This window comes from Amycolatopsis sp. NPDC005003, from assembly GCF_053600695.1.
This window is the reverse complement of the sequence record NZ_JBSGAI010000022.1, coordinates 1-170446: the sequence shown is the minus strand read 5'-3', so window position 1 is coordinate 170446 and position 170446 is coordinate 1. Positions and strand designations below refer to the sequence as shown.

173 protein-coding genes and 1 pseudogene are annotated in these 170446 nt (G+C 71.2%); 89 read left to right on the top strand and 85 right to left on the bottom strand.

The genetic code is table 11. The annotated features are described in order from the left end of the window. Window positions 1–103: 103 nt before the first annotated feature. The gene (locus ACWED2_RS25315; RefSeq protein WP_449692961.1) at window positions 104–682 is read right to left on the bottom strand and encodes a peptide deformylase; all 579 of its coding nucleotides are present in this window, start codon (window positions 680–682) and stop codon (window positions 104–106) included. Between the two features lie 155 nt (window positions 683–837). Here ACWED2_RS25315 and ACWED2_RS25310 point away from each other — a divergent pair, with 155 nt between their 5' ends. After that, window positions 838–1146 (top strand): DUF3263 domain-containing protein, encoded by a 309-nt coding sequence (locus ACWED2_RS25310; protein WP_003101701.1) that lies wholly within the window; start codon window positions 838–840, stop codon window positions 1144–1146. After that, a complete protein-coding gene (locus tag ACWED2_RS25305) occupies window positions 1143–1766 on the top strand; it encodes a LytR C-terminal domain-containing protein (RefSeq protein ID WP_449692960.1) in 624 nt (207 codons plus the stop codon). The genes ACWED2_RS25310 and ACWED2_RS25305 overlap by 4 nt, the downstream gene beginning before the upstream one ends. A 127-nt stretch (window positions 1767–1893) precedes the next feature. Here ACWED2_RS25305 and ACWED2_RS25300 read toward each other — a convergent pair whose 3' ends face one another. The 3 genes from ACWED2_RS25300 to ACWED2_RS25290 form a co-directional block, all read right to left on the bottom strand. Beyond that, the gene (locus ACWED2_RS25300; protein ID WP_449692959.1) at window positions 1894–4164 is read right to left on the bottom strand and encodes an AAA family ATPase; all 2271 of its coding nucleotides are present in this window, start codon (window positions 4162–4164) and stop codon (window positions 1894–1896) included. A gap of 190 nt (window positions 4165–4354) precedes the next feature. Then, window positions 4355–5305 (bottom strand): CDP-diacylglycerol--serine O-phosphatidyltransferase, encoded by a 951-nt coding sequence (gene pssA, locus ACWED2_RS25295; RefSeq protein ID WP_449692958.1) that lies wholly within the window; start codon window positions 5303–5305, stop codon window positions 4355–4357. 3 nt (window positions 5306–5308) lie between these two features. Next, window positions 5309–6031: a phosphatidylserine decarboxylase gene (locus ACWED2_RS25290; protein WP_449692957.1), complete on the bottom strand. Its 723-nt coding sequence runs from the start codon at window positions 6029–6031 to the stop codon at window positions 5309–5311. 247 nt (window positions 6032–6278) lie between these two features. On the opposite strand from ACWED2_RS25290, the gene ACWED2_RS25285 reads away from it, so the two are divergent. Further along, window positions 6279–6500 (top strand): hypothetical protein, encoded by a 222-nt coding sequence (locus ACWED2_RS25285; protein ID WP_449692956.1) that lies wholly within the window; start codon window positions 6279–6281, stop codon window positions 6498–6500. Window positions 6501–6539: 39 nt separating this feature from the next. On the opposite strand, the gene ACWED2_RS25280 is transcribed toward ACWED2_RS25285, so the two are convergent. Then, on the bottom strand, window positions 6540–6824 hold the full coding sequence (locus ACWED2_RS25280) for a GlsB/YeaQ/YmgE family stress response membrane protein (protein ID WP_449692955.1): 285 nt from the start codon (window positions 6822–6824) through the stop codon (window positions 6540–6542). 72 nt (window positions 6825–6896) lie between these two features. Between ACWED2_RS25280 and ACWED2_RS25275 the strand changes: the two genes are divergently transcribed. Both ACWED2_RS25275 and ACWED2_RS25270 read left to right on the top strand, forming a co-directional pair. Beyond that, a complete protein-coding gene (locus ACWED2_RS25275; protein WP_449692954.1) occupies window positions 6897–7457 on the top strand; it encodes an ArsR/SmtB family transcription factor in 561 nt (186 codons plus the stop codon). Then, window positions 7454–8707, top strand: coding sequence for an MFS transporter (locus ACWED2_RS25270; protein WP_449692953.1), 1254 nt, complete (start codon window positions 7454–7456; stop codon window positions 8705–8707). The genes ACWED2_RS25275 and ACWED2_RS25270 overlap by 4 nt, the downstream gene beginning before the upstream one ends. Here the strand turns inward: ACWED2_RS25270 and moeA are convergent. Beyond that, window positions 8661–9854, bottom strand: a complete 1194-nt coding sequence (gene moeA, locus ACWED2_RS25265; RefSeq protein ID WP_449692952.1) for a molybdopterin molybdotransferase MoeA — start codon at window positions 9852–9854, stop codon at window positions 8661–8663. The two genes, ACWED2_RS25270 and moeA, sit on opposite strands and share 47 nt — an antisense overlap. A 74-nt stretch (window positions 9855–9928) precedes the next feature. Between moeA and ACWED2_RS25260 the strand changes: the two genes are divergently transcribed. The 5 genes from ACWED2_RS25260 (at window position 9929) to groL (ending at window position 14943) form a co-directional block, all read left to right on the top strand. After that, window positions 9929–10606, top strand: a complete 678-nt coding sequence (locus tag ACWED2_RS25260; protein ID WP_449692951.1) for a TIGR00266 family protein — start codon at window positions 9929–9931, stop codon at window positions 10604–10606. Continuing rightward, window positions 10606–11229 (top strand): AIM24 family protein, encoded by a 624-nt coding sequence (locus ACWED2_RS25255; protein ID WP_449692950.1) that lies wholly within the window; start codon window positions 10606–10608, stop codon window positions 11227–11229. Before ACWED2_RS25260 ends, ACWED2_RS25255 begins: the two co-directional genes overlap by 1 nt. 112 nt (window positions 11230–11341) lie before the next feature. Beyond that, on the top strand, window positions 11342–11548 hold the full coding sequence (locus tag ACWED2_RS25250; protein ID WP_003085446.1) for a cold-shock protein: 207 nt from the start codon (window positions 11342–11344) through the stop codon (window positions 11546–11548). Window positions 11549–11612: 64 nt separating this feature from the next. Continuing rightward, on the top strand, window positions 11613–13091 hold the full coding sequence (locus ACWED2_RS25245) for a serine/threonine-protein kinase (RefSeq protein ID WP_449692949.1): 1479 nt from the start codon (window positions 11613–11615) through the stop codon (window positions 13089–13091). A 223-nt stretch (window positions 13092–13314) separates the two neighbouring features. Beyond that, window positions 13315–14943 (top strand): chaperonin GroEL, encoded by a 1629-nt coding sequence (groL, locus tag ACWED2_RS25240; protein WP_086857657.1) that lies wholly within the window; start codon window positions 13315–13317, stop codon window positions 14941–14943. A 53-nt stretch (window positions 14944–14996) separates the two neighbouring features. Here the strand turns inward: groL and ACWED2_RS25235 are convergent, their stop codons facing one another. The 3 genes from ACWED2_RS25235 to ACWED2_RS25225 all read right to left on the bottom strand — a co-directional run bounded on the left by ACWED2_RS25235 (window position 14997) and on the right by ACWED2_RS25225 (window position 16875). Further along, window positions 14997–15317, bottom strand: a complete 321-nt coding sequence (locus tag ACWED2_RS25235; RefSeq protein WP_449692948.1) for a hypothetical protein — start codon at window positions 15315–15317, stop codon at window positions 14997–14999. 247 nt (window positions 15318–15564) lie between these two features. Further along, window positions 15565–15780 (bottom strand): PspC domain-containing protein, encoded by a 216-nt coding sequence (locus ACWED2_RS25230; protein ID WP_449692947.1) that lies wholly within the window; start codon window positions 15778–15780, stop codon window positions 15565–15567. Between the two features lie 165 nt (window positions 15781–15945). Continuing rightward, complete coding sequence (locus ACWED2_RS25225) at window positions 15946–16875, bottom strand: o-succinylbenzoate synthase (protein ID WP_449692946.1); 930 nt, start codon at window positions 16873–16875, stop codon at window positions 15946–15948. Window positions 16876–16949: 74 nt separating this feature from the next. Here ACWED2_RS25225 and ACWED2_RS25220 point away from each other — a divergent pair, with 74 nt between their 5' ends. Further along, window positions 16950–19736, top strand: coding sequence for an AfsR/SARP family transcriptional regulator (locus tag ACWED2_RS25220; protein ID WP_449692945.1), 2787 nt, complete (start codon window positions 16950–16952; stop codon window positions 19734–19736). A 108-nt stretch (window positions 19737–19844) separates the two neighbouring features. Here the strand turns inward: ACWED2_RS25220 and ACWED2_RS25215 are convergent, their stop codons facing one another. The 3 genes from ACWED2_RS25215 to ACWED2_RS25205 form a co-directional block, all read right to left on the bottom strand. Further along, window positions 19845–20690, bottom strand: coding sequence for a DUF72 domain-containing protein (locus tag ACWED2_RS25215; protein WP_449692944.1), 846 nt, complete (start codon window positions 20688–20690; stop codon window positions 19845–19847). A gap of 607 nt (window positions 20691–21297) precedes the next feature. Further along, a complete protein-coding gene (locus ACWED2_RS25210; protein WP_449692943.1) occupies window positions 21298–22059 on the bottom strand; it encodes a DUF4253 domain-containing protein in 762 nt (253 codons plus the stop codon). A 167-nt stretch (window positions 22060–22226) separates the two neighbouring features. Continuing rightward, window positions 22227–22880, bottom strand: coding sequence for a DedA family protein (locus ACWED2_RS25205; RefSeq protein WP_449692942.1), 654 nt, complete (start codon window positions 22878–22880; stop codon window positions 22227–22229). A 108-nt stretch (window positions 22881–22988) separates the two neighbouring features. Here ACWED2_RS25205 and ACWED2_RS25200 point away from each other — a divergent pair, with 108 nt between their 5' ends. Then, the gene (locus ACWED2_RS25200; protein ID WP_449692941.1) at window positions 22989–24116 is read left to right on the top strand and encodes a sensor histidine kinase; all 1128 of its coding nucleotides are present in this window, start codon (window positions 22989–22991) and stop codon (window positions 24114–24116) included. After that, the gene (locus ACWED2_RS25195) at window positions 24107–24751 is read left to right on the top strand and encodes a response regulator transcription factor (protein ID WP_449692940.1); all 645 of its coding nucleotides are present in this window, start codon (window positions 24107–24109) and stop codon (window positions 24749–24751) included. The genes ACWED2_RS25200 and ACWED2_RS25195 overlap by 10 nt, the downstream gene beginning before the upstream one ends. 20 nt (window positions 24752–24771) lie before the next feature. Here ACWED2_RS25195 and ACWED2_RS25190 read toward each other — a convergent pair whose 3' ends face one another. Beyond that, entirely contained in the window at window positions 24772–26418 is a 1647-nt protein-coding gene (locus tag ACWED2_RS25190; protein WP_449692939.1) for a DNA repair helicase XPB, read from the bottom strand. A gap of 89 nt (window positions 26419–26507) precedes the next feature. Here ACWED2_RS25190 and ACWED2_RS25185 point away from each other — a divergent pair, with 89 nt between their 5' ends. Continuing rightward, complete coding sequence (locus ACWED2_RS25185; RefSeq protein ID WP_449692938.1) at window positions 26508–27119, top strand: LppU/SCO3897 family protein; 612 nt, start codon at window positions 26508–26510, stop codon at window positions 27117–27119. A gap of 3 nt (window positions 27120–27122) precedes the next feature. Here the strand turns inward: ACWED2_RS25185 and ACWED2_RS25180 are convergent, their stop codons facing one another. Beyond that, a complete protein-coding gene (locus ACWED2_RS25180) occupies window positions 27123–28088 on the bottom strand; it encodes an ABC transporter substrate-binding protein (RefSeq protein WP_449692937.1) in 966 nt (321 codons plus the stop codon). A gap of 187 nt (window positions 28089–28275) precedes the next feature. Here ACWED2_RS25180 and ACWED2_RS25175 point away from each other — a divergent pair, with 187 nt between their 5' ends. The 8 genes and pseudogenes from ACWED2_RS25175 (at window position 28276) to mdlC (ending at window position 37103) form a co-directional block, all read left to right on the top strand. After that, window positions 28276–31041 carry a sensor histidine kinase gene (locus ACWED2_RS25175; protein WP_449692936.1) on the top strand — a complete coding sequence of 922 codons (2766 nt, stop codon included), beginning with the start codon at window positions 28276–28278 and terminating at the stop codon, window positions 31039–31041. Window positions 31042–31054: 13 nt separating this feature from the next. Then, window positions 31055–31732 carry a copper homeostasis protein CutC gene (locus ACWED2_RS25170; protein ID WP_449692935.1) on the top strand — a complete coding sequence of 226 codons (678 nt, stop codon included), beginning with the start codon at window positions 31055–31057 and terminating at the stop codon, window positions 31730–31732. A gap of 418 nt (window positions 31733–32150) precedes the next feature. After that, a complete protein-coding gene (locus ACWED2_RS25165) occupies window positions 32151–32363 on the top strand; it encodes a hypothetical protein (protein WP_086846567.1) in 213 nt (70 codons plus the stop codon). A 44-nt stretch (window positions 32364–32407) separates the two neighbouring features. Continuing rightward, window positions 32408–33370, top strand: coding sequence for a tetratricopeptide repeat protein (locus ACWED2_RS25160; protein WP_449692934.1), 963 nt, complete (start codon window positions 32408–32410; stop codon window positions 33368–33370). Window positions 33371–33537: 167 nt separating this feature from the next. Next, complete coding sequence (locus ACWED2_RS25155) at window positions 33538–35187, top strand: S53 family peptidase (protein WP_449692933.1); 1650 nt, start codon at window positions 33538–33540, stop codon at window positions 35185–35187. An 81-nt stretch (window positions 35188–35268) separates the two neighbouring features. Next, window positions 35269–35409, top strand: a pseudogene (locus tag ACWED2_RS25150) (helix-turn-helix domain-containing protein); the annotation flags it as partial. Continuing rightward, the gene (locus ACWED2_RS25145; RefSeq protein ID WP_449692932.1) at window positions 35372–35506 is read left to right on the top strand and encodes a DUF397 domain-containing protein; all 135 of its coding nucleotides are present in this window, start codon (window positions 35372–35374) and stop codon (window positions 35504–35506) included. The pseudogene ACWED2_RS25150 and the gene ACWED2_RS25145, both read left to right, overlap by 38 nt. Before the next feature lie 10 nt (window positions 35507–35516). Then, a complete protein-coding gene (gene mdlC / locus ACWED2_RS25140) occupies window positions 35517–37103 on the top strand; it encodes a benzoylformate decarboxylase (RefSeq protein WP_449692931.1) in 1587 nt (528 codons plus the stop codon). On the opposite strand, the gene ACWED2_RS25135 is transcribed toward mdlC, so the two are convergent. The 5 genes from ACWED2_RS25135 to ACWED2_RS25115 all read right to left on the bottom strand — a co-directional run bounded on the left by ACWED2_RS25135 (window position 37100) and on the right by ACWED2_RS25115 (window position 41652). Further along, the gene (locus ACWED2_RS25135; protein ID WP_449692930.1) at window positions 37100–38044 is read right to left on the bottom strand and encodes an ABC transporter substrate-binding protein; all 945 of its coding nucleotides are present in this window, start codon (window positions 38042–38044) and stop codon (window positions 37100–37102) included. The two genes, mdlC and ACWED2_RS25135, sit on opposite strands and share 4 nt — an antisense overlap. Window positions 38045–38061: 17 nt before the next feature. Further along, window positions 38062–38931, bottom strand: coding sequence for an ABC transporter ATP-binding protein (locus tag ACWED2_RS25130; RefSeq protein WP_449692929.1), 870 nt, complete (start codon window positions 38929–38931; stop codon window positions 38062–38064). Between the two features lie 20 nt (window positions 38932–38951). Next, window positions 38952–39785 carry an ABC transporter permease gene (locus tag ACWED2_RS25125; protein ID WP_449692928.1) on the bottom strand — a complete coding sequence of 278 codons (834 nt, stop codon included), beginning with the start codon at window positions 39783–39785 and terminating at the stop codon, window positions 38952–38954. Then, a complete protein-coding gene (locus tag ACWED2_RS25120) occupies window positions 39782–40552 on the bottom strand; it encodes an ABC transporter permease (RefSeq protein WP_449692927.1) in 771 nt (256 codons plus the stop codon). Before ACWED2_RS25120 ends, ACWED2_RS25125 begins: the two co-directional genes overlap by 4 nt. Before the next feature lie 92 nt (window positions 40553–40644). After that, window positions 40645–41652, bottom strand: coding sequence for an ABC transporter substrate-binding protein (locus ACWED2_RS25115; protein WP_449692926.1), 1008 nt, complete (start codon window positions 41650–41652; stop codon window positions 40645–40647). A gap of 724 nt (window positions 41653–42376) precedes the next feature. On the opposite strand from ACWED2_RS25115, the gene ACWED2_RS25110 reads away from it, so the two are divergent. From ACWED2_RS25110 to ACWED2_RS25085, 6 genes are all read left to right on the top strand, one after another. Beyond that, window positions 42377–45523 carry a sensor histidine kinase gene (locus ACWED2_RS25110; protein WP_449692925.1) on the top strand — a complete coding sequence of 1049 codons (3147 nt, stop codon included), beginning with the start codon at window positions 42377–42379 and terminating at the stop codon, window positions 45521–45523. Between the two features lie 20 nt (window positions 45524–45543). After that, window positions 45544–46005 carry a roadblock/LC7 domain-containing protein gene (locus ACWED2_RS25105; RefSeq protein ID WP_091318528.1) on the top strand — a complete coding sequence of 154 codons (462 nt, stop codon included), beginning with the start codon at window positions 45544–45546 and terminating at the stop codon, window positions 46003–46005. A gap of 25 nt (window positions 46006–46030) precedes the next feature. Next, a complete protein-coding gene (locus ACWED2_RS25100; RefSeq protein WP_449692924.1) occupies window positions 46031–46810 on the top strand; it encodes a DUF742 domain-containing protein in 780 nt (259 codons plus the stop codon). Continuing rightward, window positions 46791–47399: a GTP-binding protein gene (locus tag ACWED2_RS25095; RefSeq protein ID WP_043776338.1), complete on the top strand. Its 609-nt coding sequence runs from the start codon at window positions 46791–46793 to the stop codon at window positions 47397–47399. Before ACWED2_RS25100 ends, ACWED2_RS25095 begins: the two co-directional genes overlap by 20 nt. Before the next feature lie 402 nt (window positions 47400–47801). Beyond that, a complete protein-coding gene (locus ACWED2_RS25090) occupies window positions 47802–48218 on the top strand; it encodes a roadblock/LC7 domain-containing protein (RefSeq protein ID WP_003085368.1) in 417 nt (138 codons plus the stop codon). Between the two features lie 6 nt (window positions 48219–48224). Next, the gene (locus tag ACWED2_RS25085; RefSeq protein ID WP_449692923.1) at window positions 48225–49475 is read left to right on the top strand and encodes a DUF742 domain-containing protein; all 1251 of its coding nucleotides are present in this window, start codon (window positions 48225–48227) and stop codon (window positions 49473–49475) included. Between the two features lie 7 nt (window positions 49476–49482). Here the strand turns inward: ACWED2_RS25085 and ACWED2_RS25080 are convergent, their stop codons facing one another. Continuing rightward, window positions 49483–51720, bottom strand: coding sequence for a helicase-associated domain-containing protein (locus ACWED2_RS25080; RefSeq protein WP_449692922.1), 2238 nt, complete (start codon window positions 51718–51720; stop codon window positions 49483–49485). An 88-nt stretch (window positions 51721–51808) separates the two neighbouring features. Between ACWED2_RS25080 and ACWED2_RS25075 the strand changes: the two genes are divergently transcribed. Further along, window positions 51809–51988: a hypothetical protein gene (locus tag ACWED2_RS25075; RefSeq protein WP_247058525.1), complete on the top strand. Its 180-nt coding sequence runs from the start codon at window positions 51809–51811 to the stop codon at window positions 51986–51988. A gap of 104 nt (window positions 51989–52092) precedes the next feature. Then, window positions 52093–53481, top strand: a complete 1389-nt coding sequence (locus tag ACWED2_RS25070; RefSeq protein ID WP_449692921.1) for a malic enzyme-like NAD(P)-binding protein — start codon at window positions 52093–52095, stop codon at window positions 53479–53481. A 110-nt stretch (window positions 53482–53591) separates the two neighbouring features. On the opposite strand, the gene ACWED2_RS25065 is transcribed toward ACWED2_RS25070, so the two are convergent. Together ACWED2_RS25065 and ACWED2_RS25060 are read right to left on the bottom strand one after the other, a co-directional pair. Further along, window positions 53592–54002, bottom strand: a complete 411-nt coding sequence (locus ACWED2_RS25065; protein WP_449692920.1) for a PIN domain-containing protein — start codon at window positions 54000–54002, stop codon at window positions 53592–53594. Continuing rightward, window positions 53990–54256: a type II toxin-antitoxin system Phd/YefM family antitoxin gene (locus ACWED2_RS25060; RefSeq protein ID WP_449692919.1), complete on the bottom strand. Its 267-nt coding sequence runs from the start codon at window positions 54254–54256 to the stop codon at window positions 53990–53992. The genes ACWED2_RS25065 and ACWED2_RS25060 overlap by 13 nt, the downstream gene beginning before the upstream one ends. A 79-nt stretch (window positions 54257–54335) precedes the next feature. On the opposite strand from ACWED2_RS25060, the gene moaC reads away from it, so the two are divergent. Next, complete coding sequence (moaC, locus tag ACWED2_RS25055) at window positions 54336–54806, top strand: cyclic pyranopterin monophosphate synthase MoaC (protein WP_091318516.1); 471 nt, start codon at window positions 54336–54338, stop codon at window positions 54804–54806. Then, window positions 54803–55720, top strand: coding sequence for a molybdenum cofactor biosynthesis protein MoaE (locus tag ACWED2_RS25050; RefSeq protein WP_449692918.1), 918 nt, complete (start codon window positions 54803–54805; stop codon window positions 55718–55720). Before moaC ends, ACWED2_RS25050 begins: the two co-directional genes overlap by 4 nt. 359 nt (window positions 55721–56079) lie before the next feature. Here ACWED2_RS25050 and ACWED2_RS25045 read toward each other — a convergent pair whose 3' ends face one another. From ACWED2_RS25045 to moaA, 3 genes are all read right to left on the bottom strand, one after another. Then, window positions 56080–56724: a transglycosylase family protein gene (locus ACWED2_RS25045; protein ID WP_449692917.1), complete on the bottom strand. Its 645-nt coding sequence runs from the start codon at window positions 56722–56724 to the stop codon at window positions 56080–56082. A gap of 906 nt (window positions 56725–57630) precedes the next feature. Beyond that, window positions 57631–57882 carry a MoaD/ThiS family protein gene (locus ACWED2_RS25040; protein WP_449692916.1) on the bottom strand — a complete coding sequence of 84 codons (252 nt, stop codon included), beginning with the start codon at window positions 57880–57882 and terminating at the stop codon, window positions 57631–57633. Between the two features lie 10 nt (window positions 57883–57892). Further along, window positions 57893–58900, bottom strand: coding sequence for a GTP 3',8-cyclase MoaA (gene moaA, locus ACWED2_RS25035; protein ID WP_449692915.1), 1008 nt, complete (start codon window positions 58898–58900; stop codon window positions 57893–57895). Between the two features lie 137 nt (window positions 58901–59037). On the opposite strand from moaA, the gene ACWED2_RS25030 reads away from it, so the two are divergent. The 5 genes from ACWED2_RS25030 to ACWED2_RS25010 are packed head-to-tail and all read left to right on the top strand — an operon-like array spanning window position 59038 to window position 62648. After that, window positions 59038–59517 carry a MarR family winged helix-turn-helix transcriptional regulator gene (locus ACWED2_RS25030; protein WP_449692914.1) on the top strand — a complete coding sequence of 160 codons (480 nt, stop codon included), beginning with the start codon at window positions 59038–59040 and terminating at the stop codon, window positions 59515–59517. Between the two features lie 33 nt (window positions 59518–59550). Further along, the gene (locus ACWED2_RS25025) at window positions 59551–59955 is read left to right on the top strand and encodes a TOBE domain-containing protein (RefSeq protein WP_449692913.1); all 405 of its coding nucleotides are present in this window, start codon (window positions 59551–59553) and stop codon (window positions 59953–59955) included. Then, window positions 59952–60758, top strand: coding sequence for a molybdate ABC transporter substrate-binding protein (gene modA / locus ACWED2_RS25020; protein ID WP_449692912.1), 807 nt, complete (start codon window positions 59952–59954; stop codon window positions 60756–60758). Before ACWED2_RS25025 ends, modA begins: the two co-directional genes overlap by 4 nt. A 58-nt stretch (window positions 60759–60816) precedes the next feature. Next, window positions 60817–61584 (top strand): ABC transporter permease, encoded by a 768-nt coding sequence (locus ACWED2_RS25015; protein WP_449692911.1) that lies wholly within the window; start codon window positions 60817–60819, stop codon window positions 61582–61584. Continuing rightward, on the top strand, window positions 61581–62648 hold the full coding sequence (locus ACWED2_RS25010) for a sulfate/molybdate ABC transporter ATP-binding protein (RefSeq protein WP_449692910.1): 1068 nt from the start codon (window positions 61581–61583) through the stop codon (window positions 62646–62648). Before ACWED2_RS25015 ends, ACWED2_RS25010 begins: the two co-directional genes overlap by 4 nt. A 9-nt stretch (window positions 62649–62657) precedes the next feature. Here ACWED2_RS25010 and ACWED2_RS25005 read toward each other — a convergent pair whose 3' ends face one another. Next, the gene (locus ACWED2_RS25005; protein ID WP_449692909.1) at window positions 62658–64436 is read right to left on the bottom strand and encodes a multicopper oxidase family protein; all 1779 of its coding nucleotides are present in this window, start codon (window positions 64434–64436) and stop codon (window positions 62658–62660) included. Between the two features lie 190 nt (window positions 64437–64626). Here ACWED2_RS25005 and ACWED2_RS25000 point away from each other — a divergent pair, with 190 nt between their 5' ends. Beyond that, on the top strand, window positions 64627–65421 hold the full coding sequence (locus ACWED2_RS25000; protein WP_043776367.1) for an HAD-IIA family hydrolase: 795 nt from the start codon (window positions 64627–64629) through the stop codon (window positions 65419–65421). A gap of 37 nt (window positions 65422–65458) precedes the next feature. After that, a complete protein-coding gene (locus tag ACWED2_RS24995) occupies window positions 65459–66259 on the top strand; it encodes a metallophosphoesterase family protein (protein WP_449692908.1) in 801 nt (266 codons plus the stop codon). On the opposite strand, the gene ACWED2_RS24990 is transcribed toward ACWED2_RS24995, so the two are convergent. The 6 genes from ACWED2_RS24990 to ACWED2_RS24965 all read right to left on the bottom strand — a co-directional run bounded on the left by ACWED2_RS24990 (window position 66256) and on the right by ACWED2_RS24965 (window position 70700). Further along, window positions 66256–66630: a YccF domain-containing protein gene (locus ACWED2_RS24990; protein ID WP_449692907.1), complete on the bottom strand. Its 375-nt coding sequence runs from the start codon at window positions 66628–66630 to the stop codon at window positions 66256–66258. The genes ACWED2_RS24995 and ACWED2_RS24990 overlap by 4 nt on opposite strands. Then, window positions 66630–67394, bottom strand: coding sequence for a PhzF family phenazine biosynthesis protein (locus ACWED2_RS24985; RefSeq protein ID WP_449692906.1), 765 nt, complete (start codon window positions 67392–67394; stop codon window positions 66630–66632). Before ACWED2_RS24985 ends, ACWED2_RS24990 begins: the two co-directional genes overlap by 1 nt. A gap of 47 nt (window positions 67395–67441) precedes the next feature. Continuing rightward, window positions 67442–68860, bottom strand: a complete 1419-nt coding sequence (locus ACWED2_RS24980; RefSeq protein WP_449692905.1) for a hypothetical protein — start codon at window positions 68858–68860, stop codon at window positions 67442–67444. Between the two features lie 14 nt (window positions 68861–68874). After that, window positions 68875–69435, bottom strand: coding sequence for a DUF3558 family protein (locus tag ACWED2_RS24975; RefSeq protein WP_449692904.1), 561 nt, complete (start codon window positions 69433–69435; stop codon window positions 68875–68877). Further along, window positions 69432–69926 carry a hypothetical protein gene (locus tag ACWED2_RS24970; protein WP_449692903.1) on the bottom strand — a complete coding sequence of 165 codons (495 nt, stop codon included), beginning with the start codon at window positions 69924–69926 and terminating at the stop codon, window positions 69432–69434. Before ACWED2_RS24970 ends, ACWED2_RS24975 begins: the two co-directional genes overlap by 4 nt. Before the next feature lie 72 nt (window positions 69927–69998). Next, window positions 69999–70700, bottom strand: coding sequence for an ESX secretion-associated protein EspG (locus ACWED2_RS24965; protein WP_449692902.1), 702 nt, complete (start codon window positions 70698–70700; stop codon window positions 69999–70001). 145 nt (window positions 70701–70845) lie between these two features. On the opposite strand from ACWED2_RS24965, the gene ACWED2_RS24960 reads away from it, so the two are divergent. Continuing rightward, a complete protein-coding gene (locus ACWED2_RS24960) occupies window positions 70846–72504 on the top strand; it encodes an AMP-binding protein (protein ID WP_449692901.1) in 1659 nt (552 codons plus the stop codon). Between the two features lie 126 nt (window positions 72505–72630). On the opposite strand, the gene ACWED2_RS24955 is transcribed toward ACWED2_RS24960, so the two are convergent. Beyond that, window positions 72631–73599, bottom strand: coding sequence for a R2-like ligand-binding oxidase (locus ACWED2_RS24955; RefSeq protein WP_449692900.1), 969 nt, complete (start codon window positions 73597–73599; stop codon window positions 72631–72633). A 21-nt stretch (window positions 73600–73620) separates the two neighbouring features. Further along, window positions 73621–74205: a TetR family transcriptional regulator gene (locus tag ACWED2_RS24950; RefSeq protein ID WP_449692899.1), complete on the bottom strand. Its 585-nt coding sequence runs from the start codon at window positions 74203–74205 to the stop codon at window positions 73621–73623. Window positions 74206–74300: 95 nt separating this feature from the next. Between ACWED2_RS24950 and ACWED2_RS24945 the strand changes: the two genes are divergently transcribed. Next, window positions 74301–74924, top strand: coding sequence for an HAD family hydrolase (locus tag ACWED2_RS24945; protein WP_449692898.1), 624 nt, complete (start codon window positions 74301–74303; stop codon window positions 74922–74924). On the opposite strand, the gene ACWED2_RS24940 is transcribed toward ACWED2_RS24945, so the two are convergent. Further along, a complete protein-coding gene (locus ACWED2_RS24940) occupies window positions 74921–75163 on the bottom strand; it encodes a hypothetical protein (protein ID WP_449692897.1) in 243 nt (80 codons plus the stop codon). The two genes, ACWED2_RS24945 and ACWED2_RS24940, sit on opposite strands and share 4 nt — an antisense overlap. Before the next feature lie 131 nt (window positions 75164–75294). On the opposite strand from ACWED2_RS24940, the gene ACWED2_RS24935 reads away from it, so the two are divergent. Beyond that, on the top strand, window positions 75295–75681 hold the full coding sequence (locus tag ACWED2_RS24935) for a cold-shock protein (RefSeq protein ID WP_013230216.1): 387 nt from the start codon (window positions 75295–75297) through the stop codon (window positions 75679–75681). Here ACWED2_RS24935 and ACWED2_RS24930 read toward each other — a convergent pair. From ACWED2_RS24930 to ACWED2_RS24920, 3 genes are read right to left on the bottom strand one after another with little or no spacing between them, the layout of a single operon-like run. After that, window positions 75678–76154 (bottom strand): DUF2771 family protein, encoded by a 477-nt coding sequence (locus ACWED2_RS24930; RefSeq protein ID WP_449692896.1) that lies wholly within the window; start codon window positions 76152–76154, stop codon window positions 75678–75680. The two genes, ACWED2_RS24935 and ACWED2_RS24930, sit on opposite strands and share 4 nt — an antisense overlap. A 10-nt stretch (window positions 76155–76164) precedes the next feature. Then, a complete protein-coding gene (locus ACWED2_RS24925) occupies window positions 76165–78042 on the bottom strand; it encodes an MFS transporter (protein ID WP_449692895.1) in 1878 nt (625 codons plus the stop codon). A 50-nt stretch (window positions 78043–78092) separates the two neighbouring features. Beyond that, window positions 78093–78872 (bottom strand): glutaminyl-peptide cyclotransferase, encoded by a 780-nt coding sequence (locus ACWED2_RS24920; RefSeq protein WP_449692894.1) that lies wholly within the window; start codon window positions 78870–78872, stop codon window positions 78093–78095. 51 nt (window positions 78873–78923) lie between these two features. Between ACWED2_RS24920 and ACWED2_RS24915 the strand changes: the two genes are divergently transcribed. Next, window positions 78924–80423: a DUF3027 domain-containing protein gene (locus tag ACWED2_RS24915; RefSeq protein WP_449692893.1), complete on the top strand. Its 1500-nt coding sequence runs from the start codon at window positions 78924–78926 to the stop codon at window positions 80421–80423. Continuing rightward, window positions 80420–83227 (top strand): sacsin N-terminal ATP-binding-like domain-containing protein, encoded by a 2808-nt coding sequence (locus ACWED2_RS24910; RefSeq protein ID WP_449692892.1) that lies wholly within the window; start codon window positions 80420–80422, stop codon window positions 83225–83227. The genes ACWED2_RS24915 and ACWED2_RS24910 overlap by 4 nt, the downstream gene beginning before the upstream one ends. A 3-nt stretch (window positions 83228–83230) precedes the next feature. Here ACWED2_RS24910 and ACWED2_RS24905 read toward each other — a convergent pair whose 3' ends face one another. After that, window positions 83231–83458: a DUF2530 domain-containing protein gene (locus tag ACWED2_RS24905; protein WP_410564771.1), complete on the bottom strand. Its 228-nt coding sequence runs from the start codon at window positions 83456–83458 to the stop codon at window positions 83231–83233. 82 nt (window positions 83459–83540) lie between these two features. Between ACWED2_RS24905 and ACWED2_RS24900 the strand changes: the two genes are divergently transcribed. Then, entirely contained in the window at window positions 83541–85010 is a 1470-nt protein-coding gene (locus ACWED2_RS24900; RefSeq protein ID WP_449692967.1) for an NCS2 family permease, read from the top strand. On the opposite strand, the gene ACWED2_RS24895 is transcribed toward ACWED2_RS24900, so the two are convergent. Further along, window positions 85011–85589 (bottom strand): hypothetical protein, encoded by a 579-nt coding sequence (locus tag ACWED2_RS24895; protein WP_449692891.1) that lies wholly within the window; start codon window positions 85587–85589, stop codon window positions 85011–85013. Window positions 85590–85696: 107 nt separating this feature from the next. On the opposite strand from ACWED2_RS24895, the gene ACWED2_RS24890 reads away from it, so the two are divergent. Both ACWED2_RS24890 and ACWED2_RS24885 read left to right on the top strand, forming a co-directional pair. After that, window positions 85697–86128 carry a MarR family winged helix-turn-helix transcriptional regulator gene (locus ACWED2_RS24890; RefSeq protein WP_449692890.1) on the top strand — a complete coding sequence of 144 codons (432 nt, stop codon included), beginning with the start codon at window positions 85697–85699 and terminating at the stop codon, window positions 86126–86128. A gap of 107 nt (window positions 86129–86235) precedes the next feature. Then, window positions 86236–87492: an MFS transporter gene (locus ACWED2_RS24885; RefSeq protein ID WP_449692889.1), complete on the top strand. Its 1257-nt coding sequence runs from the start codon at window positions 86236–86238 to the stop codon at window positions 87490–87492. Window positions 87493–87730: 238 nt separating this feature from the next. Here ACWED2_RS24885 and ACWED2_RS24880 read toward each other — a convergent pair whose 3' ends face one another. The 5 genes from ACWED2_RS24880 to ACWED2_RS24860 form a co-directional block, all read right to left on the bottom strand. After that, entirely contained in the window at window positions 87731–88543 is an 813-nt protein-coding gene (locus ACWED2_RS24880; protein ID WP_449692888.1) for an arylamine N-acetyltransferase family protein, read from the bottom strand. Window positions 88544–88650: 107 nt separating this feature from the next. Beyond that, a complete protein-coding gene (locus tag ACWED2_RS24875; RefSeq protein WP_086844974.1) occupies window positions 88651–89274 on the bottom strand; it encodes a superoxide dismutase in 624 nt (207 codons plus the stop codon). A 189-nt stretch (window positions 89275–89463) separates the two neighbouring features. Next, window positions 89464–90123: a biliverdin-producing heme oxygenase gene (locus ACWED2_RS24870; protein ID WP_449692887.1), complete on the bottom strand. Its 660-nt coding sequence runs from the start codon at window positions 90121–90123 to the stop codon at window positions 89464–89466. A gap of 73 nt (window positions 90124–90196) precedes the next feature. After that, window positions 90197–90793 carry a TetR/AcrR family transcriptional regulator gene (locus ACWED2_RS24865; protein ID WP_449692886.1) on the bottom strand — a complete coding sequence of 199 codons (597 nt, stop codon included), beginning with the start codon at window positions 90791–90793 and terminating at the stop codon, window positions 90197–90199. 15 nt (window positions 90794–90808) lie between these two features. Further along, window positions 90809–92308, bottom strand: a complete 1500-nt coding sequence (locus ACWED2_RS24860) for a glutamate-cysteine ligase family protein (protein ID WP_449692885.1) — start codon at window positions 92306–92308, stop codon at window positions 90809–90811. A 210-nt stretch (window positions 92309–92518) separates the two neighbouring features. Here ACWED2_RS24860 and ACWED2_RS24855 point away from each other — a divergent pair, with 210 nt between their 5' ends. Genes ACWED2_RS24855 through ACWED2_RS24845 form a run of 3 tightly spaced genes read left to right on the top strand, consistent with a single transcriptional unit; the run spans window position 92519 to window position 94336 of the window. Beyond that, window positions 92519–93325 (top strand): TrmH family RNA methyltransferase, encoded by an 807-nt coding sequence (locus tag ACWED2_RS24855; protein WP_449692884.1) that lies wholly within the window; start codon window positions 92519–92521, stop codon window positions 93323–93325. 31 nt (window positions 93326–93356) lie between these two features. Next, entirely contained in the window at window positions 93357–93968 is a 612-nt protein-coding gene (locus tag ACWED2_RS24850) for a DUF2537 domain-containing protein (RefSeq protein WP_449663164.1), read from the top strand. 14 nt (window positions 93969–93982) lie between these two features. Next, the gene (locus ACWED2_RS24845) at window positions 93983–94336 is read left to right on the top strand and encodes an MmcQ/YjbR family DNA-binding protein (protein ID WP_449692883.1); all 354 of its coding nucleotides are present in this window, start codon (window positions 93983–93985) and stop codon (window positions 94334–94336) included. Here ACWED2_RS24845 and sepH read toward each other — a convergent pair. From sepH to ACWED2_RS24830, 3 genes are all read right to left on the bottom strand, one after another. Further along, window positions 94333–95178: a septation protein SepH gene (gene sepH / locus ACWED2_RS24840; protein WP_449692882.1), complete on the bottom strand. Its 846-nt coding sequence runs from the start codon at window positions 95176–95178 to the stop codon at window positions 94333–94335. The genes ACWED2_RS24845 and sepH overlap by 4 nt on opposite strands. A 191-nt stretch (window positions 95179–95369) precedes the next feature. Beyond that, on the bottom strand, window positions 95370–96521 hold the full coding sequence (locus tag ACWED2_RS24835) for a sensor histidine kinase (protein ID WP_449692881.1): 1152 nt from the start codon (window positions 96519–96521) through the stop codon (window positions 95370–95372). After that, entirely contained in the window at window positions 96518–97180 is a 663-nt protein-coding gene (locus tag ACWED2_RS24830) for a response regulator transcription factor (protein ID WP_449692880.1), read from the bottom strand. The genes ACWED2_RS24835 and ACWED2_RS24830 overlap by 4 nt, the downstream gene beginning before the upstream one ends. Before the next feature lie 112 nt (window positions 97181–97292). Here ACWED2_RS24830 and ACWED2_RS24825 point away from each other — a divergent pair, with 112 nt between their 5' ends. From ACWED2_RS24825 to ACWED2_RS24800, 6 genes are all read left to right on the top strand, one after another. Then, window positions 97293–97832, top strand: a complete 540-nt coding sequence (locus ACWED2_RS24825; RefSeq protein ID WP_449692879.1) for a hypothetical protein — start codon at window positions 97293–97295, stop codon at window positions 97830–97832. Further along, window positions 97829–98923, top strand: a complete 1095-nt coding sequence (locus tag ACWED2_RS24820) for a peptidoglycan-binding protein (RefSeq protein WP_449692878.1) — start codon at window positions 97829–97831, stop codon at window positions 98921–98923. The genes ACWED2_RS24825 and ACWED2_RS24820 overlap by 4 nt, the downstream gene beginning before the upstream one ends. Further along, window positions 98920–99606: an ABC transporter ATP-binding protein gene (locus tag ACWED2_RS24815; RefSeq protein ID WP_449692877.1), complete on the top strand. Its 687-nt coding sequence runs from the start codon at window positions 98920–98922 to the stop codon at window positions 99604–99606. Before ACWED2_RS24820 ends, ACWED2_RS24815 begins: the two co-directional genes overlap by 4 nt. Continuing rightward, a complete protein-coding gene (locus ACWED2_RS24810; RefSeq protein WP_449692876.1) occupies window positions 99603–100817 on the top strand; it encodes an ABC transporter permease in 1215 nt (404 codons plus the stop codon). The genes ACWED2_RS24815 and ACWED2_RS24810 overlap by 4 nt, the downstream gene beginning before the upstream one ends. Before the next feature lie 185 nt (window positions 100818–101002). Next, on the top strand, window positions 101003–102526 hold the full coding sequence (locus ACWED2_RS24805; RefSeq protein ID WP_449692875.1) for an amidohydrolase family protein: 1524 nt from the start codon (window positions 101003–101005) through the stop codon (window positions 102524–102526). Window positions 102527–102573: 47 nt separating this feature from the next. Then, window positions 102574–103809: a glycosyltransferase 87 family protein gene (locus ACWED2_RS24800; protein WP_449692874.1), complete on the top strand. Its 1236-nt coding sequence runs from the start codon at window positions 102574–102576 to the stop codon at window positions 103807–103809. Here the strand turns inward: ACWED2_RS24800 and serC are convergent. After that, a complete protein-coding gene (serC, locus tag ACWED2_RS24795) occupies window positions 103802–104926 on the bottom strand; it encodes a phosphoserine transaminase (protein ID WP_449692873.1) in 1125 nt (374 codons plus the stop codon). The genes ACWED2_RS24800 and serC overlap by 8 nt on opposite strands. 68 nt (window positions 104927–104994) lie before the next feature. Here serC and ACWED2_RS24790 point away from each other — a divergent pair, with 68 nt between their 5' ends. Next, window positions 104995–105699, top strand: coding sequence for a hypothetical protein (locus ACWED2_RS24790; protein ID WP_449692872.1), 705 nt, complete (start codon window positions 104995–104997; stop codon window positions 105697–105699). A 60-nt stretch (window positions 105700–105759) separates the two neighbouring features. On the opposite strand, the gene ACWED2_RS24785 is transcribed toward ACWED2_RS24790, so the two are convergent. The 5 genes from ACWED2_RS24785 to ACWED2_RS24765 all read right to left on the bottom strand — a co-directional run bounded on the left by ACWED2_RS24785 (window position 105760) and on the right by ACWED2_RS24765 (window position 110695). Continuing rightward, window positions 105760–107100 (bottom strand): serine hydrolase domain-containing protein, encoded by a 1341-nt coding sequence (locus ACWED2_RS24785; RefSeq protein ID WP_449692871.1) that lies wholly within the window; start codon window positions 107098–107100, stop codon window positions 105760–105762. A 175-nt stretch (window positions 107101–107275) separates the two neighbouring features. Next, entirely contained in the window at window positions 107276–107896 is a 621-nt protein-coding gene (locus tag ACWED2_RS24780) for a response regulator (protein WP_449692870.1), read from the bottom strand. Continuing rightward, the gene (locus tag ACWED2_RS24775; RefSeq protein WP_449692869.1) at window positions 107893–109053 is read right to left on the bottom strand and encodes a sensor histidine kinase; all 1161 of its coding nucleotides are present in this window, start codon (window positions 109051–109053) and stop codon (window positions 107893–107895) included. The genes ACWED2_RS24780 and ACWED2_RS24775 overlap by 4 nt, the downstream gene beginning before the upstream one ends. Then, window positions 109050–109859: an ABC transporter permease gene (locus ACWED2_RS24770; protein ID WP_449692868.1), complete on the bottom strand. Its 810-nt coding sequence runs from the start codon at window positions 109857–109859 to the stop codon at window positions 109050–109052. Before ACWED2_RS24770 ends, ACWED2_RS24775 begins: the two co-directional genes overlap by 4 nt. Further along, window positions 109856–110695, bottom strand: coding sequence for an ABC transporter ATP-binding protein (locus ACWED2_RS24765; RefSeq protein WP_449692867.1), 840 nt, complete (start codon window positions 110693–110695; stop codon window positions 109856–109858). Before ACWED2_RS24765 ends, ACWED2_RS24770 begins: the two co-directional genes overlap by 4 nt. Window positions 110696–110895: 200 nt before the next feature. Here ACWED2_RS24765 and ACWED2_RS24760 point away from each other — a divergent pair, with 200 nt between their 5' ends. Next, complete coding sequence (locus ACWED2_RS24760) at window positions 110896–112182, top strand: SDR family oxidoreductase (RefSeq protein ID WP_449692866.1); 1287 nt, start codon at window positions 110896–110898, stop codon at window positions 112180–112182. Between the two features lie 14 nt (window positions 112183–112196). Beyond that, window positions 112197–112799, top strand: coding sequence for a TetR/AcrR family transcriptional regulator (locus ACWED2_RS24755; RefSeq protein WP_449692966.1), 603 nt, complete (start codon window positions 112197–112199; stop codon window positions 112797–112799). A 7-nt stretch (window positions 112800–112806) separates the two neighbouring features. Here the strand turns inward: ACWED2_RS24755 and ACWED2_RS24750 are convergent, their stop codons facing one another. Further along, a complete protein-coding gene (locus ACWED2_RS24750) occupies window positions 112807–113955 on the bottom strand; it encodes a citrate synthase 2 (protein ID WP_449692865.1) in 1149 nt (382 codons plus the stop codon). A 288-nt stretch (window positions 113956–114243) separates the two neighbouring features. Here ACWED2_RS24750 and ACWED2_RS24745 point away from each other — a divergent pair, with 288 nt between their 5' ends. The 6 genes from ACWED2_RS24745 to ACWED2_RS24720 are packed head-to-tail and all read left to right on the top strand — an operon-like array spanning window position 114244 to window position 118638. Next, complete coding sequence (locus tag ACWED2_RS24745; protein ID WP_020641633.1) at window positions 114244–114546, top strand: urease subunit gamma; 303 nt, start codon at window positions 114244–114246, stop codon at window positions 114544–114546. A 10-nt stretch (window positions 114547–114556) separates the two neighbouring features. Next, window positions 114557–114862, top strand: coding sequence for an urease subunit beta (locus tag ACWED2_RS24740; RefSeq protein WP_020641632.1), 306 nt, complete (start codon window positions 114557–114559; stop codon window positions 114860–114862). After that, window positions 114863–116578 (top strand): urease subunit alpha, encoded by a 1716-nt coding sequence (locus ACWED2_RS24735; protein ID WP_449692864.1) that lies wholly within the window; start codon window positions 114863–114865, stop codon window positions 116576–116578. After that, window positions 116578–117249: an urease accessory protein UreF gene (locus tag ACWED2_RS24730; RefSeq protein ID WP_449692863.1), complete on the top strand. Its 672-nt coding sequence runs from the start codon at window positions 116578–116580 to the stop codon at window positions 117247–117249. Before ACWED2_RS24735 ends, ACWED2_RS24730 begins: the two co-directional genes overlap by 1 nt. After that, window positions 117239–117934 carry an urease accessory protein UreG gene (gene ureG, locus ACWED2_RS24725; RefSeq protein ID WP_449692862.1) on the top strand — a complete coding sequence of 232 codons (696 nt, stop codon included), beginning with the start codon at window positions 117239–117241 and terminating at the stop codon, window positions 117932–117934. The genes ACWED2_RS24730 and ureG overlap by 11 nt, the downstream gene beginning before the upstream one ends. Continuing rightward, window positions 117931–118638, top strand: coding sequence for an urease accessory protein UreD (locus ACWED2_RS24720; protein ID WP_449692861.1), 708 nt, complete (start codon window positions 117931–117933; stop codon window positions 118636–118638). Before ureG ends, ACWED2_RS24720 begins: the two co-directional genes overlap by 4 nt. Before the next feature lie 104 nt (window positions 118639–118742). Here ACWED2_RS24720 and ACWED2_RS24715 read toward each other — a convergent pair whose 3' ends face one another. Next, window positions 118743–119843, bottom strand: coding sequence for a lipase family protein (locus tag ACWED2_RS24715; RefSeq protein ID WP_449692860.1), 1101 nt, complete (start codon window positions 119841–119843; stop codon window positions 118743–118745). A 105-nt stretch (window positions 119844–119948) separates the two neighbouring features. Between ACWED2_RS24715 and ACWED2_RS24710 the strand changes: the two genes are divergently transcribed. Next, the gene (locus tag ACWED2_RS24710) at window positions 119949–120659 is read left to right on the top strand and encodes a TetR/AcrR family transcriptional regulator (RefSeq protein ID WP_449692859.1); all 711 of its coding nucleotides are present in this window, start codon (window positions 119949–119951) and stop codon (window positions 120657–120659) included. Window positions 120660–120705: 46 nt separating this feature from the next. Here the strand turns inward: ACWED2_RS24710 and ACWED2_RS24705 are convergent, their stop codons facing one another. Further along, window positions 120706–122379, bottom strand: a complete 1674-nt coding sequence (locus ACWED2_RS24705; RefSeq protein ID WP_449692858.1) for a purine-cytosine permease family protein — start codon at window positions 122377–122379, stop codon at window positions 120706–120708. 229 nt (window positions 122380–122608) lie between these two features. Between ACWED2_RS24705 and pdxH the strand changes: the two genes are divergently transcribed. From pdxH to ACWED2_RS24690, 3 genes are all read left to right on the top strand, one after another. Then, complete coding sequence (gene pdxH / locus ACWED2_RS24700; protein ID WP_449663189.1) at window positions 122609–123286, top strand: pyridoxamine 5'-phosphate oxidase; 678 nt, start codon at window positions 122609–122611, stop codon at window positions 123284–123286. Between the two features lie 700 nt (window positions 123287–123986). Continuing rightward, complete coding sequence (locus ACWED2_RS24695) at window positions 123987–125252, top strand: MFS transporter (RefSeq protein WP_449692965.1); 1266 nt, start codon at window positions 123987–123989, stop codon at window positions 125250–125252. A 13-nt stretch (window positions 125253–125265) separates the two neighbouring features. Further along, window positions 125266–125832, top strand: coding sequence for a DUF3558 family protein (locus ACWED2_RS24690; RefSeq protein ID WP_449692857.1), 567 nt, complete (start codon window positions 125266–125268; stop codon window positions 125830–125832). On the opposite strand, the gene ACWED2_RS24685 is transcribed toward ACWED2_RS24690, so the two are convergent. The 4 genes from ACWED2_RS24685 to ACWED2_RS24670 are packed head-to-tail and all read right to left on the bottom strand — an operon-like array spanning window position 125833 to window position 129133. Then, window positions 125833–126843, bottom strand: a complete 1011-nt coding sequence (locus ACWED2_RS24685; RefSeq protein WP_449692856.1) for a hypothetical protein — start codon at window positions 126841–126843, stop codon at window positions 125833–125835. 39 nt (window positions 126844–126882) lie between these two features. After that, window positions 126883–127725, bottom strand: coding sequence for an MBL fold metallo-hydrolase (locus tag ACWED2_RS24680; RefSeq protein WP_449692855.1), 843 nt, complete (start codon window positions 127723–127725; stop codon window positions 126883–126885). Next, complete coding sequence (locus tag ACWED2_RS24675; RefSeq protein ID WP_449692854.1) at window positions 127722–128555, bottom strand: MBL fold metallo-hydrolase; 834 nt, start codon at window positions 128553–128555, stop codon at window positions 127722–127724. The genes ACWED2_RS24680 and ACWED2_RS24675 overlap by 4 nt, the downstream gene beginning before the upstream one ends. Further along, window positions 128555–129133 (bottom strand): TetR/AcrR family transcriptional regulator, encoded by a 579-nt coding sequence (locus ACWED2_RS24670; RefSeq protein ID WP_449692853.1) that lies wholly within the window; start codon window positions 129131–129133, stop codon window positions 128555–128557. The genes ACWED2_RS24675 and ACWED2_RS24670 overlap by 1 nt, the downstream gene beginning before the upstream one ends. 65 nt (window positions 129134–129198) lie before the next feature. On the opposite strand from ACWED2_RS24670, the gene ACWED2_RS24665 reads away from it, so the two are divergent. The 3 genes from ACWED2_RS24665 to ACWED2_RS24655 are packed head-to-tail and all read left to right on the top strand — an operon-like array spanning window position 129199 to window position 131797. Next, a complete protein-coding gene (locus ACWED2_RS24665) occupies window positions 129199–130104 on the top strand; it encodes an aldose 1-epimerase family protein (protein ID WP_449692852.1) in 906 nt (301 codons plus the stop codon). Continuing rightward, entirely contained in the window at window positions 130071–130559 is a 489-nt protein-coding gene (locus ACWED2_RS24660) for a GNAT family N-acetyltransferase (protein WP_449692851.1), read from the top strand. Before ACWED2_RS24665 ends, ACWED2_RS24660 begins: the two co-directional genes overlap by 34 nt. Before the next feature lie 20 nt (window positions 130560–130579). Then, window positions 130580–131797 carry an amidohydrolase gene (locus ACWED2_RS24655; RefSeq protein ID WP_449692850.1) on the top strand — a complete coding sequence of 406 codons (1218 nt, stop codon included), beginning with the start codon at window positions 130580–130582 and terminating at the stop codon, window positions 131795–131797. 48 nt (window positions 131798–131845) lie between these two features. Here ACWED2_RS24655 and ACWED2_RS24650 read toward each other — a convergent pair whose 3' ends face one another. Further along, window positions 131846–132379 (bottom strand): Uma2 family endonuclease, encoded by a 534-nt coding sequence (locus ACWED2_RS24650; protein WP_449692849.1) that lies wholly within the window; start codon window positions 132377–132379, stop codon window positions 131846–131848. A 49-nt stretch (window positions 132380–132428) separates the two neighbouring features. Next, window positions 132429–133565 carry an acyl-CoA dehydrogenase family protein gene (locus tag ACWED2_RS24645; protein ID WP_449692848.1) on the bottom strand — a complete coding sequence of 379 codons (1137 nt, stop codon included), beginning with the start codon at window positions 133563–133565 and terminating at the stop codon, window positions 132429–132431. 145 nt (window positions 133566–133710) lie between these two features. Between ACWED2_RS24645 and ACWED2_RS24640 the strand changes: the two genes are divergently transcribed. The 4 genes from ACWED2_RS24640 to ACWED2_RS24625 all read left to right on the top strand — a co-directional run bounded on the left by ACWED2_RS24640 (window position 133711) and on the right by ACWED2_RS24625 (window position 138197). Next, window positions 133711–134292 (top strand): TetR/AcrR family transcriptional regulator, encoded by a 582-nt coding sequence (locus ACWED2_RS24640; RefSeq protein ID WP_449692847.1) that lies wholly within the window; start codon window positions 133711–133713, stop codon window positions 134290–134292. A gap of 42 nt (window positions 134293–134334) precedes the next feature. Continuing rightward, window positions 134335–135276 (top strand): carbohydrate kinase family protein, encoded by a 942-nt coding sequence (locus ACWED2_RS24635; protein ID WP_449692846.1) that lies wholly within the window; start codon window positions 134335–134337, stop codon window positions 135274–135276. A gap of 197 nt (window positions 135277–135473) precedes the next feature. Then, window positions 135474–136790, top strand: coding sequence for a citrate synthase (locus ACWED2_RS24630; RefSeq protein WP_449692845.1), 1317 nt, complete (start codon window positions 135474–135476; stop codon window positions 136788–136790). 60 nt (window positions 136791–136850) lie between these two features. After that, entirely contained in the window at window positions 136851–138197 is a 1347-nt protein-coding gene (locus ACWED2_RS24625) for a cryptochrome/photolyase family protein (protein ID WP_449692844.1), read from the top strand. On the opposite strand, the gene ACWED2_RS24620 is transcribed toward ACWED2_RS24625, so the two are convergent. The 6 genes from ACWED2_RS24620 to ACWED2_RS24595 form a co-directional block, all read right to left on the bottom strand. Further along, window positions 138198–139388 carry an ABC transporter permease gene (locus ACWED2_RS24620; RefSeq protein ID WP_449692843.1) on the bottom strand — a complete coding sequence of 397 codons (1191 nt, stop codon included), beginning with the start codon at window positions 139386–139388 and terminating at the stop codon, window positions 138198–138200. Then, complete coding sequence (locus ACWED2_RS24615; RefSeq protein ID WP_449692842.1) at window positions 139385–140314, bottom strand: ABC transporter ATP-binding protein; 930 nt, start codon at window positions 140312–140314, stop codon at window positions 139385–139387. Before ACWED2_RS24615 ends, ACWED2_RS24620 begins: the two co-directional genes overlap by 4 nt. Continuing rightward, window positions 140307–140855 (bottom strand): hypothetical protein, encoded by a 549-nt coding sequence (locus ACWED2_RS24610; protein WP_449692841.1) that lies wholly within the window; start codon window positions 140853–140855, stop codon window positions 140307–140309. The genes ACWED2_RS24615 and ACWED2_RS24610 overlap by 8 nt, the downstream gene beginning before the upstream one ends. Further along, window positions 140852–141121 carry a helix-turn-helix transcriptional regulator gene (locus ACWED2_RS24605; protein ID WP_176174640.1) on the bottom strand — a complete coding sequence of 90 codons (270 nt, stop codon included), beginning with the start codon at window positions 141119–141121 and terminating at the stop codon, window positions 140852–140854. The genes ACWED2_RS24610 and ACWED2_RS24605 overlap by 4 nt, the downstream gene beginning before the upstream one ends. Window positions 141122–141190: 69 nt before the next feature. Next, the gene (locus tag ACWED2_RS24600) at window positions 141191–142732 is read right to left on the bottom strand and encodes a glycerol-3-phosphate dehydrogenase/oxidase (protein ID WP_449692840.1); all 1542 of its coding nucleotides are present in this window, start codon (window positions 142730–142732) and stop codon (window positions 141191–141193) included. Further along, on the bottom strand, window positions 142729–143292 hold the full coding sequence (locus ACWED2_RS24595) for a TetR/AcrR family transcriptional regulator (protein ID WP_449692964.1): 564 nt from the start codon (window positions 143290–143292) through the stop codon (window positions 142729–142731). Before ACWED2_RS24595 ends, ACWED2_RS24600 begins: the two co-directional genes overlap by 4 nt. 97 nt (window positions 143293–143389) lie before the next feature. Between ACWED2_RS24595 and ACWED2_RS24590 the strand changes: the two genes are divergently transcribed. Further along, the gene (locus ACWED2_RS24590) at window positions 143390–145009 is read left to right on the top strand and encodes an FAD-binding oxidoreductase (protein WP_449692839.1); all 1620 of its coding nucleotides are present in this window, start codon (window positions 143390–143392) and stop codon (window positions 145007–145009) included. Here ACWED2_RS24590 and ACWED2_RS24585 read toward each other — a convergent pair. From ACWED2_RS24585 to ACWED2_RS24545, 9 genes are all read right to left on the bottom strand, one after another. Further along, window positions 144987–145541, bottom strand: a complete 555-nt coding sequence (locus ACWED2_RS24585; protein ID WP_449692838.1) for a gamma-glutamylcyclotransferase family protein — start codon at window positions 145539–145541, stop codon at window positions 144987–144989. The genes ACWED2_RS24590 and ACWED2_RS24585 overlap by 23 nt on opposite strands. A 65-nt stretch (window positions 145542–145606) precedes the next feature. Further along, window positions 145607–146704 (bottom strand): S-(hydroxymethyl)mycothiol dehydrogenase, encoded by a 1098-nt coding sequence (locus ACWED2_RS24580; protein ID WP_449692837.1) that lies wholly within the window; start codon window positions 146702–146704, stop codon window positions 145607–145609. Window positions 146705–146964: 260 nt separating this feature from the next. Then, entirely contained in the window at window positions 146965–148227 is a 1263-nt protein-coding gene (locus tag ACWED2_RS24575; protein WP_449692836.1) for a peptidase C39 family protein, read from the bottom strand. A 71-nt stretch (window positions 148228–148298) separates the two neighbouring features. Further along, window positions 148299–148700 (bottom strand): PaaI family thioesterase, encoded by a 402-nt coding sequence (locus ACWED2_RS24570; protein ID WP_013230138.1) that lies wholly within the window; start codon window positions 148698–148700, stop codon window positions 148299–148301. Window positions 148701–148716: 16 nt separating this feature from the next. Continuing rightward, the gene (locus ACWED2_RS24565; protein ID WP_449692835.1) at window positions 148717–150441 is read right to left on the bottom strand and encodes a TIGR03767 family metallophosphoesterase; all 1725 of its coding nucleotides are present in this window, start codon (window positions 150439–150441) and stop codon (window positions 148717–148719) included. Window positions 150442–150600: 159 nt separating this feature from the next. Next, window positions 150601–151383: a carbohydrate ABC transporter permease gene (locus ACWED2_RS24560; protein WP_449692963.1), complete on the bottom strand. Its 783-nt coding sequence runs from the start codon at window positions 151381–151383 to the stop codon at window positions 150601–150603. 29 nt (window positions 151384–151412) lie between these two features. Beyond that, window positions 151413–152309, bottom strand: a complete 897-nt coding sequence (locus ACWED2_RS24555) for a carbohydrate ABC transporter permease (protein ID WP_449692834.1) — start codon at window positions 152307–152309, stop codon at window positions 151413–151415. Then, a complete protein-coding gene (locus ACWED2_RS24550) occupies window positions 152306–153595 on the bottom strand; it encodes an ABC transporter substrate-binding protein (protein ID WP_449692833.1) in 1290 nt (429 codons plus the stop codon). The genes ACWED2_RS24555 and ACWED2_RS24550 overlap by 4 nt, the downstream gene beginning before the upstream one ends. 155 nt (window positions 153596–153750) lie before the next feature. Further along, entirely contained in the window at window positions 153751–155379 is a 1629-nt protein-coding gene (locus tag ACWED2_RS24545; protein ID WP_449692832.1) for a long-chain fatty acid--CoA ligase, read from the bottom strand. 444 nt (window positions 155380–155823) lie between these two features. On the opposite strand from ACWED2_RS24545, the gene mihF reads away from it, so the two are divergent. Both mihF and ACWED2_RS24535 read left to right on the top strand, forming a co-directional pair. Next, window positions 155824–156135, top strand: a complete 312-nt coding sequence (gene mihF, locus ACWED2_RS24540) for an integration host factor, actinobacterial type (protein ID WP_051767699.1) — start codon at window positions 155824–155826, stop codon at window positions 156133–156135. 85 nt (window positions 156136–156220) lie between these two features. After that, the gene (locus ACWED2_RS24535) at window positions 156221–157372 is read left to right on the top strand and encodes an isochorismate synthase (protein ID WP_449692831.1); all 1152 of its coding nucleotides are present in this window, start codon (window positions 156221–156223) and stop codon (window positions 157370–157372) included. On the opposite strand, the gene ACWED2_RS24530 is transcribed toward ACWED2_RS24535, so the two are convergent. After that, on the bottom strand, window positions 157369–158055 hold the full coding sequence (locus tag ACWED2_RS24530; RefSeq protein WP_449692830.1) for a 4'-phosphopantetheinyl transferase family protein: 687 nt from the start codon (window positions 158053–158055) through the stop codon (window positions 157369–157371). The two genes, ACWED2_RS24535 and ACWED2_RS24530, sit on opposite strands and share 4 nt — an antisense overlap. Before the next feature lie 131 nt (window positions 158056–158186). Here ACWED2_RS24530 and ACWED2_RS24525 point away from each other — a divergent pair, with 131 nt between their 5' ends. Then, window positions 158187–159356, top strand: a complete 1170-nt coding sequence (locus ACWED2_RS24525) for an acyl-CoA dehydrogenase family protein (protein WP_091318329.1) — start codon at window positions 158187–158189, stop codon at window positions 159354–159356. Between the two features lie 61 nt (window positions 159357–159417). Here ACWED2_RS24525 and ACWED2_RS24520 read toward each other — a convergent pair whose 3' ends face one another. Genes ACWED2_RS24520 through ACWED2_RS24505 form a run of 4 tightly spaced genes read right to left on the bottom strand, consistent with a single transcriptional unit; the run spans window position 159418 to window position 162686 of the window. Beyond that, window positions 159418–159738, bottom strand: coding sequence for a hypothetical protein (locus tag ACWED2_RS24520; protein ID WP_004561305.1), 321 nt, complete (start codon window positions 159736–159738; stop codon window positions 159418–159420). A gap of 58 nt (window positions 159739–159796) precedes the next feature. Beyond that, window positions 159797–160432 (bottom strand): TetR/AcrR family transcriptional regulator, encoded by a 636-nt coding sequence (locus ACWED2_RS24515; protein ID WP_449692962.1) that lies wholly within the window; start codon window positions 160430–160432, stop codon window positions 159797–159799. Further along, complete coding sequence (locus ACWED2_RS24510) at window positions 160429–161952, bottom strand: ATP-dependent acyl-CoA ligase (protein ID WP_449692829.1); 1524 nt, start codon at window positions 161950–161952, stop codon at window positions 160429–160431. Before ACWED2_RS24510 ends, ACWED2_RS24515 begins: the two co-directional genes overlap by 4 nt. Beyond that, window positions 161949–162686 (bottom strand): enoyl-CoA hydratase/isomerase family protein, encoded by a 738-nt coding sequence (locus tag ACWED2_RS24505; protein WP_449692828.1) that lies wholly within the window; start codon window positions 162684–162686, stop codon window positions 161949–161951. Before ACWED2_RS24505 ends, ACWED2_RS24510 begins: the two co-directional genes overlap by 4 nt. 48 nt (window positions 162687–162734) lie before the next feature. Here ACWED2_RS24505 and ACWED2_RS24500 point away from each other — a divergent pair, with 48 nt between their 5' ends. Further along, entirely contained in the window at window positions 162735–164336 is a 1602-nt protein-coding gene (locus ACWED2_RS24500; RefSeq protein ID WP_449692827.1) for an amidohydrolase, read from the top strand. Window positions 164337–164340: 4 nt separating this feature from the next. Here the strand turns inward: ACWED2_RS24500 and ACWED2_RS24495 are convergent, their stop codons facing one another. Next, window positions 164341–164661, bottom strand: a complete 321-nt coding sequence (locus ACWED2_RS24495) for a hypothetical protein (protein ID WP_449692826.1) — start codon at window positions 164659–164661, stop codon at window positions 164341–164343. 55 nt (window positions 164662–164716) lie between these two features. On the opposite strand from ACWED2_RS24495, the gene ACWED2_RS24490 reads away from it, so the two are divergent. From ACWED2_RS24490 to ACWED2_RS24465, 6 genes are all read left to right on the top strand, one after another. Beyond that, on the top strand, window positions 164717–165157 hold the full coding sequence (locus ACWED2_RS24490; RefSeq protein ID WP_449692825.1) for an N-acetyltransferase family protein: 441 nt from the start codon (window positions 164717–164719) through the stop codon (window positions 165155–165157). Window positions 165158–165197: 40 nt separating this feature from the next. Further along, window positions 165198–165881 (top strand): metal-dependent transcriptional regulator, encoded by a 684-nt coding sequence (locus ACWED2_RS24485; RefSeq protein ID WP_043789190.1) that lies wholly within the window; start codon window positions 165198–165200, stop codon window positions 165879–165881. A gap of 69 nt (window positions 165882–165950) precedes the next feature. Next, window positions 165951–166769 carry an LLM class flavin-dependent oxidoreductase gene (locus ACWED2_RS24480; protein ID WP_449692824.1) on the top strand — a complete coding sequence of 273 codons (819 nt, stop codon included), beginning with the start codon at window positions 165951–165953 and terminating at the stop codon, window positions 166767–166769. Window positions 166770–166842: 73 nt separating this feature from the next. Beyond that, the gene (locus ACWED2_RS24475; RefSeq protein WP_191306899.1) at window positions 166843–167175 is read left to right on the top strand and encodes a transcriptional regulator; all 333 of its coding nucleotides are present in this window, start codon (window positions 166843–166845) and stop codon (window positions 167173–167175) included. A gap of 30 nt (window positions 167176–167205) precedes the next feature. Then, window positions 167206–168264, top strand: coding sequence for an alcohol dehydrogenase catalytic domain-containing protein (locus ACWED2_RS24470; RefSeq protein ID WP_449692823.1), 1059 nt, complete (start codon window positions 167206–167208; stop codon window positions 168262–168264). 248 nt (window positions 168265–168512) lie between these two features. Continuing rightward, window positions 168513–169139, top strand: a complete 627-nt coding sequence (locus ACWED2_RS24465; protein ID WP_449692822.1) for an alpha-ketoglutarate-dependent dioxygenase AlkB family protein — start codon at window positions 168513–168515, stop codon at window positions 169137–169139. Here ACWED2_RS24465 and ACWED2_RS24460 read toward each other — a convergent pair. Beyond that, window positions 169136–169717: an ArsR/SmtB family transcription factor gene (locus ACWED2_RS24460; RefSeq protein WP_449692821.1), complete on the bottom strand. Its 582-nt coding sequence runs from the start codon at window positions 169715–169717 to the stop codon at window positions 169136–169138. The genes ACWED2_RS24465 and ACWED2_RS24460 overlap by 4 nt on opposite strands. A gap of 81 nt (window positions 169718–169798) precedes the next feature. On the opposite strand from ACWED2_RS24460, the gene ACWED2_RS24455 reads away from it, so the two are divergent. Both ACWED2_RS24455 and ACWED2_RS24450 read left to right on the top strand, forming a co-directional pair. After that, window positions 169799–170152: a hypothetical protein gene (locus tag ACWED2_RS24455; protein WP_449692820.1), complete on the top strand. Its 354-nt coding sequence runs from the start codon at window positions 169799–169801 to the stop codon at window positions 170150–170152. Further along, a complete protein-coding gene (locus ACWED2_RS24450) occupies window positions 170145–170381 on the top strand; it encodes a hypothetical protein (RefSeq protein WP_449692819.1) in 237 nt (78 codons plus the stop codon). Before ACWED2_RS24455 ends, ACWED2_RS24450 begins: the two co-directional genes overlap by 8 nt. The last annotated feature ends 65 nt before the right edge of the window (window positions 170382–170446 follow it).

Sequence of the window (170446 nt, the reverse complement as noted above, 5' to 3'; positions counted from 1 at the left end):
TTCGTGTTTATGGATTTGTCGTGCTGGGGGGGGGGGGGGGGGGTGGGTTTTTATTCATTGCCGCCCAAACACCAACACCCCCCCCCCCCCACCGGGCGGGCGGTCAGATGACGGCGCCGTCGTCCTCGGGGGTCTTCGGCGGGAGCCAGGAGTTGCCGGGGACGCCCCACTTGTTGTGCTTGAGCATCTTCTTCGCGGCGCGCGCGTGCCGGCCGACCAGGCGGTCGAGGTAGATGTACCCGTCCAGGTGATCGGTCTCGTGCTGCAGGCAGCGCGCGAAGTAGCCGGTGCCTTCCACCTCGATCGGGTTGCCCTCGAGGTCGGCGCCGGTCACCTTCGCCCACTTCGCGCGGCCCGTCGGGTACGACTCGCCGGGCGCCGAGAGGCAGCCCTCCCAGTCGTCGTCCGGGTCCGGCATGGTCTCCGGGATCTCCGACGTCTCGAGCTTCGGGTTGACGACGACGCCCTTGTGCCGCACGCCCTCGTCGTCCGGGCAGTCGTAGACGAACACCCGCAGATCGAGGCCGATCTGGTTGGCCGCGAGGCCGACGCCCTCGGCGGCGTACATCGTCTCGAACATGTCGTCCACGAGCGTGCGCAGCTTCTCGTCGAACTCGGTGATCTCCCGAGTCGGCTGGTGCAGCACGGGTTCGCCGGCGATAACGATGGGGTGGATGGTCACGGCGAGCCAGTTTAGTCGGACCCCTCTGGTAGACCTGCATCAGACCGTGACGCGCCGACGCCGATGCCCACGTCGGCGGCCGCTTCCGTGGTTGAATGGCGCCCGCGGAAGAGCTAGGTCTGATTCGCCATGACGCCCGATTGAGAGGGACTCGGATGGACGCCGCGGAGTCGATGGCTGAGCCGCAGCCGTCGCCGCCGAAGCCCGTGCCCGGCCTGACCGAACGCGAGGTCGAGATCCTCGCTTTCGAGCGCCAGTGGTGGCGACACGCCGGGGCGAAGGAGAACGCCATCCGCGAACGCTTCGACTTGTCTGCGACGCGCTACTACCAGCTGCTCAACAAGCTGCTGGAGAAGCCGGAGGCGATCGAAGCCGACCCGATGCTGGTGAAGCGGCTGCGCAAGACCCGCGCCGCCCGCCAGCGCAAGCGAGGCGCCCGGCGACTGGGGATCGAGCTGAAATGAGTGTGTTTTCCGGAATGTCCCGGCCGATGAAGGCCGCGGGCGTCGCGTTGATCGGCGTGGCGATCATCGCCGCCGTCATCGGCGGGATCTCCGCGCTGGGCGGTGGCGGATCCAACGAGGCCGGGCCGAGCGGCACGTCGTCGACGCCGCCGGGCACCTCCTCGGCGCCGCCGTCGACCTCGTCGTCGGCTTCCTCGCCGGCGTCTTCGTCCTCGGCGAGCCCGTCGTCGCCCACACCGCCGTCGACCTCGTCCCCGGCACCCGGTCAGCCGACGTCGGCCGCCCCCGGTCAGCCGGGTGGCGACCAGCAGGCGTCCAACAAGTGGGTGACCGTCCGGGTGTTCAACAACTCGACGATCAAGGGCCTGGCGGATAGGGCGGCGGACGACTTCCGCGGCAGCGGCTGGAACGTCAACGAGGTCAGCAACTACTCCCAGGGCATCATCCCGACGACGACGGCGTTCTACCGCCCGGGCACCGACGAGGAAGCCGCGGCCAAGCAGCTCGCGCAGGAGTTCGGCATCAAGGCCGAGCCGCGCTTCGAAGGCATCCAGAACGCGAGCCCCGGCGTGATCGTCATCGTGACGAAGGAATACCAGTCCGGCCACAAGGGCAGCTGACGGGCTTTTCGCGTGATTGCGCGGGCATCATGCGTGATTGGGCGGGCATCGCGCTGATGCCCGCCCAATCACGTGTCATGCCCCCTCAATCACGCATGATGCCCCTCTGATCACGCGTGATGCCCCGCTATGCACCGGCCTGGGTCTTCGCGTACGCCTCCAGGGCCGCCAGCTGGGCCGGGTCGAGGCTCGGCCGGACCGTCTTCCGGGCCGTCTCCAGGTGCGCCGCGGTGACTTCGCGGGCCTCCAGTGACTCGCGCATCGCCGTCAGCGCGGCTTCGCGGATCAGCGCCGCGCAGTCGGCCGCCGAGTAACCGTCCAGAGTGGACGCCACCGCGGCGAGGTCGACGTCTTCGGCCAGCGGCGTGTTCTTCGAGCTGGCCGCGAGGATCGCCGCGCGGGCCTCGGCGTCCGGCGGCGGCACGTAGACGCGGCGCTCGAGCCGCCCGGGCCGCAGCAGCGCCGGGTCGACCAGCTCCGGCCGGTTCGTCGCACCCAGCACGACGACTTCGCGCATCGGCTCGACCCCGTCGAGCTCGGTGAGCAGGGCGGCGACCACGCGGTCGGCGACGCCGGAGTCGGACGACTGGCCGCGGCGCGGGGCCAGCGCGTCGATCTCGTCCAGGAAGATCAGCGCGGGCGCGGCCTCCGCGGCCCGGCGGAACAGCTCGCGCACCGCGCGTTCGGACTCGCCGACCCACTTGTCCATCAGCTCCGCGCCCTTGACCGCGAAGACGTTCAACGCCCCGGTGCCGGCCAGCGCCCGCACGAGGAACGTCTTGCCGCCGCCGGGCGGCCCGTACAGCAGCACCCCGCGCGGCGGTTCGACGCCGAGCCGGGCGAACGAGTCCGGGTACCGCAGCGGCCAGAGCACGGTTTCGGTGAGGGACTGCTTGACGTCGACCATGTTCCCGACGTCGTCGAGGGTCAGCCCGCCGGTGGCCAGGTTGTCCGAAGTGGACAGCGAGACCGGCCGGACGGTGGCCAGCGCGTCCAGCAGGTCCTGCTGCGAGATGCGCGGCTCGTCGGTGTCGCGCTGGCGCAGCGCCGCCCGCAGCGCGGCGTCCCGGCGCAGCGCGATCAGGTCCGCGGCGACGAACCCCGGCGTCCGCTCGGCGAGCACGCCGCAGTCGATGCCGGTGTCGAGCGGAACGTCGCGGAGCAGGACATTCAGCAGCTCGCGGCGGGTTTTCGCGTCCGGGAGGGCCAGGCCGAGCTCGCGGTCCAGCAGGTCGGCGGCGCGCAGCCGCGGGTCGGCCGATTCGGCGCGCGCCGTCGTCGCCACGACGGCGAAGCGCTCGCGCCGCAGCGCCGTCCTCAGTTCCTCCAGCACGACCGTGGCCACCGGCGGCGGAGACGTCGCGGGCAGCAGCGCGTCGACGTCGGTGAGCAGGAGGACCGACGGGCCCTCGGTGGTGCGGATGGCCTCGCGCAGCCGGGCCACGGCGACGTTCGGGTCCAGCACCGCGAGGTTCGGTGCGGCCAGCGGGATGACCTTGATCCCGGCGTCGTGGGCCACCGACCGCACGAGCGTCGCCTTGCCGACGCCTTCCGGGCCGGACAGCAGGACACCCAGGTGGGCGGGCGCGCCGAGGCGGGCCAGCAGCTCGGGCCGGTGGAAGGCGAGGTCGAACCACTCGGCGAGCTTGCGCGCGGCGGTCTCGGCGCCGATCAGGTCGGCCAGCGGGACGGCCGGCTCTTCTTCGGTGGCGGCGGCGACCTCGTCTTCGACGATCTCGGCGTCGATCCACTCCTCGGCCGCGGTGACGGCGGAGGTGCGGACCAGCGCGGTCGCCGTCCGGGGCGCGGCCGGTTCGGTGGTTCCCGGCCGGGCGCCGTCGCGCCAGGTGACCACTGTGGACGGTCCGACGGCCACGGTGCCGGCCGGCTCGGTGGCGGTGACGGTGAGCAGCTCGTTCGTCCAGGTCGCGCCGATCGCCCGCGACAGCTGGCCGCGCAGCCCGGCCGGGTCCGACCCGGGCGAGGGCGCGAGGTCCTGCGGCAGCAGCGAAACGGCGTCACCGACGGTGAGCACCTTGCCGATCAGGGCGAGCCGCAGCATGTGCGGGCTGACCGAGACGCTGGCCAGCCGCGACCCGGCGACGGTGACGGTCTTGGCGGCCGCGACGTCGGCGGGCGCGACGACGACCTCGGAGCCCTCGGTGACGCCGAGGTTCGACATGGTGACGTCGTCGGTGAGCAGCACCCCGGGCACGCCGGTGTCGTCGGCGGGCGCGGCGAGCGCGGCACTGACCCGGGCCCCGGTGAGGTGTACGGCGTCCCAGGCCCGCAGGCCCAAGGCGTCGAGGACTTCGGGGTGCAGCCGGACGACGCCGCGGCGCGTGTCCAGCGCCGACGGAGTGTGCCGGACGGTCAGCGTGATCTGCGGGTGGCTCACGCCGTTCACCCTAGCGATCCGCCGCCCCCGGAGGAGCCGCGAACCGACCCTCCAGGGACGCGAACCGACCCTCGGGGTACGCGAACCGACCCTGCAGCCACGGGTGCTGACTCTCGGACCAAGGCGATAGACGTACCGGAATCGCGAACTCGCGTACCTGGAGGGTCGGCTTGCGTACCTGGAGGGTCGGTTACTTGCGGCGGAGGCCGATCCGGCGCCAGGAGCGGCGGCGCTGGCCGTTGCCGTTTTCCGAGGTGACGCGGGGGGTGCGGACCGTCTCGCGGGGGAGGCGGACCGCGCGCATCGCCGCGCCGGCGACGCGGCGGCGCAGCGGGGGACGCAGGCCGAGCCGGCGGGTGGAGCGGGCGCGGCGGATCGCCCGGCGCTCGCTCGGCGGGACCGTCCAGGCCTCCGGGTGCGCCGCCAGCCAGCGGTGCCGGTAAATCGAGTACGGGATGTGCGCCAGGTACAGCACCATCGCCGCCAGCAGGGCGACCAGTGGGAACTGGATGATCGCCGCGGCCAGGAGGGCGACGCCCAGCAGCAGCGGCGCGATCGCCTTCGGCGGCGCCTTGACCGTCTTCAGCGACAGCGTCGGGATGCGGCTGATCAGCAGCGCCGCGATGGCGACCGTCCACGCCCACACGACGTACTGCGAAGACCACCAGCCCTCGCCCCACTGCAGGTACGCCACCAGCGGCAGCATCCCCAGCAGGCCACCCGCGGGCGCCGGGACGCCGACGAAGAACTCGCTCGCGTACGGCGGCTGCTCGGTGTCGTCGAGCAGCGTGTTGAACCGCGCCAGCCGCAGGATCATGCAGACGGCGAAGATCAGCGACGCCACCCAGCCGATCCGGTCCGCGCCGGTCTGCCACACGTAGATCACCAGCGCCGGCGCGACGCCGAACGAGATGCCGTCGGACAGCGAGTCCAGCTCGGCGCCCATCTTCGACGTCGCGTCCAGGAGCCGCGCGATCCGGCCGTCCAGGCTGTCGAGCACCGCCGCGATGCCGATCGAAGCGATCGCCATCGCGTAGTTCTTCGTCAGCGCGAACTGCACGGCCGACAGGCCCGCGCACAGCGCCAGCACGGTGATGGCGTTCGGCAGCAGCCGGACACCCGGGGTGGTCACGCGGACCATCGGTCAGCCTTCCGAAAGCGCGGGGAGCTCGGCGATGACCGTCTCGCCGCCGACCGTGCGCTGGCCCTTGGCCACGAGCACGCGCGAACCCGGCGGGAGGTAGAGGTCGACCCGCGAGCCGAACCGGATGATGCCGTACGTCGAAGCGGCGTCGACCTTGTCGCCCTCGCGGATCTCGCAGAGGATGCGGCGCGCGACCAGGCCGGCGATCTGCACGACGACGAGCTCGTGGCCGTCTTCGGTGCGCATGAGCACGGAGTTGCGCTCGTTGTCGTCGCTCGCCTTGTCCAGGTCCGCGGACAGGAACTTGCCCGGCCGGTAGGCGACCCGCTCGATCACGCCGTTGGCCGGCACGCGCTGGACGTGCACGTCGAACACCGAGAGGAACACCGAGACGCGCATCCGCGGCTCGGCGGGCAGGCCGAGCTCGGCGGGCGGCACGGCTTCCTCGATCAGCGACACGAGACCGTCGGCCGAGGCGAGCGCGACGCCGGCCCGCGGCGGCGGGACCCGCTTCGGCTCGCGGAAGAACGCGGCCGTCGCCACGGTCGCCAGCGCACCGACGAGCCCGAGGCGCTTGGAGAACCGGCGCGCGAGCAGCGTGGCGGCGATGCCGCCCGCCACGAACGGGCGGCCGGCGGGGTGCATCGGCGGCACGGTTTCGCGGGCGAGCTGGAGGGCGTGGGCGACGGGGTTGCCGGCGGAATCCGGCCGGGTGCCGCTCATGGTCGGGTCCCCTGGTTTCGTGTCGGAAGAACGGGTGGGCGCCGGGGTCCGGCGGCCGCGTACGGGCGCCCCCACGCTACCGCTGCCCCAGGTGAGCGTGTCCGAGCGCCCCTGCCGGACTCCTCCGGGAGGGGGTCACCGCGGTGGGTGGGAAAGATCGCCGCGTCGTAACGCAAGGTCGATTTCGCCGATGACACTGAGTAGTTGCCGCCGTTCGGGGCGCTGCCCGCCTGACCTGTGAGGACCGATGATCGACCGCCGAGATCCCGCCGAAGCCCGGCTTCGCGAGCTCCTGGGTGCGTGGCGTCGGGAGATCGACGAGGTGCCCGTGCCGTCGCTGGTCGACCCGGTGCGCGCGGTGGACGTCGTCATCGAGGCGATGAAGGCGAAGAAGAGCGGCCGGGTGCATCCGCCCCCCGACGGCGCACGCACCCGGCCACCGGGAGATGCGCGTGAGGGAGCAGTTTAGCGGCGGATGGCCCGTTGATCACCGTTCGTTCGGCGAAAGTTACCAACGGTCATTCGAACGCCGGGTCACCCCGCTCGCGAGCCGCAGGATCGCCAGCAGCACGACCGCGCCGAGGATGGCCACGCCGAAGCTGGGGAAGTCGAAGTCGAACGTCTTCGCCTGGCCGGTCGCGAGCCGGTAGAGCAGGCCGCCCAGGGCTGCGCCGACGACCCCGACGAGCACGCTGACCAGGCAACCTTGCCGCTGCCGTGCCCGCCCGCCGACGACCAGGTTCGCGGCCCAGCCGACGATCGCGCCGAAGATCACCCATGCGACGAAACCCATGCCGGAAGCTTACTCGAGCAGACGTACAAGAGCTATTGCACAAGAGCTATTGTGCAACTACTCTTGTGCGTCATGGGTGATGACATCCGGGAGATCCGGGATTCGAAGGTGCTGGCCGCCATGTCCCACCAGCTGCGGCGCCGGCTCCTGGAACTGCTCCACCTCGACGGCCCGGCGACGGCGTCGATGCTGGCCGCGAGGACCGGGCAGGCGGTCGGCAACGTCAGCCACCACATGAAGGTGCTGGCCGCCGCGAAACTGGTCGAAGAGGCTCCGGAACTGGCCCGTGACCAGCGAGAACGCTGGTGGAAGCGCAGTGCGAAGGTGCTCCGGTGGGCCGCGGCGGACTTCCCGGGCGACCCGGTGGCCGAAGCCGCCGAGGTCCTCGTGCTCGATCACCAGACGGCGGTCGCCCGCGAGTGGATCGCCAACCGCGAGACCTACCCCGAGGAGTGGCGAGGGGCGCCGTTCAGCATCGACACCTGGGTGCGGCTGTCGAAGGACGAACTCGACGAGCTCAACGAGCGGATCTTCCTGCTGATCAGCGAGTTCGAGAACCGCACCGAACCCGGTGACGGCGTCGAGCGCCGTCCGGTCTTCTTCGCCGCGCGAGCGTCGCTGGGCAAGCCGTGAAGGGGCTCTGGGGGAACCGGGACTTCCGGCTGCTCTGGACCGGGGAGACCACGAGCATGCTCGGCAGCATGGTCGCGACCACGGCGTTGCCGCTGGTCGCGGTGATCACGCTGCAGGCGAGCACCTTCCACGTGGCGCTGCTGACGGCGGTGGCCTGGCTGCCCTGGCTGGTGATCGGCCTGCCGGCGGGCGCCTGGGTGGACCGGCTGCCGAAGCGCCCGGTCATGCTGCTCTGCAACACGGTGTCGATGGCGGTGTTCGGCAGCGTCCCGGTCGTCGCGGCCTTCGGCGCGCTGACCATGCCGTACCTGCTCGCCGCGGCCCTGCTCGGCGGGATCGCCAAAGTGTTCTTCACCCTCGCCTACCGCGCTTACCTCCCGGCGCTCGTCGGCGACGGCGAACTCCTGGACGCCAACGCGAAGCTGCAGGGCAGCGAGTCGGCGACCCAGGTCGCCGGGCCAGGCCTCGCCGGGCTGCTGGCCCAGGCGTTCGGCCCGGTGAGCGGCATCCTGGCGGACGCGGTCAGCTTCGGCGTCTCCGTGCTGTGCGTGCGGGCGATCCGCGCGCGCGAAACCGCCGTCCCCGCCGAGCGCTCGCCCCTGCGGAGCCAGATCGCCGAGGGCCTCCGGTTCGTCGTGGGCGACCGGTACCTGCGGTCGCTGATCACCTTCGGCGCCGTCTCGAACCTCGCGCTCACCGGCTACAGCGCGATCCAGATCGTGTTCCTGTCGCGGACGCTCGGCGCCGCGCCCGGGCTCGTGGGGCTGGTATTGGCGCTGGGCGCCTCCGGCGGGATGCTCGGTGCGGCCGCGGCCGGACGGCTCGCCGCGCGCCTCGGCGCCGTGCGCGCGTGGCTGTTGTGCGAGGTCTTCGCGGCACCGATGCTGCTGCTCGGGCCGCTGAGCGGGCCCGGTTGGGGCCTGGTGCCCTACGGACTCGCGCTGTTCGGCCTGTGCGCCGGTGTCGTCGCCGGCAACGTGCTGGTCACCACCTTCCGGCAGCAGTACTGCCCGCCCGAGCTGTTCAGCCGGGTCAACTCCAGCATGTCGATCGTCAACTACGGGACGATCCCGCTGGCCGGCGTCCTCGGCGGCCTGCTGGGCGAGGCGATCGGCATCCGCGAGACGCTCTGGGTGGCCGCGGGGATTTCGATCGTTTCGCTGCCGCTGCTCGCGCCCTACCGGAAACTGCGGGACTTCCCGGTCAGAGCAGCAGAACGTCCACCTCGTCACCAACCGCTGCCGACGTGACGTCCTCCGGGAGCACGATCAGGCAGTTGGCCTGCGTGAACGCGGCCAGCAGGTGGGAGCCGGGCCCGCCGCGCGGCCCGACGATCCCGGTGACCTCCCGGTCGGACGGCGTGAAGACGCCCCGGCGGTACTGGCGGCGCCCGGAGGGCGAGCTCATCGCCTCGGTCAGCCGGGCCCGCACGCGGCGGCGGGAGACGTCGGTGTGGCCGAGCGCCGTCAGGATCGCCGGGCGCAGGAACGCCTCGAACGACACCAGCACGCTCACCGGGTTGCCGGGCAGCGCCACCACGGGCACGCCCTGCCAGCGCCCGCTGCCCTGCGGCCCGCCCGGCTGCATGGCGATCTTCGCGAACTCGACGCCCTGGCCGGTCAGTGCGTCCTTCACCACTTCGTACGCGCCCGCGCTGACGCCGCCGGAGGTGACCAGCAGGTCGGCGCCGGCCAGCTTCGGCTCGATGACCTTGCGGAACTCCTCGACGTCGTCGACGACGCTGCGGACGACGTCGACCTCGCAGCCGAGGGCCCGGATCGCCGCGGCGAGCATCACGCTGTTGGACTCGTAGATCTGGCCGTGGCGCAGCGGGGCGGGCGCGTCGATCAGCTCGGTGCCGGTCGAGGCCACCAGCACCCGCAGCGGCCGGTGCACCCGCACCTCGGCGAGCCCGACCGCGGCCGCCAGGCCCAGCTGGGAGTGGCCCAGCACGGTGCCGGCGTGCAGGGCCACGTCGCCTTCGACGACGTCCTCGCCGGTGTGCCGGATGTGCGCGCCTTCGCGGGCGGGCGCCGAGAACGTCACCGTTTCCGTGCCGGCGTCGGTGTCCTCGACCATCACCACGGCGTCCGCGCCCGGCGGCAGCGGCGCGCCGGTCATGATCCGGTGCGCGGTGCCCGGCTCGAGGGGCCGGACGTCGACCCGGCCCGCCGGGATGTCGTCGGCCACCGGCAGCGTCACCGGGGCCGTGGTGACGTCCTCGGCGCGGACCGCGTAGCCGTCCATCGCGGAGTTGTCGAAGGGCGGCAGCGAGACGCCGGCGCGCACGTCTTCGGCCAGGACGAGGCCGGCCGCGGCGGCGAGGGGCAGCGTGGTCGCGGGGGCGGTGCCGAGGAGCGCGGCGACGCGGTCGCGGTAGTCGTCGACGGAGATCACCGGACCATCCTCCCCGTCATTCGCGGGCGTGCAAGACTCTGCCCCGTCACAGGCAAGCCGGATGGGGAGCACGCATGCAGGTCGGAATCCGTCAACAGCCTTCGTTCGCCGTCGCCCGGCTGATGCTGGCGCCCGGCGAGCCGTGCCAGGTCGAGTCCGGCGCGATGATGGCCACCAGCTACGGCGTGCAGGTGCAGTCGCAGGCGCAGGGCGGGATCATGAAGGGCCTCGGCCGCGCGTTCCTCTCCGGCGAGTCCTTCTTCATCTCCACCTTCACCGCGCCGCAGAACGGCGGCTGGGTCGACGTCGCCGCGAACCTGCCCGGCGACATCCAGGTGCTCACCCTCGACGGCCGCACCGGCTGGGCCGTCACCCGCGGCTGCTGGCTCGCGTCGTCGCACGGCGTGCAGACCGAGACCAAGTGGGGCGGGATGAAGAACCTGATGGGCGGCGAGGGCGGCTTCCTGACCCACGCCACCGGCCAGGGCCAGCTGCTCGTCAGCTGCTACGGCGCGGTCGAGACCATCACGCTGCAGCAGGGCGAGATGGTGACCATCGACACCGGGCACGTCGTCGCGTACGCCGACACCGTGCAGTACCAGATCCGGAAGGTCGCGCAGGGCATCATCCAGTCGATGAAGAGCGGCGAGGGCCTCGTCTTCGACTTCGTCGGTCCCGGCCAGATCATGACGCAGACGCGCAACCCGTCGGCGCTGATCAGCTGGATCGTCTCCCACGTCCCGTCACGCTGATGCGCGTCCAGACCCGGCACACGCCCGCCTTCGGCGTCGCCCGCGTCCTGCTGGACCCGAACGAGGCCGTGCGGGCCGCGCCGGAAACCCTGCTCGCCAGCCGGTTCGGGGTGACCGAGGCACCGGCCACCCGCGGTGGTGTCCGGACGGGGAAGAGCACGATCTCGGTCTACACCGCGCCGTCCGACGGCGGCTGGATCGACTTCGCGCCGCTGCGCCCCGGCGACGTCTACCCGCTCGACGTGGGCGGCGGCACGGGCTGGTCGGTGCACCGAGAAGCGGTGCTGGTGCGACCTTCGTCGGTCCGGCACGACACCGGCTGGGTGCCGCTGCAGCAGCTCTTCGGCGCCGATTCGGGGTTCCTCGAGCACTACAGCGGGACCGGGCCGCTCGTGCTGGCCGCGCCGGGTCCGGTGGACGCGTTCGAGCTCGGCCAGGGCGAGCTGGTCACGGTCCGGCCCGACTACCTGCTGGCCTACCCCGACACCGTCCAGTGCCGGTTGCGGGCCCTCGATCCGGGCGGGCCGCAGTCGCTGCGCACGGGCGAAGGGCTCGCCCTCGACTTCGCGGGTCCCGGGACGGTGCTCGTGCACGCGCGGAACCGACGCCTTTCGGGTTCGTGATCTTCGGACGAATTGCCCATTGCCGAGGGGAATAATTCCGGTAGCGTGATTGGCACTTCCGCCGCTGGCCTCCGCTCGGGCCAGCGGATCCTTTGTGCTGAGGGAGGGCGCCGTGGCTGTCGGCACCGTCAAATGGTTCAACTCGGAAAAGGGCTACGGGTTCATCGAATCCACGGAGGGGCCGGACGTGTTCGTCCACTATTCGGCCATCCAGTCCGAAGGATTCCGCACTCTGGACGAAGGTGACCGCGTCGAGTTCGAAGTCCAGTCGGGCCGCGACGGCCGGAGCCAGGCAGCCGACGTTCGAAAGGTTTCGTAACACCCTCTTCCGCTGATCGGTGAACCCCCGGCAGGCGCCGAACCAGGGGCGTTAGGCTGCGGGCGTGACAGGCGATGTGTCGGGGGACCTCACCGGTCGCCGGCTGGGCAACTACCGCATCGACGGGGTGCTCGGCAAGGGCGGCATGAGCGTGACCTACAAGGCCACGGACGTGCGGCTCGGCCGCAAGGTGGCCCTGAAGGTCATCGGTGACCACCTCGGGGCCGACGCCGAGTTCCGCGAGCGGTTCGTCGACGAGGCGCGCAACACCTCGGCGATCGACCACGCCAACGTCGTGCCGCTGTACGACTTCGGCGAGCTCGACGGCATGCTCTACATCGCCATGCGGATGGTCGACGGCGGCGATCTCGCCGGGTTGATCTCGGGGGGACCGATCGCGCCCGCGCGCGCCCTGACGATGCTCGACCAGGTCGCGGACGCGCTCGACACCCTGCACAACCGCGGTCTGGTCCACCTCGACGTCAAGCCGGCGAACGTGCTGGTGACGAAGAAGGAGACCTCGCGCGAGCACGTGTACGTCGCCGACTTCGGGCTGACGCGGCGCGGCGCGACCGGGCACCGGACGCGCGGCGGCGACTTCCTCGGCTCGCCCACCTACGCGGCCCCCGAGCACCTGCGCGGGGAGCCGCTGGACGGGCGCACCGACCAGTACGCGCTGACGTGCGTCCTCTACGCCTGCCTCACCGGCAGCCCGCCGTTCAAGGGCGACGTCCCGACGGTGATCAAGGGGCACCTCAACGGCGAGCCGCCGGCGATCTCCCGCGCGGTCGCGCTGCCGCCGGCGATCGACGAAGTGATCCGCCGCGGGATGGCCAAAAACCCGGCCGACCGCTACCCCAGCTGCGTCGAGATGGTCGCGGCCGCCCGCCGCGCGCTCGGCCCGCTGGCGACGTCGGACACCCCACCCGGCCCGCCCGGGTCCCATTCGGGCGGAATCCCCGCGCCGCAGCGTCCTGGTCAGGTACAACAGGGGCCGCACCAGAACAGCGCACCGCAGGGAGAGGGGGCCCCCGTGCACCCGTACGGAGGACAGCAGCAGCCCGGTTACGGCCAGGGGCCGCACGGGCCGGGTGGTCCGGGTGGTCCGCAGGGCCCGCCGCCCGGCTACGGCTACCCCCAGCAGGGCGCTCCGCAGGGCCCGCCCGGGATGCCGCAGGGCATGCCGCCGCAGGGCCCGCCCCCGGGGTACGGCTACCCACCGCAGCAGGGCATGCCGGGCATGCCCCCGCCGGGCTACGGCCAGGACCCGATGCGGCTGCGCCCGCCGATGCCCGCGGGCGGTGCCGGCGCGTTCGAGCAACCGAAGAGCGGCGGCAAGAAGTGGATCTTCGTCGTGCTGGGGCTGGTGGTCGTGGCCGGCCTGGTCGTCGGCGCGATCTTCCTGTTCAGCGACAGCGGCAGTGGTGGTGGCGGCCAGACCCCCGCGCCGAACATCCCGGTCGGGCCCGGTGACTCGCAGAGCAAGGCGCCTTCGTCGTTGAACGCACCGCCGACGTCGATCAGCATCAAGCCGGGTAACTGATCGAGCGACGCTGAGCTGGGCTTCTTGCACTCTCCCCTTGAGAGTGCTAAACACGAACTTGGCACTCGACGCCGTCGAGTGCCAAAGGTCGGGACGGTGAGGCTGACCCCCACCCGGGTCCAGTCGTCCGTCGCGGGCACCGAGCCTGGCCGAGGAAAGAGTCCTGCCGCCGCCGCTGTAGACAACGTGGCGGTGGCGCCCAATACCGGAGGACCACACCGCAATGGCCAAACTGATCGCGTTCGACGAGGACGCCCGCCGCGGTCTCGAGCGCGGCTTGAACACCCTCGCCGAAGCCGTCAAGGTGACCCTCGGCCCGCGGGGCCGGAACGTCGTGCTCGAAAAGAAGTGGGGCGCGCCGACCATCACCAACGACGGTGTCTCCATCGCCAAGGAGATCGAGCTCGAGGACCCGTGGGAGAAGATCGGGGCCGAGCTCGTCAAGGAAGTTGCCAAGAAGACCGACGACGTCGCGGGTGACGGCACCACCACCGCCACCGTGCTCGCCCAGGCGCTCGTGCGCGAGGGCCTGCGCAACGTCGCCGCCGGCGCCGACCCGATCAGCCTGAAGCGTGGCATCGAGGCGGCCGTCGAGGCCGTCACCGAGCAGCTGCACAAGGCCGCCGTGCAGATCGAGACCAAGGAGCAGATCGCTGCTACCGCCTCGATCTCGGCCGCGGACCGCACCATCGGCGAGCTGATCGCCGAGGCGCTGGACAAGGTCGGCAAGGAAGGCGTCGTCACCGTCGAGGAGAGCAACACCTTCGGCCTCGAGCTCGAGCTCACCGAGGGCATGCGCTTCGACAAGGGCTACATCTCCGGTTACTTCGTGACCGACCCGGAGCGTCAGGAAGCCGAGCTCGAGGACCCGTACATCCTCCTCTTCGGCTCCAAGATCTCCACCGTCAAGGACGTGCTGCCGCTGCTGGAGAAGGTCATCCAGTCCGGCAAGCCGCTGCTGATCATCGCCGAGGACGTCGAGGGCGAGGCCCTGGCCACCCTCATCGTCAACAAGATGCGCGGCACCTTCAAGTCCGTCGCCGTCAAGGCCCCGGGCTTCGGTGACCGCCGCAAGGCGATCCTGCAGGACATCGCGATCCTGACCGGTGGCCAGGTCATCTCCGAGGACGTCGGCCTCAAGCTGGAGAACGCGGACCTGTCCCTGCTGGGCAAGGCCCGCAAGGCCGTCATCACCAAGGACGAGACGACCATCGTCGAAGGTGCGGGCGACGCCGACCAGATCCAGGGTCGCGTCAACCAGATCCGCGCCGAGATCGAGAACTCGGACTCGGACTACGACCGCGAGAAGCTGCAGGAGCGGCTCGCGAAGCTGGCCGGCGGCGTGGCCGTCATCAAGGCCGGCGCCGCGACCGAGGTCGAGCTCAAGGAGCGCAAGCACCGCATCGAGGACGCGGTGCGCAACGCGAAGGCCGCCGTGGAAGAGGGCATCGTCGCCGGTGGTGGCGTGGCCCTGATCCAGGCCGCCGAGGCCGCGTTCGCGGGCCTGAAGCTCGAGGGCGACGAGGCCACTGGCGCCAACATCGTCAAGGTGGCCGTCGAGGCCCCGCTCAAGCAGATCGCGATCAACGCCGGCCTCGAGGGCGGCGTCGTGGTGGAGAAGGTCAAGGGCCTGCCGCAGGGCCACGGCCTCAACGCCGCCACGGGTGTCTACGAGGACCTGCTCGCCGCCGGCGTGCCGGACCCGACGAAGGTCACCCGCTCCGCGCTGCAGAACGCCGCTTCCATCGCGGCGCTGTTCCTGACCACCGAGGCCGTCGTGGCGGACAAGCCGGAGAAGGCTTCGGCCGCTCCCGCCGACCCGTCCGGTGGCATGGGTGGCATGGACTTCTGAGTCCGGCTGCTTGACTGGAAAAGCCCGGTCCGCTTCGGCGGGCCGGGCTTTTCTCATGGCTTCGTGAAGAACCAGACCGCGTAGGCGCCGACGATCACGACGCCGAGCGCGAGCACGCCGAGGCCCCCGAGCCAGGCGGTGCTCTTGTCCTCCGCTTCCATCCCGACGACGATGGCCCCGATCCCGGTGAGCATGACCCAGATCGCCAGCCCCGCGGCGGTGTAGAGCACGGTCTTGGCGGCCCGCACCCCACCGGTGTCGCCGGAGGACAGCACGGCATAGCCGGCGAAAGCGGTCAGCCCCAGTCCGGCGATCAGGTACAACCCGCCCAAGATCCCGACGACGACCTTGGGGGCGGTGTTTCCGTGATCCACGAGCGCGAACCCTAACCCCTCGAACGGGATCCGCGTCGCGGTTTTGGGCCACCCGGCCCAACGCCGGCGCCCGAACGGCCCGAACGGCCCGGACGTCCCCTGGCGTCCGGGCCGTTCGTTTCGTGACCAGCCGCGTCCCCCGACGGCGGCAGCCCCCTCGCCCGCACCCCCCGGCGCGGGTGTCTTCAGCGCACCCCCGGCATCCGGCGGGCCCCGGCTCCCCCTGCGAGCCGGAGCCCGCCCGGCGTCAGGAGTCCTCTTCGGGCGTCAGAATCGCGGCGGCGATGTAGATCGGGATGGCGATCCCGACGGACAGGAAAACGGCGGCGACCAGGCCGATCCGCAGGACGTTGGCATCGATGCCGAGGTAGGTGGCCCACCCACCGCAGACACCGGTGAGCATCTTGTCGCTCCGGCTGCGGCGGAGCTTCTTGGTTTCCGGGGTGTACACGCTGTTCGTCATGGCTCAATGGTGTCTCCCAGCGGCGGCGGCCCACATCGGGAACGGCCCGGACCCCGACCCTGAACTTGCCCTCGGGGAAAACCACGTGCTCCCCGGTACGACTGCCGACCATGAAGCACGGCACCCTGCGAGTTCGCAGGGCGCGGCCTGAGGCCGGGTCCGCGCTCAGCTCAGCGCGCGGACCCGGCTCAGCCGGGCTTCCCACGCCGCCGAGACCTCGGGTGGTGCCGCGTACGCCGAGCCAGGCTCCGGTGCGGTCCGCAAGACCGGTAGGTATCCATCCACAGGGGACAGTGGGGTGGCACAGACGTCGCCTTCCAGCAACGAAATCGTCCCGAGTCCACAAGCGAATTCCAGCGACGGCAGGGCGCCCGCCAAGGCGAGCCCGGCGGCCAGGCCCACGCTCGTCTCCACCGCCGAAGACACCACGCACGGCAGCCCGCACGCCTCGGCGACCTCCAGCGCCCGCCGGACGCCGCCGAGGGGAGCGACCTTCAGCACCGCGATGTCCGCCGCCCCGGCGACCGCGACCTTCAGCGGGTCCTCCGCGCGGCGGATCGATTCGTCCGCGGCGATCCGGACGTCCACCCGGCGCCGGACCGCGGCCAGGTCCTCGATCGACGGGCACGGCTGCTCCACGTACTCCAGCCCGCCCGCCGCCTTGTCGAGGTCCGCGATCGCGCGCACCGCCGTGTCGACGTCCCACGCCGTGTTCGCGTCGACGCGGATCGCGCCACCGGGCCCCAGCGCGTCGCGGACCGCCTCCACCCGCGCGCAGTCGTCGGCCAGGGAGACGCGCGGGTCGGCGACCTTCACCTTCGCCGTGCGGCAGCCGGACGCCCGGACCAGTTCGTGCGCTTTCGCGGGCTCGACCACCGGCACCGTCGTGTTGACCTCGACCCGGTCGCGGACCGGCGCGGGCCAGCCGGCTTCGGCCGCCTCGCGCGCCGCCCGCAGCCACGGCACGCTCTCGGCGTCGGAGTAGTCGGCGAACGGGCAGAACTCGCCCCAGCCCGCCGGGCCGTGCAGCAGCACGCCCTCACGGACGGTGATGCCGCGGAACCGGGTGCGCAGGGGGATCGCGTAGACCTTCATCGAGGCCGATCATGCCACCGTGCCGCCGCTCGCAAACAAGTGCCGAACTGCGCGTTTCCGGTGAGAATGGTTCCGTGGTCCTCGATTTCCGCGTGCTGGGTCCGGCCGAGGTCACGGCCGACGGCCGCCCGGTACCGCTCGGGGGCAGCCGGCCGCTGATCGTGCTGGCCGGTCTTCTGCTGCGCGCGAACCGGGTCGTGCCGGTCGACGAGCTCGGCCGCTGGCTCTGGGACGACGACCGGCGCCGCTCCAAGGGCGCGCTCCAGACGTACGTGCTGCGCCTGCGTCGCGCGCTCGGCGACCAGGTCGCGATCCGCACCGAGAGCGGCGGCTACCGGATCGAGCTCGAAGACGACCTGCTCGACCTGACCCGCTTCCGCGCACTGGCCGCCCGCGGCAAGGCGGCGATGGACCGCGGCGAGAGCCGCCGGGCGGCCGCGCACTTCGCCGACGCGCTCGCGCAGTGGCGCGGCCCGGCGCTGCTGAACGTCGAGTCCGACGCGCTGCACCGCGACGAGGCCGGCCAGCTGGCCGAGGAACGGCTGCGCGTGCGCGAGCAGTGGGCCGACGCGCTGCTCGAAGTCGGCGAGTACGGCACCGTCGTCCCCGAGCTCACCGGGTTGACCAGGGAAAACCCGCTGCGGGAGCGGCTGCACGAGCAGCTGATGACCGCGCTGTACCGGTCGGGCCGCCAAGCCGAGGCGCTGGAGGTGTACCGCCGGATCAGCGGCGTGCTGGCCGACGAGCTCGGGCTCGACCCCGGCCCGTCGCTGCAGCGCACCCGCCAGGCGATCCTCACCGGCGCCGGTGGCGACACCGCACCGGCGCCGGCGCGCTACCGGCTCGGCGTCGAGCCGCAGGTGCCGCACCAGCTGCCCGCCGACCTGCGGACCTTCGCCGGGCGCGAGTGCGACCTCAAGGCGTTGCACGCGCTGCTGCCGGAGGCGGTCGACGCCGGCACGTCGACGCCGATCGCGTCCGTCGAAGGCATGGGCGGCATCGGCAAGACGACCCTGGCGGTGCACTTCGCGCACGAGATCGCGGACCGGTTCCCCGGCGGGGAGGTCTACCTCAACCTGCGCGGCTACGGCCCTGGCGAGCCGGTCGAGCCGTCGGCGGCGCTGGAGGCCATGCTCACCGCGCTCGGCGTGCCGTGCGAGGCGATCCCCGGCGACCTCGACGGCCGCGCGGCGAGCTGGCGGACGCACACGGCCGGGCGGCGGCTGCTGGTCCTGCTCGACAACGCCAACCGCACGGAGCAGGTGAGCCCGCTGCTGCCCGGGCCCGGCTGCCTGGTCGTGATCACCAGCCGCTGGCAGCTGCGCGCGCTGGTCGCGACGCACGGCGCGCGCCGGATCGCGCTGGAGGAGCTCGGCGCCGAAGACGCCGTCGCGCTGCTCGCGGCCACGATCGGCTTCGACCGGGTCGCCCGCGATCCGGCGGCGGCCGAACGGTTCGTGCGTTACTGCGGCGGGCTGCCGCTGGCGATCCGGATCCTCGCCGTGCGCGCGGCGCAGTTCCCCGACCTGCCGCTCGACGAGTTCGTCGATTCGCTCGACAGCGACCTGCTCGATTCGTTCGACCTCGCCGACGGCGAAGGCACCAACATCCGGTCGGTGTTTTCGTACTCGTACCAGGCGCTGCAGCCTCCGACGGCCCGGTTGCTGCGGCTGCTCGGGCTGCACACCGGCGTCGACTTCACGGCACCGGCGGCGGCCGCGGTCGCCGGGCTGGACGTCGCCGCGACCCGGCCGATGCTCGAAACCCTGGCCGCCGCGCACCTGCTCGCCCAGCCACGGCCCGGCCGCTACCAGTTCCACGACCTGATCCGGGCGTACGCGGCTTCGCAGGTCGATTCGGCTTCGGAGCGCGACGCCGCTCTGGACCGGTTGCTGGGCTGGTACCTGGCGTCGGCGCTGAACGCGTCCCGGCGGATGCGGCCGGAGCGCTACTACCGGCTGCTGGAGCTCGACGACCTCGAGGGCGGCCTGTCGTTTTCCGAGTACCACGAAGCGCTGGAGTGGTTCGGCGAGGAAAACGCCAACCTCATCGCCGCGGTGCACCTGGCGCGGCGCCGGGGCCGCGACGACGCCTGCTGGAAGCTCGCTTGGCTGCTGCAGAGCTACTTCGTGACGCGCTCGCGGCTCGACGACTGGCGGTCGGTGTTCGCGGTGGCGCTCGAAGCGGCGCGCGCGAGCGGCCACCGGCCCGGCGAGGCGGGGATCCTGAGCGGGCTCGGCGTCGTCAACGGCGTCGCCCGGCAGTACGACGAGTCCCGGCGGTACCTGGAGCAGGTGCTGGCGATCCAGCGCGAGCTCGGGGCGCGCGAGGGCGAGGCGCGGGCGCAGTACAACCTGGCGATGGCGGCGCACAACCTCGAGGACTGCGCCTGGGCGTACGAACACGGCATCCAGGCGCTGGAGATCGTCCGCGAGCTGGGGCTGGGGCACTTCGAGGCGAGCGTGCTGCGGGCGCTGGGCGACATCTGCACGTCGATGGGCGATCACGAGCAGGCGCTGCGCCTGGCCGACGCGGCGCTGGCGATCCTCGGCGCGGACGGGCGCCCGGTGGACACGCGGTTCACGCAGCACACGCGCGGCCTGGCGCTGATCGGCCTCGGCCGGTTCGAGGAAGGCATCGCGTGCATCCACGACTCGGTGGAGATGTTCTTCGCGATGGACGAGCAGTACGAGGCGGCGGACGTCCTGGCCCAGCTGGGCACGATCCACCTCCGCCACGGCGACGCGGCGCAGGCCCGCGAGTGCTGGCTCCGGTCGGTGCGCCTGCTGACGGAGCTGGGCCACCCGGACGCGGACGACGTCCGCGCCAAGCTGGCGGCGCTGGTCGTGGTGGGCGGCTGAGCCCGGTTCGCCTTCGGAACCGGACGGCTTACGTGCCGACCCCCAGCGGCAGCACGCAAGCCGGTCCGGCCCGCAGGGGTAGTCAACGGGACGGCGCTCACTGTCCACTCACTGTCTCGTGATCGGCGCCACCCCGAGCAGGTCGGCGAGGCATTCGGCGTTCCGGGGAGCCTCGACCTTGACGTCGTTGTCGAAGTAGACGTGCACGTCCCGCCGCCCGCCGTCGTGCCAGGCCCAGATCTTTTCGGCCCAGCCGCGCAGGGCTCGGTCGGAGTAGCCGCTGACGTAGAGCTCTTCGTCGCCGTGCAGCCGGACGTAGGTGAAGCCGGCGGTCTGGTCTTCGAGGAACGGCCACTTGCCCGCGGTGTCGGCGACGACCAGGGCGATGCCGTGTTCTTCGAGGAGTTTCTTGGCGGCGGGCTCCGCGAAGCTGGGGTGCCGGACTTCGAGGGCGTGCTGCAGGGGTTTTCGCGCGCCGGCTTCGAGGTACGGCGTGCCTTTCAGTTTGTCGTCGTGCTTCGCCGCGAGCTGGGCGGCGTCGACGGTGGTGCGCGGGAGCAGAGCGAAGAAGTCGCCGAGCCGATCGGGATCGAAGGCCAGCCTCGGCGGCAGTTGCCAGAGGAAGGGGCCGAGTTTCGCGCCGAGGGCGAGGACGCCGGAGGCGTAGAAGTTGGCGAGGGCGGTCTCGACGTCCCGAAGCTGCTTCATGTGGGTGATGAAGCGCCCGCCCTTGACGGCGAAGAGAAAGTCGGCGGGGGTTTCGTCGAACCAGGCGCGGTAGCGTTCCGGGCGCTGCAGCGAGTAGAAGGAGCCGTTGATTTCGACGGCGTTCATCCGCCGCGAGAGGTATTCGAGTTCGCGCCGCTGAGCGAGCTTCGGTGGGTAGAACACCCCGCGCCACGGGGGATAGCGCCACCCAGAGGTACCGATCCGGATCTCGGCGATCGCTCTCACCGCCTTTCCGCTGCGGGAGATTCCCGTTCGCCTTGAGGCCCAAACGCGGCTTCGGTAGGACCGGCGGACCGGAGGTTGGGACAACCGACCCAGCTTGGTGGACGGTCGTCTGATGGGGCCTTTGCAGCGTTTGCTCATCTTGCCGCCTGGTGAGCTGTCTTGGTGATCTGTCCTGGTGACTGTCCTCGCCGGACGGGGCCGGACGGGCGGGCTCTGGGCGGGCCGCCGGGACGGCAGGCCCGCCGTCCGGCTCGGTCGCCCTCGGTCCGGCTGCCCCGGGCCCGCCCGCCGCCCGGCCCCCGACCCGGCAGCTCCCGCCCCTGCGCGGGAGCTTTCCGGGCCCTGCCCGGTGCGCTGGCCCGGCAGCTTCGGCCCCTGCGCGGGAGCCTTCCGGGCCCCGCCCGGTCCGGTAGCCCGTCGGCCCGGTCGCCCTCCGGTCCGGCGGCCCCCTGGTCCGCCAGACCACTGCCCGGCCCGCCAGCGCCGGCCCCTGCGCGAGAGCCCTCCGGCCCCGGCCCCGGCCCGGCCCGGCTCGGTGGCCGTCACCCCTCCGGCCCCGCCGCCCTCCGGTCCGGCGGCCCCCCGGTCCGCCGGTCCGGCCGACCCCTCAAGCCCAGGAAAACCGCCAATGCCGCGATTGGACCAACCCCGACGCGTACTCCCGCAGATTCCCCGGCTGCCCGGCGAAGGTGGGCAAACTGAACGCCCGGTGCTCCGCCGCCACCGTCAGGGCCCGTGCCTGGTTCCTCGGCGGCGCCGCCACCGACAGCTCCAACGTGTCGAACCCCAGCACCACCAGCGTTGCCCCGAACCTGTCCTCCCAGCTGCGCAGCACCGCCGACAGCTCTGCCACCTGGTCCGTGCACTTGATCATCCCCGTCCACCCCAGGAGGGCGGGGATGTCGGCCGGGCGCTCGGTCTGGACCAAGCCCAGCCGGTGCGGGGCGCGGGTGGCCAGGATCGAGCCCGTGTTGCCCGCCTCCGCCAGTGGGTCGGACCTGCGCGGGCTGCGCTTGGCCAGCCCTGGGAACCGCGCGCCGAACGGCCTCAGGCAGGCGCCGTCGCAGCACGATGTGTCCCACCAGCGGGACAGGGCTCCCGCCGGGTCGGCCGTCGCCACCCGGTGGCCGGCCGGGGAGAGCCTGCCCCGGTCGTCGATCCAGTCTTCGCCGTTGGCCGCGAAGCGCTGGTCGTGGGGGATCAGCACCGGCCACAGCCCGGACCGCTCGAACTCGGCCACGCAGCCGAGGTAGCGCTCGGGCCGGGTCAGCGGCAGGTCGGACACCCACAGCCGGCCGTGCCACGACCCCGGTGGCAGGGTCTGGACCGGCGGCGCGGGCGTGCCGGGGCGGAGCGGTGCGATCGTCATGGACGTCCCCTCGAACTTGTGTTCGGCTACTGCATGTCGAACAATAGTTCGAGGGTCCGACAATTTCCAGTGACTTGCCCGCTCATCCGTTCGAGTGAATCCGCATATTCGCAGGTCAGGTGGTTGGTCGAAACTCCTGTGGTGGAAGTTGTTCCTGTGACGATTTGCTAGGCCGAACGAGTCCGGCGTGCGCGCAACCGGACCACCACGAACAGCCCGGCCGCCACCGCCACCGCCGCCAGCACGACGTACTGGAACACCGACGCGTACCGGTCGACCAGCGACCAGCTCTCGCCGAGCAGGTACCCCGCGACGACGAACACCGTGTTCCACAGCAGGCTGCCCGCCGTGGTCAGCAGCAGGAACCGGCCGAACGGCATGCGTTCGACGCCGGCGGGCAGCGAGATCAGGCTGCGGAAGATCGGCACCATCCGCCCCAGGAACACCGCCTTGCCGCCGTGGCGGGCGAACCAGGCTTCCGTGCGGTCGAAGTCCGCCATGGTCATCAGCGGGACGCGGCTGATCAACGCGCGGGTGCGGTGGCGGCCGAGCAGCGCGCCCAGCCAGTAGACGATCACCGCGCCCGCCAGCGAGCCCAGTGTCGTCCAGAACAGCGCGCCGAGGAGTGTGAACGCGCCCCGGCTCGCGGAGAACCCGGCGAGCGGGAGCACCAGCTCGCTGGGGATCGGTGGGAAGAGGTTGTCCAGCCCGACGATGACGGCGGCGCCGGGGCCGCCGAGCGCGTCGATGAGCCCGACGGCCCAGCCGGCCAGTCCGGTCATCGGTTCGGCGGGGGCGGTGGTGGTCAGGAGGAGGTCCATGCCGTCGAATCTAGGAATCTCGGCTGGTCAGGGCATTGCAGAAGACCGCACCGAAAATTGCGGAAAACCGCAATACGCCCCCGAGCCCGCCTGGCTAGCCTGAAACACGTGATCATCCGGGCTGCGAGAACGACAGCGGGCGTCGGCCTCGGTGCGCTCACCGCGCTCGCCGAGATGCTGTACCTCGTGTTGTGTGCGCCCCTGCTCGTCGTTCCCGCGACGCGCCGGGTCGTCGCGCGCGGTGCCCGGAAGTTCGCCGACGTCGAACGCGATCGGATGTTCCGGTTCTTTGACAACTACATCAGTAGGGATTACGACGACGAAGGGGCGCTGCAGTACCTCTCGCTGCACGTCCTCGCCGGCCTGCTGGGGCTGGGCGTCTGGGCGTGCCTCGGCGCCGGGGCGGTCACGGCCGTGTTCTACAGCCGGCAGCTGGTCACCGGACGCGCACCCGGTGGCCAGGGCACCGGGACCGTCCTCGACTGGCTGCTGATCGCCGTCCCGGCGGCGATCGCGGTGTTCCTCTGCTGGCAGGGGATGGCCGGGGTCGCCGAGCTGGACCGCCGGCTGGCCGAGCGGTTCCTCCGCCCGAGCTTCCGGACCATCGTGGAGCGCCGGATCTCCTACCTCCTCAGCACCCGCGCGGAGGTCGTCGAGGCGGTGAACGGCGAACGCCGGCGCATCGAGCGCGATCTGCACGACGGCGTGCAGCAACGGCTGGTCGCGTTGGGTGTGCTGCTCGGCCGGGCCCTGCGCACGGGGAACACCGAGCTGGTCCGGCAGGCGCACGAGCAAGCGCAGGACGCCCTGCGCGAGCTGCGCGAGGTCGCTTGGCACGTGTACCCGATCGCGCTCGAAGAAAGCGGTCTCGACGCCGCTCTCGAGTCCCTCGCCGAACGAGCGACGATCCCGGTCGAGTTGCGTTACACGCTCGCCGAGCCACCGGTGCGTTCGCTGGCGACCGTCATCTACTTCGTGGTGTCGGAGGCCGTCACCAACGCGGCCAAGCACTCCGGCGCGAGGCGGATCACGATCGACGTCCACCGCGCCGACCGGAAGGCCGACCGGAAGATCGTGGTGGAGATCGGCGACGACGGCTCAGGGGGAGCCCGGGTCGTCACCGGCGGCGGGCTCATCGGCCTGGCGCGGCGCGTGGCGGCGGCGGACGGCGAGGTCGACGTGGACAGTCCGCCGGGCGGTCCGACGGTCGTGCGGGCTGTGCTGCCGTGCGGGTGATCCTGGCGGAGGACTCGACGCTGCTGCGCGAAGGCCTGGTGCGGCTGCTGGCCGAGGAGGGCCACGACGTCGTCGCCGCGGTTGGTGACGGCGAAGCGCTCCTCGAAGCGGCCGGCAACCACCAGCCCGACGTCGTCGTCACCGACGTGCGGATGCCGCCGACCCACACCGACGAGGGCCTGCGCGCCGCTCTCCAGATCCGGGAGAAGTGGCCGGAAACCGGGGTCCTCGTCCTCTCCCAGTACGTCGAGAAGCGGTACGCCGCCCAGCTGATCAGCGGCGACCGCGGCCGCGTCGGCTACCTGCTCAAGGACCGCGTGGCCCAGGTCGGCGAGTTCCTCGAGGCCTTGGATCGGGTGGCCGGTGGCGGTGCCGCCTTCGATCCGGAGGTCGTGCGGCGGCTGGTGGCCCGCACGTCCCACGAGATCGCGCTGGGCCGGCTGACCCGGCGCGAGCGTGACGTCCTGGAGAGGATGGCGCAGGGCCACACCAACGCGAGCATCGCGCAGCTGCTGTACCTCTCGCAGAGCTCGGTCGAGAAGCACGCGAACGCGATCTTCGACAAGCTCGACCTGCCCCAGTCGGCCGGCTACAGCCGCCGGGTGCTCGCCGTCCTGCGTTACCTCGGCTCGTGACCGGCTCGGCGTCGACCGGCTCAGAGCGGCCGGAGCAGGTCGTCCGCGTCCACGATGTGGTACGCGTACCCCTGTTCCGCCAGGAACCGCTGCCGGTGCGCCGCGTACTCCGTGTCGACCGTGTCGCGCGAAACGATCGAGTAGAAGTGCGCCTGCCGCCCGTCGCCCTTGGGACGCAGCAGCCGCCCGAGGCGCTGGGCCTCCTCCTGGCGGGAGCCGAACGTGCCCGAGATCTGGATCGCCACCGACGCCTCGGGCAGGTCGATCGAGAAGTTGGCCACCTTCGACACCACGAGCGTCCGGATCTCGCCGCGGCGGAACTTGTCGAACAGCTCCTCGCGCTCCTTGTTGCGGGTCGCGCCCTGGATCACCGGGGCGTCGAGTTCGTCACCGAGCATCTCCAGCTGGTCGAGGTACGCACCGATGACCAGCGTCGGCTCACCCGCGTGCTTGGCCACGATCGACTTGATCACCGGCGTCTTCGTCAACGCCGTGGCCGCCAGCTTGTACCGCTCGTCGGCCTCGGCCGTGGCGTACTCGAGGCGCTCGGCGTCGGTCAGCGTCACGCGGACCTCGGTGCACTCCGCCGGGGCGATCCAGCCCTGCGCCTCGATGTCGCGCCACGGCACGTCGTAGCGCTTGGGGCCGATCAGCGAGAACACGTCGCCCTCGCGGCCGTCCTCGCGCACCAGCGTTGCCGTCAGCCCCAGGCGGCGGCGGGACTGCAGGTCCGCCGTCATCCGGAACACCGGGGCCGGCAGCAGGTGGACCTCGTCGTAGACGACCAGGCCCCAGTCGCGGGAGTCGAACAGCTCCAGGTGCTTGTACTCGCCCTTGGTCTTGCGGGTGATCACCTGGTATGTGGCGATGGTGACCGGCCGGATCTCCTTCTTCTCGCCGGAGTACTCGCCGATCTCCTCCTCGGTCAGCGACGTCCGCGCGATCAGCTCGCGCTTCCACTGCCGCCCGGCGACCGTGTTCGTCACCAGGATCAGCGTGGTGGCCTCGGCACGCGCCATCGCCGCCGCGCCGACCATCGTCTTGCCCGCCCCGCAGGGCAGCACGACGACGCCCGAGCCGCCCGCCCAGAACGCCTCGGCCGCCTGGCGCTGGTAGTCGCGCAGGTGCCAGTCCGTCTCGTCCAGCGCGATCGGGTGCGCCTCGCCGTCGACGTACCCGGCCAGGTCCTCGGCCGGCCAGCCGACCTTCAGCAGCGCCTGCTTCAGCCGGCCGCGCTCGGACGGGTGCACGATGACGGTGTCCTCGTCGATCCGGGCACCCAGCATCGGGCTGATCTTCTTGTTCCGGACGACCTCGGCCAGCACCGCGCGGTCGGTGGTCGACATGACCAGCCCGTGCGCCGGGTGGTTGGCGATCTGCAGCCGCCCGAACCGGCCCATGACGTCGACGACGTCGATCAGCAGCGGCTGCGGCACCGGGAAGCGCGAGTACGTCGTCAGCGCGTCGACGACCTGCTCGGCGTCGTGGCCGGCGGCGCGCGCGTTCCACAACGCCAGCGGCGTGATCCGGTAGGTGTGCACGTGCTCCGGTGCCCGTTCGAGCTCGGCGAACGGCGCGATCGCGACACGTGCGTCATCGGCCTGGGGGTGGTCGACCTCCAGGAGCACGGTCTTGTCGGACTGGACGATCAGCGGGCCATCAGTCACAACTACTGTTATACGTGCCTCGCTCCGGTCCGCTCCGCTCGCGGGTCCGCCGGTGGGACGAGGTGCCGAGGGGATCACTGGAGGGCACGTTGACCACACCGCCGTTCGACGACAACCCGTTCCGGTCGCCGGGCTATTCGCAGCCCGCGCCGATGCCGCCGGTACCTGGGCATCAGCCGATCCCGCACTGGTTCACCACGAAGGTGCGGATCACGCTGGTCGCGTGCGTCGTCGCCGCGCTGGGCCTGGGCGCGCTGGGCGCGATGGGCATCTACTGGATCGGCCGCAGCGGCCCGCCGTCGGACGGCGACTGCCTGTACCTGACGCGCGAGGGGGCGGGCAAGCTCGCCTACCACCGCGTCACGTGCAGCGCGAACAACGCGACGTACAAGGTCGAGAACGCCTATCGCGGGACCATCGCGTGCGGCTCCGGCGACTACGTGCGGTTCCGGCTCGGTTCCGGCTCGGGCCGGACGCTCTGCCTGGCCCTGAACGTCAAGGCCGGCGACTGCCTGCGTGACGTCGACGACGAGAGCACGATCGGCAAGGTCCTCTGCACCGACCCGGCGGCGCAGGAGCGGGTCGAGATCCTTTCCGGCTACGGCCGCGACGACAAGTGCGAAGGCGCCGACATGGTGTTCACCTACTCCGGCCCACCGGCCCGCACGGTGTGCCTGATCAAGACCGGCGAGAACATCTGACGGTCAGTAACCGGGCTGGTCGGGGAGCAGGCCCTGGACGTCGAGGCGGTTCGCCAGCAGGCCCGAGTTGTGCATCAGGTCGGCGACGCGCTGGAGCCGGATGCCGTTGAGCGACGCCGGGTACGAGCCGAGCGAGATCAGCGCGGCCGTCGTCGCGTCGATGTCGGAGAACTTCGGCAGCGCGTCCCGCACGATCGCCGGGTCCGTCGCGCTCTGCTGGGCCGCGCCCAGCGCGGTGCGGAACGCACGGAGGGTCCGCGGGCTGGCCTGCGCGAACGGTTTCGCGGCCGCGTAGCCGGAGAGCGGGAAGTCGAGCGTCGAACCGCGGGCGCCGTCGGCCAGGATGTGCGCGCCGAGGTCCTTCTCGGCGCGGGTGATGTACGGCTCGATCATGAGGGCGGCGTCGGCGTCGCCCGCCTGCAGCGCCTGCGGCATCCGGTCGAACGGGACGGCCTTGAACTTGATCTTCACCTGGTCGACGCCCGCGGTGACCAGCACCGAACGCGCGACGAGCGCGCCGACGTCGTCGAGCATGTTCACCGCGATCTCCGGCGACTTCTTGCCCGTCGGCACGGTGTAGTCCGAGTCCGGCAGCGTGACCAGCGCCATCGTGTTGGGGCCGGACGTGTAGGCCTCGCCCTGCAGCTGCAACGCCGTCCCGCCGGCCGCGGCGCGGAACATCGCGATGTCGGAGGCGAAGGTGACGTCGAGGTCGCCCGCGGCCAGCTTCGCGAGCCCGTCTTCGGCGCCGAGTTCGACGAGCTGCACGTCCAGCCCGGCGGACCGGAACTTCCCGGCCGCGACGGCGATCCGCAGCGGGGCCGTGTCGATGGCATTGCCCACACCGACGCGCAGGGTGGTCCGCTCCAGCGGCGGTGGGGGCGCGGGGGTGCCGGACGAGAACACGCTGCAGCCCGCGGTCGCCAGGAGCGCCGCTACCAGCGGAATCATCCGTCCGCGTCTGTTCATGAACCTTCACCTACCGCGAGAATCTGGTTCTCGTGCTGGATCGTATGGTCCGCGCCCCATACGATCGCGGGCAGGGCCGTATCGTGGCGGCGCGGCTTTCGGATCTTCATCGGGCGGGCTACCGTCCAGGAGGTTCGAGGTGTCGTTCGATCCGCGGGTTCCCACCCGCGGCGGAAAAGGAAACCAGGTGACCCGTCGCGACAAGCGTCCTCGCAAGGGCGGCGACGCGGCGGATCCACGTCCGGTGGGCGGCCGCTGGCGGTTGCGGAACTGGCGCCTCGGAACGAAGCTCTTCGCGGTCCTCCTCATCCCGGCGCTCGCCGTGATCGCGCTGGTCGGCCTGCGGATCAGTTCCGACCTGCGCGACGCCCGGCAGCTGGCGGAGTTCGCCACGCGCGGCCGCGTCGACAACACGGTCGCCGAAGCCTTGCACGAGCTGCAACGCGAACGCGACCTCACGGTGCGGTTCGTGGCCCAGAACCGGCAAGGCGACACCGCCGAACTCACCGCCCAGCGCACCCGCGTCGACAAGGCCATCGGCGGCTTCGAGCGGACGCTCGCCGAGAGCAGGCCGCGGCTCGACGCGAACGCCGGGGACAGCCTGCAGCAGACCGACGACCGGCTGCGCGTGCTCGGTGGCCTGCGGTTTTCCGCGGAGCATTCGGCGTTCCCCGCCGACGCCGTGCTGCGCTCCTACAGCGAGCTGATCTCCGGCCTGCTCGACATCAGCGACTCCGCCGCCGCCGACGTCTCCGATCCCGAGCTGGCGCGGATGCGGCTGGCGGGCAACGCACTGGCCCGGATCAAGGACCAGATGTCGGTCAAGCGGGCGGTGATGGCGGAGGCGCTCGCGGCGGGCACGCTCAACCGCGACCGCACGCGCGCCCTGCTCGGCGCGGAAGCCGAGCTCGCCGCCGCACGCAGCGACTACCGCACCTTCGCCACCCCTGACCAGCAGCGGATGTTCGACGACACGGTGATCGGCCTGGTCGTCGACATCGGTAACGACATGGTCGAATCCGCGCTCACCCGCACCGAAAACGGCCAGAACCTCTCCGGCCTCGACCCGAACCAGTGGGACACCTCGGCGACGCACACGGTGAACCTCGCCCACCAGGTGCAGCAGGCGCTGCTGGTCCAGTTGCAGGAACGCACGGACAGCCTGGCGGCCCAAGCCCGCACGGCCGCGCTGTGGGACGGCGGCGTGGTCCTCGGCGTGCTGCTCGTCGCCGGCGTGCTGTCGGTGGTCATCGCGCGATCCCTGTTGCGCCCCTTGCGGATCCTGCGCCGGACGGCATTGGAAGTGGCCGAGCACCGGCTGCCGTCGGCCGTGCAGAACCTGCTCACCGATCCCGAGCCCGCGCCCGAGAACCTGCGGAAACGGCTCGCCGTCGCGCCCGTGCCGGTGTTCACCCGCGAAGAGCTCGGCCAGGTGGCGCGCGCGTTCGACGCGGTGCACGGCGAGGCCGTCCGGCTCGCGGGCGAGCAGGCCATGCTGCGCGAGAACGTCAACGCGATGTTCGTCAACCTCTCGCAGCGCAGCCAGGACCTCGTCGAACGGCAGCTGTCGGTGCTCGACCGGATGGAGGCCGACGAGCAGGACCCGGACACCCTCGCCGGGCTGTTCGAACTCGACCACCTCGCGACGCGGATGCGGCGCAACAGCGAAAACCTGCTGGTGCTCTCCGGGCACGACTCGGCGCGGGAAGACGCCGGGTCCGTGCCGGCCGACGAGATCATCGGCGCGGCGCTCTCGGAGGTCGAGCACTACCAGCGGATCGAGCTCGGCCCGGCCCCGCAGGTCGCGGTCCGCGGCGAGGCCGTCAACGACCTCGTGCACGTCGTTTCCGAGCTGCTGGAGAACGCGACGCGCTACTCCGGCGACGAGACGGTCACCGTGGCGAGCGCCGAAACCCACGACGGCGACTGGCAGATCGAGATCATCGACCACGGCGCCGGCATGCCGCAGGCGGAGATCGACCGCACCAACGCGCGGCTCGCGCACCCGCCGGACGTCGACGTCGAGGTCTCGCGCCGGATGGGCCTGTTCGTCGTCGCCACGCTGGCCACGCGCCACCACATCGACGTCAGCCTGAGCGCGGGCGAGGATTCCGGGCTGGTCGCGACCGTGCTGGTCCCCGCGGCCCTGATCGTCGAGCTGCCGCCGATGCCGGCGCCGCCCCCGCCCGCCGAACCGTCCGCCGCCGCGGAACCGGAGCTGCTGGCGCCGCTCGCCCCGCTGACGCCGCCGGAGCCCGAACCCGAGCCGGAGCCGGAAGAGCTGACGCCGCCGTCGATCGAGGCCGGTCCGCCGCGCCGGGCCCCGGTGATCGCCCGCGACCACGCGCCGGAATGGCCGACCGTCGACGAAGAAGCCCACCTGGACCTGGACGCCCCGACCGAGCGGATGCCCGCCTACCGCGACGTCCTGTCCCGCTGGTTCGACGCCGCCGCCGCGCCCGAACAGCCGCGGAAACCGGCGGAGCCGCTCCCGGTCGCGGAAGCGCCCGGGCCGGTCGCCGAGGAGCCGCGGCCGGCCGATCCCCAGCCGCGGCACGCACTCGCCGCGCGACCGCCGATCCGCGAACCCGAGCCGCCCCCGCCGCCACCTCCGCCGCCGCTGCCACCGCCACCGCCGCCGGTGGCTGTCGCGCCCGAGCCCGCGCCGGACGACGAGGACACCGAACCGCGGCTGACGCCCGTCGCGCCGCCCGCCGCGATCGAGCCTGCGTACGAATGGCCTACTCCGGCCGAACTCGAGCAGGAGGACGGCGCGGAGGACACCTGGCCGTTCCTGCAGACGCTGGATTCCGCGGCGAGCCCGGGAGCGGTGCCGGAGCAGCGGCCGATACTCTCTCTTTCCCCGGAAGCGGTGCGCGAGCGGATGACGAGCCTTCAAGGCGGCTTCCGGCGAGGGCGGCATGCGAGGGGGGACGACACCCGGAACCAGTGAAACGGATTGAGGCATGAGCTCGAAGACGCCCCTGCTGGAAGTGATCGCGCTGGACGCGGCGGACGCCGAAGGCGCGCAGGCGGGCGGGGCCGACCGCCTCGAACTGGTTGCGGACATGGCGCAGGACGGCCTGACGCCGTCGGTCGAAACGCTGCGTGACGTGCTCTCGGCGACCGACCTCCCGGTGCGGGTCATGCTGCGGGACAACGGTTCCTTCGCCGTCGGCGACCTGGAGGGGCTGCGCGCGGACACCGCCCGGCTGATCGACGCGGGTGCGCGGGAGTTCGTCTTCGGCTTCCTCAACGTCGACAGCGAAATCGACCTCGACGCCTGCGAGGCGCTGATCAAGGAGGTCGACGGCCTGCCGTGGACGTTCCACCGCGCCATCGACCGCACGCGCGATCCGTTGCGCGCGTACGACCAGCTGGCTTCCCTCGGCTGTGACACCGTGCTCGCCGCCGGTCACCCGAACGGCGTGGCCAGCGGCCTTTCGGTGCTGCAGCGGCTCGCGCAGCGCGACAGCGGGCCGGAGCTGCTCGTCGGCGGCGGCCTGCGTGCGCAGCAGGTGCACCTCCTGCGCGCGGGCGGCGTGCGCGGGTTCCACGTCGGCAGCGCGGTGCGGCCCGGCGGCTGGCAGGCGCCGGTGGACGTCGCGACCGTGCAAACCTGGGTCGATCTCGTCAAATCCTGATCGATTGCGCCGTTCTCGCGCAGAAACGACGGAGTATAACGATTTCCGCCGTTGTTTTCGCGTGCCCGCGGCAATCGTGAACCAGCACGTGAAATTGCATCCGCCGTGTGCAATGCGGCGCGCTGGTTTGCGCGTGCCGCTGCACGAGCATTTCCAGCTTTGACCTGGTTGGTGGCTGATTTTGCGGTGATCGGCTGGCTACGGTTGTCCGGCATTTCGCGATCCGGCCGATCTTCAAGGAATCGATCTGCAGTGCGGGAGGCGGCGCCGTGTGCGCGCGTATTCAGTTCGGGAACTCGTTGCGTGGACAGCAGGAAACCAGGACCTCGACCATCAGGTGGATTTCCACCACCTGGGGCCGGTGGATTCCTCGCGGGTGCCGCCAGGGCGCGGCCGCGGTGAGCCGAAAGGCCGAATCGTGACCGGCGCGATACCGCGCCAACGCGGAACCGAAACCTCCGAAGACGATTTCGCGAAACTGGGGCTCGGCGGTTCACTCGCCCTGACCGGGCTGCTGGCCGTCGTCAAGATCGCGGAAACCGCCACGGGCGTGGTGCTGACCGCCACCGGGGTGCTGCCCGGTGCCAGTCCCTCGAAGGAGCGGGCCCCGGCCTGGCCCGGCGGGGAATGAGCGGAGCTGCCCGATCGGCAGCTCTCTACGGACGGAGGGCTGCCATGACCGGCAGTGACGGGCGGGACGAACGGGGCAGTACGCGCGTGGGCCTCGCCGACGTGCGGCAGCTCGAGGACAGCGTCGCCGAGCTCAGGGCGCTGGACTACCGGTACGGCGGCGGCTCGTGCCGGGCCGCCGTCGAGTCGCGGTTGCCCGCGGCCGTGGCACTGCTGGACGGCGTGACGAAGACCGTGGTCCAGGCGCGGCTCTACACCGCCGTCGCCGACCTGTACAACCTGGCCGGCTGGACCAACTTCGACCAGGACCGCCCGGGCGCCGCGCTGGAGGCGTTCGCGCGGGCGCTGGAGCTGGCCGTCGAAGCCGGGAACGACGACCTGCAGGCCAACATCCGGTACCGCGTCGGGCGGCTGCACCTGCACTACGGCGCGGTCGACGCGGCGCTGGTGGAGTTCGCGCGCGGCCTGGAGGCGGCGGTTTCGGCCCACTCGAAGCTCGCGCAGGCGATCCTGTCGGCCAACCAGGCGTGGGCGCACGCCAAGAAGGCCGACGTCGACGGCGCGCTGACCTACCTGCGCCGCGCCCGCCGGGAGTTCGCGGAGGCCGAGGGGCGCGAACCGTCGCCGTGGGCCGCGTTCTTCGGGCCCACCGACATGGCGGCGATGGTCGGGACGGTGCACGGCGAGCTGGCGCAGATGGTCGACATCCGCCACGGCCGCGCCGGCATCCCCGCGCTCACCGAAGCGATCGAGGGCTACCAGCGGGGCATGACGCGCAGCCGCTCGCTGACGTTGATCTGGCTGGCCACCGTGCACGCGCTGGACGGCGATCTCGACATCGCCGTCACGGTCGGGGAGGAGGCCGTCGAGCTGGCCGGCTCCCTGCGGTCGCCGCGGGTGCGGCAGCGGCTGCACCCGCTGTCGACGGCCGTCCGCCGGTTCTCCGGCAACGCCGACGCGCGGGAGCTCGTCGACCGGATCGACGGTCTCGGACATTTCGGACGATAATCGAATGATCAGGCAAAGGTAAAGTTGTCGAAAAATGAAAATGGGATCCGTCGAAGGCCAGACAAAAGTAGGTTCCTCGGCGTGATCGCGGCTTCTTATGCTTCTCGGCAACCTGCGGCGAGCATTCCGCGCAGGCCCGGTCCCCACCGCCGAGAGGAAATTCCCCCATGCGCTTGCGCAAGCTCGTCGCGGCCGCTGTGCCGCTGCCGGCGTTGCTCGGCCTCGCCGTGGCCGTCCCGGCCGCCGCGGCGTCGGAGCCGCTGGTCACGCTGGCCGACAACGCCGCGCCGCTGATCAACAGTGCCCGCACCGGCGACGTCGCGGCCGACCGGCCGATCACCGCCGCGCTCTCGCTGAAACTGCACAACCAGCAGGCCCTCGAAAAGTTTCTCGCCGACGTGCAGAATCCGGCGTTGCCGCAATACCACCGGTTCTTGAGCCCAGCTCAGTTCAATGCCAGGTTCGGCCCGACCCAGGCCGACGTCGACAAGGCCGTCTCATTTCTCGGGAAAGCCGGGCTGAGCGGGATCGAGGTTTCCGGCAACCGGCAGGCCATCACGTTCACCGGCTCGGCGGCGCAGCTCGAGTCGGCGTTCCGGACCCGCATCGGGACCTACCACGACCAGGCGTCCGGGCGGGACTTCTTCGCCAACGACGCGGTCCCCGCCGTGCCGGCGAGCGTCTCGGACGTGGTGGGCGGCGTCGTCGGCCTCGACGACCACGCGGTGCGGACGCATTCGTCGAGGCCGCTCGCCCAGCCCAACGTCGTCAAGTCCGTCACCCCGCCGGTGCTCAAGACCGCTTACGGCACCAGCAGCCTGTCGGCGACGGGCAGTGGCGTGAACGTCGGCTTCGTCGAGTTCGACGGCTACCAGAAGTCGAACATCACCAAGTACGACAGCACGTACGGCCTGTCGGCGGGTTCGGTGACAACGGTCGGGGTCAGCGGCGCGAACTACGACTCGTCGCCCGGCGACGGCCAGATCGAGGTCGAGCTCGACATCGAGGTCGTGCACGCGGTGGCCGCGGCGGCCAACGACTACGTCTACGAGGCCCCGAACTCGAGCGCGGGCGAACTGGCGATGTACCAGAAGATCGCTTCGGACGCGAAGGTCGACGTCGTCTCGATTTCCTGGGGCGCTTGCGAAGCGGCCGAGGGTTCGAGTGCGGCGAAGAGCGTCAGCAGCGCGATCGCGACCGGCACCGCGGAGGGCATTTCGTACTTCGCGGCGGCGGGCGACGACGGCACGACCGACTGCTACCGCCAGACGGGTTCGACGGCGAAGGGCGTGGACTTCCCGGCGTCGAGCCCGAATGTGTCGGGTGTCGGCGGCACGAAGCTGAGCGTGACGTCGTCCAACGGCTACAGCAGCGAAGTGGTCTGGAACGACGGCAACAGCGGCGGTTCCACCGGCGGCGGAATTTCGACGGTGTTCACGGCGCCGTCGTGGCAGTCCTCGCAGAGCACGACGTACCGCAAGGTCCCGGACGTGGCGGCGGACGCCTCCCCGACGTCGGGCTACTACATCTACAGCGCGGGCACGTGGGAGACGGTCGGCGGCACCTCGGGCGCAACGCCGCTCTGGGCGGCCTTCGCGGCGCTGCAGAACCAGGTGCACGGCGGGTCGCTGGGCAACCTGAACCCGAAGTTCTATTCGATCGGCAACGGCTCGTCGTACGGGACGGGTTTCCACGACGTGACGTCGGGCAACAACACCCTGCACGGGACGACCGGGTTCACCGCCGGGACGGGGTATGACCAGGTCACGGGCTGGGGTTCGTTCAAGGCGAGCGGGCTGTCGGGCTTGATCGGCTGAGTGTGCGGAACCGGGGCTGTCGCGGGTTTGCGACAGCCCCGGTTTCCCGTTTCTGTCGGTGCCCGATGACACAATGTGTGCATGGCAACACTGGTAGCGACACCGAGGTCCCGCGCGCTGGGCTTCGGCCTCCGGGCGGGGACGGCGCGGAACCTGAGCCTGCGCCAGCTCGGCCGGGTGATCGGTGTGGCCGCGCAGGAGATCTCCCACTGGGAGGCCGGGACGCGAGTGCCGAAACGACACCAAGGACCGTTCCGGGGGCACCCTGGCCGTCGGTTCGGCCGCTTGGCGGGCTTTCCTTCGTAAGGCTAAGCGTTAACCTGGTCCGCATGATCAAGCGCACGGTGCTGGACGCCACCCGCGAACTCCTCCGCGAACTCGGCCTCACCACGGTGTTCGGCAACCCCGGCACCACCGAGGTGCCGTTCCTCACCGACTGGCCCGACGACTTCGACTACGTCCTCGGCCTGCAGGAATCCGCCGTCGTCGCGATGGCCGATGCCTATGCGCAGGCCACCCGGCAGGCCGTCCTCGTCAACCTGCACTCCGCCGGCGGGGTCGGGCACGGCCTCGGCAGCCTCTTCAACGCCTACCGGAACCGGACGCCGATGATCGTCGTCGCCGGGCAGCAGGTCCGGTCGCTCATCCCGCACGAACCCTTCCTCGGGGCCCTCGAAGCGCCCGAGTTCCCGAAGCCGTACGTGAAGTGGTCGATCGAACCCGCCTCGGCCGAGGACGTCCCGGCCGCGCTCGCGCGGGCCTACCACGTCGCCACGCAGGCGCCGTCCGGTCCCGTTTTCGTCTCCGTCCCCGCCGACGACTGGTCCGTCACCACCGAGCGACCCATCGTCTCGCGCTCCCGGATCCGTGGCTTCGCGCCCGATCCCGAGGCCGTCGACGAGCTCAACGCCGCGCTGGAAGCCGCCGAGAAGCCCGCGATCGTCGTCGGGGGCGCCGTCGACCAGGACTCCGCCGTCGTCGAAACCGTCGCGCTCGCCGAACGGCTCAACGCCGCCGTGTGGGTCGCGCCGATGTCCTTCCGGTGCTCGTTCCCCGAGGACCACCCGCTGTTCCAGGGGTTCCTCGACCCCGAACGCGGGGCCGTCTCCGATGCCCTCGCGCAGTACGACCTCGTCGTCGTGCTCGGGGCGCCCGCCTTCACCTACCACGTCGAGCGCGGGCGCGGGGAAGCTCCGCTGCCGCCGTTGTTCATCGTCAGCGACGACGAGCAGGTCCTCGCGCGCGCCTTCGAAGGCACCGGTATCCGGGCCACGCCGAAGCTGGGCGTCCGCGCGCTGCTCAACGTCGTCGAGCGCAGCACCCGGCCCGCGCCGGCCCCGCGAAAGCGGCCCGCGAAGCCGGGCACCGACACGCTCACCGGCGAGCTCGTCTACTCGACGCTCGCGGACCTGTTGCCGGACAACGCCCTCGTCGTCGAAGAGGCGCCCAGCCACCGCGGGATCCTGCACGACCACCTGCCGATCACGGCCACCGACACCGGCTTCCTGACGATGGCCAGCGGCACGCTCGGCTACGGCGTCCCCGGTGTGGTCGGCGCGGCGCTCGGCCGGCCGGACCGCAAGGTCGTCGGCGTCATCGGCGACGGCTCGAGCATGTACGGCATCCAGGCCCTCTGGACGGCGGCGCGCGAAGAACTGCCGGTGACGTTCGTGATCCTGGACAACTCCGAGTACGCGGCGGTCCGCATCCTCGGCGACGCGATCGGCGGCGCGAAGCTGCCGGGCACCGAGCTGGGCGGCATCGGCTTCGCGGCGCTGGCGGAAAGCATGGGCTGCCACGGCGTGACGATCACCGAGCCGTCGCAGCTGGTCCCCGGTCTCACGAAGGCGCTGGCCGACCCCCGGCCGACGCTGGTGCACGTCCGGGTGGCTTCGTCGTCCAAGTCGCTGTACTAACGCACCACCATCGCCGCGACGTCCACCGGATTCGCCAGCACGCCGGTCTTCCGCAGCAGGTCCGGCACCCGCTGCAGCTGCCGGACGTCCACAGTGGACTTCAAGGTCAGCAGCCCGGTGGCCGCGGCGGTATCGGGGTCGATCTTCGCGTACTTCACCATCAGCGGCTCGATCTTCTTGCGGTCCGCCACCGCGTCGCGGGTGGCCGCCGCCATCGCGCGCTGGAACGCCGCCACCGTGCCCGGTGCGGCGGCGGTGAACGAGCCCAGCGCGCCGTAGCCCGCGGTCGGGAAGTCCACAGTGGACCCGGTGCCGGTGTCGGCGACCAGCGTGGCCCCGGCCGTGCGCCGCGCCTGCGTGATGTACGGCTCGGTCAGGAAACCCGCGTCGATGTCGCCGTTCTTCAGCGCCGCCGCGGTGTTCGGCAGCGGCAGCGGGACCCACTTGACGCCCGAGGCGTCGACGTGGTTGTCCGCGAGCACCGACTTCGTCAGCGTGTCGGCGATCGTGTTGGGCGCCGAGATGCCGATCCGCTTGCCCGCGAGGTCGGCCACCGAACGGATCCCCGACGCGGGCAGCGCCACCACGCCGGTGGCGCGGGGCCCGGCCGAGGACGCGTCGGCGACCAGCCGGATGTCGGCGGTGCCCTTGCTCCGCGCCAGGAAGAACGGCGTGTAGCTGGAGTACGCGATGTCGGCTTCGCCGCTGATCAGCTTCGTCAGCGACGCCTGCCCGGTCGCGGCCTCCGTCGTCGAGACGTCGAGGCCTTCCCGCTGGAAGTAGCCGCCGTCCTTGGCCAGCCAGAACGGCGCGGTGTCGATGGTCGCCATCATCGACACCCGCAGTTTCGCCGCCGGTGGCGACGACGAGCCGCCCAGCGCACCGCACCCGGTCAGAAGCAGAGCCAGCAGCCCGGTCAGGACCGCTCTGGCCGTTCCCATGATCCCCCCGCGGTGTGTCAGCTCCCGGTCTTGGACTCCGTCACGTTCTTGGCCCGCTCGGCCAGCTCCCACTCCGCCGCGTCGGAAGCCGCGGCGGCAGCCTCCGCGGCCTGCGCCGGCGTGCCGCCGTGCAGCAGCCGCGCCACTTCGCCGCGCAGGGTCACGAACTCCGCCGACTCGCGCGTCGTGATCTGGTCGCGCGCGGCGGGCAGGCCCACCGGCAGGTCCGCGACGATCGACGCCGGCGACTTCGACAGCACCAGCACGCGGTCGGACAGGTACACGCTCTCGTCGATGTCGTGGGTGACGACCAGGACCGTGCTGCCCTGCTCGCGCTGCACCCGCCGGGTCAGGTCCTCGAGTTCGAAGCGCGTCTGGGCGTCGACCGAGGCGAACGGCTCGTCCATCAGCAGCAGCGCCGGGCGGCTGGCCAGCGCGCGGGCGATCGACACCCGCTGCTGCATGCCGCCGGACAGCTGCCACGGGTACTTCCCGCCGACGTCCGACAAGCCGACGTGGGACAGCGCTTCGGCCGCCCGCTCACGCCGCTCCCCGCGGGAGATCGGCCGCCACCGCAGCGGGAACTCGACGTTCTTCTGCACCGACAGCCAGGGGAACAGCGAGCGGCTGTAATCCTGGAACACGACGGCGAGGTCGTCCGGCACCCCGGAGACGCGGTCGCCGTGCAGGCTGACCGTGCCTTCGGTCGCCCGCGTCAGCCCGGCGATGCAGCGCAGCAGCGTCGACTTCCCGCAGCCCGACGGGCCGACGATGCTGGCCAGCTGACCGGCTTCGACGGTGAACGAAAGGTTGTTCACCGCGGTGTGTGCCTTGGCGCCGGAGCCGTAGGTGTGACTGAGGCCGGACACTTCGAGCATGGTGGACATGGGAGAGGCCTTTCGAAGTGTCAGTCGCGGCCGAGGCGGGTCGGCTGCCAGGCCAGCACCCGCCGCTCCGCCGCCAGGAAGATCGTGTTGAAGACGTAGCCGAGGATGCCCAGCAGCACCAGCCACGACCACATGGTGGGGAACTCGAAGTCCTGCTGGGCGTTCATCAGCGACCGGCCGATGCCGCGGTAGGCCCCGACCAGCTCGGAGATCACCATCAGGAGCAGCGAAATCGACAGGCTCAGCCGCAGCCCGGCGAAGATCTTCGGCGCCGCCGCGGGCAGCACCACCATGCCGAGCCAGTACCCGCGGGGGGTGCGGAACGACCGGGCCGTCTCCACCTTCACCTGGTCGACCGAGCGGACGCCGTCGATGGTGTTGAGCAGCACCGGCCACACCGCGCCGAAGATGATCGACGCGATCTGCATGCCCGAGCTCAACCCGAACAGCACCGCGAACACCGGGATCAGCGTGGGCGGCGGGATCGAGCGGAAGAACGCGAACAGCGGGCCGACGTAGTCCAGCGCTCGGGCGGACCGGCCGATGAGCACGCCGAGCAGGATGCCGGCGACCGCGGCCAGCCCCCACCCGCCGAGCATCCGGCCGAGGCTGGGGAGCACGTTCTCGAACACCGTGTCGGTGAGGAACAGGTGTGCCGCCGGCCCGGTGAACCACAGCTTGGCGGCGGCGGCCGCGATCTCCGTCGGTGGCGGGAAGTACTTGCTGCCGCCGGCCCGGGCGGCGAACTCCCACACGACGACGAGGACCGCGAACAGCAGCCAGTTGCGCAGGACCGCGGTGGCCCCGCGCGCGGCGCGCCTGCCCACCCGGCCCGAAAGGGTCGCCGCGGTCACGCGATCGCCTCCCGGTCCACCGTGCTCCACCGGAACAGCCGGTTGCCCAGCCGTTCGAGGCCTTCGTTGATCAGGTACCCCAGTACCCCGGCCACCACGGTACTCGCGAACACCAGGTCGAACCGGGTCGATCCGGTGCTGACCAGCATGATGTAACTGCCGAGCCCGACTTCCGAACCGGCCAGGAACTCGGTGCTCACGACGGCGATCAGCGCGATCGTCGCGGAGAGCCGGACGCCGGTGAAGACGAACGGCGCCGTCTGCGGCAGCGCGACCGACGACAGGATGCGGAACCGGCTGGTCCCGCAGGCCCGCGCGGTCTCCATCAGCACCGGGTCGATCTCGCTCATGCCGTAGATCGTGTTGAACATGATCGGCCAGAGCGAGGCGTACACGCCGAGGGTGATCTTCGCCTCGGGCCCGGAGCCGATCACCAGCAGCACGAGCGGGATGAGCGCCGCGACCGGGATCGGGCGGAGGAACTCGACGATCGCGGCGGTCGCGGTGCGCAGCGCCGGGATGCTGCCCAGCAGCAGGCCGGCCGGCACCCCGATGGCGATGGCGATCGCGATGGCGATCAGCCAGGCGAGCATGGTCGCGATGATGCCGCGGACGAACGCGGCGTCGCCGAACAGCTCGCCCATGGTGACCAGGACGACGCTCGGCGGCGGGATGAACGTCTTGCTGACCAGGCCGACCTGGCAGGCTGCCTCCCAGATCAGGAGGAAGCCCACCAGGCCGGCCAGGCCACGGAGCAGTTTTGCCACGTCAGAACCTTATTCTGGTTAGGCCGGCGCTACGGACCGCCGGCCGCGAACCTCGGGTGACTCTCGCGCCGGCCGACGGCAGAATAAGGTTCTCAGCTGGTCACCTGCGGCGCGATCATCGGCGCGGCGTCGACCTTGCTGGTGATGACGCCCATCTGCAGCAGCAGGTCCGGGACGCGCTGGAGGCGCCGGGCGTCCAGGGTGGAGCCGTAACCGGGCAGGGTCAGCAGCTTGGCCGTGTCTTCGTCGATCTTCGCGTACTTCACCAGCAGCGGCTCGGCCTTCGAGCGGTCGTTGATCACGTCGCTGGTGGCCTTCTTCATGGCGCGCTGGAAGGCCGCGAGGGTCTTCGGGTTCGACTGCACCCACTTCGTCGTCGAGCCGTAGCCGGTCAGCGGGAAGTCCTGGGTGGCGCCGGTGTTGATGTCGATGACCGGGGTGGCCCCGACGAGCTTCGCCGCCTGGGACAGCTGCGGCTCCGGCATGTAGGCCGCGTCCACCTGGTTGTCCTTCAGCGCCGCCGCCATGTTCGGGAGCGGCATCGGCGTCCACTTGACGTCGCCGTACTCGACGCCGTGGTCCTTCATGACCGACTTGGTGAGGATGTCCGACGCGGTGTTGAGGGCGGTGATGGCGATCCGCCTGCCCTTGAGGTCGTTGACGGTCTTCACGGGCGAGTTCGGCACCGTGACGATCGCGTTGCTCTTGGCGTTGACCGACGTGCCGTCGGCGACCAGCTGGACGTCCGCGGTGCCCTTGCTCTTGGCGACGAAGAACGGCGTGTACGTCGAGAGGGCGATGTCGACCTCGCCGACCATCGCCTTCTGCATCGACTCCTGCCCGCTCTTGGCGACGACCTGCTCGACCTCGAGGCCCTCGGACTTGAAGTACCCGCCGTCCATGGCCAGCCAGAACGGGGCCAAGTCCGTGGTCGGCATGATCGAGACCTTGATCTTCGACTTCTCCAGGCCGCCCCCGTTCGACGAGGCGTTCGAGCTGTCCGAGCCGAGCGCACTGCAGCCGGTGAGGGCCGTGGCGGCTGCGACGGTGAGGGCGAGCCCGAGCGCGGCGCGGCGAGTGCGAACCCGGCCACTGCTCATGGCGTTTCCAAGCAAGGCCTGCTCCTTGAAGAAAGTGTCGGTTGGAGAACCGATTCCATTGGAAGTGCGTGACTCATTCCCGGAAGCCACGCGGGCCACTGTAGAGAACGTGACAGCTTGCTCACAATGGGTGGAATCACTACCTAGCCGAGTGGCGCACGTCACTCTTTCGGCCTCTGGTCTAGACCCACTGCTCCACTCGCCGTAATCGTTTACCCAGCGTAGGGTGAGGTTCTTGAATCAGCGATGACTGCTGTGCGCCGACTGAGCGAACGCTGTGCAAGATTGAGCGGGTCCTGTCGGGAGGGTTACATCTTCTCCGGCCGTTCGCTACCCTCTGCACCTGCGGGGAGGTATCAACCTCCGATGTAGTGAGAGAGAGTGCCTGGATGGCCGATCAAGAAGTCCCACTTCGGTGTACCAGCACACACTGTGCTTTTCCTGAGAGAATCTTCCCCGCAAAGACCACTGCCTGGCCGGGCACAACCGCCGCGCCGGTGGGTTAGGCCGATCAACAGACCGATGCAGGACCAGCGCAGGGACCCGACCGTGATGCTCGAGCTGAACCGATTCCGTCCGGCCGGACGGGGTTCAGGTACCCCCAGGGCCAACACCGAAGACGATCTTTTCACCCGTACGGGTAGCGTCTTGCGCTGGGCTCCTTCCGATGGACCGGAGCACCGGAACGCCGGGAGCGTGCAGACGAGTGGCTGAGGAGAACGCGATGCGCCCTGGCGGGCGCTGGACCGACCAGGGTTTCCCGAGCACGAACGATGATGGTGGAGCGGCGGTGCCGAACGAAGACGCCGCGGGGGTGGGAGGGGCCCCCGCGCAGTCGCCCGGAGCGGATCCGGGCCGGAAGGCCGGGCTGTTCTCCGGCATGCGCGACTGGCGGCTGCGGTCCAAGCTGGCCGCGGTCCTGATCATCCCGACACTGACAGCGCTCGCACTGGGCGCGGTACGCGTGTACGACGACGCCCGCGAGGCGGCCGAGTTCCAGCGCACCGCCGACCAGGTCGCGTTCGCCGTCAAGGTCACCACAGTGGTGCACGAGCTGCAGAACGAGCGCTCGCTGGCCGTCGCGCGGATCTCGTCGCAGAACCAGCTGCTGCAGACCGGGCTCGACTCGCAGATCGCCAAGGTCGACCGCGAAGTCGGCGACCTGCGCAACGCGGCGAACACCCTCGACTACGACGACGCTGCGACCAAGGACCGCTACACCCGCGGTCTGCAGCGCCTGGACGCCCTGCGCCCGCTGCGGGCGGCGTTCAACACCCAGAACAGCCTGCCCGACATCACGGTGCTCACCGCCTACTCGGGCATCATCGACTCGCTCATCGAGCTCGGCCGCGAGGTGACCACCGCGGTCACCGACCGGGACGTGCTGCGCCTCGGCACGAGCACCCAGGCGATCAGCGAGGCCAAGGAGTTCACCACCCGCTCCGACGCCGAGCTGCAGATCGCCGCGTTCCGCGGCGTCTTCCCGGGCGACCTGCTGGACCAGACGCGCGCGTCGGCGTCCAGCGCGGACGCCTCCGTCGCGGCCTTCCTCGCGAACGCCGACGACGACCAGCGCCAGCTCTACAACGACACCTACTCCGGCCCGGAGGTCGACGACCGCCGCCGGATCCAGACCTCGGCGTTCTCCTTCGCCCAGCTGGGCGACCCGCCGAACATCGACACCACCGCGCTCGGCAAGGACAGCACCGTGTCGGCCGACAAGCTGCACGCGGTCGAGTCGAACCTGCTGGCCCAGCTCAAGACCCGCGCCGACGACCTGGCCACGCAGGCGGTCAACTCGGCGTGGATCGGCGCGGCCGTGGTGCTCGCCGCGCTGGCGCTGGCGGTCGTGCTGATGCTCGTCGTCGCCCGCCTGATGCTGCGCCCGCTGCGGGTGCTGCGGAAGAGCGCGCTCGACGTCGCCTACACCCGGCTGCCGGAGACCGTGCAGGCGATCCTGGACGACCCGGACCCGGTCGGCGCCTCCAAGAAGGCCGTCCAGCCGGTGCCCGTCACCTCCCGCGACGAGATCGGCGAGGTCGCGCGGTCGTTCGACATCGTCCACGAACAAGCCGTCAAGATGGCCGCCGAGCAGGCCCTCCTGCGCGAGAACGTCAACGGCATCTTCGTGAACCTGTCCCGCCGGTCGCAGCGGCTGGTGGAACGCCAGCTCGGCGTCATCGACCGGCTCGAGGCCGACGAGCAGGACCCGGACCACTTGGCCAGCCTGTTCGAGCTCGACCACCTCGCGACGCGGCTGCGGCGCAACGGTGAGTCGCTGCTGGTGCTCTCCGGCGCCGGCCTGGCGAAGTCCGTGCCCAAGCCGGTGCCGGCCGCCGACGTCATCGGCGCCGCGGTGTCGGAGATCGAGCAGTACGCCCGGATCGAGGTCGGCATCGTGCCCGACGTCGCGGTCCAGGGCCTGGCGATCCACGACCTCGTGCACGTCCTCGCCGAGCTGCTCGACAACGCGACCTACTTCTCCGAGCCGGAGACGAAGGTCATCGTCCGGGCCGTGGTGACCCGCCGCAAGGCGCTCGCCATCCAGGTGACCGACCACGGTGTCGGGATGAGCGAGGAGCGGCTGGCCGAGGTCAACGCGCGCCTGGCCGACCCGCCGGACCTGGACGTGTCGGTGACCCGGCGAATGGGTCTGTACGTGGTTTCGCGGCTGGCCAAGCGCCACGGCATCGAGGTCCGGCTGCGCGAGAACGAGGACATCGAAGGCGGCGTGATCGCCCGGGTCGTCGTGCCGGCCGAGCTGCTGACCCAGCTGCGCCCGGGCATGCAGCGGCAGACGCCGCCGCCGGCGAACCGCTCCGAGACGTCGATGTCGATGCCGAGCATCCCGATCCCGGCCGCGCGTTCGGACTTCGACCAGACGCAGACGTTCGCGCAGACGCCACCGGCGCCTTCGGCACCACCGCCTCCGCCACCACCGGTGCACGAACCCGTGGCGAACCAGGGCGGCCTGGTGCCGCTCGACCAGCCGATCAGCCTGGACGACCTGGTCAGCGGCGGCCGCGCGGCGGGCCCGTTCCTGTCGCCGGAGCTGCCGAAGCCGGAAACGCCGGCCTGGCCGACCGCCGAGGACCTGGCGCCGCTGACGCCGTCGTCGAACGGCGACGGGGCCAGCTCGCGGGCCGGCGACACCCAGTTCGCGCCGCTGGTGCTGCCCAAGCGCGAGCCGAAGTTCGTGCCGCCGGAGGAGCCGCCACCGGCCCCGCCGCCCGCGGCCGAGGTCGGCTCGTCGGCGCTCGAGGACGATGTACCCACCCGGCGGTTGCCGATCTACCAGTCGGTGCTGTCACGCTGGTTCAGTGAGGGTGACGACTCGGCCGCCGACCCGGTGCCGCCGCAGAGCGAGGGTGAAGACCCCAACCTGCCGCCGCTCACCGGTGCCGGCGAGCAGCCGGCCGCCGAGCCGGCCGAGCCGTCCCGCGACGAGCTGCAGCCGACCGCGGCGACCCGGCACCCGCTCCTGCCCGCCGACGACGGCTGGCACAGCGCATCCGACGACGGCTGGCAGGCGGCGCAGTCGCTGCTGGAGTCCAAGAACGAGGAGATCACCCCGGCCGGGTTGCCCAAGCGCATCCCGAACGCCTACCTGGTGCCGGGATCGATCAGCAGCCCGAGCTCGAGCTCGATGCCCGAGGCGCCGGCGCAGAACAACTTCGCGGACGCAGGGGCCGGTATGCCCGGAACGGGTGCGATCACCCGCTCCGCGTCCGCGGCGCGGAGCCGGATGGCAAGCTTCCAGCGGGGCTACACCTCGGGACGGCACGCCTTGAAGGAACTCCCGGCCGAAGAGAGGCTGGAAGGCAGCGGGGTTCCGGGGCGTGGCAACACCACAGACAGCAGTGAGGAGTGAAAGTGACACGGGCGGGTGCAATGCAGCCGGGTGGCGCCGCGCAGCCGAACGGGCAGGCGCATGCCAAGGCGAACAATGCCGGCAGCTTCGCTTGGCTGATCACGGATTTCGTGCACCGGGTGCCCGGCGCGGCCCACGCGGTCGTGGTGTCGGCCGACGGCCTGCTCCTGGCGGCCTCGCGAGGCCTGCCGAAGGACCGGGCGGACCAGCTGGCCGCGGTGGCGTCGGGGCTGACCAGCCTCGCGCGCGGCGCGGCCAAGGTGTTCGAGGGCGGCACGGTGGCGCAGACCGTGGTCGAGATGGCCAATGGTTTCCTCTTCCTCATGTCGGTTTCCGACGGTTCGTGTCTGGCGGTTCTGGGGTCGCCGGAGAGTGACATCGGCTTGGTCGTCTACGAGATGACCTTGCTGGTGGAGCGGGTCGGCCAGCAGCTGACTCCGGAGATGCGGGCGCAACTGCAGGGTGCGGCCGTCCGCCGCTGAGGACCTGGGAACCGAGGAGAGAGCCGTGGACGACGGGCGCTTGAGGGGTGATGGCCGGCTCGGTGACGACTTCTCCGGCGGGTGGTCCGATCAGTCGGACGAGGGCCGGGAGGACTGGCAGTCGTTCCGGGACCGCGTCGACCGCGAGTGGCGTGCGCGGCGGGTGCAGGCCTCCGACAGCGACCCCGTGCGGGAGCCGCCGAACTGGCTGACCGACAGCAATGCCGGGCAGGAACCGCTCCGGCCGATCGCCGGCGGCACCGAGTACCGCGACCGCCTGCTCGGCGGTCCGGGATCGGAGCTGTTCGGCGGATCGAGCGGGCCGCTGTACGACGCACGCGACTTCGCGGCGTACACGACCGAGCGTGACTTCGGCTCGGGTCCGGACTCCGGTGAGTTCGCGGCGGCGCTGCCGCAGCAGGCCCACCAGGAGTACGTCGACGCCCCGCCGCCGACGGAAATGGAGACGTCCGGCCTGGTCCGGCCGTACTTCCGGACCCGGGGCCGGACGAAGGCGACGCTCGACCTGGCCATCGAGGCGTTGATCTCGACCAGCGAACAGGGCCGGATGCTGGACCGGGTCCGGGTGCCCGAGCACCGGTCGATCTGCGACCTGTGCCTCGACACGAGGTCGGTGGCCGAGGTGGCGGCGCTGCTGCGCCTGCCGCTCGGCGTGGTGCGGGTGTTGATTGGTGACGTGGCGGGCCTCGGGCTGGTGCTGGTGCACTCCAGCAGCCCGACCGTGGGCGACCGCCCGAGTATCGAGTTCATGGAAAGGGTGCTCAGTGGGCTTCGGAGAATTTGACTCCGACGCGAACGCGCCGCAGGTGACGGGTCCGACCTCGTCGGCCAAGATCGTGGTCGCCGGCGGGTTCGGTTCGGGGAAGACAACGCTGGTCGGGGCGATCTCCGAGATCGACCCGCTGACCACCGAGGCCATGATGACCGAGGCGAGCGTCGGGCACGACGACACCTCGGCCACGCCCAACAAGACCACCACGACCGTGGCGATGGACTTCGGGCGCATCTCGCTGGACTCGGACCTGGTGCTGTACGTGTTCGGCACCCCCGGTCAGCACCGGTTCTGGTTCATGTGGGACGACCTCGCGGTCGGCGCCATCGGGGCGGTCGTGCTGGTCGACACGCGGCGGCTCGCCGACGCGTTCCCGTCGATCGACTTCTTCGAGAACCGGAAGCTGCCCTACGTCGTGGCCATCAACTGCTTCGACCGGCTGCTGCACCACCAGATCGAGGACGTCCGGCACGCGCTCACCATCGCGCCGTCGGTCCCGATCATGGCGTGCGACGCGCGCGAGCGCGAGTCCGCGAAGCAGGTGCTGATCTCGGTCGTCCAGCACGCGATCGCGCACGATTCGGCGTTGCGCGCGGGATAGCCCATGACGCCCCGATCCGGATGCGGCCGTTGGAGTGAACTCCGCGTGCTTCACCCACTTCGGGGAGTGCTGTCACCGTCCGGAGGAGTAACCGGGCGGTGCGGTCCGTCGGCGCCGGGTACGGGAGGATCCGCAAGGGTCTTCCGCACCCGGGCTGACCTGCGTGGACAGCTCGCGGGCGCGAGGCGTGGGAGACTGCGTGGTGCGTCCCCCGGACGGGGGAGGCGACCCGGGCTGCCGCGGAAGTCGGCCGGGTGCACACGTAGGGTGCCCAGCGGCCGGCTGGTGGCGGACTCGACACCACCGGCGGTGCGAATACGCTTTACCGTGGCGTCGCCGACCGGCCGTGCCGGGCGCTCCGGGGTGCGGCGGGCGACGCCGCACGAGCAAGGAGGAGCACGAGTGACGGCTTCCGGCCAGGGCACGTTCGGCTGGCTCATCACGGACTTCGTCCGCCGGGTACCCGGTGCCGCGCACGCCGTTCTGGTGTCCGCGGACGGGTTGCTGCTGGCGCCGTCGGAAGGGCTGCCCCAGGAACGCGCGGAACAGTTGTCGGCGGTCGCGTCCGGGCTGATCAGCCTGACGGCGGGGGCCGCGCGCTGCTTCGAAGCGGGCGGTGTCAACCAGACCGTGGTGGAGATGGAGCGCGGCTACTTGTTCCTGATGTCCGTTTCGGACGGTTCGTCGCTGGCCGTGCTGGCCGCGCCGACGTGCGACATCGGCACGGTCGCCTACGAGATGACGCTGCTCGTCGAGCGGGTCGGCCAGCAGATCACCCCCGAGCTGCGCGCCCAGCTCCAGGGCGGCGTGCGTGGGTAGGGCGAGATGAGGATTTCGGGATTCGACGATCCGGACTCCAGCGGCTGGGACGCACTGCACCGCGGCACCGAGCGCGAGGGTTTCGATTCGCCCAGCAAGTTCGACATGTCGACGCTGTCGATGATCATGCCCAAGCGCAAGCCGGCCCGCCCGCAGCCGGACGCGCAGGGCTACACGGACGAGGACACCCGCGAGTGGGGCTCCTCGGCCGACGAAGGCGAGGACTACGCCGCCCCGGAACCCACGCCGGAGTTCGACGGCGAGTCCACGGGCCGCCGGGCCAGGCGCTCGTCGTCGCCCGAGTACGCCCGCCCGGAGCCCGAGGCGCTCCCCGGCCGGGGCGGCCACGACCGCCGCGAGCCGGAGTTCGGCGACGACTTCGCCCGCCCGGAATCCGGCGGCTTCCCGAGCCGGCGCCCGCCGGAGCACGACGAGCACGCCCGCCCGGCGTTCGGGGGCTACCAGGGCCGCCGCGCGCCGGAGCCCCCGGACCCGGTGGGTTTCCGCAACACCCACTCGCCGGTGGTGGCCGAAGACGGCTACGACCCCGTCGAGCCGGAGTGGCAGGACGGGGAGCGGTTCGAGCCGGAGCCGCCGCCGCTGGAGCCCGCGTGGACCCCGCCGCGGGGTGCGCGCCCGCCCGCTCCGCCGTCGCACCGGCAGGCCGCCCCGCGTTCGCTCGCCCCGCGCCCGCCGGCGCCGCGGCCACCGGCCCCGGTCTCGCGGCCGCACCCGGTGTCCCCGCCCGCCCCGGTGGCGCGGCAGGCGGCGCCCCCGCCCGCGTGGGCCCCGCCGCCCCCCGCCGACTGGACGCCCCCGCCGGACCCGGAGACCCGCTGGATCCCGAACCCGGAACCGTGGGAGGACCCGGCCTGGAACGAGCCGGCCCGCGTGGCGAGCCCGGTGCCGGTCGCTTCGCCGGGGTCGCGGGTCCGCCCGTACGCCCGCACGGGCGGCCGCACGCGGTCCGACCACAACCTGGCGCTGGAGGCGCTGGTCTCGACGTCCGACGACGGGCGCCGCTACCGCGGGGTCCGCTCGGTCGAGCACCGCCGGATCTGCGACCTGTGCCTGGACACCCGGTCCGTCGCCGAGATCGCCGCGCACCTGCGGCTGCCACTGGGCGTGGTGAAGGTGCTGGTCGGCGACATGGCCGACATCGGTCTTGTGCTGATCCACCAGACCGAGCTGATCCTCGGCGACCGGTCGTCCCGCGAGTTCATGGAACGCGTCCTGGCGGGCCTGCGCGCGCTGTAGCGGGGTGTCAGTCCTCCACGAGCGCGGCCGACGTGATCCGGTGGAGCGAATACCGCTCGTTGTTGTCGCCTTCGAGAACCCCGCCGCCGACGCGCACCGGCCGGACCACGCGCTGGCTCGCCGTCCCGCGGGAGTCCACGAACCCGATCCACACCTCGCGGCGCTCCAGCGTCGCCCGGGACAGCAGTTCGAGCGTCGCCGACGTGTCCGCGCCGCCGCCGACCGGCGCGCGCACCGCGGAACCGCGGCGGCGGGCCGAAGCCGCGTCGCCGGCGCGGAGGTTGGAGACGATCCGGGCCGCCTGGTCCTCGGTCAGCAACGCCTGCTCGCCCGGGCTGCGGCGCGCCGCCCGTGCTTTCGCCGGGAGCCGGCGGCCGCCGGGCCGGATGTCGACCACCCGGCCGTCCGGGCCCTCCGCCGCCGGGGCGAACCCGGCGCCGCGCAGCGCGGTGAGGACCTCGTGGAGCGGGTCCGGGCTGATCACGACCGTCGGCGCGATCAGCCGCAGCGCGTGCTCCGCCGCGACCGGGTGGGCCAGCACCTCGGCCAGCAGGGCTTCGTCGTCGCACCGCAGGAACGACGCCGCGACGCCGCCACGCAGCCGTCCGTGCCGCCGGGCGACGTCGTCGATCAGGTAGCTCAGCCCCTGCGGCACCGGGGTGGCCGACTTCGTCTTGAACAGCGCGTGCAGCTCGTCGGCCGTGCGGCCGGTGTCCAGCGCGCGCCGCACCGACGCTTCGGTGATCCGGTAGACCGTCGCGTGTCCCGCCGACTCGACGTCGGCGGCGGCCGAGATTTCCGCCGCCAGCTCCGGCTCCAGCGGCCCCGGCGCGACGACCGTCAGGTCGGCCTGCAGCAGCACGCGGTCCACCGGCGCGGGCAGCGCGTCCATGATCGCCTCGACCGCGCCCGGCCGGTCTTCGGCGAGCAGGGCCCGCGTCGCCGTCGTGACCCCGCCGAGCCCGACGATCCCCAGCGCGCTCGCCTCGGCCATCGTCCAGCGGACGGTCTCGTCCCGCAGCCGCCCGCCCCGCCTCGGTGCGCGCCAGGCCAGCACCGCCACGAGCTCGTCGACGCTCTTCACGCCGGCGCCGCGGGGCAGGTCGGCCAGCGCGGTGAGGACCCGCCGTCGCGCCACCGGCGCCAGCGGGCGGCGCAGGTCCTCCGAAAGCGGTGCGATCGGCTTGTCCTTGGCGTCGCGTCCGCCGGCCATTCCCGGCAGGCGCGGCAGCTCCAGCCACGCCTGGGCGAGCGTCATCCACCGCTGCGCGGTCGGCGACGCGAGCCACGAGTCGGTCAGCGTCGTCGGCACCCACTCGGGCACGGTCGCTTCGCTGTCGGCGACGAGCCCGGCGCCGACGGCCAGCTCGGCCAGCAGGATCGCCTGTGCGTCGTCGACCTCCAGGTCCTTGGCGAGCTTCTTCAGCTCCCGCACGCCGAGGCCGCCCGACTTGAGCACCGGCGGCGGGGCCGCCGACCACGCGCGCAGCAGGGCTTCGGTCTGGCGCAGGAACTCCATCGCCTCACCGGCCGCCGCTTCGTCCAGAGTGGACGGCTGGTGCGGGTGGACCGGCAGCTCGGGCTCGGTGAGCGCGCCGGGCGCGAACGCGCCGCCGCGCACGGCGATGCCGAGCTCGCGCGGCAGCTCGACGGTCTGGTCGTCGCGCCGCAGCAGCAGGCCGCGGGCGAGCAGCTTCTGCACCGGCGTCTCGGCCTTCTCGAGCGAGAGGTCGAGCCCGGCGTCCCGGGTGCGGCCGATCGGCGGGCCGGCGGCGAGGGCGGTCAGCACGGCGCGTTCGTCGTCGGACAACTCGGCGAGCCGCGCGCCGAGGTCCTCGGCGGCCAGCGACGGCGAAGACGTGCCCAGCCCGGCCGGGAACGGCCCGAGGGCTTCCCGGGCCGCGGGCGGCACGCGCAGGGCGTCGTCCGGGCCCCAGGCCAGCGCCCGCGCCCGCAGGCAGGCCAGCGGCGCGGTGACGTCGGCCTTGACCAGCTTCGCGACGTCTTCGACCGGCACCGGGTCACGGTCCGCGCCGGCGAGCAGGCACGCTTCGAGCACGGCCAGGGTGAAGGTGTCGAGGTCCTCGCAGGCGCGCGCGACCGAGCCCGGCGTGCCGGCCCGGGTGGCCAGCACCGTGCTGTCGGAGGGCGGGGGCGTCGACAGGTCGCGCCGCGTGCGGAGCAGCTCTGTGAGTGCGTCGTCGGACTCCGCACGCAGCCAGTCCGCCAAAGAGGTCGCGGGCATAGACGACCAGGATACCGGGCGGTTGCGAGAGGCCGCCCGGTCTCGGGCAGACTGTCCCCGTAAGACCGAAGACGCTGTGGAGGACGTTGTGGCCAAGGGTGAGAAGAAGCACAAGGGCGTCGACCCGACCTGGCCGGGCGAGGCCGGCGAGCACCCGGTGACCGAGCTGGCGTCCGACCGCCAGGGCGCGCTGTCGCCGTTCGGCGACCTCACCTTCCCCCTCGACACGGTGCCCTACGTGCACCCGGAGACCGAGATCAACCGCTGACCGCATAGTTACTGGTCAGTACCGGTATCGGGGCCTCGTGAGGGCGGTCACGGGAGTAGGTTTCCTCCCGTCCCAGCCCACCTTTCCCACACGGGGGTAGTGCCATGCCGGTTCCCGGTCCCGGATATTCGATCACCGTCCGGGTGGAGGCCCCGGCCTCGGTCACCGCGGCCGGTGACCTGACCGCGGCCGTCGGCCGCGTCGGTGGCGTGCTGACCGCGTTCGACGTCGTCGAGTCCCACTCCGACTCGATCGTGGTCGACATCAGCGCCAACGCGCTGTCGGAGAACCACGCGAACGACATCACCCAGACGCTCGACTCGCTGCCCGGCGTGAAGGTCCGCAAGGTCTCCGACCGGACGTTCCTGATCCACCTCGGCGGCAAGATCGAGGTCACGCCCAAGGTCGCGCTCCGCAACCGTGACGACCTCTCCCGCGCCTACACCCCGGGCGTGGCCCGCGTCTGCCAGGCGATCGCGGCCAACCCCGAGGACGCGCGCCGGCTGACCATCAAGCGCAACACCGTCGCGGTGCTCACCGACGGCTCCGCGGTGCTCGGCCTCGGCAACATCGGCCCGGCCGCCGCGCTCCCGGTGATGGAGGGCAAGGCGGCGCTGTTCAAGAAGTTCGCCGACGTCGACGCCTGGCCGGTGTGCCTGGACACCCAGGACACCGAAGAGATCATCATGATCGCCAAGGCGCTGGCCCCGGTGTACGCGGGCATCAACCTCGAGGACATCGCCGCGCCGCGCTGCTTCGAGATCGAGAAGCGCCTGCGCGAGCAGCTGGACATCCCGGTGTTCCACGACGACCAGCACGGCACGGCGATCGTGGTCGTCGCGGCCCTGCGCAACGCCCTGCGCGTGGTGGGCAAGAGCATCGAGGACTGCAAGATCGTGGTCAGCGGCGTCGGCGCGGCGGGCTCGGCGATCATCCGCCTGCTGCTGCACAAGAACCCGCGCGACATCGTCGCGGCGGACATCGACGGCATCGTGCACTCCGCGCGCGGCAACCTCGACGACAACCTGGCTTGGATCGCGTCGCACACGAACACGGAGCAGGTCAGCGGCACCCTGCACGAGGCGCTGGCGGGCGCGGACGTGTTCATCGGCGTCTCGGCCCCCAACCTGTTCGGCGCCGAGCAGGTGGCGACGATGAACAAGGACGCGGTGGTCTTCGCGCTGGCCAACCCGGACCCGGAGATCGACCCCCTGGAGGCCCAGAAGCACGCGGCGGTCGTGGCGACGGGCCGCAGCGACTTCCCGAACCAGATCAACAACGTCCTGGCGTTCCCGGGCGTGTTCCGCGGCCTGCTGGACGCCCACGCGCACAACATCGACGACTCGATGCTCCTGGCCGCGGCCGACGCGATCGCGGACGTGGTGGACAACGGGAAGCTGAACGCGTCGTTCATCGTGCCGAGCGTGTTCGACAGCGCGGTGGCGCCCGCGGTCGCGGAAGCGGTCCGGAAGGCTGTGCGCGCCGAGCGCTGAGGGCCGGCGGCCGGATCTTCTGGCAGGTGGTCGAAGCGGGGGCGGCCGTCAGTGGTCACCAGTGTGCTGGTGGTGGCCCGGGCGGTCGCCGAGGCTGTGCGCGCTGAGGTTCAGCGAACCCGTTCCAGCAGCCGGACTTCGACGTCCGGCAGGTCGTCGAAGCGGGCCCGGCCGTCCGTGGTCACCAATGTGCGGCCGGTGGCCCGGGCGGTCGCCGCGATGATCAGGTCGTGCGCGCCGCGGGACTGGCCGGTCCGCTGGAGGTGCGCCAGCAGCTCGGCGTGGTGCTCGACGACACTCGTCGTGTAGTCGACCACCGGGGTGACGGCCAGGAACTCCGCCAGGAACGCGCTGTGCGCCGCCCGGCGGGCCGGGTTCGGGTCGAGCCGCAGGCCCACCTCGTACTCGGTGATCGCCAGGGCCGGCACGGCGACGTCGTCCTCGTCGCCGATCGCCTCCGGGGGCAGCCGCTGCCGGGCGGCGTCGATGAGGATGCCGGTGTCGAGGATCAGTCGCGCCACGGGTCGCCGTCCAGCTCCGCGGATGCCGTCTCGCGGACCTGCGCCACGTTCTCCTCGAACCGGTCGTCCACGTCGAGCTTTCCGGCCCAGCGGTGGAACACCCGGCACACCTCGGCGCCGTTCGCGAGCGGTGCGGGCACGATCAGCGCCACCCGCCTGCCGTTGCGGGTCACGACGATCGTTTCGCCGTTCTCCGCCTCGTCGAGCACCGCGGAGAACGACCGGGACGCTTCGGATGCGGTCAGTTCCAGCACGGGATCAGATTATCAGAATCCGGGGTTCTGAACGACCGGCCGCCGCGGCATCACCCGATCGCGGAAGTAGCCTCGGCGTGTGAGTGAACTCAGCCACGTCGACGAGACCGGCGCCGCCCGGATGGTCGACGTCTCCGGCAAGACCGCCACCGCGCGCACCGCGCTCGCCGCCGGGACCGTGCGGACCACCGCCGAGGTGCTCCGGCTGCTGGCCACCGACGGCCTGCCCAAGGGCGACGCCCTCGCCACCGCGCGTATCGCCGGGATCATGGGCGCCAAGCGCGTGCCCGAGCTGATCCCGCTGTGCCACCAGATCGCGTTGTCCGGGGTGAAGGTCGAGTTCGCCCTCGGCGAGGCCGAGGTCGGCATCCGCGCGACGGCGAAGACCACCGACGTCACCGGCGTCGAGATGGAGGCGCTGACCGCGGTGGCCGTCGCCGGGCTGACGCTGCACGACATGATCAAGGCCGTCGACCCGGCGGCGACGCTGGACGAGGTCCGCCTGCTCCGCAAGGACGGCGGCAAGACCGGAACCTGGGAGCGGCCGTGAAGCGCAGCGCGCGCGTGATCGTGGCGTCCAACCGCGCCGCGAAGGGCGTCTACGAGGACAAGACCGGCCCGGTGATCGCCGCCTGGCTGGCGGACCGCGGGTACGACGTGCCGGCGCCGGTCGTCGTCGAGGACGGCGACCCGGTGGGCGTCGCGCTGCGGGCCGCGCTGGCCGACGGCGTCGCCGTGGTGCTCACCACCGGCGGCACCGGCATCTCGCCGACCGACCGCACCCCGGACGTCACCCGCGCGCTGCTGGACCGCGAGCTGCCGGGCGTCGCCGACGCGATCCGCGCGGCGGGCCTGCCGAAGGTGCCGACGGCGGTGCTGTCGCGCGGGGTGGCGGGCGTGGCCGGGCGGACCCTGGTCGTGAACCTCCCCGGCTCCAGCGGCGGCGTCAAGGACGGCCTCGGCGTCCTGGACGGAATCCTGGAGCACGCTGTCGACCAGCTGGCCGGAGGCGACCACCCGCGCCCCGCCGCCGCGCCCGCGGTCCGGGTCGCGCGGGCACTGGTGACCGAAGAGGCGCTGTCGGTCGAGGAGCACGCCCGCCTGGTCGAGGACGACGCGGCGGGCGCGGTGGTGACGTTCGCGGGGGTGGTCCGCGACCACGACGGCGGCAAGGGCGTCCGCGACCTGACGTACGAGGGCCACCCGAGCGCCGGCCAGGTGATCGCGGACGTCGTCGCGGACCTGTCGGCGCGCTGGTCCGGCGTCCGCGCGGTCGCCGTGAGCCACCGGGTGGGCGCGCTGACGATCGGCGACGTCGCGCTGGCCTGCGCCGTGGCGGCGGAGCACCGCGGGCAGGCGTTCGCGGCGTGTTCGGAGCTCGTGGACGAGGTCAAGGCGCGGCTGCCGGTCTGGAAGCACCAGCACTTCACCGACGGCACGGACGAGTGGGTCAACTCGCCGTGATCCGGAACGCCGCGACCCGGCCGCGGCGAACCGGTCCGGGCGGCGGCGGTGGCAGGCCCGGCTTGAGGAACATGCAGGCGGGCTGACGGCGCTTTGGGTGGGGTTGTCCGGTTACCGGGATTACGCGCCCCTGAGAGGCGCTCTCGCGCCCTGAGCGCCTGCCGTCGGCTGTTTCCACGTTGAGGCGGCTCTGTGGCCGCTGGGGTGGCCTCCGGCCCCCGGTGTCCAGCTTACCGGTGAGGGCCGACAGTTCCGGGGCCGTGGAACGCGTGAAGGGCTCCCACCGCCCGGGGGATCGGCGGTGGGAGCCCCTTTCAGGTCACGGCTCGAGGCCGGACTCGTGCATCACTGCGAGATCGTCACTTGGTGGCGATCTTCTGCCCGACGAGGATCAGGTCCGCGTTCGGGATGTACTTCGCGTTCAGCTCCTGCAGCTTCTGGTAGCCGCCCTGGACGTTGAACTGCTTGGCGATCTTGGACAGGGTGTCGCCCGCCACGACGGTGTAGTCACCGGCCGGGTTGGAGCTGCTCACGCCGGTCGCCGCGGGGGCGGCCGCCGGGGCCGGCGCCGCCGCCTTCTTCGGGGCGGGCGCGGTCGTGCTCTTCTTCGGGGTCACCTTCTTGGTGGTGTTGCCGCTGGCCTTGGGGGCCGACGAGCCGCCGCCCTTCTTGCCACAGACCGGCCACGCGCCGATGCCCTGACCCTGCAGGACGCGCTCGGCCACGGCGATCTGCTCCTCGCGGGAAGCGTTCGCCGCGCTGCCGGTACCGCCGTAGGCCTTCCAGGTGCTCTGCGAGAACTGCAGGCCGCCGTAGTAGCCGTTGCCGGTGTTCGTGTTCCAGTTGCCGCTGCTCTCGCACTGCGCGATGGCGTCCCAGTTGGTCGCCGACGCGGGGGTCGCGGCGATCGCGAGGGGAGCGCCGACCGCAATGCCCGCGATGGCGACGCGAGCGACGGTGCGGGTGGCAGCGGACATCTTGCGGTGCTTGCCTCGGTAAGACATTTGGATGCTTCTCGGTTTCCCAGCGCCTACGAACCGGTGTGCGGGTCAGGATCGGGGTCCTGGCGCCGGCCATCCCAGGCCGGCAGACGAGTCCGACGCACGCCGCGTCTTCGTCGTCCCCTCGTCCCTGTCCGGAAATGCTTTCGCTCGGGGTATGGGTCCGGGGATCCGTCGGACAGGGCTAGGCGCTTCGGATTCCCGGTCTTGCGTCGGTCGGTCGGGGCCAACCGAAAAGCGACGGTACGTAACGATGGCCGTGATCGGAAATTATTCGGGGCGTGACCTACGTCACAGTAACGGCACGCAACCCCGGTCGATATGCCTGTTTGTGCAGGTCAGGGGGCCGTTATCTGGCCGTTTCCTTGCCGAGATAAAACACGGATCGTGAGGCTTGCATCACGTGTTTCGGGCAGCGAATGGGCCATTCGCGCCCTCCGGATCGCGATTGAAGCGCGCATCTTATGGGCCTCGCGGGGATGGCGCCAGACTTGACAATCCTGCATCAGTTGCCCCAGGAGTCACAGTAGTCCCACCCGTTCGTGCGGTTTCCCGACCCGGTCGGAGCGCCGGTGGCCGCCGGCTCGGCCCGCCGACCCCGACACAGGGCGACGGACCAGGTGAAACAGGTCACCGGAAGGATGGCGACCGTGCGGGATCAGCTTCGCGCGAACACCCGGAATCGGTGACGCGCCACGCCGAGGGCCCGGAACGCCCGTCGCCGAGTGGTCGGCGGCGAGACTCGAGCGGCAGCCGTTTTACAGGGAGAACGAACTCGCGCCCGCTGGTCCGGACGGAGCAACGCCTTGCCGCTCCGGACGCCACGCGTACCTGGCTGGACGACACGCCGCGGTGGACTGTCGGCGCCGTGTCGTCCGCCCAGGTACGCGGGCCGGCCCTTCGGGACCGTCAGCCGCCGGCGAAGGGCGGGAGGACGTCCAGCTCCGCGCCGTCGCGGAGGGTGCGGGTCAGGTCGCGGACCGCGATGCCGTCCAGCAGGTAGCTGACCGCCTCCAGCAGGCGCGGCAGGCCCGCCGGGTGCAGGCGGGCCAGCTCGGCGGCCGCGTCGGCGACCGACGCCCCGGCCGGCAGCTGCACCTTCTCCTCGTCCACGCCCGCCGCGGCCCGCGCCGAAGCGAAGTACCGCACCACGATGGTCACCGTCGCCACCTCAACCGCCGATCGCGCTCATCGGCCGGATCGGCTGCGCGAACCCGGCGTCGTTGATCTCGTGCCCGGCGAGCTTGCCCCACATCGTGGCCCGCCACGCGTCCGCGACCTCCTCATCGCGCGCGCCCGCGCGCACGAGGGACCGCAGATCCGTCTCGTCGTTGCTGAACAGGCAGGAGCGCACCGCGCCGTCGGCGGTCAGCCTCGTCCGCTCGCAGGCCGAGCAGAACGGCCGGGTCACCGACGCGATCACGCCGACGTCGCCGGGCCCGCCGTCGACCAGCCAGCGCTCGGCCGGCGCGCCGCCGCGGGCCTCCGAGGCCGGCGTCAGCTCGAACGACGTCGCCAGCATCGAAAGGATCTCGGCCGCGGTGATCATCTCGCCGCGGTTCCAGCCGTGCTGGGCGTCCAGCGGCATCTGTTCGATGAACCGCAGGTGGTAGCCCTCGTCGAGGCAGAACTTCAGCAGCGGCACGGCTTCGGTCTCGTTGAGCCCGCGGATCAGCACGGCGTTGACCTTCACCGGCGCCATCCCGGCGTCCCGCGCCGCCGCGAGGCCCGCGAGCACGTGGGAGAGCCGGTCTCGCCGGGTGATGGTCTTGAACAGCTCGGGGTCGACGGTGTCGAGCGAGACGTTGATCCGGTTCAGCCCGGCGGCCGCGAGCCCGGCCGCGCGCTTGGCGAGCCCGATGCCGTTGGTGGTCATGGACAACCGGGGCCGCGGCGAGAGTGCCGTGATCTGCGCGACGAGGTCCTCGAGGCCCGGCCGCAGCAGCGGTTCCCCGCCGGTGAGCCGGATGTCGGTGACGCCCAGCATTTCGACGGCGATCCGCATCAGCCGGACCAGCTCGTCGTCGGTCAGCACCTGCTCGCCGGGCATCCAGTCGAGGCCCTCGGCGGGCATGCAGTAGGTGCAGCGCAGGTTGCACCGGTCCGTCAGGGAAACCCGCAGATCGGTGGCCACCCGGCCGAAGGTGTCGATGAGATGCGGGTTCTCGGGCCGGGGCACGCGAGATGACCCTCGTGTGCCGGGGACGCGAGGAAACCCGAGATCCACTGCTGTCATTGCGCCCAGGGTAGCTCTCGGAACGCCCCTTGGGATACTTTGCGCAGTGAGTGGTTCAGGAGCCGAACTAACGAGGGCCTGTGGCGGAAAAGACTTACCCGGTCACCGAAGAGGAACTCTTCCGCTTCGCGGAATTGGGCCGGCAGGGCAGCACGTTCACCGTCCTGCGGCACGCCCGGATCGCCGAGCGGATGGGCCTGTCCGGCACCGATCACAAGACGTTCGACCTCGTCATCCAGGCAGGTGGGCCGCTCACGGCGGGCCGGATCGCCGGGCTGACCGGCCTGTCCACCGGTGCGGTCACCGGGGTCATCGACCGGCTGGAGAAGGTCGGCCTGGTCCGCCGCGTGCGCGACCCCGAGGACCGGCGCAAGGTCCTCGTCGAGGTGGTGCCGGGGGCGGCCGAGCGCTTCGCCCCGCTCTTCGAGTCGGCCTTCGGCACCCTTCGGGACCTGCTCGCGCAGTTCTCCCCGGCGGAGCGAAAAGTGATCGAGCGTTATCAGAATGTCATGCTCGACGAGCTGCGCGCCGAGGTCATGGGGAATTCGCGCCCCGCATAGCTTTTCCTCACCTGCGGAGATAATGTCTGCGGCATGCCGCAATTTCGGTTGTCCGAGGCCGCGCGCCTGCTCGGGGTCAGCGACGACACCGTCCGGAGGTGGGTGCGGGCGGGGCAGCTGACCGCCACCGACGACGCCGCCGGCCGCAAGGTCGTCGACGGCGCCCAGCTCGCCGGGTTCGCCCGCGCGCAGGCCGCCGCGCCCGACGACCCGTCCACGGTCGGCCGGTCCGCCCGCAATAGGTTCGTGGGGCTGGTCACCGAGGTGATCGCCGACAAGGTGATGGCCCAGGTGGAACTGCAGTGCGGGGCGCACCGCGTGGTGTCCCTGATGAGTACGGAAGCCGTCCGCGAGCTGGGCCTGCGCCCGGGGGTGCTCGCGGTTGCGGTGGTCAAAGCGACCACTGTGGTGGTGGAAACACCGGAAGGAAGTCGATGAAGAAGCTTGTTCTCGCCGTGGCCACCGTTGCCCTGTTCGCGGGCGCGTGCAGCAGCTCGGACGAGCCCAGCACGAAGCCCGGCGCGTCGGTCACCGCGCCCGCGCCCAAGGGGGCCGCGAACTCGGGTGGCGGCACGCTGACCGTGTTCGCCGCCGCGTCGCTCACCGAGTCGTTCACCGCGCTCGGCAAGGCGTTCGAGGCCAAGCACCCGGGCACCACCGTGAAGTTCAGCTTCGCGGGCTCGTCCGGCCTGGTCCAGCAGCTGACCAACGGCGCCAAGGCCGACGTCTTCGCCTCGGCCGACCAGGCCACCATGGACAAGGCCGTCCAGGGCGGCGTGGTCGACGGGCAGCCGGCGGTCTTCGCGACCAACAAGCTCGCCATCGCGGTCGCGCCGGGCAACCCCAAGGGGATCAAGTCCTTCGCCGACCTGAACAAGCCCGGCCTGACCGTGATCACCTGCGCCCCGCAGGTGCCGTGCGGTGCGGCGGCCAAGAAGGCCGAGACGGCGACCGGCGTCACGCTCAAGCCGAAGAGCGAAGAGCAGGACGTCAAGCAGGTGCTGAACAAGGTCGCCTCCGGTGACGCCGACGCGGGTCTGGTCTACGTCACCGACACGACGTCGGCCGCGGGCAAGGTCGCCAAGGTCGACTTCCCGGAGGCGGCCCAGGCGATCAACAGCTACCCGATCGCCGTGGTCAAGGGCGGGCAGAGCGCGCTGGCCAAGGAGTTCGACGACTTCGTCCTCGGCGCCGAGGGCAAGACCGAGCTGACGAAGGCCGGGTTCGGTCCTGCGCAGTAAGCGTTCCCCGAACGGCCGGCCGGGATCCGTCCCGGCCGGCCGTTCGCGCGTCCCGTGGGTGCTGGGCATCCCGGCCGCCCTCGCGCTGGCGCTCGTCGTCCTCCCGGTCGTCGGGCTGCTGGTGCGCTCGGACCTGACGCGGCTGCCGTCGCTGATCGGCACGCCGTCGTCGTGGCACGCGCTGCGGCTGTCGCTGATCACGGCCGCGCTGTCCACGCTGGCCTGTGTGCTGCTCGGTGTGCCGCTGGCCGTCGTGCTCGCGCGGGCCCGCTTCCGCGGGGTCCGGGTGCTGCGCTCGATCGTGCTGCTGCCGCTGGTGCTGCCGCCGGTCGTCGGCGGCCTCGCGCTGCTCTACCTGCTCGGCCGCAAGGGCTTCCTCGGCGCCTTGATCACCGCGCTGACCGGGGAGTCCGTCCCGTTCACCACGGCCGCCGTGGTCATCGCGCAGACGTTCGTCGCGATGCCGTTCCTGGTGGTCAGCCTCGAAGGCGCGCTGCGCGGCTCCGGCGACCGCTACGAGCAGGTCGCCGCGACGCTCGGCGCGCGCCCGTGGACCGTGTTCCGCCGCGTCACGCTGCCGCTGCTGCTGCCCGCCCTCGGCTCCGGCGTCGTCCTCAGTTTCGCCCGCGCGCTCGGGGAGTTCGGCGCCACGATCACCTTCGCCGGCAGCCTCGAAGACGTCACCCGCACGCTGCCGCTGGAGGTCTACACGCAGGCCGAAGTGGACATCGACAGCGCGGTCGCGCTCTCGTTGCTGCTCATCGTCGTGGCGGTGGTCGTGATCGCCGTCGCGCGGCCGCGCTCGTGGGAAGGCGGCCTCCGGTGAGCCTCGCCGCCCGGATCACCGCCGTGCGCGGTTCGTTCTCGCTGGACGTCGAGCTCGACGTCCCCACTGGGCACGTGCTGGCCCTGCTCGGCCCGAACGGCTCCGGGAAGTCGACGGTCCTGGGCTGCCTCGCGGGGCTGATCACGCCGGCGTCGGCGGAGATCACCGTCGCCGGCCGCGCGCTGGCCGGCGTCGCGCCACACCGCCGGGGGATCGGGCTGCTCTCCCAGGACGCCCTGCTCTTCCCGCACCTCTCCGCGGCGGACAACGTCGCCTTCTCGCCGCGCTCGACCGGCGCCGGCCGCCGGGCCGCCCGGGAGCGCGCCTTCTACTGGCTGGCCGAAGTGGACGCCGTCCCGCTGGCCGACCGGCGGCCGGGGCAGCTGTCGGGTGGCCAGGCCCAGCGCGTCGCGATCGCCAGGGCACTGGCCGCCGAACCGGACCTCCTGCTGCTCGACGAGCCCTTCGCCGCCCTCGACGTCGACGCCGCACCGGCGATCCGCGGCCTGCTGCGCCGGGTCCTCAAGACCGGGCCGACGACCGTGCTCGTCACGCACGACCCGCTGGACGCGCTCGCGCTCGCCGACCACGTCGCGGTGCTGAACGAGGGCCGGGTGGTCGAACGCGGCCCGACCCGTGAAGTGCTTTCGGCGCCGCGGACGGCGTTCACCGCGCGGATCGCCGGCCTCAACCTCGTGGCGGGGACCGCGGTGGCCGAAGGGCTGCGGACGGCGTCCGGTTCGGTGGTGGCGGGCATCCCGGCCGCCGACGTGGTGCCCGGGGAGCCCGCGGTGGCGGTGTTTTCGCCGAATGCCGTCGCCGTCTACCCGCACGACGGCGACCACCACGGGAGCCCCCGCAACACGGCCGACGGCGTCGTCGCGGCCCTGGAGCCGCACGGCCCGGTGATCCGGATCCGGGCCGAGGGCGACGGCTGGGCCCACGGCCTCACCGCCGACCTCACCCCGGCCGCGGTCGCCGAGCTCGCGCTGGAGCCCGGCTCCGCGGTGACGCTGTCGGTGAAGGCCGCGACCGTGGCGATCCACCCGGCCGCGGCCTCCTAGCCGGCGGGATCAGGCTGCGTCGTCGTGGTGGTGGCCGCCGCCCGGGTGGACGTGGAACTTCGCCACCGCCGGCGGGTGCACGACGAACGGCCGCATCATGCCCTCGTCCTCGTGGTCGAGGATGTGGCAGTGGTACATGAACTCGCCGGTGCCACCGCCGAACTGCCCGGCGACGCTCACCCACTGGCCGGGGTTCACGATGATCGTGTCCTTCCAGCCCTCCTCGTACTTCTCCAGCGGGACGTCGGTGAACCCGTCGATCGGGGCCGTCGTCCGCTCCGCGGCCTGGTCGAACGTCGTCGTGAAGCGCCGCCGGAACAGCGCCTGGAACTCCGTCAGGTGGATGTGGATCGGGTGCGACGGCCCGCCGTTCGCCACGTGCAGGATGTTCCACACCGCCCACCGGTCGTGGTCGATGAAGATCCCGGTGGTGTCGTCGAAGATCCGGCCGATCATCCGGAACGTCTTCAGGCCGCCGTTCGGGTCCTGGACCTGGATGATCCCCTCGCCGCCCGGGTCCGCCTCGACCTGCTCGAGGTCCCACATCTCCGGGTGGCCCGCCTTGTTGAGCAGCAGCGCGACCCAGACGTGGTCGTGGTCTTCCGGCAGCGTCGTGCCGTGCCGCAGCCGGACGTAGGACGTCGAGATCTTCTCCGGCAGCGTGAACGGGTCGTGCTTGGTCCGGCCGTCCACCCGGAACTCCATCAGGTCCGGCTCGATCACGCCGAGCCGCGGATCGGCGTTGCGCAGCTTGAGCTTCTGCCCCTTGAAGCGGCTGAAGTCGATGAGGACGTCGAAGCGCTCGGCTGGGGCGACGGTCAGCCCGCCGTTCGGCAGCGGGGCCGGCGCGGGCAGCAGGCCGCCGTCGGTGCCGATCAGGCGGACGGCGTCGTTGACCGGCACGTTGTTTTCGTCGACCAGGTCGAGCGTGTAGAACCGCGAGTTGGCCGCGTTGAGCACGCGGAAGCGGTACCACCGCGCGTCGACGTCCAGGTGCGGCCAGATCACGCCGTTGACCAGGGTGAACGGGCCCGAGAACGGGATCGCCGGGCCGTTCGGGATCACCGGGAACTTGAAGAGCAGCTGCCCGGTGAGCGCGCCCGTCGCCGGGTCGAGGTCCAGGTTCCGGTCGGTGATGATCAGCGGGATCTCGCGGTCGCCGTGCGGCAGGCCGAGCGCGTCCTCCTCGTCGTCGCGGATCAGGTACATCCCCGCGAGGCCCGTGTGGACGTTGAAGCGCGTGATCGCCATGGCGTGGTCGTGGTACCAGAGCGGCATCGCCTGCTGGCGGTTCTGGTACTCGGCCAGCTGGGACGTCCCCTTCAGGCCCGCGTTGTGCGCCCAGCCGTCGTTACCGGCGTTGGTGCGTGCGCCGTGGAGGTGGACGACCGTCCACGCCGGCAGGTCGGCGACGCCCTCGACGATCGAGTAGCCCGGCTTGTCCAGTTCGCGGCCCGGCCGGCTGGTGGGCGCGTCGGTGAGCGGGCCCTGAACGGCCACGAGCGGGAACTCGCCGTCGATTTCGTTCGACCACGAAATCCGCAGCTGCCGGCCGCTGCGCACTTCGATCGTCGGACCCGGGAAATGGCCCGCGTACGTCCACAACGTACTTTCGGGCAATTCCGAGTGCAGCCGCTGCCGCTTTTCGATCATCGGGATGGTGATCGTTTCCCGGCCGCGTGGCCGGTGCACGGGTGGAATGCGGAGTGGGTCGAGGAACTTGGTGAGTCCCCAGTTCGGTGCGGTGATCGGCCCGGACGTCACCGGGCGTTCGATGATTTCGGTCATGGTTCTCCCCCTTCGGTGCGGGGGCAGGAAGAATTGCGCCGCGACGTGCACGGCGCCGACGTCGAAAAGTATTCCCCCGAACCCCCTCGGTGACCGGTAGCGCGACTCCCCTCGCGGTAACGGCAATTCCAACTGTAGCCCTTTTCTCCGTATCACGCAGGTGTCTCGCGCGCGTGATAGGTTCCGGACCATGAGCGAACGCCGGTGGACGTACCTCTCCGACATGGACGGCGTCCTGGTGAAGGAGGAGCACCTCGTCCCGGGGGCCGACGAGTTCCTCGCCGAGCTGAAGGCGAACGGCATCGACTTCCTGGTGCTGACCAACAACTCGATCTACACCCCGCGCGACCTGCGGGCGCGGCTGGAGCGCACCGGGCTCGACATCCCCGAGGAGTCGATCTGGACCTCGGCCTTGGCGACCGCGAAGTTCCTCTCGTCGCAGCGGCCGAACGGCTCGGCGTACGTCATCGGCGAAGCGGGCCTAACGACGGCGCTGCACGAGGTCGGCTACGTGCTGACCGAGCGCGACCCCGACTACGTCGTGCTGGGCGAGACCCGCACGTACAGCTTCAGCGCCATCACGCGCGCGATCCGGCTGATCGAGGGCGGCGCGAAGTTCATCGCGACGAACCCGGACGCGACCGGCCCCAGCCTGGAGGGCTCGATGCCGGCCACCGGGTCCGTCGCGGCGCTGATCGAGAAGGCCACCGGGCGCTCGCCGTACTACGTCGGCAAGCCGAACCCGCTGATGATGCGCTCGGCGCTGCGGCGGCTCGGCGCGCACTCGGAGTCGACGCTGATGATCGGCGACCGGATGGACACCGACGTGCACTCGGGCATCGAGGCCGGGCTGCAGACCATCCTGGTGCTCACCGGCATATCCACCCCGGAGTCGGCCGAACGCTATCCGTACCGGCCGACGATGGTGATCGACTCGGTCGCTGACCTGATCGGGCGGACCCTGGACCCGTTCGGAGAAGGCTGACCTACGCCACACCGGAAGCAGGGCTTATCGTCACCGGATGAGCAAGTCCACGTATGTGGTCGGTGACGTCCACGGCCACCGTGACGAACTCGCCGACGCCCTGAGAGCCGAGGGCCTGGTCGACGAAGAGGACAACTGGTCCGGCGGCGAGGGCCGGCTGTGGTTCCTCGGCGACTTCGTCGACCGCGGCCCGGACGGCGTCGGCGCGATCGACCTGGTCATGCGGCTCGAAGAGCAGGCGGCCGACGCCGGCGGCCAGGTCCAGACGTTGCTGGGCAACCACGAGATCCTCGCGCTGGGGATGTACCACTTCGGCGACGAGCCGGTGCCGTCCGACTTCGGCCCGCGCAGCTTCGCCCGCAGCTGGGAGATCAACGGCGGCCTGCTGTCGGACCAGGACCGGCTGACCCCGGAGCACATCGAGTGGCTGACCGCGCGCCCGCTGGCCGCCGTCGCCGCCGACCACCTGCTGCTGCACTCGGACACGCTGGAGTACCTCGACTGGGGCTCGTCGATCGACGAGATCAACGAGGCGGCTCGCGAGATCCTCGAGGGCAGCGACATCGAGGCGTGGTGGGACGTCTGGCGCCGCATGACGACGCGCTACGCCTTCCGCGGCCCGGACGGCGAGGAAAACGCGCAGAAACTGATGGACCTGCTCGGCGGCTCGCGGATCGTGCACGGCCACAGCGTCATCGCCGACCAGCTGGGCATCCACCCGACGCAGATCGAGGGCCCGTTCCTGTACGCGGGCGGCAAGGCCCTCGGCGTCGACGGCGGCCTCTTCGTCGGCGGGCCGTGCCTGGTGGTCGAGCTGCCGTTCTCGCCGGAGTCCTAGGGAATCTCGACGATCTCCTTGCCGAGCGGCACGAGTGACACCGGGATCAGCTTGAAGTTCGCGATGCCGAGCGGGATCCCGATGATCGTGAGGCAGAGCGCGACGCCGGTGAAGACGTGGCCGAGCGCGAGCCACCACCCGGCGAACACGAACCACACGACGTTGCCGACGCACGAGGCGGCGCCCGCGTCCCGCCGGTCGACGACCGTGCGGCCGAAGGGCCAGAACGCGTAGCGCGCGATCCGGAACGACGCCAGCCCGAACGGGATGGTGACGATCAGGATGCAGCAGATCACCCCGGCGACCAGGTAGCCGACGGCCATCCAGAAGCCGCACAGGACGAGCCAGATGATGTTCAGCAGGACGCGCATCAGACGTGCAGCTCCCCGCTGAGGACGGTGACGGCCTGGCCGGCGAGGTGGACGCGGTCGCCGTCCTGGCGGGTCCGGACGATGCCGCCGCGTGCCGAGGCCTGTTCGCCGGTGAGTTCTTTCCTGCCGAGCCGCTCGGACCAGTAGGGCGAGAGGATGCAGTGCGCGGAGCCCGTGACGGGGTCCTCGTCGATGCCGACGCCGGGGGCGAAGAAGCGGCTCACGTAGTCTGTTCCGTCGCCTTGTGCGGTCACCAGGAGTCGCCCGGTCCAGGTGTCCTTGAGCTTCCCGAGGTCCGGTTCGAGGGCCCGCACGGTCTGGCTGTCGCTTACGACGGCGAAAAGGTTCTCGACGCCGCGCCCGGTGTACTCGATGTCGACGCCGGGGAGGATTCCGGACAGGTCGTCGTCGGTGGGGTGCGGCGGGTCGGAGGGGAAGTCCAGCTCGACCCAGCCGTCGTTCGCGGTGGCCCGCAGTTCACCGCTTTTGGTGGCGTAGGTCTGTTCGCCGCCGAGGACGTGGGTTACGGCGAGGGTGGCGTGTCCGCAGAGGGCGACCTCGACGGCGGGGGTGAACCACCGGAGCGACTTGGGGCCTGATGTTCCGCCTGTTCCGGTGACGACGAAGGCGGTCTCGGCGTGCTTCATCTCGGCGGCGACGGCCTGCATCCAGGCGGGATCGGCGGGCTCGTCCAGCAGGACGACCCCGGCGGAGTTCCCGGTGAAGGCGCGATCGGTGAAGGCGTCGACGATGAAGAAGCGCATGTCACCAATGTAGCCGTGGTTTTCCCGGCTTCCCTCGGGTCTGTCCCTTAGGTGGTCTCCCCGATGGTCGGCTTCACGACCTTTTCCCCATCGGGCCCGCGTTCGGTCTTGAGATCGAAGACCGCTTCGTCGACGGCGTACTTGTTCTTGTGTTCTTTGTCGTCTTCCTTCTTTTTGCCGGCACCGGTCCCGGCGGCGCCGGCGTTGCTGCCGGCTTTGCCCTTGGCCGCGGCGGCCGCGGTCGCTCCGCGCTCGAGCCGTTCGCCTGGCTTGCTGCCGGTCTTGCCGCCTTGGCCCGCGGTTTCCTTCGGCGTGGCCCCGGCGCCGCCCGCGCTGCCGGACACCCGCGACCCGGCGAACCCGGAGCCGGCCCGCCCGACGCCTTTGTTCCGGAGGGTGTCCCCGCTGTTCGGTGAGCCGCCGGCGGTGGTCCCGGGCATGGCGAGGCCGTCGGGGGTGACGCGCCCGAAGCTGCTCGCGGCGGGGGCGGAGCGGAAGTTGGTGTTGCCACCGAAGGTACCGGTCCCGCTACTGGTGCCCGGAGGCACGAAGTTCGGCGGCGTGGTGCCGGGCGGGTTGGGGCCGGTGCCTCCCGGCCCGCCGGGTACGAAGGTCCCGGTGGTGCCGCCGGGACCGGTGCCCGGCCCGATCCCCGGCCCGGTGCCGCCGATGGTGGGAGTGCCGGTGAAGCCGGCGCTGCTGGTGCCGTGGAACCCGCTGGCCGAGGTGGAATCCCCTTGCCCCAGCTGGGGAGGCGGGGTGTAGGTGGGCTGGGTGCTGGCGGTCTCGTGGTAGGTGGAGTCGAGGTTCTGGAGAACCTGAACGGCCTGCTGATGAGCGGCATCGGCCTGCTGCTGCTTGGCCTGGATGCCGACCATCGTCGTGTTCATGCCGATGAGGTTGCCGGATTCGTACTGCTGCCGAGCCTTGTCCATCTCGGCTTGCTGGTCGAAGCCGGTGGGCTCGGGCATGTTGGTCTTGGCGTAGTGAGCGGCGGCTGACTGCTGGGAGTAGTGATTGGAGACCAGCTGCATGGCGTTGCCGGTCTGCTCGGTGTGGCCGGCGGTGCTCTGGAAGAAGGTGTTCGCCTGCTCGGCCGCGGGACCCTGCCAGGAGCCACCGGCCGCCGTCGCCGCATCGCGGAACTGGTTGGAGGCGTCGGCCAGCCAGTTGCCATAGACATTGGCCACGCGGCTGCGGTCGTTGATGCCCTCGATGTCGAGATCCTTGTGGACCATGTCGTAGAGCACTTCGTGCGGGCTGTTCGCGTAGTTCTCGCCCGGCGCCGGCGAGTCGCCGCGCAGGTTCTGGCCGTCCTGCAGGAGCTTCCCCTGCGCGACCGAATAATCCGACGCGGCTTTCTGAGTCAACTTCTGTGCGTCGGTGTTGCCCTGAAGCTTCTGTTCGGTGGCCGCGTAGTAGTCACCCTCGGACTGGCGATGCTGCGCCCGGTGCGGTTGACTCATGGCTGGACTCCGTCTCAGTTCTTCGGCAGTAGCGGTTCGACCTTTGCGGCGATGTCTTCGACCAGCTGGCAGGCCTTGGCGGTGTCCGAGCCCGAGGCAAGCAGGACGAAGGCGCGAGAGTTGGGTTTCACTTCCAACCACACGTCACACTGTCCGGGTGAGTTTTCCGGCTCGCGTTCCATGACCGCCGGACGCCCGTTGACGTTTCCTTCACTCGCCTGGCTGGGGTTGCCGACGTTCTCCTTGTAGCCCCGGCCAGGGTTCAAAGAAAGTCCCACGTCCACGCCGGGTGTGTCGCCGGACGTGGGTTTGGTGGTTCGGCATCCCTCTTTCGGGTTTGCGACCAATGGCTCAGCCTTGGGGAAGCCTTGGCCGGCGAGCGCCTGATCGAGGATTGAGCAAGAGCTGATGCCCGAGAACGGGTTTCCGGTGTCGGCGGTTGAACTACCCGTGCCGGGAACGGTCGAGCCGGGTGCCTGCGAACTGGGTGTTGCCTGGCCACCGACTTGACTCGTGCAGGCGGTCAAGGCGAAGGCCAACGTGGCTGTCACGGCCGCGGCGCGTCGGGCGGTCACTGCTCCTGCAGCCCCTTGCTGAGCTGACTGAACGTCATGCTGTGGGCATCCTCTGTTTCGCGGTAGTTCTTGCGCGCGATCACCATTGCTTCGCGCGCTTGCTGAACTCCGTCACGCATCCGGATCAGATTGGGGATCAATGACTGCTCGTCCCCGTCGGCAACCTGCACATTGAATGCGGCGACGGCCTTGGCGTATTCGCTGCCGCCCATCTTCGCCTGGGCTGCCAGCTCCCGAACATCGACGATCATCCGGTTGTAACCGTCGAGGAAGAAGTCGCAGGCCTTCATGTACGCCTGGAAGCCCTCTTCGTTCACCGCGAACTGGCCGCTCTCGGCGAGGGACTTCAGGTGGTGACCGCCCTCGCTGACCCGCTGGGCCGCTTCCGAGTCCGCCGGTCCGTCGAGCAGGCCAGACAGGAAGTTCGCTCCGGCGTCTCCCGCCGCGGGTGGTGTGAACGACCCCGGTGCGCCGAACTGTGAACCGCCCATGACGCCCTCCCCGTCGTCCAGGGACCACCCTGCGTGGTCCCTCCGCACTGTACTAGTGACGAACCGGCGGCGTCAGTGGTTCCGGCCACCATCGTGGAGCCAGCTCCGCAGGTGAGAACCATCCGAAGGGGTGAACCGCAGCCGGGTCTGGTGGCCCGGTAGGGGCTCGTTGAACATCAAAAATCGGCCGCCGTCGTTGTCGATGAACATGGCTGAGCCGATTGGGTGAAGTGCGCCCTGGCCTCGCCGGGCTGACAGCTCGAACGTGCCGTAGCGGTGCAGCGGCCACGACGAGAACTCCGCCGCTGCGTCGGTGTCCTCGGAGGTGCCTGGGGCGACGAAGGCCAGCTCCGCCAGCGGCACCGGCCGATAGCTCGGCAGCATGCCGACCACCATGTCGACCAGCCGGTCCGGCCGCGCCTGCGCGAACAGGATCTCCTCGCCCGCCAGTTCCGAAAAGACGCCCAAGCCGTGGCCGATCGTTGCTCGGTAGAACACCTGGCGGCCGTCCGCCACCTCCGCCGCGCGGACGATGATCAGGACCTCCGGCTGGGTCCACGCCCGGAGCGTCTGCTCCACCTCGATGTCCAGCTTCTCCGGCCCCGCAAGGCCGCGCGCCCTCATGGAGTCCCACGCCGCCGCCAGGATTCGCTCGTGTTCCTCCAGTGTGTGGCCCGGGCTGGGGATCTCGAACGGGTGCCAGTGCGCCGGGAGGCCCGTGCGCCGGACCGCCGCGGTGACCTCCGTCAAACCCAGCGAGAATTCCTCCGGCACGGTCCCGAGCGTAGCGGAACCCGTCGGATGTCCAGCCGACGAACGCCCGGCAGGCGAGCCGAATCGGTACCCGGAGCCAAGTGCTGGCTGACCAGGCAAGCGCTTCCTAGACTCGGCGGGGTCACCGTCGACTTCAGGAGGCACCATGCCTGACGCGCCCGCCCTGCCGAGCTACGCCTCGGGGACCTCGGAGGTCCCGCTGCTCGGCGACACCATCGGCGACAACTTCGACCGGACGGTGGCCGCGTTCGGGGAGCGGGACGCCCTCGTCGACCGGGCCGCCGGCCGTCGGTGGACCTACCGGGAGCTGGCCGCCGAGGTGTCCGCGCTGGCGCTGGGGCTGGTCGCGCAGGGCATCGGCAAGGGCGACCGGGTCGGGATCTGGTCGCCGAACCGGGCGGAATGGACGTTCCTCCAGTACGCGACGGCGAAGATCGGCGCCGTCCTGGTCAACATCAACCCGGCCTACCGCGCGCACGAGCTCGAGTACGTCCTCAACCAGGCCGGGATCCGGCTGCTGGTGGCGTCGGACAAGTTCAAGACGTCCGACTACCCCGCGATGGCCGAGGAGGTGCGCGAGAAGTGCGCGGCGCTCGAACAGGTCGTCATCCTCGGCGGCGAGGACTGGGACGCGCTGCTGGACGCCGGCCGCGACGGTGACCCGGCGCAGCTGGCGCACCTGCAGGCCGGGCTGTCGGCCGACGACCCCATCAACATCCAGTACACGTCCGGGACCACGGGCTTCCCGAAGGGCGCCACGCTGTCCCACCACAACATCCTGAACAACGGCTACTTCGTCGGCGAGCTGTGCAACTACACCGAAGCGGACAAGGTGTGCATCCCGGTGCCCTTCTACCACTGCTTCGGCATGGTGATGGGCAACCTGGCCTGCACCAGCCACGGCGCCTGCATGGTCATCCCGGCACCCGCGTTCGACCCGAAAGCCACCCTCGAAGCGGTCGCGGCCGAGCGGTGCACGTCGCTCTACGGCGTGCCGACCATGTTCATCGCCGAGCTCAACCACCCGGACTTCGGCGAGTTCGACCTGACGTCGCTGCGCACCGGGATCATGGCCGGCTCGCCGTGCCCGGTCGAGGTGATGAAGCAGGTCATCGACCGGATGGGGATGGCGGAGGTGTCCATCTGCTACGGCATGACCGAGACGTCCCCGGTGTCCACGCAGACCCGGTCCGACGACTCGATCGAGCGCCGCGTGTCGACGGTCGGGCGGGTCGGGCCGCACCTGGAGGTCAAGGTCGTCGACCCCGAAACCGGCCTGACCGTCCCGCGCGGCGAGCCGGGCGAGCTGTGCACGCGCGGGTATTCGGTGATGCTCGGGTACTGGGAACAGCCGGACAAGACGGCCGAGGCGATCGACGCGGCCCGCTGGATGCACACCGGCGACCTGGCGGTGATGGACGCCGACGGCTACGTCAACATCACCGGCCGCATCAAGGACATGGTCATCCGCGGTGGCGAAAACCTGTACCCGCGCGAGATCGAGGAGTTCCTGTACACGCACCCGGACATCCTCGACGCGCAGGTGATCGGCGTCCCCGACGAGAAGTACGGCGAAGAGCTGATGGTCTGGGTCCGGATGCGCGAGGGAGCGGAACCGCTGACGGCGGAGAAGGTGCGCGAGTTCTGCAGCGGCAAGCTGGCGCACTACAAGATCCCGCGGTACGTCCACGTCGTCGAGGAGTTCCCGATGACGGTGACCGGGAAGGTCCGCAAGGTCGAGATGCGCGAGAAGTCGATCAGCCTGCTGGGCCTGGAGCAGGCGGCCGCGACGAAGCACGCCTAAACCGCGCGGGCCGTCCGGGCGTTGGCCCTTCGCGATTCCGCGAAGGGAGGCCGGCCATGATCATTCTGTCCTGGGACTGGTGAGCGGCGGTGCGGGGCGCCTTTGCCGAGGCGCCCCGCATCCGCGTCAGGCCACCGCCGCGGCGGCCTCCGCGATCGCCTTCGCGTCTTCCTCGCCGAAGGTCTCCTCCAGCTGCTCCGGCGAGTAGTCGACGTCGATCTGCTCCACCGGCATCCCGCGCGCCGACTCGATCGCCCCCAGCCGGCGCTGGGCGCGGTCCGCCGCGTACTGGATGATCTCCTGCGGGTCGTTGTCGAAGGGGATCTCCTCGAACTGGTCCTGCACCCACTGGATCATGTTGAGCGCGTGCGGCAGCAGTTCGCCCATCCGCTGCTGCACCGCGTCCCACAGCGAGTCGTCCGCGGCGACGTGCCGCCGGCAGGTGAACGTGCCCCAGGCCATGTGGCGGCGCTCGTCGTCGCCGATGCGGCGGACCAGCTCCTGCATGCCCGGCAGGATGTCGTGCTGGGTGCAGATCAGCTGCCACGAGTAGTAGCCGGTCAGCGCGAGGCTGCCTTCGATGACGTGGTTGTACGTGACGCTCGCCCGGATCTGGTTGAGCGGGCTGGGATCGTCCTCCAGCGCCCGCAGCGACTGCGGTAGTTCTTCGTAGAACAGCTTGCGGTAGTGCGGGTTTTCGGCGACGAACGGGTGCAGGTCCCCGGTCAGCCCGACGGCGTCCATCCAGCGCCGGAACACCTCGGTGTGCTTGGCTTCCTCGAAGCAGAACTGCGTCAGGTACATCTCGTCGCCGAACCGGCCGGTCGCCGACATCGCCCGCATGAAGGGCTGGATGTCCTCGGTGACGGCCTCCTCGCCGGCGATGAACTGCGCGACCAGGTACGTCGCACTGCGCTGCTGCTCGGGGTTGAGCTTGTCCCAGCCTTCGCGTTCGCGGCCGAAGTCGATGTCGGCCGGGTTCCAGAACTTCTTGTTGCCCTTGACGAACAGCCGCAGCGGGAACGAGTCCCAGTTCAGCCCGCCCTTGCGCAGCGAGGAAAATCCGGTCCGCAGCTCCGGCAGCGTGTCGGTCATCTTTTCACTCCGATAGAGGATTCAGTGGATGAATTGGCGGATGGCGGGTGCCATGACGGCGGTGACGGCGTCGGCCGCTTCGGTCGCCGAGTGCGTGGGAAGCACCAGGTGCGAAAGGGAAAGCCGGACGACGGTCTCGGCGAGCAGGGCCGCGGCTTCGGCGGACAGCCCGGGTTCGAACTCCCGGTACTGCTCGGCGGCGAGGTCGGCGGCCGCGGTGAGGATCGGCTCGCCCTTCGTCGTGAGCAGCGGCAGCAGGTCCTCGCCGGCTTCGGTGCCGAGCGCCGCCGCGACCAGGCGGTTCTCCCGCGCGTGCTCGATCGTGTAGACGACGGCGTGGTGGATGCCCGCCAGGAGCCCGTCCGCCGTTTCGAACCGCTGCCGGATCCCGTCGAGGAACTCCGACGCGGTGCGCAGCGCCACCGCCTGGGTCAACGCCGCCTTGTTCCCGAACTCGTTGTAGACCGTCTGCCTGCTCACGCCGGCCTTCGCGGCGACGTCCACCATCCGCAGGCCCGCGTGGCCGCGGTCCGGCAGCAGGTCGGCGGCGGCGTCGAGCAGCGCCTCCCGCAGGGACGCCTTCGTCCGCTCGGTGAAGCTGGTCACACTCTCACCTTGACACAGATCACTCTGCTGTCAAGGTGCTGTACACGTTCGGTTCGCGCGTAAAACTGTCGGTGGTGGCGGTTACCGTGGTGATCGTGGGCATCACCGTGGGGTTCGACCTCGACATGACACTGATCGACGCCCGGCCGGGCATGGCCGCGGCGATGAACGCGCTGGGCGTCGAATCCGGGCTGCCGCTGGACGGCGACGCGTTCGCGGCCAACCTCGGCCCGCCGCTCGACGACATCCTGCGCGGCTTCGAGGCGCCCGAGGAACGCATCCCGGGGCTCGTCGACCGGTTCCGCGCGATGTACCCGGAAGTGGTCGTGCCGAGCACGGTCGCGCTGCCCGGCGCGGTCGAGTCACTCCGCGCGGTGCACGCCGCGGGCGGGCGCACGCTGGTCGTCACCGGGAAGTACGGGCCCAACGCGCAGCTGCACGTGGACGCGCTCGGCCTGGAGGTCGACGAAGTCATCGGCGAGCTGTGGTCGACGCAGAAGGCCGAGGCGCTCCTCGCCCACGACGCCCGGGTGTATGTCGGAGATCACGCGGGCGATGTCCGGGGTGCCCTGGCGGCCAACGCGATCGCGGTCGGCGTCACCACCGGGCCGTGCGATCGCGCGCTCCTGCTGAGCGAAGGAGCGGAGGTGGTGTTCGAGTCGCTGACGGAGTTCCCGGAGTGGTTCGAGAAGACGTTCGCGGGGAGCGTGGTGCCTTAGTCCGCTTTCTTGGCGCGGGCCTCGATCACCAGGGCGATCAAGCCGAGCAGCAGGCCCAGCGGCGTGACGACCCCGGCGGCGACCGAAAGCCAGATCGGCAGGTTCTCCAGGCCGGCGGCGAACATGATGAACACCGCCAGCACGGCGAGCATGCCGAGGCCGAAAAGCCCGATGCCGACGCGCATCAGGAACGGTTTGCCGGGAGCGGCCACGCCGGCCTCCTTCGTCGTGCTCTTCATGACGTATGAGGGTATCCGCCGGTATCGACTTCTCCCCAGGGCCTGTGGCGAGATACCCTTTACCCAGCGCGCCCTGGGTACGCCCCGGGCGCGTTCGTCGTGAGCGGACAGCAGAAAGACTGGTGAGGGAAGTGCCGACCGGCAAGGTCAAGTGGTACGACGCGGAGAAGGGGTTCGGGTTCGTCACGCAGGACGGTGGCGCCGACGTCTACATTCGCAAGGCCGCGCTGCCGCAGGGCGTCGAGGGGCTCAAGGCGGGACAGCGGCTGGAGTTCGGCGTCGCCGACGGCCGCCGCGGGCCGCAAGCGCTCTCCGTCCGGCTGCTCGACCCGCCGCCGTCCGTCGCCGAGGCGCGCCGCCGCCCGGCCGAGGAACTGCACGGCCTGATCGAGGACATGATCAAGCTGCTCGAGCTGAAGGTGCAGCCGGACCTGCGGCGCAACCGCTACCCGGACCGCAAGCACACCAAGCAGATCGCCGAAATCATGCGCGCGGTCGCCCGGGACATCGATCCCTAAGCTTCCAGCCGCAGGCCCCAGACGTCGCTGGGCAGCAGGCCCGACTCGCCGGTGTCGGCGTTGAGCACGGCCGTGTACTTCTGCACGTCCACCGCCGAAATTCGGTCGGCGGGCGTCGGCGGCGTGACCGTGTAGGCGTAGCGGTCCAGCGACGTGAACGGGATCGGGTCGCTCTGCTTGAACTCGCCCTGCGGGGTGACGTACTCGTAGACGATCTGCCACGGCGAGTCCGCGACTTCGCCGGGCACCGAGATCTGCACGGGCTTGCCCGGGCGGACCTTCAGCGTCTGCGTCGAGCCCTTGGCGCTGCACGGCTGCGCGAGCTTCTGCGTGTAGTCGCACGTGAGCACCGGCGTGGTGTTGATGGTGTGGCCGTCGGCGTAGAAGGTGACCTCGGCCGGGCCGGGTGCCGAGCAGCCGGCCACCGCGAACCCACCGGCCGCAAGCAGGGCCACCACCCGGGAACGTCGCATGGCCGGGAGCCTACCGGCGGGCCGTCGGGTCCCGGGGCAGGCCCTGGGCCGGGAAGCTGCCGGTCGGCTCGGGGCGCAGCGGCCGGTCGCCGCCGAGGCCCGGCACGAGCGAGCCGCCGCGGCGCACCAGGTGCGTCTGGGTCAGGCCGACCGCCAGCAGGACCGTGATCACCAGGAAGCCGATCCAGTACGTCGGCGGCAGCAGCAGGCCGATCGCGCCGCCGAGGCACCAGGCGAGCTGCAGCACGGTTTCCGAGCGGCCGAACGCCGACGCGCGCGACTCCTCGGGCAGGTCCTCCTGGATGACGGCGTCGAGGCTGATCTTGGCCAGCGCGCTGGCCGTCGCGCCGATCAGGCCGACGATCGCGGCCGTGGCCAGGCCGGGCAGGACCGTCGCGACCAGCGCGGCGAGCACGCAGCCCGCCACGCACCCGACGATCACCTGGTCGGGGCTCCCGAAGTGCAGGCGCGAGCCCAGCGCGTTGCCGAGGAAGCCACCGGCGCCCGCCGCGGCGCCGATCACGCCGAGCAGCAGCAGCTGCATGAACGGCGTCTGCCCGCTGCCCTCGGTCTGCGCCTTGACCGCGAACGCGGCGAACATCATGAGGAAGCCGGTGAGCACGCGCACCGAGCCGTTGCCCCAGAGCGCGACGACGATGTGGCGCCCCATCGGCTGGCGCCGTTTCTTCTCCTTGGGGTGGGCCGAAAGCGACGTCGGGACTTCACCCTCGGTCGCCTCCACCCAGGCCGGGATCCGCATCGACTGCACGGCCGCGGCGACGCAGATCAGCGCCGTGAACCACAGCGCGCCCGCCGAACCGGCGATGGCGTTGACGCCGCTGGCCAGCGCGCCGAACACGCCCGCGGCGACCAGGCCGAACGTGGTCAGCCGGGCGTTCGTCTTGGAGAGCGTGATCTCCGACGGCAGCACCCGGGGCGTCACCGCGGCCTTGAGCACGGTGAACGACTTCGACAGCACCATCATCCCGAGCGCCGCCGGGTAGAGCAGCCAGTCGTCGAAGTGCAGCGCCATCACGACGGCCATCAGGCCCTGGCCGATCGAGGACGCGCACATCGCCAGCCGCCTGCCGCGCTGCACCTTGTCGAGCGCCGGCCCGATCACCGGCGCGACCAGCGCGAACGGCGCGATCGTGATGAGCAGGTACAGCGCCACCTTGCCCTTGCTCTCGCCGCTGGTCGCGGCGAAGAACAGGGTGTTGGCCAGCGCGATCGCCATCGCCGCGTCGCTGGCGTAGTTCAGCATCACGGCGTAGGTCAGCGAGGTGAGGCCGGACTTTTCGGCGCCGTCCGCCTTCGTCGCGCGCTGGAAGGCGTCGACGGCCTGGCCGGTCAGCTGGCGGCTGCGCATCGCCGCCACCCGCGTGACGGTGATCTTCTTCGGCAGTTTCGGCGTGCCGCCCGGCGTCCGCGGTTCCTCCCGCGGCGGCGGGGGCGGCGGCTGCTCCGGCGGGCGGGGCTCGCCCGCGTAGCCACCGGTGTCGTAGTGCTCGTACTCGCCGCTGCCGGGGTGGCGTTGCCCCTGGTAGAAGCCCCCGCGGGGCGGCTCGCGGCGCACCGGCTCGGTGCGGTTCGGGTCGTACGGCCGGGCCCCGCGCGGCGGTGGTGGCCGGTGGCCGGTCGGCGCGGCCGCGGTGGGTGCCTCGTCGGCGTTCGGCACGCGGCCGTCGTGGAACCCGGCGCGCGGCGGGACGGGCCGCTGGACGCGGGTGGGCGGCGGCGGGCTGCCGTGCTCGGCGCGCGGCGCGGCGGCGTCCCGCCAGGACCTGGCCTGGCCGGCGCCCGGTTCCGGGGTCCAGCGCCGCTTGGACTTCCGGCCGCGCGGCTGACCCGGCGGGGTGCCGTCGGAACGGGAGCCGAAGAGTGCCACGTGTCAATCCTGCCTTACCGGGGGCCGGTTCCGCCTGCTCATCCGTGCTTTCACGCCGGAGCCGGGACGAACCTCACCCGGAACGTGACCGGCCACTGCTTCCCGGTGAGCAGGAAATCGCCGGTGCCCGGGACGGCGGCGATACCGTTCAGCACGTCTTCGGCGCCGGTCGCGTTCACTTTCGCGCGGAGCTGACCTGCGTCGATCGTGCCGGTCACGCGTCCGGTGGCGGCCTCGATCCGCAGGACGGTGTCGGTGTGCCAAACGTTTGCGTAGACGTCCCCGCCCACGCATTCGAGTTCGTTGAGCTGGTCACGGCCGACGTCGACACCGCCGGTGACGGCGAAGGTCTTCGGGTCCCGGAAGGTGAGGCGCGAGGAACCGTTGCTCATGACGAGGCGGCCGTCGGCCTGGTGGCACAGGCCCCAGCCTTCACCCTGGAAGGGGACACGCCGGAGCTCGGCGAGGGTGGCGGTGTCGCGTTCGATGGCGAAGCCGTCCTGCCAGGTGAGCTGCCACAGCGTCGGCCCGACGACGGTGACGCCCTCGCCGAACAGCGGCGACGGCAGCGTGGCGGTGGTCCGGGGCGGGCCGCCGGGCGGGCCCGCGGTGAGCGTCGACTTACCGGCCAGCCCGGTGCTCTCGTACAGCGTGTCACCGGCGAATTCGAGGCCTTCGGTGAAGGCGGCGGGATCGTGCGGGAGGGTCTCGACGACCTGGACGGTGAGCCGTTCCGGGCCGGCCGGTTGCTCCTGGTCTTGTTCCTGGGCGCCGGCACAGCCGCCGAGCGCGGCGGCCAGCAGCAGGACGGTGACGATCGGCGTGCGCACGATGAACAGCCTGGCACGGGCGTCGCGGATGCGTGCGGCACAATTGGCCGCATGACTCTGCTGCTGACCCTGGACGACGGTTCCGTGCAGCGCAAACTCGCCGATGCGGTGGAGTTCGCGCGAGCTGCGGTGCTGGAGGACGCACCCGAGGAGCAGCTCGGCGCGCACGTGGGGGTCACCCGCGAGGACGCGGTCACGGCGAGTCACCTGTTCGAGGCCCAGGTCCCGGGCTACGGAGGCTGGCGCTGGTCGGTCACGGTCGCGGCGGCGGGCGAAGACGAGCCGGTGACGGTCAGCGAGGTGGTGCTGGTGCCGGGCCCCGAGGCGCTGGTGGCCCCGGCCTGGGTGCCGTGGGAGCGCCGGGTCCGCGCGGGCGACCTCGGCGTCGGCGACATCTTCCCGACGCAGGAGAACGACCCCCGCCTGGCCCCGGCGTACCTCCAGTCGGACGACCCGGCGGTGGAGGAGGTCGCGCGCGAGGTGGGCTTGGGCCGGGTGCACGCGCTGTCCCGCTTCGGCCGCACGGAGGCGGCGGAGCGCTGGCACGCGGGCGAGTTCGGGCCCCGGTCGGACATGGCCCGCAGCGCGCCGGACGTGTGCGGGACGTGCGGGTTCTTCGTGCCACTGGCGGGCTCGCTGCGCGGGGTGTTCGGGGTGTGCAGCAACGACATCGCCCCGGCGGACGGCCACGTGGTGGACGTGGAGTACGGGTGCGGAGCGCACTCGGAGGTCGAGGTCGAGCTGACGTCCTCGGTCCCGGTGGCCGAGCTGGTGTACGACGACTCGCTGCTGGACTTCACGCCGCCGCCGGCGGAGACGCCGGAGGTGGTGGAGACGGCCGCGGCGGAGCCGGAGACGGGGATGGCGGAGTCGGACGTGTCCCCGGCAGAGGTCGAGCCGGAGGAGGCGGAGGCCGAGCCTGAGGAGGCGGTGGCCGAGCCGGTTGAGGTGGCGGCGGTGGCCGAGCCGGAGGCGGCGATCGCGGTGGCGGTCGAGCCGGTTGCCGTGGAGGCGGCGGTCGAGCCGGAGGCGGTGGTGGAGTCGCCTGAGCCCGCAGCTTCGGAGGTGGCCGGAGCGGTCACCGAGCCGGGCGGGGCGGCGGAGGCACCCGAGCCGGCCGAGGTAGCGGCTGATGCTGCGGCCGAGCCCGCGGGTGAGGTGGCTGAGCCGGTCGAGGCGGCTGCTTCGGCGGTCGCCGAGCCGGTGGTGGCCGAGGTGCCCGAGCCCGCCGAGGCCGAACCGACTCAGGCCGAGATGACCGACGCGACCGAGCTGCCGACCGCCCCCGAGCCGGACGCGGCGGAGGCGACCGAAGCTCCTGAAGCCGAATCGGCTCCCGCTCAGGTGGCTGAAGAGGCGCAGCAGGTGGCGGAGCCGGCAGAGGTGACCGATGCGGCTGCCGAGCCGGTTGCTGAAGAGGCTCAGGCTCCGGAGCCCGAGGGGGAGCCGGCAGGTGAAGTTCCCGAAGCCGTCCTCACCGACAGTGTCGTGACCGAGGCTTCGCCCGCCGATGAAGCGCAAGCCCAGGTCGACGACACCCCCGAACGGTGATCGGCGACACCTTCGAGCCGGGCGATCCGTTCGGGACCGCTCGGCTCCGCGAAGCCACCCTGCGCTCCTGGCGGGACTCGCCCACCCGGCTCACCGAAGACACCAACGTCGAACGTGACCTGCGGGTCGGCGCCTACCGGGATCGGCTCTTCGTCGAGCTTGCCCAGAATGCCGCCGATGCCGCCATGGCCGGGGGTGCGCCCGGGCGGGTTCGGGTGGCTCTGGTGGACTCCGAACTCCGGTTCGCCAACACCGGCGCTCCGCTCGACGCCCGGGGTGTTGCCTCGCTCGCCTCGCTCCGGGCCTCCGGCAAGACCGGCGAGACCGTCGGGCGCTTCGGCGTCGGGTTCGCCGCCGTGCGGACCGTCTCCGACGAACCTCGCGTTGTCTCCTCCTCCGGTGGTGTCGCCTTTTCCGCCGAGCGCACCAGGCAAGCCGCCGGCATCGAGGGTGATGTTCCCGTCCTGCGGCTGCCCTGGCCCGTTCCCGCCGACGTGCCGCCCGGTTTCGACACCGAAGTCCGGCTGCCGCTCCGGGACGGCGTCGACGGTCGCGCCCTTCTCGACGAGCTTGCGCGGGATGCCGGTGATCTGCTGCTGGCCCTGCCCTGGCTGGGTGAGTTCGATGTGGACGGTCGCGTTTGGACGCGGGAAGCCGTCGGGGACGTCGTCGTAATCCGGGGCCCCGAAGGGGAAACGCGCTGGCTGACGCACCGCGGTGACGTCGTGTGGGCCGTCCCGGTCGGCTCCGATGGTGCGCCCCGGCCCCTCGGCGAGGACGTCCTGCGCGCTCCGACGCCCACCGATGACGGGCTGTCGCTGCCCGCCCGGCTGATCGCCTCCGTCCCCGTGGAACCGTCGCGCCGTCGGGCGCTGCCCGGGCCCGAACTGGCGCAGGCGCTCGAGGTGGCCGCCAAGGAGTACGTCGGACTCGTCCGGCTGCTGCCGCCCGAGCAGAGGTTCGCGCTCGTTCCGGCGCCGGGGTTTCCGAAGTCTGCTGTGGACAACAAGCTTCGCGACGAAGTCCTGGCGGCGCTCAGCGTGGAACCGTGGCTGTCCACAAAGGCCGGTAGCGAGGTCGCCGGCCGGCAGGCGCGGGTGCTCGACGTCGACGTGCCCGGGCTGTCCGCGCTGCTCGCCGACCTCGTTCCCGGCTTGGTCGAAGGGCCCGCGCAAGCCCTCAAAGCCGTTGCCGGGCAAGTGATCGGCATCGAAGAGGTGCTGGAAACGCTCACCGGCGTGACGCGCGACCCGGGCTGGTGGCGGGCGGTCTACGCGGCACTGGCGATCGCCGTCGAGTCGCACGCGCTCGCCGGGGAACGGCTGGACGGGCTGCCCGTTCCGCTGTCCGACGGGCGGACGCTGCCGGGTGCTCGTGGCTGCCTGCTCGTCGAAGGCTCGGCCGAGCTGCTCGAACTTCTGTCCGATGTGGACATCCCGGGGTTGCGGCTGGTGCACCCCGCCGCGTCGCACCCGCTGCTGGAGCGCTTGGGCGCCAAGCACGCCGACGCCCGCGAGCTGCTCAACGCCGACCAGCTGCGGGACGCCGTCGAGCGCAGTGTCGAGGACGTCCGGTCCGGTTTGGACGGTACGACGCTGGCCGGTGCCGTGCTGCGGCTGATCGCCGACTGCGGGGACGACGCTCCGCGCTGGGCCGGGGCGCTCGCCTTGCCCGGCACCGACACCTGGCGCCGGGCCGACGAGCTCGTCCTGCCGGCCTCGCCGCTGCTCGACATCTTCGACGAAGAGGTCTTCGAGGAAGACGGCGCGATGGACGTCCTCGACGAGGATTTCGCCGAGGACTGGCCGCAAAGCACTCTCGAAGCCGCCGGTGTGCTCGACTCATTCGCCGTGGTCGTCGACGACGAACCGCGCGAACCCGACCACGACCTGCCCGACGAAGAAGCCTGGTGGGATTCGCTGCCGGAGCCGCCGTCGACGCTCGTCGCGATCCGGGACCTCGACCTCGTCGCCGACGACGCCTGGCCGGCGGCCCTGCGCCTCCTCGCCGCTCGGCCGGAGACGTGGCACGCCCTGCGCGTGCCGAACGGGCACGCTGCCTGGTGGATCGCGCAGTACGCCGTGCTCGAAGGGGCCGCGCCGAACGAATGGCGGCTGCCGGACGCCGACCTGGCGGGACTCTTCGACGAGGTCCCCGACGTCGGCCTGAGCGAAGACCTCCTCAGGATCGCCGGCGTGCGCGCGGACCTCACACTGTCCGGTGTGGACGAAGCAACCGACCTCCTCGACCGGCTCGCCGATCCGGACCGCGTTGTCTCGCCAGGCCTGACCACGCGCGCCTACGACGCCGTCGTCGAGTCCGGTTCGGAGCCGGGCGTGCCGCGGGCCGTGCGGGCCGCGGACGGGTCCGTTGTGGACGACGCACTGGTGCTGGACGTGCCGTGGGTCGCCGGGGCGCTCGAGCCCAGCCGGTACGTGGTGGCTCCCGAGGACCCGGAGCGGCTCGCGGACCTGCTCGACCTGCCGCTCGCGAGCACGGAGGAAGCCCGCGTCGTCAGCGAAGGCGAGTACGCGCCCTGGGCCGGACTCCCCGCGCTGAAGCTCGTCGCGGACCAGCTCGGCATCCGGCTCCCGGACGGCGGTGTGCTGGTGCACGACCCGCTCACCGTGCGCATCCAGGGCGCCGAACACGACGTCCAGTGGTGGTCCGACGACCGGCTGCACGCGGCCGACACCTCCGAAGGGCTAGCGCGTGCCTTCGCCTGGGCGGCCGGGCGCTGGCCCGACCGGCACGTGATCACGGCGCTGCTCGAGGACCCGTCGCCGAAGACGCTCCTCGCGTAACCGCTAGAGGCGCTGGGCCGACTTCGAGCCGCGGCGGGCGGCGGCGCGCTGCCAGGCGATGATCGCCATGCCGACGAAACCGAGCGCGAAACCGGACAGCGCCGTCTGCACCCACAGCCCCGAAGTCGTGAAGAAGAGCACCACCAGCGCGACAGCCCAGATCGAGGTGCCTACGATCACCACCGGCGTCAGGTCGGTCAGCTTCTTGGGCAGCTCCGGCGTGTGCCGCAACGAGCCCGTAACCTCCGGTGGATTGATCGGTTCACTCACGAGGTGCAGGGTACTCCGCAGCAGCGACAGAATGGGCAGGCGAATGGCGGAGCAGGAGACGACCCGCACCGGGACGTCCACACTGGACCGGTTCTTCAAGATCACCGAGCGCGGGTCGACCGTGCCGCGCGAACTGCGCGGCGGCCTGGTCACCTTCGTCACGATGGCCTACATCGTGGTGCTGAACCCGCTGATCATCGGCAGCTTTTCGGCCGACGACGCGGGCGCGCACAAGGACCTCCTCGGCGGCATCCTCCCGGTGTCGCAGGTCGCCGCGGTGACCGCGCTGGTCGCCGGCGTCATGACCATCCTGATGGGCCTGGTCGCGAACTACCCGTTCGCCATCGCCACCGGCCTGGGCATCAACAGCCTGGTCGCGGTCACCATCGCCCCGCAGATGACCTGGCCCGAGGCGATGGGCCTGGTGGTCATCGAGGGCGTGATCATCGTCCTGCTCGTGCTCACCGGGTTCCGCACCGCGGTGTTCCGGGCCGTGCCGGCCGCGCTGAAGTCGGCGATCGCCGTCGGCATCGGCGTGTTCATCTGCCTGATCGGCCTGGTCGACGCCGGGTTCGTGCGCCGGCTGCCGGACGCCGCGCACACCACCGTCCCGGTCGGCTTGGGCATCAACGGCTCGATCGCCTCCTGGCCGACCGCGGTGTTCGTCGTCGGCCTGCTGGTCACCGGCATCCTGGTCGTCCGGAAGGTCAAGGGCGCGATCCTGATCGGCGTGCTGGCCTCGACCGTGCTGGCCATCGTCGTGGAGGCGATCGTCAAGGCCGGGCCGTCGAAGGGCACCAACCCGCTCGGCTGGAACCTCGGCTACCCGGCGCTGCCGGACCAGGTGTTCGGCCTGCCGAACCTCTCGCTCGTCGGCGACGTCTCGTTCGGCGCCTGGACGCGGCTGCCGATCATCACCGTCTGCCTCCTGGTGTTCACGCTGGTCCTGGCCGACTTCTTCGACGCCATGGGCACCATGACCGGCCTCGCGAAGGAGGCCGACCTGCTCCCGGCGGACGGTCAGCTGCCCAACGTCGGCAAGGCGTTGTTCGTCGAGGGCCTCGCGGGCGCGGCGGGCGGCTTCGGCTCGGCCAGCTCGAACACGGTGTTCGTCGAGTCGGCGTCGGGCATCGCCGAGGGCGCGCGGACGGGGCTGGCGAACATCGTCACCGGCGTGCTGTTCATCGCCGCGATGTTCCTGACCCCGCTGTACCAGGTGGTGCCGGTCGAGGCGGCCGCCCCGGCGCTGGTCGTCGTCGGCGCGATGCTGATGTCGCAGGTCCGCGACATCGACTTCACCGACTACTCGATCGCGCTGCCCGCGTTCCTGACCATCGTCGTCATGCCGTTCACCTACTCGATCGCGAACGGCATCGGCGCCGGGTTCGTCAGCTACGTCGTCATCCGCGCGGCCACCGGCAAGGCCCGCCAGGTGCACCCGCTGATGTGGGTGATCGCGCTGGCCTTCGTGGCGTACTTCGCGGTCGGCCCGCTCCAGGCGGCGTTCAAGTAGTCAGCCGGCGCCGCTGACCTGGAGAGCGGCCGTCAGGACGTCCCGGTGGCCGAGGAACTCCGGCTGGGGAGCCTCGTAGCGGATGGTGATCAGCACGTCGCCGACACCGACACCGACGAGGTTCACCTCCCGGAGCACCCCGTCGCGGAAGTAGGCGTAGTCCCACTCGGCGGCTTCGTCGTCGCCGACATCGGCGTGTTTCGCGACCGTGCCGGGATGGGGGCTCGCTTTCGCGATGGCTTGCAGGCCGCTGAGCGCATCCTCCTGGGTGATCGGCACGCGATCGGTCTCGAGCACGAGTTCGCCGCTGCGGTAGGTCGCGCGGTCCTTGTCGCGGGTGACGGTCCAGCCGGTCGGTACCGGGATCTCGAAGTCGAAGCCGCCGGTCTCGCTGCCCGGCCCGGCCGGGAAGTCGTAGATCTCCTTGGTCTCCTGGTAGGGCAGCGTGGTGGTGGTGGGCATCGTCGGCGGCTGTGCCGGTGCAGCCGTCGTCGATGCCTCGCTGCCCGTGAACTGGGCCACCACGACCGCCACTACCGCCGCGCCGACCACGGCCGAGCCCACCAGCTTCTTGTTCATCCGACTCCCCAGGTTCTGTCCCTGCTGAGGACGCGCCAACGTATTCCGGGTTGCCGGTTGATGGAGATCACCCGTGCGGACGAAGTTTCGTAAGGTATGCTAACTATATGTCCGGCGACACGCACGAACGCTCGTTGGCGAGCCGTCTGCGTCTCGCGGTGGTCCGGCTCAACCGCCGGCTGCGGGCACAGCGCGTCGGGGACGACCTCACGCTGACGCAGGTCGCCGCGCTGTCCACCCTGCACAAGTGCGGTGCGCTGACCCCGGGTCAGCTCGCCGCGAAGGAAGGCGTCCAGCCACCTTCGATGACGAGGGTGATCGCCGCGCTCGAGGACCTGGGGTTCGTCGAGCGGCGCCCGCACCCGACCGATGGCAGGCAGGCCATCGTCGAGCTGACCGAGAGCGGGCTGGCCTACGTGCAGAAGGCCATTTCCGTGCGGGAGGCGTGGCTGGACCGGCGATTGGCGGAACTCGGCGACGAAGAGCGTGAAGTGCTCTCCAAAGCCGCCGAAATCATAGACAGGATGGCGGGGAACTAACCACGGTGACGGCCACGGGTAGCGAAACCAAGCGTTCGATCCAGACCACTGCTACCCGGGAAACGGCCTCACCGCCGTCCGCGTCACCACCCTCCAAGCGCCGCAGCATGTTCGCCTCGCTGCGCGTCCGCAACTACCGGCTGTTCTTCACCGGCCAGGTCATCTCGAACATCGGCACCTGGATGCAGCGCATCGCCCAGGACTGGCTGGTGTTCACCCTCAGCGGCAACAACCCGATCGCCCTCGGTGTCGCGGTCGCGCTGCAGTTCACGCCGACGCTGTTCCTTTCGCTGTGGGCCGGCGTCCTCGCCGACCGCGTCGACAAGCGGCGGCTGCTCACCTGGATCCAGGTGGCGGCGTGCTCCCAGGCCGTGATCCTCGGCGTGCTCGACCTGAGCGGGATCGCCGCGCTGTGGCACGTCTACGTCCTCTGCTTCACGCTCGGCGTGACGGCGGCGCTGGAGGTGCCGACGCGGCAGTCGTTCGTCGCCGAGATGGTGGGCCGCGACCAGGTCGCCAACGCCGTCGCGCTGAACTCGTCGATCTTCAACATGGCGCGGATCGTCGGCCCGGCGATCGCCGGGTTCGCGATCACCTGGATCGGCACCGGCTGGCTGTTCATCGCGAACGCGCTCAGCACGGTCGCGGTGATCACCGGGCTGGTCCTGATGAACCCGGACAAGCTGTTCCGCGTCGCGGCGGTGCCGCGCGAGAAGGGCCAGCTGGCCGAGGGGCTGCGGTACGTCCGGCGGCGGTCGGACCTGATGACGGTGATGGTGCTGGTGCTGTTCGTCAGCACGTTCGGCATCACCTACTTCAGCTCGCTGCCGATCGTCGCGGCGAACGTGTTCCACACCGCGGCCGACGGCTACGGCCTCCTCTCGACGCTGGTCGCGGTCGGCACCTTCACCGGCGCGCTGATGTCCGCCCGCCGCGGCACCAAGGGGCGCCCGCGGGTGCGGCTGATGCTGGTGTCCGCGTTCTTCCTGGGCGTGTTCGAGCTGATCACAGCCTTCATGCCGACGTACCTGACGTTCGGCCTCGGCCTGATCCCGCTCGGCTTCGCCACGATGACCTTCCTCAACACGGCGAACGCGCTGGTGCAGACCTCGGTCAGCCCCGAGATGCGCGGCCGCGTGATGGGGCTTTACGTGTTGGTGCTGATCGGCGGCAACCCGATCGGCGGCCCGATGGTCGGGTGGATGGCCCAGGAGTTCGGCGGGCGGTCTCCGTTCTACATCGGCGGGGCGGTTTCGGCCCTCGCCGCGGCGGTGTGCGCCGTGGTGCTGGTCCGGCGGGGCGGGATTTCCTGGCCGGTGAAGCGCGGGCTGGGGCTGCGGGTGCTCAAGCGGGCGAAGGTCTGACGGGAAGTATCGGTTCGTGTTCACGGCGTGACCGTATCCGCCATCACCGACAAAAACCGGCGCCCGGCCGCCTGGATGTCACCCGGAAGAGTGAGATCCGAGTCTCCGTGGCCGAGCTCTTGCCTGAGGATATGAGGTGAGGCTAACCTCATACATGTCCGCTTCGTGGTGGGAGCGGCAGTCAGTTCGGGAACGGACGGAGCCCCGGCCCTGGGAAAACCCCAGGCCGGGGCTTCGTTCACGTCAGCGCAGTGTCGGGCTGGGGCACGTCGCGAGTCAAGGGACTCCCGCCCGGTGGTACCGGCAGGCGCGTCAACGTCATCCCGAAGTACACGCGGTACGCCGCGTGGATCGCCTCCGGGGAAGGCAGGCGGACCTCGTTCCGGACGCCGTCCACCGTCTCGATCAGCTTGTCGCCCGACAGGGTCACGCGGCCCTGGGACGTCGGGCGGGAGCACGTCAGCGAGCGGGTGAAGTGGGACTCCGGCGACGTCGTCTGCCACCACGCCATCGGGACGAAGTCGGCCAGCGGGCGCGGGCGGCGCTCCAGGCGGTACTGCGGCTTGCCGTCCAGCAGCACGTCGAAGTCGCCGTGCGGGGCGTCCAGCACCAGGAACTCGCCTTCCGGGTCCGGCTGGGCGTCCACGGCGGACAGTGGCAGCGGATACCGGGAAAACCGGCCGAAGCCGACGTCGACCAGCCAGTCCGCCGACTCCAGGGCGACGACGATCGCCGCGTGGTCCAGCGGCGGGCCCAGGGTGCCGTCGGCGCGGAAGACCTGGGCCGCGCGCAGGGAAGCGTCGTAGCCGAGCGCGCGCAGCAACGCGGCGAACAAGCCGTTCAGCTCGTAGCAGAATCCGCCTCTCCGCCGGTGCACGATCTTGGTGAACAGCGCGTCCTCGGTCAGCACGACCGGCTCCCCGAGGTGGCTGCTCAGGTTCTCGAACGGCACCGCGGCCAGGTGGCGTTCCTGCAGGTGGCGCAGCGTCGCGAGGTCCGGCGCCGCCGGGCGGGCGACGCCGAGGCGATCCAGGTACGCGTCGATGTCCATGCATCCACCCAAACACCTCGACCGCACTCGAGGTCAAGGCGTTTTCGGCCGCCGACGAAAAACGGGGCCCTCCCTGGAAAGGGGGACCCCGTTCGACGAGAGACGGCTCAGCCGAGCAACAGGCCGTTGCCGCCGGCGACGGCGTTGTCGAAGCGCTTGCTGATCTCGGCCCAGTTGAAGATGTTCCACAGGGCCTCGACGTACTTCGGCTTCACGTTCTTGTAGTCGAGGTAGAACGCGTGCTCCCAGACGTCGACCAGGAGGATCGGCGTGGTCGGCAGCACCAGGTTGTTGTGGTGGTCGCGCAGCTGCTGGGTGATCAGCGTCTTGCCGATCGGGTCCCAGGAGAGCGCGCCCCAGCCGTTGCCCTGGATGGTCGTCGCGACGGCGGTGAACTGCGCCTTGAACTTGTCGAAGGAGCCGAACGCCTCGTCGATCGCCGCGGCCAGCTCGCCGGTCGGCTTGTCGCCGCCTTCGGGCGAGAGGATCTTCCACCACACGACGTGGTTGGCGTGCCCGGCCAGGTGGAAGGCGAGCGTCGTCTGCAGGCCGACGATGTCGCCGAAGTTGCCGGCGTCACGGGCTTCGGCGATCTTGTCGAGCGTGTCGTTCGCGCCCTTGACGTAGGTCGCGTGGTGCTTGCTGTGGTGCAGCTCGTTGATCTCGCCGGAGATGTGCGGCGCGAGGGCGCCGTAGTCGTAGTCGAGATCGGGCAGCTCGTAGCGGGCCATTGGCCCTCCTTCTGTCTTCGACACAAGTTTCCGGTACCGAACCTAGTAGCACACGCCCACTCGCGGCGAGCGGGGGCGGGTGGCTGTCACACACTGGGACAGCGGGTCCGTAGATGGCGTACCCGAGGGTCCGACACCCGAAACCGAGCCTGCTACCTGGACTTAACTGGAGGTCAACGGCCTGTGAGATCAGGCACGGAACTCGTCGAGCCGCAGGGCCAGCTCGTCGAAGACGGCGACGTTGCATTCGAACGCGACCAGTGTCTCGTCGATCACGCGGGCGCGTTCGGCCTCGTCCCAGGGCGCGTTGTCCAGCTTCGCCCGGTAGGCATCCCGGAACCGGGGCGCGCTGCCGATGCCGTCGAAGTGGTAGAAGAGCGCGCCCGCCTCGGCGACGTCGTAGTTCTTCTCGAGCGTCCGCCGGATGACCTGGCCGCCGGCGATGTCGCCGAGGTAGCGCGTGTAGTGGTGGGCGACGTAGCCGCCGGCCCACGTCGACGCTTCGCGGATGCGCGAGACGTACTCGCCGGTGGAGGCCAGCGGCGAGATCGCCGAGCGCCAGTCCGGCCCGACCAGGTGGGCGAGGTCGCGCTCGAGGTTCGGCAGGCGTCGCAGCTCGTCGAAGACGAACTCGCCGCCGACCCGGTCGCAGGCCATCGCGTCGCTCGCCGCCTCGATCGCGCCGTAGATGAAGTAGTACTGGATCGCCAGCTGGGTGTAGCCGTCGCGGGTCAGCTCCCCGCCGAGCAGGGCGCGCATGTACGCCGAGTAGTTCGCCCGGTCGTGGACTTCGAGGGTCGACGCGCGCAAGGTCGCCGAGAACGGGCGGGCGTCCGTGGTCACCGACATGGGCAGGCCTCCCGGCGATCGATCTGACACGCTGTCAGAAAGATCGTAGGGCATGATTCGGACTTAGGCCACCCTAAACTCTGGCACCCACCGCCCGCAGGACGAACCGCACCGCCGCTTCGACGACGTCTTCGAGCCGGCCGGCGGGCCCGTCGACCAGGGTCCGGTTGCCCAGCGCCGCGGTGATCATCGGGATCAGGACGTCCGGGTCCTCGGCCGGCCAGCGGCCCAGGTCGACGCCGCCGGCGAGGATCGCCCGGAGGCGGTCGGTGATCGGGTCGGCGTGCGCGCTGATCCGCCGGTACGCCGCGGGCGCCAGCGCCGAGGCGAGCGCCGTGCCGGGCGGCATGTGGTACTCCGCCAGCACGCGCAGCTGGAGCCGGACGAACGTGGCCAGCTGGTCGACCGGATCGGCCTGGGCCTCGACGGCTTCGGTCAGCCTCGTGACGTACTGGGCCGCTTCGTCCTCGACGAACGCGACGAGCAGGCTCTCCTTGTCCGGGAAGTGGTTGTACAGCGCGGTGCGGCCCACCCCGGCCGCCGACGCGACGCCGGCGAGGGTGATCGCGTCGAAGCCGCGCTCGTAGAGCTGCGTGCGCAGGACCTCGAAGACCCGGGCCCGCACCTCGCGCCGGTGTGCCTCCAGGGACTCACCGAGAATCTTCGGCATCCGCCCAGGCTAGCGTCAATCGGCCACCGGCCACGTGTGCACCGGTTCGCCCGCCTCGGACAGTTCCAGGTAGCGGCCCAACATCAGGCCGAGCGCCGCCTCGCGGTCCAGGCCGCGTTCCTGCGCCCGCAGGACGTAGTCCCGCTGCCAGGTCGCCCCGGTCCGGCGCGCCAGGCAGCGGCGCTCGATGATCCCGAGGTAGCGCTCGCGGGCTTCGTCGGAGACGTCGGAGCGGCGCAGGCCCTCGTGGGCCAGCGGCAGCAGCACGCGCAGCGCCAGCTCGTCCGGCGGGATCCAGCCGATGCCCGGCCAGTACAGCTGCCCGTCGAAGCCGCGCCGCGCGCCCGCGTAAAGGTTTTCCTCGGCGGCCTGGAACGACATCTGGCTCCACACCGGGCGTTCCGCTTCGGCGAGTGCGCGCTGGGCGCCGTAGAAGAAAGCCGCGTTCGCCACCGTGTCGACCACCGTCGGGCCGGCCGGCAGGACGCGGTTCTCCACGCGCAGGTGCGGCAGGCCGTCGACGACGTCGTACACCGGGCGGTTCCAGCGCCAGATCGTGCCGTTGTGCATGCGCAGCTCGGTGAGCTTCGGCGCCTGTCCCGCGTCGAGTGCCTCGATCGGGTCCTCGGCGTCGGTTTCCGGGAGCAGGCCGGGGAAGTAGCGGACGTTCTCCTCGAACAGGTCGAAGATCGACGTGATCCAGCGCTCGCCGAACCACACCCGCGGCCGCACGCCCTGGTTCTTCAGCTCTTCCGGCCGGGTGTCGGTCGCCTGGAGGAACAGCGGGATCCGCGTCTCGTGCCACAGCGCCTTGCCGAGTAGGAACGGGGAATTGGACGCCAGCGCGATCTGCAGCCCGGCCAGGCACTGCGCCGCGTTCCAGTGCGCCGCGAACTCTTCGGGCGCGACCTGCAGGTGCAGCTGCACGCTCGTGCACGCGGCTTCCGGCAGGATCGACTCCGCGTAGCTGCGCAGGCGTTCGGGCTGCTGGCCCGGCAGCGGCGCGCCTTCCATGGCGAGCACCGTGCGCTCGCCGCGCGCGGCGAAGATCTGGTCGTTCAGCGTGGAGTAGCGGGTCTTGTTGGTGAGCCACTTCTGGTCGAAGTGCTCGTGCTTCAACGTCGGCAGGATGCCGATCATCGCCAGCGACGAGCCGGTGTCCCGGGCCTTCGTCGCGGCGGTGTCGAGGTACGCGCGGAGGTCGTCTTCGAGCTGGAGCGCGGAATCACCGGCCAGCGGCCGGGGCGGGACGTTCAGCTCGATGTTGTGCTGGCCCAGCTCGGTGGTGAACGACGGGTCGTCGAGCGCCTCCAGCACCGCGGTGTTCGTCATGGACGGGCGCAGCTCGCGGTCGACCAGGTTCAGCTCGACTTCGAGGCCGATGTTCTTGCGGGGGAAGGAGAAACTGCCGTCGGTGAGCATGCGGGCCAGCGTGTCGAGGCAACGCTGCACCTTGCGGCGGTACCGTCCTCGGTCCAGCGTGTTGAACGGCTGAGCCTCGAGGTCCATCCCCATGACCATCCCTGCTTCGTGTCGGCGTGGACTAGGACGTGTTTCAGGCCCCGGCGGACAACCGTTACACAGGCGATGCACCCGGGCTAGCGGCCAAACTGGTGCCGTCCGTCACGGACGGTTAACCCACAGCAAAATGAGCCCGTTCGTACCACGGCGCGGTCGACGTTCGGACCAGTGAAGCGCCCGGCAAGCGGGTGACAGACTGGGCGGATGGGCGTGATCCACATCGACCACTCCGGCGACCCCCGGGTCGACGATTTCCGCGACCTGTCCACTGCGGACCGTCGGCCCGACCGGCCCGGCGGGCGGGGGCTCGTCATCGCCGAAGGCACCGTCGTGGTGTCCCGGCTGCTGGCGTCCCGCTACCCGGTACGGGCGCTGCTGGGCGTCCGGCGCCGGTTCGCCGAGCTGGCCGAAGACCTGGCCGGGCTCGACGTTCCCCAGTACGTCACCTCCGCCGAAACCATGGCCGAGGTGGTCGGGTTCCACCTCAACCGCGGGATCCTCGCCGTCGCCGACCGGCCCGCGCCGCCGACGGTGGCCGAAGTCGTCGGCGGTACCGGCCCGGTCGCCGTGCTGGAAGGCGTGGGAGACCACGAAAACCTCGGCGCGCTCTTCCGCAACGCCGCCGCGCTCGGCGTCGGCGGCGTGCTGCTCGGCCCCGGCTGTTCCGACCCGCTGTACCGGCGCAGCGTGCGCGTGTCGATGGGGCACGTCCTGCGCGTGCCGTTCGGGCACCTGACGGACTGGCCGGGCGGGCTCGACGACCTGCGGGCGCGCGGGTTCGCCGTCGCGGCGTTCACCCCGCGGCCGGGCTCGATCCCGCTGTCCGAGCTGCGGGCGCACGCTCCCGGGCGGGTCGCGTTGCTCTTCGGCGCCGAAGGCCCCGGGCTGACCGAGACGGCGCTCGCGGCGGCTGATCATGCCGTCCGGATACCCATGCCGGCCGGAGTCGATTCACTGAACATCGCCACGGCCGCCGCCGTTGCCTTCTACGAACTGGCCCGGGGCGGCTAAGGTTTTGGTCTCCGAGGCGGGAAGGGACACCATGGAGCTGCGGATCCGCGGCGAGCGCGCCGTGCTGGCCGGCCCGGGCGGGGAGCACGCGCGCGAGGTGGACCCGCACAAGCTCGCGATCGGCGCCGACCTGGCGCAGGCCCTGCACGAGTGGGCGCGCGTGGCGTCGGCGGTCACCGCCGATCCGGGGGCGGAGGCGGGCGCGGTGGTCTCGCAGCGCGGCCGCCAGCTGGCCGCGCGGCTGGCCTCGGTGATGGGCACGACCGTGCGGTTCGTGGATCCGGTCACCGGCGACGACACGGTCGTCGAGCCACCCCCGCCGTCGACCGAACCCGGCCACCGGTTCGTCCGTGCGGTGCTCGGCCCGCCCGGCCCGCCCGGCGAACCGACGCCGTGGCTGACCGGGCTGACCGTCTCGGCGTTCATCGCGGCCGTGGTCGTGGTGGCCATGCTGGCGCTGGCTTCGACGCTGGCCCGCGAGACCAGCGGCTGGCTCGCGCTGGTGGCCTCGGTGATCGTGACGGCCGGGATCACGCCGTCGCTGTGGCTGATCCGCCGCACCCCGATCCTGCGCTGGGCCGCCTACGGCGCGGCCGGCGGCGTGGTGATCGCGTGGATCGGCGTGCTGGTGATCGCCTTCTGAGGGGGAGCGTGGGGATGGATCAGCTGACGGCGTTGCGGAAGTTGTGCCTGGCCCTGCCGGAGACGACCGAGCGCCTCAGCCACGGCTCGCCCGCCTGGTTCGTGCGCGGCAAGAAGACGCTCGCCATGTTCGCCGACGACCACCACGGCGACGGCCGGCTCGCCTTCTGGTGCCCGGCCCCGCCCGGCGCGCAGGAGGAACTGGTGCGCACCGAGCCGGAGCGGTTCTTCCGCCCGGCGTACGTCGGGCACCGCGGCTGGCTCGGCGTGCGCCTGGACGTCGACGTCGACTGGGCCGAGATCGACCGGATCCTGCGCGAGGCGTACCGGCTGGTGGCGCCGAAGACGCTCGCCGCGCGGCTGGACTAGCCGCGCTGCGAGCGGACCCCGAGCAGCACGTCCTCCCAGGACGGGACGATCGGGTGGTTCTTCTTCGCCTTGGGGCGCGGTTCCGGCACCGCCGTGTCCTCGTCCGGGTCGGTCGGGACGCGCGGGATCTCGCGGGTGTCGTCGTCCGGGTCCGGCTCGGCCGAGGGCAGCTGCGCGCGCTCCGGCTCCACCGAATCCAGCGTCGGCTGGAACTCCGTCTCGCGGGCCGGCGCGAGCGCGCGGACCGTGCGCGGGGCGCGGTAGGCGTTCGGGTCCAGCAGGACTTCGGCGTTCTCGTCCAGCGCCGTCACCGTGCCACCGTGCGCACCTGGCGAGAACGCCCAGTGCGCGCGGTTGTCCGACCGGCCGGCCTTCCAGCGGAGCACCACGACCCAGCGGCCGTCGTCGCCCTTCCAGGAGTCCCAGGTGGCCTGCGAGTAGTCGTGGCCGCGGACGCCGAAGCTGTGCGCGACGACCTCGCCGAGCGTCTGCACGTCGGGGCCGTCCTCGCGGACCGGGTGGGCGCGCTGCGCCAGCTCGGCGGTCCGGGACCGCTCGAGCAGCACGGGGTAGGCGTAGCGCTCGACGCGCTGCGCCGAAACACCGGCGCTCGCGGCGACCTGCTCGACGGACTCGCCGGCGCGAATGCGCTGCTGGATCTCGCGTGGCCGCATCTGGCTCTCCAACTCGATTTCGATCTGGCCGAGGCGGGTGATGTCACCCCGCGCCGCCGCGCGCAGTCGCTCATCAGCCGGGAGCAGGAAACGAGTACGGCTCGCCGGGTCTTCGAGCACGATGGACTTCCCGTCCTCGTGCAGTCCGACCACTCGCAGCGCCCGCATTGTTCTCGCCTCCCCGATCTTCTTCACCGTTGTGGGTGCCCACGTTAGAACGGCGCGTCGGCTTGACGTGCGAGGCGCGCCGAGTCCGCACCGAACTGCCCACTGTTCATTTCGCGTCCTCGCATCGTTACTCAGCCAGGTCAGCGGCGCGGGGGTGACACGCCGGACACGCAAAGTCACGATCGAGTGGATCAAGCGGGCGGCAGCCGGACCGTCACGGTCAGCCCTCCGCGCCGCCCGGGCTGGGCCTCGGCGCGGCCGCCGTGGGCCTGGGCCACCGACCGGACGATCGACAGCCCGAGCCCCGCGTTGCGCGTGTCGCCGGTCCGCTCCGCGCCGCCCAGCCTCCGGAACGGCTCGAACAGCGTCGGTACCGCCTCGGGCGGCACCACCGGCCCCGAGTTCCGCACCTCCAGCGCCGGGTCCCCGCGCACCTCCACGTACACCCAGCCACCGGAGGCGTTGTACGTGATCGCGTTGACCACCAGATTCGTCACCAGCCGTTCGAGCAGCACCGGGTCACCCGCGACCGTCCGCGGCCGCAGCCGCGTCTCCACCGTCACCCCGGCCGCCGAAGCCTGCGCCGCCGTGGCCCGGACCACCGCCGCCGCGACCTCGTCGAGGCGCACCGGCGTGCGCGCGTGCAGCCCGCGGTCGCTGCGGGCCAGCACCAGCAGGCCCTCGATCATCCGCTCGCTGCGCTCGTTCGTGTGGAGCAGGTGCGTGCCGAGCTTCTTGAGCTCCGCCGGGACGTCGGGGTCGGCCATCGCCACCTCGATCAGCGTCCGCTGCACCGCCAAGGGCGTGCGGAGCTCGTGGGACGCGTTCGCGACGAACCGCTTCTGGCTGTCGAACGACTCCGCGAGCCGGTCGAGCATGCCGTCGAAGGTGTCGGCGAGCTCCTTCAGCTCGTCCGGCGGCCCTTCGAGGTTGATCCGCCGGTCGAGCTTGCCCGCCTCGAGCCGACGCGCGGCCGAGGTGATGTCGTGCAGCGGCCGCAGCGCGCGGCCCGCCATCAGCCAGCCGAACAGCACCGCCAGCCCCGCCGTGACCGTCAGCGCGATCGCCGAGCCGACCAACAGCGTCGACAGCGTCGAGGAGCGGTAGGTGTCGAGCGAGCCGCTGAGCAGCTGGATCGCGACGCCCGGGCCCGGGAGGGCCGCCTGGGCCGAGACGCCGTAGGTCACGTCGGCGGTGTCGATCGTCCGGTTGGCGACCCGGGCCGGGTCCGGCAGCGTGCTCTGCACCAGCAGGTAGTTGATGACGACCAGGACCACCCCGGCGAGCAGGAACAGCCCGCCGTACCAGGCCGTGAGCTTCGTCCGGACCGAAAAGCCGTTCACGGGGTGCCGAACCGGTAGCCGGCGCCTGGCACGGTCTCGATCACCGGTGGGTCGCCCAGCTTGCGGCGCAACGTCATCACCGCGACGCGCACCGCGTTGGTGAACGGGTCCGCGTGCTCGTCCCACGCCTTTTCCAGCAGGTCTTCGGCGCTGACCACGGTGCCCTCCGCCCGCATGAGCACCTCCAGCACGGCGAACTCCTTCGGCGAGAGCAGCAGGAACCGGCCGTCGCGGGCGGCCTGGTGCCGGGGCAGGTCGAGCACGACGCCGTCGCGTTCCAGCACCGGCGGCAACGCCGGCCGCGCGCGCCGCGACAGCGCCTGGACCCGGGCGACCAGCTCGGCGAACGCGAACGGTTTCGTCAGGTAGTCGTCGGCGCCGAGGCCGAGGCCGGCCACGCGGTCGGTGACGTCGGCGGCCGCGGTCAGCATCAGCACCCGCGCCTCGCCGCCCGCCTTCACCACCGCGGCGCAGACGTCGTCGCCGTGCACCTTCGGCAGGTCGCGGTCGAGCACCACGACGTCGTAGCCGTGCACGCCGACGCGTTCCATGGCCTGCTCGCCGTCGTAGCAGACGTCGACGGCCATCGAGAACCGCCGCAGCCCCTCCGCGACCGAGTCGGCCAGCAACCGCTCGTCCTCCACCACCAGCACCCGCACCGGCACAGTCTGCGCCGGAAGGCCATAAGGACGGCATAAGCGACGTCGCTTAGCGCGCCCGAATCCCCCGATCCGTAGACCTGGCACCCATCCGGACGAAAGGAATCGAGCCATGCGGATACGGACAGCCGTCGCGGCGATCGGGGCGGCCCTGCTGCTCGCGGGCTGCGGCGCGAAGGCCGATGACGGGTCGAAGGTGGCTTCGATCTCGACCCCGTCGAAGACGGGCGGCCCCACCGCGGCCGACAACAGCGGCAAGAGCGACGAGGACAAGATACGGGAATTCACCAAGTGCATGCGCGAGCACGGCGTCGACATGCCCGATCCCAAGCCCGCCGGCGACGGCAACGGGGTGGCGATCGGGATCCAGGGTGAGGGTGCCGACAAGGACAAGATCGACGCCGCGCAGAACGCGTGCAAGCACCTGATGCCCAACGGCGGCGAGATGAAGCCGCCGAGCGCCGAGGAACTGGACAAGATGCGCAAGGACGCCAAGTGCATGCGGGACCACGGCATCGACATGCCGGACCCCGACCCGGCGGGCAAGGGCGCCACGCGGATCGGCGGGATGGGCGACGACCCGAAGAAGTTCGAAGAGGCCGCCAAGGCGTGCGGGCTCGGCATGAGCGTCAGCTCCAGGGCGGAAAAGTGAACGACGTGACGCACCTCAAGCCGCGCCGCCGGGGCCGGACGCGCTGGTTCATCGCCGGTGCCGTCCTGGTCGTCGTGCTGGGCACCAGCTCCGTCGTGATCCTGACGCGGGTGTCGAGCGCGACGCCGGTCAAGGAGGCGGCACCGCCCGCCGTCGAGACCGCGGAGGTGGCCAAGACCGACCTGAGCGAAGAAGAAGAGGCCGACGGCACCCTCGGCTACGGCGACGAGTCGGTCGTCACGGGCCGCAAGCCCGGCACAGTCACATCGCTGCCCGACGCCGGCGCCACCCTGACCCGCTGCAAGCCGGTGTACGGAGTGGACGCGAAGCCGGTGCCGCTCTTCTACGGCCCCTTGCCGTTCTACCGCGACCTCGCCGAGGGCGCGGCCGACGGCGCCGACGTCAAGCAGCTGGAGGAGAACCTCAAGGCGTGCGGCTTCGGCGGGTTCGGCACGCCGGACAAGAAGTTCACCGCGGCGACGGCGGCCGCGCTGAAGAAGTGGCAGAAGTCCCTCGGCCTGGAGCAGACCGGCGCGTTCGGCCAGGGCGACGTCGTCCTGGCACCGGGGGAAGTGCGCGTGTCGGCGCTGGCGGCCAAGCCCGGCGCGCCCGCACAGGGCGAGATCCTCAAGACGACCGGCACCGTCCGGTTGGTGCAGGTGAAGCTCGCCGCGGCCAAGCAGGGGCTCGCCCAGCAGGGCGCGAAGGCGTCCGTGACGGTCAACGGGAAGACGACGCAGGGCACGATCACCGACGTCGGGCGGACCGCCGTCGAGGGCAAGAACCAGGCGGGCGAGGACGACGGCAAGCCCAAGATCACCGTGGTCGTCCGGCTCGACGACCCGGCCGTCGCCGGCACGCTCGATTCGTCGCCGGCGACCGTCCGGTTCACCAAGGACGTCCACCAGGGCGTGCTGGCGGTCCCGGTCGGCGCGCTGCTCGCGCTCGCCGAAGGTGGTTACGCGGTCGAGGTCGACGAGAACGGGCAGCGACGGCTGATCGCGGTTCAGACCGGTCTGTTCAGCGGCGGGAAGGTCGAGGTTTCCGGGACCGGCCTGGCCGCGGGCATGCGGGTGGTGACGACGTCGTGACGCCCGTGCTGCGCGTGCACGAGGTCACGCGCACCTACCCCGGCGGGGTCGCCGCCCTCGACGGCGTCTCGCTCTCGCTGGAAGACGGCGAGATGGTGGCGATCGTCGGGCCGTCCGGCTCCGGCAAGTCCACCCTGCTGCACCTGATGGGCACCCTCGACCGGCCGTCGTCCGGGCGGGTGGAGCTGCGCGGCCACGACGTCGCCGCGCTGCCCGACCGCAAGGTCTCGGCGCTGCGTTCGCGCTGGATCGGGTTCGTGTTCCAGCAGTTCTTCCTCGACGAAGGGATGAGTGCGGTGGACAACGTGTGCACCGGCCTGCTCTACGCCGGGGTGCCGCGGCGACGGCGGCGCGCGCGGGCACTGGCGGCGCTCGACCGCGTCAAGCTCGGGCACCGGGCGTGGCACCGCCCCGGCGAGCTCTCCGGCGGCGAACGCCAGCGCGTCGCGATCGCCAGGGCCGTGGTCAACGACCCGGCGATCCTGCTGGCCGACGAGCCGACCGGCAACCTCGACACCGGCACCGGGGCTTCGGTGCTCTCGCTGCTCGGCGAGCTGTCGGCGGACGGCACCACGATCGTCGTGATCACCCACGACCGCGAGATCGCCGGGGGCATGCCGCGCCGGATCGAGCTGCTCGACGGGCGCCTGCGGCTGGACACCGGCCTGGTGGGTGCGCGATGACCGCGCCACCGGAAATCAAGCTGCCGGAACCGGCCCGGCTCAAGCCGCCGGACGTCGTCGCGCTCGGTGCCCACGGCATGCGGACGCGGCCGGTGCGGGCGGTGCTGTCCGCGCTGGGCATCGCGATCGGGGTCGCCGCGATGGTGGCGGTGCTGGCGATCCCGGCGTCCGGCGCGCAGGCCCTGCACGACCGGCTGGCCGCGCTCGGCCCCAACCTGCTCACCGCGGGGCCGGGCCAGACGCTGTTCGGGGACAACGCGACGCTGCCGGACGACGCGGTCGCGATGGCCCGGCGGATCGGGCCGGTGCAGGCGGCCGCGGGCACGGGGACGACGTCGGCGAGCGTCCGCCGCAGCGACAGGATCGCCGCGGACGACACGTCCGGGCTGGCGGTGTACGCGGCGCGGCCGGACCTGCTCGGCGTGCTGGCCGGCAAGGTGCGGGCGGGGGCGTTCTTGGCCGCGGGCAACCAGGACTACCCGGTGACGGTGCTCGGGTCCCAGGCCGCGGCCCGGCTGGGCATCGACCACATCGACCCGGCCCGGCCGCCGCAGGTGCTGATCGGCACGCAGTGGTTCACCGTGGTGGGCATCCTCGCGCCGATGCCGCTGGCGCCGGAGATCGAGCGGTCGGCGCTGGTCGGCTGGGACGTCGCGAAGAGGCTGCTCGGGTTCGACGGCCATCCGTCCACTGTGTACGTCCGCGCCGTGGAATCCGCGGTGGACGCGGTGCGCTCGGTGCTGGCGGCGACGCTGAGCCCCCAGGCCCCCAACGAGGTCCAGGTCCGGCGCCCGTCGGACGCGCTGGCGGCGCAGAAGCTGACGGACACGACGTACAGCGCGCTGTTCCTCGGGCTCGGCGGGGTGGCCCTGCTGGTCGGCGGGGTCGGGGTGGCGAACACGATGGTGATTTCGGTGCTCGAGCGGCGGCGCGAGATCGGCCTGCGCCGGGCGCTGGGGGCGACGAAGCGGCAGATCCGCGGCCAGTTCCTGGCGGAGTCGGTGCTCCTGTCCGGGCTCGGCGGGCTCGCGGGGGTGCTGGCCGGGGTCCTGGTGACGGCGGGGTACGCGCTGAGCCAGGGGTGGCCCGCGGTGTTGCCGGGCGGGGCGCTGGCGGGCGGGGTCGGGATCGCCGCGCTGGTGGGTGCGGTGGCGGGGGCGTACCCCGCGGTGCGGGCGGCGCGGCTCGCACCGACGCAGGCGCTGGCCTGACCCGCGCTTTCCCGGGAAAGTGCGGGTCACTTTCCCGGGAAAGCGGTGGGGCCGAGGGTGCACGAAGTCCCGCCTCCCGGTTACTCCTTCTCCGCTATCCGGCACGTTGGAAGGTCTCCCACCGCGCCCGCCGGGTGTTGGATGGGGTGGAGGGAGCCGAGCGAAGGCGAAGGGCGGGGTGGGGAGTGCGAGTCGAGGCGAACCGGCGAGATTTCCTGCGGTGGCTGGCGACAGCGGGTGCGGGGCTCGCCGCCGCCGGGGTGGCTCCCGCCGTCTTCGCGCAGGAGGCCGCCGCCGCCGGGAGCGCTGTCGTGGTCGTGCGCGGGGTCACCGTGGTCGACGGCACCGACGGTCCCGCCCGGCCGGACTCCGCCGTCGTGCTGGTCGGGGACCGGATCGCCTGGGTCGGGCCGTCCGCCGAGGTGCCGCGGTGCGGGAGCGCCCGGGTCGTCGACGGCCGCGGCCGCTACCTCGCGCCCGGCCTCTGGGACCTGCACACCCACGGCATCGACTACGAGCACGTGTGGCCGCCGCTGTTCCTGGCCAACGGCGTCACCGGCATCCGGGAAATGCAGGGCTACGACGAAAACCGCGTCACCCGCGACAAGATCGCCCGCGGCGAGCTGCTCGGCCCGCGGGTCGTGCTGGCCAGCTCGATCCTCGACGGCCCGGTGTCCCTGCTCGGCCCGCCGGCCGTGCGGGTCGCGAACGCCGAGGAGGGGCGCGCCGCCGTCCGGACCGCCGTCGCCCAGCGCTCGGACTTCGTCAAGGTGTACTTCTACCTGCCGAAGGACGTCTTCGCCGCGATCGCCGACGAATGCCACCGCCATGGCCTGCCCTTCGCCGGGCACTGGCCTTACCGGGTCCGCCTGCTCGACGCCGCCCGGGCCGGGCAGCGCAGCTTCGAGCACCTCTTCGGGCTGCCGATCGCCACCTCGAGCCGCCGGGACGAGTTCCTCGCCCGCCTCGAGGCGACGCCGTTCGACCCGAAGGCCCCGCGTGCCTTCTTCAACCTGGCCCGCGAACTCGACCGGCAGGCCGCGCAGGCCTACGACCCCGCCGCGGCGGCCCGTCACTTCGCGGGTCTCGAGGCCCACGGGAGCCGGCTCAGCCCGACCTTCGCGGTCAACCGGGTCATTTCCCGGCCTGTCGAGGCGTCCGCGCACGATCCGCGGAACAGGTACATCCCGCAGGATGTCCTCGACTACTGGGCCGACCGGCTGCCGCTGTTCGCGCCGGTCACCCCCGACCAGATCGCCCAGCAGGAGGCCTACTTCCACGCGCAGCTGCGGCTGGTCGGCGAGGCGCACCGCGCCGGGGTCGGGATCCTCGGCGGGACCGACTGCGAAAACCCGTACGTCTACCCGGGGTTCAGCCTGCACGACGAGCTCGACTTCCTCGTGCAGGCCGGCCTCGGCCCGCGGCGGGCACTGCAGGCGGTGACCCGCGACGCGGCCGCGTTCCTCGGCCGGGCGGACACGTCCGGGACGGTCACCCCCGGCAAGGTCGCCGACCTGGTGCTGCTCGACGCCGACCCGCTCGCCGACATCCGCGCGGTCCGGCGGATCGACACCGTCGTCACCGCCGGCCGCGTCCTCGACCGGGCCGACCTCGACAAGCTGCTCGCCGACGCCGAAGCCGCGGCGAACCGGCCGGCCACCGGGGCGAACGCCAGGTCAGTGCGCTTGCCGGTGCACGGCTGCTGCTGAGCGCCCGGTAATCTCGGCCGGTCGAAGACCTGGTTCGAGGGGGACGCGTGGCGCTGGCTGCTTGGTCGGGGCGGAAGCTGGCGTGGTCGCTCGCGGCGCTCGAAATCGCCGCCGTCGTCCTGGTGCTCGTGCTCAAGCGGTTCGACGGCCTCGACCTCGAGGTCTACCTGGGCGGCGCGAAGGCGCTGGCCGAGCAGGGCTCGCCGTACGACGCCTGGGTGCAGACCAGCCACCAGATCCTGCTGCCGTTCACGTACACGCCGTTCGCCGCGGCGGTGTTCCTGCCCGGCACGCTGCTGCCGTTCGCGGTGACCATGAAGCTGGTCAGCATCGCCTCGATCGTCGCGACCGGCGTGGTCGCGTACCTCTACGTCGCGACGCTCAACGGCTCGCTGACCGACCCGGCCAAGGTCAACGGCCGGGTGGTGGCCGCGCTGGTCGCCATCGGTGCCCAGCTCGCGGGCGCGCTGCTCGAGCCGGTGCGTTCGACGCTGGGCTTCGGGCAGATCAACGCGCTGCTCATGGTGCTGGTGGCGCTCGACGTCCTGCTGCCCGGCGAGCGGAAGCGGACGAAGGGCCTGCTGATCGGCGTGGCCGCGGCGATCAAGCTGACGCCGGCCGTCTTCGTCGTCTACTTCCTGTGCCGCCGCGACTTCCGCTCGGCCGCGCGGGTGGTCGGCGGGTTCGTCGTGGCCGGCGCGCTGCTGTGGCTGATCCGGCCGTCGGCGTCCTTCACGTACTGGACGAAGCTCGTCTTCGACGCGGGCCGCATCGGCGGCGTCGACTACGTCGGCAACCAGTCGCTGCACGGCCTGACCGTGCGCGCCGGCCTGCCGGAGTTCGTCTGGGTGCTGGCCGCACTGGCCGTGATGGCCGTGGTCGCGGTGATCGTCGTGCGGGCCGCCGAGCCGGTGCTCGGGCTCACCGCGTGCGCGCTCGGCGGGCTGCTGGTTTCGCCGATCTCGTGGACCCACCACTGGACGTGGTGCGTGCCGGTCCTCGTCCTCGCCGGGTGGTACGCGTGGCGCTTCGACCGGGCGGTCCGGTGGGTGGCGGCCGGGGTCGTCGTCGCGGGGCTGACGCTGTTCATCGCCGGCCCGATGTGGTTCGCCCCGCGGCCGGCGCCGTCGCCCGCCTGGTGGCTCGCCACCGAGTCCTACGAGCTGTTCGGCCTGCTCCTGCTGGCCCTCGCCGCGCTCGGCGCCCGCCGCCTCGGCACGAAGAAGGGGACCCCGGCCGCGGAAGCGGCGGAGGTCCCCTCCAAGGAGCCTCAGGTCAGCTGAGCCGCTCGACCACGTACTCGATGGCCTGCGTCAGCTTGGTGACGTCGTCCGGGTCGATCGCCGGGAACAGGCCGACGCGCAGCTGGTTGCGGCCCAGCTTGCGGTACGGCTCGGTGTCGACGATCCCGTGGGCGCGCAGCACCTTCGCCACCGCGGCGGCGTCGACGTCGTCGCTGAAGTCCACCGTGCCGACGACCTGCGAGCGCAGCTCCGGGTCCTTCACGAACGGCGTCGTGTAGCTCGTCTTCTCGGCCCACTCGTACAGCCGCGACGACGAGTCCTTCGTGCGCGAGGTCGTCCAGGCGAGACCGCCCTGGCCGTTCATCCACTCGATCTGCTCGGCGAGCAGGAACAGCGTGGCCACGGCCGGGGTGTTGTACGTCTGGTCCTTGCGGGAGTTGTCGAGCGCGGTGGTCAGCGACAGGAACTCGGGGATCCAGCGGTCACCGCCGCCGATCTCGCCGATCCGCTCGACCGCGGCCGGGGAGGCCAGCGCGATCCAGAGCCCGCCGTCGGCGGCGAACGACTTCTGCGGCGCGAAGTAGTAGACGTCGAAGTCCTCGGCGTTGACCGGGAGGCCGCCGGCGCCGGAGGTGGCGTCGATCGCCACCAGCGCGCCTTCGCTGCCCTCGGGGCGGCGGACCGGCACGGCCACACCGGTGGACGTCTCGTTGTGCGCCCAGCCGACCAGGTCGGCGCCGGCTTCGTAGGCGATGTCCGGCGCGCTGCCCGGCTCGGCCTTGACGACGATCGGGTCGGCCAGGAACGGCGCGCCCTTGGTCACGGTGGCGAACTTCGAGGAGAACTCGCCGTAGGTGAAGTGCTGCGCGCGCTCGCGGACCAGCCCGAAGGCGGCCGCGTCCCAGAACGCCGTGGTGCCGCCGTTGCCGAGGATCACCTCGTAGCCCTCGGGCAGGGAGAACAGCTCGGACAGGCCGGCCCGGACGCGCCCGACGAGGGACTTGACCGGCTTCTGCCGGTGCGACGTGCCGAGGTAGGTGGAGCCGGACTCCGCCAGGGCACTCAGCTGCTCGGCGCGGACCTTCGACGGGCCGCAGCCGAAGCGGCCGTCGGCCGGCTTGAGGTCGGCGGGGATGGTCAACTCAGCGTCGGTCATGTGGCCAGTCTCTCAGGTCGGGACAAGGCAGCTAACGGAGGTGGCCAGGAGTCCGACATGTGGAATCGATGACGCCTCGTTGGTACTTTTTCGCGTGGTTCGCCGTGGTGGCCGCGGTGCACCTCGCCGTCGAGGGCTGGACGGACACGACGGCGATCGGGCTGCCGGTCGGCTTCGCGGCGACGCTGGTGCTGGTCTTCGTCCCGCGGCTGCCGTGGTGGGCGACCGGCGAGGCCCGTACCGGTTCGACAGCCCGTCGGCCGAAGCGGTCGTCGGTGCGGCGGGCGGCCCTGCGGCGCAAGTTCGCGTTCGCCACCGCGGCACTGTGGGCGGCCGGTGTCTTCCTGCTCGCGGCCGAGGCCGCGGCCATCGTCGTGACCGGCGGCCGGCTGCCCTGGGTCCTGCCGCTGCCGAGCCTGATCGCGGTGCTGGCGCTCGCCTTGTGGCGGTTCGAGATGGCCGGCCCGGCGCGGTGCCTGGCGAGCGGGACCTGGACGCCGGTCGCGGCCGCGGCGTTCGACGTGCGGCCGGGCGAGCCGGTCAACGGCTGGGCGGTGCTGCCCGGGGACCTGCGGGCCAAGTTCCACCTGCCCGCGGTGCCGGCCGACGTCGCCGCCGAGCTGCGCGACCGGCGCCGGCTGTGGCTGGCCGGGTGGCCGTCGGACGAGCTGGTCGTCGGCCTTCCGGACGGTGACAGCTACGCCGTCGGGCTCATCGGGGTCCACCGCGGTGGGGGTAAAAACACGGTTACCGAGCCGTCGGCCCGCCGGTAGCGTCCCCTGAACCGCGGGTCCCGCTCGCCCCCTGGGGGTGTGAGCGGGGCCCGTCTTGCTTCAGCGCCAGTCTTCGACGCCGCCGGGCACCGGCGCGGCCGGGTCGTACGGCGTGCGGGTGAAGACGAACGTCGCCAGGTCGAGGTGGGTGGCGACGCCGTCGGCGTTCCGGCCCACTTCGAGCGTCTCGCCGGCGTAGTAGCCGTCGAGGCCGATGTAGGTGTCCTTGTCGGTGGCGCGGAAGCGCGAGCCGCGCCCGGCGCCCTCGACCGGCGCGAGCAGCAGCAGCCCGTCGCCCTGAATGCGCAGGTGGTACGGCGTCGGGCCCCAGTGCCAGAGCCCGGTCAGCGCGAGCAGCCCGGGGTCGACCGGCGACGGCAGCCACTCGGCGGGCAGCCGCGGCTCGAGTTCGTCGGTCATGGTGATCAGGTCGAGGCAGAGCTGCGTGATGCCGACGCCGGACGTCGAGTTGGCGAGCACCAGCGCGCCGGTCTGCGCGGCCGGGTCGACCAGCGTCACGGCGAGGAACCCGGGCATCGAGCCGGTGTGGCCGGCGAACCGGCGGCCCTGGTAGCGCACGAGCATCAGGCCGAGCCCGAACCCGGTCGTCCAGACGTCGGTGTCGTCGACGGTGACCATGGTCCGCATCTCGGCGACGGTTTCCGGCGCGAGCACGTCACCGGTCTCGCCGCCGAGGAACGCCGTCCAGCGCGCGAGGTCCCGCGCGGTCGACCACAGCTGCCCGGCGGGGGCCATCGCGCCGGCGTCCGGGCTCGGCTCGGGCAGCAGGACGTCGGCGAACGGGTGCACCGCGAAGCCGTCGGCGTGCGCGCCGACCGGGTGCGGGGTCGTGCGGGTCATCCCGAGCGGGCCGAGGACCTCCTCGTCGAGCACGGAGAGCCAGCCCTTGCCGCGGTGGCGGGCGAGGAGTTCGCCGAGGACGCCGTAGCCGACGTTCGAGTAGTGGAACCGCGCGCCCGGCCGGTGCTTGGTCGCGCCCTCGGCGAGGCTGCCGACCAGCGCGTCCCAGTCGGCGCCCGGGGTCCGCTCCCACCACAGGCCGGGCGATTCGGAGGTCAGGCCGGAGGTGTGGGACAGCAGCTGGGCGACGGTGGCGGCGCCGAACGGCGTGCCGGGGACGTGCTTTTCGAGCGGGTCGTTGAGGTCGAGCAGGCCTTCGTCGCGCAGCCGCAGGACGGCGGTGGCGACGAGGGTCTTGGTGATCGAGCCCAGCCGGTACTGGGTGTCGGTGGTCGGGGCTCCGCCGCCGACCCGCCCCCGGGCACCGGACCAGACGATCCCGCCGTCCCGCACCACGGCGGCGACCAGCGACGGAGCCCGGCAGGCGGCCTGCTCGGTGGCGATCCGGCGGAGCAGGGCGAGTTCGGTCGAGGCAAGCATGGGGGCATTCTGCCGCGCGCGGCCTCGCCAAGCAGGTCCTGGCCCGTCCAGCGCGTGCGGAAAGAGGCATCACCCGTGTCTGCAGGGGCATCACTCGTGACTGGCCGGGCATCATGCGTGACTGGCGGGGCATCACCGCGATGCCCGTGGAATCACACGTGATGCCCCTCGGGTCTCAGCCGAGGAGATTCCTCGCCATCGCTGTCGTCACCGCGGCGGTGCGGTCGGAGACGCCGAGCTTGCCGAACACCCTCAGCAGGTGGGTCTTCACCGTGGCCTCGCTGATGTGGAGCGCGCGGCCGATGTCCGCGTTCGTGCCGCCCTTCGCGACCAGCCGGAGGACCTCCACCTCGCGGGCCGACAACGGCTGGGGCTCCGGGTTGCGGACGCGGTTGACCAGCTTGCCCGCCACCGAGGGCGCCAGCACCGTCTCCCCGCGGGCCGCCGCGCGGATCGCGTTCGCCAGCTCCGCGCGCGAGGCGTCCTTCAGCAGGTAGCCCGACGCGCCGGCCTCCACCGCGCGGAGGATGTCCGCGTCCGTCTCGTACGTCGTGAGCACGACGATCCGGCGGCCGGGCTGCTCGCGCAGGATGCGCCGGGTCGCGCCGACGCCGTCGAGGCCGGGCATGCGCAGGTCCATCAGCACGACGTCGGGGACGGCGACCCGGTCGAGCGCCACGGCTTCGTCCCCGGAACCCGCTTCCCCGACGACCGTCAGGTCCGGTTCCGCCTCGAGCATGCCGCGGAGGCCTTCGCGGACGACGGGGTGGTCGTCGACGAGCATGACGCGGATCAAGCCGGCACCTCCAGGGTGAGTTCGGTGCCGCTGGGGCCACTCCGGACGCTCAGTGTGCCACCGACCTGCTCGGCCCGGGACCGCATGCCCCGCAACCCGAAACCCGTGGCGTGGTCGGGATCGAAGCCGGCGCCGTCGTCGCGCACCGACAGCCGCACCGAACCGTCCAGAGTGGACAAGCGCACCGACACCGCCGACGCGCACGCGTGCCGACGGACGTTGTTCAACGCCTCTTGCGCGCCCCGCAGCAGGACGACTTCACGGGCCATGCCGAGCGGCGGTAGCGGACCGTCCACTTCGTACCGGACCACGACTTCGGACGAATCGGCGAGCCGGTCGGCCTGGCGGCGGACGGCGTCCACCAGCGAACCGGCCGCGAGGTCCGCCGGGGCCAGCGCGGCGACCATCGCGCGGGCCTCCGTCAGGTTGTCGCGCGCGGTCCGGGCGGCCAGCTCCGCGTGCCGCCGCGCCGCCGCCGGGTCCGTGTCCAATTCGGACTCGATGGCCTGGGCGAGGGTGACGATGCTGGTGAACCCCTGCGCGAGCGTGTCGTGGATCTCGCGGGCGAGCCGTTCGCGCTCGGCCGCGGTGCCCGCTTCCCGGGAGAGCCGGGCGACTTCCGCCTGGCTCTCCTCGAGTTTCGCGATGAGGTCCGCGCGCCCCCGGCTCTCGTCGATGACGTGCCCGATGAACTTGCCGCACAGCACGCCGAAGACGACCAGGATCGCCGTCATCGGCAGCATGATGTGCAGCGTCGGGCCGGTGAAGCCGTCGTTGACGATGGCCGCCGCGGGGTTGAGCAGGATCGCGATCGTGGTGAGGACCGCCGCCGGCCGGAATTCGAGCGTCGAGAACAGCAGCGGGCACGCCATGAAGAGGATGAAGCCGGACGTGCCTTCGGCGAACATGGCGATCCAGACGAGCACCAGCACGACGAAGGCGAACACCCACCGCTGCCGGATTGACGAGTCGTCGTCCCGGACGAGCCGCCTGCCCCACAGCAGGTAGCTCAGCGCGAGCGCGGTCAGCGCACCGGCGGCGACGGCGGTGTGGACCGGCTCGGCGCCGTCGAGGAGCACCAGCGTGGTCGTGGCCAGGTAGGCCACCGCGAAGAGGATCTCCCAGAGCCAGTTGAACCGGTCCCAGGCGTCTTTCACTTCGCGTCGGTCCACCGGAAGGTCAGCCGCGCCAGCACCGCTCCCGCCACGCACCAGATCGCCAGCACCAGCGCCACCCGCGGCAGTTCCCATGTCCCGGCCATCTCCATCCTCACGGCGTCGTCCGGCAGGAAGACCGACCGGAAACCCTGGCAGATCCACTTCAGCGGGAAGAACGACGCGATGTCCACCATAACTTTCGGCAGGTTCGTGATCGGCGAGACGAACACGCCGGAGATGAACTGCAGCACCAGGTAGAGCATCTGCACGATGGCGACCGCGCCGTTGGTGGACTTCGCGAGCGAGCTGACCGCGATCCCGAGCAGCGTGCAGGAGACGATCCCGAGCGCGAACACCCACAGCAGCGTCAGCCACTTCGCCGGGTCGGACGGCAGCCGCAGCCCGAACAGCAGCACGGCGACCCCGGCCATCAGCACCGTCTGGGCCAGGCTGGACACCGCGACCAGCGCCATCTTGCCGATGAAGTACGACGCCGGCGACATCGGTGTGCCGCGCAGGCGCTTGAGGGCGCCGGTTTCCCGGTCGGCCGAGACACCGGTGGCGATGCTGTTGAACGACGTCGAAACGATGCCGGAGCCGATCATCCCGGCCGCCAGCAGCTGGCCGGACGTGACGCCGCCGAGCGCGGTCGGACCGTCCAGGATCGACCCGAGCAGGATCATCAGCACCGCGGGGAGGGAGAAGGTGAAGACCACCTGTTCCTTGTTGCGGAAGAACTGCTGCAGCTCGGTGCCGCCGCGGGCGAGTCCCAGCGTGAGCGGGCCGGGGAGCGTGAGCGTGCTCATGCCTTGTCTCCGATCAGGTCCAGGTAGATGTCCTCCAGGCTCGGCCGGGTCACGGTCAGCCCGGCGAGCTCTCGACCGCCGGCCGAGAGCTCGGTGACGAGCTTGGTCGGGTAGGCCGTCCGCTCGACGTGCTCGCCGCGTTCGTCGACCCAGCGCACGGTGGCCTCGGCCGCCGCCCGGCCGCCCAGGTTCTGCGGCGTGTCCTGGGCGACGATCTCGCCGCGGGCGATCACCGCGACCCGGCCGGCGAGCGCTTCGGCCTCGTCGAGGTAGTGCGTGGTGAGCAGGATGGTGGTGCCTTCGGCGGCGAGGTCGCTGATCAGCGTCCAGAACTGCCGCCGCGCTTCGGGGTCGAAGCCGGTGGTCGGCTCGTCGAGGAAGAGCAGTTCGGGCCGCCCGATGATGCCGAGCGCGACGTCGACGCGGCGCCGCTGCCCGCCGGAGAGCGCCTTGATCCGCGTCCCGGCCTTCTCGGTGAGCCCGACCTTCTCGATCACCTCGCCGGGGTCGCGTGGGTCGGGGTAGTACTTCGCGAAGTGCCGGACGGTCTCGGCGACGGTCAGCTCGGCGGCGTCCGTCGCCGTCTGGAGGACGATGCCGAGCCGGGCCCGCCAGGCGCGGCCGGCCTTGCCGGGGTCTTCGCCGAGCACGGAGACTTCGCCGTCCGTCCGCCGCCGGTGCCCCTCGAGGATCTCGACGGTCGTGGTCTTCCCGGCGCCGTTCGGGCCGAGGAGGGCGAAGACCTCGCCCTGGGCGATCTCCAGGTCGAGCCCGGCCACCGCGAGGTGACCGGGGTACTGCTTGCGCAGGCCGCGCACGCTCACTGCTGTGGTCATGGCTCAAGCGTGGCCGCGCGGGCCGCCGGATCCGACCAACTGGCGGCTGAATCCGGCTGTCCATCGATCGGTGGACACCGGGGCTTGGTTCCACGGGAAACCACGAAAACGCTGTCATACAAGCAAAAATCCGAACATCCGAGCTCGGGGAACCGCCGCGCGGGTGAACGCACTGTTGACAAGTTGTCTAACATGACAGAATGTCTCACAAGTGGGTGACCGCCAGCGACGGTGTCCGCCTCTCCGTGACCGTCGACGGCCGGAGCGACGGGCCTGCGGTCGTGCTCGTGCACGGCTACCCGGACAACAGCTCGATGTGGGCCGGGGTGGCCGCCGGGCTGGCGGACCGCCACCGCGTCGTCACCTACGACGTCCGCGGGGCCGGACGGTCGGGCAAACCGTCGGGACGCGCGTCCTACCGGCTGGACCAGCTGGCCGACGACCTTCGCGCCGTCATCGAGGCGGTGCAGCCGGCCGGCAAGGTGCACCTGGTCGCCCACGACTGGGGCTCGATCCAGACCTGGCACGCCCTCACCGGGGAGGGCCTGCGTGGGCGGGTCGCCTCCTACACGTCGCTGTCAGGGCCAAGCCTCGACCACGCCGGCGCGTGGTTCCGCGCCCAGCTGCGCCGCCCGACGCCGAAGCGGCTCAAGAACGCGCTGAGCCAGTTCCTGCACTCGTGGTACATCCTCGCGTTCCAGCTCCCGGTCATCCCGGACCTGCTGTGGCGCACCGGCCTGCTGGGCAAGCAGATCCAGCGGATGGAACCGGACGCGGCGCCGCCGGAGAAGTCCGACGGCCTGCACGGTCTCGAGCTCTACCGCGCCAACATGTTCACCCGCCTTTCGCTGCCCGCGCCCCGTGCCGTCGACGTCCCGGTGCAGGTGCTGGCGCCGACCGAGGACGCCTACGTCACGACGCCACTGCAGACCGAGGTCACCCGCTGGGTGCCCGACCTGCGGATCCGCCGGATCGTCGGGACGCACTGGGTGACCAGGGCGAAGCCGGCGGTGGTCGCCGCCGCGGCCGCCGAGCTGATCGGATACGCCGAAACCGGGGTGGAAAGCCGCGGGCTGCGCCGGGCCCGAGTGGACACCGGGCCGTTCGAGCACCGGCTCGTCGTGGTCACCGGGGCGGGCGGCGGGATCGGCCGGGCGACCGCGCTCGCGTTCGCCGAGCGGGGCGCCGACGTCATCGTCGCCGACTCGGCCGGTGCCGCGGAAACGCTGAAGCTGCTGGAAGACCACGGCGTAGCCGAGTACACAGTGGACTCTTCGGACGGCGAGGCCGTGCCCCGCTTCGCCGAGCGGGTCCGCGCCGAGCACGGCGTCCCGGACATCGTCGTCGACGATGCGGGCCTCCACGGCTCCCGCGCGTTCGCGCCGATGCTCGCCGAGCGCGCCGAAGGCGGCCAGGTCGTCAACCTCGCGTCGGCGGCCGTGCTGCGGGAAATCCTGCGTGCCGCGGAAAAGGGCCTCACGCCGTGAGCCGGCCGCGGCGGATGTCGCCGCAGGCCCGCCGCGACGACCTGATCCGCGCCGCGCTCGACCTGTTCGGCTCGCGGGCGCCGGAGCTGGTCACCGTGGACGACATCGTCGCGCGCGCCGAGGTGTCGCGGCCGCTGTTCTACCGGTACTTCGCCAACCTGCGCGAGCTGCAGGTCGAGGCGCTGCGCACGGTCACCGACGGGCTGATCGACGGCCTGGCCGGGCTCGAGGAGGGCCCGCCCGAAACCCGGCTCCGCGCCGCCGTGCGCGGCCTGATCGACGTCGCCGACCACTACCGCGCGGGGTACATCGCCCTGCTGCGCACGGGTTCGGTGATCGCGACTTCCGAAACGGACGCGGCGATCGACGAGGTCCGCAACCGCGCGGTGGCCTTGATCTTGGACGCCCTCGGCGTCTCCGACCCCTCACCGCTGCTTTCGCTCACGCTGCGTTGCTGGACGGCGGTCGTCGAGGGCGCCCTGCTGAGCTGGCTGCAGGAACGCAGCGTCGCGCGGGAAGACCTCGACAGCTGGCTGGTCGACCAGCTCACGGCCATGCTCACCACCACCGCACAGCACGAACCGGCCGGCGCCGCGGAGGCATCGGCCGGTTCGTGAGAAAGCGTCAGTGCTTGGTGACGAGCTCCCAGCCCTCGACGTCCTCGGGAGTGCGCGGCGCCGGGCCGACGTACTTGGCCGACGGCCGCACGAGACGTCCGGTGCGCTTCTGCTCCAGGATGTGCGCGGCCCAGCCGGCGGTGCGGGCCGAGCTGAACATCGCGGGCATCATGTGCGGCGGGACCTGCGCGAAGTCCAGGATGACCGCGGCCCAGAACTCGACGTTGGTCTCGATCGGGTGATCCGGACGCCGCTCGCGCAGCTCCTTCAGCGCGGCCTGCTCCAGCGCGGCGGCCGCCTCGTAGCGGGTCGCGCCGAGCTCCTGGCAGGTGCGGCGCAGCACGCGCGCCCGCGGGTCCTCGGCCCGGTAGACGCGGTGGCCGAAGCCCATCAGGCGTTCCTTGCGGTCGAGGATGCCCTTGACCAGGCCCACCGGGTCGCCGGTGCGCTCGACCTCTTCGATCATCGGCAGCACGCGCGCCGGGGCGCCGCCGTGCAGCGGGCCCGACATGGCGCCGATGGCGCCGGACATGGCCGCCGCCACGTCCGCCCCGGTGGAGGCGATGACGCGGGCGGTGAAGGTCGAGGCGTTGAGGCCGTGCTCGGCGGCCGACACCCAGTAGGCGTCCAGGGCCTTGACGTGCGCCGGGTCGGGCTCGCCGCGCCAGCGGACGAGGAACCGCTCGGTGATCGAGTGGGCCTCGTCGACGCGGGTCTGCGGCACCGCGGGCTGGCCGATGCCGCGCGCCGACTGGGCGACGTAGGACAGCGCCATCACCGAGGCGCGGGCCAGCTGCTCGCGGGCCTCTTCGTCGGTGATGTCGAGCAGCGGGCGGTAGCCCCAGATCGGGGCGAGCATGGCCAGCGCGGCCTGGACGTCCACCCGGACGTCACCGGTGTGCACCGGCAGCGGGAACGGCTCCGCGGGCGGCAGGCCGTGGCCGAACCGGCCGTCCACGAGGAGACCCCAGACGTCCCCGAAGGTCACCTTGCCGGCGAGGTCTTCGATGTCGACGCCGCGGTAGCGCAGCGCACCGCCGTCCCGGTCGGGTTCGGCGATTTCGGTGTGGAAGGCGACGACGCCCTCCAGGCCCGGTCGGAAGCCGTCGTCGGGTTGGCCGGACGGCTGAGGCTTGCTGATCGTGGAGGTAGTCACTGTTTCGCGGAACCTTTCGGTGCGCTTTTCCCCGGCTGGTTGGTGCTGGTCGCGCGGTTGGGACAAGCGCACTGAACGCGCGCCACATCGCACGGATGGATAGACCTTGCTCTCTTGGCGGGCGGGTGGCAATCGAAAGATGCGGTGGTTTCGGTCACGATTACGAGAACGATTCAGTCACCACCGCCTCCCGCCAGGAGAATTTTCACCACGCAGTGTGACGAAGCCCAGGTAAATCCTGTGTTTCCGAACCAGGCGCTGCCGCGTTTCGGGTGATAGACCTAGCGCATGCACCTCAGCCCGCAGGAGCGCGACAAGCTGCTCATCCACGTGGCGGCCGACGTCGCGCGGAAGCGGCTGGACCGCGGCGTCCGGCTCAACTACCCCGAGGCGGTCGCGCTCATCACCGACCACGTCCTCGAAGGCGCCCGCGACGGCCGCACGGTCAGCGAGCTGGTGGCCAGCGGCCGGACCGTGCTCTCCCGGGCGCAGGTGCTCGACGGCGTGCCCGAGATGGTCGACTCCGTGCAGGTCGAGGCCACGTTCCCGGACGGCACCAAGCTCGTCACCGTGCACGACCCGATCGTGTGAAAGGCAGCAGATGCACCCTGGCGAGATCATTCCCGGAGACGAGCCGGTCGAGCTGAACCCCGGCCGCGCGCGCGTCCGGCTGCTGGTGCGCAACCTCGGCGACCGGCCGGTGCAGGTCGGCTCGCACTACCACTTCGCGGCCGTGAACCCCGGCCTCGAGTTCGACCGGGACGCCGCCCGCGGCCACCGGCTCGACGTCCCGGCGGGCACGTCGGTGCGGTTCGAGCCGGGCGTCGAACGGGAAGTCGATCTTGTTCCCCTGGCCGGCGCCCGCCGGGTGCCGGGGCTGCGGTCCGAGTTCGCTGGAGAGTTCTAGATGCCGCAGATCGATCGCGAGCGCTACGCCGAGCTGTTCGGCCCGACCACCGGCGACCGGATCCGGCTCGCCGACACCGACCTGCTCATCGAGGTCACCGAAGACCGCTCGATGGGCCCCGGCGGCTCCGGCGACGAGGTGCTCTTCGGCGGTGGCAAGGTCATCCGCGAGTCGATGGGCCAGGCCACCGCGACCCGGGCCGAGGGCACGCCCGACCTGGTCATCACCGGCGCGGTGATCCTCGACCACTGGGGCATCGTCAAGGCCGACGTCGGCGTGCGCGACGGCCGGATCGTCGGCATCGGCAAGGCGGGCAACCCGGACACGATGGACGGCGTCGACCCGGCGCTGGTGATCGGTCCGTCGACGGAGGTGCTGTCCGGCAACGGCAAGATCCTAACCGCGGGCGGTATCGACTGCCACGTCCACTTCATCTGCCCGCAGCTGGTGGACACGGCGCTGGCGGCCGGACTGACCACTTTGGTCGGTGGCGGCACTGGGCCGAACGAGGGCACGAAGGCCACGACCGTCACACCCGGCGCGTGGAACCTCGGCCGGATGCTGTCCGCCATGGACGGTTACCCGGTCAACGTCCTGTTGCTGGGCAAAGGGAACACCGTCCGGCACGAGGCACTGCACGAGCAGCTGGCCGCCGGGGCGGGCGGGTTCAAGCTCCACGAAGACTGGGGCACCACCCCGGCCGCCATCGACGCCTGCCTGACCGTCGCCGACGAAGCCGGTGTCCAGGTGGCCATCCACACCGACACGCTGAACGAAGCCGGGTTCCTGGAGTCCACTGTGGACGCCATCGGCGGGCGGTCGATCAACGCCTACCACACCGAAGGCGCCGGCGGCGGGCACGCGCCGGACATCATCCAGGTCGTCTCGCTGCCGAACGTGCTGCCGTCCTCGACCAACCCGACCCGCCCGCACACCGCCAACACCCTCGACGAGCACCTCGACATGCTGGTGGTCTGCCACCACCTCAACCCGTCGGTGCCCGAGGACCTCGCCTTCGCCGAGAGCCGGATCCGGCCGACCACGATCGCCGCCGAAGACGTGCTGCACGACATGGGCGCGATCTCGATGATGAGCTCGGACTCCCAGGCGATGGGCCGGATCGGCGAGGTGATCATCCGGACGTGGCAGACCGCGCACGTGATGAAACGCCGCCGCGGCGCGCTGCCCGGCGACGGCGCGGCCGACAACCTGCGTGCGCGGCGCTATGTCGCCAAGTACACGATCAACCCGGCCATCGCGCACGGCATGGAGACCGAAATCGGCTCGGTCGAGGTCGGCAAGCTCGCCGACCTGGTGCTGTGGGAGCCGAAGTTCTTCGGCGTCCGCCCGCACGTGGTGCTGAAGGGCGGCTTCCCGGCGTGGGCGGCGATGGGCGACGCGAACGCGTCCATCCCGACGCCGCAGCCGGTGCTCGCCCGGCCGATGTTCGGTGCTTCGATCGGGGCCGCGCTGAGCCTGCACTTCGTCGCGCCGTCTGCTTTGGACAGCGGCCTGCGCGAGAAGTTCGGCATCACGCGGCCGCTGGTCGCGGTGTCGAACATGCGCGCGCGGACCAAGGCGGACATGGTGCTCAACGACGCCTCGCCGGACGTCCGCGTCGAGCCCGACAGCTTCGCCGTGCACGTCGACGGCGAGCTGATCGAACCGCAGCCGGTGACCGAGCTGCCGATGACGCAAAGGTACTTTTTGTTCTGATGGACCTCTCGGCACTGATCCTCGCGGACTCCCGCTTCCCCGGCGGTGGGCACGTCCACAGTGGCGGGTTGGAGGAAGTCGTCTCGCGCAAGCTGGTGACCTCCGTGCGCGACCTCCCGGGATTCCTTTCCGGACGGTTGCGCACGGCGGGCCACCTGGCGGCGGTTTTCGCGGCGGCTTCGGCGCACGCCGCGGTCACCCGGGGGAGCTGGTCGCTCTTGGACAGTGAGCTCGACGCGCGCACTCCTTCGCTCGCGCAACGGGAAGCGTCCCGGGCGCAGGGCCGCGGAACCGCACGCGCCGGCCGCATCGCCTGGCCTTCTCCTGTGCTGGACGCGTTGCTGGCCGAGACTCCGCGGCCGCACCACTCGATCGTGCTGGGTGCCCTGGTCGGCGTCGCGGGTGGTTCGCCGTACGACGCGGCGATGGCGGCCGCGTACCTGGCGGTCAGCGGACCCGCGAGCGCGGCCGTGCGGTTGCTGGGCCTGGATCCCTTCGCCGTCAACGCCGTTGTCGCGCGGCTGGACCTGGATTCGGTCTGTTCGTCGGCCGCCGCGGTGGCGGGCGACGACCCGGCGGCGCTGCCGTCGCCGGGTTCGCCCGCGTTGGATCTGTTCGCCGAGGCCCACGCCCGGCACCACCAGGAAGAGGTGCGTCTCTTTGCCAGCTGAAGGCCACGGTCACGGTCACGGCCACTTCCACGAGGTCAACTTCGACCCGACGGCCGCGGAACCCGACCACTACGAAGCGGCGCCCACGGCGGGCCGTGCCTACCGGATCGGCATCGGCGGCCCGGTCGGCTCCGGCAAGACGGCGCTGACCGCGGCGCTGTGCCGCGCTCTGGGCGACGAGATCAACCTCGCCGTCGTCACGAACGACATCTACACGACCGAAGACGCGGACTTCCTGCGCCGCGCGGGCGTGCTGGACCCGGCGCGGATCGAGGCGGTGCAGACGGGTGCCTGCCCGCACACGGCGATCCGCGACGACATCACGGCGAACCTCGACGCCGTCGAGCGGCTGGAGGAGAAGTTCCCCGGCCTCGACCTGGTGATCATCGAGAGCGGCGGTGACAACCTGACGGCGGTGTTCAGCCGCGGCCTGGCGGACAGCCAGATCTTCGTGGTCGACGTCGCGGGCGGCGACAAGGTGCCGCGCAAGGGCGGCCCCGGCGTCACGACGGCGGACCTGCTGGTGATCAACAAGATCGACATCGCGCACCTGGTGAACGCGGACATGGCGGTGATGACGTCGGACGCGCACCGGATGCGCGGCGAGCTGCCGGTGATCACGCAGTCCCTGGTGGACACCCCGGACGCACCGGCGGTCGCCGACTGGGTCCGTTCCCTGCTGTGAAGGCCCACGCGCGGCTGACGGCGTGCTTCGACGGCTCGCGCACGGTGTTGCGGGAGCTGAGCTCGATGGCGCCGCTGACGTTGTTCCCGCGACGGCGGTCCGGCTCGACGGCGGTGGTGCACCTGGTGAACTCGGCGACTTCGCCGCTGGGCGGTGACGACCTGCTGCTCACCGTCCGGGTGGGGCCGGGCGCGTCGCTCCGGTTGTCGGGGGTGGCGGCCACGTTGGCCCTGCCGGGCCTCCACGGCGAGTCCTCTTTGTCCACTGTGGACGTGGTGGTGGAGGAAGGCGGGTCGCTGGAGTACCTGCCGGAGCCGACGGTGGTCACCGCGCGGGCCCGGCACAATGCGGTGTTCCGGGCTGCGCTGGCAGCCGATGCGTACCTGCACACGCGGGAGGTGCTGGTGCTGGGGCGGGCCGGGGAAAAGCCCGGTTCGCTGTCGACTTCGCTGTCCGTCACGCGCGGTGCCGTGCCGGTGGTGCGGCAGACGCTTTCGGTGGGGGATGCGGGCTTGGACGGGAGCTTGGCGGTGCTGGCGGGCCGGCGGGTGCTGGCCACGGAACTGGAAGTCGGCGGCCCGGACTTGCCGGTGGCTTCGGGTGAGTGGTGGTCCCGCAGCACCCTCGCCGCGGGTGGCACGCTGGTGACTTCCCTGGCGCCGGACGCGGTTACGGCGATGAAGGGGCTGGCCGAGGCGTTCTGAGCAGCCCCCGTTTTCCACGCTACCGGGAAGGACCGACAGTTCCGGGTGGCCCGTGCCGCTCGCCGGGGAGGACCCCCTGCGTCCGTCCCCGGCGAGCGGAACCCTCAGAACTTCGTGCCCAGCCAGGTCATCGCCACCGGGCCGCCGATCGACACCCCGCCGATGTGCTCCAGCAGCGGGAACTCCTGCCACGTCACCCGCGCGCCGAGCGAGTTCCACCGATCGCGCAGTGCCGTTCCGACGCTGAAGGGGATCAGCTCGTCCAGCGTCCCGTGGTACAGGTACACCGGTGGCTTCGGGGCCGTCGTGCCCAGGTAGTTCTCCGCCAGGCGGGCCTGCCAGTGCGGCTCGTGGATCGGGTCCGGAACCGTCACGAAGTCCCGCAGGTGCGCGAACGGCGCCGCCGCGCCCAGTTCCACCGTGCACGCCTTCGACACCCGGGCCACCGCCTCGCGGCCGCGGTCGTTCAGGATCGACGCGAACGGGACGTCCGGGTACGCCGCCGCGAAGCCCGTCGCCGCGCCCAGGACCAGGCCGAACGCCGCGCCGCCGTCGTTCGACGCGAACACCGCGTTCAGGTCCGCCGGGACCCCGCCGGCCGCGACGCCGACCACGTTCAGCGAAGGCGCGTACGTCCCCTGCAACTCCGCCGCCCACGCCGCGGCCTGGCCGCCCTGCGAATACCCGAACACACCCACCGGGCCGGCCGGGGACAGCCCCGCGCCCGTCACCCGGGACGCCGCCCGCGCCGCGTCGAGCACCGCGCGGCCTTCGGACTGCCCGACCGCGTACGTGTGCGTGCCCGGGGTGCCGAGCCCTTCGTAATCGGTGACGACGACCGCCCAGCCCTGCGACAACGCCTGCGCCAGCAGCGCGCTTTCGTTCTCGATGCCGTGGGCGAGGAGGTTCGAGGGCGCGCACTGGTCGCCGAGGCCGTGCGTCCCGACCGCGTAGGTGATCAGCGGCCGCGGACCGCCCCGCAGCCACGGCGTCGGCGGCACCAGCAGCGTGCCGGAGACGGCGTTCGGGGCGCCGGTCGCCGAGGTCGAGCGGTACCGGAGGTGCCAGGCCTTGACGGGTGCCGGGAACGGGCCGACGAACACCGTCGTCGGCCGCTGTTCCAGGAGAACGCCTGGTTCGGCGTGTGCCGTGGGGGCGGCTGTCACGAACAGGAGCGCGACGGCGACCAGTAACCGACGAAGCATCGTTGCCTCCGGCTTTCGGTGATCGACTCAGTTTGGTAATCGAAGTTTTCACAATCTAGCCAGGCCGGTAGGATCCGGCAATCCCTCAGAAGGAGGACACAACCGTTGGCTCGCACGTACGGCGGCGTCGCACCCGAACAACGTCGCGCCGACCGCCGCGAGCGGCTGCTCACGGCCGGTCTCGAGCTGTTCACCACCGCCGGCTTCCGGCAGACGAAGATCACCGAGATGTGCGCCCGCGCCGGCGTCTCGACGCGGAACTTCTACGAGGAGTTCAGCGGCAAGGAGGACGTGCTGCGCACCCTCCACGACCGGATCAACAGCCTCGCGCTGGAGCACGTCACCGCGGCGCTCGACAAGGTCGCCGAGGCCGATGCCATGACCCGCATCGCCACGCTGCTGGACGTCTTCATCGACACGGTCACCGTGGACCCCCGGCTCCCGCGGCTCAACTACGTCGAAGCCGTCGGCGTCAGCGCCGAACTGGAGGAGCAGCACCAGGTGTGGGTCGACCGCTGGGCGACCTTCATCGAGACGGAGGCGCGGCGCGCGGCCGCCCACGGGGTGGCGCCCGACCGCGACTACCGGCTGACGGCGATCGCCCTGGTCGGCGCGGCCACCGGGCTGCTGCGCGAGTGGCAGGCGCACGAGCCGCCGCTGCCGGTCGAGGACGTCGGCGCCGAGCTGCGCGCGCTGATGCTGGCGGCCATCATGCGGCCCGGAAAGATCTTGGAAATCCCGGGCAACCCCGGCGCGCCCTCCGGCGTGGAACAGTCGAGCCGGGAGGGGGAGACGGGGGGACGCCGGCTCACGTGAGGGCCCTTTCCCGGCAGCGGATTCCGGGAAAGGGCCCTCACGGACATCACGTGGTGCGAACCGTCGGCAGGCCGAGCGCGACCGGGCCGGTCGTCTGGCACATGTCGTGACAGGTGTTGTCGAGCGTGCAGCACAGCGAGCAGATCGGGCCCTCCTGCTTCGCGCAGTCCGCGACGTCCGGCAGCTCGTACGGGTCGCCGCAGACCGAGCAGGTGTGCGTCGCGCGCAGGTCGACGTCGCTGTCCGGGCCGGCGACCGTGTTCGGCCGCGCGATGTAGTACTTCCCCTTCGTGGCGACGGCCAGCACCGGCACCAGGACGACGGCGATGACCAGCGCGAGCAGCGGGCTGAACGCGGCCAGGAACTGCCCGAACGCGCCGAAGTACGCCACGATCGACACCGCCGACGCGACCATCATCGACCCGAACCCGACCGGGTTGATCTTGTGCAGGTAGGCCCGCTTGAACTCGATGTAGCGCGGCGACAGGCCCAGCGGCTTGGCGATCACCAGATCGGCGCAGACGGCGCCGATCCACGCGATGGCGACGTTCGAGTAGAAGCCGAGGATCTTGTTCAGGAAGCCGAACGCGCCGAACTCCATCAGCGCGAGCGCGATCCCGCAGTTGACCAGCACGTACCAGACCCGGCCGGGGTGCTTGTGCAGCACGCGGGAGAAGAAGTTCGCGAACGACAGCGAGCCGGAGTAGGCGTTGGTGGTGTTGATCTTGATCTGCGAGACGACGACGAACAGCGCGGCGAACGTCAGCGCCACCGGCCCGAGGGCGGGCTTCACCGCTTCGAGGTAGGGCGCGATCGGCTCCAGCGCGTGCGTCTTCCCGACGACGCCGAGCGCGAGGAACGCCAGCAGCGCGCCGCCGATCTGCTTCGCGGCGCCGAGGATCACCCAGCCGGGGCCGGCGGCGAGCACCGCGGCCCACCACGCCCGCTTGTTCTCCGCCGTCTTCTCGGGCATGAACCGCAGGTAGTCGGCCTGTTCGCCGATCTGCCCGATCAGCGACAGCGCGACACCCATCCCGAAGCCGAACCCGATCGCCGAGAACCCGGCGCCGGCGCCCTCGGTACCCCCGAAGTGGGTGAATTCGGCGAACTTGCCGGGCTCCCGGACCAGCACGACGACGAACGGCAGCACCAGGCCGGCGATCCACAGCGGCTGCGTCCAGGTCTGCATCTTCGCCACCGCGCCCATGCCGTAGAGCGCGAAGGGCAGCACGATGAGCGTGGCCAGGAGGTAGCCGATGGGCAGCGGGATGCCGAGGGCGAGCTCGAAGGCCTGGCCCATGATCGAGCCTTCGAGCGAGAAGAAGATGACGGTGAAGCTCGCGTACACGAGCGACGTCAGCGTCGACCCGAAGTAGCCGAAGCCGGCTCCGCGGGTCAGCAGGTCCATGTCCACTCCGGACTTCGCGCAGGCGGCCGCGATGGGCACGCCGGTCACGAAGATGACGACGGCCGCGGCGAGGATCGCCAGGACGCCGGAGGTGAAGCCGTAGGAGAGGACGATGCTGGCACCGATCGCGAAGTCGGCGAGGTAGGCGATGCCGCCCAGCGCCGTCGTCGCGACGACGAACGGTGACCATTTCCGGAACGAATGGGCGGCGAAGCGCAGCGAGTAGTCCTCGCGGTTTTCGTTCGCCGCGAGCGGGGCGTAGCGGCGTTTCGGCGGGGTGCTCTTTTCGGCGCTGGACAGGATCTCGGTCATGCCTGCCTCCGGGGTGGTGGGGAACGGGCCGAAGGTAGGCGGGTCCTGTATCGATCCTGGTCCGGCGGGTAACGCGGGGGTTACACCTTGTTGTACTGCGGTTACAGGCTGGTGGAACGGACCGGGTGGCGGGTGTCACCGTTCAGTGGGTTCCGCTGCAGCTCGTGAAGCCTTAACGTGCGCAGGAGCCGAAGTGACAGCTGCCCCGACCGGGTACGGAGGTTTGGCGATGATGCCGGAGATCGAGGACCAGGTGGAAGACGCCGTAGTGCGCCTGCCGGGAATGCGCGTCGCCTACGACGGCGCGGCGTTCGACGAATCCGCGCTGGCGGCCACCTGGACCGACCAGCTGCAAGGCTGGTTGAACCAGGCCGTGGCCGCCGGCATCGCCGAACCGAACGCGATGGTGCTGGCGACGGCGGACGCCGAAGGCCGCCCATCGTCCCGCACGGTGCTGTGCAAGGGCCTGGACGACCGCGGCGTGGTGTTCTACACGAACTACACGTCGTCGAAGAGCCACGACCTGACGGCGACCCGGTACGCGTCGGTGACGTTCCCCTGGTACGCGCTCCACCGCCAGGTCCACGTCCGCGGCGAGGTCGAGAAGGTCGGCGTCAAGGAGACGGCGGAGTACTGGGCCCAGCGGCCGCGCGGTTCGCAGCTGGGGGCGTGGGCGTCGCCGCAGTCCCGGGTGGTCGACGGGCGCCGCGCGCTGGACAACGCGCTGAACGGGATCGAGCGCCGCTTCGCGGACGTGGAGCACATCCCGGCCCCACCGCACTGGGGCGGCTGGCGGATCCGCCCGGACCTGGTGGAGTTCTGGCAGGGGCGGGAAGACCGCATGCACGACCGGCTGCGGTACGTGCGGAACGACGACGGGTGGCACATCGAGCGCGTCGCCCCCTGAGTTCCCAGGGTGGCCTTGGGCGGCCTTGGGGTGGCTTTGGCGGCCTTGGCGGCCTGGGTGGCTTTGGCGGCCCTTGGGCGGCCTTGGGTGCGTCAGGCGGCTGTCCACATGCCGGTCGTGATGTGGACAGCCGGGCTGCTGCGGTGGCTTTTCGGGGTTTTTGCCGGTGGGGGCCGATAGAATGGACTTGGGGACGCCCCCCTGGGAGCGGTGGGGGATGTCTGGGTCTCCTGGGGGCCTGGTCCGCGGCGAAAATCGCATGCGCGTGGCTTGATGCCTCTTCCCCGTCCCAAGGTGGCCCGGGTCTCTTTGGCCGACGGGCTGTGTGGTGCCCACCACCCCGAAGCCGGAATTGTGACTACGGCCGGCAGTACCGCGTCAAGGCGGGAAAGCGTGCCTTGACCCGGCACTGCCGGCCGTGTTCTGGCTTCGGATCGGGGTTGCGGGAGGTCTGGGTGGCGGCCTGCCGCTCATGCCGGCATCCCGCCAGAGCGGCGAGGGGCGCGCTCCGAGGCCCGGGCCCGGGGTCCGGGGCCCGAGGTCAGGGCCTGAGGCCTGAGGCCCGAAGCCGAGGCCTGAAGCCCGAAGCCCGAAGGTCGAGGTCCGAAGCTGAGGCTCGAAGCCGTGGCGAGGTAAATCACCTGCGCGGAGATAGTTAGCCCGGCTAAGCTGATGTGTCGTGACTGGTGAACCGGGGACCTTGCCGCCCCGCTCGGGCATCCGGAAGCTTCTCGGCCGCATCGTTGTCGACACGCGGCCGCTCAAGATTCCGGCCTTTCGGCGGCTCTGGCTGTCCACTGTGGTCACCGCCGTCGGGACCCAGCTCACCGCCGTCGCCGTCCCGAAGCAGGTCTTCGACCTCACCGGGTCCTCCGCCTACGTCGGCCTCACCGGGCTCGTCGCCCTCCTTCCCCTCCTGGTCTTCGGGCTCTGGGGCGGTGCCGTCGCCGATGCCGTCGATCGGCGGAAGCTGCTCTTCGTCACCAACGTCGGCGTCGCCATCACCTCGGCTCTGCTCTGGCTCCAGGCCTTCGCGAACTTCGGCTCCGTCTGGCTCGTCCTCGGGCTGCTCGCCGTCAACCAGGCCTTCTTCGCGATCAACATGCCCACCCGCGGTGCCGTCGTCGCCCGGCTCGTGCCCGCCGAACTGCTGCCCTCCGCGAACGCCCTCAACACCACGATGTCCACCTTCGGCGCCGTCTTCGGGCCGCTGCTCGCCGGTGCGCTGATCCCCGTCCTGGGGCTCTCCACGCTCTACCTGATCGACGTCGTCGCCCTGACGATCACGCTCTTCGCCGTCTGGCGGCTGCCGTCCATCCCGCCGCTCAACGGTCCCTCGCGCCGCGCCGGCCTCCGCGACGTCGTCGACGGCTTCCGGTATCTCGCCGGGCAGAAGATCCTGCTGGCCTCCTTCGTCGCCGACATCATCGCCATGGTCTTCGGGATGCCGCGGGCGCTGATCCCGGAGATGGCCGAACGCACCTTCGGCGACCCGCCCGGCGGCGGCCCCGCGCTCGGCTGGCTCTACGCCGCCCTGCCGTTGGGCGCGATGCTGATCGGGCTGTTCTCCGGCTGGCTGACGCGCATCCACCGCCAAGGCGTCGCGGTCGTCGTCTCGATCTGCGCGTGGGGCGCCGCGGTGGCCGGGTTCGGGCTCGCGCACTCGCTCTGGCTCGCCGTCGTCTTCATGGCGCTCGCCGGTGCCGCGGACATGGTCAGCGCCGTCTACCGGATGGCGATCCTGCAGGTCGCGACCACCGACGAGATGCGCGGCCGGCTCCAGGGCGTCTTCACCGTCGTGGTCGCCGGCGGGCCGCGGATCGCCGACCTCACCCACGGCTGGGGCGCCGCCGCGTTCGGGACCACCGCCGCGGCGACCGGCGGTGGCCTGCTGGTCATCGTGCTCGTGTGCGCCTCGATGTTCGTGCTCCCGGCCTTCTGGCGATACCGGGCGCCCACGGCATAGGTAGGGTGCGGTCATGCGCACCCTAGTCGTCGCTTTTGTCGCTTTCGCCGCCTTGACCGCCTGCTCCTCCGGAGACGAGCCGTCGAAGGCTCCTTCGTCCTCCGCCGCCCCGAAGCCGGCCCCCAAGACGGCGCCGAGCACGAACGCCGCCGCCGCGGCGGCGCTCGACCCGTGCAAGCTGCTGCCCGCGGAGGCCGTCTCGAAGGCGCTGTTCCTCGACAACCTCAAGGCGGTGCCGGGCCCGGTCCAGGACAACGCGGCCAACGGCGGCAAGGCCCGCAACTGCGAGTACCAGCACGACGGCAAAGCCGCGGGCAAGCTCGCGGTGACCCGCTACGAGGGCAAGCAGGGCAAGCCCGCCGAGATGCTCGCGGCGATCAAGAAGGCGAAGCCGGGCGCGCAGGACGTCCCGGGCTTCCCGGACGGCGCCGTCTACTACGTCGACGGCCAGCAGGCCGCGACCCTCGTCTCGGGCGAGCTGGTGGCGGGCACGCCGGTGCTGGTCAACTACACCGGTCCGGCGAAGCTGACGCCGGAGCAGCTCGCCCCGCTCGTCAAGCAGGCCCTGGCGGCCGGCTGATCAAGCCCAGCCGACGAGCTGCCGCTCCCCGAGCGTGTCCGCGGGCGGCAGCTGCGGGAACGCGGGCCGCGCGACCGCGCCCGGCGTGACCGGCGACGAGAACCACTCGCCCTGGTAGGTCTGGTAGAGCACGGTGGCCTTGTCCGGCGAGGCGGCCACCTTGCCGATCATCGGCTCGGACTTCTCGACGAGCTTGGTCAACCGAGGCGTTCCGCCGTCGAGCGTCAGGCGCATCAGCACGCCGTGCTCGTCCGAGCCGGTGACGGCGGACATCAGCGTCGTCGTGGCGTCGAGCGCGGTGACGAATTGGTAGGTGGCTCCGGGCTCTTCGTAGTAGGCGTACGCGATGGCGCCCGACGAGTCGGCCAGATAAGCCAGGCCGTCGACGGCGTGCCGGACGTCCCGCCAGGTCAGCACCTCGCCTCGCGGTCCGATCCACCAGTCCTCGACGTGCTGGTCGGAGCTGCCGCTCGGCACGATGGCGGCTTCCATCGCCGGCCGGCCGAGCTGCCGGTAGTCGACGGAGTACACCGCCTTGTCGTCGTCGAAGTACAGCTTCGACCCGACGGGGCTGAACTGCGGGTTCCGGAACCTCGAGGCCCGTTCGCTCATCGACCGTTCCGGGGCCGGCACGGTGCCCGTGCGTTCGTACCTCCGGTCGGCGGTGTTGAGCTTGAAGACGTCGACGCCTTCGTCGGTCTCGAGCGTCGCGTACTGGCCGTCGGGCGAGACGAGATCCAGCTTGGTGGCCGGTCCGTCGAAGCGGTTCAGCGACGAGTCGTAGCCAGGCAAGGACAGGGTCGTCTTCGCGGCGCCGGAGACCGGATCGGCGAAGACGATCTCGTCGAAGCCGGACTTCTCGGAATGCTGCAGCAGGACGATGCCGGAGAGGTCGAGCGGCGCCGCTTCCGGTACTGCGGCCGCGGGCGTGACCGGGTCACTCCCGCATGCCGTCGTCAGCGCGGCCACCACCCCGAGCGCGGCCACGCACCAGCCGATCTTCGCCACCATCGAACCTCCTGTCGTCGGAGGTTCAGATGGGGCGGAAGATCATTCGGTTCCAGGGGACTGCCGGCGCAGCGCGGCCAGCTCGACCGGGCTGTGCGCCGAGAACACCGTGACCTCGTCCCGGTGGGTCCGCGCCAGCTCGTGCAGCCTCGCCAGGTTCTCCAGCCGCGGGCCGCGCAGGGTCTGGACGATGTTCTGGAACGCCGTCAGGCCCGGCGGGCAGTGCGGGGCGACCGGGTCCAGCTGCCCGTGGAAGAAGTACGCGTCGCCGGCGTGCAGGAGCCAGCTGTCGCCGGTGTCGACCGCCACGCCCGTGTGGCCGCGCGTGTGGCCGGTGAGCGGCACCAGCAGGATCTCCTCGGGCAGGCCCTTGAGCGACCGGACCGCCTCGAAGCCGAACCACGGCTCGCCCGTCTCGTCGTAGGTGCTCCACAACGGGCGGTGCGCGAACTGGGCCGCCCGGTAGCGGTTCTTTTCGGCCGCGTTCGCCGGGGAAGTCGCCGCGCGGTGCTCCTCGGCCCGGACGTGGACGACCGCGTTGGGGAAGTCGGCCAGCCCGCCCGCGTGGTCGACGTCCAGGTGCGTCGCCACGATGTGCCGGACGTCGGCCGGGTCGAGGCCCAGCGCCTCGATCTGCGCGACGGCCGTCTCGGCGGCCACGGGCTTCGCGCCGACCAGCGTCAGGAACGCCCCGCCCAGCCACTCGCCGGGGCGCGCCACGCCCTGGCTGCCGAACCCGGTGTCGACCAGCACCAGGCTGTCGCCGGTCTCGATCAGCAGGCAGTGGGCGACCAGCTCCGCCCGCCGCAGCAGCCCGGGCTCGCCGTCGAGCAGCTTGCCACCCGCCGGGCGCATCGTTCCGCAGTTCAGGTGGTGCACCTTCATACGCTGCTCCTGGTGCTCAGCCGGAGGAATTGGGTCTCGTCGTGCGCGGCGAAGACGGTGACCTCCTCGCCGTGCTCCTGAACAAGCTGGCGCAGGCGGCGGTGATTGTCCAGCCGGGCGCCGCGCACCGTCTCCATGTGGCCTTCGAACCACTTCAGCCCCGGCGGGCAGTGCGGCCCGGCCGGCTCGACCTGCCCGTGGAAGAAGTACGAGTCGCCGGCGTTGAGCAGCCAGCCGTGACCGGTGTCGACGGCGACCCCGGCGTGCCCGCGCGTGTGCCCGGACAGCGGAATCAGCAGGATCTCCGGCGGCAGGCCGTCCAGCGGCCGGACGGCGTCGAAGCCGAACCACGGCTCGCCGCCGTCCGCATAGGACATCCACTGTGGACCATGGGCGAACTGGATCCGGCGGTACCGGCCGCGTTCGTCTTCGCGTGGATCGGTGAACGCCCGCAGCTCCTCGGCGTAGACGTGCACGCGCGCCCACGGGAAGTCGATCAGCCCGCCGGCGTGGTCGAGGTCGAGGTGGGTCAGCACGATGTCACGGACGTCCGCAGGGTCGAAGCCGAGCGCGCGGACCTGCGCGATCGCCGGCTGCGCCGGGTCGGCGACCGGGTTGGACTGGCGGACGAACCCGGCGCCCAGCCAGGCCTCGCGATCGACGGCGGCCGGCGCGCCCATGCCCGTCTCGACGAGCACGAGCCCGGTGGCGGTCTCCAGCAGCAGGCAGTGGCAGACCATGGTGGCGCGCCGGAAGAGGCCCGGCCGGCCGTCGATCAGCCTGCCGCCCAGTGGGCGCATGGTGCCGCAGTTCAGGTGGTGGACGCGCATCAGGCGAACTCCCGGTCGAGGGTGGCGTGCAGGTGGGTGGCGACCGCGCGCAGCGGCGCGAGGTCGCGGCGGGTGCGGGCCAGCAGCAGCCCGCCTTCGATCGCGGCGAGCACGATGGTGGCGAGGTCGTCCGCCCGTTCTTCGGAAAGTCCTTGCCCGGCGAGGTATCCGCGGAGGAGTTCGTGCCAGGACGCGTAGCCGTCCACGCAGGCCTCCCGGATGGGTTCGCTCGCCCCGGCGGCGTCGAGGGCCACTGTCGCGAGTGGACACCCGCGCTGGAAGTCCGACTCGGTGAGGAACCCGGCGAGCGCGTCGACCGCGCGATCGATCCCGGTCGCGGGGTCGGGGGCGTCGGCCAGGACGGCTTCGAGCAGGGTGCCCGTGCGCTCGCTCGAAAGGCGGACTGCTTCGGCGGCGAGCTGCTCCTTGCCGCCGGGGAAGTGGAAGTAGAGCGAACCCTTGGGCGCGCCACCGGCCGTCGTCAGCTGGGTGAGGCCGGTGGCGTGGTAGCCCTGGGTCTGGAACAGGTCGGCGGCGGTGTCGAGCATCCGCTGCCGCGTGTCGGTGCGGCGAACCATGGCCGAACCGTAGCGCAAACTATGACGACCGGTCTAGTGACTTCACGGCTCGGTAAGGTCTGGGCATGGGCAACCCGACCGGTCAGCAGTTCGAGATCACCCGCGGCAACGCCCGCGCCGTCGTCACCGAAATCGGTGCCGGCCTGCGCGCGTTCGAAGTCGGCGGCGTGCCGTACGTCGAGGAGTTCCCCGAGGACGCGAAGCCGCCGATGGGGGCCGGGCAGGTGCTGCTGCCGTGGCCGAACCGGACCAAGGGCGGCCAGTGGACGTTCCAGGGGGAGACCCAGCAGCTCGAGGTGACCGAGGAGGCGCGCGGCAACGCGATCCACGGCCTGACCCGGCACCTCGAGTGGGAGCTGCTGGAGCACGCCGAGTCGTCGGTCACCCTGGCCGTCGACGTCGAGGTGCAGCCCGGCTGGCCGGTGCCCCTGCGCGCGACGGTGACCTACGAGGTCGCGCCGCGCGAACTGGTGGTCACCCACGAGATCCGCAACGAAGGCGAGCAGCCGATCGGCGTCGGCGTCGGCACGCACCCGTACTTCCGGATCGGCGACGCCCCCACCGACGAGCTGACCCTGACGTTGCCCGCGAGCCGCGTCCGGCCTTCGCTGCCCGACGAGCAGATGCCGTACGCCGAAGAGCAGGACGTCGAAGGCACGGAGTACGACTTCCGCGCCGGCCGCGTGCTGGCGGGCGTCAACCTGGACACGGCGTTCGGCGGCCTCGCGGCGGCCGAAGACGGCCGGCACCACATCGTCCTCGGCCACGAGGGTCAGGAGCTGCTGGTCTGGACCGGCCCCGACTTCCGCTGGGCCCAGGTGTTCACCCCGGACGACCTGGTCGGCCGCGGCCGGGCGGTCGCGATCGAGCCGATGACCTGCCCGGCCGACGCGCTCAACACGGGCACCGACCTGATCGAGCTGGAGCCGTCGGCGTCGTGGTCGGGCAGCTGGGGCATCCGGGTCCGGTGATCCGGCTGGGCCCCGCCGACGCGGGCGAGGTGCTGACGCTGCAGCGGGCCGCGTACGTCACCGAGGCCAGGGCGCACGGCGACCTGGACCTGCCGCCGCTGCTGGAGACCCTCGACGAAACGCGGGGCGCGCTCGCGGGCCTGTCCTGGGGCGTGCGCGAGTCCGGTCGCCTGGTGGCCTCGGTGCGGCTGACGGTGACCGGGCCGGTCGGGGTGATCGGCCGCCTGGTCGTCGCCCCGGACCGCCAGGGTTGCGGACTGGGTGGGTCGCTGCTGCGGTTCGCGGAGTCGGCGGCTCCGCCGGAGGTGACGCTGTTCCGGCTTTTCACCGGCTCGAAGAGCGTGGGGCCGCTGCACCTCTACGCCAAGCACGGGTACCGGGAGACGCACCGGACGCCCGAGAACAACCACGAGCTGGTGCACCTGGAGAAGACCCGCGTGCGCGACCCTGAGTGAGTTCGTTAGCGTGGCGAACTATGGCGAAGGCAATTGTCGGGGGCTACGTCGTCCCCATCGACGGTGACCCCATCGAGGGCGGCACGGTCCTGATCGACGGCGGCAAGATCGTCGCGGTCGGGACCGAGGCCGACGTCGACATCCCGGAGGACGCCGAACTGGTCGACGCGGCCGGCACCTGGGTGCTGCCCGGCTTCATCGACGCCCACGCCCACCTCGGCGTGCACGAGGACGGCGAAGGCTGGTCCGGCAACGACACCAACGAGATGACCGACCCGAACGGCGCCCGCTTCCGCGCCGTCGACGGCATCGACCCCTACGAGCCTGGCTTCGACGACGCGCTCGCCGGCGGCGTCACGAGCGTCGTCATCAAGCCCGGCTCGGGCAACCCGATCGGCGGCCAGACGATCGGCGTCAAGACGTGGGGCCGCAGCATCCTGGACATGATCTTCGCGGAGCACGTCAGCGTGAAGAGCGCGCTCGGCGAGAACCCGAAGCGCGTGTACGGCGAGAAGAAGCAAACGCCGTCGACGCGGCTCGGTGTCGCGGCGATCCTGCGCGAGGCGTTCACGAAGGCCCGCAACTACCAGGCGAAGCGCGCGCACGCGGAATCCGAGGGCAAGCCGCACGAGGTGGACCTGACGCTGGAGACGCTGTCGAAGGTCCTCGACGGCGAGCTGTACTGGGACCAGCACGTCCACCGCGCGGACGACATCGTGACGGCGATCCGGCTGGCCGACGAGTTCGGCTACAAGCTGGTGATCAACCACGGCACCGAGGGCCACCTGATCGCGGACCTGCTGGCTTCGCGGGACGTGCCGGTGATCCTCGGGCCGCTGTTCACCACGAAGTCCAAGGTCGAGCTGCGCAACCGCACGCTGCGCTCGGCGGGCATCCTGGCCCGCGCGGGCGTGAAGATCGCGATCACCACGGACCACCCGGTGATCCCGATCAACTTCCTGGTGTACCAGGCGGCATTGGCGGTGAAGGACGGCCTCGACCCGGCGACGGCCCTGCGGTCGCTGACGATCAACCCGGCGTCGATGCTGAACCTCGACGGGCAGATCGGCTCGCTGAAGCCGGGCCTGGACGCCGACGTGGTGCTGTGGAGCGGTGACCCGCTGGACGTGATGAACCGCGCGCTGCGCGTGTTCGTCCGGGGCGACGAGGTGTACCACTTCGACGAGTCGACCGGTGAGGGCGTGTCGAAGGACCGCCGGTACCGGGAGGCCCGCTGAGTTTCGGGCGGCACGCCGGTGACCGGGCGGTTCCGGCGTGCTGCCCGATCAGTCGAGGAGGACGTTGAGGTCGAGCTTGACCGGGAACGGGACGTCGGTGACGAAGGTCCCGGTGACCACGGTGGCCTCCCGGTAGCCCTCGCAGGCGACCAGCGATACCGGGCCGGTGATGTCGAGGATCCAATAGTGCGGAATACCGGCATCGGCATACTCGTCGCGCTTCACCCGGTAGTCGGTGCGCTTCGAATCCGGTGCCACGACCTCCGCGACGATCAGCACCTCGTCGGCCCGGAGCAGGCCGTGGCCGCGGTCGAGGGCGGCGCGGCCGACGACCATCAGGTCCGGACGGCGGGCGAAGCCGGGCCCGCCGTCCGGGGTCAGGCCCAGATCCAGGTCGTTCGCGACGACGAACGCCAGCCCCGCGGGCAGCTGCCGTTCGAGCTGGGCGGCCAGCAGGCACACCGCCACGTCGTGGCGGCGGCCGGAGCCCGGCGAGGTGACCACGCGGCCCTCCACCAGCTCCGTGAAACCGGTGCCGTCGAGCGCCGCGTACTCCTCGACGGTCAGCAGATGACCGGGCATGCCACCACGGTATCCGTCACCGAAGAGCGACACCGGTCGCTGGATCGGGCTACGCGTTCTTCAGCTCCCGCGCGATGACCACCCGCTGGATCTGGTTCGTCCCTTCGAAGATCTGCGGCACCTTCGCCTCCCGCATGTACCGCTCCACCGGGAAGTCCCGCGTGTAGCCGGCCCCGCCGAGGACCTGCACGGCGTCCGTCGTCACCTTCATCGCGCCGTCGGTCGCCACCAGCTTGGCGATCGACGCCTGGCGCTTGAACGGCATCCCGCGGTCCCGCCGCCGGGCCGCGTCCAGGTACAGCGCCCGGGACGCCTCCACCGTCGCGGCCATGTCCGCCAGCAGGAACTCGACGCCCTGGAAGTCGATGATCGGGCGGCCGAACTGCGAGCGGCCCTTCGCATAGGCCACCGCCTCGTCCAGCGCCGCCTGGGCCAAGCCCACCGCGCAGGCCGCGATCCCGAGCCGCCCGGAGCTCAGCGACGACAGCGCGATGCGGAGCCCGGCACCCGGAGCGCCCAAGAGCCGCGAAGAAGGCACCCGCGCGTTGTCGAAGATCATCTGGGCCGTCGGGGAGCCGGTCAGGCCCATCTTGCGCTCCCGCGGAGCCGCCGAAAGGCCGGGCGTGGCCCCGTCGACCAGCAGGCACGAGATCTCGGAGTCGCCCGTGCGGACCATCGTCGTGTAGAAGTCCGCCACACCCGCATGGGTGATCCACGCCTTGGTGCCGTTGACGACGTAGTCCGTGCCGTCGAGACGCGCGCGCGTCGAAAGTGCCGCCGCGTCCGAGCCCGCCTGCGTCTCCGACAGCGCGTACGCGCCCAGGAGCGAGCCTTCGAGCATGTCGGGCAGCCACTGGTCGCGCTGCTCGTCGGTGCCGTACTCGGCCAGCGCGTAGCAGGACATCGTGTGCACCGACAGCCCGACGCCGACCGTCATCCACGCGGTCGCGATCTCCTCCAGGACCTGCAGGTAGACCTCGTACGAGACCTCGCCGCCGCCCCAGCGCTCGCTGTACGGCAGGCCCAGCAGGCCGGACTTCCCGAGCAGGCGGAACTGCTCGCGCGGGAACTGCTCGGCTTCCTCGGCCGCCGCCGCCCGCGGCGCGAGCTCGTCGCGCGCGATCTCGGTGGCCAAGGCGACCAGGTCCTCGGCCTCCGGGGAAGGCAGCAGACGTTCGGCGGGCATCGGTGTCCTCCAAAACCGGAGTCTTTCGGGGGTCCGGGTGGCGGAGCCCCGGCTAATCACTGTACTGAAAACAGTACTGTGGGTCGGTCTAGAGTACTGTACGGCAGGACTGGGGTGGCCGGAAGACGTAGGAGATAGTGAGCCGATGCGCCCCGAACCCCGACGCCGCCCGACCGCCCGCCAGCAGGCGCTGCTCGGCGACCTCGAGGCGCTCTTCCTGGCCGAGGGCTTCGCCGTCTTCACCCTCGACGACCTCGCCGGCCGCCTGCGCTGCTCGAAGTCGACGCTCTACGCGCTCGCGCCCAGCAAGGAGCAGCTGGCCGTCCGGGTCGTCACGCAGTTCTTCCGCGGCGCCGCGGAGCGGATCGAGGAGCGCATCGCCGGGATCGACGACGCCCGCAAGCTCATCGGGGAGTACCTGGCCGGCGTCGCCGAGCACCTGAACCGGGCGTCGCCCGCCTTCATGCGGGACCTCGCCGAGTTCGGCCCGGCCCGGGAGGCCTACCAGCTCAACAGCCGGTTCGCCGCGCGCCGGCTCCGGCAGTTCATCGACCGGGGTGTCGCCGACGGGGTGTTCCGCGACGTCCACGCCCGGCTGGTGGCCGAGATGACCGGGCTGATCATCGAGGGCATCCAGACCGGCGTGCTCGCGCAGCGGACCGACGTGTCCGACGCCGACGCGTTCACCGCTTTGGGCGAACTGCTGCTCGGCGGCCTGAACAAATAGCGGACAGGAATTGTCAGCCGGAACTCCATTAAACTGCGCCGCGTGATCGTCGTAGGCGGAGAAGCTCTGGTCGACCTGGTTCCCGGCGACCCCCTCGATTCCACTGTGGACGGTGGGCTGCGCGCGTTGCTGCCCCGGCTCGGCGGCGGCCCGTACAACGTCGCGCTGGCCGCCGGGCGGCTCGGCGTGCCGGCGGCCTTCTTCTCCCGCGTGTCCACCGACCGCTTCGGCGACGCGATGGTCGAGCGGCTGCACGCCTCCGCCGTCGACACCTCACTGCTGCAGCGCGGCGACGAGCCGACGACGCTGGCCGTCGTGGCGCTCGACGCGAAGGGGGCCGCGCGCTACACCTTCTACGTCGAGGGCACCGCGGACCGGCTTGTCGCGGATCCCGGCCCGCTGGCCGATGATGTGACAGCGCTCTCACTCGGCACGCTCGGCATGGTCCTCGAGCCGGGCGCTTCGGCGTACGAGGCGATGCTGCGGCGCGAGTCCGCCCGCGGCGTGCTGACCGTGCTCGACCCCAACATCCGCGAGGCCCTCATCACCGACCCGGCCGCATACCGGGCGCGGTTCGCGTCCTGGCTGCCGGACGTCCGGCTGCTCAAGATCTCCGACGACGACGCCGCGTGGCTCACCGAAGGCGCCGACCCGGTCGCCGCCGCGAAGACGTGGACCGAGTCCGGTGTGGACGCCGTGGTGCTCACCCGGGGCGCCGACGGGCTCTCGGTGATCACCGCCGCAGGTGAGCTGGCCCACGTGCCGTCGCGGAAGGTCACCGTGGTGGACACCATCGGCGCGGGCGACACCGTGCACGGCGCCCTGCTGGCCTGGCTGCACACCCGCGAGGCCACCGACCTGGCCTCCCTCGACGCCGGCGCGTGGCGCGAAGCCCTCACCTTCGCGGCGAAAGCGGCGTCGATCACGGTGTCCCGCAGCGGTGCCGAGCCGCCCACGTCCGCCGACATGGCGGCCACCGTGTGAACCTGGTCCCAAAGGGGCCCCCAGGAGCAACGTCACCGCTGCGCGAAGGCGGGTTTCTCGACTAACGTTGAGGGGCATTCTTCATACCCCAGCGGGGCGGTGTGCAGCGAGGCGCCAGTGTTTCCTCGCGTGAACACGTGGCTACCTGTGGAACGTACAGGCGCCGCCGGCCCGTGCCCAACGTGAGAGGGACTTGCATGTCCGACGCGACGACTGCGGGGCAGTCCGGCGGAGAAACCGCGAAGCTGACCCTGCCGAGTGGCGAGCACGAGTTCAAGATCGTCCACCCGGTCGAGGGCGCGCCCGGGATCGAGCTGGGCAAGCTGCTGGCGCAGACGGGGTACATCACCTACGACCCCGGTTTCGTCAACACCGGTGCCGCGTCGTCCGCCATCGCCTACATCGACGGTGACGCCGGCATCCTCCGCTACCGCGGGTACCCGATCGAGCAGCTGGCCGAGAAGTCGACCTTCATCGAGGTCTCGTACCTGCTCATCTACGGCGAGCTGCCGACCGAGGCCCAGCTGGCCGACTTCACCGAGAAGATCCAGCGGCACACGCTGCTCCACGAGGACCTGAAGGCGTTCTTCAGCGGCTTCCCGCGCGACGCCCACCCGATGCCGGTCCTGTCGAGCGCGGTGTCGGCGCTGTCGACCTTCTACCAGGATTCGCTCAACCCGTTCGACGAGCCGAACGTGGAGCTGTCGACGATCCGGCTGCTCGCCAAGGTCCCGACGCTGGCCGCGTACGCGTACAAGAAGTCCGTCGGCCAGCCGCTGCTGTACCCGGACAACTCGCTCGGCCTGGTCGAGAACTTCCTGCGGATGACCTTCGGCTTCCCGGCCGAGCCGTACGACGTCGACCCGGACGTCGTCAAGGCGCTCGACCTGCTGTTCATCCTGCACGCCGACCACGAGCAGAACTGCTCGACCTCGACCGTGCGCCTCGTCGGCTCGTCCGAGGCGAACCTGTTCGCCTCGATTTCGGCCGGCATCAACGCGCTGTTCGGCCCGCTGCACGGCGGCGCGAACGCGGCGGTGCTCGACATGCTGGAGGGCATCCAGCAGGACGGCGGCGACGTCGCCAAGTTCGTCGAGCGCGTGAAGAACAAGGAAAAGGGCGTGAAGCTGATGGGCTTCGGGCACCGGGTCTACAAGAACTACGACCCGCGCGCGAAGATCATCAAGAACACCGCGGACGAGATCCTCGGCAAGCTGAAGGGCGGCGACCAGCTGCTCGACATCGCCAAGAAGCTCGAAGAGGTCGCGCTGTCCGACGACTACTTCGTTTCGCGGAAGCTGTACCCGAACGTGGACTTCTACACCGGCCTGATCTACCGGGCGCTGGGCTTCCCGACGAAGTTCTTCACGGTGCTGTTCGCGCTCGGCCGGCTCCCGGGCTGGATCGCGCACTGGCGCGAGATGATCAACGACCCGGCCACCAAGATCGGCCGCCCGCGGCAGATCTACACCGGCCACGCGACCCGGGACTACGTCCCGATGTCCGAGCGCTGATTCGATTCAAGCGAACGTCCCGCCGTGCACCCGCACGGCGGGACGTTTACTTTTACCGTCGTGACTCGAGAAGCCCCGGTTGTCCTGTGGTTCCGCCGTGACCTGAGGCTGGGCGACCACGCCGCCCTGCTGGAGGCGTCGAAGCACAGCAAGCACGTGCTCGCGCTGTACGTCCTCGACGAGGCGCTGCTGAGGCCGGGTGGCGCGCCGCGGGAAGCGTTCCTGTACGGCTGTCTCGAAAAGCTGAACGACCAGCTCGGCGGCCGCCTGATGCTGGTGCGCGGCGACCCGGCGGCCGAGGTCGTCGCCGCGGCCCGCAAGATCGGCGCGGCCGCGGTGCACGTCAGCGCGGACACCGGTCCGTACGGCCGTCGCCGGGACGCGTCCGTGGCTAAAGCGTTGGCGGAGCACAACATCGACTGGGTCGAGACGGGCTCGCCGTACGCGGTCACCCCGGGCCGCGTCACCAAGCCGGACGGCAGCCCGTACCGCGTCTTCACGCCGTTCTTCCGCGCGTGGACCGCCCACGGCTGGCATTCGCCGGCCGACACCGGACCGTCCCTTGTGGACTGGGTTTCGCCGTCGCGCTCGCTGAAGATCCCGCGGCCGCCCCGGGTTTCCGCGGCGTTGCCCGAACCGGGGGAGCAGGCGGCGCTGGACGTCTGGCACGCGTTCCTCGAAGACGGCATCGAGACCTACGACGAGGATCGCGACCGCCCGGACCGCGAAGGGACCACGCGGCTTTCGCCGTACCTGCGCTGGGGCTGCATCCACCCGCGGACGATCCTGGCGGACTTGTCGGGCGACGACCGCGTGGGCGCGAAGTCGCTGCGCAGCGAGATCTGCTGGCGCGAGTTCCACGCCGACGTGTTGTGGCACCGGCCGGAAACGGCCCGCGAGAACTACGACCGCCGGTTCGACGGCATGAAGTACGACGACGATCGTGAGGCCTTCGAGCGGTGGTGCGAGGGCCGGACCGGCTACCCGATCGTGGACGCCGGGATGCGGCAGCTGCTGGCGGAGGGCTGGATGCACAACCGGGTGCGGATGGTCGTCGCGAGCTTCCTGGTGAAGGACCTGCACCTGCCGTGGTGGCTGGGCGCCCGCCACTTCATGAAGCACCTGGTGGACGGCGACCTGGCGTCGAACCAGCTGAACTGGCAGTGGGTGGCGGGCTGCGGCACCGACGCGGCCCCGTACTTCCGGATCTTCAACCCGACGACCCAGGGGGAGAAGTTCGACCCGCAGGGGGACTACGTGCGCAAGTACGTGCCGGAGCTGCGAGGGGTTCCGGGGAAGGCGGTGCACAAGCTGAAGGACCGCCCCGAGGACTACCCGGAACCCATGGTCGACCACGGCCACGAGCGCCAAGTGTCCCTGGAGCGGTACGGCAAGATCACGTCGTGATCAGCCGCGCAGGGCCTCCGACAGCTTGATCCGGCTGCCGATCCGCAGCACGCTGTTGCCGTAGATCTTCCCGCCCACCCAGGTCAGCGCGGCCACCAACGCGACGGTCAGCCCGAGCGACAGCCCGATCTCCCAGCCCGCCGCCGCGCCCGTCGAAATGCGGGCCGGCATCAGGATCGGGGAGAGCAGCGGGATGAGCGAGACGATCCTCGTCGCCGAGCCCGCCGGGTTCTGGACCAGCAGGTTGAACCCGGCGATGAACCCGACCACCAGGACGATGTTGAGCGGCCCGACCACCGATTGGGTGTCCTCCTGCCGGGACACCAGCGACCCCAGCGCGCCGTAGATCGTGGCGTACAACAGGAACCCCAGCAGGTACCAGAGCAGGCCCCACAGCACCGCGCCCGTCGCGAAGCCGGACAGCGTGAACACGCCGGTCGCCGTTGCCGCGCCCAGGCCGACCGCCGCGAGGATGACCAGCTGGGTCAGCCCGACCAGGCCGAGCCCGATCACCTTGCCCAGCAGCAGCTGCCACGGCCGCACGCTGGCGAGCAGGATCTCCACCACCCGGCTCGACTTCTCCTCGACCACGCCCTGGGCGACCATCATCCCGTAGGTGATGATGCTCATGTACAGCAGGAACGCCACGACCACCCCGACGATCAGCCGCTGCGTCTGGTCCGCCGGCTGCGGCGAAAGGGCGTCGTCGCGGACGTGGGTGCCGTTGACCCGCGCCATCACCTCGGCCGGCTCCAGCTGCGCGGACGACAGCACGCCGTCGAGCACCTGCCGCTGGGCGACCTGGTCGAGCACCCGCCGCAGCCCGCCGTCCAAAGAGGACTTGTAGGTGGCGGTCAGCTGCGCCGCGCTGCCCGAGACGAGCGCGTCGAGGTCGCCGTCTTCGACCTTCTTGCGGCCGTCCGCCGGATCGGTGACGACGACCGTGCTGATCTCACGGCCCGACAGCGCGGCTTCGGTCTGCAGCTGCCGGGCAATCCCGATCGCCTGGCCGGTCAGCCCGACGGTGTTCTCGTCCGACGACTTGGCCAGCGACGTCTGGAAGAAGACGTACCCCAGCAGCAGCACCAGCAGCACGCCGGTGCCGACGACGAACGACCGCGTGCGCAGCCGCGTGTTCAGCTCCCGCTTCAGCACGAGCCAGACGGCGCGGCGGCCACTCAACGTCCTCATCGCGGTTCCCCCTCGGATGACGCGGCGCCGTCGGACACGGCATCGCGGAAGAGCTCGGTGAGCGACCGGCGACGGCGGCTGAACTCGGTGACCGGCCCGGTCGCCAGCGCGGCGGCGAGCACGGCCTGGTCGTCCGCGCCCGGTTCGAGGTCGAGCACGGTGGTGGTGCCGTGCTGCTCCAGCACGCGCACCCCGGGCAGAGCGGCGGCCCAGCCGTCGGCCGCGGCCGGCGCCGTCACGACGAGCTTGCTGCGCGCCCCTTCGGTGAGTTCGGCGACCGTGCCGACGGCGACCATCCGGCCGCCGCGGATGATCCCGACCCGGTCGCACAGCCGCTCGACGAGGTCGAGCTGGTGGCTGGAGAACACGACCGGCACCCCCGCGGCGGCCTTCTCCCGCAGGACACCGCTCATCACGTCGACGGCGAGCGGGTCGAGCCCGGAGAACGGCTCGTCGAGCACCAGCACGGCGGGGTCGTGCACCAGCGCGGCGGCGAGCTGGACGCGCTGCTGGTTGCCGAGGGACAGCTTCTGCACCTCGTCCTTGCGGCGCTCGGCCAGCCCGAGCCGGGTGATCCAGGTTTCGGCGTTGCGGTGGGCTTCGTTGGTGCTGAGCCCGTGCAGCTCGGCCAGGTAGACCAGCTGGTCGAGCACCTTCATCTTCGGGTACAGCCCGCGTTCCTCCGGCATGTAACCGATGTGCGTGCGGGTTTCGTGGGTGACCTTTTCGCCGCCGAAGCGGACTTCACCGCTGTCGGCGGCCAGCACGCCCAGCGCGATCCGCATCGTGGTGGTCTTGCCGGCGCCGTTGCTGCCGACGAAGCCGAACAGCTCCCCGGCGCGGACGTCGAACGAAACACCGTCCAGCGCCACTTTTGCGCCATAGCGCTTGAAGATCCCGTCGATCTCCAGTGTCCCTTCAGGCATTCCCCATCCCCTCGTCGAAGTCTTCGGGGTCGTCGTCCGGCAGCGACCAGCCCACCATGATCGAGGGGATCGTCGTGCCGGTGACCAGCAGTGCGCACAGCATCATCGCGCCGCGCAGCCCGCCGTCTTCGGTGCGGGCGACGACGACGCTGTAGAGCATCGCGGCGATCATCAGGTAGCTCAGGATCTGGAAGGCGACGTAGGTGACGCGATGGCGCCACTCGCGTTCGCGTTCGTCGAGCAACCGCGAGAAGCCGCCGCTCATCCGGCCGGTGAGGATCCGCAGCAGCACGAACGCGACACCGCCGACGAGCGTGCTGCCCAGCCAGAGGGCGCCGAACAGCCAGTCACCCCCCGTGTCGAAGGCCGACGCGGCGACGACCAGCCCGAGGTCGGCGAGCCCCAGGACCGCGGCGAGGGCCCGGCGGTGCCGCCGGGTGCGCCAGCCGGGCAGCCGCTTGGCGTGCCGCAGCTCCCGTGCGTCCATCTTGTCCAGCTGACGTTCCCAGTAGGCCGCGAGACGGCCCGGTTGGTCGGTCATGCTCCCCCCTCGCGGTAGACCTGGGTGGAAAGAGGCGTGAACGGCTCGCGGCTGAAGACCGCCTCGACGGGCAGGTCGAACACCGCGCAGAGCCGGAACGCCAGGTCCAGGCTCGGATAGTGGTCACCACGTTCGAGCGCGCCGATGGTCTGCGGGTTGACGTCGACGGCGCTCGCCAGCGCGGCTCGGGTCATCCCGCGCTCGGCCCGGAGCACGGGAAGCCGGTTGTAGATCGGCAGCTCTTTGCCGCGTCTGACCGGGCTCATGCATTCAACTGTTGCAAAAACCCAACGGGTCGTCAACTTAAGGGAACATCAAGCCTGAGTGGCGCCGGCTCAGCCGAGACCCGCGAGCGACTTGTCGACAAGTTCCGCCACCCGCGCCCGCGCGGCTTCGGCGTCCGACGGGATCAGCGCCAGCCTCGTCCGGCGCTCCAGGACGTCCGCCACGTCCAGCGCCCCTTCGTTCCGGACCGCCCACACCACCTCCGCCGCCGTGATCTCGGTCCCCGGGCCGACCGGAGCCGCGAACTCCGCGTCCAGCTCGCCCAACGCCGCCACGCGCGGGGCCTCCGTGCCGTAGCGGGCCACCAGCCGCGGCGTAGCGTCCACAAGGGACAGCTCGGCTCGCGGAGCCGCGCCCAGCAACGGCAACCGAGCCGTCCGGCAAGGCGATATGGGCAGCCCCGCCAAGCGGACCGCCGCGTCGACGGCGTCCTCGGCCATCCGGCGGTAGGTCGTCAGCTTGCCGCCCACCACCGTCAACAGCCCGTCGGAACCCGCCAAGACCGCGTGTCTGCGGGACAGGTCCGCCGACCGGCCGCCGGTTCCCTCGATCAGCGGCCGCAACCCCGCGTACGACCCGGCGATGTCCGCGCGCGTCAGCGGCCGCGACAGCACCGACGAAGCCAACGACAGCAAGAAGTCCACATCGGACTCGGGGACCACCGGCACCGGAGGGATCGGGCCGGGGACGGGCTCGTCGGTGAGGCCGAGGTAGACGCGGCCGTCCGGCTGGGGCAGCAGGAAGACGAACCGGTTCGTCTCCCCTGGCACGCCGATGTTCACCGAGGTCGTGCCCATCGGGACCGTCCCCGGGGCGAGCACCAGGTGCGAACCGAGCGACGGCCGCAGCCGCACCGCGCCCGTCAGTGTTCCGGCCCAGACGCCCGTCGCGTTGATCACCTGCCGGGCATGGATGTCTGCTGTGGATCCCGAAAGGCCGTCGCGGACCCGGACGAGGTCCGCCGAAAGGGAAGTGGCCGAGAGCCGCGTGAGGATTCGCGCGCCGAACGACGCCGCCGTTCGCGCGAGGGTCACCACCAGGCGGGCGTCGTCGACCAAGGCGCCGTCGTACGCCAGCAGGGCGCCGCGCAAACCGTGCGCGGAGAGGCCGGGCGCCAGCGCCAAGGCCTCCAGTGGGGGAACCGAGCGCGGCCGCGGCAGCACCGACGACGGTGTGCGCGCCGCCCGGCGCAGCAGGTCGCCGGCCCGCAAGCCGGCCGCGACCAGCTTTTCCTGTGTCCGGGAAGTGCTGGGGTACAAGGGAAACAGCTGCGGCATCGCCCGCGTCAGGTGCGGTGCCGTGCGCGTCATCAGGATCCCGCGCTCGACCGCGCTCTCGTGCGCCAAGCCGAGTTCGCCGTGCGCCAGGTACCGCAAGCCGCCGTGGACCAGCTTCGACGACCAGCGCGATGTCCCGAACGCCAGGTCGTGCGCCTCCACGAGTGCCACCGAAAGGCCCCGCGAAGCCGCGTCCAGCGCGATGCCCGTGCCGGTGACACCGCCGCCGACCACCACGATGTCGACGCGCTCGCCCGACGCCAGCGCCGCGAGCTCGCGTTCGCGGCGCCGCGCGTTGAGCGAGCCGGACGTCATGGCCGCAACGCCGCGTCGAGCACGTGGGCGAACTCCGCCATCAGGGCCGTCTCGTCGACGTCCGCGGTGGCCGGGCGCAGCGAGAACGCGAACGACTGCACCACCAGCAGCACCGACCGGGACTGCGCCGCGACCGGCGCCCGCCGGATCGAGCCGTCCTGGTGGCCGGCCTCCAGGAGGCCGTGCAACGCCTGCTCGGCGAACTTCTGCGTCGCCCCGAGCCGCTCCACGATGTACGGGAGCACCAGTTCGGGGTCGACGTCGAGCAGGGTGCGGAACAGCGGGTCGGTCGACAGCGCGCGGACGCCGGCCGCCGCGATGAGCACGAGCCGGGCGCGGCTGTGCGCGGCGTCGGCGCCGCTTTCGCTCGCCGTGCGCAGCAACCCGCTGAACTCGCGGGTCATCAGGGCGGCGAGCACGCTGCGGACGTCGGGGAAGCGGCGGTAGACCGTCATCCGGCTGACCCGGGCGGTGCGGGCGATCTCGGCGAGTGTGGTGCGGCGCACACCGACGGCCAGCACGCACGAGCGCGCGGCGTCGAGCAGCACGTCATCGGCCACCCGCGTGGCTGTCTGGCGGTTGCGGGTGTCCGCGAGCGCGGAAGAGCCCGCCGTCTGCGTAGTGTGACGTTTAACGTCCATGTGTCACACTGTAGTCGTGAACGCTCTCATTGACCACCGCCTCCGCCGGTCCTGGACCGCGGAAGCCGCCGGCGCCGCCCCGCTGCCCGCGCGGGCAGCCAAGTGGCTTGAACAGCGTATCGGTCCGGTGGCCCCCGATGTCGCTTCAACGGCCGACATGCCGGTAAAAATACCGTCAACGAAACTGGCGAAGTCTGCCGAGGAAGCGCTTGCGAAGGTCGTCGGCGCGGAAAACGTGCTGGTCGACGACCCGGCGCGGCTCGCGCGGGCGACCGGGCTGTCCTACCTCGACCTCCTGCGGCGCCGGTCGCCCTCGGCGGACTTCCCGGTGCCCGACGCCGTCGTGCTGCCCGCCGACCCGGACGAGGTCCAGGCGGTGCTCGACGCCTGCGTCCGGCACGACGTCGGGGTGGTGCCCTTCGGCGGCGGAACGTCGGTGGTCGGCGGCGTCGCCGCACTGCGTGGTGAAAAGGCGGCGGTGATCGCGCTGGACCTCGCCCGGCTCGACGCGCTGGTGTCGGTGGACGCCGAGTCGCGCATCGCCGTGTTGCAGGCCGGCGTCCGCGGGCCCGAGGCCGAGCGGCTGCTCGCCGGGCACGGCCTGACGCTCGGGCACGTCCCGCAGTCGTTCGAGCGCGCCACGATCGGCGGCTTCGCGGCGACGCGCTCGGCCGGCCAGGCGTCGTCGGGGTACGGGCGGTTCGAGGACATGGTCACCGGCGTGCGGCTGGCCACGCCGCGCGGTCCGTGGAAGCTCGGCGTCGCCCCGGCGTCCGCGGCGGGGCCGGACCTGCGCCAGCTCGCGATCGGCAGCGAGGGCACGCTCGGCGTGATCACCGAGGTCGCGCTGCGGGTGCGGCCGGCGCCGCCGGTGCGGCGCTACGAGGGCTACGCGCTGCCCGGCTGGGCGGCCGGCGCCGAAGCGGTGCGGGACCTCGCGCAGCACCACGCGCTCGCCGACGTCACCCGGCTGTCCGATGTGGACGAAACCGAGGTGTCACTCGCGTTGAACGCGAGCTTGAAGACAGCGGCGCTGCGCCGCTACCTCGCCGCCCGCGGCGTTCGGCGGCCGTGTTTCCTCATCGTGGGCTGGGAAGGCGCCGCCCACGACGTGGCGCTGCGCCGCCGCGAGACGGCTCGGCGGCTGAAGGCCGCGGGAGCCGTGCGCGTCGGCAAGGCGCTCGGCGAGTCGTGGCGGCACGGCCGGTTCGCCGGGCCCCGGCAGCGGGACACGTTGCTGGACATGGGCGTCTGCGTCGAGACGCTCGAAACGGCCGCCTACTGGTCCAATCTGGACGAGCTGCGCGACGACGTCCGGGCGGCGCTGACGGCTTCGCTGGGCCCGGCGATAGTCATGTGCCACATCTCGCACGCGTACGAGACGGGCGCGTCGCTGTACTTCACCGTGCTGACGGCCCGCGACGAAGCCGACCCGATCGGCCAGTGGCAGCGCGCGAAGGCGGCGGCCTGCGAGGCGATCGCCGGGCTGGGCACGATTTCCCACCACCACGCCGTCGGTGTCGACCACGCGCCCTACCTGAGCGCGGAAATCGGCTCGCTGGGCGTCGAGGTGCTGCGCGCGGCCAAGTCCACAGTGGACCCGACCGGGATTCTCAACCCCGGGAAACTGGTGTGATCACTTCGCAGGGCACGCCGTGGCCGTCGGCAGGGACGCCTTCGAGCGTCGCCGCTTCGGCCTGCGGGACGTCTGCGGTGCGCACCGGGGCGCCGTCGACCAGCAGCGGGTAGCGGATCGGCGCGGCGCCGACGTACGTGTGGACCTCGGTCAGGCGCGTGCCGTCCTCGAGGGTGATGTCGGGGTCGGTCAGCCGGGCCAGGTGGTAGCGCGTGCCGCGGCCTTCGCAGCGGTCGAGCACCGCCAGCTGGTCCGGCGTCACGAACCAGATGGCGTGCTCCTCGACGCCGTCGAGCGCGGTGAGGGTGGCCGGGCGCTGGTCATCGACCACGCGGAAGCCGGCCGCCCACACGGCGGCGAGCCCGCCGCAGCGCGCGTGCGCCACCACGACCGGGCCTTCGAGGCCGAGCCGCGCGCGCAGCCAGGTGATCTTCGACGGGTTCGCGTTGGAGCCGTAGGCCAGCACGGCCATCCGGTCGCGCCAGCCGGCGGGCGCGGAGTCGAGCGGGTGCCCGACGCCGTCGACGTGCACGAACGAGTGGCCCGGCCGGGTCCCTGGGTAGGGCTCGGCCGGGTACTCGTCGTCGGTGAAGAGGGTCAGAAGGTCACCACGCTGCGCAGGACGTCACCGTGGTGCATGCGCTCGAAGGCCTGCTCGACGCCGTCGACGCCGATGCGCTCGGTGACGAACTTGTCGAGCGGCAGCCGGCCCTGCAGGTAGAGGTCGACGAGCATCGGGAAGTCCCGGCTGGGCAGGCAGTCGCCGTACCAGGAGGACTTGAGCGAGCCGCCGCGCGAGAAGAAGTCGATCAGCGGCAGGTCGTTCAGCCGCATCTCCGGCGTCGGGACGCCGACCAGCACGACCGTGCCGGCCAGGTCGCGCCCGTAGAACGCCTGCCGCCAGGTTTCGGGGCGGCCGACGGCGTCGATGACGACGTCCGGGCCGAAGCCGCCGGTGGCGTCCTGCATGGCTTCGACGACCTGCGCCTCGGACAGGCCCTTGCTGTTGAGGGTGTGGGTGGCCCCGAAGTCCTCGGCCCAGCCGAGCTTCCGGTCGTCCATGTCGATGGCGACGATCGTGGTGGCACCGGCCAGCTTCGCGCCGGCGATGGCGGCGTCCCCGACACCACCGCAGCCGATGACGGCGACCGAGTCCCCGCGCGTGACGGCGCCGGTGTTGATGGCCGCGCCGAGCCCGGCCATGACCCCGCAGCCGAGCAGCCCGGCGACGGCGGGCTCGGCGGCCCGGTCGACCTTCGTGCACTGTCCGCTGTGGACGAGGGTCTTTTCGAGGAAGGCGCCGACGCCGAGGGCGGGCGACAGCTTGGTGCCGTCTTGCAGGGTCATGGGTTGCGTCGCGTTGAAGGTGGCGAAGCAATACCACGGCTTGCCGCGCTTGCAGGCCCGGCAGGTGCCGCAGACGGCGCGCCAGTTCAGGATGACGTAGTCGCCGGGTTCGAGGTCGGTGACGCCTTCGCCGACGGCCTCGACGACGCCGGCGGCCTCGTGGCCGAGCAGGAACGGGAAGTCGTCGTTGATCCCGCCCTCGCGGTAGTGCAGGTCGGTGTGGCAGACCCCGCAGGCCTGGACGTTCACGACGGCCTCGCCGGGACCGGGATCGGGCACGAGGACGGTCTCCAGCGAGACGGGCTCGCCCTTCGCCCGCGAAACGACCCCCTGGACCTCGTACGGCATTCGAACCACCTTCCGGCTGCGCTGCTGGTCGACCGCAGCTAATCACGGATCATGCGGGGATGGCGACATCCGCATGAGTGAGGTTTTGCGCAACCTGTTGCGAACTACGCAACTGAGCGGCGGGTTGGCCGGATCCTCCCTGGAAGGCGCGGCGGTTCGGGTGCCGGGGAGACTCCGGCGGATCAACCGGGCGATCCGGGAGAAGGTCCGCAAGACCTGGTGAACCCGGTGGGGGCGCCGGTGCGGCGCCCCACCGAGGCTCAGGCCGGCGTGATGATGTACGCGATGCCCCCCGGGCCGCCCGCCACGGTGCCGTCCGCGCGGTAGCGCTTCGTCCGCTGCCAGATCTTCTCGAACTGGTCGCGCTGGTAGACGTTGCGGACCTTGTCGTTGCTGCTCGACGCCGGGTCGTTCGCGATCACGTCGCCGTCCTTCGTGAAGCCGACCACCACCATGATGTGGCCCGCCGTGCCGTAGCCGGCGCCGTCGAGCTCCGAGGACAGGAACGACTGCGACGTGATCACCGGGATGCCGCGCGCGATGTAGTTCTCCAGCTCGTTCAGCGAGTGCAGCCGCGTGATGTGGCCGCGCAGCCCGCGCGAAGCCGCATACGCGGTGTTGAACGGCCAGTTGCCGGTGCCGTCGTAGGCGTGGTCGTACGTGTAGCGCGCCGCGAACGCCACCTGCGGGTCGACGTAGTCCGCCGGGATCCACGACATCTCCGCCGCCGACGGCTTCCTGCCCCAGTACTCGGCCACCATCTCGGTCGACGTCGGGCTGCACCAGGCTTCGCCGCCCCCGCCGTACTGCGGGAACTGTCCCTTGTGGAGGTTCTGCGCGTACGCGGGCACCTTCAGCTCGATCCCGGTGGCGCGCCCGGGCTTCGTCGGCTGCACGTCGAAGCGGTCCGGGACCGCCGAAGTCATCGCGCCCAGCAGGCTCACCGACGGTGTCGCGCCGGAACCGGCTTCGCGGTAGAGGCTGACGCGCAGCTGGTACGACTTCAGCGTGACGCCGGTCTTCATGACCAGCGTGTCGACGTCGACCAGCGCGTTCGCGTCGTCCTGGCCGTCGACGCTGGTGCGCAGGATGTCGGCGTCGCCGCTGGCCCAGCGGCCCAGCACGTACCACGCGGTTTCGGCGCCCGCCGACGTCCGGCCGTGCGCCTCGACCTGCAGCCAGGTCTTCGCGGGCGTCTTCGTGTTCCAGGACGCGACCAGCTGCGTGGCGCCGAAGCCCTGGCGGTACTCCGGCGACGTCCACTGGCCGTACTCGTACGTTCTCGTCGTGCCGAGCTCCGGCTCGGTGTGCTCGACCGTGCCGGCCGGGTGCGTGATGCGCAGGCCGTCGCGGGTGAGCGTGACCCCGGCGAAGCGGCCCTCGTGGAAGCGGCCGCCGGTCCATTCGTGGTAGTCGATCGCCTCGTCGTCACGGGGCCGGGCGGGCCCGGCCTCGGCGACTTGCGCGGTTACGGCAGATAACACAACCACTGACCATAAGGTGAACAACTTGCGTACGCGCATCCCGGCTCCCTCATCGGCCCACCCAGTAGCCAGGGATTTTCGCCGTTTCGGCCGGGTATGTAAACAGGTACCTAGAGGACGGCCTGGGTCTGTGTCACTTTCGCGACCAACTTGCCGTCGTCGTCGTGGATTTCGGTCTCCACCACGACGAACTTGCGCCCGGCGTGCAGTGGTCTGGACGACGCAACGGCGTAGCCCGAACGCACCGCGCGCAGGAAGTTCGTCTTCGACTCGACGGTCGTCGTGCCCTGGCCGCCTTCGGGCAGGTTGAGGAACGCGCACACGGCACCGGTCGAGTCGGCCAGCGCCATGAGCGCGCCCCCGTGCAGCGCGCCGCCGAGCGTGCAGAGGCTCTCGTCCCACTTCAGCCGGCTGCGGACGAGTTCGCGCCCGTGCTCCAGCACCTCCACGCCGAGGCGCTCGGAAAACGGCATGGAGCGGTGGAAGAGCTGCGTGCCCTCGGGATCGGTCATGCCATCACTGTGCCGGTCAGGACAGCGGGTTCGCCAGCAGCAGCTCCGTGTTGTGGTCCTCGCCCGCGCCGACCCGGCCGAGATCGACGTGGATGTCGTTGTAGGACAGTTCGCGGTACAGCGACGCAAGCGCTTGCGGCGTCCGGGCGCCGTAGTCCACGGCGTACGGCGCTTCGGCCTCGATCAGCGTCGTGAACAGCGACAACGTGCCGTCGGCGTTGTCCGCGACCTCGACGATCCGCGCGTGCTGCGGGAAGTCGACGTGCGACGCGGTGTTGATCTCCCAGAAGCTCTGCTGCGGCGTGTTCCCGACGTGCGGCGTGATCTTGTTGAGGTGCGTGTGGCCGTTGACCCAGGCCAGCACGTTCGGGAACCGCTTGAGCAGTGCGACGAACGCGTTGCCGTCCAGGCGCGGGTCGAGCAGGTGGCGCGAGTCCGGCAGCAGGTTGCCCATCGAGCCGCTGGTGTGGTGGCTGAACAGCAGGAACAGCTCGTCGGTGCCGGCGTGGGTGACCTTGCGGCCGAAGAAGTCGTAGTACGTCGAGCTGCCGCGCTTGAGCGTGGACTCGACCCAGGAGTACTGCGCGAGCCCGATCGAGCCGTCGGCGAACCCGGCGTCGGTGGTGGTGTCGAGGCTGATCCCGGTGATGCCCGGCGCGATCCGGAAGGTGTAGTAGACGTTCTGGCCGTCGGCGTTGGCGCTGGTGAAGCCGTGTCCGACCGGGCCGGGGCCGGTGTTGGCCGCGTCGAGGTGGGCGCGGACGAACTCGCCGGTGCTGAACGGGCGGCGCCGGGCGTCCGGCGTCACTTCGCGGATGGTGCCGCTGCCGCCGAACAGCTCGGCGGCCGGGACGCTGGAGCCGCTCTTGATGGCGTCGGCGATCTTCTTCGCGGAGGTCTCGTCCTTGCCGATCACCTTGTACTTCCCGGTGTACCAGGCGTCGATGCCGGGGAGCCGCGCCGGCAGCGAGCCGACGATGCTGTCGTCGTGGTTGCCGAAGGTGCAGAACCACGGGACGTCGAGACCGGGCGCGGTGAACGGCTTCATGGCCGCTTCGAGCAGGCCGGGAAGCTGCGGGAAGCCCTTCGCCGAGTACTTGTCGCCCACGCCGGGGATCGAGGGGTTCCAGTACTCGTCGTTGCCCGAGCTCTGGACGCCTTCGTAGGTGCCGGGGTTGCCGGAGTTCGGCGTGACGGTGCCGCCGTTGAGAACCTTGAGGAACCAGTCGAGCTCGATCAGCTCGTGGTTGTCGGTGTTGTCGCCGGTGGTGACCATGAGGTCGAACGGCCGCCCGGTGAACGGGCCTTGCCGCACGCTGTTGACCCGCTCGACCAGCGCGCTGGTGGCGACCGTGCCGAGCGCCTCCTGCGGCCGGTGCGCGGAGCCGATGAAGGGGTGCAGGTACTCGAACCGCGCGGGGCTTTCGGCGTCGGTGATGTGCAGGTCGGTGAACTGGACGAAGGCGGACAGCGCCCGGCGCCGGTCGTCGCGCCCGCTCTTCGGCGCCGCGAGATCGCTGCGGACGACCAGCGGCCACCCGGGCCCCGCGGACAGGCGCGAGTAGGTGCCGGTGCCGCCACCCGTGGCGACCTGCTCGAGCGTGGTGCCGGCGATGGTGACCGCGCGGGCACCGGTGAGCCGCAGGGCACGGTCGAGGGCGTTCGCGGTGGGCGTGCAGAGCAGGAGCCCGGCACCGGCGGCGCCCGCGGTGGCGAAGGTGCGCCGGGTGAGTTCGGCCATGGTTCGCTCCCCAGTCTTCTCGGCTACCCGGCACGCTGCCGGACCCGGATGGACGCGAGGTGAACGTGAAAAACATTCACCGTGACAGTTCAGTCCACCCTGTCACAGATCATGAGGGGTGCTGTACCGCCGAAGGTTGTGGGCAATTCGGCCCACCGGTCAGCCCTTCAGGCCGGCCTCCGCGACCCCGCGCACCAGGTACCGCTGCAGGAACGCGAACAGCAGCACGATCGGCAGGATCGACACCGCCGCCGCCAGGAACAGCAGGTTCAGCTGCGGGTTCTGCGCCGTCAGCAACCCCGACAGCGCCACCTGGACCGTCCACGAATCGGGTGACTGGGCGATGATCAGCGGCCACAGGAACGCGTTCCAGCTGCCGATCACCGTGATCACCGCGATCGCGGCGAAGAAGCCCTTCGAATTCGGCACCACGATCCGCCGGAACACGCCCCAGCGGGACAGGCCGTCCACCCGCCCCGCCTCCTCCAGCTCGCGCGGGAAGTCCAGGAAGTACTGCCGGAACAGGAACACGCTGAACGCGCTGAACAGCCCGGGGATCACCAGGCCGCGGAAGTCCGACAGCCAGCCGAGCGACGAGACGACCACGAAGCTCGGCACGAACGTGACCGACGTCGGGATCATCAGCGTCGCCAGCACGGCGTAGAACACGATCCCGGAATGCCGGTACGGGATCCGCGCCAGCCCGTAGCCCGCCAGCGAGCAGACCACCAGCAGGCCGGTCGTCTGCAGCGTCGCGACCAGCGCCGAGTTCAGCAGGCTGCGGGCGAACGGGACGTCCGAAAGCGAGAACAGCCGCGCGAAGTTCTCCCAGTGCACTGTGGACGGAAAGAGCGTCCACTGTGGAGATGTGATGTCCGCGCGTGACGCCAGGCCGTTGCGCAGCAGCAGGTAGAACGGCAACAGGAACAGCACGGCCGCCACCAGCAGGCAACTCCACCGCAGGACCGCCTTCACGACGCCCGCCCGAACCGCAGCACCCGGCCCTGCAGCAACGTCACCAGCGCGATGAGCAGCGCCAGTAGCACCGCGCCGGCACTGCCGCGGCCGAGGTCCTGGCCGCCCGAACCCAGTGACGTGTAGTACAGGTACACCAGCGGCGGCCGGGCGAACGGCGGGTAGCCGCGGGCGTCGCCCATGATGTTGTAGAACTCGTCGAACGCCTGGTAGGCGTTGATCAGGTTCAGCAAGAGCACCGCCACCGCCGTCGCGCGCAGCTGGGGCAGCGTGATGTGGCGGAACACCTGCCAGCCCGGTTTCGCGCCGTCGAGCGCCGCCGCTTCGTACAGCTGGACCGGGATCCGCTGCAGCGCCGCGATGAACAGGATCATGTAGAACCCGAGCTGCAGCCACAGCCGCGCCGTCACCAGCACGACCCAGTACAGCGGCGGGTCGACCGTCCCGGTCCAGGCCGCCGGGCCGGCGCCGAACAGGCCGAGCACGGTGTTCGCCAGTCCGTACCGGACACCCGAGAACAGCGACGTCTTCCAGATCAGCGACGCCACCACGTACGAGCACGCGAACGGCAGGAAGAACACCGACCGGAAGAACGCGCGCGCGAACTTCAGCTGGTTCACGCCGAGGGCCAAGGCGAGCGACAACACGAAGGTGAGCGGCACGATGAACACTGCGAACACGCTGAACGTCCCCAGGCTCGACAGGAACGGCTCGTCGGTGAGCATGTGCCCGTAGTTGTCCAGCCCGACGAATTCCGTGGGCGTCACCGTGTTGCGCGCGTCGAAGAACGACAGGTACGCGCTCCAGCCGATCGGCAGGTACGCGAAGACCGCCAGCCCGATCAGGAACGGGCCGACGAACAACCAGAACGCGCGCGCATCGCGCCGTTTCATCCGAAGAGGCGCTTCAGCTCGGCCTTCGCGACTTCGACCGCCGTCTTGATCTGCGCCGCCGGGTCGGCGCCTTCCTTGGCGATCTTCGCGACCGCGTCGGAGAGCGCCGTGTTCGACTGCTGCGTCCACACCGGACCGCCGACGAGGTGGCTGTTCTCCCTGACGAACCGGGCCGCGTCGGCGGCCGGGCCGGACTTGAGGTTGTCCGCGCGGTCGATCAGGCTCTGCCGCGCCGGCACGTGGAAGCCGAACTTCGTCGCGAACTCGAGCTGGTTCTGGGTCTGGTCGACCCACAGCCACTTCACGAACGCCTTGGCCTCGACGACGTGCTCGCTCTTGGCGTTCACCATCGCGCCGTACGCGCCGACCGGGACCGACGGCGCGCCGCTGCCGTCCAGCTTCGGGAAGGGGAGCACGCCGAAGTCGTCGTCGAACGCCTGCCGGATCTTCGGTACGTTCCACAGCCCGGTCCACTGCATCGCCGTCAGCCCGTCGACGAACGCGCCCGGGTCCGACCAGTCCGCCGGCGCGCCGAGCAGCAGGGAACCGTTGGCGTTCAGCGTGTGCAGCTTCGCCAGCGCGGTCGCCGCGCGCGGGTCGTCGAAGCCGACCTCGCGGTTGCCGTTCTTCAGATAGTCGAGCCCCGCGGACCACAGCAGCGGGCCGGTGAGCACGCCGACGCCGCCGTCGTTGCCCGCGAAGAAGCCCTTGACGCCGTCCTTCGTCAGCTTCGCGGCCGCGTCGACGAGCTCGTCGACCGTCTGCGGCGGCTGCACGCCCGCGGCCTGCAGCAGGCTCTTGCGGTAGAACAGCACCTGCGTGTCGGTGGCCTGCGGGATGCCGTAGACCCGGCCTTCGACGGTCTGCGCGGCCAGCACGGCCGGGCTGAAGTCGGCCTTCACCGAGCCGATGACGTCGTCGAGCGGGACGACCTGGTGCTCCCGCACCCAGTCGATCTTGACCTGTGCTTCGAAGACGTCCGGCACCTTGCTGTTCTGCAGCGCGGTGACGATCTTCGAGTCGTAGTCGCCCGGGTTCCACTGCACGGTCACGGCCGCGCCGGGGTAACTCGCGGCGTACCGCTTCACGGCGTCCTGGACGCCTTCCTCGCCGTACGCGTGGTACCACTGCTGGAGCGCGGCCTTCGGGGCGTCCGACGGCGGCGGCCCCGCCGAGTACGCCGTCGAAGGCGGCGGGTCACCCTGCCGGCCGGTGTTCGACCCGCACGCCGTCGCCAGCGCGCCCATCCCCGCGAGCGCGAGGAAACTCCGCCTGTTCCGCTGCATCCCCAGAACTCCTCCGACGTGCTCCGAAGGTCACCATAGGGGTCCATCCATGCCCCCACCACCACCCTCAAAGGAGGCGCTGACGCGCCGCGGTGTTGACACAGAGTCCCCCATGGTGACCGCCAGAGGCATGAGACTCGCCGGAGATTTACCCGTTAGAGCTGCGCGATGTCGAGCTTTCCCTCGGAGTAGGACGCCCGGATCCGCTTCTTGTCGAACTTGCCGACGCTGGTCTTCGGCACCTCGTCGACGAACGTCCAGTTCTCGGGCAGCTGCCACTTGGCGACCTTGTCGCTGAGGTAGTCGCGAAGCTCCTCCGGCGTGACGCTCTGGCCCTCCTTGAGCACGACGGCGACCAGCGGCCGCTCGTCCCACTTCTCGTCCGGGATGCCGACGACGGCGGCCTCGGCCACCGCCGGGTGGCCCATCACCTGGTTCTCCAGGTCGACCGAGGAGATCCACTCGCCGCCGGACTTGATGACGTCCTTCGCGCGGTCGGTGAGCGTCAGGTAGCCGTCGGCGCTGATCTTGCCGACGTCGCCGGTGCGCAGCCAGCCGTCGTGGAACTTGTCCGGGTCGACATCGCTTCCGCCGTAGTAGGACGCGGCGATCCACGGGCCCTGGACCTCGAGCTCGCCGACGGCCTCGTCGTCCCACGGCAGCGGTTCGCCGGAGTCGCCGATCAGCCGGGCCCGCACGGACGCCGGGAAGCGGCCCTGCGTGTAGCGGTACTTCCAGACGTCGTCGCCGGTCGCGGCCGCCGGCGGCCGGGCGACGCTGCCCAGCGGCGACGTCTCGGTCATGCCCCAGGCGTGCAGGATCGAGACGTTGTGCTTCTCCTGGAACGCGTGCATCAGCGACGGCGGCACCGCCGACCCGCCGACGACGACCTCGCGCAGGTGGGAGATGTCCTGCGGGTGCGCTTCGAGGTGGGCGAGCAGCCCCTGCCAGACGGTCGGGACCGCGCCGGCGAACGTCGGCTTCTCGGCGGCCAGCATCGCCGAGATCGGCGCCGGCTGGAGGAACCGGTCCGGCATCAGCAGTGACGCGCCGACCATCAGCGCCGCGTACGGCAGCCCCCACGCCATCGCGTGGAACATCGGCACGATGGCGAGGGCCTTGTCGCTCTGCGCGAGGTTCATGCTGTCGCTCATGCAGACCTGCATCGAGTGCAGCCAGATCGACCGGTGCGAGTAGGCGACACCCTTGGGGTCACCGGTCGTGCCCGAGGTGTAACACATCGCGGCGGCCGAGCGCTCGTCGACGTCGGGCCAGTCGAAGGTGTCGGGCTGGGCGGCCAGCAGCTCGGCGTACGAGTGCACCTCGATGCCGTCGGGGGCTTCGAGCGACGCGGCGTCGCCGTTGGCCACGATGACGTGCCGGACCGTCTTGAACTGCGGCAGCTGCTTCGCCAGGAGGGGGACGAGGGTGCCGTCGACGATGACGACGTGGTCCTCGGCGTGGTTGGCGACGAACACGAGCTGCTCGGGGAACAGCCGGATGTTCAGCGTGTGCAGCACGGCGCCCATGGCCGGAACGGCCAGGTAGGCGGCCATGTGCTCGGCGTTGTTCCACATGAACGTGCCGACGCGCTGGTCTCCGGTCACGCCGAGGCCCCGGAGGGCGTTCGCGAGCCGCGCGGCGTGCCTGCCGAGGTCGCCGTAGGTCTCCCGGCGGGCTTCTGAACCGGTCCAGGTGATGACTTCGCTCGCCGAATGCACCGACGTGCCGTGGCGGAGCAGGTTCGCCAGCGACAGCTGGCCGTCCTGCATGGTGCTCAACATGGTCGCTCCCGGGGGTCGTTCGCCGGTGAACTGGGGTTGCGCCGACTCTAGTGCGGATCGGGTGAAGCGGGCATGGTCGACAACGGCTCCGTTCGGTCACGGTCGTCGCGCGATCGGGCGACCACCGGACGATGATCAAGATCATCAATTTTTCGGCTTTTCCTTATGTGCAAGGAAATGTGCACGAGAACATTGGGTAACAGAGGCTCCACTTCCGGGTGAGATGGGCCACGCGGGACGCTTCTTGGGAGCGTTTCCGCAGGCCGGAGCGGGTTGCCCGGTATCACCTCGGGGGGTAATAAGTGCGTGTCGGTTGCACGGCCACGAAGCGGGTGGCGTTTACTGGGCCCGTGGCAAGAGACGGCTGAGCAGCGCTTGCAGGAGCAAGCACTCACAAAAGCTGTCGGCCGCGAAAGCGGAGACCTGAGAGGAAAGGACACTACGTTGGCTCTGCCTACGTTGACTCCGGAGCAGCGCGCCGAGGCCCTGGCCAAGGCCGCCGAGGCTCGCAAGGCGCGTTCGGAGCTGCTCGCGTCGATCAAGTCCGGCAAGGAGAGCATCGAAAAGGTGCTCAAGCAGGCCAAGGAGAACAAGACCATCGGGAAGACGAAGGTCACCCAGCTGCTGAAGGCCGTCCCCGGCCTCGGCGCGGTGAAGGTCGCCGCCCTGCTCGAGCAGGCCGGCATCGACCCGGACCGGCGTGCGGCCGGCCTGGGCGAGCGTCAGCGCGAGGCGCTCATCGACGCGCTCAAGTAGCGCGTCACCAGGAGCTGACCGCGAGGGGAGTGTCGCTGGCGACACTTCCCTCGCGGATCTCCCGTCGCCTGGGACGCTGGGAACTGTGAGTTCTCCTGATCCGGTGACCCCGGCACACGACCTCGCCGCCCGCTACCAGCGAGGCGACTTCCTCTTCACGACGGCCGAGCGCGCACTCCTCGCGCAGGGCACGATCCGCACCGTCACCGAGACGGACCCGCAGCGGCTCGCCTCGGCGATTCCCGGTGTCCTGGCCGAGACGGGTGCCCCGCTGGCCGTCGGTGTCCTGCCGTTCGACACCGGGCCCGACACGAAGGTGCCGGGCCACCTCGTCGTGCCCTGGACCGTCCACCGGTCTTCGGGGACGCCTTCCCGGCCGCGCGAGGCCCTCCCGGCGCCCGTGCGGGTGCGTGCGGTGCCTTCTCCTTCGCTGCACATGGAAGCCGTGCGGAGCGCGGTTCTCGCCCTGGGTGAGCGTGACCTGCGCAAAGCCGTCCTGGCCCGCGCCCTGGACCTCGAGTTCGGCGCGCCGATTCCGGCCGAAAGCATCGTGCGGAACCTGGCTGTCGGCAATCCCCGGCACTTCACGTACGCGGCCGAGCTGCCGGGCGGCCGGTCGCTCGTCGGCGCCACGCCCGAGCTGCTGCTGCGCCGGACGGGCCGCACGGTGTTCTCCTCGCCGCACGCCGGCTCGATGCCGCGTTCGGCCGACCCGGCCGTCGACCGCGCGAACGGCGAGGCGCTGCGGACGTCCCGCAAGGACCAGCTCGAGCACGCGGTGGTGATCGACTACCTGGTCGAGGCCCTGCGGCCGTTCTGCCGGACCCTCGACGTCCCGGCCGGCCCGGAGCTGGTCACGACGCCGGCGATCTGGCACCTGCGCACCCCGATCACGGGCGAGCTGGCGGACCCGGACATCACGGCACTGGACCTGGCGGCGGCGCTGCACCCGACCCCGGCGATCTGCGGCACCCCGACCGAGGGCGCCCGCGACCTGGTGCAGGAGCTCGAGCCGTTCGACCGCGACTACTACGCGGGAGCGGTGGGCTGGGTGGACGCGGCAGGCGACGGCGAGTGGGCGGTGGCGATCCGCTGCGCGGAGATCGCGACGACGTCGATGCGGCTGTACGCGGGCGGCGGCATCGTCGCGGCGTCGGACCCGCAGGCGGAGCTCGACGAGACGACGGCGAAGTTCCGCACCCTGCTGACCGCGATGGGCCTGGAGGACGTCGCTTAGGGGACCCAGTGCTCCTCGGTGACCGACAGCTCCTCGGTGGTCAGCACCGCGATGGCCGCCCGGTACCCGTCCGCGGCCTTCAGGTCCGCGAGCCGCGTCGTCGCCGGGGCCAAGGCCGGATCGCCGGAGGACACCAGGCTCGCCGGTTCGTCGTAGCGGGAGAACGTGATGCTCTGCAGCGGGATGCGCAGGCCCTTGCCGGTGGCCTTCATCACCGCCTCCTTGCGGGTCCAGTAGACGAAGAACGCCGCGGCCTTCTCCGTCGCGTCGAGGCCCGCCAGGTGCTCGGCCTCGGCCGGGCTCAAGGCGTACTCGATCAGGCCGTCGTCCGCGCGGCGGGTGGCCGTCTCGACGTCGAGGCCCACCGGCACCGACGGCGTCGCCGCGATGCCGATCAGGTCGCCCGAATGCGAGATCGACAGCGTCAGGTCCGCGCCCGGGATGCGCGGCCGCCCGTGGGGCTTGCCGCAGTCTTCGCAGGTCGCGTCGAACTTCACGGTCTCCAGCGCCAGGCCGAGCCGCTCGGCCGCGACCGTCTTCGCCAGCACCCGGCCGGTGAGGAACCGCCGCTTGTCCGCCTCTTGCCGGTAGGCCTCGAACCGGCCCTGTTCGACGTCGTCGAGCAGGCGCATGAAGCGATCTTCGACGGGCAACGGCGACGACCAGCGGACCTCGATCTCCATCACCCCTCCGATCCTTCCGGGCCCGGGAGCCGTTGTCACGAATTCCGGCCGAGGTCTGGGGTTATCCGGGTATCAGGAGGTACCCTCGGGTAAGCAAGCGCTTAGCCAGTGTCGGAGGAGCAGCCAACGCCATGGACTTTTCACTCAGCACCGAAGAACGGGAAGTGCGCGACTGGGTCCGCACGTTCGTCCAGCGGGAGCTGGTCCCGCTCGAGCAGGAAGTCCTCCGGCGCGAGCGCGCCCACCAGCCCGGCCTGACCGGCGAGGAGCTCAAGGACCTCCAGCTCAAGGCGAAGGAGTCCGGCTTCTGGGGCGTCCTCACGCCCGAGGAGTACGGCGGCATGGGGCTGTCCGCCGTGATGGCCGCGCTGCTGGAGGCCGAGCTGGGCCGGACCTTCGTGCCGTTCCGGTTCGGCGGGGCCGCCGACAACATCCTGTTCCACGCCAACGAAGAGCAGAAGCAGACCTACCTGCTGCCGACCATCTCGGGCGAGCGCAAGTCCTGCTTCGCGATCACCGAACCGGGTGCCGGTTCGGACGCCAAGGCCATCCGGACCACCGCCCGGAAGGACGGCAGCGACTGGATCATCAACGGCGAGAAGACCTTCATCACCGGTGGCAACGAAGCCGACTTCACCATGGTCTTCGCCATCACCGACCCGGAGAAGGGCGCGAACGGTGGTGTCACCTGCTTCCTCGTCGACCGCGAGGCCGGCTGGAAGTCCGAGTACATCGACACCATGGGCGAGTGGGGCCCGGCCTCGCTGATCTTCCAGGACGTCCGCGTCCCGGAGACGCAGATCCTCGGCGAGGAGGGCCGCGGCTTCGAGCTGGCCATGCAGTGGATCGGCCAGGGCCGCTACCTGCTGCCCGCCCGCGCGATCGGCTCCTGCGAACGGCTGATCTCGATGGCCATCGAGCACGCCAACACCCGGGAGACGTTCGGGCAGAAGATCGCCGAGCGGCAGGCCATCCAGTGGATGATCGCCGACTCCGGCGTCGAGCTCGAGGCGCTGCGGTGGCTGGTGCTGCACGCCGCCTGGCAGGTCGACCAGGGCCTGGATTCGCGGCACGCGCAGTCGATGGCGAAGCTGTACGGCGGCCAGAAGGCCAACGAGATCGTCGACCGCGTCCTGCAGATCCACGGCGGCATGGGCTACACCCGCGAACTGCCGGTCGAGCGGTGGTACCGCGAGCTGCGGCTGCTGCGCATCTACGAGGGCACCGACGAGATCCAGCGCCGGACCATCGCCCGCAACCTGCTCAAGGGGCACGTCAAGGTCGGCGGCACGCTGGGCTGACCGAACGCGAGAAGCCGTCAGGGCCGCCTTTCCCGGCGGCCCTGACGGCACTTCGGCTTGCTTACTTCTTGTTGCGAATGGCGATCGGGACGCCCGCTAGGTCCTCTTCATTGCACAGGAGCTTCACGTCGTAGTACGGCGAACCCTGACGGTCGTCGTAGTCGAGGTGGATGGCCAGGACGTCGAGCGGCTCGCCGAGCCACTCCTGTGCCTGACGCAGCCACTTGGCGCAGCGCTCCAGAGCCGCGGGGAGATCGTCGTCACGGAACTCGACGGGGCGATAGGGGACATCCTGCACCTGATCGCGGGGGTGTGCCGGCGCCGGGAGGCCCGGCGCGAGACCCGAGTCGTCCAGTTCCAGTTGGATCGTTTCCTCAGTCACCCTTCGAGCGTCCCCCACCCGCGCCGTCTGGGCAAGGCGTACACAGGTAAAAGCGCCGCTAAACGGACACGCCCCACTCTTTCGCGACGATTTCCCGGCACCGCCGCAAGTCGGTGACGCCGGGCGGGGACGTGCAGCCCAGCGCCCTCGACGCCAGTTCCGCGTAGTGCTCCGCCAGCTCGTCCAGCGCCAGCGGGCCACGTGGGGAATACCACCTCGCGACGCCGCTGCACATCTCGAGCAGGGCGAGCCGGGTCACCGCCGGGTGCTCCACACGGAACACCCCCGCCGCCACCCCGTCGTCGATCGCGGCCGCCCACAGCCGTTCGTAGGTGTCCCGCAGGGCCACCACCGGCTCGCGCACGGCCGGGGACAGCATGTCGACTTCGTTGTCCACCACCCGGGTTTCCTCCGGGCCGGCGGCGTGCGCGAGGACGTGCAGCGCGACCAGCGTGCGCAGCCGCTGCACCGGGTCGCCGCCGTCCGCGGTGACCTCGCGGGCCGCGGCGAGCAGCCGGTTCAGGGCCGTGTGCATGATCTCGGCGAGCAGATCTTCCTTGGTGCCCATGTAGTGGTACAGGCTGGCCGAGGAGAGTTCCGCCTCCTGCGCCAGATCCCGGATGCCGGTGCCGTGGAAGCCCTTGGTGGCGAACAGCTTCACCGCGGCGGCGCGCACCCGCTCCCGGCTGCTCACAGCCATGCCCGCACCTTCGCGTCCCACGAACCGGCGCGCGGGTCGGCGATCTTCCGCAGCTCGCCCTTGGCCACCCGCTCCGACGGCGTCATCGGGAGCTCGTCGGCGAACGCCCAGAACCGCGGAACCTTGAAGTAGGCCAGTTTCCCGGCGCAGAACGCGGCGAGCTCGGCGGGGTCCGGCCGCTCGCCGTCGCACACGACGTACGCCTTGATCTCCTCGCCGCGCAGCTCGTCGGGCACCGCGACGACGGCCACCAGCCGCACCGCCGGGTGCAGCAGCAGCGCCCGCTCGACCTCGTCGGCGGAGACGTTTTCGCCGCTGCGGCGGATCATGTCCTTCGTCCGGCCGACGTAGTAGACGCGGCCGGCGGCGTCCATCCGGGCGAGGTCGCCGGTGTGGAACCAGCCGTTTTCGAACGCTTTCGCCGTCGCGTCCGGATCGTCGAGGTAGCCGTGCATCAGCCCGATCCCGCGGATCAGCAGCTGCCCGGTCTCCCCGCGCGGCACCGGCTTGCCGTCTTCGCCGGCGATCAGCACTTCGCGGTCGCGGCTGGGCCGCCCGATGCAGCCGGTGCCGACGGTCTCGTCGTGGTCGGCGGGGGTCATCCGGATGTCGCCGCCGGTTTCGGTCATGCCGAACGCCTCGTACCACGGCACGCCCCAGCGCCGTTCCAGCTCGGCGTGCAGGTCGTGCGGGATGGCGGACACGCCGATCGCGCGCACGCGGTGGTCGCGGTCGGCTTCGGACGGTGCCTGCCGCAGCAGCAGCGTCGGCATCAGGCCGAGGCAGTAGAACCAGGTGACGCCGTGCTCGCGCACCTTCGCCCAGAACGTGCTCGGGTGGAAGCGGTCCAGGACGACCAGGGTGGCCCCGCCGGCGAGTCCCAACGCGACATTCCACTGTGGATCGATGTAGTGGAACGGCTGCGCGGTCAGGATGACGTCGTCCTCGCCGACGGCCGGGAAGTCGGTGGCCAGGCTCACCGCGAGGGTGGTCCAGTAGCGGTTCGGCAGGACGCAGCCCTTGGGGGCGCCGGTGGTGCCGGAGGTGTACTGGACGTTGACCGGCAGTTCGGGCACCGGGGTGAACTCCGGCGGCGCGGCGTCGGTGCGGAGTTCGTCGGGGGTGATCACCTCGGTCAGGCCGATCCGGCCGAGGAGCTCGGTGAACTCGGGCGCGGCGACGACCAGTTTCGCGCCGGAGTGCCGGAGGATGTGGGCGCCGTCGAACTCCTGGTAGTTCGTGTTGACCGGCACCAGCTGCGCGCCGATCTTCGCCAGCGCCAGCCAGGTCAGCGGGAACGCGGGCACGTTCCGCAGCATCACCGCGACCCGGTCGCCGGGGCCGATGCCGCGTTCGGCCAGGGCCGCGGCGATGCGTGAGCTTTCGCGATCGACCTCGGCGAAGGTGAAGTGCTGGTCGTACTCGTCGAACACCCAGGCCGTGCGCTCCGGCCACAGCGCGGCGGCCCGCGTGACGAGCTGCGCGAGCGTGTCGATCTCGGCGAGCGGCGTCATGCCCGGCTCCGGAAGGCTTCGGTGGACGCGGCGACCGCGGCCGAGTGTTCGGTGATCAGGGCGTGGCTGACCTCGAGCTCGAGGGCGGGTTCGACGTCGATCGGCGCGTCGAGGACCCGCTTCGCCATGGCCGCCGCCTCGGGCGGGTGCCCGGCGATCCGCTTGGCCCAGCTCAGCGCTTCGGCCCGGAGCTGCTCGGCCGGGACGGCGGCGTTGACCATGCCCAGCTCGGCCGCCTTCCGGCCGTCGAAGCGCTCGCCGAGCAACAGGAGCTCCTTCGCCTTGAGCGGACCGACCAGCAGCGGGAGCAGCCGCGACGCCGCGCCGGTGACGCTCAGCCCGAGCGAGACCTCGGGGAAGGCGAACACGGCGTCTTCGGCGGCCAGGATCAGGTCGCAGCCGAGCGCGAACTCCGCGCCGGCGCCGATCGCGTAGCCGTGCACCGCCGCGAGCACCGGCTGGCGCAGCCCGCGCAGCCGCCGCGTGACGTCCTGGAGCCGGTCCAGCCGCGCCCGCGAATCACCCGCGGGGGTGGGTTCCTTGAGGTCGTGGCCGGCGCAGAAGGCGCGCCCGTTGCCGGACAGCACGACGACGCGGGCGTCGCTGCGGGCGGCCGCGTCGAGGGCGGCGAGGAAGTCGTCGACCAGCACGGCGGCGACTGCGTTCAGCCGCTCGGGCCGGTTCAGCCGGATGTGCGCGATGCCGTCCTCGACGGCGAAGTCCACGGTGGGCATGAGGGCGATACTAGACGTTCGATCGATCGATCGATAGCCTCTGGACTTGTGAAGGTCGACGCGGTTTACGAGAACGCCACGGTGTGGACAGGCGCGGGCGTGACCAGCGCCATTGCCGTCCTGCACGGCCGGGTGGTCGCGCTGGGCGACGACGCGCGTGAGCTGTCCGCGCGCTCGCGGGTCGACCTCGCGGGCGGCTTCGTCGTGCCCGGCTTCCACGACGCGCACAATCACATGGCGTGGTTCGGCATGGGCCTCGACGACGTCCCGCTGAGCGGCTGCCGCAGCGTCGAGGAGGTCTACGACGCCGTCGCCGCGCGCGCCGCGACGCTGCCCGCCGGGAGCTGGGTGGTCGGCAGCGGCTACGACCAGAACAAGCTCGTGGGCGGGCACCCGGACTCCCGCGGCCTCGACCGCGCCGCGCCGGGGATGCTCGTTCGGCTCAAGCACACGTCCGGGCACATGACCGTGGTCAATTCGGCCGTGCTCGACCGGCTCGACCTGGCGCACGTCCCGGTCGGCGGCGACGTCGTGCTCGACGACGGCGGCTCGCCGACCGGCCTCCTGCGCGAGCAGGCCCAGCTGCTGCTGCGGCCGCTGACGTACCCCAGCCCCGTCGAGCGGGTCGTGCGCGGGCTCGAGCGCGCGTCCGAGCAGTACCTGGCCGAGGGCATCACCAGCGTCCAGGAGGCCGGGATCGGCGGCGGCCTGGTCGGGGAGACACCCGCCGAGTTGGCCGCCTACCAGGAGGCGCGCGACCGCGGCGTGCTGCGCGTGCGCAGCACGGTGATGGTCGCCGCGAGCGTGCTCCACGACCTGCCCGACGGCGCCGGCTTCGGCCTCGACCTCGGCCTGCGCACCGGCCTCGGCGACGAGTGGCTGCGCGTCGGCCCGATGAAGTTGTTCGCCGACGGCTCCCTGGTCGGGCGCACCTGCGCGATGCACGACCCGTTCGACGGCGAGCCGGACAACGTCGGCTACTTCCAGGTGCCCGAGGACGAGCTGGCCCGCACGATCCGCCGCGCCCACGAGGCGGGCTGGCAGATCGCGACGCACGCGATCGGCGACCGCGCGATCACCGTCGTCCTCGACGCCTACGAAGCCGCGTTGGCCGCTTCACCGCGCACGGACCACCGGCACCGCATCGAGCACTGCGCGGTGCTCCAGCCCGCGGAGCTGACGCGGCTCGCCTCGCTCGGGCTCATCCCGTCACCCCAGGGCCGGTTCGTCAACGAGCTCGGCGACGGCATGCGCGCCGCGCTCGGCGAGGCGCGCGTGCCGTGGTGCTACCGGCTGCGAAGCCTCCTCGACGCGGGCTGCGTGCTTCCCGCGTCCTCGGACCGGCCCGTGGTGAACGGCGCGCCGCTGCTCGCGCTGGCCGACATGGTGCGCCGGCGCACGGCCTCGGGCGCGCCCTTCGCACCCGAAGAGGCGCTGACACCGGAGCAGGCGCTGCGCGCGTACACGTCCGGCTCGGCGTACGCGACCTTCGCCGAGCGTGACCTGGGCACGCTCGAACCCGGGAAGCTCGCCGACTTCGCCGTGTTGTCCGGTTCGCCCCTGGACGAGTCCGCATTGGACGGCCTCGCCGGTGAAGAGCTCAGCGTGCAAGGCACCGCCGTCGGCGGCGAACTGCGTTATCAAGCGTGATGCTTCACTTCCTTCCCACGAACTCGAGCGCTTCTTCCGCCAGCGCGGACCACGGTTGCGGTGACCCCGCGTCCAGGGCCAGCCACTCCTTCATCGGGGTGCCCTTGTTGGCGTCGAAACGCACCCCGTGCCCGCCTTCGACCAGCTCGTCGACCCTCGCCCCGGGCAGCTTCAGCACCAGCTGCCCGCGGACGAACATCGCGAAGATCCGGCCGTCCGAGCGCAGTGCCGTGCGCCCGAAGCCACCGGTCGTGCCGGGTGGCGTGATGCCCGGACGTCCGGTGAACTCGTCGACCAGGTCCTCGAACTTCTCCTCTGGTGACATCGACCACCTCCAAAACCGACCGTAACGACCACCACCGACAAAACCGGGAGGCGAGATGCCCGTCCGCGACGCCGTCTTCGAAGACATCGAGGAAATCTGCGCGCTCATCGAGGAGCACGCCGTCTACGAGGACAACCACGACCTGAAGCTCGACCGCGCCGAGATGAGCGGTCACCTGTTCGGGCCGGACCCGAAGGCATGGGTGCTGATCGCGACCCCGCCCGGCGAGCCGGGAACGGTCGCCGGCTTCGCCTTCTGCAGCTGGAACTTCTCCACCTGGGAGGCGCGGCCGGGGATCTGGCTGGACGACCTGTTCGTCCGCCCGGCCCACCGGCGCTTCGGGCTCGGCAGCGAGCTGCTCGACGAGCTGCGCAACCGCACGAGCGGGCGCGTCGAGTGGGACATGCAGGAGGGCAACGAAAAGGGCGCGGCGTTCTACGCCCAGCTCGGCGCGGAACCGGTGCCCGGCTGGATCCGTTACCGCTGGCGAACGTGAACTTTCACGAGAAAGAACCCGGCCCCGTATCGTATGCGGTATGGGAGATGGTTCGGTCCGGAGGTCCTCGTCGGTCGAGGACTACGTCCGGGTGATCTACGGCCTGGTCGAGCGGGGTGAGGCGGTCACCAACGCGTCGCTCGCCGGCCGGCTGGAGGTCAGCCCGTCCTCGGCGTCGGGGATGGTCACGAAGCTGTCCCAGCTGGGCCTGGTCACCCACGTGCCGTACCGCGGCATCGAGCTCACGGCCGAGGGCAGGCTCCTGGCGCGCTCGGTGCTCCGGCGCCACCGGCTGATCGAGACGTACCTGGTCTCGGAGCTCGGCTACACGTGGGACGAGGTCCACGCGGAGGCGGACGCGCTGGAGCACGCGGTGTCGGACAGGCTGGTCGAGCGCATCGCGGCCAAGCTGGGCAACCCGGTCCGCGACCCCCACGGCGACCCGATCCCGGCCCCGGACGGCAGCGTGGAGGAGCTGCCGGTGCGCATCCTGGACGACCTCCCGCCGGGCGCGGTCGGCGAGATCGTCCGGGTCTGGGACACCGACCCGGAGCTGCTGCGGTACCTGACGGAACACGCCATCAACCTGGGCGAACGCATCGAGGTCGTGGAGCGCCAGCCGTTCGGGGGGCCGATGGTCGTCAAGGTCGGGTCGCCGCCGGATGCCGCCACGCACGCCATCGGCAAGGAGATCGCGCAGGCGTTGTCGGTCACCCTGCGCTGAGGGACGTACGCGCGGGTGACGTCGTGAAGCGGATGTGGTGACCACCTCCGGCCCGCGACCATGGCCCGCATGAAACCCTTCCGCTTCGGCATCGTCGCCGGTCATGCGCCGGACCTCACGTCCTGGACCGCTCAAGCCGAACGGGTCGAGAAGCTCGGCTTCGACACCCTGCTCGCCACCGATCCCGTCGGCATCGCCGATCCCTTCGTGCTGCTCGGGGCCGCCGCCGCGGTCACCATCGACCTCACCGTCGGCACCTTCGTGCTCGCCGACCCCTTCCGCGACGCCGAAGCCCTCGACTGGCAGGGGCAGACCCTGCACCGGCTGACCCGCGGCCGGTTCGAGCTCGGGCTCGGCGTCGGGCGGCCCGGTGCCGAAACCCACGCGGCGGCCCTCGGCCGGGCGTTCCCCTCACCGGGTGAGCGGATCACACGGATGGCCGCCACCATCGCGCACCTCAAGCGCACGGCCGACCGGCCGCGGTTGGTGCTGGCCGGCGGTGGGCCGAAAATGCTGGCGCTCGCCGCGCAAGAAGCCGACACCGTCACGTTCACCTGGCGGCCGACGACCACCGAGGCCGAAGCTCAGTCCATTGTGGATCGATTCCGAGAACTCGCCGGGCCGCGGTTGCCCGACGTCGAGCTCGGCCTGAACCTGATGGCCGTCGGAACCCGGCCGTCGCCCGGGATCGCGAGGTGGGCCGGGGTCGACGTGCCCGAACTCGCCGCCGGTGGCGCCGTCACCGTGCTGCCCGAGGATCCCGGCGCGGGCGCGGAAACCCTTCTCCGGTGGCGGGAACGGTGGGGGATTTCCTACGTCACGATCAACTCCGGCTACGCGGAACCGTTCGCGGCGATCGCCGACGAGACGCGCAAGGCAGGTGGGTGAGGGCCCTTCCGATCTTGGGAAGCTGCGCCTACGCTCCAATGTTCTGTAATCGGGAGTGCTTCGGAGCGTTGTGATGACCGGTCAGCGAACACGCACCATCGACCGGGGGGAACAGGCGGAGCTGAGCCGGCTGCTGGCTGCCGGACCGTTCGACGTGGCCCTGCGGGCGGCGATCCGGGCCCGCGGCCTCGGCCTCGAGCGGATCCGCTATCGCTTGCGCGGCAGGGGAACCACGGTCAGCCTGGCCACCCTCAGCCACTGGCAGTCGGGACGGTGCCGGCCGGAGCGGCCGGAATCGTTGGAGGCCCTGCGGAATCTCGAGGACATCCTGAACGTGCCGGACGGCTCGCTCAGCAAGCTCCTCGGCCCGCCACGGGCGAGAGCGAGGTTCCACGCGCTCAACTGAGCGTCCGCAACGAAAGCTAGGCTCGCGGCCATGCGAGCTGTGGTCATGGAGGAGTTCTGCGTCCCGCCCGTCGTGCGGGACGTGCCCGAGCCGGTGGCCGCGCCGGGCGGTGCGGTGATCGAGGTCGACGCCACCGGCGTCTGCCGCAGCGACTGGCACACCTGGCAGGGCCACGACACCGCCGTCACGCTGCCGCACGTCGCCGGGCACGAGCTCGCCGGCCGGATCGTCGCGCTCGGCGACGGCGTCCGCGGCTGGGAGCTCGGCGCGCGCGTCACCGTGCCCTTCGTCTGCGCCTGCGGCACCTGCGCCCAGTGCGCCCGCGGCGACCAGCAGATCTGCGACCGCGAGTTCCAGCCCGGCGCCACGCACTGGGGGTCGTTCGCCGAGCGCGTCGCCATCGAACACGCCGAGACGAACCTGGTCGCGCTGCCGGACTCGCTCGGCGCCGCCGAGGCCGCCGCGCTGGGCTGCCGGTTCGGGACGGCGTTCCGCGCGGTGCTGCGGCAGGGGCGCGTCCGCGCGGGCCAGTGGGTTTCGGTGTACGGCTGCGGCGGTGTCGGGATCTCCGCGGTGCTGCTGGCCGTCGCCGCGGGCGCGCAGGTCGTCGCCATCGACGTCTCGACGGCAGCCCTTCAGCTGGCCGCGAAGTCGGGTGCCGCGGTCACCGTCGATTCCTCGGCGTTCGACGGCCCGGAAGCCGTCGCGGCGCACGTCCGCGAGCTGACCGGCGGCGGCACGCACGTCTCGCTCGACTGCCTCGGTGCGCCGTCGACCTGCGCGGCGTCGGTCGGCAGCCTGCGCAAACGCGGCCGGCACGTCCAGGCCGGGCTGATGCCGCCCGCGCAGGGCATCGCCCCGATCCCGATGCACCGCGTCATCGGCGGTGAGCTGGAGCTGGTCGGCATCCACGGGCTGCAGGCGCACGAGTACCCGGAGCTGCTGCGGGTCGTGGAGACGGCGGGCATCGACCTCGCCGCGCTGATCGGACGGCGCATCGGCCTCGACGACGTCCCGGCCGCGTTGGCCGCGATGAACGACCCCGTTCCGGCGCAGGCGGGCGTCACCGTGGTCACCTTCGGTGACTGATCGGCCGCATCGCGGTCAAGAGACCCGTTCGTAGCTGATCCATGCTGGCTCGTGACATTCAGGTATGGGAACGTCTAGTCCATGGTGGCCCAGAGCGAGGGGACGCGGCCGCAGGACCGTCCCGCTGGTCCATTGGGGCGGCTCCTGCGGCTGTTCGCCACCGCGGGCGTCACGTTCCGCGGTCACCGTGTGGTGCCCTCGACGATCACCGAACGTGTGCGGCGGGAGTCTCCGGCACAATCGAAGTGATGGACGCCCTCCTGCCGCGCCCCCGCGCCGAAATCGCGCCCGGGGCGGTGCACCTGCCCGACTGGCTCGGTTTCGACGAGCAGCGCGACCTCGTCGCGGCCTGCCGCGGCTGGTCCGGCTACCGCCACACCCGGCTGCCGAACGGCGGCGTGATGTCGGTGAAGTCGGTCTGCCTTGGCTGGCACTGGTACCCGTACGGCTACTCGCGCACCACCGGCGAGGGGGCTCCGGTGCTGCCGTTCCCGGAGTGGCTCGGCGACCTCGGCCGCCGCGCGCTCGCGGCCGCGTATGGCGAACCGGCGGAGGCGTACGCGCCGGACATCGCGCTGGTCAACTTCTACGACGCCACCGCGAAGATGGGGCTGCACCAGGACAAGGACGAGCGCAGCCTGGAGCCGGTGGTGTCGGTCAGCCTCGGTGACGCCTGCGTCTTCCGCTTCGGCAACACCGAAACCCGCGGCCGGCCGTACACCGACGTCGAGCTGCGCTCGGGTGACGTGTTCGTGTTCGGCGGCCCGTCCCGGCTCGCCTACCACGGCGTGCCGAAGACGCTGCCGGGCACCGCGGACCCGGCGCTGGGCCTCGACGGGCGGCTGAACATCACGCTGCGGGTGTCCGGCTTCTAGTCCTCTGTGGACTCCTCGTCCTCCGGCACCACGATGAACCGGACGGCCACCGATCGCGAGCCTTCCGGGTGCTGCCCGGGCTCGGTGACGTACTTCCACACCAGGTTCTGGTACTCCTCGACGAAGGACGTGACCTGCTCCTTCGTCAGGTGCAGGCCGGAGCGGTAGATCTGGTTCCAGCCCTCCGAGGTCTCGTAACCCGCGTACGCCCGCGTGACCAGGCCCAGGTCGTGGCTCAGCTTGAGTGCACCGAGCTTGAGCATCGCTTCGCGCTCGTCCGGCGCCAGGTCGAGGCCGGGCGGGGTGTAGATGTCCTTCGCCCGCGACTTCCACCAGCGCTCGCGGCCGTCCCCGCGGTCTTCGAGCTCTTCGATCAGCTCGAGGTCGGCGAGCTTCCGGAGGTGGTAGCTGGTCGTCCCGGTGCTCTCGCCGAGGGCCTTCGCGACGCTCGTCGAGTTCGCCTCGCCGTGTTTGCCCAGGTAGCTGAGGATGTCCCGGCGCACCGGGTTGGCGAGTGCCTTGTAGAAGGCCTTGAGGTCCGCGCCGGTCAGGACGCGCTTTTCGGGACGTTCGACCATGCCCGGAGCGTACTACAGAGATTCTTTGCAAAGAATCTCTGCAATCGCTACCTTGGGTCGGGAGAGAACTCGGGGGTTCGCATGAAGAAGCTCTTCTGGGCCGCGGGGCTGTGCCTGCTGCCGTGGATCGCGGTACTGGGGATGACGTTGCCGGACGTCGTGGCGGCGCAGCACTGGCGGCTGGCGTGGACCGGCCTCGACGCGGCGGAGGCGGTCGGCTTGCTGCTGACCGCGTGGCTCCTCGGCCGCGGTGACGCGCGGACGCCGCTGGTCGCCACGGCCACCGCGACGCTCCTGCTGGTCGACGCCTGGTTCGACGTGGTGACGGCCGGCGAAGACGTCGTGTTCTCGCTGCTCATGGCCGGTCTGGAGGTGCCGCTGGCGCTGGCGTGCCTGTCGGTCGCCCCGCCGCGGCCGGTGCCGGCGCATGTCTGAGCTGGACGCGCGGCTGCGCGACGAGATCGACGACCAGGTCGCCGAGGCCCTGGACGCCTACCTCGCCGAGCGGCGGCCGCGCCGGCCGCGGCGCGCGTGGCCCGTGGTGGTGACGGTGGCACTGGGGGTCGCCACCACCTGGCTGGTCCCGGGCGCGGCCTGGGCGGCGTGGCTCGCGATCGCGGTCACGAACGTCGCCTGGCTGGCGGTCTGCCGCGGCTTGTCGTGAGTGGTAATTATTGTTTAAAAACCAAAAAACACAAAAAAAAAGCGACCCGAACTCCCCCACTTAGA

Coding starts and splice junctions, on each gene's coding strand:
- ACWED2_RS24705 (WP_449692858.1), bottom strand. CDS start 122,379: ATGACCGAGATCCTGTCCAGCGCCGAAAAGAGCACCCCGCCGAAACGC.
- ACWED2_RS24870 (WP_449692887.1), bottom strand. CDS start 90,123: ATGTCGGTGACCACGGACGCCCGCCCGTTCTCGGCGACCTTGCGCGCG.
- sepH (WP_449692882.1), bottom strand. CDS start 95,178: ATGCGGGCGCTGCGAGTGGTCGGACTGCACGAGGACGGGAAGTCCATC.
- ACWED2_RS24680 (WP_449692855.1), bottom strand. CDS start 127,725: ATGAAGGTGCACCACCTGAACTGCGGAACGATGCGCCCGGCGGGTGGC.
- ACWED2_RS24790 (WP_449692872.1), top strand. CDS start 104,995: ATGACGCCTCGTTGGTACTTTTTCGCGTGGTTCGCCGTGGTGGCCGCG.
- ACWED2_RS24715 (WP_449692860.1), bottom strand. CDS start 119,843: ATGCTTCGTCGGTTACTGGTCGCCGTCGCGCTCCTGTTCGTGACAGCC.
- ACWED2_RS24575 (WP_449692836.1), bottom strand. CDS start 148,227: ATGCGCGTACGCAAGTTGTTCACCTTATGGTCAGTGGTTGTGTTATCT.
- ACWED2_RS24610 (WP_449692841.1), bottom strand. CDS start 140,855: ATGACCGACCAACCGGGCCGTCTCGCGGCCTACTGGGAACGTCAGCTG.
- ACWED2_RS24620 (WP_449692843.1), bottom strand. CDS start 139,388: ATGAGGACGTTGAGTGGCCGCCGCGCCGTCTGGCTCGTGCTGAAGCGG.
- ACWED2_RS24970 (WP_449692903.1), bottom strand. CDS start 69,926: ATGGGCGGTTCACAGTTCGGCGCACCGGGGTCGTTCACACCACCCGCG.
- ACWED2_RS24685 (WP_449692856.1), bottom strand. CDS start 126,843: ATGGTGGCGAAGATCGGCTGGTGCGTGGCCGCGCTCGGGGTGGTGGCC.
- ACWED2_RS25225 (WP_449692946.1), bottom strand. CDS start 16,875: ATGAAGGTCTACGCGATCCCCCTGCGCACCCGGTTCCGCGGCATCACC.
- ACWED2_RS24890 (WP_449692890.1), top strand. CDS start 85,697: ATGTCCGGCGACACGCACGAACGCTCGTTGGCGAGCCGTCTGCGTCTC.
- ACWED2_RS25205 (WP_449692942.1), bottom strand. CDS start 22,880: ATGGACCTCCTCCTGACCACCACCGCCCCCGCCGAACCGATGACCGGA.
- pdxH (WP_449663189.1), top strand. CDS start 122,609: ATGATGCCGGAGATCGAGGACCAGGTGGAAGACGCCGTAGTGCGCCTG.
- ACWED2_RS25045 (WP_449692917.1), bottom strand. CDS start 56,724: ATGTCTTACCGAGGCAAGCACCGCAAGATGTCCGCTGCCACCCGCACC.
- ACWED2_RS24480 (WP_449692824.1), top strand. CDS start 165,951: ATGAAACCCTTCCGCTTCGGCATCGTCGCCGGTCATGCGCCGGACCTC.
- ACWED2_RS24460 (WP_449692821.1), bottom strand. CDS start 169,717: ATGGTCGAACGTCCCGAAAAGCGCGTCCTGACCGGCGCGGACCTCAAG.
- ACWED2_RS24490 (WP_449692825.1), top strand. CDS start 164,717: ATGCCCGTCCGCGACGCCGTCTTCGAAGACATCGAGGAAATCTGCGCG.
- ACWED2_RS24600 (WP_449692840.1), bottom strand. CDS start 142,732: ATGACGTCCGGCTCGCTCAACGCGCGGCGCCGCGAACGCGAGCTCGCG.
- ACWED2_RS24650 (WP_449692849.1), bottom strand. CDS start 132,379: ATGCCCGGTCATCTGCTGACCGTCGAGGAGTACGCGGCGCTCGACGGC.
- ACWED2_RS24665 (WP_449692852.1), top strand. CDS start 129,199: ATGGGCAACCCGACCGGTCAGCAGTTCGAGATCACCCGCGGCAACGCC.
- ACWED2_RS24770 (WP_449692868.1), bottom strand. CDS start 109,859: ATGAGCACGCTCACGCTCCCCGGCCCGCTCACGCTGGGACTCGCCCGC.
- ACWED2_RS24570 (WP_013230138.1), bottom strand. CDS start 148,700: ATGACCGATCCCGAGGGCACGCAGCTCTTCCACCGCTCCATGCCGTTT.
- ACWED2_RS25025 (WP_449692913.1), top strand. CDS start 59,551: ATGCCGCAATTTCGGTTGTCCGAGGCCGCGCGCCTGCTCGGGGTCAGC.
- ACWED2_RS24525 (WP_091318329.1), top strand. CDS start 158,187: ATGGACTTTTCACTCAGCACCGAAGAACGGGAAGTGCGCGACTGGGTC.
- ACWED2_RS25170 (WP_449692935.1), top strand. CDS start 31,055: ATGAGCTCGAAGACGCCCCTGCTGGAAGTGATCGCGCTGGACGCGGCG.
- ACWED2_RS24485 (WP_043789190.1), top strand. CDS start 165,198: ATGGGAGATGGTTCGGTCCGGAGGTCCTCGTCGGTCGAGGACTACGTC.
- ACWED2_RS24825 (WP_449692879.1), top strand. CDS start 97,293: ATGCGGATACGGACAGCCGTCGCGGCGATCGGGGCGGCCCTGCTGCTC.
- ACWED2_RS24555 (WP_449692834.1), bottom strand. CDS start 152,309: ATGAAACGGCGCGATGCGCGCGCGTTCTGGTTGTTCGTCGGCCCGTTC.
- ACWED2_RS24550 (WP_449692833.1), bottom strand. CDS start 153,595: ATGCAGCGGAACAGGCGGAGTTTCCTCGCGCTCGCGGGGATGGGCGCG.
- ACWED2_RS25310 (WP_003101701.1), top strand. CDS start 838: ATGGACGCCGCGGAGTCGATGGCTGAGCCGCAGCCGTCGCCGCCGAAG.
- ACWED2_RS25160 (WP_449692934.1), top strand. CDS start 32,408: ATGACCGGCAGTGACGGGCGGGACGAACGGGGCAGTACGCGCGTGGGC.
- ACWED2_RS25260 (WP_449692951.1), top strand. CDS start 9,929: ATGCAGGTCGGAATCCGTCAACAGCCTTCGTTCGCCGTCGCCCGGCTG.
- ACWED2_RS25105 (WP_091318528.1), top strand. CDS start 45,544: ATGCAGCCGGGTGGCGCCGCGCAGCCGAACGGGCAGGCGCATGCCAAG.
- ACWED2_RS24580 (WP_449692837.1), bottom strand. CDS start 146,704: ATGCCGTACGAGGTCCAGGGGGTCGTTTCGCGGGCGAAGGGCGAGCCC.
- ACWED2_RS25130 (WP_449692929.1), bottom strand. CDS start 38,931: ATGTCCACCATGCTCGAAGTGTCCGGCCTCAGTCACACCTACGGCTCC.
- ACWED2_RS24615 (WP_449692842.1), bottom strand. CDS start 140,314: ATGCCTGAAGGGACACTGGAGATCGACGGGATCTTCAAGCGCTATGGC.
- ACWED2_RS24875 (WP_086844974.1), bottom strand. CDS start 89,274: ATGGCCCGCTACGAGCTGCCCGATCTCGACTACGACTACGGCGCCCTC.
- ACWED2_RS25255 (WP_449692950.1), top strand. CDS start 10,606: ATGCGCGTCCAGACCCGGCACACGCCCGCCTTCGGCGTCGCCCGCGTC.
- ACWED2_RS24530 (WP_449692830.1), bottom strand. CDS start 158,055: ATGGAGATCGAGGTCCGCTGGTCGTCGCCGTTGCCCGTCGAAGATCGC.
- ACWED2_RS24745 (WP_020641633.1), top strand. CDS start 114,244: ATGCACCTCAGCCCGCAGGAGCGCGACAAGCTGCTCATCCACGTGGCG.
- ACWED2_RS24985 (WP_449692906.1), bottom strand. CDS start 67,394: ATGCGCTTCTTCATCGTCGACGCCTTCACCGATCGCGCCTTCACCGGG.
- groL (WP_086857657.1), top strand. CDS start 13,315: ATGGCCAAACTGATCGCGTTCGACGAGGACGCCCGCCGCGGTCTCGAG.
- ACWED2_RS24630 (WP_449692845.1), top strand. CDS start 135,474: ATGTCCGACGCGACGACTGCGGGGCAGTCCGGCGGAGAAACCGCGAAG.
- ACWED2_RS24645 (WP_449692848.1), bottom strand. CDS start 133,565: ATGCCCGCCGAACGTCTGCTGCCTTCCCCGGAGGCCGAGGACCTGGTC.
- ACWED2_RS24940 (WP_449692897.1), bottom strand. CDS start 75,163: ATGAAGAGCACGACGAAGGAGGCCGGCGTGGCCGCTCCCGGCAAACCG.
- ACWED2_RS24565 (WP_449692835.1), bottom strand. CDS start 150,441: ATGGCCGAACTCACCCGGCGCACCTTCGCCACCGCGGGCGCCGCCGGT.
- ACWED2_RS25115 (WP_449692926.1), bottom strand. CDS start 41,652: ATGAGCAGTGGCCGGGTTCGCACTCGCCGCGCCGCGCTCGGGCTCGCC.
- ACWED2_RS24450 (WP_449692819.1), top strand. CDS start 170,145: ATGTCTGAGCTGGACGCGCGGCTGCGCGACGAGATCGACGACCAGGTC.
- ACWED2_RS25180 (WP_449692937.1), bottom strand. CDS start 28,088: ATGAACAGACGCGGACGGATGATTCCGCTGGTAGCGGCGCTCCTGGCG.
- modA (WP_449692912.1), top strand. CDS start 59,952: ATGAAGAAGCTTGTTCTCGCCGTGGCCACCGTTGCCCTGTTCGCGGGC.
- ACWED2_RS24915 (WP_449692893.1), top strand. CDS start 78,924: ATGACTCTGCTGCTGACCCTGGACGACGGTTCCGTGCAGCGCAAACTC.
- ACWED2_RS24470 (WP_449692823.1), top strand. CDS start 167,206: ATGCGAGCTGTGGTCATGGAGGAGTTCTGCGTCCCGCCCGTCGTGCGG.
- ACWED2_RS25080 (WP_449692922.1), bottom strand. CDS start 51,720: ATGCCCGCGACCTCTTTGGCGGACTGGCTGCGTGCGGAGTCCGACGAC.
- ACWED2_RS24855 (WP_449692884.1), top strand. CDS start 92,519: ATGGGCGTGATCCACATCGACCACTCCGGCGACCCCCGGGTCGACGAT.
- ACWED2_RS24475 (WP_191306899.1), top strand. CDS start 166,843: ATGACCGGTCAGCGAACACGCACCATCGACCGGGGGGAACAGGCGGAG.
- ACWED2_RS24505 (WP_449692828.1), bottom strand. CDS start 162,686: ATGCCCACCGTGGACTTCGCCGTCGAGGACGGCATCGCGCACATCCGG.
- ACWED2_RS25085 (WP_449692923.1), top strand. CDS start 48,225: ATGAGGATTTCGGGATTCGACGATCCGGACTCCAGCGGCTGGGACGCA.
- ACWED2_RS24980 (WP_449692905.1), bottom strand. CDS start 68,860: ATGAGTCAACCGCACCGGGCGCAGCATCGCCAGTCCGAGGGTGACTAC.
- ACWED2_RS24930 (WP_449692896.1), bottom strand. CDS start 76,154: ATGCGACGTTCCCGGGTGGTGGCCCTGCTTGCGGCCGGTGGGTTCGCG.
- ACWED2_RS25155 (WP_449692933.1), top strand. CDS start 33,538: ATGCGCTTGCGCAAGCTCGTCGCGGCCGCTGTGCCGCTGCCGGCGTTG.
- ACWED2_RS24545 (WP_449692832.1), bottom strand. CDS start 155,379: ATGTTGAGCACCATGCAGGACGGCCAGCTGTCGCTGGCGAACCTGCTC.
- ACWED2_RS24755 (WP_449692966.1), top strand. CDS start 112,197: ATGTCGCCGCAGGCCCGCCGCGACGACCTGATCCGCGCCGCGCTCGAC.
- ACWED2_RS24670 (WP_449692853.1), bottom strand. CDS start 129,133: ATGGTTCGCCGCACCGACACGCGGCAGCGGATGCTCGACACCGCCGCC.
- ACWED2_RS24860 (WP_449692885.1), bottom strand. CDS start 92,308: ATGGGGATGGACCTCGAGGCTCAGCCGTTCAACACGCTGGACCGAGGA.
- ACWED2_RS24740 (WP_020641632.1), top strand. CDS start 114,557: ATGCACCCTGGCGAGATCATTCCCGGAGACGAGCCGGTCGAGCTGAAC.
- ACWED2_RS24995 (WP_449692908.1), top strand. CDS start 65,459: ATGAGCAAGTCCACGTATGTGGTCGGTGACGTCCACGGCCACCGTGAC.
- ACWED2_RS24655 (WP_449692850.1), top strand. CDS start 130,580: ATGGCGAAGGCAATTGTCGGGGGCTACGTCGTCCCCATCGACGGTGAC.
- ACWED2_RS24605 (WP_176174640.1), bottom strand. CDS start 141,121: ATGAGCCCGGTCAGACGCGGCAAAGAGCTGCCGATCTACAACCGGCTT.
- ACWED2_RS25275 (WP_449692954.1), top strand. CDS start 6,897: ATGGGTGATGACATCCGGGAGATCCGGGATTCGAAGGTGCTGGCCGCC.
- ACWED2_RS24960 (WP_449692901.1), top strand. CDS start 70,846: ATGCCTGACGCGCCCGCCCTGCCGAGCTACGCCTCGGGGACCTCGGAG.
- ACWED2_RS24765 (WP_449692867.1), bottom strand. CDS start 110,695: ATGACCACAGCAGTGAGCGTGCGCGGCCTGCGCAAGCAGTACCCCGGT.
- ACWED2_RS24955 (WP_449692900.1), bottom strand. CDS start 73,599: ATGACCGACACGCTGCCGGAGCTGCGGACCGGATTTTCCTCGCTGCGC.
- ACWED2_RS25290 (WP_449692957.1), bottom strand. CDS start 6,031: ATGAGCGGCACCCGGCCGGATTCCGCCGGCAACCCCGTCGCCCACGCC.
- ACWED2_RS24465 (WP_449692822.1), top strand. CDS start 168,513: ATGGACGCCCTCCTGCCGCGCCCCCGCGCCGAAATCGCGCCCGGGGCG.
- ACWED2_RS24495 (WP_449692826.1), bottom strand. CDS start 164,661: ATGTCACCAGAGGAGAAGTTCGAGGACCTGGTCGACGAGTTCACCGGA.
- ACWED2_RS25285 (WP_449692956.1), top strand. CDS start 6,279: ATGATCGACCGCCGAGATCCCGCCGAAGCCCGGCTTCGCGAGCTCCTG.
- ACWED2_RS24865 (WP_449692886.1), bottom strand. CDS start 90,793: ATGCCGAAGATTCTCGGTGAGTCCCTGGAGGCACACCGGCGCGAGGTG.
- ACWED2_RS24845 (WP_449692883.1), top strand. CDS start 93,983: ATGGATCAGCTGACGGCGTTGCGGAAGTTGTGCCTGGCCCTGCCGGAG.
- ACWED2_RS24760 (WP_449692866.1), top strand. CDS start 110,896: ATGTCTCACAAGTGGGTGACCGCCAGCGACGGTGTCCGCCTCTCCGTG.
- ACWED2_RS24850 (WP_449663164.1), top strand. CDS start 93,357: ATGGAGCTGCGGATCCGCGGCGAGCGCGCCGTGCTGGCCGGCCCGGGC.
- ACWED2_RS24455 (WP_449692820.1), top strand. CDS start 169,799: ATGAAGAAGCTCTTCTGGGCCGCGGGGCTGTGCCTGCTGCCGTGGATC.
- ACWED2_RS24510 (WP_449692829.1), bottom strand. CDS start 161,952: ATGACGCCGCTCGCCGAGATCGACACGCTCGCGCAGCTCGTCACGCGG.
- ACWED2_RS25305 (WP_449692960.1), top strand. CDS start 1,143: ATGAGTGTGTTTTCCGGAATGTCCCGGCCGATGAAGGCCGCGGGCGTC.
- mdlC (WP_449692931.1), top strand. CDS start 35,517: ATGATCAAGCGCACGGTGCTGGACGCCACCCGCGAACTCCTCCGCGAA.
- ACWED2_RS25000 (WP_043776367.1), top strand. CDS start 64,627: ATGAGCGAACGCCGGTGGACGTACCTCTCCGACATGGACGGCGTCCTG.
- ACWED2_RS25135 (WP_449692930.1), bottom strand. CDS start 38,044: ATGGGAACGGCCAGAGCGGTCCTGACCGGGCTGCTGGCTCTGCTTCTG.
- ACWED2_RS25280 (WP_449692955.1), bottom strand. CDS start 6,824: ATGGGTTTCGTCGCATGGGTGATCTTCGGCGCGATCGTCGGCTGGGCC.
- ACWED2_RS24900 (WP_449692967.1), top strand. CDS start 83,541: ATGGCGGAGCAGGAGACGACCCGCACCGGGACGTCCACACTGGACCGG.
- ACWED2_RS24990 (WP_449692907.1), bottom strand. CDS start 66,630: ATGCGCGTCCTGCTGAACATCATCTGGCTCGTCCTGTGCGGCTTCTGG.
- ACWED2_RS24895 (WP_449692891.1), bottom strand. CDS start 85,589: ATGAACAAGAAGCTGGTGGGCTCGGCCGTGGTCGGCGCGGCGGTAGTG.
- ACWED2_RS25005 (WP_449692909.1), bottom strand. CDS start 64,436: ATGACCGAAATCATCGAACGCCCGGTGACGTCCGGGCCGATCACCGCA.
- ACWED2_RS24735 (WP_449692864.1), top strand. CDS start 114,863: ATGCCGCAGATCGATCGCGAGCGCTACGCCGAGCTGTTCGGCCCGACC.
- ACWED2_RS24730 (WP_449692863.1), top strand. CDS start 116,578: ATGGACCTCTCGGCACTGATCCTCGCGGACTCCCGCTTCCCCGGCGGT.
- pssA (WP_449692958.1), bottom strand. CDS start 5,305: ATGGTCCGCGTGACCACCCCGGGTGTCCGGCTGCTGCCGAACGCCATC.
- ACWED2_RS25230 (WP_449692947.1), bottom strand. CDS start 15,780: ATGACGAACAGCGTGTACACCCCGGAAACCAAGAAGCTCCGCCGCAGC.
- ACWED2_RS25070 (WP_449692921.1), top strand. CDS start 52,093: ATGCCGGTTCCCGGTCCCGGATATTCGATCACCGTCCGGGTGGAGGCC.
- ACWED2_RS25210 (WP_449692943.1), bottom strand. CDS start 22,059: ATGACGATCGCACCGCTCCGCCCCGGCACGCCCGCGCCGCCGGTCCAG.
- serC (WP_449692873.1), bottom strand. CDS start 104,926: ATGACCGACGCTGAGTTGACCATCCCCGCCGACCTCAAGCCGGCCGAC.
- ACWED2_RS24640 (WP_449692847.1), top strand. CDS start 133,711: ATGCGCCCCGAACCCCGACGCCGCCCGACCGCCCGCCAGCAGGCGCTG.
- ACWED2_RS24885 (WP_449692889.1), top strand. CDS start 86,236: ATGTTCGCCTCGCTGCGCGTCCGCAACTACCGGCTGTTCTTCACCGGC.
- ACWED2_RS24880 (WP_449692888.1), bottom strand. CDS start 88,543: ATGGACATCGACGCGTACCTGGATCGCCTCGGCGTCGCCCGCCCGGCG.
- ACWED2_RS24690 (WP_449692857.1), top strand. CDS start 125,266: ATGCGCACCCTAGTCGTCGCTTTTGTCGCTTTCGCCGCCTTGACCGCC.
- ACWED2_RS24675 (WP_449692854.1), bottom strand. CDS start 128,555: ATGCGCGTCCACCACCTGAACTGCGGCACCATGCGCCCACTGGGCGGC.
- ACWED2_RS25110 (WP_449692925.1), top strand. CDS start 42,377: ATGCGCCCTGGCGGGCGCTGGACCGACCAGGGTTTCCCGAGCACGAAC.
- ACWED2_RS24785 (WP_449692871.1), bottom strand. CDS start 107,100: ATGCTTGCCTCGACCGAACTCGCCCTGCTCCGCCGGATCGCCACCGAG.
- ACWED2_RS24810 (WP_449692876.1), top strand. CDS start 99,603: ATGACCGCGCCACCGGAAATCAAGCTGCCGGAACCGGCCCGGCTCAAG.